Origin of the sequence: Flavobacterium sp. 102, assembly GCF_003634615.1 — a bacterium.
Classification (GTDB): Bacteria; Bacteroidota; Bacteroidia; order Flavobacteriales; family Flavobacteriaceae; genus Flavobacterium.
The window spans coordinates 980,416-1,211,101 of record NZ_RBKX01000001.1 but is presented as its reverse complement, the minus strand read 5'-3'; the positions used below and the strand labels follow the sequence as shown (position 1 = coordinate 1,211,101).

Below are 230,686 nucleotides of genomic sequence, written 5' to 3'. Positions count from 1 at the left end.
TTCAACAATAATTGTCGAAGATATTTTAAAAAACATTCAATAATGAATCTAGAGAGAAAGGAATTATTTAGAGCTATTGAAAAATGTCTACTAAATGCACAGGAGTTATATGATGAAGCAGTAATATTGGAAGAGCATAAAAGATATGCAAGGGCTTATACTTTATTTCAAATTTGTATTGAAGAAGTTGGTAAGACAAGTCTAATTCACAAGTTTTTATTTGATAATAATGTGGAAACATCTACTATAAATAAATTTCTAAAAGATTTTCGAGACCATAAAGTTAAAATTAAAAGCTCAATTTCATATGATAAAATTTTCTCAGTACTTATTGAAAAAATTGAAATAGATGAAAAAGATTTAAAAGCTAGTTTAGATAAAGAAATACTAAATCAATATGAGAATGTAAGCAGAAATAATGATTATAAAAATTTTAGTTTATATACTAGTTTTTATAAAGATGACTTTCGTATTCCTTCTGAACTTTTCTTTTCAGAACACGTTGATTCTATAAAATTTGTGAGCACTATGCGATTAAATATGGCTAAAAATTTTTATGAAGTTAATAAAGCCAAAATAGATGAATTTTAAAAAGTTTATATATGATAGACAAAAATTTTTTCACATATAAAATTTTAGAAAGGAAAAAAGAGAATATCCTGTTTGATTTTCCTGAATTGAATGCTTGTAAACATGATAACTTTTATTCTCTGAGTGAATATATTTATGACTCTCCAAGTAAATTTTATAATCGAGAAATATTTGAAATCACAGAAAATTTTCTAAATGACTTATTTCTTGATAAGAAGAGTGCCATATCTTTCTTCAAAATTTTAAATGATTTCTCTTTTGAATTTGACCATGCAATTAAAACGTTAACTTTAATTAATAGTAAAGATATTCATGAAGTTTTATTACCTGATAATGATGCAGAGTTAATGTATTTCATAAGTGAAAAAATTATTTATGAATATTTGAAACTTAATGATGTCATTTTGTTAGGACTATTGAAGCCAATCGCATATTATATTAGATTGAACAATAATAAAGGCACAGAAAAGCTTGATATATATAATTGTATTGAAACTTTAAAAAGCAATAAAGATTTTGAAATTCTTACTGAAAAATATAATAATACATTAAGAAATGCGATAGCCCATGGAGGTGTTACTTTTGAATCATCAAAGATTAAATTTAAGGATAAAAAAGATATTCAAGAATACCATTCCTCAAATTATATAAAGAAGTTTGATGAATTAGTTGATTGTGTCAATGCGATTGTCTTTGCTTATAAAAAAATACTATTTCAATACTTAGATGAATTAGAAAAGTATAAAATTTCGATTCCATCTTCTGTAATGGAAATTGAATTAAGATTTAAGGCTAATCATTACGCTTGGGAAATTTTGCATAGTTATGATAATATAATTTCTAATGGGAATCAATATAATATTTTAATTAAGACAAATTTAAATAGCAGAAAGTTCATGAACTTTTCAGCTGCTTATACAGCTATCACATTAGAAAAGTTACTGCCAAATAAATATAATAATGTGTTTTTTCAAATCAAAACCAAATATTCAATGCCGTGTTGGCAAAGTATTAGCTTGGAAAAATTAAGAGAACATTATAAGGGAAAAAATGTTACTATAACTGATGGAGCAATGTTTTTTGATGAAAAATTTTTTGGAGTTCGTAGGGATCATTTAAGAATAATAAAGAGCTTTTTTTTTCAAAACTTACCAGAGAAAGGTAGTAAATTCAAATTACGTTATATAAAACATCATTCTAAAAAGGACTATAATGTAATTGAGAATGCGAGTATTTTTATAGATGCTGAGCTTATTGAAGAAAATACTATTGAAGATTTTGTTAGAAAAAATACAGATAGAATAATTTCTCATGTCAAATCGCAAAAAAGAAAGAATTATTCATCAAATTTTAAGGAGCGTATACTGCCAAATAAATACTTAAGGATATTCATTTACAATAGGGATTTTAGGAAAAGAACTTTTTATTCAGGAATTAGAAATGAAGATTTTATTGGAATGTTATATGTAAATAATACAAGAACAATAAATGAAATAATTCCAATATTTGGAGTTCAAGAGCAAAAAAAATCTTGTTGGATAATTTGGAACAAAAAGACAGATGAAATCTACAATAAAATAAAGCTCTGAATTTTTGGCTACACTTTGAAGACTGTCTAGAGTTTGTCAACTTTGGCTTTTGCATCCACAAACTCCATTGGTCTTGATTTGAAATTTATAAAGCTGTTTTTAGAGTCAGTAATTAGAACGTTGATATAAAACATTTCGTTTTCACGTTTTTTCAATCCTCTCTTTATTTTATTTAAAATGCCTTGAACATCTTTAAATGTTGTTTCACTCTTACCAGATATCATATTTATATAATGTCTGATTAACTCTTTTGCGTAGTGATTTTTGAATATATCCTCCTTTGTGTTTTCTTGATATAATAAAGAGTAAAATTTTGCTATCATTTTAATACCTCTTTCATTGTCATAATTTATGTAATATTCTTGTTTTATTGAATCACCAAGATTATTTTTCACAAAATCATAAAAAATTTCCAAAGCTTCAGGTTGATTATATTTAAAAAGAATCCCCAACGCATTAAACATGAACGTTTCTTCCTTTGAAAGTAAATATTTATTTGCTGTTGAAAGTGCAAATTCCTGTGCAAGATTGTTTTTAATTATTATTCCTATAGATTCCCAACATAAAAACGAATTAATGTCCTCACAGCACTTAATTAAAAATTCAACGTCTTTAGTTATACTAAAGAATTTTTGTAAGCTTTCATTTTGAAAACATAAATTTGAGTCATTAATAAAATGATATTTTATTTTTTCAAAAGATTCTGTTAGGTTATTATCTATAGCATATAATATATGATTTCTGAGAGCAGTAGAATGTAGGTTGTAGTTATTGATGTTGTTGGTTATTAGCTCGTCAAAGGTGGCTTTGTTGCTGATTTTTCCCTTGTTAAAATCAAATTCACTATTTTGATTATTAAAAGATTCAAAATCACAATATCTTAATGTTTCGGTATAAAATGTTTGAGGTAGTTGAATATCCAATTTTTTTTGAAAGAAGAAAATATTCTTGCAAACATAATAATCTCTAAAAACTGAATATTCTCTATTGCTTTTGCTAATAATTAATCTATTATAATCAATTTTTTCAACAGAATTTAAGCACCATTCAGAGATGGTGTTTTTATTTTCAACAGCAATGTTGAAATCAAAATTCGATTTGAGATGTCTCTTCACTTCAGACATTATTATAAATTCATCTTTAATCAGATTGACTACATCTTCATAAGTTAACTTTCCATTATCCCTTACTAAATGAACTAGTAGAGTAGTGGCTGAATTAGGCTCAGCAGAATAGTCATTTTTTGAATACCAATCTGTTTGATATTTGCTTAATGTTTCCCAATCAATACTACCTAAGCTGATTTCATCGTAAATTTTCTTTAGCTCTGAACTTAGTAAACCTATATCAAAAAGGATGTCAAAATCGTGTTGCTTTTTTAGGTTTTTTGCCTTAGTATTTTTTTCGAGCTCCTCTTGCGTCAGATACTTTTCTTTAAAAATGTAACCTTCATTAGTCATTAATTTTTCGAACTGTATAGCAAGGTCTTTACTGTTTGTATTTCCAATAATATTTCGCATGATTTCCACGTCATTATCATCAGCTTTCTCATTTGTGAACTTATTGATAATGATACTGATATTCTCTTCAGATACTAATCTAGCAACTAAATATCTACTTTCATTAAACACTACATCATCAGTAATGAATTTTTCAATAGCTTTTGAATTTGAGTTGGTCAAGGATATCAAAGCAACTAATTCATGCTCTAGTGAATGCCAATCTTTTCTTTTTTTAATTGAATCAAGTATTTTATCAATAAATAGATGGTCAGACAAAGAAAATTGATTGCACTTTTCAAATAGTTGTGTTGCAAAGCTTTTATCAAGTGTTGAGCCGTAATTATTGTCATTTAAAAAGCACTTAACAATTTTTAGAAAATTATCAGAGGATTTTATTCTTAAAAGTATTTCTTCAATAACAAATGTGCTGTTTACCACATATTTCTCATTCTGTTCAGTTGTGTCAAATTTAAAAGCTCTTAAAAATTCTTTATAAATAAATTGAAAATAATTGTCAACATCACCATTCAGACTAGCTATAAGATATAATAAACTTTGATTAATTTGTTTATCCCTTTCATTTTTAAAGACCTCTAAAATTTCCTCCAAGAAATCAGAATGATTGTTATGTAAATTAAAACTTTGTATGCATGTTATTATGTTGGACTTAATTTTTAAGTCATTTTCTGGTTTACATGTAGAATCTAAATTATGGTCTTTTAATTTTGAGAGCAAAAGAGCTTTAATCTCATTTACTTTATGGTCAGGTAATGTCATGTTTGCTAATAAATCTAAAGCAGAAATAATTATCCTGAAATGATTTTTTTTGTTTTCAAACATTGAAAGTAAATACATGAAATTTTCTTCACAATCTCCAAATTTCCCTATTATATCTACACTGAAGCTACCACTGTGAGATATCCAAAATGTATTTTCAATGCAAGTTTTTTTAAAATAATTTTGAAGAACTCTTATTTTAACATCTGGAGACAGTCTATCTGAATCAGCAGTGAATAATAATTCTTCGTCATTTTCTTCTAACCATTTTACTAATTCCTCTCTTTTCTTATTGTCAAGAATATTAATTAGAAAAGTGATTGTGTTGAAGAGTGAAGGATGTGTCTTATTGATGAAAATATTATTTGAGTTAAATAGGTTTACTATAAACCTAGTGAAAAAGTTTCCTTTTTTAATATTGTCAGTGATGCTTATAAAATCAATAATGTTCTGGCATGATAACTCAGAAAGTTGCTTCGCAGCAAAATACTCTTGAATATTTCTATGTTCAAAATACCAAGTATTATTTGATATATCCTTTTCTATTAATGGATTTTTTAAATAAGCTTGAAGATTTTCACCTGTCAATTCTAATAATTCAGCCTCCTTTAATGAATTTATTTTCATTAATTCTGATATTAAAGAAGTTTTTTTTGAGAGCTTGAGTATTAATGGAGTATTTAAGTCCAATTTTACCAACTTTGTTTTGTTGTCAAACTCTAACCTTTTGGTTATATAATTTTCCCATAGTTCAGTCGAATTCTGAGGGAGATTGTTGTTTTTATTAATGAATTCAGCAAGTATGCCTATTAGAAATGGATTTTTTAAAAAATCATAATGTACTCTTTTAAAACTTAGACTTTCTAACCTGCTCGGGTTCTCTAATTGCTTAGATAATAAACCGAATGCTTCATCATGGGAAAGATTATTCAAATAGAATGCCTTAAATCCACTAATCGTTTTTATGATACTTTCATAAATGTTAGTTCTACAACTAAGAACGAATTTATATTTTTTTTGTTTTGAACTATTATTATCAATAAAAACTTCAAGCTTTGAAATGAAATCTTGAGGGTCTTTAATTTCATCAATGCCATCAAATATAATGTAACAACTTTGTAAATCAATGACTTCGGTAGGGAGGAAGTCTTCAATATTATGATTTTGTGTAAAATTCTTGAGATTTCTGAAAATAGGTGTAAATGAATTTTGCTCTCCAACTTTCCATTTTGATATTGCAAACTCTTTTAATTCTGTTGATTTGCCAAGACCTGGGTTGCCTAAAACTAAAACTTTGTCTTCAAATAATAAAACTTCGTCTAATGATTTTGGATTGATGCTTAGTCTTTTAAACAGACTATACTCCTCATTTTTACTCGTTAAATCAGCACTTATGTATCTATTTACATAGTTTTTATCTAATTCAATATCAGCAATAAAGTTTACTTTGTCATGTTCCGATAAAAATATTTTTTTAAAAGGCTTTCTAGAATAAATAATACTTTTAAATTTTTCAATTTCTTTAAGTTTATCAACTTCAAAATCTAATTCTAAGCCATATATTTCTTTGTAAAATTCTTCGTTAAGAGCGAACAATTCTTGAATCCCATTTGACTTATCAAGCTGATAGCTTTTAAAATTAAATTTCTCATTTAAAACTGGAGAAGATTTTTCAGAATTGTCTGCATTTTTAAAGTTTGTTTTTGGCAGTATAGATATAAATAAATCATTTTCACTTGGATGATAATTTTTCTCTAAATCCCATGCTTTTTTAAGAATATTTCCAATATCTAAATCAGTTGAATAATTTTTACATTCAATATAAATAGCTCTTTCAAAATTATTCATTACAACTATTAATTGTATGTCAAAACCATCTTGAGTTCCAGAGAACTGAATTCTATCTTTAGATACTATAAATCCAATTTCTTCAAATAACCAAACAAAATACTCTCTTGCAGCTTTTTCAAATTTAGCCCCTTTTTCTTGACTAGTCATAACTTAAATTTTAACAAATATACTAATACATTATATAAATAAACCCAACCCCTAGTTAAAGAGATTGGGTTCTTCTCAACACAAAACCAATGATAGCAAAAACGGCCTATTGAGCCGTTTTTCTTTCTATTAATACTTCCAAAGATATCCTCCAGAATGATTCCTCTCCCCTCTGCAACATTTTGCAATTCCAGATTTTGATATTGCAGTTTGCTCTGATGCTTTGGATACAGAGTTGAACTTTTCTAAAAAGTTTCCATCTAAATCAAATTGGTAGACTTCTTTTCTTCTATTGTCCGAACCAGGTATGAACGGTTCAACATAATCATAACTCCACAGGTAACCGTTTAAAGTATGGTTTACATTCCAACAAGCTTTACTAATTGCTTTTTTAGTAGCCTCAATGCTTTCTCCAGCACTTTTAAGGTCATCAAAAGTTGAATTCAATGAACCATCTAAATTATACTTATAAATAGTTTTCTTAAATCCTCCTCCTTTATCCGAGTTATAACCGTTTTCAAAGGAATCAAATTCCTCAATGTACTTTATTTCTTTTTGAGCCAATTCATCAGTTGAAGATGCTGTATCAATTTGTTCCCAAATAAATGCATCAGTACCATAAGTGTAAATTGCCTCTTGAAACTTACTCCCAGTTTGATTTTTAGCTTTTATGAGATGATCTTCAATACGCTCTTTTATTTCTCTTGTGGTAGAACCTACATAAATTTGATTGGTTTCTACATTTTTAGCTATATAAATAATTCCTCTTTCCATTCTATCTTTCTTTTAAATTTTATAAACTCGCTGTTGTATATACTTTGAATTTTAAAATAACTTCATCCATTATTTTTTTTACAGTATCAACATCACTTTGCTTGCAAAACAAAGCATCATATACATAACCAACATAAATTCCCTTTTTATTAATTTTATTTATACACTCTGTCACTATTTCAACTTCTTTTTTAAACATTCTTTTAGATGTAATTTTATAGGAGTCTTTACTTTTATACTTATCGTTTACAATATTGAACATCATGTCCGGCTCATTGGTCAAATAATAATTATATAATGCACTTTTCTTCATGTTCCTAACTCTTTTGTTGAAAAAAGACAAATGTTCTATTTTAACTCTTGAAACATCAATGCCACTTTCCAAAGCTATTTGTTGATGTGTAAGGAACTTTTTTGTTCCGCCATATAATGACATCGCTATATTGGGATGAAGCGCCTTAAAATCAACTTCTGCAATGTTTTCTCCATCAATTTTTATTAGTTTTCTAATCCAACTTGGCATAAGGTTGAAGCTATCAACTACTCTTCCTCCAGATCTGTCATTTCCAACTATAGGAATCATAAATCCCCTCTGAGTTAGATACTCATATTGTTTTAAATTGTCTTCAACAAAACTTCTTGCTTTATGGTTCGGATAATATTCTTTTTTTCGTTTGTTTAAAAAAGTAACTTGTTTGCCTTTCTTAGTTTTGTAATTGATTTTTATTAGTCTTTTTGCTTCTACAAACATTTCGTCCATACTAGGCAACTCTATTGATGGATAAAGATTAAGTAGGTTGTTTGCAATTGAATTCTCTTTTGCCTTTTTCAGTTTTGAATAAATATATTTTCTTCTTTTTTGAAGACAATTGTTATCAGTCAGATAGTAATTTATTGTGCCATATTCTGAAAAACTAGAATTAAGTTTAAAAACTTTAGAACTAACTCCTTGCTGATAAGTTTCCTTATCAAATACATTCTTTTTAACTTCAAAAACAGGATTGCTGTATTTCGAAGTATACGTTAGCACATTCAAAGCATGCTTGTACAGGAATGTATTATCTCGTCCTTTCTTTATTTGCTCATTTAATAAAGTAGAGGAAAGAGATTTCCATTTTTCATCAGAAAAAATTGTTGAAGTCAGATTTGAAGCTACGATTAAACATTTTTCAATAGCAACGTTTTTGTCCTTGTCTACTTTACGTAATAAACTTAGGGGTATTTCCCTTTCGAGATGTCTTTTGACTTTTTTTGGTACAACAATACAATTTACATCTGTTAAAAACTGCGGGTAAATGTCATAGAAGTACTTATCAAAATTTTCATCAGATGCGCTCGAATCCCTTACAAATACTGGTTTTTTTTCTCTATCACTATCCGTCTGCACTTCAGAAGTGTCAGTAACATAAGTAATAATAGATGGTTGATAGAGATAGATTGGATAATTAGAGTTGTTATCATCTTTTTCATTCTCTTCAGAATGACTAGCTTTTGGTATTAAATTACCATCATTTTCATTTTTAAAATTCATTTCATTTATAATTTAAAATTTGTTCAATTTCAAATCACAATAATGAGTATTACATTTTAACTAATTTAAAGAGCATAAAAAATACTCTTCAGTTAAATAACGTAAAGGAGAATAGCTTAAAATGGTTGTTTTTTGGTGTATTTGTTGTTGTTTTTTGCTTTTTTAGTAAAGCTAAAATCTACATTACTGCGATTTTATGCAAAGGTACGAACAAATTATTGACATTTCCTAATTTTTTTACAATTATTTTCATTAAAAATGATAAATAAATGATTATTCCGTAATATTTGAGGTTGAAAACCGCATTTTATCATTAAATATGTAAAATGCAGCTTTTAAAACTCCTTTTTTTAGCTAAAACGTTTTCAATTGTTTTTTGATGGAGGAGAAACAGTTTCAAAAGTTTGGATATACAAAAAAGCATAACTCATAAATAGCGATAATGCTATATAATAATGTCGAAGTGATAGTAATGATAGGCACTACCCTTGATTATAAAAATTGTTTTTAATTCCATTGTTACTTTTACTTCATCTACCCAAACAATCTCGCCCTTTCTCAGTTCACCGACTGGATTTAACACTCTTACTTTGAAAGGGCATAAGATTCTTTTTAATAAATTATTGAAAGTAACAACGTAAATAACCTTTGGCGAGCAGTATTTTAGTATCTCTGCCAGTTGATTTTTGTTCATTTTACTTGTTTAATTTCACATTCTTGTATTTATATTTTTAAATGGTATCATGCCGAAAATGCTATAATATTATAATGAGAGAAACCAGTTGGGTTGTTCATTTTGCAGCGAATAGACTAGGTAATTGATGAACTCGTATGCATTGACATTTCGCTCTAAATTGTTATCAATGTAGCTGCTTTTGTTAGCTTCAGTGAACAAATTGTATAAGTTCCAAAGTGAAATATTCTTGTCCTTATCTCTTGAAAAATTTGGGCAAGTGAAATAATCTTTAACTACCGAATTAATCTGTCCGTCATTCAGCAGGAATTGTTGCTTTGATTTTTGTTCTTCTCTATCCAAATGTTGGTACATTCTAATTTTACCGACCAAATGAGCAAATTGTTCTTCATTAAGTAAAAACTTTGACATCCGTTCCATCATTCCCAGATGCTTGATACGGTCATAATTGCTGAACAAGTTGGTCATGTCAGTTTGCAATTCATTTATAGATGAAATTCTGACTTCATTGGAAAAGCCATCTGTTGATATGCACAGATTAGTGCACACCTTATTCTGATAACCTATAAAGATTTTGAATTTTTCAACAGATTTCTTGCTGTACAAGTTCTCTTGACTATAACTGCGCACCCCTCCGACTGATAATGTCAATGTATTTCCATTTACAACTTCTTTGGCCTGATGCAATTCGATTAGGAATGCACATCGCTCATAATAGATTGTCTTTTCTCCTTCCAGAAGATCTTTAGCAGGTTTTCCAATAGCACTTGGTATTCTACCCTTGATTTCATGAGAAACTCTAATCTCGGGCTCCTTAGGGCTAAAATCCGGGAATAACTCTTTTACAACCTCGTATGCTTTGGATATAAATTGAAAATGCGAGATTGTGCTTTCGTTATCCTTTGAAAATACTGGTATAATACAATCATTTTTTAAATGATTCAGGTCAACCTTTATGGTATTAGCTTCAATAAAACTGCTCGAAGCTTTTTGAATCACATCTGTTTCATCAACAATTTGATTATTGATACTACTGCTTACTACTATTGTTTCCATCTTCTACTAAATGATTTGGTTCGATTACTTGTTCGTTTGAAATTAGCTGATTGTTTACTCCATCTAATTGTTCTTTTCTTTCCACTATCAGTGGATGAATTTTATTTTGCACACTTGGGTATTTGGCATAAAGTGTTTTGAGACTTTCAATAGTTTGACATTGTAGAATTTCTGCTTTAATGTTGTCAACTGAAACACCTTTGTTACACCATTCCATCAGTTTCTTACCAGTTGCTGAATTAATTACAAACTCTGGCTTATTCATAAAAAGCCCCGTACGGTCTTTGCTAGCTTTTACTAGATGGTTTTCATTGATCAACTCAAAATTGCTGGTGAGTTCATATTCAAAGCCTTCTCTAGTTATTTCTTTTGTTCCATGTTTGACAACTTTGGATTTGCCGTTCATATCAGCATCCATCGAGTAATCCACTTTTCGTCGTACTGTTGTGATGATGTGGGCACTTGAATGTAGAATTTTATCAATAAATGCCTGATGTCTTGGTGAAATTTTTGACCAATCCTGAAACTTGCCACCAAGCTGCTCATGTAGTTCTAAACAACCACCTTTACCATTCCACTCATGAGTGATGCTATCAATAATAATTACTTCCATTCCTGATTTTTCACAAGTCTCAATAGCTTGGATATATCTTTCCGGATTGTATGGCTCTTCCAACGTCAATGCATTATAATCTCCTAAATGTGAATACAAGCTTGCACTACCATTTTCTGTGTCTATAATGGCGATTTTAGTCCAATCATTGGTAATTCCATAGGCTAGTAATAAAGCTGAATAAGTTTTACCAAATCCGCTTGCTCCGGACAAACCTAACCTAAGTTTGACCTGATGTCTTTGAGCTATTTGTAGCTTCATAATTTTTATATTTAGTATTAGTTAAAAAATTAGAAAACATATGTTTTTTTGTAATAAAAAAAGAAACTCCATTTCTGAAGTTCCTTATCAATGTTTCCAAGTGTCGAATTAGCTTACCAATTCAAGTGGTATCACATTTTCTTGTATAATGTCGTCTTCTTCACTCACAAACTCATATCTATGAGTTAATACAACGACCTCACCAGTTTCTGCAATGGTGTACTCATACGGGGCTGTTGCAACTTTCTTTACAACTCCATTAACCTTTTCTCCAATTAATCCGGAACAAACCTGTTCATCAAATGTTGTTGGAACTGTTACTGTTCTTGCTGTGAAATAAGTTTTCCCAGTTTGCTGACTTTTTACAGCTTCTAAACCACCTTGCACAATTAGGCAGTAGAATTTTTCTCCATTCTCTTTTTCGAATGTTTTGTAACCTATGATTTTTGCCATAGTTTTTAAATTTTATAGATTAGACATAACGGAAAACCCGCAGAACTTGAAACAAGTGGGTTGAAACAACAACTTCTTACTTCATGTAGTGCGGGGTTATCCCAAGATCGTATTAAGGTCCGGGGGTGATGTTGGTTTAGTTCATGCTTACTTTTCGAAAAAAGTTTTCAAAAAAAATTAAAAAAAATTTTTAGAAGATATCAACTATCTAATTAGATAAAGAAAAGCCGTTAGAACCATAAATGAGAGAAAAACTGATAAACAGCCTGATTTTCCATTACTATTATTAGAAAGCCTTTTTTTAAGAAAGTCCATTGCGACTTTTTGATGATCTGGATTGCTATTATGTTCGATCATGGTTTCATAAATTAACTCATTCCACTGCTCTACTGATAAATCATTGCTTATTAATCTACTGTTAGTAGACGCGTGAGTTGTAAAACCTGTTAGAGTAGATAAAGTAACGGTAACATTACTATTACCTATTGCGTTTAGCTCTATTTGAACATCTCCTATTTTACTGTTATATGCTACTAGTGACATCAAATATTTTATTTTCAATTTATCACTTGAAATCATCCTTGTATCAGTACCTTGTTTCATGCTTTCCATAGCTTCAACAAAATTCGGGTATTTGCTTTGCAGTTTATCCATAATTACTCCCCAAATAAATTTAAAATCTCTACATCAGTTTCATAATATTTTTCATCTTCTTCTGATGGAACAGTAAAATATAAACTATTCTTAATATTTGATGCAGTAAAAGGTTGATATTCTCCCTGCATATAATTTCCACGATCCCTATAAATATTAAATCTTATTTTATTTATTCTCGAATTTTTCATTTTTTCAATTTCTGGCATTGTCAGGTTATAAAGTTTTGTACTTGTATTGTCGACATAGTCTTTTAATCCTTTATCAATGCATTTTATCATACTTCCGTCATCTAGAATAATAGTTAAGTTTCCTTTGATGTAATCATCTTTAAAAGGAACAACAATTGACAAGATTAAGTAACCTCCGTTATCGTGTTTAGCTATTGTAATTTCTGGGTTAGTTGTCCAATAAGAAGCATTTAAACTGAACCTCCAAGTACTTGTAGCTTCAAACTTTTGACTGCCTTTGTAAATGTAATTCTGAGCACTTGTATTAATGTAAAACAATATCCCAAGTATTGTAATTGTTAATTTTTTTTTCATTTTATTTTAAATTTTACAAAGTGATTAATTAATGAAATTGTCCAAAATATTGCTGTAATATAAAGAATCACAATAATCTCTGAATCTTCCAATAAAGCTAGTAAAGAGCAATTAAGCCTATCTTGACAATGACAGACTAAATCACCAAACACAGTTCGCCAACACGAATTATATTCTGATCGTGATATTTCTAAAAGATTTAAAATAAAAACAGTCAATACAGCTAAAATAAAACTGATGAATAAATTTAAAAATATCTTTTTGTTGATTATTAGCTCCAACTTTTTTCCCATAGTAGTATTATTTTAAAAGGTTAAAACATTTTAATTCGTTTATATAAATATTTTTGTTCTCTGTTACGGTGGCACCATACATTTTACTTTCCAAGTAAAAGAATATACTTTTTAGTTGGTGTTTTTTTAGTTCTTCAAAACTAGCCTTGTCAATTTCATACAATCCAATCGCAACTTTTCTGCCATTCATATCAACTTGTTCACTTTTGACCAGTTTAAGTTCTATACCTCTCTTGCCAGTTGTCTGAATGGTTAATTTGCCTATAATATTTTTAGGGGGTATTGTTTTAAATAGAACAGAAATGTTGACCATATACATTCCTGAGGTTTCATTCTTGTAGATTGCAGTTCCAACTTCATATTGGGTTTGCCTGATAACTGGTTTTGGATTAAAATAAGTTATTGTATTTCCATCAGGTCTTTTGACAGTTTTAGTCTCGCATTGAGCGGATATATTGATACTTACTAAAGCAGCGATAATGATAATTATATTTTTCATGTTTTTGATTATTTAGATTTAAAAAAATATTTGGTTTTAAGCAGATTCAAATATAAAAATTATAGGCAAATATGCCTATATATAAATATTATTATTCATCGAATTTTATTTCGTGAATAAAGAAGATAAAAAAGAACTACTGGTAAAATTTGGAGGTAACCTAAGAAAGCTAAGGCTAGAAAAAGGATTTACCCAAGAACAACTCGCTAATGAATTAGGAGTTGAAGTTTCTCAGATAAGTAGAATTGAAAGAGGTGTTATCAATACATCGGTCATAATGCTATATAGCATTTCACATATTTTAAATATTCCTGTAGCTACTTTTTTTGACCTCGATTGATAAAATATAAAAAAGGAGCGCACTATGCACTCCTTTTTATTAATCATTTTTGAATGTGATTTGATTTACAAATTGTTAAGTGATTGAAAATGGTTTATCACTAACTTTGGAACATTACATACGACTGATAAAAATTGCAAAAACTATAAAACTTATAGGAGTAAAAATCAGATATAAAAATCCAATAATTCGGATTAGTTTAATCCTATCTTTATATTCAGTATCATATTTTCCTATTATCCAAACATAATACTCTTTCTCAATAAAATGCCTTTTTAAAATAAAATACCATATAAAAAATATTGAACCAAAAAATATTTTAATATAATTATCATAAGGAAGAAAAAATCCTTTAGCAAAACTAAATCTTAATACAATTGCAAAAAACAAAATTGTATTTGTTGATAACATTACAGATAAAATATTACAGGCAATGATGTGATCAATATCCTCTTTTCTCTTAATCACTGTTGATAGTTTATAAAGAGCGTAATACAAAAAAGATAATATTCTCATTGTCCTATAATGTTTTGTTCTAATGTTTTACCATTATAAATATAAGATCCTAATTCAAGCGCTCCATAAATTAGAGCTGCTGTAGCTACAATAGGAGCCGCCGCAGTCCCTGCTGCTATGGAACCTGCTAAAACTAATGCTGTATTTATTCCAAAACCTGCCGTTTCAGCCGTAGTAACAGTTTGACCTGTTAAAAGTTTAGAACCTATTACTAAAGCTGACAAACCATACCCCGCCAAGCCCGCTCGATTACCCCAAGCTCCTAAAGTATTAGTAAATGCTTTAAGTCTAGGTGCTGCTACTTGTGTTCCTATTCCAAATGCTTCTCCTACACTTGATGCTAAATTAAACTGTCTTAAATGATTAACTCCTAATTGGCTTGCACCCCAAAAAACTGTTGTTGCATTTGTAAGTTGCCCTATACCATCAGCATAATCATAACCGTGAAAATAATTTATAACCACTGCCTCTCGCAAAGGTATAGCATCAGCAGTAAAAACGAACCCATCAAATCCAATAAAAATAGTAGACATCGGATTACCAGATCCGGGTGTCACTCCTTGAAGAACTTGATACTGCTCGAATGTGCTACCATTATTAACCCAATTTGTCTCCTGATTCGATTCGCTGTTTGCCCACATAGCATCAAGCCAAGGGATGCCACTATTCAAATGTTCAACATTCAACCCGCTTGGATCTGCCCAATAATTAGGATTATTATTCCCAAAATGATAAGGCGTCATTTCCATCGAATTCTCTGCCAATAAATCAATACTGCTAAACCTTCCGGTAGCATTATCATATTCACGAAAATCCATGGCAGTGGTTTTTAAACTAAACTCATCCTGCCTTTCTTGACCATTAAATTTATACTTATACGGAATAGCTACACCCTTGCTAATTGTTACCTCACCCGACTGCACTGCTTCATAATATTCTTTATCCCAGTTATAATTGGTGTGCTCAAGCCCAAATGGATAATAATTTGTTTCTTCTAATACCTTAACATTGGTTGCATTTCGTGTGTAAAGAAGCCTTACATTCCCTAAATGATCTTTATAGGTGTAAATATAATTATAATTGTTTACACCACCCGCTACCGTGTTGTTTACATATCCCTCGGATGTGGCAATAAACTGCAATCTTACAGCAGCCGTAGCATTAAGTTTATTGTATTGAAATCCCCCCAGATAATCAGTAACAGTTGTAGTTGTGCCATTTTTCATAACTTTCTGTACCCGATTGCCATCTGCTGTATAAAGAAAATTAATTTTTCTAATAGAACTTCCACTAAATACTATTTCTAGTGGCTGGTTTAAATGGTTATATTTTATGCTGACTATTCCCTTATTTTGGTCGCCTGTCAAATTACCATTTGCATCATAACTATAGTCATTTTCAGCATCATTGGTACCATTACTGTCATCGTCAAAACCTCTAATAAAATTAGTAGCATCGGTTACTTTCATTAAACGATTAGTGCCATTAGAAAGGTCGTAGCTATAGGTTAAATCATCAATTTGCATAGTTTGAGTTGGACTAGGGTCGTCATACTCACCATTACGTTGCAAGAACATGATATTTCCATTTTTGTCATATTTGACACTTTCGTTATAACTATTCGTAACTTCATTTGCACTACCAGGTTTCTGATAAATCGCATTTTTCAATCTATTCAAATGGTCATATTCATAGCCATACTTACGTTCAATTTCATCATTTGAAGTTCGCCAGTATGTCTCGCTAATATTACCATTATATTGGGGTGTACCTGTATAATTGAACGCATTTTCAACCTGATTGTAATTAATTTTGAACGCAAATACATCATTGCGTGGCGAATCTATTAAATCATTTACTTTGTTTATTTCGGTAAGCCATCCTCTAATGTTATAGCTATAATCTACCTTTTGCAGTGGATCACTCAAAGTGTGCCCCACTTTCTTTGAAATCAATCTTCCCAGTTCATTATAGCTATTTTGCGTCAATACTTCCGGTGTATCTGCAAGACCTATTTGATGGGTATGTGTCAGTAAACGATCTTGTGAGCTATAGGTAAACACTTCCTTAATATAAATTTCAGTCGGATCGTTATTTAGGCGTTTGTGTTTGGTTTCAGCAAAAAGTACTTTTCCGGCAAAATCAATCTTACTATCTAATTGAGTATAACCTCCCAAAAAATTCTCTACTCTTACTCTTACCGGACGTGCCTTTTTATCATATAACACATGCGACAACTCCCCTTTTACAGGTGTAGCGTTAACAGCTTCTAAATAGCGCTTCCAACTTCCTGTTAGAAGTCCAGTTGGCTTTAATGTAGTATTATTGTAATAAACTATTTGACTATTATCGTTTAGGATGGTAGAAAAGTTTGTTGGTGCGCCAGTAAAAGAATAATTATCATAGTAATCAACTGTTAAAACATGATAATCTGTTGGGAATGCATTATTACTATACCTAAAAGCAACATTATTAACGGTTGTATCTTGATTCGACTTATTTTCGCTTAAAGAAGTTGAAGTATTGGTGTAACTGTTTTGCAAGTTCCTTCTGCCAGAACTAGTTGTTGTACCAGTATGCCAAGCTGATATAATTTTGCGGTTTAATCCATCATATTTTGCAATAAACCATCCATAACTATTGGCAGGTGCATCGGTAAAGGGCGAAAGCGTTGGGCCTACTGCTACAACTCGGTTAATTTTGTCATAAACAATAAATTCCCATTGTTTTCCGGGAACTTTTTTCTCAACTAATCTGTTTCTTTGATCATAACGGTATTGATAACACAATTCATCGATAACTTGTGTAGAAGTTGATCCATCAGCTTTTGGAGGCAATACATAAGTTAAATTACCATACTGGTCATATACCATATAAGTGTCATGAAATGTATTAATTTCTACCCCATTAACCACGGAAACGGCATAAACACGCTTTAAAACCAATCTGCCTTGTTTGTCTTTATACTCTTCAATTGTATTATTTAAACCATCACTAGATTTCCAGTTTTCATTTTTTAGTACAATTTTAACCAATTGATTCGCTGGATAAAAACCTGCGTCAGTGATAGAAATACCATAATAGCCTAGAGAAGCATAACTATTTTCATCCGCAGTTGCAGTTATTTTTTTTACATTATCACTAAGGGTATTGGTAAAATATTCATATCGTATGGTATGCTTATCAGGATTGTTTATTTGCCAATCCACGCCCGGTGCTGCTTGTTCTAAAACCCTATTAAGTGGTGAAGCCTCATATCTCACTTCGCTGTAAGGAAATTGTCCTGCATACTCAGGATAATTTAACAACTCTGTTTTAGCGTTAGGGTTATATAGTAAACTCGCTGCGCTATTTGCATAGGGTAAATACTCTTTTGTTTTTTTTCCAAAATTGTCATATTCTATGTGCGATACTATATCTTTTCCCGTGTTAGAGAGTTGATGACCAATTTCTTGAACTGGTCGCCCAAGTCCATCAAAAAATACTTTACTGATAACTGCATCTGTAATACTTGGTGTTACAAGTGGATTAGAGGTTTCGGATTTATAATGTAAATTACTGAATGCATTTAAGTCATTATCATCTGTCTTATCATAATAAATATTTTGGGTGATAATTTTATTATCACCACTCTTTATGAAAGACACTCTATTTTCTGTATTATACTCATAAACTACTTTTTCGTTTTTGGCATCGGTTATTGTACTGACTCCAATTAAAGGTTTATAAGTATAAGTAGTAATCATCGAATTGACTAAGTTCGTATTAGTGCGCAAATCATTAATAGCCGACAAATTAGTCTCATTCACATCTGCAACATTACCTACACCAAGAGCAGTAGCAACTTGGCTATTGGTTGCATTTTCAATTTTGGCAATTATTTGCGTTTTGTTGTAACCCCACAAATAGGTTACAAATGCGCCATTTTCATTACGCATTTCGAGTGGGTTACTAAATTCATCATAAGCCGTTATTCTAGATACATTTTCAAGTGGTTGAGTACCTTTTGAGGTTTGAATAATATTGGGTAAAAAAGAAACATTACCGATCCATGAATTAGAAAAATTAATTTTCTTTGTAAACAATAAATCGGTTCCTCTAAAAGTTTCTATTTTTTCAATCTCACCTATTCTATTTTGGGAGTGTATAGAATTACCAATATGATAACTATATTGTGTTTTAAGTGTTTCACCAAGACTATTAGTTATAGTGCTACTAGTTAATTTTCGTATTTGATCATTATATTCGTAGTTTTCTGTTACAGTATTGGGTATGATACTGTTCGAGAAATAACTTCGAGAAATTTTTTGAGTCAATTTTGCCCAACCCACTCTTTCATTTAAAGCGGGATTACTATAATTGATAAGAGGGGTAATCGTTTCAACGAACCCATAATTAAAATCCGTGTCGGTCAATAGATAATTTTGCTCAGTAAATATTTTTCTATTTATTAACAAACCACGTTTATAATCATAATATATTCCATCAAGACCAATTGGTGAGCCAGAAGTGACAATAGGATCAAGGGGAGAAGTAAAAGTTAATTGTTGTTTACCATTACCTATTTCTGCTATAGTAACATTTTTATATCCAACTGCTTCTCTTATGATTCTTGAATTGGCGAAGTCGTCATTAATTTCGGGAAGGGTTATAAAGCCACTACTTCTTGTCGGATTTTCAAAAAAGTTATAAGAATAGTTTAACTCTTTGGAAGGGAAAATTCCAGAGGCATTAAAAGTACTTTTGTTTTCAAAATAATTGACAATATTTTTATCAAAATAGGCTATTTTTTTTATTCTAATTCCGCCACCATAATAAATCCCTTCTGGAATTTCTTTCAATTCTTTTTTGCTTATTATTATTGTACCTTTTTTATTGATATTATTTCCTCCAGGTGCATTTAAAGTTATTGTATAAGTTTGCCCTTGACGCAAAAAATAGCTTTCTCCTAAGCAAAGATTTAGGGAGCTTGTATTTCCAAGTGTGGTATTTGCGCTAAATCCGTAACCACTTATAGTAAATTTTGGATGAAGAGTTGCTAAATTACCTTGATCATCATAGAAACCAGGAATTGAAAAAGGAATTGTTTCGGCGCTAATAAAATATTCAGCATTTTGATTTGGTGTCCCAGGAACAGTAAAAGTCAAGGTGTTTGATCCATCTCCTATAAACTCTTTCTGTGCTAAAGTACTTATAACTTGATTTTCTGGCTTTTCTTCTGTGTAAAAATTATGTGGAACTTGTAAAACCCAATTTCCGTTAGCATCTCGAGTATAATAGGAATATGTGTTTGATTCGTATTCAAAATTAACAGAACCACCGCTTGGTATTCTCATTTGATTTAAAATACCAGCTGTATAATATACTGAGTTAAAATTTTCTTCGTTATTTTGAAAAGGATATACGAAAAAGCATGTTGGTTTATATACCCTGTAACCCCATTCATCTGGTTGATAACTTCCGCTGGTTGGGAAATTATTGCTCTTGTAATTGAACTCATAATAAAACACCCCAGTAGTTCTTAAATCAACCCTTAATAAATTTTGTCCATCATAAATAAGTGTAGATTTTTGTATCAGTTCATTATTGAAATCTCTTAATTCAATTCTTTCAATCCTTAAATTTTCATTATATATTTTTGGTCCTGTAAAATTATATACATATGATATTTTTCCATGTCCATCAGCTACAATTTCATTTATTTTTTTATAACTATCAGTATAATTTGAATTTACTGTGCGTGTGTAAGCATCATAATTGTAAAGCAATAAATCTTTACCGTTATTATCAATAACCTTTGATAAATGATAAGCACTTTTATAACTGTAACTTGCTACATTATTTTCATCATAATAGGTTTGAGTGTCAACATCAGTAAATTGATATTGATAACCCTTATCATCATAAATAGTAAAAGTATTTACTACATAGGTGGTTGGATCATAGGTGAATGTTATAACTAGTTTCGAGTTTTTATTTGATAAAAGCTTAATATTTAAAATTCCTTGATCATCTTTCTCAAGATAGAATCTTCCTGAATTACCCATAAAATTAAATTGATATACATCATTTGATTCATTCTGTCCCAATGAGATTGCCATCTCATCTGGTTTTTCAAAAGTTGTTCTTGATATAGCACCACCATCAAATAAACTCCATCCAAGACCGCAATCACCTGCTGTTTCACCATAAATAACTACAGACGAAGGATGATAACCAAGGCTCAAATCAACAGATATGTCTTTACTTCGAGTGGGTAAAGTACAAATCGGAACAGTAACATTGGGTATTCCTGTATAATGATTTGCAGGTATATCTTCAAAACGCATTAATGATGAAATTGAAGATTCTCTTTTCCCTATTCTTTGTGAAGTAGGGTTCAAACCAAAATCTTGTGCAATTCCGAACAAACTTTGCAATATGATCAATATTATTAAACTGATTTTTTTCATAAATAACTATTTTATAAAATTCTTTTTGTTAAACCTAAAACTTACAGCTAACTAGTTTCTTTTGACAATTTTTACACTATTTTTTTGAACATTTGTTGCAATCTCAACAATATAAATCCCCTCAGGGGAATTCCCAAGATCAATGGCTACCATGCGGTCTTTAATTACAAAATTTTGTAATTGTCTACCCATAATATCATATACAGTTGCTGTTCCGGTTTTAAATTCATGGTTTACAATCACGTTTGTGTATTGCATGGTAGGATTGGGGAAAGCTTCAATTAATTGTTTTACCTCTTTAGGTTTTTGCTTGTCTTTGAGTTTGACCACCCAGAAATCCTGACTACCAATTCCACTACTTTTATTTCCAGTTGCTTTAGCATCAGGAGGAGTTGCGCTAGTTCCTGCCATTAAATATGATCCATCACGAATCTCAATTACTTTACTCAAAATTTCCTGTCCATCACTACCAACCTCTCTACGCCACAATTCTTCACCATTTTCATTAAGTTTTATCGCCACATAGTCACCAGTTCCTCTTTTTATTGCTAGACTTGATTCAACATCTTTTCTTTTTTTTGTGTTTTTACGGGCAGTTGCTGATTTTTTTGCTCCTGTTTCTTTTTGTGATTCTCCTTGAGTATATCCTCCAATAAGCAAACTTCTATCATCATTTTCTAACAATGAAGTAAGAACATCTACCTTACTAACATTATAAGTTTCTTGCCACAAGATTGTTTGCATTTTATCTAGTTTGAGAATCCAAAAATCTGTACCGTCCTCATTACTTCCTTTTTTATCATCACCACTATTGGAGTTGGTGTAACCCGCTACTATAAAATTACCATCTTTAGTTTGTGTTACCACTTGCAATTGGTCGTCACCACTACCTCCAATCACTTTTTGCCACTTTTCATTACCATCCTTATCTATCATAATAATCCAATAATCTGCAAATCCATTACAGTGTTGAAGCTTATTTCCATAAGTTACACCATTTGTGTCAACGGGTGAATTTGAACTTCCACCCAACAAAAATCCACCATCATCGGTAATAGTAATGCTCCGCAATTCATCATTCAATCTTCCACCAAAGCTCTTTTGCCATACCAATTCTCCCATAATATCAAGCTTTATCACCCAATAGTCCTTACCGCCAAAATGTGGTGTATTTTTAAGTATACTTGTGTTTTTTTCTTGCTTAATATCTTGTTCAACTTCCGCAGATGGAATAATCGTTTGTGATAAAGCATCGGAACTACTCGAACCACCTATTATATAACCCCCATCTTTTGTCTTAGCAATACAGCTAATCTCATCTTGCCCAAGACCACCAAGTGTTTTTTGCCATTCTTCACCGCCTTTTGCATTTAATTTAATTATCCAGTAATCAATACTACCAATTTTTTGTGCTTTTTTATCATCCCCTTTATCTGAATCGCTTGAGCCCGCTAATAGATAACCGCCATCACTTGTTAGTAAAACACTTTTTAAACAATCTTGTCCAGAACCTCCAAAACTTTTTTGCCAATCTAATTCTCCGTTTTCATCCATTTTCCAAACCCAATAGTCTAAATCACCACGATTTTCTTCTGTTTTGTTTCCTGTCTTTTTAGAAACGGAACTTCCTGCTAACAGAAATCCATAATCAGGTGTTGGAATGACATCAAATAAATAGTCGGCATGCTTGCCACCATAACTCTTTTCCCATAGAATATCTTGGGCTTGGATTGATTGATAACTATACAATACAGTTGTATAGAGAATCAGTTTTTTGAATAATTGAATTGGTTCTTTCATAATCAAAAGATGAATTTACATTTGAGTTTGTACTAAAGTAAAGAAGCGATATTAAATTTAGGTACACTAAAAGTGTACATTTTGTTAAAATTTTAGAAACGAAGGTTTCTATTTTTTTTGACAAAGTCAATCCCCATTAATGGGGATTTTTATTGTCAATTTTAAGGTAATTAGACTACAAATAGGTGGTTTATTTCAAAAAAGTAATTTTACTTATTTATTTTAGATGCCAACCTTATCATTTCTTGGCTCACTTTTTTATTTACAACCTTGGCATAATATTCTTGAGTTGTACTCATTTTTGAATGCCCTAATAATTCTGAAACAATTTCCATTGGAACATCGTTAAAGAGCAAAACTGTTGATGCGAATGTTTTTCTTGCAATATGATGAGTTAGATTCTTTTCAATCCCAACGATGTTTGCAATTTCTTTAAGATATGCGTTAAACTTAGGGTTTGACATTCTAGGAAACACAAACTCATTTGAATCTGATTGATAAATATCTATGATACTTTTGGCTTTTTTAAGTAAAGGAACTCTGTAGCTTCTTTGAGTTTTATTTCTTTTGATATCAATCCATAACTCAGAGTCAAAGCCTTCAACTATATCACTTGTCTTTAAATTTCTCATTTCAGTAAATCCAAGTCCAGTGTAACAGCAAAAAATAAATAAGTCTTTTATTTGTTTTACTCTTTTAATTTCAAATAAATGGTTCTCAAGCTTTTCCAATTCGACATTGTCAAGATAAACAACTTCTTTTTTCAATCTTTTTGCTTTATAAAACATGAAAGGATCTTTGTCTAAATGATTTTGGCTAATAGCATAGAATAAAACCTTTCTAAACCTCTGTATAGCCTTATTTAAAGTGCTTATCTGAAGGTTTTTCTCAACTTTGAGGAAATATTCATATTCAGTTATAAAGCTTGATTTAAGAGCGCTTATTTTGATATCTGAGGCCTTGAACTTCCATCTTATGAAATCTTTTAAATGAGTTAAGGATTCCTCATACTTTTTGTATGTCACAAGTTTAATTTCTTTATCAATTAGTCTTTTTATTCTTTGAAGATATAGATTGTATACTTCAACTAATGCCATTTCTTTTTGAGTCGGAACCCCTTTGTATTGACTAAATAAATCATCTAAAGTAAAGTCTGCATTGTTAACTTGTAGAAATAAAAAAGCCTGATTAACTTTTTGTTTAATCAGGCTTAGTTGCGTGTTGATGTAAATATTATCATCATTAGGTGGTTTAGCAATCTGTGATTCACTATACCAGTATCTCGGATTAATAAATAATCCAGTGGAAAATATTTTCCTCTTTTTATTAAATGTCAACCTACATCTAATAGGTGCATTTCCTTGTTTATTGGTTTTAACTTTATCCAATAAAAACAAGATTTTTAAATTGTTGTTAATCATAGTGTTTATGGGATTTAATTGGCGTACCTAAAATAATTTAATGGCGTACCTATAGGCGTACCTAATTTTATTAATAAATAGAATAGAATTGTAGTTATATTTAAATGGAGAATGCTATAAAGCAAAAAAGCCATCCACAATAAAGTGGAAAGCTTTTCATTGGTCTAACTACTAAACCTGCTACGAGTTACAAAGTCGTAGCGAAACAACACAACTAATCTTAGATACTTTATTGGAACCTAAACAGATTTTTCAAAAACCTATTTTGGGCAAAAAAGGTTTTCATCTCTGAAAACCTTTCCCAATTTTAGCGGTCTGGACGGGACTCGAACCCGCGACCCCATGCGTGACAGGCATGTATTCTAACCAACTGAACTACCAAACCATCGCTTAATTGCGGTTGCAAATATACAACTGATTTTGATTCCTGCAACTTTTTTTATCAAAAAAAACAAACTCTATTTCTTAATTCTAACCAAACATTTGTTTTTCAACCAAGTATGTCGTTAAAATTTTTTCAAAACTTTCCTCTACAGCGACCGGAACATACTTAATTTTGTTTTGCGCACAAGTCATCGCTAAAGATTTGAAATAGTCATTAACCTTTTCTTCGTAGGCTTCTTTTACCGTATCGGCAAAAATATTAATGGCTTCACCGGTTTCTAAATCGATGAATTTCCTCGGCGCATTGTCGAAATTGAAGTTGATTTCCGTTTTTTTATCAATTACGTGAAAGACAACCACTTTATGTTTGTTGTGTTTCAAATGTTGTAACGCATTAAAAAGCGCTTCATTATTACCCGTTTGAAACATATCGGTAAACAAGATTATCATCGAACGACGGTGAATCTTTTCGGCTATTTGATGTAAAAAGGTAACGGTATCGGTGTTTTTAGATTCCTTTGGTTTCTCTAAAAGATTCTCCAAAGTATTTAAAATCATACGATGATGACGATCACTACCTTTTTCGGGCGCGTAATATTCATAGGCATCCGAATAGACACTTAGTCCAACGGCATCGCGTTGTTTCTTCAATAAATTCATTAAAACGGCTGAAGCCAATACTGAAAAACCAATTTTATTGTGGTAAAATGGTACGTCACTTTTCAACTTCGGATAATGCATTGAAGACGAATTGTCGATAATCAAATGACAACGAAGGTTGGTTTCTTCTTCAAATTTTTTGGTGTACAATCGGTCCGTTTTGGCAAATAATTTCCAATCGATATGCTTAGTACTTTCGCCTGCATTATAGACTTTATGCTCCGCAAATTCGGCCGAAAAACCATGAAATGGTGATTTGTGCATGCCAGAAATAAATCCTTCCACTACTTGATTGGCCAGTAATTCGAGATGTTTAAATCCGGAAACGAGTTCTTTTTGTTCTTCAATCTTCATAATTACTTCGTCAGTTCGCCATGCTTTCGCAAGGCTCGTGTCAAATATAGCGAAAATTGAAAGAACTGAAAAGTTTAAAAAAGTTATCCTGTAAATGGTAAAATGTGAACGCTAGCCCCGATGGAAGCTGGCTACCGTGTAGCGCGGACAGCGGGTCTATGTTTCCTAAAAAAAGCTATCGTTTGCTACTAATTATAAAAAAAGGCCTAACTCTCGTTAGACCTTGATTTCTTTTTCATTGTATATTACAACAATGCATCGATAGCATCAGTATAAGTCTTTTTAGGAGCAACGCCTACTTGACGTCCTACTACTTCTCCGTTTTGGAAAACCAATACTGTTGGAATGTTACGAACGCCATATTTGGCAGCGAACTCTTGGTTTGCATCAACGTCAACTTTTCCAACGACTGCTTTCCCTTCGTATTCTGAAGATATTTCGTCGATAACCGGACCAACCATGCGACATGGACCACACCAAGCTGCCCAAAAATCTACTACTACCGGTTTATCTGATTTTAATACTACTTCGTCAAAAGTAGCATCTGTAATTGCTAAAGCCATATTTTATATTTTTAAATTACTTTATTTATTTGAGCACAAAATTAGACATTTTATTTTGGTTTTCTACACTAAAAAAATCAGTTTTGGCTATCAAATCATTATCAGAACTGATACCTAATTCAAACTGAATTTTACGTTCATTTTTTCCAATTCCAGTAATAACTCATTGGATATTTTGATTTTCAATCTTCTGCTTGGCATTTCTAAAGTGGTTATTCTTCTTATTTCCTCAGTGATGACTGGTGCGGTTTGCACCATTTCTTCTTCAACAATTTCATTGCTATCTAGGTTTTCGATGTCAATTTCACTGTCAGTATCCGCCATTAAAATCGGTGCTGTCGACTTTACAATCTCGACTGGTTTGGCCACAATCTCCGTTTCTATCACTTCAAAATTTACTGATTTATCACCTTCATTGCTTCTGAAAATTTCATTCAATTTTTGAATCAAACTCTGTTGCAAATCGTTGATGTCCATCTGAATACTTAACTTTTTGGCGTACTGAGACAAAACATCCTGCAACTGTTTAACATCCAAAAACTGTAATCTTGGTTCCGATTTGTTTCCGGTTTCTCTGTTCACCCAACCGTCTTTTACACCGACTTTAAAATAGACAAATTGATTGTTGACCAAGAAATGTCGGAACTTCAAATACTCTTCATCGAAGATTCGGAAATCGTGGCTTTCATCGTAACCTTCAAGCGTAAACATCGCCCAATCTTTTCCGTTTTTGGCGGTTTTGTATTGCACATTGGTTACAATTCCGGCAAAAGTTAAATTCTTGCCGATGTAGTTATTGAGGTTTTTTAAATGCTCTAATTTACTATTGCAGAAATATTTCATTTCAAATTTAAAGTCGTCCAAAGGATGTCCGGAAATGTATATACCAACCACTTCTTTTTCTTTGGCCAACTTCTCCATCGTGCTCCATTCATCGCATGGTGGCACTATGGGTTCCGCGATTTGAACTTCGCTTGCTTCTCCAAACAAACTTACTTGCGAGGAATTTTCATTCTCCTGAAATTTGGAACCATATCGAACCGCTTTTTCCAAAAAAGTAATTCCTTCGCCTTCAATGTGGAAATATTGTGCACGATGGGTATTTTCAAAACAATCAAATCCACCGGCTAAAGCCAGACTTTCAAATGCTTTTTTATTCGCGGCACGCAAATCTATTTTTTTGGCCAAATCAAATATCGATTTGTACTTTTCTTCTTTTCTGTTTTGAACAATGGTATCTACAGCATTGGCACCAACACCTTTTACAGCACCCATTCCGAAACGAACAGCATAGCTTTCATTAACCGTAAATTTATAGAAACTCTCATTCACATCCGGACCAAGCACTTGCAATCCCATGCGTTTACATTCTTCCATAAAGAACGAAACCTGCTTGATATCATTCATATTATTAGAAAGTACCGCCGCCATATATTCCGCTGGATAATTGGCTTTTAAATAGGCTGTTTGGTAGGCAATCCAAGCATAACAGGTTGAGTGTGATTTATTGAAAGCGTACTCCGCAAAGGCTTCCCAGTCTTTCCAGATTTTTTCTAATTTTTCGGCCGGATGTCCATTGGCTTCGGCTTGCGCGATGAATTTTGGCTTCATTTTATCCAAAACATCTTTTTGTTTTTTTCCCATCGCCTTACGCAACACGTCGGCGTCACCTTTGGAAAAACCGGCTAGTTTTTGAGACAAAAGCATTACTTGCTCTTGGTAAACCGTAATTCCGTAAGTATCGCTAAGCAATTCTTCACAAGCCTCTAAATCGTACTCTATCGGTTCTTCCCCATTTTTTCGTTTGATAAAACTTGGAATGTAAGCAATTGGTCCCGGTCGATATAACGCATTCATCGCAATCAAATCTCCAAAAACCGTAGGCTTCAATTCCTTCATGTATTTTTGCATTCCGGCACTTTCATACTGGAAAATCCCGACTGTTTCTCCGCGCTGAAAAAGCTCATACGTTTTAGCATCATCAATAGGAAACTCATCCGGATTTAGCTCTTTTCCGGTTCTGTATTTTACTAATTTAACCGTATCTTTTATCAAGGTTAGGGTTTTCAACCCTAAGAAGTCCATCTTTAATAAACCCGCGCTTTCTACCACCGAGTTATCAAATTGGGTGACATATAAATCGGAATCTTTGGCCGTTGCCACCGGAACGAAATTGGTAATATCACTTGGCGTAATAATCACACCACAAGCATGAATTCCGGTATTTCTAAGGTTTCCTTCTAAAAATTTTGCCTGATTTATAGTCTCAGAACAAAGTGTATTTTCTTTAGAAAGGGAAATCAACTCTCTTACTTTATCAAACTCTTCCGGACGTAAAACTTTTTTAATGGCGGCTTCATCTTCAGATAAAAGTCGGGCCAAATTCCATTTGGATGGCATCATTCCCGGAATCAATTTGGCTACTTTATCGGCTTCAAAAAGCGGTAAATCCATAACCCTTGCGGTATCACGGATACTCGATTTTGTGGCCATCGTTCCATAAGTAATAATCTGTGCTACTTGTTTGGAACCGTATTTATTGATTACATAGTCCATAACACGACTTCTGCCTTCGTCATCAAAATCAATATCGATATCGGGAAGTGAAACCCTGTCCGGATTAAGGAAACGCTCAAAAAGCAAATTGTACAACAACGGATCAATATTGGTAATCCCGAGACAATACGCCACTACAGAACCGGCTGCTGAACCACGTCCGGGACCAACAGAAACGCCCATTTTTCGAGCTTCGGCAATGAAATCCTGCACTATTAAGAAATAGCCCGGATATCCGGAATTTTCAATCGTTAATAATTCGAAATCAATACGCTCCTGAATTTCAGGCGTAATTTCGGCGTAACGTCTTTTGGCGCCTTCGTAAGTTAAATGATGTAGATATTTATTTTCTCCACGTTTGCCTTTATCAGCTTCATCTTCTGCGACTAAAAATGCTGACGGAATATCAAATTTGGGCAACAAAACTTCACGAGACAAATCGTAAATTTCAATCTTATTGACTATTTCTGCTGTAGAAGCAATTGATTCAGGCAAATCGTGAAAGAGTTTTTTCATCTCATCACCTGATTTAAAATAGTATTCTTTGTTATTCAATCCGTAACGATAACCGCGACCGCGACCAATAGGTGTTGATTGTTTTTCGCCATCACGAACACACAATAAGATATCATGCGCATTAGCATCTTCTTTATTGATATAGAAAACGTTATTCGTAGCAACGGTTTTGACTTGATGTTTCTTGGCTAAAGCTATCAACGACACATTCACCCGATTTTCGTCTTCTTGATTGTGGCGCATTAACTCGATATAAAAGTCATCTCCAAATTCTTGTTTCCACCAAATTAGCGCTTCTTCGGCTTGGTTTTCACCAATATTTAAAACTTTACTCGGAATCTCTCCATAGAGGTTTCCTGAAAGCACAATAATATCTTCTTTGTATTGCTGGATGGTTTTTCGGTCAATCCTAGGTACGTAATAAAATCCTTCGGTGTAAGCGATAGAGGATAATTTGGCCAAATTGTGATAGCCTTTTTTAGTTTTGGCCAAAAAGACAATTTGATAACCATTATCTTTTCGAGACTTGTCTTTTAAGTCGTCACAAACATAAAACTCGCAACCAACAATAGGTTTTACGATAGTTTCTGTTGGTGTTTCACCGTTTTCTTCTGCTTGTTTGTTTTTGGCTTGCGCCGATTTATTATGGTATAAAATATCACGGACAAAGTGAAAAGCACCCATCAAATTCGCATGATCAGTCATGGCTACGGCGGGCATTTTATTTTGAACTGCCGCGGCCACTAAATCTTTAACACTAATGGTAGATTGTAACACCGAAAACTGAGTGTGATTATGCAAATGCACAAAATCAACATCAGCTAAAGCCTCGTGAATTTGCTTTTTATCATTGGTTGGAACAACAACTTCTTCTTGTTTCTGAAATTGCTTGCGAATTTCCTCCGAAGCTTGTTTCAGATTGATATGCCTTAATCCTATTAGTTGGATTTCCTTCGGATTGTTTTCGCCAAATTCTCTGAAATAATCAGTCGGAACATCAAGTTCTTCTTTGGTAAAAATTTCCCTTCTAATCAACTCTAAAAAACAACGCGTAGTGGCTTCAACGTCGGCAGTCGCATTGTGCGCTTCCGCAAACGGAACGTTGAAAAGATAGCTGTGTAATTCGGTTAGCGTTGGTAATTTGAACTTTCCACCGCGACCTCCTGGTAATTTTAAAAGCGATGCGGTAACTTCGGTACAAGTATCCAATACCGGCATAGAAGCCATAGGCGAATTCACCCCTAATCGGTAAAATTCACAACCCATGATGTTGACATCAAAGCCAACGTTTTGTCCGACTATGAATTTGGCTTTCGCCAAAGCGATATTGAATTTTTCTAATACTACTGCTAAAGGTATTCCTTGTTCTTGCGCTAATTCTGTTGAAATTCCGTGAATTCTTTCGGCATCATAGGGAATATTGAATCCTTCAGGTTTAACCAAATAATCTTGATGCTCGATCAAATTTCCCATCGCGTCGTGCAACTGCCAAGCAATTTGAATACATCTTGGCCAATTGTCGGTATCGGAGATTGGAGCACCCCAACGCTTTGGTAATCCGGTGGTTTCGGTATCGAAGATTAAATACATTTAATAAGGGATTAGGCAAAAGGCATTAGCCACTCGAGGCAAAACCGAACAGAGTGAAGCTAAAAGCAGCTTTATGATTAAAACAAAAATACGTTTTAGCCATTAAGAAATCAATTTTAGTTATCAACAAAAGAAGAGAAACTTATGACAGCAGAAGAAACCGAAAGAATATCCAATAGTGATTAAAAACGGGCATCGATTATGATTTAATCCATTAGATTATGCATTCTGCCAACATATAAAAAGAATCGACTTAATACTACTGCAAACTATTTGTATGCTTCGCGATATATAACTTTTTGCGGCGCCATAAATAAATTCTCCAAGCCAGCTCACAAGTTTATACAAAAAAAATATAAAATGTTTTTATATAACAACACAAGGATTTATATTTGTCAAAGAAAAAGCCCCAGCGGTAACTGAGGGCTCGTTGTTAAAATCGTTTAGTTGACATCTATTCCTTAAGAGATTTGATAATCAACAGGAGCACGATAAGCTCCAAAAGGTCATGCATAAGCATTCAGCTTTATGAATTGAACCAAAACCCATCAACTCATTGAGTAAACTCACAGACCCCGATGTAACAGTCGGGGTTTCTGTTTCATCTAAAGCAAAGATAAATACTACCTGTTGTGAAATCAATTTTAGTTATCAACAAAAAACAAAAAAGCCAACTCAAATTGAGTTGGCTTTTAAATATCTATAAAGTATATAACTTAGTATCTTCCTCTATTTCCACCGCCGCTGTTTCCACCACTGTAGCTTCCGCCACCACGTGAGTTTCCACCGCCGTTATAACCTCCACCACTACCGCCTGAACGGTTGTTGTTAAAAGTTCTTCTTTCGCCTTCCGGTTTTGGTTCAGATTTATTTACCACAATAGTACGACCTTCAACAGTAGCACCGTTTAATTCCTGAATTGCTTTTTCAGCTTCTGTGTCATTTTCCATTTCCACAAAACCGAAACCTTTACTTCTTCCAGTAAATTTATCAGTAATAATTTTAACGGAATTAACCGTACCATAAACCCCGAAGGATTCTTTTAAATCTGCTTCGTCAATACTAAACGGAAGACTTCCAACAAAAATGTTCATATTTTAATTTTAAAATTCAGCCACAAAGGTAACTTAAATAAAACGTAAACCGCTATAAATTTGGACTTTATTATAAATAAATAAAAAAGCCATCCGAAGATGGCCTATATATTTTAAAATTAATTGATTCTTAAAGAGATGGATAAATAGGGATTTTATAAAATTCTCCATATTGAAAATTCAAAATCGGCCCACCAAAAGGGTTGTTATTAGCATTAGCCGCATTGAATTTAAATTTCCCCGACACAGTCATATTTTCATTGTCAAATTCTGTGATCTTAACTTCACCATTACTGTTTTGAACATTTAAAACTCTGAATGTACAATTGACATTACCACCTGCAACCGTGATTAAATCACCCGCTGTGTAGGCATTCCCCCTAGAAGAAAGTGTCAATGCGGTAACAACTCCCGAAGCATTTGCAGTCACATTTACAGTCAAACCACTACCTGTTCCGCCTGTAGTTGCCACTGATGTTCCACTACTATATCCTGTTCCGGCATTAAACAATGCTATTTGAGAAACCGGTCCCGGAACTGCTATTGTTGCATACTCTAAGTCAACCTCATTAAAAGTGGAAGAATAAGTGGCAGAATTGTTAGTATTGGTTGTACCTAAAACGTATGTGCCAACATTGGCACTAGCGGTATTTAAAGTTATAAGTTCATATTCGGTGTAAGCTTCAACAGAAAGTTGACCAGTAGGCGAAATGTAGGCTCTTGTGTCATTGGCTATCCAAAGCACATCATCTTTCAATCCTTGAAAACCGGGATTATTAAATTTAACATCTTCCTGACAAGATGATAGCACTACTGCAACTAAGATAAGGGACAAAAATCTTTTCATTTTTTCAATGTATTTCTCCACAAAAATAACTTTTTAATATAAAAATGCTAATTAAATTTTAAAAAAATAACGTTAAAGTTGATGAAAACAAGAACTTAGCTTTAAAAATACAATCCTCAATTAGTTTGTTTACAAAAAATAACTATCTTTGCACCCTTAAATAATCGAGGTCGAGTACCTCAAATTAATCAAAAAGATTATGTCAGTAAAAATTAGATTACAAAGACACGGTAAAAAACAAAAACCTTTTTACTGGATCGTAGCAGCTGATGCTCGTTCAAAAAGAGATGGTAGATTCTTAGAAAAACTAGGAACTTACAATCCAAATACCAATCCTGCCACTATTGATTTAAACATTGACCAAGCGGTTCAATGGTTACACAATGGCGCTCAACCAACCGACACTGCAAGAGCTATCCTTTCTTACAAAGGTGCCTTAATGAAACACCACCTTGATGGCGGCGTTCGCAAAGGAGCTTTAACGCAAGAACAAGCTGATGCTAAACTGGCTCAATGGTTAGAAGACAAAGCAGGTAAAGTAACTGCTAAAAAAGAAGGTTTATCAAAAGCACAAGAAGCGGCAAGAGTTAAAGCCTTAAAAGCAGAAAAAGAAGCTAATGACAAACGTGCTGCTGCCGCTGTTGAAGCTACAAAAGTAGAAGAAGTGGCTGAAGAAGTTGCGGTTGAAGAAACTGAAGCTCCAGAAGTAGTTGCTGAAGTTGCAGTGGAAGAAACTGTTGCTGAAGTTGCTGCAGAAGAAGCTCCTGAGGTTGTTGCTGAAGAAGCACCGGCTGTAGAAGAAACTCCTGCTGCTGAAGAAACCAGCGAAGAAAAAGAAGCTTAATATTTCCGGCAATTATGCGTAAAGAAGATTGTTTCTATTTAGGTAAAATTGCAAAAAAATTTAGTTTCAAAGGGGAAGTTCTTATCTATTTAGATACCGACGAACCCGAATTATATGAAAACATGGAATCAGTATTTGTTGAGTTCAACAAAAATCTGGTTCCATTTTTTATTGAAAACAGTTCCTTGCATAAAAACGACTTTCTTCGCGTACAATTTGAAGATGTCGACTCCGAAGCAGAAGCCGACACCCTTCTCGGCTGCGAAATTTATCTTCCGCTTTCTATGTTGCCAAAACTCGATGGCAATAAATTCTATTTCCACGAAGTAATTGGCTTCGAAATCGAAGACAAACGTTTGGGTATTTTTGGTGTTATTCAATCCATCAACGATACAACAGCCCAACCGCTTTTTGAAGTATTGAATGGCGAAGTGGAAATGTTGATTCCGATGATTGACCATTTCTTAGTCGAAATTGACCGCAAGAACAAAAAAGTCGTGATGGATTTACCGGAAGGTCTAATCGAAATGTACCTTTAGATTTTTAGATGTGCTGCGCTTTTAGATCATTAGAAACGCTTCGCTTTAGAAAAATCTAAGAAGTCTAACAATCTAAGAAGTCTAAGTTGTCTAAATTCCAATTCAAACAATTTATCGTTAACCAAGACCATTGCGCTATGAAAGTAGGTACTGATGGCGTTTTACTTGGTGCTTGGACGCCAATTGACAATCAGCCTTTTTCGGTTTTAGATATTGGTGCCGGAACCGGAATTTTGGCTTTAATGTTAGCCCAAAGATGTTCCGCCGAGCACTCGAGCCTGAAAGGCGAACCGGCGCAGCAAATTGACGCCATAGAAATCGACGAAGAAGCCTTTGAACAATGTGTGGAAAACTTCGAAAACTCACCTTGGTCAGACCGGTTATATTGCTATCACGCGGGTTTGGACGAATTTATGGAAGAACCCGAAGATGAATATGATTTGATTATTTCCAACCCACCATTTTATAGTGAAGATTATAAAACTGAAAGCGAACAAAGAGATTTAGCGCGATTTCAAGACGCTTTGCCTTTTGAAGATTTGGTTGAGGCAGCTTCAATGTTACTTTCAGAAAGCGGAATTTTTGCCGTGATTGTTCCATATAAAGAAGAAGCAAAATTGATTGGCTTAGCCAAAGAATGCAACTTATTTCCTTTCAAAATTACTCGTGTAAAAGGAACACCAACCACAGAAATCAAAAGAAGTTTACTCGCTTTTTCATTTGCCGAAAAAACAAACTTCCCTATCGATGAACTCATCATCGAAACAGCAAGACATCAATATACCGAAGATTATATTGCTTTGACCAAGGATTTTTACCTGAAGATGTAAAATTAGTCCGAAAGTAGAAGTTCAATATTTAAAGAATATCCGAGACTTTGCTTCCATTCCTCTTGAAAATACCAACTATCCGTAAATTCTTTTGTTTTGTCAATAGAGATTAACGGTTCATAAAAAAAGCCATTGGGATGATTGCTATTTTTACTGTAACTTTTATTTTGTTCTAATAAAGGATGCTGAATGATGATAAAAATCCCATTGTCCGGAAATTCAATATTCAAAAAATTTAAATCAGCTTCCACTTCATTTGTGCCTTTTTTAAGTTTGTAAATAAGGTGATCTGTATTTAGTATCTCGTTTGGTTTACCATCGTTCCCGACCGAATAAATCGAAACGCTTATCAGACGGTTTTTCGCAGTGGTCGTAGTAAAGAATTTGGCTTTGCCAAGATACTTTCCTTGGTTACTGTTGTTGGGAAAATATTTTGCCGTCATGGCTATTTTAGTATCCCATTGCACACCATAGTGACTATCTCCTCTTTTGGCCTTACCTAGTTTTACTGTTTTTGCAAATTTACGTTTGACCAACTTTACTTCATCCAAGTCAATCTTATTCGGGCGAAGATATATATCGTCCGTAATTTTCGCTATCGTATCGTGATAACCAACGCAAGTGATTTTAAAATAGTTTGTCCTGTCTTTGGCATCAACAGTAAAAACACCGGAGGAATCTGCGGTTCGATAAAGTGATTGGGCTTTCCAAATATTGGCATAAGCGACTGGCATTTTTGACTCTTTATCTTTTAAATGCACTGTCGTTTGTGCCTGAAGCAAAACACACATAAAACAAAACAACACGATAATTTCTTTTTTCATGATACAAATAAAAAGGAGTTACAATATACTTTTTTAAGTTTAACTTTTTGTCATAAAATATTTAACAAAATCTTCGGAGTTTACCCAAGTCGCTTTATTTAATTTAGTTCTCTAGGTTTTAATCTTAAAGCATATGGCAAAAATTACTTGTGGTTTCTTTTTATTGTTTTCTCTTTTAAGTTTTGCACAAAGCGAAAAGTTGCTTCATGGAAAAATGTTGTCAGAAGGAAAAGCTATTGAAAATGTTGACATTGTCAATATGAATTCTAAAAAAAACAGCAAAACCGACGGTGAAGGAAACTTTACTATTTTAGCCAAAGTAGGCGACGAACTTTTTATCATCACCAAAGAACACACTGACCAAAAGATTGTATTAACACTAGAACATTTGAACCAGGACAACCTCATCATTCGTTTAGAAAAAAAACCAATTGAATTGGAAGATGTTGAAATTTTAAAAAAAACAAGTCTTAAAATCGAAATCAAACAAGCAGACATTGACGCCATAAAACTAGCCAAACAAGCCAACGCATTGAAAGTACAGAATGTTTATGACGGCACCATTGAAAACGGCATCGACTTTGTCAGAATGGGCAAAGGATTGCTCAATTTATTCAAAAACAAAGACAAAATAAAGCCCGAAAAACCATTGTCTCCAATTCCTTTTAAAGAATATATCACCTTAAATTTTGACCGTGATTTTTATATCGAAAAACTTAAATTGAAACCCGAAGAAATCGATTTGTTTATTGCGTTTTGCGAAGCAGATCCGAAAGCCAAAACTATTTCGGAACAACAGGATGTATTGGTCGCTTTAGATTTTTTGCTGGTTAAAAATGAAGCATTTAAAAAATTAGAGCGTTAGTCTTTAGTAGAAATAACCTTAGTCCGGATTCCTTCAGCGTCGCTTCGCTCGTGTGCAGTGAAAATCCTTTTTTGCAAAAAAAGATTGCAACGCATAGCCGGAAAAAGCTTCAAAAAATTATAACAATTGTTAATGTCGTTTTTGATTAAGATTATGTAGCTTTGCAAACGTTTTCGTAAACCAAATTTAAGACTATAAAATCGACATATGAAACCAGATTTATTTCAAGCTCCGGATTACTATAATTTAGATGATTTATTAACGGATGAACACAAATTAGTGCGTGATTCTGCTCGTGCTTGGGTGAAACGCGAAGTTTCTCCCATCATAGAAGATTATGCGCAACGTGCAGAATTTCCAAAACAAATCATCAAAGGTTTGGGTGAAATTGGCGGATTCGGACCTTATATTCCGGAAGAATACGGCGGTGCCGGTTTGGACCAAATTTCATACGGTTTAATCATGCAAGAAATTGAAAGAGGTGATTCCGGTGTGCGTTCAACGTCATCAGTACAATCGTCTTTGGTGATGTATCCAATATGGAAATTCGGAACCGAAGAACAACGTCAAAAATATTTACCAAAATTGGCTACGGGAGAATTCATGGGTTGTTTCGGACTGACCGAACCTGATCATGGTTCGAATCCTTCCGGCATGACCACCAACTACAAAGATATGGGCGACCATTATTTGTTGAATGGTGCCAAAATGTGGATTTCAAACGCACCATTTGCGGACATCGCTGTAGTTTGGGCCAAAAATGAAGAAGGCAGAATCCACGGCTTAATCGTAGAAAGAGGCATGGAAGGTTTTACCACACCGGAAACGCATAACAAATGGTCACTTCGCGCTTCGGCAACAGGCGAATTGATTTTTGACAACGTAAAAGTACCCAAAGAAAACTTAATGCCGGGCAAATCTGGTCTTGGGGCACCAATGCAGTGTTTGGATTCAGCGCGTTACGGAATCGCTTGGGGCGCTATTGGTGCTGCAATGGATTGTTACGACACGGCTTTGCGTTATGCCAAAGAAAGAATACAGTTTGACAAACCGATTGCCAGTTTCCAATTGCAACAAAAGAAATTAGCCGAAATGATTACCGAAATCACCAAAGCACAATTATTGACTTGGCGTTTAGGCGTTTTGAGAAACGAAGGAAAAGCGACAACCGCTCAAATCTCAATGGCGAAAAGAAATAACGTGGATATGGCGATTCACATCGCTCGCGAAGCCCGTCAAATGTTAGGCGGAATGGGAATTACCGGAGATTATTCAATTATGCGCCACAGCATGAACTTGGAATCCGTGATTACTTATGAAGGAACACACGACATTCACTTGTTGATTACCGGGGCGGATATTACAGGAATTCCGGCTTTTAAATAAAATTAAACAATCAATAAAATTTATACAAAATGCTTCTCTGTTTCGGGAAGCATTTTTACTTTTGTGTTGTACTGAAACCAAAACGGTTTTACAATACGTAAATACTAAAAAAAGCTATGACCATATCTATCATCAACGAGAAAATTCAATCACAGAAAGACATTTTACTCCAACATCCGTTATACGAAAAAGTAAAAACTATTGACGATTTACATCAATTTTTAGAAAGTCACGTGTATGCCGTTTGGGATTTTATGTCGCTGTTGAAAGCATTGCAGCGCCAATTGACCAGCACTACAACACCTTGGTTTGCTACAGCAAATCCGGAAACCAGGTATTTGATTAACGAAATTGTTTTGGCCGAAGAAAGCGATTTGACTTTAGACGGAAAACGTTTAAGTCATTTCGAAATGTATGTCGATGCCATGCAAAGTTGTGGCGCTTGTACCCAAGAATTAGACGCTTTTCTTCAAAACGTAATCGATACTAAAAATGTCTTCATCGCCATCAAACAAAGTGATTTACATACGGACGTAAAAGCATTTTTAGACTTTACTTTCCGCGTAATTGAAGAAGGTAAAGTGCATAAAATTGCGGCCGCATTTACTTTTGGCAGAGAAGATTTGATTCCGAATATGTTTACCGAAATCCTGAAAAACTTCCAGCAAAATTTCCCTGATGTTGATTTGTCTAAATTGATTTACTATTTCGAAAGACACATCGAATTAGATGCCGACGAACACGGACCAATGGCGATGCAAATGATTAACGAACTTTGTCAGGACGATGCTCAAAAATGGAAAGAAGTCGAAGAAGTTTCCATTTTAGCTTTAGAAAAAAGAATTGGGCTTTGGAATGCCATTGAAGAAAAAATAGAAGCCAGTTTGGCATTGGCTTAAACCCAAAGCAGTTGCTTTGCCGTAAATGCTTGTATTGAAATAATCCTTATGAAATACTTGGCTAAAATATTTTCATCGCTCTTTCTTAGCTTATTGCTTATAGGTTGCAGTTCGGATGAAAACGAAATTGTAATTGCTCCGGTAAACTATAAATATTTAGCCTTAGGCGACAGTTATACCTATGGTCAAAGTGTTTGTGCCGATTGCAGATTTCCCGAACAACTTAAAGACAGCCTTAGCCAATACTTAAATACAAGTGATACTTTTGACATCAAACTTATTGCCGAAACCGGTTGGACAACGACCAGTTTAAAAGCTGTTATTGCCGGCGAACCGATAACAAATGACTATGACTTGGTTACGCTTTTGATTGGCGTAAACAATCAATTTCAAGGGAGGCCTTTCTATATCTACGAACAAGAATTTCCCGAATTGATAAATACTGCCATTTCAAAGGCCAAAGGAGATAAAAACAAAGTCATTGTCGTTTCGATTCCAGACTATGCTTACACGCCCTACGGACAAGGTTCAATCGCCATTTCGGAAGGCGTTTATGCTTATAACGAATTTGCCAGAAATTATTGTTTGGCCAACGATATTACTTTTGTCAACATCACTGACATTACCAGAGCCGGTTTGCTCCAACCCGAATTAGTTGCCAGCGACGGCTTGCATCCATCGACTATTGCTTATTCTAAATTTGTGGAAAGGATTTTACCTGAAGCGAAAATAAAGTTAGGACTTTAATTATGCTTCCGGCGCCAATTCTATTTCGAGTCCGTTAAGGTCTTCTGTGATGTGAATTTGGCAACCCAAGCGGCTGTTATCCTTAACATTAAAGGCTTCCCAAAGCATAGCTTGCTCATCATCACTTTTCTCCGGTAACGGGAAATCATTTAAAACATAACACTGACAAGAAGCACACATCGCCATGCCGCCACAAATCCCGATGGTTCCTTCGGGTGCCAATTCGTAAGCACGAACGAGTTCCATGATGTTCATATTCATATCAGTTGGTGCTTGTACTTCGTGACTGATGCCTTCGCGATCAGTTATGGTTATGGTAACGTCGTTTGCCATGTCAATTTATTTTTTGCAATATTGGTTGGATTGTTCCACCGGGTATTTTTTGTCTAAATCAATATCGTTAAAACCTTTGCCGGTTCCCCATGAAAAAAGCTTTTCAAAAAAAGGAAGCAGTTTACTGTCTTTTATTTTGTCCAGAAAATAAATTTCGTGTTCTTTCTCTTTGATGCCCATTTCGTACAACGCTTGGTCGTATTTGGTAATCCCTAACGAATTAAAAAAATGCATCATTCGGAAATACTCGCAAACGTTACCGCTTTCCAATCTTCCGGCAAAATAGAATGGCATAAACCAACCGATAACATAACAACTGCCCGAAATCACTTTGCCAATCACATGAAATTTAAATTCATACCATTTGGAAATGGAAATGTCAAAATCGTTCATGATTTCCAGCACTTCTTTTCTATGATTCCACTCGTCAATTTCAATTTGGTGAATGGCGGCTTTTTGCACTTTATCTTTTACTGAACCGGCATGACCTTGATAGGCGAAAGCAGCTGCTTTTTCGGCAGAATAAGCTTTTTTTAACAGGTCTACTAATTCAGGATGGTTTAGCATTTAGTCTATCGATTTTACTACCGCTTTTTCGGCTTCTTTCCGTGTTCCGTCAAAACCATCAATCCCGGAAACTGTGGTGTATTTCAATACATATTTTTTGCCCGGATTTACTCTTTGGTAAACACTTTGGCACATCAAAGTCGCTTCGTGGAAACCACAAAGAATCAACTTCAATTTGCCCGGATAAATATTGACATCACCGATAGCGTAAATACCTTCGATATTGGTTTGATAGTCTAAAGCGTTGTTCACTTTAATCGCATTCTTCTCGATTTCTAATCCCCAATTGGCGATAGGCCCTAGTTTTGGCGTCAACCCAAAAAGCGGAATAAAATAATCGGTCACGACATTCATGCGAGCGCCGTTAACTTCAATATCTACAGATTCGATTCGTTCTGAACCTTTGAATCCGACAACCTCTCCGGGAGTAATTAACTTTATTTTTCCTGCCGATTTCAATTCTTGCACTTTTTCAACAGAGTCTAAAGCGCCGCGAAATTCATTTCTTCGGTGTACCAAAGTCACTGAAGACGCTACATCAGAAAGGAAAATACTCCAATCCAAGGCAGAATCGCCACCACCGGAAATCACGATGTTTTTTCCTCGGTATTTTTCAGGATCTTTGACGAAGTAATCCACGCCACGATCTTCTTTTTCGTAAAATTCTATGTCTTTCAGAATTGGTTTTCTTGGTTCAAATGTTCCCAAGCCACCGGCAATCGCAATCGCTTTAGCTTTATGCTTAGTACCTTCATTAGTGGTTACAATAAAACTTCCGTCTTCTAGTTTTTCAATGGTTTCGGCGGTTTGTCCTAAGGTAAATCCGGGTTGGAATTGTTTGATTTGCTCCATTAAATTGGTCACCAAATCACCCGCCAATACTTCCGGATAACCGGGAATATCGTAAATGGGTTTTTTGGGATACAATTCTGCTAATTGTCCTCCGGGTTGTGGCAAAGCGTCAATTATGTGGCATTTTAATTTTAATAATCCTGCTTCGAAAACAGTAAAAAGTCCTGTTGGACCGGCACCGATTATTAGTATATCTGTTTCAATCATTTTTTGAGGTTCTGAGGTTCTAAGGTTCAAAGGCGCTAAGGTCTTTAAACCGGAACTTTTATTTTATGATTTTTGTCATGTTCAGCACGAATGCGTTAGGGATAGAAGTGGAAATCCTTTTTAGGATTGCCCTGAAGCGTAGCGAGAGGGAAATCATGAAAAGATTGCAACGAATAGCCCGACCCCGATAGACAAAAACAAGTTTGTAGAACGTAGTTTTTACTAATCGTGGGTAACGCCCAACTAAGCTACGTTCTCCACTGTTTCTATTTGTGGTGCGTATTTTTTAATCGTTGTTTCCACACCGGCTTTCATCGTGCTGATGCTCAAACTGCAAGAAGTACAAGCGCCCTGAAGACGCACTTTCACATGTTTATCATCCTCGATGGAAACCAAACTAATATCGCCGCCATCGGAATTCAGAAACGGTCTGATTTCGGCGAGTGCTTTTTCGATGTTTAAAATCAATTCTTCGTTTGTCATAATTTAGACATTTTAGATTTTCAGATGGTTAGACATTTTAGAGGGTTAGATTTTTCCTAAGAAGTCTAACCCTCTAAAATATCTAAGCAGTCTATTTTTTATTTACTGCCGAACATCCGGCCATCGTTGTGATTTTGATTGCTTCGGTTGGTGGTAAATCATTATTTCGGTTTACCGTTTCCTGCACTACATTTCTGGTGATTTCTTCAAAAACTTTTTCAATTACAGAAGCCGTTTGCAACGCTGCCGGACGACCGTAATCTCCAGCTTCTCGAATGCTTTGTACCAATGGCACTTCGCCAAGAAATGGTACTTGCAAATCTTCCGCCAGGTTTTTAGCGCCTTCTTTTCCGAAAATATAATACTTGTTGTTTGGCAATTCTTCCGGTGTGAAGTATGCCATGTTTTCTATAATTCCCAATACCGGAACGTTGATGCTGTCTGATAGAAACATCGACACACCTTTTTTCGCATCTGCTAAAGCTACGGCTTGCGGTGTACTAACGACAACAGCGCCGGTAATTGGCAAAGATTGCATAATTGACAAGTGAATATCTCCTGTTCCCGGAGGTAAATCGATTAGCATGAAATCTAATTGACCCCAATCAGCATCAAAAATCATTTGGTTCAACGCTTTCGAAGCCATTGGTCCACGCCAAATTACGGCCTGACTTGGAGAAGTAAAGAATCCGATGGAAAGCAATTTGATTTCGTAGCTTTCGATTGGTTTCATTTTGGATTTCCCGTTCACTTCAATCGAGATTGGTTTTTCGTTTTCCACGTCGAACATAATCGGCATTGATGGTCCGTAAATATCGGCGTCAAGGATTCCAACTTTGAAACCCATTTTGGCTAAAGTCACGGCTAAATTTGCAGTAACGGTTGATTTTCCAACGCCGCCTTTTCCTGAAGCTACCGCAATAATATTGCTGATACCCGGAATGGCTTTGCCTTTGATCTCATTAGGATTTTGTGTTGGCGTTTCCACTTTGATATTAACTTTTACGTCAGCATCCGGAGAGAATTTTTCGTGGATTAATTTCTTAATATCGTCCTCGGCACGTTTTTTAATGTGCATCGCAGGCGTTGAGATTACTAAATCAACTACGACTTCGTTGCCAAAAGTGATTACGTTTTTTACCGCGCCGCTTTCGACCATATTTTTTCCTTCGCCTGCAATAGTAATGGTTTCTAAAGCCGCTAAGATTTCTTTTCTATCTAGTTTCATTCGAATTATAATTATGCTTTCAGTTGCGTTTATTTAAACTGAATTTAGATTGCAAAGATAATACGAAATGTTTGGAAACAATCGTTAAAGAATTGAAAATATTGATGGAAAGATAAGCAAATAACGTTTACAGTACATTTCCTTGAATGAGGCTTATTTTAAGCGCAATGTATTGTTGTTGGAGCTCATTTTTAAGCAAATCATACTCGGTGGAAAGCCATTGATTTTTCACTGCCGAAAAGACTACGGCATCGATAGTTCCCGAAGTAAATTTGGCCTGCGAAGTTCGGAAAGAAGCCTCGGCAAAGGTTTTCATTTGCTGTAGTTTGGCATACAATTGCGCGTAATTGTTTTTGTTTTGGTTCTCGATATCGATTTGGTTTTTGACTTTTAGCTTTTCTTGTTCAATGACAAATTTGGATTTTTCGGATTCGATTTTGGTTGCAGAAACTCTTTTATTATTCCGGAAACCGTTGAAAACAGGCACATTTAGTTGAATGCCGACTTGGTGATTTTTGTTATCACTGATTTGTTTGTTGAAATTATCCACAATAACATCCGGCTGATTTAGCGGTTTGTAGTAGAAAGTAGAAAAACCGTAATAAGTGGTCAAACTCGGCAAATTATTGGCTCTTTCGAGTTTGGTTTCTTTTTGACTGCTTTGGTAATTGAGTTCGGCAAACTTGATTTTCGGATTGGAAATTGCCGTTGTTTCAGCTAGATTATTGGTTCCGATAAAGTTATCTAAAACGACCTCAGCCACCGAAATGTTTTCCACATTCATCAACTGAAAAAGTTGTGTTTTTTGAAGTACCGATAACTGTTCGGTTTCCATTATTTTCATTTCCTCTTGGGCAAAACTGAGTTGCATGTCGTATAAATCGCTTTTGGGTTTACTCCCAATGCTGACTTCCTTTTGCACTCGATCTAAATTGAACTGCGAGTTTTTGAATTGCTCTTTTTGAATCTTTAATAATTCCTGAGTAAACAATGCTTGATAATAGCTTTCAAGGATTTGGAGTTGGTATTCGTTTTCAATGACGGCTAATTGGGCTTTTGATTTTTCGATATCAATTTTAGTTTTTTGCGCCGTAGCGAAAGCTTTGAAATCGATTAAATTCATTTGGGCATTCAAATAGAAATTATCGTTTTGGATATTGGAACTCACTCTTCCGTTGGTTGACGGATCGATGGTTGAACCAAAATTATAGCTCTGATTTCCGGTAAACGAAACCGATGGCAACATTTGGTTTACCAAAGAATTGTGTTCTTTCTGCGCCTTTTTGACACTGAGTTGCTGTAGCTTAATTTCAATGGAATTCTTCATCGCTTCGGCAATGCATTTCTGCAATGGCCAGGAATTATCCTGACCAAATACAGAAGGGCAAAACGTATAAAGTAAAACGATTAAAAAAGCTTTTTTATTCATATTTCAAGTATTTCAAAACGTCTAATCTTGTGGCTTGATAAGCTCGGGAAAGCACAACTATCAAGGTTAAAATCAATAAAACAATAAATCCAACAACAAACGGAATAAAACTGATTTCTATTCGGTAAGCGAAATTTTCCAACCATTTATTAAGCAAATAATACACCGGAAATAAAGCGATTGCAAAACCTATCAGACAGAAAATGATATATTGCTTGGACAGTTCTTTGAGCAAAACAGCTGTTTCGGCACCTAATGTTTTTCGGATAGCGATTTCTTTCATTCTTCGTTGGATTGAATAAGAGGCTAAGGCAAACAATCCAAAAAGAGCAATCAGAATGACGATAAAATTCAATAGCGAAAAAAGGTTTCTCTGCTTTACATAAGTTTCAAATGTTCGTGCGAAGGCTTTATCCACAAAATCATATTCAAAAGGATATTCATTATCTACATTTTTTAACCAAAATTTTTCAATATCGGCAATAGTTTGTTCCATGTTTTCACCGTTTACTTTGACATGAATTCTACTGGCATTTCCCAACATCCAATCGATAGTTTTAAAATGAAAGAAAACCATCGGTGGCACTTCAGATTGAGGACTGAAAAGATTGAAATCTTTGACTACTCCAACAATCTTTAACTTCTTCCCATTCCATTCAACTTCCTTCCCTATTGGATTTTTCTCCTTCATCATTTTTAAAGTTGTTTCATTGACCAACATTGCATTAATGGTGTCAGAAGCAAACTTGTCGGAGAGATATCTTCCTTCTTTTAGTTGTATTTTCATCATTTCGAGCATCCCGAAATCAATACCCATATTTTGCCCTTGAATGGTTACCTCATTGTATTCAAAACTAGACGAAGAACTTGAATCACCTCCGAAAGAAAACGAGCCAGTGGAAACCTGTTCAACACCTTTTATTTTTGACACTTCATTTTTGATGGTATAATATCGACTGAATAATTTTTTCATATAATCTTTTTCTCTCCAGTCATAGGTGTTTCTATATCTAACCGAAAGTACTTGTTCTCCTTTAAAACCTAAATCTTTGGTGTTCAAATGTTGAACTTGCTGGTAAACAATGTAAGATCCGATGATAAAAAAAGTAGCAATAGAAAACTGTAGAATCAACATACCATTGCGCAACCAAACGCCGCTTTTACTTCTGCCAAAATTACCTTTCAACACTTTTAATGTTTCAAAATTGGCGACATAAAACGCCGGAAAAACACCGGCTACTGCTATAGTAAAGAAAAATATCCCTATCAATTGAAGGTAAAACTGTTCGCCGTGAATGATTAATTTTTTATTTAAAAACTCGTTGTAATAAGGCAAAGACAACTCAACGATAACTAAAGCTAACAATATTGAAAACAGCGTTATTAAAGTAGTTTCGAATATAAACTGTTTGATAATGTTAACTTTTGAAGCACCTAAAATTTTTCGAACCCCAACTTCCTTGGCTCTTTTGATAGCATTGGCAGTAGCCAAATTGATATAATTTACGATAGATAAAATCAAAATTAAAATTGACAATCCAACCATAATTAATAGGAATTGATAATTGCCTCTTCCTTCGGCATAACCGTCAACAACGGAATGTAATCGAGCGTTCGCCAATGGTTCTAAAATTATCCCTGTACTTTCACTTCCATTTTTTTTGATCCATTCTTCTAAGGTAATCCCTTCATCTTTGGCCCATTTTACGGCTCTGTTTTCAAACAAAATCTTTTCCATACGGGAAATAACCTTGTCTTTGTCTGCTGGATTTTTAAATTTCAAAAGCAAGCCATGATTGAAATTGCCCCAATGATTTGCATTCTCTTTTAATTTCGGTTCGATAAGATTAGTAACTGCCATTGGTGCCATCGAGGATTTTCCCGGAATAGTGTAAACACCTCTGACAACTAGAGTTCTGCCGGAGTAACGAACTTCTTTTCCCATAGGATCATCGGAACCAAAAAGTCGTGCCGCGGCATCCTCAGAAATAGCAATAGCGTTATTGTCTTTAAGAGCCGTTTTTGCTGATCCTTTTGAGAAATTGAAAGGAAAAAACTCAAAAAAAGTATTCTGCGCATCTGTAATTCTTAAAATTTCCTTTTTGCTTTTGTACTGTACAATCTCCTCATAATACCAATTTTCAAGGTAACAATACGCTTCTAACTCAGGAAAAGATTTTTTAAAATAGGGTTCAAATGCCGCAACATTGCTAGCCCAAACCATATCTTTTGAAACCTGACTAATCGATTGAAAGACTGTATCTTTTTCCGGATTCCAGTCGTTATAACTTTGTTCGTCATTCCAATATAGTATCGCAAAAATTAATCCTGCGATTCCGATACTCAATCCCAAAACATTTAAAGCTGTGAAAAGCTTGTTGTTTTTGATTTGGAATAAAAATATATGCAACCAATTTTTAATCATGATTATGTTCGTTTTTTGATGATGATTTGATGATGATTATCTTTTATTCACAGAACCCGATGAACTTTTTTCTACATTTACCTGTGATGGATTGCCGTAATAATTGATATCGGCACTCGACGAAGCTTTTGCTTCCAGCGATTTTGAAGCATATACATTAATGTCAGCCGAACTACTGGCCGTTGCCAAAACTTCTTCTGCCAACAATTTATCAGTATTACAAGTTGAGGAACTGCTCGATTTAATGTTAAGCTGGATTGTTTTTCCGTTAAGGTCAACATCTGCCGAACTACTGGTTTCTACTGCTACAGTTTTAGCTTCGACTTCACCTTTAAAATCCCCGCTGGAAGAAGCATCAATCGATATACTATTGCAATTAAATTTGCCCGAAACACTTCCCGATGAACTTACTGCAATGTCAACTTGGTTGGCGGAATTTGTGTTTTCCATTTTAATATTGGCCGAAGAACTGGCCTTTATTGATTGCAAAGACGGACCGGAAACAAAAACTTTTAACGTCTTAAAATTTACATTGTTGTTGTAATTTTTTTTCTTTCTTTTATTGTTACTGTTATTCTCTGAATAAGTATCAATAAAAATTTTTAGTATTCCACCTTCAACTTCTGTTTTGATAAACTTCATTTTTTCGTTGTCATCGGTTTCAACTTTTATACTATTGGTGGTAGAAACGGTATAAAACACGGCTATGCCTTGAGAGGCTTTTAACTTTGAAAATTCGGCTACAGTTCGACTTTCCGATACTTGGGCAAAGGCCATTAAACTCAATAAAAATGCGGTTGTGGTTGCGATTACTTTTGACATGATTTTTTTATTTTAAGATTATTATTTTAAGATACGAGAACATCTACATTTCTATTATTGGTTTTTTCCGAAAGGATCATTCCGTCTTTCATAAAAATGGTTCTTTGGGAAAAAGAAGCATCATAATCAGAATGCGTTACCATCAAAATAGTCGAGCCGTTAGCGTGCAAATCAGTTAATAGTTCCATTACTTCATTGCCGTTTTTACTGTCCAAATTTCCGGTAGGTTCATCGGCCAAAATAATTTTCGGATCATTGATTAGCGCTCTGGCTACAGCTACTCTTTGTTGCTGTCCGCCCGAAAGTTGCTGCGGATAATGTTTCAATCGATGTGATATGCCTAGTCGTTCTGCTATTTCTTCAACTTTTTTCTTTCTTTCTGAGGCAGCAATATTATTGTAAATCAACGGCAATTCAATGTTGTCAAAAACCGAAAGTTCATCAATCAAGTTAAAATTTTGGAAGATGAAACCAATGTTTTGCTTTCTGATTTTAGATTTTTCCTGTTCTTTAACACCAATCATTTCCCGATTAAGGAGTTGATAATTACCCGATGTTGCGCTGTCTAAAAGCCCAACCAGATTTAAAAGCGTCGATTTCCCGCTTCCTGATGAACCCATAATGGTGACAAATTCGCCTTGATTGATTGTGATTGAAACTTCGCTGAGCGCTTTGGTCTCTACTTCTTCGGTTCTGTAAACTTTAGAAAGATTTTTGATTTGTATCATAGTATTCGTTTTTTGATTTTATTCAATATTTAATATTTCCGCTTCCAAATAATCTTTATAAGAGGAAGTGATGACTTTTTCCCCGGGTTTCAACCCTTTGCCGATTTTGTAATACAATGGATTTTCTCCTTCAATTTCTATATTTCTTCTTTCTGCTTTATTTCCATTGACTACAAATATCCATTTCCCTGAGGTTTCCTGATAAAAACTGCCTTTGGAAAGCACTATTGATTTTGCTTTTTCGGATAAAATCAATCGCACGGCAAAACTCAATCCTTGCTGTAAATCTAAATTTTCCGTGCTTGTAAAATTCAGCTCCACTTGAAATTTTCCGCCTTTGATTTCCGGAATGACTTTAGCAATTAAAACTTCTACTGCTTTTCCGTTAAAATCGACAGTTCCTTTTTGACCTTGGGTTACTTTTGGCAAATAAAATTCATCTACGTCAGCCAATAATTTATAGCCTTTCATCACATCGATTTTTCCCAACGTTTGTCCTTGTTGGTAGGTTTGTCCCAAAACCGGTTCAAACGATGACAATCTTCCCGAAAGTGGCGCAATCACTAAGAAATTTTTTTTGTTGGTTCTCAAAACACCCAAGCTTTTTTCCATAATGCCAATCGACTGATTGAGTTGCCCAATTTGAATTTGATTGGCTTGCTTTTCTTTGGTGACACTTTGTTTGATAATGTTCATGCGTTCTTTTTGAAAGCGAAAATTTTCTTGTGTTTTCTCCCATTCGTTTTTGGCTAAAATTTCTTGGTCGAATAACTTCTTGTTCAAATCATATAAGTTTTTCGCATCCTGATAATCGTGTTCAATAGCGATTAAATCTTTGGCCAAATTCAGTTCTTGATTGCGTAAATCCAGTTTGGCTTTGTTCAAATTATTGATTTGTTCGATGATGGCCGTTTCCTGTTGCATGTAATTCAGTTCCGTATTCGGATTGTATAATCTTGCCAACGGTTGTCCTTCAATGACCCTATCGCCATTGCTGACAAAAATTTCCTGAACCGAACCACCTTCGACTATATTCACCAACATCGAATTCATTGGTTCTACTCGCGCTTGAAACACCATAAAATCCTCAAAGAAATCCTCTTCCACGGTTTTGATGCTTATCTCGCTTTTCTTTACGTTAAAACTTCTTTTTTTGGTAATCATAGAAAAAGCACCGTAACCCAAAATCACAATTGCCAAAACTGCGATGGTCAGATACTTTTTTTTGTTATTTTTACGATTGATGACAGTGTCCATTTTAATTACTTTGGCAGGTGTAATAGCAATTTTGTGCCAAAGTTTTAAAAATAACAACTATCTGATTTTATGAATATTACAAACCAATCTAAATTTCAAGTGTTCACTATCGAACACCATTTGTACGAAACCGAACAGTGATGAAATCGCCTCGAAAGTAAACTAGAAATAAAAAATACGGAAAAACGATTACATATTCCAATAAAAAAGCAAGTATTAGCTCCACATGAAAAAAACGAACGCCAACATATTAGTTATCGACGATCAGGAAGACATTCTTTTTGCGGCAAAAATGCTTTTGAAAAAACATTTCGAAACCATTTTTACACTCAACAACCCTAAAAATGTACTTCGATTGTTAGCAGAAAACGAAATTGACGTCGTGCTTTTAGACATGAATTACCGCATTGGATTTGAAGATGGTCGCGAAGGTTTGTATTTTTTAAAAGAGATTAAAACGCTTTCGCCTAAAACCATTGTCATTCTAATGACGGCTTTCGGGAAAGTAGAAACTGCTGTCGAAGGTTTGAAAAATGGTGCTTTCGACTATGTTTTGAAACCTTGGGAAAACGAAAAGTTAGTTGAAACCGTAAAACAAGCCGTTGAAGAATCGAGGAAAACCAAAAAGAAAACCGACAAAGAACCAATTATGGATTCGTTTTTTATTGGCGATTCTATGAGTATAAAAAAAGCCTATGCTTTGGGTGAAAAAGTAGCCAAAACCGATGCGAATGTCTTGGTTTTAGGCGAAAACGGAACCGGAAAATTTGTGATGGCGCAATACATTCACCAACAATCTGAACGAAAAAACAATGCTTTTGTTCATGTAGATTTGGGTTCATTAAACGATAATATTTTTGAAAGCGAGCTTTTTGGTTATGCCAAAGGCGCTTTTACCGATGCTAAAAACGACACTGCCGGAAGATTCGAAAATGCACAAAACGGCACTATTTTCTTAGACGAAATCGGGAATGTTCCTTTGCATTTGCAATCGAAATTATTGCAAGTCATTCAAACCAAAACCGTCACGCGTTTGGGCGAATCAAAACCTCGTCCGTTAAATGTTAGAATTATCACGGCTACGAATCTAAATTTGAAGGATGAAGTAACTCAGAAGAATTTTCGTGAAGATTTGTATTATCGCATCAACACTATGGAAATCACGTTACCTTCGCTTAGAGATCGAAAGGAAGACAAAGTCGCATTGGCCCAATTTCTTTTGGGAAAAATCATTGCAAAATATGACCGAAACGAAATTATTTTCAGCGAAAAAGCATTGGAACAAATTGAAAAACACGCTTGGAACGGCAACATTCGCGAAATGGAAAACCGAATTGAGCGAGCCGTAATTCTATGTGAAAACAATACGATTTCGGCTTCCGATTTGGATTTGGAACAGGTTACTTTTTACGAAAATCGCGAGGACATTCCGCTTTCGGGTGTGGAGAAAAATACGATTGAAAAAGTGTTAGCGAAACACCAATACAACATCAGCAAATCGGCGGACGAACTCGGTTTGTCGCGTGCTGCTTTGTACCGTCGAATGGAAAAATACAACATCAGCAATTCCTAATGTTCAAAAACCAAAAGATATATCATTTGCTGTTTTTTAGGCTGATACTGATTTTAAGCAGTGTTGGTTTGAGTGTTTTTCTTTTTTCTCGTGCGTTGGTTTATACCGGTTTATTTTCTGCTTTTATTTCGTTTTTATTCTTGGTGGAAATGTTTCTTTTTTTACGCAATGCATTTTTGCTTTACGACCGAACGATTGCTTCGATTTTACAAAATGATTTCTCTTCAGATTTTTCCAAACACAAATCGTATCACAATTATTCCAGTCTTTTTCAGTTGTATGGAAAACTCAAAGAAAAACAGCACGAGCAGCTTTCGAGAGACATTATATATCGTTCCATTTTAAACAATATCGAAACAGGAATTATCATTCTGCAAAAGGAAAATAGCGATTGGAACATCTTTTTAATGAACGATTATTTTTCGAAACATTTTGCCGTTCCGAAAGTTTCTAAATGGCATTATTTGAAAAACCAATTGCCATCGCTTTGCGAAATAATTGAAGCACAAGGCTTTCAGGAAATGAAGCATTCGTTGCAAATCAGAGTCAACAAACAAGACACGCAAACCTTCATCATTCAGACTTCCGCAACGAAAACCTTTGATCAAGAATACTATATTATTTTACTCGACAGCATTCAAAAAGTTGTGGAGAAAAAAGAAAAAGAAGCTTGGGTCAATTTGATGAAAGTCATTTCGCATGAGTTATTAAATTCGTTGACGCCTATTCGTTCGCTTTCTCAAAATCTGAATGAATTGGTCCAACAGGATAACCTTTCGGCAGAAGATTTGGAAGACATCAAACAAAGTGTTGCGACGATGCACAACCGCAGCAATCACTTGCAGGAATTTGTAGAAAGTTATCGAAAACTGGCCATGTTGCCTTCGCCTAAAAAAGAAAAAACAGAATTATCGGAATTGGTTGAAAACTGTATAAAAATCATGCAGCCGTTGTTTAAAAAAGAAAACATTACAGTGACCAATGCGATTAATTTTAAACGATGGATAATGGTTGACAGTAACCAAATGGAGCAAGTTTTTATCAATTTACTGACCAACAGCATGTATGCTTTGGAAGAGAAAGCAATCAAAGAAATTACCATCAGTGCCGAAGTCAAGGAAAAACGTATTTACCTCATCATCACTGACACCGGAACCGGAATTGATGCCGAAATTGAAGATAAAGTTTTTCTTCCGTTCTTCACTACCAGAAAAGACGGCGCGGGAATTGGCTTGACTTTATCCAAAAATATTATTGAAGCGCATGGCGGTTATTTGGCCTTTGAAAATGGAGAAAACGGGACAAAGTTTACGGTTTGTTTGTTGGAGTAATAATTAAGGATCAACATGCCAGTTTATCATTTGGTTAGAATCATAATCTAAAAAATCCAAATTTTTGGAAATTTCAAAAGGCACCGGTATAAGGGAATTTGATAAATTTCTATTATAATATATTACATAAGGCTTATTATCAAATTGAGATTTATGAATATAACCTGTAAATTCGTTAGAATAATAGATGTTCTTTTTGTTCGCGAATTTGACTCTCAATTTGGTTTTAAAATCCCCGTGATATTTTATGATTGAACTTCCCATATATTTTTTGGAAAACAATAACGGACTTGGGCTTGGAATACAACTAGCAATACCTAATCTTTTTATAAATTCAATAGGTTTCCATTTTCCGTCACTGTCTTTCGCTTCCTGAATCATGAATGTCCCTGTCACCGCATTGTTTCTTGAATTATTGTAAATCAACACAGGGTAACATTCAACAAAATTATCTTCCAACTTTTTAATATTGGTACGATAGGAAGCCATAAGCTTTTCTTCTGATTCTTCAGAATAAAGAGTAGACTTATTCCATTTTGGATAATAATAGTTTTTGTAGTGAATGCTTTTCCTACTTATAGTGTAAGTTGTATCTACTATAACTTTTAAATCCATCCGCGGAATGACTGTATCTTTTGCAAATGGAAGCTTTATATAATTTTCATTCAACGCCCAACCACCATAAATGGGTCTTTTTTCTTTTTTTATATCGATTACCTTTTCATAAGGTTGATAAATGTGGGTTGTATCATCTGTGCCATTTGTAAAATTCCAACCAAACATATTAGGTCGAACGCCTAACATTTCTTTGGTATTCACTTGGATAACATCGTCTTGCTCAGAAACTAAAAATTGCGGATATGGGCTTTGCTCCTTTTTTGAACAAAAAGAAAACAATAGAACAAAGAATATGCACAAAAGTTTTTTCATAAACTGCCTACTGCTACTGATTACTGCTGACTAATTTCAGGTTGCCAAAAATGCTTCTCAAAATCTACAATTTGATTATCAACAACTATAATCCCTTCGTTTTCGAGTAGTTGTTGCATTAAATTGGTTCCTTCAAAATGGTGTTTTCCGGAAAGCACTCCGATTCTATTCACCACCCTATGTGCCGGAACATCATCTCTACCGTGACAAGCATTCATTGCCCAACCAACCATTCGAGCGGAACGTGCTGTGCCTAATGCTCTGGCAATCGCGCCATAAGAAGTGACTTTCCCTTCCGGAATTTGGCGTGCAATCGCGTAGACTCTTTCGAAAAAATTATCTTCCATGATTAATGATACAGCAATTTGATCAACGTAACTACAGCCATAAAAGTTGTGACAGAACCAATGACGATGTTAATGTTTTGCATCAAGAATTCGGTCTTTTTTTCAATCTTTTTGAAGGCAACGATATAGAGGTAAAAAACACTAAACGAGCCCAAAACTACTCCAATCACAAAAGAAGAAACCGGAATTTTATCAAAACTAAAATAACCTGCTGCGGCCAAACCCATACTGGCAAAAACGTAGAACGGAATGGGAAGCAAGTTTAACATGGACAACAACATCCCAAAAAAGAAACGATTGGATTTTCCTTTGACCGTTTTATGGGCTTTTATCTTTTTAGGCTTTTTGGCTATCCAAAAAAAATAAATACTCAAACCGGAGAAAATGAAGATGCCGATTTCTTGTAAAGTAGCGACAATTTCATCATGATTGCTGATGAATCGGGCAAACATCACAGCGATAAAAGTTTGGAAAAAAACTACAGTACCAGCACCGGCAGCAAAGCTAATGGCTTCTATTTTACTCTCTTGCAAACTGATTTTCGCCGCCGTCATATTGATTAAACCCGGAAGTATAACCGCTAAAAACGAAATGCAAAAACCCAACACAAGAGGCAAAATAAAGGTCATCTATTTGATTTTGAAACGAATATACGTAATTGCTTTGTTGATTTCCAAATATTGTTTTTCGTAAAACGTTTGGATACCGATAACTTCTTCCGGTGCGCCTTCGTTTTTGTAGACATTATGGTTGGCATACAAAACTTCATGTCCTTCGCCGTGTAGTAATCCAAGAGTATAACCGTGCATAAATTCGCTGTCGGTTTTAAGATTTACAACGCCATCCGGTTTTAAAATTCTTTGGTACAATTTCAAGAACTCACTGTTGGTCATTCGGTGCTTGGTGCGTTTGTATTTGATTTGCGGATCGGGGAAAGTAATCCAAATTTCGGACACTTCATGCGTGGCAAAAATATCTTCGATTAATTCGATTTGCGTACGAACAAAAGCCACATTGTGCAGGCCTTCATCCACCGCTGTTTTTGCGCCACGCCAAAATCTCGCGCCTTTGATATCGATGCCGACAAAGTTTTTGTCCGGATATTTTTCGGCTAAACCAACAGAATATTCGCCTTTACCACAACCTAATTCGATGATGATAGGATTGTCGTTTTTGAAAAAATCACTATTCCATTTCCCTTTTAACGGAAATTCTCCGCCTACTACTTCTTCTCTCGTTGGTTGGAAAACATTTTGAAAAGTTTCGTTTTCCTTAAATCGTTTTAATTTATTCTTACTGCCCACAAACTTTAAATTTTTTGGTAAAATTAAGGAAATAAAAATCAGTACAAATAAAGTTTTGATAATGTTTAAGTAACCTAATTGTTTCAGCAAAATCCTTTCTTTGAAAAACTTATTTATTTTGAAAAAAAGAAAAGTAGAAGTTGTTGTTATTTCGGATGTTCACTTAGGAACTTATGGCTGCCATGCCAAGGAATTATTGGCCTATTTATCTTCTGTCAAACCTAAAATATTGATTCTAAACGGAGACATTATTGACATTTGGCAATTTAGAAAATCTTACTTTCCGGCTTCACATTTAAAGGTGATTAAGAAAATTATTTCGTTGAGTTCCAAAGGCACCAAAATCTATTATTTAACCGGAAACCATGATGAATTCTTGAGAAAATTTACCGATTTGCATCTTGGTAACATGAGTTTACTCAACAAATTGGTTTTAGATTTAGATGGCAAAAAAGCTTGGTTTTTCCATGGAGATGTCTTTGATGCGTCAATCAATCATGCTAAATGGTTGGCAAAACTTGGCGGTTGGGGTTATGACATGCTGATTTTAATCAATCGTTTTTTAAATTGGATTTTGGCTAAATTCAATAAAGAACCTTATTCGTTATCCAAAAAAATAAAGGACAACGTTAAATCGGCAGTGAAGTTTATCACAAATTTTGAAAATGTTTGTACCGAATTGGCGATAGAAAATCATTATGATTATGTAATTTGCGGACACATACATGAACCTAAGATTTCATCGGTGGAAAACGAAAAAGGAAAAACAACCTATCTGAATTCGGGCGATTGGATTGAAAATTTGGCCGCTTTGGAATACAATAATAAAAAATGGAAATTGTATAAACACAACCCAAATGATTCGTTTTTAGAAGACGAACCTCATTTTGAATACGAAGACAAATTGGCTGAACAATTTATCAGCATTTTGAATAAATAATTAAAAATAATGTCAAAAAATATACTCGTTGCGCCATTAAATTGGGGTTTAGGTCACGCCACTCGTTGCATTCCGATTATTCGTGCATTAGAACAATATGGCTTTACGCCTATTATTGCTTCGGATGGTATTGCTTTGAAAATTTTACAAAAAGAATTTCCTCATTTAGAATCATTGGAACTGCCTTCCTACGAAATTGAATATGCTAAAGACGGTGCAGATTTTAAATGGAAACTGATTAAAAACAGTCCGAAAATGATTCAGGCTATTTTTGAAGAAAAGAAATTAGTCAAAGCATTAGTCAAGCAATACGATTTAAAAGGGATTATTTCCGACAATCGTTTGGGTGTTTACAGTAAAAAAGTGCCTAGTATTTTCATAACACACCAACTCAATGTTTTATCCGGAAAAACCACTTGGATTTCTAGTAAACTGCATCAATATTTCATTGGTAAATTTACTGAATGTTGGATTCCGGATATGAAAGAGCAACCTAATCTCACCGGGAAATTAGGACATTTGAAAAATAGTGACTTATCATTAAAATATCTTGGCCCGTTGAGTCGTTTGGAGAAAAAAGAAATGGAATCCAAATACGAGTTAATGGTCATTCTTTCCGGTCCGGAACCTCAGCGTACAATGTTGGAAGACAAATTAACTTTCGAACTTCAAAACTATTACGGCAAGATTATTTTTATCAAAGGAAAAGTCGAAAACGAACAGAAAGTTGATGTCATTAAAAATATCACCTATTATAATTTCATGACTTCCTCCGAAATTGAAACTGCTTTTAATGAAAGTGATATGGTACTTTGTCGTTCGGGCTATACGACTGTAATGGATTTGGCGAAATTAGAAAAGAAAGCGTTTTTTATTCCGACACCTGGACAATTTGAGCAGGAATATTTAGCCAAAAGATTCAAAAGAAACGGTATTGCTCCGTATGCCAAACAAGAAGATTTCAGAATAGAAAATTTACTGGAACTAGGGTTGTACAAAGGATTGCCTCAACTGAATGAAGCCGTAAATTGGAAGCAATTATTTATACTTTTCAAGAGTGAATGAAAATTCAGAACCTTTCCCGAATTCGCTTTCCACATAAATTTTTTCGCCGTGCGCTTCAATTATATGTTTGACAATTGACAATCCGAGTCCGGAACCGCCTTCGCTTCGCGCTCCGCTTTTATCCACTCTAAAAAAGCGTTCAAACAAACGCGGAATGTATTGTTTTTCGATGCCTTCGCCGTTGTCTCTAAAACGCACTATGATTTTATCGTTGACTAAATCTTCAATCGTCACTTCGGTTGTGCCGTTTTCTTTACCGTATTTGATGGAATTCATCACCAAATTGGTCAATACTTGTTGGATTTTTTCCTGATCAGCAAAAACTTTAATCGGTTTACTGTACTTTCGGTCGAACATCAAGATAATATTCTTTTTATCGGCTTTCATTTCCAATAAATCGAAAACACTTTGAATCAATTCGACAATGTTAAACTTAGACAATTCGAGATTCAAATCACCGGTTTCCAGTTTGGAAATCATGTCTAAATCTTCGACGATATAAATTAGTCTCTCTACGCCTTTTTCTGCACGTTCCAGATATTTTTTGCGAACGTTTTTATCATTTATGGCGCCATCCAACAAAGTAGAAAGATATCCTTGAACCGTAAACAAAGGTGTTTTTAATTCATGGGAAACATTGCCTAAGAACTCGCGACGGTATTCTTCACGCACTTTGAGGGTTTCGATTTCCATTTTCTTATCGGTGGCAAACTTTTTTACCTGTTTGGTTAAAGTGGCCATGTCGGTCGTAATAGGTTGGTTTCGAAAAGAAGTGGATTCTAAAAGGGAAACATCGTCGTAGATTTTTTTTACTCTGCGATAGATAAAATGCTCAACTCGGTATTGGATTACGAAGAATGAAAAAATAAAAATACAAAAGGCAAAAACTAAACTGATTTGCCAATCAAATTTATGGAAAAAAAACCACAATAATAATCCAAGAAAACCAGTAGCAAAAACTGTAATATAAGAGGATGAAACTACAGCAAAACGATAAGTTTTCTTGAAATTTACTTTCATTTACACTTCTAATTTATAGCCAACACCTTTGATGGTTTTGAATAATTCTTCGCCAATTTTTTCGCGAAGCTTTCTAATGTGAACATCGATAGTTCTTCCGCCAACGATGACTTCATTGCCCCAAACTTTATCGAGAATTTCTTCGCGTTTGAATACTTTTCCGGGTTTGGAAGCTAAAAGATAAAACAATTCAAACTCTTTTCTTGGAAGTACAATTTCTTTTCCTTCTTTGATTATTTTATATTCTTCGCGATTGATTTCAATGCCGCCAACGTTGAGTGTTTCTGAATTTTGTTCCTCATTTTTCAATCGGCGTAATAAAGCCTTTACTTTACTCACCAATAATTTTGGTTTGATCGGTTTGGTGATGTAATCATCGGCACCGGCATCAAAACCCGCTACTTGAGAATAATCTTCGCTTCGAGCGGTTAAGAAAGTGATAATTACATTGCTTAATTCCGGTAGTTTGCGAATGTTTTCACAAGCTTCCATACCATCCATTTCGGGCATCATTACATCCATAATGATCAGCTGTGGTAACTCTTTTTTAGCTTTTGTAATGGCTTCTTTTCCATTGGTAGCGGTTACAATTTGATATCCTTCTTGGGAAAGGTTGTAGCCCACAATTTCTAGGATATCCTGCTCATCATCTACTAATAAAATCTTGATGTCTTTTTTTTTCATACGGACACGATTGTTTTTTGTCGATGTAAATGTAAAGATAATACAAAATGATTACATACAATGAAACTTGAGTTAACCGTAATTTAATCTGTTAACAATTTGGTAATGTCTAGCCAACAAAATGGTAATAATGAAGTAACATGACCTTTACAATACGGTGGTTTCTTTGCACCAAAATTAAACAAGACAAAATGAGACTTAAATTTATTGTTACTTTTTTACTTATCAATGTTATCGGATTTGCCCAAAACAAAGGAACTATCACCGGTACATTAACAGATAAAGATTTAAACAACGAACCTTTACCTTTTGCTAACGTTATGATTAAAGGTACAGCAATTGGAGTGACTACGGATGAAACCGGAAAATACACAATCGCCATTGAAGCGGGAACCTATACCATTCAATTTACCTTTGTAGGATATGAAACTATAGAAGAGCAAATTGTAGTTAAAGCTGGCGAAACGCTTACCATCAATAAAGCATTAGGCTCTGGAAGTTATCAGTTACAAGATGTGGTAATTCAAAATACAGTTAGCCGTGAAAAAGAAACTGCCTTATTATTGGAACAGAAAAAAGCGGTGGAGATCAAACAAAGTATCGGCGCACAGGAAATGTCTAGAAAAGGAGTTTCAACAGTAGAAGAAGGATTAACTAAAATCTCCGGAATTACAAAAGTAGAATCGAAAGGTTTGTTTATCCGAGGATTGGAAGACCGTTACAATAATTTATTACTTAATGGATTGGCTGTTCCTTCAAATAGTCCATTTAAAAAAATAATTCCTCTAGACCAATTTCCAACAGATGTTGTGGGTTATATGGATGTTTATAAAACTTTTAATCCTGACATTTATGGTGATTTCGCCGGTGCAACTATTGATGTTATTACGAGTCAAACTCAGGAAAGTCAAACCAAAATAAGTTACAGTGTTGGTTATACTACTAACAACAACGGAAGTGATTTTTTAATTTCTACGGATGCTGACAATACTAAAAGTTTTTTTGGTTTTGGTGGAAAAGAACGTCAATTGCCTTCGGGATATGGCGCTATTCCTAACGGAAGAATTGACAACGACTATAAATCAAGTTGGGATGTTAACAAAACTACATCACCTTTAAACACTAGTTTTGGCGTAAGTCATTCAGGGAAATTTTATTTGGGTAAGAATAAGAACAAACTGAACTATGTATTCGCCACTAATTTTGACAACACCTATCAAGTTCGAAAAGGAGTTGACAGAACCTTTTCACAAGGTCAAGGTATTTACGACAATAATTTGGTGAAAGAAGAGTATAAATTTCAAACGCAATCTTCAGTATTAGTTGGTTTACAGTACAAAACAGACCGCATAAAGCTATTATACAATACCTTATATTTGAAATCAACCGAAAATATTGTACAAGACCAAGTAGGTTATACCAGAACAGCAGTAGACAATCCAAACGAATTTATTCGATTAAACCAATATGAGCAATCGGATTATTTTACCAATCAATTTTTTGGAAACTACAAAATTACAAGTGATGATAAGCATTCGGTAAGAGGTGGTTTGTCTTTTACCAGAACCAAATACAGTCAACCGGACCGAAAATTCATCACCGGAACTAAAATCAGCGAAACTGAAATCAACACTCAATACGGTAGTAACAACTTATTGCGTCAGTTTTTCAATATTGACAACAATTACCATATGTCAGGTAATTTAGAATACAACTATAAATTTGGCAAAAGCGAAGACAAAAAACACAAATTCTCTTTCGGATATAATGGTTTTGCGGAATACATGGTGTCAAAATTCAGATTTACTTTTGGTGTGCCAAACTCAGGTGCTACACCATACAACGTAGTAGTGAATGATATTGACCAAGCGATTCAAGATGATATTGCCAGCAACTTTCTTTCGTTTACGGAACAATCTTCTGCCGAATGGAAAACCAAAGTAATGCAAAGAGCCGATGCTTTGTACACTAAATTTCTATATAATTTTTCTGAAAAACTGGAATTTAACATAGGACTTCGGGCAGAGAATACAATCCGTGAGTACAAATTCAAATCGATTGTGGACCCAATTAGTAATCCTTACAGAAAGAAAACCAACGAAAATCTGTACATCTTACCTTCTATCAATGTTAAGTATGCTGTTAATGACAATAGCAATCTTCGTTTCGCAGCTTCCAAAACGTATACAAAACCGGTACTTTTTGAAAGTTTAGATATCAACTTAATCAACGCTGACGGAACAACCGAAAGAGGTAACTCAAATATTGAAAACAGTGAAAATTACAATATTGACGTAAAATTCGAATTGTTTCCAACCAAAAACGAATTATTTGCTGCCACTTTATTTACCAAATACATTGACAATCCAATAGAAAGAACGGTTCAAGCAAGTGCTACCGGAAGCGGACAAACCATAACTTATTTCAATAATAAAAGTGCCACACTTTTCGGTGCCGAGTTCGAATTCCTTGTTCAATTGAGTCGTTTAAATAAAAATCTTGAAGGTTTTTCCTTTGGAACCAACACTTCTTTCATGATTACGGAAGCGACAGTTGACAAAAACCGTGATGGCTATTTTGACACTTTTGAAAAGAGAAAATTACAAGGAGCTTCAAGTTGGTTAATCAATTCCGATTTAAAATATGAATTCCTTTTAAATCCAAAGTGGAAAAACACGACTTCATTGGTATATAATGTTTATGGCGAAAGAATCTATGCTGTTGGTGTTGCCGGTAATGACCATATCTATGAAAAACCTTTTCACAAACTGGATTTTGTATGGGGAAGTACTATCAATAAAAAATGGGATATCAAATTTTCGATAGACAATATTTTGAATCCTACTTATAAAAGAGAATTGGGAGACAAGAGCGAAATTAGTATCGACGAATCTTCACTTCTGTTAGAAAGTTACAAAAGAGGTATAGGATTCTCAACCAGTTTATCTTATACATTCTAAAAAGTAAAAGAACTCTTCGGAGTTCTTTTTTGTTTATGATAAGGAAACATTGGTTTTACAATTAAATAATTTAGCGATAACCTTTAAATAATGATAACCAAACATTTAAAAAACACACCTGAGTTAGTTTTGTCGAAACAATTTAAAACACAATTTAAAATGAAAAATTTATTTTTAAGTCTTACAATTTTATCAACATTATTTGTTGGCTGTTCATCTGATGATGATGAAGGAACAATTCAACCGGTAGAAGGAGAATTAACCGGATCAATCACTACAAACAAAACATATGCTTTTGGAAATTATACTTTGAATGGAATTGTAACTATAGAAAATGGTGTTACAGTAACTTTTGATGCAGGTTCAACAATCACTGCTAATGCTGCTAATGGTGTTGATGCTATCGTTGTAAAAAATGGCGGAAAATTAATTATGAACGGAACGGCTGCTCAACCGATTGTATTGACAGAGCCTTCTGCAACACCAGGCTCTTGGGGCGGTATCATCATGTATGGTGATGCTCCAATTAATGGTGCTGGTGGTGTAACTACAAAAACTTCTGAAGATGGATTAAATCTATCTTATGGCGGAACAAATGCTACTCATAATGGTGGAACTTTGCGTTATGTAAGAGTGGAATATGCCGGTAAAAAAATTACTGACGGAACAAGTGAAATGAACGGATTTTCATTCTATTCAGTTGGATCAGGGACAGTTTTAGACCATTTAGTTTCATACAAAGGAGCTGATGACGGTTATGAGTTTTACGGTGGAACTGTGAGCGCTACCAATATAATTTCTTATGGAAATTATGATGATTCATTTGACTGGCAAGATGGATGGAAAGGCCAAAACAATTCTAACTGGTATGCATACCAAGTGGGAACAGGTAATTTCGGAATGGAAATCGAAGCTTCAAATAACAACAACGCTTATTGGCCGGTAATTTCAAACATTACATTAGTAAGAGCAGCCGGAACAGTTACAGAAGGCGGTTCTTCAGCAGCGGAATATGATGCTATCCAATTCAAAAAACAAGGAAATGGTGATTTTACTAATGTTGTAATTTCAGGATATACTACTGCCAATTCGACAGCTGTTAGAATTCAAGATGCTGCAACCAATACAGACCAAGTTAACGCAAACAAAATAAAGTTGACTACTGTAAAAATCAATGATGGAACTTCTCAGTACTTAGGAGCCGGAGCCTTGAGTGTTACTTTCCCAACCGGACAATACACAACAAGTGCTAGTGCAACAGGAGCAAATATTTCAACAGGAGTATGGGCAACTGTAAACGGAACTAACTTAGCGCCATAAAAAAACCATACAAATAAATTTAATCCCTCAATTAATTGTGATTGAGGGATTTTTTTTGGTACAATATTTGAAATATATTTTATATCTTTGTAATAACCAAATTAGTGTCATGAAAAGAAACTACTTTTTAACTACTTGCTTTTTCTTATTGTTTACGTTAGTGTCAATGGCACAAGACGGAAAGCAACAAGGAGAAACGCTTGGTTTCTATCCTAACCCTGTTAGTAACGGAAAAATTTACATCACTTCAAAAACTTCTTTGGATAAAGAGATTCTTATCTTTGATGTTTTAGGTAAAAAGGTACTCCAAACTACCATTTCTTCTAAAGAATTGAACATTACTTCTATTCCTCCCGGCGTTTATATCATTAAAATTACAGAAGGAGAAACCACTACCACTAGAAAACTAATTGTCAGATAGTTATTCTTTGTAGTTTTAACTTTTATTTAATCATTTTTTTACATTCTTTTTTTCGGCTAACAAATATTGTCATTATATTTGTAGGCTAATTAAATTTAAAAAAATGAAAAAAATCTACTCTTTATTACTTTTGGTAATGACTTCTGTTTCTTTTGGACAGACGTTTTATTCTGAAAACATGGGAACTGCAACAGGAACACTTTCAATTGCTGCCAATGTATTTGAAAACTCTAGTCCTATTTTGTACTCTGGCACAGCTGACACAAGGTCTACTTTAGTTTCAGGCACTTACACCGGAGCTTCTGCAGGGAGAAATGTTTTTATAACTAATGTTGCCGATGTGTATTTCCAAATTGACGGATTAAATACTTCAGCATACCAATCAGCAGACCTTCAGTTATCGTTTGGTCTAAACACAACTTCCATCACAAATTTACTAACAGTTGAGTATAGTACTAACGGAACTACTTGGACACCTCTTACCTTTACAGCGAGTGCTACAGGATGGTCATTAGTAACTGTTGCTGGCGGACAAATTCCTTCATCAACTACTTTGTCTTTAAAATTCAGACAACCAAATCCTGCATTTGGACAATTCAGAATTGATGATGTAAAATTAAGTAGTGTATCTTCTTCATGTACCTTAGCTTTAGGCACTCCTACAACTTTGTGTAATGCCTCAACTTATGGGCTTGACACATATACCGTAACCATTCCATACACTGGTGGTGGCAATGCAACTTATGTTATAACACCTACCTCAGGAACTGTTGGTGGCGACAATCCAAGTACTGTTGCTGCTGGTAACATCACTATTTCTGGTGTAGCTGAAGGAACAAATTTTTCAGCAACAATAACAGGCGGAACGTGTAATTTGAATACTAGTGCAAACGCACCGGAGTGTAAACCAATCAATACATTGCCGTATGCTGAGCCATTTAACTATGCTGAAGCAAGTAATTTATCACAAAGCCAAAAATGGTCAAATATCACTGCTGGTGGTGACGAAATCATTGTTGCAGGTGGAACCATGGCCGCCTATCCGGGTTTAACATCTACTAATGGTTTTGTAATCTATGGCGGAGCAGGAAATGATGTTTCAACTCAATTCACACCACAAACAACCGGAACTGTTTATTATTCATTTATCTTAAACGTTGGTTCTATGGCATTGGTAACAGATGTTAATGGTGGTTACTTTGCAACTCTAGGTTCAAGCAGTACAAATTTTGGCGCTACCTTATGGACTAAAAAGGTTGATGATGGAACGTACAATCTTGGAATTGAAGTTAGAACTGCTAATGCTGCCAACACGACTTGGACATCCGCTAGTTATACTACAGGGCAAACTTATTTTGTTGTTGTTGGATATACATTCGGTGCAGATGCTAGTGATGACAGTGTAAACTTATGGATTAACCCAGTACTGAACGGCAGTACACCACCTGCAGCCACAATAACCGACACACATACTGGTACAGATTTAGCGACAGTTTCTAATTTTATCTTGAGACAGGACAGCACTACTGAAACACCAGACGTTCAGATTGACGAACTAAGAATCGCTACAGATTGGGCTTATGTTACAACTTCAGCGTTAGGCATCAGACAAAATGATATTGCTGGACTAAAAGTATATCCAAACCCGGTTTCTAACGGAACTTTGTTTATCGAAACTGCTACTAATGTTGAAAAAACAGTTACTGTTTATGACATCTTAGGAAAACAAGTTTTAAATACTACCACTTCAGATAATGCTATTAACGTAAGTAACCTTAGAGGTGGTGTTTATGTGGTTAAAATTACTGAAGAAGGTAAAACGGCTACAAGAAAATTAGTGGTAAACTAATTTAGTAATATCTATAAAAAAAAGCCCTGACGAAAGTTAGGGCTTTTTGATTTTAAATAATCTTAAACAAAATATTTTAAAAATATTCCTCAATACTTGTTATAACAACCAAACTTATCGTTCTTGTTTTTAATATTGTCATTATATTTGTAAGATAAATAAATTTAAAATGAGAAAAATCTACTCTTTATTGCTTTTAGCAATGACTTCTGTTTCTTTTGGACAGACGTTTTATTCTGAAAACATGGGAACAACAGCAAGCGGAAACCCTGTTATTACTGCCTATACAGGATTTCAAAACCCATCCCCAATTGTCTATTCAGGTACAGGCGACATGAGAACGTCTACCCCTTCAACCGGATATGTTGGCGCTTCGGGAAGTGTAAATGTTTTTTTATCAGATACAACAGATGCTAATGAGTATTTTCAAATTGACGGTTTAGATACTTCGACTTACATTGCTGCGAACTTACAATTGAAATTTGCTTATCAAGCCAACTATAATACAACTCCTGCAAATGCAGTCTTGATTGTTGAATATAGCACCAATGGAACTACTTGGACTTCATTGACTTATACCCCTAACGCCAATGCAAGCTGGAATTTAATCACTATCGGCGGTGGCGTTATTCCTTCTTCAAGCACTTTAAGTTTACGATTTACGCAACCCAACTTAGTCGGTGCCCAAATCAGAATTGATGACATAAGTCTATCAAGCTTTGACCCTTCCTGTACTTTAGTATTGGGAATTCCAACCACCGTGTGTGATGCTTCAACTTTAAGTTTAGACACTTACACAGCAACTATTCATTATACAGGTGGCGGTTCAGGAAGTTATACTATCACTCCATCTTCTGGTACTGTAAGCGGTGACAATCCCGGTAGTGTCGCAGAAGGCGATATTATTGTTTCAGGCGTTGCAGAAAACACAGCCCTAACTTTAAGTATTACAAATGGCACTTGTCCATACCAATCAATTATTACTTCTCCTGAATGCAAACCGGTTAATCCTTTACCTTATCTTGAATCATTCCCATACACTGTTGGTGGTTCGTTAAACGCTGAGCAAAAGTGGACATTGGTAAACACTGGTGATAATATTACTATCGCAGCAGGAAGTTTGGCTTATCCGGGAATTACGGCTTCTGGAAATTCAATCACTTTTGTAGGTACCGGTGGAGAATCAAGAACATTATTTACCAGTACAAACAGCGGTTTTGTATATGCTTCATTTATAATGACTGCAAGTGATTTAACCAATGTTACGAACGATCTAGCCAACACTTATTTTGCTTTGTTTACAGATAACGCTGGCGCTACAACTAATGCCAGACTTTGGATAAGAAAAAATGCAAATAAATACCAATATGGCTTAGGAACTGCTGGAAGTCCAACTGCTTGGGATCCGACTTTATATAATGCCGGCGACATTCAATATGTTGTGTTGAGTTATAATTTCACAGGAAACACTTTATCGTTATTCATCAATCCTACAGTTGGCGGAAGTGCGGCTCCAACAATTAGTGTTACGCCTGCAACTGCATTCGCTAATTTAGGTGGATTCATGTTCAGACAAGAAAATGCAAACAACACCCCAAACATCATTGCTGACGAATTAAGAATTGAGGTAACACCTAACTTTACTTTAGGAACACAACAAAACGAAATCACTGGCTTAAAAGTATATCCAAACCCGGTTTCTAACGGAACTTTGTTTATCGAAACTGCGGTTAATGGAGAAAAAACAGTTATTGTTTACGACATCTTAGGCAAACAAGTTTTAAACACAACCACTTCTGACAATGCCATCAACGTAAGCAACCTTAGAGACGGTGTTTATGTGGTTAAAATTACTGAAGAAGGTAAAACAACTGCGAGAAAATTAGTCATCAACTAATTTCTAAACTCTATACCAAAAAGCCCTCTACTTAAAAAGAGGGCTTTTTTATTTTTATTACTTTTGCCACTCGAGACCTTTAGGTCGAACTGTACGAAGTAAAAAATTTATCCCTTGATTGATTCACAAGACCTATTCACCATTTCTTCTCAAAAGCAATTTGAAAAAATAGCGCTAAAGGTTTTTCGTTACCAATACGAAAATAATTTAGTCTATCGTGAATTCTGTGATTTTTTAAATACCGATGTTAAAAAAGTAAAATCATTACAACAAATTCCGTTTCTCCCGATCCAGTTTTTTAAAAGTCATACTGTCGTTTCTAATACCGATGAAATTCAGGAAACCTTCACCAGCAGCGGAACCACCGGAATGATTACCAGCAAACACTTAGTTACTGATGTTTCACTTTACGAACAAAGTTACCGCTTGGCTTTCTCCGAATTTTATGGCAACATCGAAGACTACGCCGTTTTGGCCTTGCTTCCATCCTATTTGGAGCGCAGTGGTTCGTCTTTGATTTACATGGTGAAAGATTTAATCGAATTGTCTAACAATGAGCACAGCGGTTTTTACCTGAACAATTACGACGAATTGATTTCGAAATTGATTGAATTGGATAACTCAGGTCAGAATGTAATCTTGATTGGTGTCACTTATGCTTTATTGGATTTGATTGAGAAACAAAATTTTCAATTAAAAAACACCATCATCATGGAAACCGGTGGCATGAAAGGCAAACGCAAAGAAATCATCCGCGAAGAATTGCATGAAATCTTGTGCCTAGGTTTTGGGGTTTCGAGTATCCATTCTGAATATGGCATGACTGAATTGTTATCGCAAGCGTATTCTTTAGGCAATGGTATTTTCGAGTGTCCGGCTTGGACGCAAATCCTTGTTCGTGACACTGAAGACGCTTTGACTTACGTCGATTTCGGAAAAACCGGCGGTGTAAACGTAATTGACTTGGCGAATATCAATTCGTGTTCCTTTATCGCTACGCAAGATTTAGGAAAAAAATACACCAACAATTCTTTTGAAATACTGGGTCGCTTTGACAATTCAGATATTCGCGGTTGCAATTTGATGGTGCTATAATAAAATTCGTTTTTCTGCGTTTCTATAAAAAATACAACCTTGAGATATTTAGTCCTATTCCTTTTTTCGATTACTGTTTTTTCTCAATCAAAACCCATTGAGTTAAAAATCAATTCGATTAAAACTTCCAATACTGATGACGGCAGCAGAGAATTCACTTTGCAATATCAGATCACCAATCTCACCGACAAACCCATTTCTTTTGTTTTAGACACCACGAGTGTAATTCCAATTGGCGGCGGTTCGTTACGCCCAAATCCCTATTATAAAGTTTATGAAAACGAAGCGTCAGTAGAGGTCAACGGAATCTTTACCGGAAAAGGAAAAACCCGCCACTTCAAAGACGAAGCAGCTTACAATACGTACAGAGATTCTTTGATGAATTATATAAAAAGCCGAACACCCGAACAATTATCCCAAATAAGAAAAGAAAGCTTTTTAGAAAACATTCAAAAATTGGAACCAAAAGAAACGAAAAATTTTAAAGCGATTCTGGTTTGGGACAAAACCCGATACCATAAAAATGATGTTATCGAATACTATATAGAAGAAAAAGAAAAGCACTATCTCGAGCTCCACATCAACTTAATGGCTGAAGAACTGCTACAAAATTTCACTGAAGAAGAAAAAAAAGAAGTGCTACATGACAAAACCCTAACCAAAGGCTGGTTTACTTCCAATAAAATAGCAATCGACTTAGGCGAATAAAAAAAGGAACCTATTCGATTCCTTTTTATGTTATATCACTTTGATTAAATAGTAATTTTTCTTCCCTTTTTGCAGCATCAAAAACTGGTTGTTAATCAAATCCTTTTCAGTGATCAAATAATCCGTAGCTACTTTTTCTTTATTCAACGAAATCGAATTTTGTTGCAACTCTCGACGCGCATCGCTATTCGAAGCCAAGAAACCTGTTTTAGCTGAAAGCGCCGCAATCATATCTAATCCGTTTTCTAATGCTGCTTTTTCAACTTCCGCTTGCGGAACGCCTTCAAAAACTTCTAAGAAAGTCTTAGTGTCCAATTGTTTCAAATCATCCATGGTCGGACTAAAAAATGCGCCCGAAGCAAAAACCGCTTTCTCCAACTCAACTGCACTGTGAACTAAAGTCGTCACTTCTTCTGCCAAACGTTTCTGCAACACACGCAAATGTGGTGCCGTTTGGTGTTCAACAATCAAAGCATCAATAGTCGCTGCATCTAAAAACGTAAAAATCTTAATGTATTTCTCTGCATCAACATCGGTCGTATTTACCCAAAACTGGTAAAACTTGTAAACCGAAGTCTTATCCGCAGTCAACCAAACATTGCCGCCTTCGGATTTCCCGAATTTAGAACCATCGGCTTTCGTAATTAACGGACAAGTCATCGCATAAGCTTTTGCACCTTCTCCATTCATTCTTCGCACTAATTCCGTTCCCGTAGTAATATTTCCCCATTGGTCGCTTCCGCCCATTTGCAACAAACAATTATATGTTTTATACAAATGATGAAAATCGTACCCTTGAATCAATTGGTACGTAAACTCCGTGAAACTCATGCCTTCGCCTTCCGCGCTCAAACGTTTCTTTACCGAATCTTTCGCCATCATGTAGTTCACGGTAATTCTTTTACCAACATCACGCGCAAAATTGATAAATGAAAAATCTTTCATCCAATCATAATTGTTCACCAAAATCGGCGCATTCGCAGCAGTCGAATTGAAATCCAAAAAACGTGACAAAACCGCTTTGATTCCCGCCACATTTTTCTCCAAAGTTGCTTCGTCCAATAAGTTTCTCTCGTCAGATTTCCCCGAAGGATCACCAATCATACCGGTAGCGCCACCAACCAAAGCGATTGGTTTGTGCCCAAATTTCTCCAGGTGAACCAATAAAATAATCGGCACCAAACTCCCAATATGCAACGAATCACTTGTTGGGTCAAACCCAATATAAGTCGTGGTCATTTCCTTTAAAAGTTGCTCTTCTGTTCCGGGCATTATATCGTGAACCAAGCCACGCCATTGCAATTCTGCTACTAAATTATTCATCTCACTAAGTCAATATTTGTTATTGGTGTTCGATGCAGTCGCCTTGCAGGCTCGTGCCAACGTAATTATTCTAATGAGCGCAAAGATAAACAGAATTAGGAATTACAAATTACGAATTACGAATTTTTAGGAGCACGGCTTTTTCTTTTTGTAAGACACTTGCTCCCGCTTTACGCGCTACACGGTAGCTTGCTTCAATCGGGGCTATTATTCAGGTTATTCTATTTTAAGTCAAATTAAAAATACCTGACTGCCACTGGCAGTCCTCCTCTTAATATCAAATCTGCTTTCCATTATACTTCGTGCCATTACAATCAAGGCTAAAAGATTAACCAAAGGCTTACTTTTTCTCAAATCTAATCATCTAAAAATCTAACAATCTAATTATCTTTACCAAATGATTTTAGTCACAGGCGGAACTGGTTTAGTCGGAGCGCATTTACTACTACAATTGGTAGAAAATGGCGATAGAGTTCGCGCTACTTATCGCCAAGCGCACACCATCAAAAAAACAATGGATCTTTTTTCGCTTTATCTGAGCGACCATTTGTTTAGAAGAATTGAGTGGTTTCAAGCCGATGTTAACAATATTCCGGCGTTAGAAAAGGCTTTCGAAGATATCGAATATGTTTACCATTGCGCCGCCTTAATTTCGTATGATCCCAATGACGAAGACCAACTTCGAAAAGTAAATATCGAAGGTACAGCCAACATTGTCAATCTTTGTATTGACCACAAAGTAAAAAAACTTTGTCATGTGAGTTCTATTGCCGCTTTGGGCGACTTAAAACCTCACGAAAAACAAATCACCGAAGAAACCGAATGGAATCCCGAAGCCTTACACAGTGATTACGCCATCTCAAAATATGGTGCCGAAATGGAAATTTGGCGCGGTCAACAAGAAGGTTTAAATGTTGTAATTGTCAATCCCGGTGTGATTTTTGGCGCAGGTTTTTGGCATCAAGGAAGCGGTGTTTTCTTTTCGGCCATCAAAAAAGGCTTTCCGTTTTACACCAATGGTTCAACCGGTTATGTTGGCGTTACCGATGTAGTTAAAATCATGGTCCAATTGATGAAAAGCGACATTGTCGGAGAACGTTTTTCGGTTGTAGCCGAAAACCTGACTTTCAAAAAAGTAATTTTTGAAATCGCCGAAAGACTAATGGTCAAAAAACCTAAAATGGAAGCCAAACCTTGGATGCTCGCCATGGGTTGGCGAATGGATTGGTTTTGTTCTACTTTCTTCAGAACTAAAAGAAAACTATCAAAATACAGCGCCAACGCCCTACTGTCAAACGAATTTATATCGAATGACAAAATAAAAAATGCTCTGGATTTTGAGTTCCAAAGCATTGATTTCGTTATTCAAGAAGTGGTTGAATTACAATAACAACATTTATTGTACTTGAGGCGTTTCAGGATTTATAGGCGCACCGACTTCATTAGGATTTCCTCCAATCTTTTGGATTTGCTTTTCTAATCTGCTTTTGACTTCTTCAAACATTTTCTTGTATTCCTCAATATCTGACGCATAGTATTTGTTGCTTTGGGCAAACTGAATACTGTCGATTTTGTATTTTTTGTAGAGGTAAGTATTAGCATTATTGTTGCTTATTCCACCACTAATATTTTGAGATTTTATGGCTTCGAGTAATGATATATCATACAGTATATCAATCATCTTGTCTTTCTCAATCAGATTATCGGGCTTATCAATCGTATGGTTACAACCGATAAACGCTAAAAGCAAACCAATTAAAATAAATCTATTACTCATCTTTATTTTTTTAAATAGGAATTCTTAAATCTTCGATTTTATCTGTCGAATAACAATCGTTTCCCAACAGGCTTTTCAATTACTTTAAAGTTCTTATAAACCAATTCACCATTCACAAAAGTATGGGTAATTCTCGATTTAAAATTATAGCCTTCAAATGGCGACCAACCACATTTGGCCAAAATATTTTCCTTTTTTACATTCCATGGCAAACCGGTATTCACTAAAACCAAATCGGCATAGTAACCTTCTTTGATAAATCCTCGCTTTTCAATTTTAAAAATCTTCGCCGGATTGTGACACATTTTCTCTACAATTTTCTCAATCGAAATCTTTCCTTGATGGGCTGCTTCAAACATTGCTACTACAGCATGTTGTACTAATGGTCCGCCAGATGGAGCTTTCAGATATGTCTGCCTTTTCTCTTCTAAGGTATGTGGCGCATGATCAGTAGCGATTACGTCAATTCTGTCATCCAATAAAGCTTTCCACAAAGCCTCTCTGTCATCTGCAGTTTTCACCGCCGGATTCCATTTGATTAAATTGCCTTTGGTTTTATAATCGGCGTCAGAAAACCATAAATGGTGTATACAAACTTCAGCGGTGATTTGCTTTTCTTCTAACGGAATTTTGTTGGTAAACAAATCCATTTCCTTCGCTGTTGACAAATGAAAAACGTGTAATCTCGCACCGGTTTTCTTGGCTAATTCAATCGCTTTGGATGACGACAAATAACAAGCCTCTTCGCTTCGGATTAAATGGTGAAATTCTACCGGAATGTCTTCACCAAATTGGAGTTTGTATCGTTCTAAATTGGCTTTAATCGTTGCTTCATCTTCGCAATGAACAGCAATCAGCATTTTGGTAGACGAAAATATTTTTTCTAAAGTTTCTTGATTATCTACCAACATATTGCCGGTTGACGAGCCTAGAAACAATTTGATTCCGGCGACATTTTTGGGATTGGTTTTTAAAATTTCTTCCAAATTGTCATTGGTTCCGCCCATCATAAACGAATAATTCGCATAAGAAGTTTTGGCTGCTATTTGGTACTTATCTTCTAAAAGTTCTTGGGTAACCGCATTCGGAACGGTATTCGGTTGTTCAATGAATGATGTGATTCCGCCGGCAACCGCAGCTCTGCTTTCGGAAGCGATATCGCCTTTGTGCGTTAATCCGGGTTCCCGAAAATGCACTTGATCGTCAATCGCTCCGGGAATTAAATAACTTCCTTCGGCATCGATGATTTTGCAACTGGCTGATTTGGCACTAATGCTTTCGGCTATTTCGACAATAAATTCGTTTTCAATCAAAACATCGCCTTCAAAAACCTTTCCTTCATTTACTATTTTGGCATTCTTAATTAAAACGGTATTCATTTTTGGGTATTTTATAATCGGTTTAAAAACTTCCTAAATCTCAGCGAAATAACGCCGAAGATGGCTTCTTTGATAATGGCGCCACTCATTTTGGATTGTCCTTTGGTTCTATCGGTAAAGATAACCGGAACTTCCTGTATGTTGAAATTTTTGGCAAAAGCCCTATATTTCATTTCTATTTGGAACGCATAACCAATAAACTTGATGGCATCTAAATTTATTTTCTCTAACACTTCGCGGCGGTAGCAAATAAATCCGGCGGTAGCATCCATGATTTTCATTCCGGTAATCATTCGAACATACACCGAAGCAAAATAAGACAATAATACGCGACTCAAAGGCCAATTCACCACATTAACACCGGTTACATAACGTGACCCAATGGATAAATCAGCGCCATTTTCATGGCAAGCATCGTACAATTTTTCCAAATCATTCGGGTTATGTGAAAAATCGGCATCCATTTCGAAAATATAATTGTAATCATTTTGCAATGCCCATTTAAAACCGTGTACATAAGCTGTTCCTAATCCGGATTTCTTCTTTCTTAAAGCCAGAAACAATTGGTTTGGAAATTCCTTTTGTAACTCCATTACTCTATCCGCAGTTTTATCGGGTGAATTATCATCAACAATTAAAACATGAAAAGTTTTTGGCAAAGCAAAAACGGCTCGAATAATGCTTTCGATATTTTCAATTTCGTTATAGGTAGGAATAATTACAATGGCGTCGCTCATATAGATACAGTCATACTTTTGTGCAAAAATAAACTTTTTATCTTCGTCCAATCTTAATAATTATATAATAATTTAACAAATAAAAAATTAGTAATTTTGTCGAGATTATGATAGAAACTGTTTTAGTGCCGAGAGTTTTAGAAAGCCAAGATTGGGCAACCTCTCTTTTTGTTTTTTCGTTTGCTTTAATTGCAATCACCAGAACTGCTTTTGAAACCAGATTCAATGATTTTCTAAGGATTTTAGTATCGGACAAATACATTAAGGTTTATAAAGACACTTCCCATTTGATGAGTGGTTTTACCATATTGTTATTCATTGTTCAAATCATTTCCTTTTCGTTTTTCATTCAAATTGTTCTCAGTCACTTTGGTTATATTTCTAAAACCGATTGGGTGCTTTTTATTCGAATTTTTACTTTCTTCGGTGTCTTTGTACTTTCCAAATTCTTAATTGAAAAGATTATTGCAACCACATTCAACATTGAGGAATTCACAGAACAACTCAATTTGCAGAAAGTGAGTTACAGAACGTTTATCGGATTGCTCTTGTTGCCTATTAACATTTACTTGTTTTATAACAATACTTCATCAAATGTTTTGATTTTTTGCGTTATTGGTGTCATTTTAATAATAAACTTGTATTCTTATTTGGTTTCGTTGAAGATTTATCAAAACTTAATCATCGGGAAGTTGTTTTATTTTATTTTGTATCTTTGCGCACTTGAAATAGCTCCATACTATTTCATTTATTATATGATTACAAAAAATTTAGCGCATTAAAATGTCAAATTTGAAAGTGAAAACAATTCTGGTGTCACAACCGGAACCAAAAGTGGAGAATTCTCCTTATTTTGAATTACAGCAAAAACACAAAGTAAAAGTTGATTTCCGCTCATTTATACATGTAGAAGGAGTTAGTGCAAAAGACGTTAGGGCTCAAAAAATTGACCTTAACAACTATACAGCAATAATTTTGACTAGTAGAAATTCGGTAGATCACTTTTTTAGAGTGGCTGAAGAAATGCGTTATAAAGTTCCGGAAGATTTAAAATATTTTTGCCAATCAGAAGCGATTGCTTTTTACCTACAGAAATATGTAGTGTACAGAAAACGCAAAATATATGTGGGTCAAAAAGACTTTGTTGATTTATCACCATTGATAAAAAAATACAAAGAAGAAAAATTCTTATTACCGGCTTCAGACCAATTGAATTATGACGTGCCTCAAACACTAAACAATTTAAAAGTTGATTGGACACAAGCGACTTTCTACAAAACCGTAATGAGTGATTTGTCTGATTTGGCAGATGTATATTATGATGTTTTGGCTTTCTTTAGTCCAACCGGAATCAAATCATTATTCAAAAACTTCCCTGATTTCCAACAAAACAATACACGTATTGCAGTTTTTGGAAGCACAACACAAAAAGAAGCTCTAGAGCATGGATTGCGTATAGATATCTTAGCACCAACACCGGAAACACCATCGATGACTATGGCTTTGGAAAAGTATATTGCTGACGCCAATAAAGGAAAATAAAAATACTATTAGATAGAATCAAAAAAAGCCATTCAAATTGAATGGCTTTTTTCTTTGGTTAGGTTTGTTTGTTATACCTGTGGCCCTGCTTTTACTAAGCTTTGCCCTTGCTCATTATCGGTATATTGAGCGAAATTTTTAATAAATCTTGAAGCCAAATCGGATACTTTTGCATTCCATTCAGCGGCGTCTGCATAAGTATCTCTAGGGTCTAAAATTGCCGGATTAACATCATGTAAAGAAGTTGGCACTTCTAGATTGAAAACCGGAATAGTTTTAGTTGTAGCTTTTTCAATAGAACCATCTAAGATAGCATCTATAATTGCTCTGGTATCTTTGATTGAAATACGTTTTCCGGTTCCATTCCATCCGGTATTTACCATGTAAGCTTTCGCATTGTTTTCTTCCATTTTCTTGACCAATTCTGCGCCGTATTTTGTTGGATGCAAAGTCAAAAATGCTTTCCCAAAACACGCAGAGAATGTTGGTTCCGGTTGCGTAACACCTCTTTCTGTTCCGGCTAATTTAGCCGTAAATCCTGAAAGGAAATAATATTGTGTTTGCTCCGGAGTTAATTTAGAAACCGGCGGCATTACTCCAAAAGCATCAGCCGTTAAGAAGATTACTTTAGTAGCATGACCTGCTTTAGAAACCGGTTTTACAATATTGTGGATATGGTTAATCGGATAAGAAACGCGGGTGTTTTGTGTTACCGAACCATCTTTGAAATCAATTACGCCATCAGCATCAACCGTTACGTTTTCTAATAAGGCATCTCTTTTAATAGCACCATAAATATCCGGTTCGTTTTCTTTGCTTAAATCTATCGTTTTAGCATAACAACCTCCTTCAAAGTTGAAAACACCTTCGCTATCCCAACCATGCTCATCGTCACCGATTAATTCCCGTTTTGGATCAGTAGATAAAGTCGTTTTTCCAGTTCCTGATAATCCGAAGAAAACCGCAACATCGCCGTCTTTCCCTTTATTGGCCGAACAGTGCATTGAAGCAATTCCTTGTAATGGCAAGTAGTAGTTCATCATAGCGAACATTCCTTTTTTCATTTCGCCACCGTACCAAGTACCGCCAATCAACTGCATTTTTTCAGTTAAATTGAAAGCCACATAAACTTCTGAATTCAATCCGTGAGCCGCATAATCTTTGAAAGAAGTTTTAGAACCGTTCATCACGATAAAATCAGGCTCGCCAAAATTCGCCAACTCTTCTTCCGTCGGACGAATAAACATATTGGTTACAAAATGCGCTTGCCAAGCCACTTCCATGATGAAGCGTACTTTTAATCTAGTATTTTCATTGGCACCGCAAAAAGCATCTACCACATATAATTTTTTTCCTGAAAGTTGGTCAACTGTAGTTTCTTTTAAAGCTTCCCAAGTGTTTTGATTGATCGGTTTGTTGTCGTTAACCGCTTTATCTGAAGTCCACCAAATACTGTTTTCGGTGATATTGTCTTTGACTATGTATTTGTCTTTTGGCGATCTACCGGTAAAAACACCGGTCATAACATTTACGGCTCCAAGTTCTGTCAGTTGCCCTTTTTCGTAACCTTCTAAGTTTGGATTTAACTCGTCATTGTATAATTTTTCGAAAGATGGGTTGTGGATAATTTCGTTAACGTTTTTGATTCCGTATTGTTCTAACGAAATCGATTTCGTAATTTGAGCGTAGTTCTCCATAAATTTAGTTTGTGTTGTATTATGAATCAGACGACAAAGGTAAAAATTAAATTATAGAAACTATTTTTTTTATTAAAAATATTATCTTTTATCTTTAAGAATGTTCCACAACAAAACTATCCAGCCCAATATTAACAAGGTTCCACCGATAGGCGTTATGATTCCCAAAGGTTTAAAATCGATTCCGGTTATGGTTTTGGTCGCCAATAAATAAATTGACCCCGAGAAGAAAATCACGCCAAAAATCACTAATTGAAAAATCATTTTTTTGCTTTTTTCAGTTACCAAAGAAGTAAGGCCTAAAAACAGTAAAAATAAAGCATGATACATTTGATATTTGACACCGGTTTCAAAAGTCACCAACTCTTCAACGGTTAATTGTTTCTTCAAAGCGTGTGCGCCAAATGCACCTAAAATGATTGCGGTCATTCCCATTATAACTGCAACACTGCTAATTTTTCTTTCCATTGGTTTTGATTTGAATACTAATTCGCTAATTTATCCGTTATCTTCTTAGAAATAAAGAAATTTCACTTTTCTTTTTCCTGAAGTTTCGGGATTACTTTTTTAAAATTTTATATTTGCACCTTAATTTTTAATTATGAAGAGATTACTTTACATACTAAGTGCTGTTTTTGTTTTTAGCTCGTTTGCTCCTCAAAAAAGCCAACCTATCAAATCAGGTGAAAAATTGGTTTTTGCAGGTTCCTATAACATGAGTGGTTTATTGACGCAATTGGCACAAGTTACCATGAGTACCGAAACCGTTACCACTGCTAAAAATTCCTATTTGCATATGAGTTGTGAATTATCTACTTACAGTAAATGGGATTCATTTTTTAAAATTAGAGATATTTACGAATCTTATGTCAATCCGGTGAATCTAAAACCGAGTTTGTACAAAAGAAGCATAGATGAAGGCGGTTATACCAAAAAAGAAAAATACACTTTCAAAGGCAATACCGTAAACAGCATAGTCAAGAAAAGAAACAAGCCCGAAACCCATAAAACCTTTACTATTGGCGGTTCTACACAAGATGTTATTTCTCTTTTGTATAAAGTGAGAACGATGGATTTTAGCAAATTTAAAGTGGGACAAACCCAATCTTTAATGATTGTTTTCGACGAAAAACAAATTCCGGTCACCTTAAAATACATGGGGAAAGAAACCGTTAACGCTGGAAATTTAGGCAAAAAAGAATGTTACAAACTTTCGATTGGCGCTAAAACTGATGCCTTACGCGGTAAAGATAAAAACCTAATTTGGCTAACCGCTGATGCGAAAAAAGTACCGGCTTTGTTGAAATTCAGCATTCCTGTCGGTACCGGACAATTGGTTTTAACCTCAGCAACCGGAATTTAATGTAAAGAAATCATGAGAAAACTGTTTTTAATTTTAGCCTGTTTTTTTGGCGCGCTTGGCATCGCCTTTACCATTTTACCAATGGATACGTTGGCTTTCCTACCTATTGGTTTGGCTATTATTTTTGGTTTACTGACTTTAAAAAAATCGGAAGAAAGTGAAAAGAAGTTCCCGAAAATAATACTAATAATAGCAGCGCTCTGCTCTGTTGTGGTCCTTGGCAAAACTTTATTGATTGAAGACGAAGTTGCCATAGATACCCAATTCGAACAACAAAAAATAGAAACCAAACAAGAAGCTAAAAAAGAACTCGAAGAGTTAGAAGGTTTAGAATAAACAAAAGCCCATCCGAAACGATGGGCTTTTTTGTTGGAATCAAATTCATACATTTGCGACACAACAAACAAACGAATGAAATCGAAGATTTACGAACACAAAAAAAACAATTTTAACGGTGAGTAAAAATATTTTAATCATAGGCGCCGGACGTTCGGCATCATCACTGATACAATACCTTTTAAACAAATCGGCTCAAGAGAATTTGCACTTGACGATTGGCGATTTGTCTTTAGAGTTAGCCCAACGCAAAACCAACAACCATCCAAACGCGACAGCCATTGCTTTGGATATTAATAACGTAAACCAACGCCAAACCGAAATTCAAAAAGCCGATATCGTCATCTCGATGTTGCCGGCGCACATGCATATTGATGTGGCAAAAGACTGTGTAACTTTCAAGAAAAACATGGTGACGGCTTCTTATGTTTCAGATGCGATGCAAAGTTTGGATGCCGAAGTGAAAGCAAACGGCTTAGTCTTTATGAACGAAATCGGACTTGATCCGGGAATCGACCACATGAGCGCGATGAAAGTCATTGATGAAATCAAAAGCAAAGGTGGAAAAATGATTTTATTCGAGTCCTTTTGTGGTGGTTTAGTCGCTCCGGAAAGCGATACCAATTTATGGAATTACAAATTCACTTGGGCACCGAGAAACGTAGTCTTGGCGGGACAAGGTGGCGCAGCCAAGTTTATCCAAGAAGGCAAATACAAATACATTCCGTACCACAAATTATTCCGCAGAACAGAGTTTTTGGAAGTCGAAGGTTATGGCAAATTTGAAGGTTATGGCAACCGTGATTCTCTTAAATACCGAAGCGTATACGGCTTAGATGATATCCTAACTTTATACAGAGGAACAATTCGTCGTGTAGGTTATTCCAAAGCTTGGAACATGTTTGTCCAACTCGGGATGACCGATGACACTTATGTGATGGAAGATTCCGAAAACATGAGCTACCGCGATTTCATCAATTCGTTTTTGCCTTATTCACCAACGGATTCTGTGGAAATCAAAACCCGAATCCAATTGGGAATCGAGCAAGACGACATCATGTGGGACAAATTATTGGAACTGGATTTGTTCAACCCAAATAAAAAAGTAGGACTTAAAAATGCTTCTCCGGCGCAAATCTTAGAACACATTTTAAGTGAAAGTTGGTCACTCCAACCTGAAGACAAAGACATGATTGTCATGTACCACAAATTTGGCTACGAAATCAATGGCGAAAGAAAGCAAATCGACTCCAAAATGGTTTGCATAGGCGATGACCAAACCTATACCGCGATGGCCAAAACCGTAGGTTTACCGGTAGCGATGGCCACTTTACAAATCCTAAACGGTAACATCAAAACGCCCGGCGTGCAATTGCCGATTCGCAAAGAAGTTTACGAACCCATCTTAAAAGAATTGGAAGATTTCGGGGTGATTTTCAAAGAAACCGAAATGCCTTATATTGGCTATAATCCGGATAAGCTGTTGGGAAATTAAAAAAAAACCGCAGATTCGCAGATTAAAAAATAAAAATCTATAAATCTGCAGTGAACTTAAATATAGGTTTGTGGTTAAAAATTTAAAGTGAATTGTTATATTTACTTTAAATATAACAGCAATGAAGATCAATCAACTACAAATAGAAATTGATGGGATAGACAAAGAAATCCTTCGCGACTTAATGATAGATGCCCGAAAACCCATTTTACAAATTGCCAACAAGATTGGTATTTCGGGTGCGGCAATTCACCAACGGTTGCGTAAATTGGAAGATGCCGGTGTGATTTCGGGATCTAAATTTATTATTGACAACAAAGTTTTAGGTTATAAAACAATGGCGTTTATTGGGATTTATTTGGATAAAGCCTCAAGCAATTCGGATGCGGTTCGCGAACTGAAGAAGATTCCGGAAGTGTTGGAATGTCATTATACCACAGGAAACTGGTCGATTCTGATTAAAATGATTTGTCGCGATAACGAACATTTGATGCAACTACTCAACAAAAAAGTACAGCCTATTGACGGCGTTTCGAGAACGGAGACTTTTATTTCTTTAGAACAGCAGATTGAACGACAGATACAGTTGTAGTGGTCAGTTTGAATCTACAGAAATTCAAATGGTTTATCCTTTAGCCCCGATTGAAGAGGAAATCCTTTTTTATTGTTTTGTACTTCGACTCCCGAAGTCTCGGGACAGCATGACAAAACAATAAAAAAGATTGCAACGAAAAGCGGGAAATACCCCCGAAGCTTCGGGGCCAAAAATGCCCGAAACTATCGCTCCTAATAAAAAAACCCGCTACATTGATAACGGGTTTTATTTTTGAGTAATTAAATCTTGATGTGACTCCAATTTTCGCCGCGTTTGATTCGGCTGACCTGCATTTCACTAATTCCGAATTGCTTGGCCAACATTTTCATGCGTGTACTCTGATTTGGTTTGTTGAGTAACTTTTTTAAATGAATCACCTTAGTTATCGTCAATTTTCTACCGTCTGATTTTAGGTTGAATTCGAGTAGGTTTTGCTTCGCTTTGATAACGTGCGGACTTCTCTTTCTGTGCGCCATCATTTCCTCATAAGTTGCCCATTTTAAATTATTTAAGGTGTCATTGTCCCTTACATAATCTAAATGAATAACATACTGCTGATCTTCTGAAGATTTTGGTATAAAAAGCTCAGCTACCAATTTATAAATAAAAATAGTCTTGTAAATTCTTTTTCCGTTTAAGCGCTTTCCGTAACGAAGCGTCTTATAACCATCAGCATAGGAGCCTTTTAAAATATTCCCGTCTTTAAACTCATTAGTAAAACTAATCAATCTTCCTCGATTTGAAACCGCATATCTATACGTCAATGGGAATTCTAATTCGATTTCTCGAAACACTTCGTTTGGGTAAAATCTTAGCATTATAGTGGTATTTGGTTTTCAAACTTACTAAAAAATATTTTGCTTTAACCCAAATGAAGCAATAAACACCCAATTATTCATGGGATGAGAGAAAGATATTATAAAAAAATCCGCTACTCTCGTAACGGGTTTTGTTTTTAATTGTTATAAACTTGAGCAAATTCTTTAGCAAAATCCTCGAGTTTTATTTTTCCTTGAGGCTTCTCATTTCTTTTGAAATAATCTTCCTGAATTAAACCTTCGCGGATTGATTTTCCCATTTGCACATAACTTTTAGCAAAGACCTCAGGAAGACCGGATTGTAACATTCCCTGTAACGTATCTTCATCTGAAAAATTAATCCATGGCAATTCAGGTTTGTCTATAGCTTTTCCTAACGCAGTGGCAATCTCCGAAAACGAACGAATATCACTCGAAACATATTCAACCGTTTGTCCTTTAAAATTCAATGCTAGCAAATGTTTTGCAGCAGCATCAGCGATATCTTCTGGATGCGTCAGGACAAACGGTTGGTCTCCTTCCCCTAAATTGGAACCAAGGATTCCGGCGTGTTTCACCATATCAATCAAAGTATAGAAATTGGTGTAAAAATAAGAAGGACGCAATTTTATCACATTAATACCTTCAATGCCGTCCAATCTTTTTTCCAAATAGGCCAATCCGTCAATTGGTCCGGCTCCTTCACCCATGTGCGCTCCGATACTGCTCAGTTGGACAATGTTTTTCACACCGCTTTGTTGTATAGCCATTACAAAATTTTCTGCAATTTCTTTTTGGTAGCCTAACCAATCACTTACACTAAACGTCGGTGGAATCATTAAATAAACCGCATCAGCACCTGAAAAAGTATTGGCTAAAAATATTTTGTCTGACACACTTCCAATAGCCGCTTTGGCTCCGAGATTCTCGATTTCGGCTTTTCTAGATTCGTTGTTGCTGATGATGGTGACTTGATGTCCTTCTGCAATTAAGGTGTTTGCCAAAGGTTTGCTAATGTTCCCGATGGAACCGGTTAAAATGTATTTCATGATTTTTATTTTTAATATTATTGTACAAAGGTATTTTTATACTTACTTTTGTACAAGTACCTACCAAAAAGTATGCAATAAAAAATGATTAAAGAAGCTTCAACTAATAATGAAAACCGAAAAGCCATTAGTGCGGTTTGTCCGGTAAGTTTTGCCTTGGATAAAGTTGGTGGCCGATGGAAACCGCTAATTCTTTGGAATCTCAAGGAAGGGAAATTGCGTTATAGTGAACTCAAAAAAGCCATTCCGCCGATTACCGAAAAAATGTTGATTCAGCATTTAAAACAATTGGAATCAGATCAATTAGTATTGCGAACTGTGATTGAAATTATGCCTCCGCATGTAGAATACAGCCTTTCGGATTCTGGTGCCGAATTGCTTCCGGCATTAACGGCTTTAGCCGATTGGGGCGTTCGCAACAGCAGTAAACTATAAAAGAAAACCCGCTACTCTCGTAACGGGTTTTTTATTAATCTCTGGAACCAAAAACTTGCAACGCCCAATATAACAGCGAGGCTAAAGCACCAATCGCGGCGACTACATAAGTTCTTGCGGCCCATTTTAAGGCGTCTTCGGCACCCGAATATTCTTGTTGGCTCAACATGTTTTTATTTTTCAGCCATGCTAAAGCTCGGTTACTCGCATCGTATTCTACCGGTAAAGTAATAAAACTGAAAGCTGTTGCGATGGCCATCAATACCAAACCGATAACGGCTATATAAAACCCTAAGCCTAAACCTGCAGCGGCTCCTAAGATTAATCCACCAAAGATTAACCATTGGGATAAAGTCGATGAAACATTTACAATCGGCACCAATTGGGAACGCAATTGCAACATACTATACGCCGTTGCGTGTTGGACAGCATGACCACATTCGTGTGCGGCAACGGCTGCTGCTGCGGCATTTCTTTGGTTGTAAACGCCTTCACTCAAGTTTACGGTTTTGTCCGCCGGATTGTAATGGTCGGTTAATTGACCCGGTGTAGAAATGACTTTTACGTCATAAATGCCATGGTCTTGTAGCATTTGGGCTGCTATTTCGGCACCACTCATGCCATTGCGCAAGTGTACTTTTGAATATTCTACAAATTTGCTCTTTAGTTTCGAGCTTACGGCAAAACTGACTAAGGCAATCAAGCCGATTAAAATATAATATCCTATCATGATTTCTAATTTTTAGTTTCTATAAGTTTATCAAATTGTACGCCAAAGGATAACTTGTGACAGCTTGTCATTTATCTACAGATAGTTATGAAAGCGATTAATTCGGCGCCTTCGTAATAGGTAAACGAAACGCTGATGATTTCGTAACCGGCGTTTGCTTTTTCGTTTAGAAAGAGCTCCACTTTCTCGGTTAATTTTTCTTTCATGCTGCTAAAGCCTGCTTTTTCAACAATGGTGTGGATTTCGTGTTTCTTCATCGTGTGTGTTTTTGGTACTTATACGACGAACTTGGTTTTTGGTTACAAAAAAAGGATTCAAATGCATTAGAAGTGTTAGATATTGCTTCCGTTTCCTTCAAAAACGAGTGCAACACATTAAAATAGTACTGCGATGATACAATTTATTACTGCAACCCTGTAAAATCATTTTGCAACATACTAAAATAGCACTGCGACATAGTAAATTATCAGTGCGACACCTTAAAATACTACTGCGACACTTTAAAATAAAAATGCAACATGCTGAAAAATAATATTTTAGCTTGTCGCACCGTTTTTTCCGTTTTTCCATAAAAAACCCAAACTCTTTTGAAGTTTGGGTTTCCCTTATTTTGTTCGCCGCAATGACGTTTGATTTATCCCACCAAGTTAATCACTTTCCCCGGAACGATAATCACTTTATTCGGTGTTCTTCCTTCTAATTGCTTGATGGTTCTTTCGTCTGCCATTACGATTTCTTGTATTTGGGCTACGGTTAAATCCAAAGGCAATTTGATGGTGAAACGCATTTTTCCGTTGAAGGAAACCGGATATTCTTTTTCCGATTCTACCAAATACTTTTCGTTTACCAATGGAAAATCAACTGTTGAAATTGATCCTTCGTGTCCTAATTGACTCCATAATTCTTCAGCAATATGCGGTGCATAAGGCGAAATGACAATCGCCAATGGTTCCAAAATCGCTCTGTGGTTGCATTTCATTTGCGCCAATTCATTCACACAAATCATAAACTGCGACACCGAAGTATTGAACGAGAAGTTCTCGATATCTTCCGTCACTTTTTTGATGGTTTTGTGGAGTGATTTGTACATTTCCGGCGTTGGTTCGTCGTTAGTAACATTCAAACCGGTATTTTCATCAAAATACAAACGCCATAGTTTTTTCAAGAAACCTGAAACTCCGGTAATTCCGGCAGTATTCCATGGTTTGGCTTGTTCTAATGGCCCAAGGAACATTTCGTATAAACGCAAAGTATCAGCGCCGTAATCGTTGCAAATGTCATCCGGGTTTACGACGTTGTATTTGGATTTGGACATTTTTTCGACTTCGCGCGAAACCTTGAATGATCCATTTTTGTCACTAATAAATATAGCTTCTCTATAATCTTGATTTAAGGCATGATTTTTAAATTTCTCAACATCTAGTTCATCTGACGAATTTATCAAATTCACATCCGTATGTAACTTGGTCACATTTGCCGTATTAATTAAAATATTAATGACTTTTTTATCTTCTTCTTTAATATCTCTAATCATTTGCGATGGGATTCCATCTAAAATACTTCCCAAATAATTATTCTTCACATAATCATTTAGGTCAGACAAATTTGAATTGTCTACTAAACTACTTGAAATAAAAACTGGTGGCAAACTTTCATTTATTTGTTTGATGTATTCAAATGATTTAGTTTCTCCTCTTTCAAAAGTTCCAAAAACATGTGGGGAAAATTCTAATTTATAGACTCTATCAATATTAACTAACGCACTCATCCCCAAAATCATTCCCTGATTGATCAATTTCTTGAATGGTTCTTCTGTTGGTGCAAAACCTTTGTCTTTTAGGAATTTGTTCCAAAAACGAGAGTATAACAAATGGCCGGTTGCATGCTCGCTTCCGCCTATGTATAAATCTACGCTTTCCCAGTATTTTAAAGCATCGGCTGAGGCAAACTCGGCGTCATTGTGCGCATCCATATAACGCATCCAATACCAAGAACTGCCTGCCCAACCCGGCATGGTGTTGAGTTCTAAAGGAAAAATGGTTTTGTCGTCAATCAACTGAACACTAACCACTGAACACTGAACACTATCCCACGCCCAATCCGTAGCATTACCCAATGGCGGCTGACCGTCTTCGGTGGGTAAATACTTTTCTACTTCCGGCAAAACGATTGGCAAATATTTGGCGTCAATCATTTGCGGTAAGCCATTCACATAATACACTGGGAACGGTTCGCCCCAATATCTTTGACGGGAAAATACGGCATCACGCAAACGGTAATTGGTTTTGCCTTTTCCTTGTCCGATTTTCTCTAATTCTTCGATAATTTTTTTGGTTCCTTCTTTGTAACCCAAACCGTTTAGGAAATCGGAGTTGACTAATTCGAAACCTGATTTTTCACCATAAGCGGCTTCAGAAATATCTTGATTGAAAATGTTTTTGATTTCAGGCATGCCTTTTTGCCCTTTGAAGAAATTGGCAAAGGCATAATCTCTTTCGTCACCACAAGGAACAGCCATAACGGCACCGGTTCCGTAGCCTGCTAACACATAATCGCCAATCCAAACCGGAATTGGTTCTTTGGTAAATGGATGTTCGGCATAAGCGCCGGTAAATACGCCGGATATGGTTTTTACATCGGCCATTCTTTCTCTTTCAGAACGTTTGGCAGTGGCTTCAACATATGCTTCAACGGCTGCTTTTTGTTCGGCAGTTGTAATTTGGGAAACCAATTCGTGTTCGGGTGCTAACGTCATAAACGTCACTCCGAAAATGGTATCAGGTCTGGTTGTGAAGACTGAAATGTTGAATGTTGAATGTTGAATGTTGAATTGAACTTCAGCACCTATACTTTTTCCAATCCAGTTTCTTTGACTTTCCTTAATCGATTCGCTCCAATCGATAGTGTCTAAACCTTGTAATAATCTTTCGGCATAGGCTGAAATTCGCATCGACCATTGCGTCATTTTTTTACGTATCACCGGATGACCGCCGCGTTCGGAAACACCGTTTACGATTTCGTCATTCGCCAATACGGTTCCTAAAGCCGGACACCAGTTGACTTCGGTTTCAGCCAAGTAAGTTAATCTGTATTGTAGTAATATTTTTTGTTGCTCTTCAGAAGAAAAAGCGTTCCATTGTGCTGCGGTAAATGGTGCAATGTTGTCATCGCAAACGGCGTTTACGGTAGCGTTTCCTGCTGCCGAAAATATTGAAACTAAAGTCGAAATGTCTTCGGCTTTGTTAGTGTCGTTGTTGTACCAAGAGTTGAATAATTGGATGAAAATCCATTGCGTGTGCTTGTAATAATCGGCGTTGGAAGTGCGCACTTCTCTACTCCAATCGAAAGAGAAACCAATTTTGTCTAATTGCTCACGGTAACGGGCAATGTTTTCACGCGTGGTTTTCTCCGGATGTTGACCGGTTTGTATCGCGTATTGTTCCGCCGGAAGACCGAAAGAATCATACCCTTGCGGATGCAAAACATTAAAGCCTTTATGGCGTTTGAAACGCGCCACGATATCAGAAGCGATATAACCAAGAGGATGCCCAACGTGCAAACCTGCTCCGGATGGATAAGGAAACATGTCTAAGACATAATATTTGGGTTTTTCAGAATTGTTGGTGGCAGCGAAGGTTTGGTTTTGTGCCCAATACTGTTGCCATTTGGCTTCGATTTTTTCGTGGAAATATTTCATTACTATAAGGTTCTAAGGCACTGAGGCGCTAAGGTTCTAAGGTTTTTTGATTCGTTTACTTTTTAGCCCCGATTGAAGCAAGTATCCTTTTTTAAATAAGGCGTCTCGACTGCGCTCGACGTGACAAAAAAGATACTGCGGAAAGCGGGAAAATGGCTGGCTGAAACTGCCTGAACCATTCGCTTCTAAAGAATTTTAAGCGACAAATTTACATTTAATATAATTAAGTTAAAAGTTTGTACGTTAAACAATTTTCTTTACTATTTTTACGGCTTAAATCACTGTTTATGTCAGACTCATTTGAAAAGTTTCAAAAACGCAGGGTAATTACCTCCTATTTTTCGGTCGTGTTGAGTATCTTTTTGGTGTTGTTTTTATTGGGAACTTTGGGGCTTTTTGTCATCAATTCCAAGCGTTTATCAGACAATTTCAAGGAAGAAATTGCGATGACGGTTTTCTTTAAAAATGAAGCCAATGACTCGATCACGAAGGCTTTTACTGAAGAAATGAAGACGGCAAAATTTGCCAAATCTTTTGAATACGTTTCCAAAGAGCAAGCGGCAATGCAACACAAAGAAGTAATTGGCGAGGATTTTATGCAGTTTTTGGGTGTGAATCCGTTGCAGAATTCGGTTGATATTCACTTGAAAGCTGATTATGTAAACAATATAGAAATTGCCAAAATTGAAAACCGTTTGCGTAAAAACGAAATGGTGGCTGATATTGTATATGACAAGCAACTGGTGACTTTGGTGAACGACAACATCAAAAATATCAGTATGTGGATTTTGATTGTTACGGGTGTTTTTGCATTTGTTTCGGTATTGCTGATTAACAGTTCGCTGCGACTTTCGATTTACGCTAATAGATTTATCATTAAAACGATGCAAATGGTTGGCGCAACCAAATCCTTCATTCGGAAACCCTTTATCAAAACCAGCGTAATTCTTGGATTTATTGGGGCTGTTTTGGCTATTTTGGCTTTGATTGGTTTGCTGGTTTACATACAATTTAACTTCCCGAATTTGGGGATTATGGAAGACCAATTGTCAATTGGCGTAGTGTTGTTGGGTGTTTTGATTATGGGTATTGTGATTACTTGGATCAGCACTTACTTTGCAACGCAACGCTTTTTGAATTTAAGAACAGACGATTTATATTAGTGTTCAGTGCCCAGAAGGCAGTGTTCAGTTAAAAAACAAATAAAAACATTCAACATAAGATGAAAAATAACGAGCAACAACCGGATTTCCTTTTTGAGAAGGCGAACTACAAAATATTATTAATCGGTATGGCCGTGATTGCCGTTGGATTTATTCTAATGAGCGGTGGCGGAAGCGATGACCCGAAAGTTTGGAACGATGCCGTTTTTAATTTTCAAAGAATTCGTTTAGCACCAACGGTAGTTTTGATTGGTTTCGGGATAACTATTTATTCGATATTTAAGAAAAGTAAATAACTTCTCAGATTGTTGGATTATTAGATTTTTGGATAATTGGACCTTTACAATCAACCAAAGCAAAAATCTAACAATCTAATAATCTAATCATCTAACAATCTAACCAATGGATTACATTCAAGCGATACTTATCGCCATTGTTGAAGGTTTAACCGAATACTTACCGGTTTCTTCGACGGCTCATATGATTTTTACCAGTTCTTTTTTTGGCATTCAGGAAGATGATTTTGTGAAATTGTTTCAAGTTTCGATACAGTTTGGCGCCATCTTAGCCGTAGTGGCTTTGTACTGGAAAAAGTTCTTTGATTTCCGCAAGATTAACTTTTATATCAAATTGGCTTGCGCCGTTATTCCGGCCTTAGTTTTAGGAAAAATATTTGATGATAAAATTGACGCAGTCCTTGGAAATCCTATCCCAATTGCAATTGTGCTCATTATTGGCGGTATTGTTTTATTGTTTATTGATGGTCGTTTTCACAGTCCGACCGTCGCTCACGAAGAAGACATTACCATCAAAAAAGCGGTTACGATAGGCTTTTGGCAATGTTTAGCGATGATGCCCGGCACGAGTCGTTCGGCAGCTTCTATTATTGGCGGTATGCAACAAGGATTGACGAGAGAAACGGCTGCGGAATTCTCTTTCTTTTTAGCGGTTCCAACGATGTTGGCGGTGACGACTTATTCTTTGTTTTTGAAAACTTATGAAACCTCTCAACTCAAAGGATATGAATTGTTGACACAATCTCCTGATAACCTAAAAATGTTTTTGGTTGGTAACATTGTCGCTTTTATTGTAGCCATAATTGCCATCAAATTCTTTATTGGCATCATTAAAAAATATGGTTTCAAACCTTGGGGTTATTACCGAATTGTAGCCGGTGTTATCTTGTTAGCCTATTTCTCTTTAAATAAATAGATATTGAAAACTGCTGAAGATTTTTTAGAAGGTCAAGTCCTTTTAATTGACAAACCTTTGACTTGGTCTTCGTTTCAAGCGGTGAACAAATTGAAGTACATACTAAAACGACAATACAATCTTCCTAAGAAATTCAAAATTGGTCACGCCGGAACTTTAGATCCTTTGGCGACTGGTTTACTGATTGTTTGCACCGGAAAATTTACCAAAAAAATTACCGAAATTCAAGGTCAAGCCAAAGAATATACCGGAACCATTACGGTTGGCGCGACTACGCCATCGTATGATTTAGAAACCGAAGTAAACGCGACTTTTCCAACGGAACATATTACCGCTGAATTAATCCAGACAACAATTCAGCAATTTTTGGGTGAAATTGACCAAAAACCACCGGTGTTTTCGGCCATCAAAAAAGATGGAATCCGATTGTACGAACACGCTCGCGCCGGAGAAGAAGTGGAAATTCAAGCCCGAAAAACAACGATACATGAATTTGAAATCACGCGAATCGCTTTGCCGGAAATTGATTTTAGAGTAAGCTGTAGCAAAGGTACTTATATTCGTTCGCTGGCTTTTGATTTTGGAAAAGCTTTACATTCCGGCGGCTATTTATCGGTTTTACGCCGAACTAAGATTGGCGATTATTCAGTAGACAACGGTATTACGCCTCATGAATTTGAACAAAAAATCAATTCAGATGAAGTCTAAACTACTTCTTTTTCTTTTATTAGTTTTTCAATTTGGCTTTGCCCAAGACGAAGAAGTGAAACCGAGAAAATATATTGAAGATCCTAAACCATTTTACACAAAATTTGAAGTTTCAGCTCCGTTGAGAGTGAATCAATATGCCGGCGAAATCGATCCTTATACCGGTGAAAAAGAGCCTTTTTTTCTCTTAGATGGAATAAGTGCCAGAGCCGGAATTGGGACACATTTAGACAAGTGGATTGGCGTAGGTATGAACATCGGAATCGACTGGAAAGCCAACCGTTGTTTGGTTGTAGTGCCCGTTTTCGGAACATTTCGCCTAAGTCCAAGAATTACCGAAGAAATGCGGATTACCTCAGAAGTTGGCTATGGTAGAGCACTTTCTATTAGTGGCGACAAATTATCAGGCAATTTTAAAAAAATAAGTTTGGGTGTCGAAGACGAGGAAAGTGGCTTTGGATTGTATATTGAATTGTGCCAATATGGTTTTTCTAAAATCACGCCCGAAAGAATTGGCAGCTTTGTTATCGGACTAAACTATATCGTGTTTTAATTCAAACGCCGACATCAATGCCATAATTTCTTGTTGCGTTGATAATCCTTTATCGTGCAAATACCACAATTGTAAATTGGTTTTAGCGGTTTCATCTACCAAACCATGTTCTGCTTTATAATCTAAAATTAATTGTTTGGCACCTTGTGGTCTTGGCCCAAAATCGCCTAAAACTTCTAAAGTATTTTTGTCTAGAATAATCAGTTTTGGAATGCTTCTCGCGCCATTTGTTAGAAACAAATTCATCAAATCATCATTCTCATCTCGAAACACCATTTTAAGTTCGATTTTTGGCGAAAGTTCAGCCATCTTGTAAAAAATGGGGGTAAGTTGGGCCGCATCGCCACACCAACCTTCGGAAATCACTAACCAAAGGTATTCGCCTTGCAATTGGTGTAATTTTTCAGCAAACTCATCGGTGATTTTGATGGTTTTCTCCAAACGATTCATACGCGTTTCATTCAATTCGGAATAATGCGTCAAGGCTTCTGATTGCTCATTTCCGGTTGACTTTCCTTCTTTCAAAAGCGAAGAAACTATATTCCTATATTCGGTGTAAGAATGACTTTTAGCTAAACTGTCTTGGATAATGGCTACCATAAATTTGAATTTGATGCCACAAAGCTACAAAACCACCAAGGATAAAAAAGTAATAAATGTTACTTAACATTATTTTTAACGAATACGATACAAAAACAGAATATGTTTATATTTGCATCACATTTGAGATTAAGAGGAGACACGAGACCGAAGGTCGAACTGTATGAAATAAATGTCCAGTGGACATTCGGTTTTTATAACCGAAATGTGATTTATAAAAAACACACCTAAATATTATAAAGAGTAATGACTTGAGCGCAAGCGACAGCATGACTCAAAACCAAACAAAAATAAACGGGAATGAAATACAAAAGGATTCTTCTAAAACTAAGTGGTGAAGCGCTCATGGGCGACAGACAATACGGGATTGATCCAAAACGCTTAGCCGAATATGCCGAAGAGATTAAAGAAATACATTCTAAAGGCGTAGAAATTGCCATCGTTATTGGTGGTGGAAATATTTTTAGAGGAGTTGCCGGTGCCAGCAATGGTATGGACAGAGTGCAAGGCGATTATATGGGAATGTTGGCTACCGTTATTAACGGAATGGCTTTACAAGGCGCTTTGGAAGACAAAGGAATGCTAACCCGTTTGCAAACGGCTTTAAAAATCGAAGCCATCGCTGAACCCTATATCAAAAGAAGAGCAGTTCGTCACCTGGAAAAAGGCAGAATCGTAATCTTCGGAGCCGGAACAGGAAATCCCTACTTTACCACTGATACTGCGGCTGTTTTACGCGGCGTTGAAGTCCATGCCGATGTGATTTTGAAAGGAACTCGCGTTGACGGAATCTACGATTCTGATCCTGAAAAAAATGCCAATGCGGTGAAATTTGAAAGTATCAGTTTTGATGATGTCATCAAAAAAGGATTGAACGTAATGGATTCAACGGCTTTCACTTTAAGCCAAGAAAATGAGTTGCCAATCGTAGTATTCGATATGAATCAAAAAGGAAATTTATTGAAAATTTGCGAAGGCGAAAATATAGGAACTGTAGTTAAAATATAGACCAATTAGACTTATTAGATTATTAGAAAGGTCTAACTATCTAAGTCAGTCTAACTATCTAAAAATCTAAATCAGAAAATGGAAGAAATTGAATTTATTTTAGACAGCACAAAAGAATCAATGGAAGGTTCTATTGCGCATTTAGAAAAAGAATTTTTAAACATCCGCGCCGGAAAAGCTACGCCTCAAATGTTAGGCGGTGTTTTTGTAGATTATTATGGTTCACAAACGCCACTGTCTCAGGTAGCCAACATCAATGTGCCCGATGCAAGAACGATTACGGTTACGCCTTGGGAAAAAAATATGTTGCACCCAATTGAGAAAGCAATTATGATTGCTAATCTTGGGTTTAACCCAATGAACAATGGTGATAACATCATCATCAGTGTTCCCGCTTTGACCGAAGAAAGAAGACGCGACTTGGTAAAACAAGCCAAAGCAGAAGCAGAAGACGCCAAAATCGGAATCAGAAATGCGCGTAAAGATGCCAACACTGATATCAAAAAATTAGAGAAAGACGGAACTTCAGAAGACATTTGTAAAACCGCTGAAGACGATGTTCAAAAACTAACCGATGCATTCATCAGAAAAATTGATGAACATTTGGCTGTTAAAGAAGCCGAAATCATGAAAGTGTAACTTTTGTTAATTCAATATTAAAATCCGTCTCGTACGGATTTTTTTATTCCTATTTTTGTAAGCGATTGTGCCAATCCCTTTCAAATGAAGCAACTGCTAATTTTCTTTTCTTTCTTCACCCTATCGCTTCAGGCTCAATTTCAAGTCAATGGCGTGGTTAAAGATGCGGAAAATAAAAAACCCTTACCCTTTGCAAACATCACCACCGGAAATGGCACGGCAACGATAACTGATGTCGATGGAAAATTTCATTTGGATTTGACATCGCAACCGGAAGCACTTACCATTTCTTATGTTGGCTATGCTTCACAGACTATTTCGCTTTTTGAAAAAAAAACGTACTTCAACATTAGGCTTTCGCCAAAAACAGACGAACTGAAAGAAGTAGTTTTATCCCGTGAAAATCCGGCCAACAGCATTATCAAAAAGGTAATCAGACAAAAAGAGGCCAACAATCCCGAAAAAAAACTCAATACTTTTCAATATAAAACGTATAATAAATTATTGGTAACTGCCAATCCTGATTCTATTTCGGGCAAAATTGATACTGTTTTTGTCAATGCTGCAACCAAAGATAAAATCGCTAAAATTGATTCGGCTGCTTATAAATTCAAAAAAATAATCGATAAGCAGCACTTATTCTTAACCGAAAAAGTCTCTCTTTTTCAATTTAAAAAACCCATTCTCAAAGAAACCATTATAGCCACCAAAATGGCAGGTTTTAAAGAACCTATTTATGAACTTTTAGGTTTCGGTTTGCAGTCGGCTTCTATTTATGACGACAAATACGAACTTTTTGAAACCAAGTACAAAAGCCCGATTTCAAACAAGGCAGAAAAAGAATACCGCTATAAGATTTTGGACACTATAGCTATTAGCAATCGCATTGTGGTGGTGGTTTATTTCAAAAACAAAATCAGCCACAAAGGTTTAGAAGGCTTGCTTTATATTGACAAAGAAAACTTCGCTATTGCTAAAGCGGTAATGCGTATTCGCGGTGTTTTAGATATTACCGGCATTCATGAGTTTGATTATTTAGCGAAAGAAAATCTTTGGTTTCCCAACAAGAAAAACTTCAAAATCATCAAAGGGAAGAGCAAAGAACCAACCGCTATTTTGAATGGTCGAATAGAATTTGCCGCAGAGGATGACGAGTCCAATTCGAAAAAAAATGCTTCTGATTTCACTTACCTTTCTTCTGAAATGCAAATCTACGAGTTGCAAATCAACAACGATTTAAAAATCAGAAAATCAAATATTGCGATTGATGTTAAACCCAATGCCAATAACCGAGAGGAAACCTTTTGGAGTGAAAACCGAAAAGACAGTTTGGATATTCGCAGTGAACGAACGTATGTAGTTTTAGACAGTGTTGTGACCAAAGAAAAAATTGAAAAGAAGATCAAATTTGGTCGAAAAATCATCAACGGTTATGTTCCTTTTGGCCCTTTTGATTTTGACTTGCGTTATTTGCTGAGTTATAATAATTATGAAGGTTTTCGTTTGGGAATTGGCGGTGTAACCAATGAGCAATTTTCCAGAAGATTTCGTTTAGAAGGTTATAGTGCTTATGGTTTAAAAGATGAAGACACTAAATACCATTTGGGCGGAGCGATTCGCGTTGGTAACTTTTCTAACTCATGGATTGGCGGTACTTTTACCGATGATGTACGTGAGATTGCGAGTACTAATTTTGCCATTGACAAACGTGTTTTTAAGCTTTATGATCCGCGTCCGATTAACATTAGTACGTTTTACAACCACCAAACTTGGCGTGCTTTTATCGAAACCAAAATCATTCCCAAAACTGAAAGCATCTGGCAAATTACCCAAAGCGATATTACGCCTTTGTTTGACTACACTTTTATTTACGAAGACAAAATATACCGCAGATTTACCATGACTTCGGCTATGGTTTCGATACAATGGAATCCATTTAGCGATTATATGCAAACACCAAATGGTAAAATTGAGTTTGAAAAACGCTACCCGAAATTTACGTTTCAATTTACCAAATCACTGTCAAACTTCTTCAACAACGACTTTGAATTCAGCAAAATAGACGCCCGAATTGACTATGAAAAGAAATACCTTAATGGGCAAAAATCGGCTGTTTTAGTACAAGCTGGTTATGTTTTTGGTTCGATTCCATTGACACATTTGTACAATACTTCGCCGAATAATTTGACCAAAGACAATTTGCTGCAAAGAATAACCATTTCGGGGAAAAACAGTTTTGAAACGATGTATTTCAATGAATTTTTCTCAAGTGAATTTGTGATGTTGCAATTCAAGCACGGATTTAAACGCGTGGAATTGTTCAAAAAAGTAAAACCTTCTTTGGTTTTGGTAACACGAATGGCTTGGGGAAATATGAAAAATCCGGAAGATCACATTGGCATAGAATACAAAACTTTAAACGAAGGCTTTTTTGAATCGGGCATCGAATTAAACCAAATTTACAAAGGTTTTGGTTTGACCGGATTTTACCGTTATGGTCCAAATCAACTACAGCGATTTGAAGACAATATTGCTATTAAAGTGAGTTTTGTATTGGATTTAGGGTTTTAATTTTAATGAATATCAACAATAGTTCAAGCATGAAATACTATTTTTTAATTTTAATATTGGCATTGGCTTCCTGTAAAACAAACACCGTTATTGCTGACAAAAACACTTCCATTAAAGATAGTTTGTCTTTTGAATTGTCCCAAATTTATGGTTCAGACCAAGGAATAAGATTATCGAGTGGCTTTAAGGACAAAATGAAAATGATTCAAAGCATTGACACGTTTAATTTTAATAGAATTGTTGCTTTTACACGCCAAAATGGATTTCCTAATGAGAATTTATTGGGCAAAAGTAATTACAAGAGAGAAAGTGTTAAAATGGCCGCATTTTCTGTATTGCTACACAATCCGCACAGACTTGTTAACGAGCAAGAGTATTTTGACCTTTTTTTAGGCGAAGTCAAAAAAGGTCTTCTTAAAAAAGAAAACTTTGCCGACATCCTTGATAAGTATTATTGGACCAAAAGTAAAAACAAAGAAAACCGTCGTGTTTTTTATGGATCTCAATTTGGGAAACCATGCATACAAACTAAAGAAACAACCAATCTCGCTAGGATTGAAATAGGATTGAAACCATTAGCGGATTCAGAGTTTGTTGATTGTGCAGGTGAAGAATTGGATATGCCTAAAAAAAAGGAGCTAAAACAATTAAGGCTTAATAATCAACACCGAAGGAATATCTTGTAACCAAGAAACCTCATCTTCAACCAACTTCTTCCAAGTTTCTAAACTAAAAATCAACAAATCTTGTTCTGCTAAAAAAGGTTTGGTAACTTGTTTAGGTTGGAAAACATCAAATTTATCACCGTATTTTTGTTCCAAAGTTTCCAAAGAATTCTGGATAAGAAAATTGTTTTGGGTATGGTCGTTATTGTCTAAAATAGTGACTTGAGCGTTGTTGTTTTGCATCAGTCTTTGTACATAATCTACCAGAAAAACGTCACCAACACTATAAATTCCAACAAAAATTTTATTGACTTTTTGTAAATCTTTATCGATTAAAATGCCTAGTGGTGTTTTGGTTTTAGAAATAATCAAACGCGTTCTTTCGTCAAAAGGCGAGTTTTCAAACAGTCCTTCTTTTCCTGTAAATTTATCGAGTAATCGGTCCGGATTGATGATTCGAGAAGTAAACCCAAGCACTTTCCCTAGAATCGTTCCTTCAAAAATCGACTTTCCTAAACCAACCAAAACCAAATCATATTTTCCTTGCAAAGCTACATCGGCAATATCGGTTTCAATATCTCCGGTTGCTTTGAAAATGGTCGTAATTTCTTGGTTGAGCTTTTTAGACTCTTTGACTATAGGTTCGAAAGTTTCCTTTTCGTATTCTTCGATGTTAAACGCGTGCATTTCGTCACTCATGGTCAAGTGCATAGCCGTTACATTTGATGCTTCCGGTTGTCCTTTTACCAAACTATTGGCCAAACGTAAAAGCGACTTCCCTTTTTCGTTGTTACCAAAGGAAATCAGAATTTTAAACTTCGAATTCTTTTTCACTTCCGACGGAATAATAATGTCTTTTGTCTTGAAAATATAATTGATAATATCCAATGCCGGTCCAGTCATAAAGGTGGTCACCAAAGCCATGATCACCATCATCGTGAATATTTTCGGCGAAAGCACTCCTAATTCGTACCCAATATTCAACACTACTAACTCCATTAATCCACGCGTGTTCATCAGAGCACCGATGGTAAAACTATCGCGCCAACTTTGACCAACAAATCTTGCGGCCAAAGCGCTTCCAAAGAACTTACCTACTACGGCTACTGCAATAATGCAACCCGTTACTTTCCACAAATAAGGCTCATTAATCAAACCTATTTCTGTGCGCAAACCCGTAAAAACAAAGAACAATGGCAAAAGTAAAATCACGGCAAGATCTTCTACTTTTTCAATAAAAATATTTCTGAATTTGGATATATCCGGCATAATCGCACCCATCATAAAAGCACCAAACAACGCGTGAATACCAATCACTTCCGTTACATAAGCCGAAACAATCAAGGTAAGAAGAAAGATAGCAACTACTGATTTCTTAATGTTGTCTTTTTTGGCGTATAAATCACCAACGCGTTTTAAAAACGGTTTCACTACAAAAAGCATCCCCAAAACATATACAATGGCCAGACCAATTACGTATAAAGAACTCACAAAACTTCCGGCTTTTACGATGGCGATAACCACTGCCAAAATACACCATGCGGTGATATCATCAGCTGCCGCACAAGTAATGACAATAGTCCCCAATCGGGTTTTGTGAATGCCTCGTTCTTGTACAATTCGCGCTAAAACCGGAAATGCCGTAATACTCATCGCAATTCCCATAAACAAACTGAAAGCCAAAAATTCAACACCGGCCGGAGCAAATTGGTGGTAAATAAAATAAGACAACCCAATTCCTAAAGCAAACGGAATTACGATACTGGCATGACTAATTACAACGGCGTCGTTGGCTTTGTTTTTCAAAACCTTCAAATCCAATTCCATTCCGATGACAAACATGAATAAAATCAAACCTACTTGGCTCAACATTTGGAGATTGCCCAATGATTCCAACGGGAACAAGGCTTCTTTCATTTCAGGAAAATACAATCCGAATAAAGATGGTCCGAGCGCAATTCCGGCTATGATTTCACCAATAACGGAAGGTTGCCCAATCTTTCTGAAAATCCATCCAAAAATTCTGGCGACTAAAACAATGGTAATAATTTGGAAAAGTAACATCGCTAACGGATGCTGCAAATTGTGAAACAGAGAAGACAAAAACTGAATCCATTGGCTATCAGTCGATGATGGCGAGACAATTTTCCTGCCAACTTCCAACGATTTTCCTTGCTCAATGATCCAGTACATCAAGTAGCCAAAACCACCGGTTATGAATAAATAAAATAAAGTGTTTTTTAGATTCCTCATTCAGTTGTGCTGTAATTATGCTTACAAAGATGCTAAAAAGTCGGCTATTTTTTTTGATTTTTTTCAGCTGATAACAATTATTTAAATCTCATTTGTAAATCGTCATTAAATTAAGCAAATCTTTGTATTAATCAGCCTAAAAATTTTAAGGTTTTGATTACCTTTGCAACCCATTTTAGGTTTTATGAAAAAGTTGTTAGGTATTGGTTTTTGGGAATTAATCGCCCGAATAATCCTCAGAAATAGAATTGTTATTTTAGGTTGTATCATCTTAATTACAATACTGTTAGCTTTTCAATGGAAAAACATCCGATTTACCCAAACGGAAGCCAACTTAATTCCGGCCGATGACAAGGTAAATGTTGACTACAATAAATTCCTGAATCACTTTGGCGAAGAAGGCAATCTGATTGTTATTGCTACCAAAGACAAAAAACTATTCACGCCAAAAGTTTACCAAGCTTGGAGTGATTTGATGACCGAAATCAAGTCACACAAAGAAGTCACCTTAGTGGTTTCTGTAGATAATTTACAGAAACTGACGAAAAATGATTCCCTGGAAACTTTCGAATTGAAACCTTTGGTGGATGAAAGTAAAGTTCAGGACGAACAATATCTGAAGCAAATTCAAACCGAATTATTCACCAAATTGCCTTTCTACGAAGGTTTATTATTCAATAAAAAAACCGGCGCCATTCGCTCAGCGATTTATTTAGACAAGAAAATTGTCAATACCAAAGCTCGAAAAGATTACGTTTTAAACGACTTAATCCCGGCGATTGACAAGTTTAAAAAAGCGACCAACGTTGAGTTACATACTTCGGGCATGCCTTATATCCGAACGTTGAATGCGAAGACTATTATTGACGAAATCGGTTTGTTTATTGGTGCGGCTTTGTTGATTACGTCTCTCATTTTCTTTTATTTTTTCCGATCGTTTCGAGCGACATTGATTTCCTTAATCGTCGTGATTATCGGCGTAATGTGGTCTTTCGGAATTATGGGCGCTTTGGGTTATGAAATCACAGTACTGACAGCATTAGTTCCAACGTTAGTCATTGTAATCGGAATACCGAATTGTATTTTCTTTATCAACAAATACCATCAGGAATACCATAAACACGCCAACAAAGCCAAAGCGTTGCAACGCGTAATCACCAAAACCGGAACGGCAACTTTGATGACGAATATCACAACAGCCGTTGGTTTTGCAACGTTTATCGCGACGAATAACGTTTTGTTGAGAGAATTTGGCATCGTAACGACCATCAATATTTTGGCAATTTACACCTTGAGTTTGTTGTTGATTCCAATATTCTTCAGCTATATTCCTTCACCAATCCCTAGACATTTAGGTCATTTGGAAAGAGAATCGCTGACTTCTTTTTTGAAATGGATAGTGAACACCGTAAAATACAACCGCATTGGTGTTTATATCACGGCCATTTGTTTGTTGGTTTTCGGGATTATTGGGATTGGTAAAATCAAAGTTTCGGGCAGTATTATTGAAGACATGCCGAAAAATACCACTTTTTATGAAGACATTCGTTTCTTCGAAAAAGAATTTGACGGTGTCATGCCCTTGGAAATCATGATTGATACCAAAAAGAAAAACGGCGCGATGAAATTGACCAATCTGAGAAGAATGGAAGATTTGGAACAAACTATTACGGATATTCCGGAGCTTTCCAAACCGTTGTCGATTGTCAATATTGCCAAAAGTTTCAACCAAGCTTACTATAACGGCAATCCCGATTTTTACACTTTGCCTTCACCCAATGAGGAAATGTTTTTACTGCCATACATCAAAAATTCGCTGAAAAATTCTAAGGATAATCAACTGAAAAGCTATATTTCTTCGGATGGAAGCGTGGCAAGAATGACTACCTTTATCAAAGATGAAAATGGTGAAAGAATGGAAGCCATCGAAGCGCATATTCGAAATAAAGTGGACAAACTCTTCCCTTCGGAGCGATACGAAGTCATCATCACCGGAAAGCCTTCTGTATTCCAAAAAGGAACTAAATATTTGTTAGACAACTTACTTTCTTCCTTGCTATTTGCCTTCTTCCTAACCGGCGGATTGGTTGCAATTATGTTTCGTTCGTTCAAAATGGTTTTGGTTTCAATCATCCCGAATTTATTACCATTGTTGATGACGGCTGGTTTGATGGGCTTTTTGGGAATTCCTCTGAAACCGTCAACTTTACTGGTATTCGGAATTGCTTTCGGAATGTCTGTCGATGATACTTTGAGATTCTTAGCACAATATCGTTTGGAATTATCACGAAACGACTGGAGAATTAAAAAATCGGTGTTTGCCACATTCGACGATGCGGGGACGAGTATGTTCTATACGTCTATCATTTTATTTTTTGGATTCTCGGTGTTTATGTTATCAAGTTTTGGCGGAACGGTGGCACTTGGTGGTTTGGTGGCGTTGACTTTATTCTTCGGAATGTTATCGAATTTAGTTTTGTTACCATCATTGGTATTGACGTTGAACAAAACCTTGGCCAACCAACAAGAATTACCCGAACCCACTATCGATATCTTGGAACATACCGATGAAGCGATTGATGAGTTAGAAAAGAACAATAAATAATTTATATTTGCGTTTAGATTATAAAATCTAAATATTCAAAATTTAATATCTGAAATTGAAATGAAACATTCAAAAGTTAAAGACTTACTAAGCAGCGAGAAAACGAACTATGAAGTAACCGTAAAAGGTTGGGTAAGAACTTTTAGAAACAATCAATTTATCGCGTTGAACGATGGTTCAACTATTCATAACTTACAGTGTGTAGTCGATTTTGAAAATACACCGGAAGAGACTTTGAAAAGAATCAATACCGGAACTGCTGTCGCTTTGACCGGAAAATTAGTCGAAAGCCAAGGCGCCGGACAGAAATATGAAATTCAAGTTTCAACATTAGAAATCTTAGGCGATTGCGATGCGGAGAAATTCCCAATGCAACCTAAGAAACACTCTTTGGAATTCCTTAGAGAAAATGCCCATTTACGCGTTAGAACCAATGCGTTTGGGGCGATCATGCGTGTGCGTTCGGTATTGTCATTTGCGGTACATTCGTATTTCCAGGAAAAAGGATTTTTCTATGTAAACACGCCGGTAATTACCGGTGCCGATGCTGAAGGTGCCGGAGAAATGTTCCAAGTGACTTCTTTGCCTTTAGACAATTTGCCTAAAAACGAAGAAGGCAACATCGATTACAAAAAAGATTTCTTCGGAAAACATACTAATCTTACGGTTTCCGGACAATTAGAAGGCGAAACTTTTGCGATGGCTTTGGGTCAGATTTATACTTTCGGACCAACTTTCCGTGCAGAAAACTCTAACACTTCTCGTCACTTAGCCGAGTTTTGGATGATTGAGCCTGAAGTGGCTTTTAATGACTTGACGGACAACATGGATTTGGCGGAAGATTTTATCAAATATGTGATTAAATATACATTGGACAAATGTTCTGATGATTTGAAATTCTTAGAAGGCCGTTTGTTAGACGAAGAAAAACAAAAACCACAAGCGGAACGCAGCGAAATGGCTTTACTAGAGAAATTGAACTTCGTATTGAACAATGACTTTAAACGCGTATCTTACACCGAAGCGATTGATATTTTAAGAGAATCAACACCAAATAAAAAGAAGAAATTCCAATATTTAATCGAAGAATGGGGTGCCGATTTACAAAGTGAGCACGAACGTTTCTTAGTGGAAAAACACTTCAAATGTCCGGTAATTTTATTTGATTATCCGGCCAAAATCAAAGCGTTTTACATGCGTTTGAATGACAATACCGAACCAGGAAAAGAAACCGTTCGCGCCATGGATATTTTATTCCCGGGCATTGGTGAAATCGTCGGCGGTTCGCAAAGAGAAGAGCGTTACGATGTTTTGGTGGAGAAAATGAAAGCCATCGGCATCGATGAAGAAGAATTATGGTGGTATTTAGATACGCGTCGATTCGGTTCGGCTGTTCACTCCGGATTCGGATTAGGATTTGAAAGATTGGTGCTTTTCGTAACCGGAATGACCAACATCAGAGACGTAATTCCTTTTCCGAGAACACCGCAGAATGCAGAATTTTAATAACTGTTGTGTGTTCTCCGTTCTCTGTTAAAATCAGACAACTGACAACTGACAACTGACAACAAAATAAAAAATGTTAAAACAGTTCCTAAATCTAAAACTATCACAAAAATTATCTCCGCAGCAAATCCAGCTGATGAAGTTAATTCAATTGCCTACGCAAGCTTTTGAACAAAGACTGAAAGAGGAATTGGTCGAAAATCCTGCTTTGGAAAGTGGTAAAGACGAAGAAGAATTGTATGAGAAAGACGAGTTTGACAACAATGACGAATACGATGATTATGAAGGAAGTGAGAACATTGAAGCTGACGAAATCAATATTGACGAATATTTAAGCAACGACGAAACACCGGATTATAAATTACAATCCAACAATTACAGCGACGATGACGATGACCGAGAGATGCCTTTTGCGGCACCGGTGAGTTTTCATCAGGATTTGATCAACCAGTTGAATACTTTTATCTTATCGGATGAACAACGTGAAATTGCGGAGTTCTTGGTTGGGAGCATCGATGACGATGGCTATTTACGCCGAAGTGTTCCCGATATGGTTGATGATATGGCGTTTACCCAAGGGATTTATACCGATGAGAAAATCGTGGAAAAAATATTACACATCATCCACGAATTAGAACCGTCAGGTGTTGGCGCGCGTGATTTACAAGAATGTTTGTTGTTGCAATTAAAACACAAAACGCCTACAGAATATGTAGAATTGGCGATAGATATCATCGAAAATCAATTTGACGCTTTTACCAAAAAACATTACGAAAAGCTACTTCAGAAATACGAGATTACGCAAGAACGCTTGAAAAAAGCGATTGAAGAAATCGAAAAACTAAACCCAAAACCGGGTGGTTCTTTTGACAGCAGCAGTCGTGTAGTAGAACAAATCGTACCCGATTTTGCCATCAGAATTGTTGACGGGGAATTGGAACTGACTTTAAACGGCAGAAATGCTCCAACGTTGCACGTTTCCAAAGATTACCAGGAAATGTTACAAACGTATAAAGATTCACGTGACAAATCGCATTCGCAAAAAGATGCGGTGCAATTTATCAAGCAGAAATTGGATTCGGCCAAATGGTTTATCGATGCAATTCGCCAACGCCAAGAAACGCTTTTTGTGACGATGAATGCAATTATGCATTTCCAACAGGAATTCTTTTTAGACGGTGAAGAAACCAAACTGAAACCGATGATTCTAAAAGACATCGCCGACATGGTTGGTTTGGACATTTCTACGGTTTCTCGTGTGGCGAATAGTAAATATGTCGATACGCCTTATGGCACAAAACTCATCAAAGAATTCTTCTCGGAAGCGATGAAAAACGATCAAGGTGAAGATGTTTCTACGCTGGAAATCAAAAAAATTCTGAAAACCGTTATCGAAGAAGAAGACAAATCAAAACCACTTCCGGACGATCAATTGGCTGACATACTTAAAGAAAAAGGCTATCCGATTGCACGAAGAACCATTGCTAAATACCGAGAATTATTAGATATTCCTGTGGCTAGGATGAGGAAAAAGATTTAAAACAAAATCATTTTGAAAAAAATCCTTCCCTTTTTTTCGTATGCCTTCCATCCTATTTTCGTTCCGTTATTAGGGACTATCTTTTATGTATTGTTAGAAGGGCGTTACTTTACTTTGGCACAATATCTAATCTTGTTTTTGCAGATTTTTATCATCACTTTTTTGTTACCGATAGCTTTTTTTTACTTATTAAGAACATTTGGAAAAATTGACAACATCATGCTTTCTGATATTTCGCATCGCAAAATCCCATTACTGTTACACATCGTTTTGCTTTCCATATTGATTCAAAAAAGCATTACCGTAGACCGTTTTCCGGCTTTATACTTTTTCTTTTTAGGCGGAATCATCAGCGCTATTTTTGCTTTTTTGTTGTTGTATGCCAAAATCAAAGCGAGTATTCACATGATTGGCATCAGTGCTTTGACAGTTTTTATCATTGGCTTAAGCCTGAAAAACGAAATCAATACCATCAATCTCGTGGCCGTTTTTATCATATTAAATGGATTGGTGGCTTCCTCAAGACTTGTGATGAAAGCTCATTCCAACAAAGAATTGCTGATCGGATTTTTGTGCGGCATAGTACCCCAAATAGGATTGCTTTACGTTTGGCTATAAAATATAAAACATCAGACCAAAGTTGGCCGTATTCATGTCAATAGATTGGCCTTCAATTTTAGCGGAAGATTTGAATAATGGATTCAAACCGTAATAAGCATACAAATTCCATGTATTCCAACCGGTAGTCAAATAAATGCCGTAATGAAAATCGTTTAAGTCTTCAAGATTGGTTTGCCCAATATTACCCTGTGAAGATTCTAACTTATATTGGTCATGAAAAAGATAACTCAACTTAATTCCTAAATGTACTCTCCAAAACTTATGACTGTCCGGTGTTGCATTTCTCCATCTGAATTCAATCGGTAAATCGACACAGTGCAGAGACAATTTGTTTTTAGAAAAAGTAATATTATCAGCGTTCAAAATCTGGTAAGTGGTTACATTATTGACATCAATAATCCCTAAATTTTGATTAAAAACTGATAACGAATAACCCAAACCTGCTGCGAAGGAAACCGTTCGCTTTGTATTCACAGGCATATCGCGCAAAAAACCAAAAGCCAAACCGTAGGAAAGCTTGTTTTGTTTCAAACCATCCGGACGCTTTTGCAGTGTGTTGTAGGTTATGTTGAAATAAAATTGGTCTTCGCGGTAGAGCGAATCCGGAGCATCAAAATCTTTTTCAACATCTTGAGCAAAGCTGCTCAGCGTCATAAAAAAAATCGAAATGATGAGTTTGATTCGCATATTTATTGGGCTTAATCCTGTAAGCGAATGTACATTATTTCGGTTGAATATACAATTATTTGCTTCAAAACGGGGTTTTCAATTTTAAACACGGGATTACCTGAGGTGATCCCTTTTGGGAAATCCAGGTCGATAAAACTAAGCCTTTTTCAAAGGCTGTTTTCTTTTTTTTGAGAAAAAATCAGAAAGTGAACTTTCATAACTGGGATTACCTGAGGTGATCCCTTTTGGGAAATCTAGGTCGATAAAACTAAGCCTTTTTCAAAGGCTGTTTTCTTTTTTTTGAGAAAAAATCAGAAAGTGAACTTTCCATTTTTTCTCAAAAAAAAAGAAAACCGAAGCAATTGCTTCGGTTTTATCGCAGAGAGGATGGGATTCGAACCCACGATGCAGTTGCCCACATACAAACTTTCCAGGCTTGCTCCTTCAACCACTCGGACACCTCTCTTTTTGGAGTTGCAAAGAACAACAAATTTTTTCAGTAAAAAAAGTTAGTTTGGTAATTTATTACTGCATTTCACCACGCAAAGAAGTCTCAAAAATAGTTTTGAAAACCGTTGGCGCTACATTTTGTCCAAGTAAGTACATTAGTTTGGTAATTGCAGCTTCCGTAGTGATGTCTTTCCCTGAAACTACGCCTATTTTTTTGAGCTGTGTACTAGTTTCATATTGACCCATATTCACGCTTCCGCCGGAACATTGAGTAACATTCACCACATGCAAACCGTTCTTGATTGCTTTCTTCAAAATTTGGATAAACCAATCTTCTGTTGGCGCATTTCCGGAACCGTAAGTCTCCAAAATGATGCCTTTTAAATTGGGAATTGCCACGATAGCCGATAAAACAGATTCGTTTATTCCGGGGAACATTTTGACAATTACTACATCCTCATTGAGTTCTTTGTGTACCAATAATTTCTTAGCCGATTGTTTTTGTAAAATCGCATTCGGATTGATAGTCAAATGCACACCCGATTCTGCTAATGGCGGATAATTGGGCGACGTAAAAGCGTTAAAATGCTCTGCATTAATTTTCGTAGTGCGATTGCCACGGTATAGTTTGTATTCAAAATACAAACCCACTTCCTGAATCACAGGTTTCCCTTTATGCTGTAAAGAAGCTATTTGAATGGCTGTAATTAAATTCTCTTTGGCATCCGTTCGCAAATCTCCGATGGGTAATTGCGAACCGGTAAACACAACAGGCTTGTTCAGATTCTCCAACATAAAACTTAAGGCTGAAGCCGAATAAGACATCGTATCCGAACCGTGAAGTACTACAAAACCGTCAAAATTCTGGTAATTATCTTCTATGATTTGGGCAATCTTAACCCATTTTTCGCGATTCATGTTCGAAGAGTCAATTGGCTTTTCAAACGAAACCGTTTCTATATTACACTCTAATTGTTTGAGTTCAGGAATTTTCTGCAATAACTTTTTAAAGTTGAAAGCTTTTAACGCACCAGTTTCAAAATCTTTCATCATTCCGATGGTGCCACCAGTATAAACCAGCAATATATTGGGTTTAGATTGCATTCTGATATTTGGATTTATTCACTACCGGATTGGCATACATCGCCAAGAAACTTTCCACCATTTGCGGATTGTTCTCGTCTATTTTCATTTCTAATCTTCTTTCGAAAAGCGACTTTTCATTTTCGGTGTAAAAGGCAGCGTATTGATCTGTTTTATGCAACAAATCATAAGCGATATAATTTGTTGGCCACAACATATAACTCTGCAAAATAGAATCGTCTATAGCTTGTGCCAATGCTTGAATTTGCTTATTATTATTGTCAAATTCAGTTTTAATTGCATCCAACTCTTTGTCTAGAACATCGCCGACATGAATGTGAATGCGTTTCTTTTGACCAATGATTCCACTCAAAAGTGTTACAAAATCTTCGTTCTTCTCTTTAATGTAGATTTCATTTTTAGCTTCTGCAATTAACTGTGGCATTTTCAAAGCATCCGTGGGATCATATTCGTAAGAAATGGAAACCGGAACAATCTTTATCTTTTTGAAATAGTCCATCAAACTTTTTTCATCCGAACCCATTCCGAGCATTTTCAAAACGCCTGAATGAGTTGCATCATTACCGTCTTTGGTTCTTCCTTCGCGTTGGGCAATCCATACGGAACGGTTTTCGCGCAATAATAAATGACCAATATATTCCGATAATAATTTGGAACTTTCCAATAACTCTCTTGGCGACAAACCTCGTTGTACTAAAAAGTTTCTGTTGAGTTTCGACAATGTTTTCAGAAATGACTTTTGAACCAAATTATCACCAATCGCTGAAGCCGTCATTACTAATCCGTGGTCGAATAGCGCCACATTTAGCAACGAAGTATCCAAAATAATATCTCGGTGATTGGAAATAAAAAGATAAGAAGTATTCGATTGTAATTTTTCAAAACCAGAAGTCGTTAACCCTTCCGAACTTTTCTTCAGTACTTTTTGTACGGCCTGATATATAAAATTGCACTGGAAGTCACGGATGGAATGTGTTTTTTGAAGTTGGCTCTTCCATACTTCTTCCTCTACATCGGGAAATGTGAAACCCATTAAAGCTTTCATCATCGGATGATTAACAGCAGATTGAATGGCTTCATTCACTTCTGTATCATAAAACGGACGAATAGAATCGAATTTCTGCATTTAGTCTTTCAATTTTGATGAACAAAAGAACAAAAAAAAACTCAATTTATGATAATTTCTTCGTTAAATCCCAAAAATAGCTTTAGAATTTTCTGTAGTAATTCGGGCAATTTCTTCTAATGGAACTTGATAAATCTGGGCTAATTTTTCGGCTACTAATTTGGTATAGCTACTTTCATTTCGCTTGCCGCGAAAAGGCACCGGCGCCAAATAGGGCGAATCTGTTTCAAGGACAATGTGTTGTAAATCGATTTCGTTCAAAAACTGGTCAATCTTTCCGTTTTTGAAAGTAGCGACTCCGCCGATTCCAAGTTTCATATTCAAATCAATGGCTCTTTTGGCCTGACCAAAATCACCGGTAAAGCAATGAAAAATTCCGAATAAATCGGTTGCCTTTTCACCGTCTAAAACTTCGAAAACTTCATCAAACGCATCGCGACAGTGAATGTTGATGGCTAATCGGTGTTTTTTAGCCAATTGGATTTGGCGTTGAAAAGCTTCTTGCTGGATAGCCAAAGTCGTTTTGTCCCAATACAAATCAATGCCGATTTCACCAACGGTATAAAAATGCCGATTAGACAATTCCGTTTCCACATGAGCCAATTCTTCCTGATAGGTTTCCGGTTTTACATAACACGGATGCAAACCCATCATTAAAAAAACATTATCCGGAAATTGGGTTTCCAAATCGTACATTTTTTGGGTGTAAGTCGAATCAATTGAAGGCACAAAAAGGCGAGAAACACCGGCATCGATGGCCCGAAGAATCATTGCCGTTCGGTCGTTTTGAAATTCTTCGGAGTAAAGATGTGTATGTGTATCGGTTAAAATCATTGGGTTTAAAGGAACTAAGATTCTGAGGCGCTAAGGTACTAAGTTCTACTCTAGGTCTTTTAATAATTTTTGGGCTTTGGTGTAATCTTCAGCATCAGCCGGAATTTGAATTAGATAGGTCTTACATTCTTCCAATTTCTCTTGCTTTAAATTAGATAATGCCAAATACCAAGTGGCTTTGTCTTTATAAACAGAAGTTCCCGATTTTATTTCGTTTAAAAACGCTTCGGCTTTTACATAATCATTGGTTTCAATTAAGGCAATCGCGTAAAAATATTGCAATTCCGGACTAGCTAAATTCGGCACTTTTTGAAAGGAAGCCACTGCTCTTTTATAATCTTTTTGGTTGAAAGCATTTTGTGCTTCATTTAGATTTTCATCCCCAACGCTTCGCTCTGTAAAATAAGCATTCTCATGTTGGTTGAAATCACCATACTCCGGATTTCCCTGCATCATAAACCAAGTTCCAAGCGCAATTACAACTGATGCTGCAACGGCATAATACCATGGCGTGAAGGCAATAACTTTTGATTTGCTTTCGTTGGTTTTAGAAAAATTATCGTTTGAAATAGCCTTCAAATTTTCTTTAAAAGCGATGGTTTCTGAATCAAATTTTGCTGATAAAAACTGCGTTGTTTCTTTATATATTTCAAATTTCTGTTGCATGTCGGCATCATTTTGAAGTTGGTTTTCAAATTCCAATTTGGCTGACTCCGACATTTCATTATTGAAATAATTTTCGAATGCTATGTACAATTGCTCGTTCATGACCTACCTTTTTAATGATTTGTATCTGTTTGATTGTTGAATCATTTCCGTTAACTGGCCTGTGCAAAGTGATTTCTTTTTGCGGACATAGCCATACGTTACGTTCAATATTTCGGCTACCTCTTCCATTGTTTTGGTTACAAAACTTAGTTTGAGTACTTCTTGACATTTCTCCCCTAGCTTTTGAAACATTTCATCGAATAACGATTGCTTGTCCTCAAAAACTTCGGTTTGAAAAGTCATTTCTTGAACCGATTCCTCTATAGATACATTTTCATCCCTGAATGTTACCTCTTTATTGGATGATTTTTTTAATTCATTGAGCCAACGCCTTTTACAAAGCAGAAAAAAGTAAGCATCAAACGGACAAGTCAATAGCAATCCGTTAGTCTTTGCTTGGTTATAAATCGTTATGAGAACTTCCTGAACAACATCTTGTGCTTGATCGTCGTCTCCGCTGTTGGTGCAGATGTAGTATTTTACTTTGGGCACAAATTTTTTGTAAATCGATTGAATTACAGCAGTATTATTTTGACTTAATCCATCAATATACATTTGATCTGGATGGCCTTTTTTTTCAATCATAATTCCCTGGTTTATTGGCTAATTTAAAAAAAATAACCCGATTAGGGTAACAAAGTTTTAAGGTCATTGATATAAGGTTATAAAGTTCATCAATATACTGTTTTAAAAAGATTCTAAAAAAAAATTCGGAATCATGGGTAACAAATCAAAACACGAATTGATATAACAATAGAAAACAGAATCAAACAATTTTAAAAAACATTAAAAACTTAGAAATCATGAAAACAACATTTTTAACATTAGCAATCGTAGCATTATCATTTTCAAATAGCAATGCTGCAACAGTAACAACAAGTTCAAACACTATTGAAACAACAACTTTAACAAGAGATCAAATTACAGAAGTATATGATTGGACTGTAAAAACAAACCAAAGCAATTATTCAGGAACTGCGAAATCACTGTCAGAAGCCAAAAAAATGATTGAACTAGTGGCTATTGGAGAAGTAATTCTTGACAGAAAGATCGAAAGCTTTTTTCAAGTAAGAGAAGATATATCGGCTGATAAAGTGAGATTATACTTTTGAGAAGTAACTACAAATTCCGGAACGGCAAAAGGATTTTCAGATTCTGAAGGTCAGGCCAAAAAAATGATTGAACTAGTAAGTACCGGCGCCATTTTGAACTTTAAAATCATCCAAAGTGCCGAATTTAAAAAATAATTCAGCATAAAGGGTAACAAATTAAAACACCAGTTGATATAACTGTATAAAACAAAAATTAACAACAATAAAAAAATAGAAATTATGAATTCAAATGTAAAAACCATCGCAACCTTATTCCTATTTGGAATAATCCTAAGCAGTTGCTCCAACGGAACCAATCCGTTACCGAATCCTCCGTGCAGTGCTACCAATACCATTTTTAATCAATTGTATGGCAATGTAGTTGCACTTCCCGGCCATCAAAACACTAACACGTTTGATACTGAAATCCATGAATACACATTTACCTTTTCACAAACGAAAACCATTTGCAGTATTGGATATCAAAGTCAGCCTGCGATTGCCGCTACGCCATATTTAATGGAAATTGTTGATGTTAACACCAACACTGTAATTTATGCCGGAAGCCATGTTTTCACTTCTGCCAACACCAGCTACGTTTCAATAACGCCAACATTAATTATTGCCAATCAACCGTACACCATCAGAAGAACGATTTTGTTAGCCAATGCCGGAAACAATTTTGCGAACATCATCGGGCGAGTAGTCAATCAACCAGGCGCTTTGGTAAGTTTTCCGCAGAGTTTTGGCATCATGACGATTACCGGAGCCAACTTTTATCAAAACGGCGGACCGCTGGTAAATATGGGAATTCCTTACATCGATTTTGCCTACTATTAATAGATTGAAAAATAATTTAAAAATAATTCAGAACAAAGGGTACCAAATTAAAAACGCAGTTGATATAACATTATAAAAACAAATTTAAAATTAGAAATCATGAAAACAAATTTAAAAAACCTCGGATTAGTATTATTAGCTTCATTTGCAATGGTTAGTTGTTCAGACGACTCCGCCGAAGGCAATCACATTCCAAGCGCACCAGAATTCAACAACCTTAAACAAGCCGCTTTAGACAACATCACTCAAAATTTTACACTAGTTGCTGAAAACGGAAGTACTTCTTTTACTTCAGACAAAGGCGTTCAATTTACGATAAACGGCGCATGTCTTACTAAAAACGGAAACCCTGTAACCGGAAATGTAGCCATTGAATATGCCGAATTGTTTGACGGAGGCACTATGCTGGTAACCGACAAAACGACTATGGGCAGAATGCCAAATGGCGATATGACATTGCTCATTTCGGGTGGAGAATTTTACATCAATGCCACTCAAGACGGAGTTGATTTAGAAATCACTTGCCCTATCCAATTATTAATTCCATCCACTTTAACCGGCGGTGCTGATACCGGAATGACACTTTGGGACGGAACCATTGACGAAGACGGAAATTTAGATTGGGACAGACAAGATCAAAATCCGGCCGGACAAAACAATATTTTCGTTGAAGGAACCGGCGCTAACGCACCTTACTATGCTTTCTTTAATGCTTTTGGATGGACCAATGTCGATCGTTTTTACAGCGATCCAAGACCAAGAACTACTATATTGGCTGAAGCGCCAACTGGTTACCACTTTGAAAACAGTGCCATTTATTTACACTACGACGGAGAAGCAAATGCACTGGCAAAACTGGATACTTACAATGACACAACGGACCAATTTTCTGAACATTATGGCCAAATTCCAATAGGATTAGAATGTCATGTGATTTTTGTAACCGAAGAAAACGGACAATGGAGATATGCTATCAAAAGTGCCACAATTGCTGCCGGAGATGTTTACACCTTCACCTTGTCTGAAACTACTGTGGGAAGCGAAGCCCAATTAGTAGCTGCGATAAATAGTTTGCCTTAAATTTAACAATTACTAATTAGCTTGAAAAAGTGGTGACTGGTTCATCACTTTTTCTTACTTTTATATAAACCTAACCAAACCTTTAGATTATGAGAAAGTTACTTTTACTATTGTTTTTGGTCACCACTTTTTCTTATTCGCAAACTAAGGTCAAAGATACTGTCACCCGAAAAGCCACTATTGTTTACGATCAAAAAAACAATCAGGTTTTACTCCAATCAGAAACGCCACCGTTAATCCAAATTGCCGGTGCACCCAAAGCCAATTTTACTTACTTCTGGGAAATGGGCGATGGCCGGTACAGTAAAGAACCAACTCCGAAACACACTTACAAAAAGAAAGGCGAATACAAAATAAACTTATCTGTAACTAATAATTATGATAATGGAAAACCGCCAAAAACCCGTCCGAAATCAGTAGCCATTACTGAAATTACAGATACTAACTTTACTGAAATAGCGTCTTTAGCCGATACGACAGCCTATAAAATATTTGCCAACCGCGAACCCATTCCTGAAGAAGAAATGATTATCGTGATGAGTTATAAAAATCCTCTAGATTATGTAGCGAACGGAAAATTATATCTTTTTTATAACGACAAAGAATTCAAAAATGACAATTTCGAATTGGTAGAATTCCGCACTCATTTTGGCGAAAAAGAAGTTTTTGAAGATGGTTTTGCCTGTTCCGATGAATTAAATGATGAGAAAACATTTATCGCATCTGCAACAAATGACTTTATCAGTAACCACACCATTTCGGAAAACGAAGAAAATCTCGATCTAACTTTATTGGAAAGCAAATCATTATTCAGAAAAGTAATTATTTTTGAATTTGACAAAATGAATCCCAACGAGACCCGAAATGCCTTTTTTACTTTCAAAACCAAGCCCGAAATGATCAAAGACACAAGCGCAACCGTTAGAATGCGTGGCGTTTATGTACCTGACAGAAATTACAAAAACCACAAAAAGAAAACCCTTGAAATGGAAATTGTAACGTCACATGATCCCAATAAAATGTCTAGCAATGGTATGTTTATGAATTATCGCTTGGTGCGATTGAAAACCTTAAACTTCAAAACTCGATTCCAAAACGATGGCGAAGGTCCGGCCAGAACCATTCGGCTAGAGACTGATATTCCGGATATGTTTGACAAAAAAACGCTGAAAATTGTAGACAGTTATCCAAAATGCCCTATTTGTCCAAAAGATGAAGAAGTAAACTACAGTTGTCTGGACACGATTATTAAGCAAAAGCAAATCCATTTTACCTTCAAAAATATTTACATTCCGGGAAGCAATCAAAAAAATGTGACCGAAAAAGATTCCACCAAAGGTTTTGTAAAATACACCATGAAGTTTGCCAAGGATTTTCACAAACAAACTACGCGAAGCCGCACGGCCATTATATTTGATAAAAACGAACCTGTCATCACCAATTATGCCACAACCCGATTTCTTCCGGGAATATCCATTGGTGCCAAAACGGGATACAATTTGTTTAATGATCAAGAAAATGCCAAAAGTTATTTTGTAGGCGTTACTGTTTCACCTTACAAATCATATCGCTTTTATTGGCAAGCCGAATTGTATTACAACTATTTTGAAAGCAGTTTTTCGAGCCAATCCGGTTTTCAACAAGTGCAATTCAATCCGCCGGTTATAACGAGCATCGGAACGGTTTACGATACCGGTTTTGAACAAACAACATCGAGTACTAAAACCACCCGAAAGTTGGCGGATGTGGTTCCGATTTCCCTGAGGTACAATATCAACAATTATATTGGTATTGGTGTTGGTCCGCAATTTTCAGTTTCCCTGAACAACACTACAGAAATCAATCAAACCAAACGCTATTATGCGCCCGATTTCAATCAAAATCCACCACGAGCAGGTGAAGAAATCGAAAGTTTGAGAAATGATTCAACCCAAAAAACCACAACAAAAGCCTTCGAAAAAATGCAGACCAGTTTATTTGCCGATGTGACTTTTGGCTTTGCCAGGATAGGCCCGAGCGTTGGAATCCGGTATTATGCAAACTTTGAAAAGGATTTTAATTACTGGCAATTTTATGCCATTTGGAAGTTTTAATCCTATAAGATGCTATGCGTAAAATAGTCTTTATCTTGTTGCTGACACAATGGGCTTTTTCACAAAGTACAACTACAAGTTTAGAGGATAAAATCTATAATTCCGTAGATGCTTTTGTCGCCGATCCTAACAAAGCATCATTAAAAAAATTAGAGACATTAGCACTAAGCTTTCATCCAAAATCAAAACCCGAACTCTTGGCTTTTGTCATTTTAAACTGCAACAAAGCCTATTATCAAAATCAATTTGGACAAACGCAAAAAGCACTAAAAAGCTATGAAAAAGCTTGGCAAATATTTCAAAAAAACAAACTGACAAACTATGATATTACCGAATCCTGCTTAAAACCTTTAGGGAATTTATACACGATAATCGGCGATTATGACAATGCCGAAAACGTCATCAAACAATATTACTTTATAGCCAATATTGAAAACAATCAAGCCAATAAATTTGCTTCAATTCTAAATTTATCGAATGTTTACCTGTCGTCCGGAAAATATTTAGAAGCCATCCAATTAGTAGAAAAAACGCTTTCTTCCGAAAAAATGTCCAATACTCAAAAAGGCATGCTTTGGAACAATTTAGGCAATAATTATTTGGCTTCGAATAATCGTAAAAAAGCAGCGACTTGTTATGAAATCTCTATTGGTTTTTTAAAAAATTTAGACCAAAACGAATCATTATCCAACGCCTACAGAAACGCAGCGCTGCTTAACAATGATTTGAAGTTATTTGAAAAAGCTAAAGAAACATTTCTGATAAACGACCGAAATTCTCTACGCGCTATAGCAAAACTCAATTATGACGAAGCTTTTTTATACTATCAAAACAACCAAATATCTCAAGCACAAAACGCCATTTACAAAGTTTTTCAAACCTTAATTCCGAGTTATGATAAAAGAGTAATTCCCCAAAAGAATTCGCTTTATGCGGAAACCACATTGCTCGACGCTTTAGACTTACAAGCTGAAATTTTTTTAAGGCAAAAGCAACCCCAAAAAGCCTTGGAAAGTTATGCTTTGTCTTTTCACATTGAAGGTCTATTCCAAGCGCTTTTGGTATATGAAAATTCGAAAATCATCACCCAAATTCGAAATCGAAACCGTACCGAAAAGTGCATCGAAATCTACCATTCGCTTTATCAAAAAGAACAGAAAATCAGTTATATCGAAAGTGCATTTTTACTTTCCGAACGAACAAAAGCTGCTGTTTTAAAACAATCGTTGTCAGAAGCAAAAAACAATACAAGAACCGAAAAAATAATTTTAGAACAGCTTCAAAACTGGAATACTATTATTGTCAAAGAGCAACAAAAATTGGATTTGGCCAATATTTCTAAGATTAATGAAGCGATAAAAAAGCGAAATGAGTTGATGCTTTTGTTAAAATCGGAACGAAGTAAAGAAACCCAAACAACCGAATCCGTTATAAAAATCAATGACTTATTCTCCAAATTGGAAAAAGACAAAACCATTTTAGTCGAATATTTTATGGGTACAAAACACCTGTATGTCTTTACGTTAAACAATGGTAAAATCGGATTAGCATCAATCAGAAATGAAGATGCCGTTACTTCGAAACTCTTACAATTTATAGGCTTTTTCAATGATTCCAAATCAATTTCAGAAAACCCGTCGCAATTCAATCGTTCTTCAAATGATGCTTACAACTTCTTAAATCTTCCTATAAAATCTTCCTATAAAAATCTCATCATTATTCCCGATGGCATTTTGAATTTTTTACCTTTTGAAGCATTAGTTACCCAAAAAACGGCTACAGTAAATTTTACCAAAATGCAATATATGTTGTATGATTATAGCATTGGCTATAACAATTCGGCTGATTTTTATCTCAACGCGATTCCTCTTCAACACCAAACAGAAAGTATTTTGGGTGTGTTTCCCTTATTTGAAAAAACCAATCTGGAATTGACTTTTTCCAAAAAAGAACTCAACCATTTACAAGACAATTTTAAAGGGAAATATTTGGACAATCAAAAGGCAACTTTCGAAAATTTTAAAATAAGTGCCGCCAATTATTCGATACTTCATCTTTCAACGCATGCTTCATCGGGCGATATTATAGAACCCGCCAGCATCAAATTTTATGATCAGGAAGTTTTGTATTCCGAACTTTACAATCTGAACCTAAAGCCCAATTTAGTGGTTTTAAGTGCTTGCGAGACCGGTATCGGCAAACTCTATAAAGCAGAAGGCGCGATGAGTGTTGCCCGTGGATTTCAATTTGCCGGTGCTCAAAATTTGCTATTTTCACTTTGGAAAGTAAACGACTTTACGACCTCGGTTTTAATGGAAAAATTTTATGCCAATTTAAAAAAAGGACAGTCGTATTTTGACGCCAATCATCAGGCAAAAATTGATTTCTTAAAAGATGATGCCATACCCAATGCCAAAAAATCTCCTTATTATTGGGCTTCCTTTGTCTATTATGGAACATTAGAAAAACCATCAAACGCTAATTATTTTTTATGGTTTTCTTTATTGGGAGGATTAATTGGTTTATTATTGTTGTGGAAAATACTTTTCAGAAAAAAAAACAAACCCTTTCAGCCATTCGATTAAATTATTATGGAAGACTTTCAAAAAATTCTCAAAAAAAACAAGTATAAAAAAATCAATTTTAAAGTTTCAAAAACGCAACATTTATTGATTAAGGCAAGTATTAACGGCATTTCCGGAAATTTCATCCTCGATACCGGCGCTTCTAATAGTTGTGTAGGTTTTGAGAGTATTGAACGCTTTAATTTGAAAGCCAAAAAATCAAAAACAAAAGCTTCCGGTGCAGGCGCTACGGGTATGTTTACACAATTGGCTAAAAACAATGCTTTGAAAATAGGTCGCTGGAAAACCGAGGAATTTCACTTGGTTATTTTCGACATGACGCATGTAAATGAAGCTTTACAACAATACAAAGCCAAAGCCGTTGATGGAATTATCGGTGCCGATGTTTTATTAGAAGGCAAAGCAATTATTGATTATTCAAATCATTGTTTGTATTTGAAATAAATTTTTGTACTATTTTTTTTAAATCGAAGCAACCTTTTTCAATTTTTAGTCTCTATCTTACATAAAACCTAACAAACATGAAAAAAGCTATCTCAACTTCGCCTTTAAGACTATTAATTATTTTGGTTTTCGGATTGTTTTTTAACCTCTCGATGGCACAAAATCCGTTCGTTTCTTTTTACAGCTTAAACAGTAGTGCTACGGTTATAGAAGGAAGTACTTTTTCATTTAATGTTAAACTTAACAGTGTTAGTGCCACCAATACGGTTATCAATGTGACAACCTCTCCGGAATCTGCAGATATTTCAGATTATACTCCAATAACTGCTACTGTCACAATACCTGCCGGTCAATTATTTGGCACTACAACGCTCAATATTGCCACAACAAACGATTCGACAATAGAAAACAATGAAGAGTTATTTATTACAGGAACTGTTACTTCAGGCAATACTCTCAATGCAACTGCATCCTATGTGTTGCTGATATTTGATAATGACAGCGTTCCCGATTTTTATGTTGACACCGCTTGGTTTCACACAGAATCTAACAATATTAACTTTTATTATTATTTAAGCAACCCCTACAGTTCTGATGTTGTCATCAATTGGGCAACCACAACCGGAACTGCTGGAAGTAGTGATTTCACAGCTATTAATACCACAACAAGCATACAAGCAGGACAATCCTCAGGTTTATTAACTATTTATCTCACTGACGATGCTCTCCCTGAATCTGATGAGATTTTCACTTTGACCGGAACAGTAACCTCGGGAAACACAACTAACTTATCCGCAACAAGTATTGTAACCATCCGAGATAATGACACTACGCCGACATTGAGTATTAATACAAGCGGTTACGCACCTTACGAAGGAAATAATTATAGTTTCAATGCTTCTTTAGACAGACCTTTCAACAGCGATGTCGTGGTTCAAATTACTACTGCTGATGGAACTGCCGGAAGTAGTGATTATACTGCAATCAATACCACCAAAACAATTCCTGCAGGCAACACATCTGTTCTGGTATCCATCCCTATAACAGATGACACTTTAGACGAGCCTTTCGAATCATTTTCTGTTATTGGAACCGTAACTTCGGGAAATACAACTAATCCAAGCGTAACTTCAACCGTTAACATTACCGATAATGATGGTTTACCTGATGCTTATTTTCTTACGTCGTATGATGCTTCAAACGTTGATTTTAGCACTGTTGAAGAAGGACAAAATGCCAGATTCGGAATTGGGTTAACCCATGCTCGTAACACTGATACTGTAATTCAAATCACCTCATCAAACGGAACAGCCGGAAGTGCAGATTATACTTCATTTACTACCAGCATTACGATTCCGGAAGGACAAACTCATTTTTATTCTAATAACTTAGCTGTTCCAACAATTCTAGATCAATTGCAGGAAACTGACGAGACATTTTCACTTACGGCAACTTTAAGTCCGGGAATTACCTTTAACAACACTTATATTCATACGGTTACTATTTTAGACAATTATAATGTTAATGCGAAATTCGACAATGTGGATTCAGTGGCTGAAGTTGGTACTACTTTCTCTTTATTGGCCAATGACACTTTACATGGCTTACCTTTAAACGCATCTGACGTCAGCATTACTTTAGCTCCAAATACTCTTGGTATCACTGTGAATTCTCAAGGTGTGATTTCTATTCCAAGTAACCTTGAGATTGGTTATTATGAGTTAAGTTATACGATTTGCGAAGTTGCTAATCCTGCGAATTGTGATACTGCTTCCATCAGTTTACAAGTAAAACCACCTTTAGAAGTTACTTATAATCTTATTTATTCTGATTATAATGGTGATGGTTATACTAGTGTTGGTGACATCATTACTTATCAATTTCATGTTGCTAATATTGGTAATGCTCCTATCACTAATATAGTTTCGGATTATGCGTATAACCTAAATATTATAGGTGGTCCTATCGCCAATTTAAATGCTGGACAAACAGATACCACCACATTTACAGCGATTCATATTATAACCCAAGATGATATTAACTTTGGCTATTATCAAGGAGACAACAACCAAGATCAAGGACCATCTTTTGTAGGAAATTATTATGGTTATAGTGTTACAGATTGGTCTCAGATACAGAATCCTTTTACTTTGAATATCTCTGACGGCATCAAACTGAAAGCATTTGTTGATACTAATGCTAACGGAGTACAAGATGGTGTCGAAATCAATTTTCCTTTGGGTCATTTCAATTACGAAATCAACAACAACGGAACGATTCATAACTTGTATACAACACCGTTTTACTTATACGAATCCAACCCAACAACCACTTACGATTTGACTTATCAAGTTGATTCGGATTATGCTGCCAACAACATTTGTTCGGTTTCGTATCCTAACGTTACAGTTGCTCCTGGTTCCGGAATTACTACTTACAACTTCCCAATAATAACAACTCCATATCAGGATTTATCGGTGAACATGCACAATTATGGTGCTGATCCAAGACCCGGATTCCTTTACTATTCTTATATCACTTATACTAACAATTCTAACCTCCCTTTTCCTTCAGGCACTTTAACTTTTACAAACGATACTGCCGTTTCTATTGTGACTGTTTCTGACGGAAATGCTGTGGTTACAAGCACCGGATTTACTTTTAATTTTGTCAACTTACAACCTTATGAAACCCGAACTTTTTGGGTACAAATGACCATCCCTAATATTCCGACTGTAAACTTGGGACAAACGTTAACCAATACCGTTTCAATTACACTTCCTGCCGGAGATATATTACCCTTAAATAATACGTCAAACTTAACAGAAACCATTGTAGGCTCTTATGACCCGAATGAAAAAACAGAAAGCCATGGCGGTAGAATTGTTCAGTCTTCCTTCTCTGCGAATGATTATTTAACTTATACGATAAAATTCGAAAATACCGGAACCGCCAATGCTATCAATGTAAAAGTTACTGATGTTTTAGCTGCTGAACTTGACGAAACTTCCATTAAAATGGTTACTGCCAGTCATACTTATGCTTTGGAAAGGATTAACAATACGCTGACATGGAATTTCTTCGGAATCGATCTTCCGCCATCAGTTCCAAATACTAATATTGGTCATGGTTATATTGTATTTCAAATTAAACCAAAACCAGACTATGCTATTGGCGATATCATTAACAATACGGCCAATATCTACTTTGACTTTAATCCCGCGATTGTGACGGATCCTTGTTTAACCGAATTTGTTCAATCATTGGACAATGAAACTTTTGCCTTTACCAATTTTAGTTTCCACCCGAATCCTGTAAAAAATATACTTACTATTTCGAATGAAACCATTATTGATGAAATTGAAATCACATCGGTTTTAGGACAAAAAATAAAATCAATTAAAGCCAATAATTTACAGGCCGAAATTGACTTATCCGAATTGACAAGTGGCATATACTTGATAAAAGTATCTAGCGTCGGACAAGAAAAAACAATAAAAATTATAAAAGATTAGATTATTTAATTCCATCCTCAACGTTGTTGGGGATTCAATCCCGAATCTCGGTTTCTTACGGAATTCGGGATTTTTTCTTTAAAGAATAATAGGCAATAATTGTACTAATCAACATCAAAAAACTACCCAAAATAAAAGGCGCGCCTGGCAATTTGAAAGGCGCTTCGTCATGGGTAAAAAAGTAAAACGTATTGGTCATCATTAACGGACCAATAATCGCAGAAGCACTCATCAAACTCGCTAAAGTGCCCTGAATTTCTCCTTGTTCGTTCGCCGGAACTTTACCCGAAACTTCCGATTGCAAAGCCGGACCGGCAATTCCTCCGAGACAATACGGTACTAAAAAAGCAAACATCATCCAACTTTCGGTGGCGAAAGCGAACAATAACATGCCTATAGTATACAAAGACAAACCGATATAAATACTTTTTTGATTACCCAATCTCGGACTCGTCCAACGAATCAGTCCACCTTGTACAATTCCGACTAACAATCCAACAGCACCAAGGGAAATACCAACCATTTTTTCGTCCCAATTGAAACGATACATGGTAAAGAAACTCCAGTTACTGTGAACAGCATGCGAACCTACATACAACAGAAAAATGGCCATAACCAGTCCGATAATAGAAGGATACTTTTTTAAATTGATTAAAGCATTTATAGGATTGGCGCGTTTCCATTCAAATTCGCGACGGTTCTTTTTAGATAAAGATTCGGGTAAAATAAAATAGCCGTATAAGAAGTTCAACATACACAAAACAGCCGCAGCATAAAACGGAACTCTCGAACCAAATTGTCCCAATAATCCACCAATCACGGGTCCGATAATAAAGCCTAAACCAAAGGCAGCACCAATCATTCCGAAATTTTTAGCTCTGTTTTCGGGTGTGCTGACATCCGCAATATAAGCAGACGCTGTTGTAATACTGGCACCGGTTAATCCGGCAATAATTCTTCCGACAAAAAGCCAGGTTATCGTTGGGGCAAAAGCCAACAACAAATAATCCATCGAAAAGGCAAAGAGCGAAATTAAAATAATAGGTCTTCGCCCAAATTTATCACTTAAGTTTCCAATTAAAGGTGCGCAAACAAACTGCGTTATCGCATACGCAAAAGTAAGCCAACCGCCATATTTTGCTGCTTCACTGATATCGCCTTGAATCAATTCAGAAATTAATTTTGGGATTACCGGAATGATGATTCCCCAACCCGTAATATCGATTAGCATCGTGATAAAAATAAATCCTATCGCAGCTTCTTTTTTGTTTTGCTTCATAGACTAGTTTTTACTGCGTCAGTTCGCTACGCTAGTTTGGGCGTGTCCCTTCGGGCCGTGCTGTCCGCAGTACAAGGTACTTGCTTCCATCACTCACGCAGTATGCAAATAAACGAAAAATCCCGCTTAGAAAGCCAAGCGGGATTTAAATATATAGGTGCCTCATTCGAGGCAGGTAGAAACCCTAAAGCTCTAAAGCTTTCTTAGGGTTGTTATGCCTCAATTTTTACTTAAAACATTACTGCTTAAAAAAAAGAAACCCGACATTTTCAGCCGGGTCTCAAACCACAATTATTATGAATATTAAACAGGCATTATGATTCTTTCAACTGAAATAATCATTAGCAATATTAACAGTACTTGTTTCTTTAAAGCTTCAGACTACTTTTCCAGCTTCAACCAAAAGAAGTCATTCCATCCTTCAATTAGTCGTGTTGGATCGGTATTTTTAGTTCTGTCTTGTTCCGGAATCTGAACGATTCTTTTATCTTTTACATCAAACTTATAGATTCTCGGTTTGGCTTCACCTTCAATTGTAAGTTCAACTTTGTATGCGCCGTCCATAAGATCCGCAAATTTAATTTCGCCCGGTTTGTCCACTCTTTTGAATGCACATTGAACTTCATTCCATTTGGCTTGTTCTACTTGAGCTGTATTAGGTCCGTTGCCGTAATGTTGAGCAAACAATTTGTTGTCTTTGAACAGCTTCACACTCCATTTTACACTTTTGTTGGTCTTGGCGCTGTTCGCAGGATTTGGCTTAAACTCTTCGTGTGTGATGTAATATCCAAACACCAAATTACCTGTATCAGCATAATTCATATAGGCAAAATTATTCCACGGACCACGAACCACATACATTTCATTCATTGTGGCATAAGGATCATTGTTGGTTAGTTTTACCAACTCAAAATCGAATGAATAAAACATTTTATCACCGGCATAGAAATCCAATCTGTAATTTCCAGGACCCCAATCTGTAATGAATGATTCCGAATGTCCTACCCATTCACCATCACGTTGGTAACGGCTACTTGGCTCATTGAATTTTGTCTTCTTGCCGTCATCAAAAACTTGGTCTCCGGAATATTCAAAATAGTTCATGTATTGGTTGTCTTTAAAAACCTTAATTCTTAAATACTCCGACTGATCCGAAAAGGCATTAACAGTTTTTCCGTCAACCGTTTTATTCGGAATAAAAGTTGCCGTATAACTATTAATTAATCCCGGACTGGAACCTGTTCCATAAAGAAGCGAGTTAAAGGTTACAGCCGGTGTTTGTTTGAACATAGTCCAATCGAGTTTTAAACCTGCTGAGGCGGTTCCTTTTTTCTTTTTGCCGCCTTTGGCAACTTCACTTCCTTTTTCTAAAACTTCTGCGGCTTGAGAGGTTTGATCTTTTGCTTTTTTTAATTTGTTTAATAATTGAGCATTAGTAGTCCCAAAAGAGAGCAATACTAATCCCATAAGGATAACATTTTTTTTCATCTTATTTAATTACTGTTTTTTAATCATTTTTTTATCAAAAGTAAGTCCTTCAGGAGTGGTAATCTTTAAGAGATAAACTCCTGTTTTTAAACCCGAAACATTAACTTCATTGAGGACTGAAGTGTTAATATATCTTCCGCCCAAATCATAAATCTCAACCTTTTCAATATCTTTATTGAAACGTATCACATCGTTTGCTGGATTTGGGTAGAAATAGTAATTATCTGCTATTAGGGTGTCAACACTTAAAGTGGTTTCAATATAAATTACATTTTTGAAAACGGGTCCCCAAATTCCTTGGTTATCTTTAACACGAACATTAAAAATATGAAGACCAATAGGATTTACGATTGGAATAGCTGTTTGAACAAATTGTTCATAGGCATTATTCAAATTTCCATCAGTAGCCAATAATGGAGTGCCGTTGCCTTCACCTGGATCGGTATCCCAAAAGTATTCTACCTGTACTAAACTAAGCGGTGTTGGTGTAGTTGCTTGTTCTACTTTAATAATATTAGTATAAGTTGGTCCCCACACACCTTGATTGTCTTTAACGCGTATTGAGAATTTATGAAGACCTTCACTTGGAGCGTTTAAACCACTTACGGCTACTTTTTCAAAAGCGCTTTCAAAATTTCCATCAGTTGCCAGAAGTGGTGTAGCATTTCCTTCCCCTGGATCCATATCCCAAAAATACTCCGCTTGTGTAAGTGTCATAGGGGTTGGAGTAGTTGTTGACTCCACAATTATGATATTAGTAAAAACTGGTCCCCAAACTCCTAAATTATCTTTTACACGAACACTAAATTTATGCAAACCAACACTTGGAGCATTCAATCCGTTAATAGAAATTTTTTCAAAAGCGTTATTCAAATTTCCATCAGTAGCCATCAATGGAATTCCGTTTCCTTCACCAGGATCGGTATCCCAAAAATATTCTGCCTGGTTCAACGATACTAACTGTGCAGAACACAAACTTATCGTCATTAAAGCTATTATACTGCAAATATATTTCTTCATACTAGTTTATATATTGGTATCTTGACTATTTAGTATAACCTGAACCCGTTGCATTCATTTCCGTTGTACCATTATAGATTCTTCGTGGTGTTAATAAATAGTTTACCAACGGCTTGTTGCCAGGACTTGTAGGCCAATAGTTTTCCCAAGTATCAGAACCTCCACGATTTCCAATATCATTTCTAGTCAAATCAATATCAGTAAAATCATCATCCGCTGCACCAGCATTTACAAGCGCTGTTCCTGTAACGGTTCTCGTTACATCATTGAAACTAAGTGAAGCACTACTAATATTATTGGTTGCATTCGAATTTAATGCTGTAAATGCTGATGTTGAAGCATTATACATTACGTAAACGGTTGCGTTTAATATATTACTATTAACTACTTCATTATAAGTAGACGATGAAATTGAAGTTGAAATTGCATTATTCAATACTGAAAAAGTGGCTTGATTGCCAGTTGCCAAACTGATAACAATGGCTGAGTCCGATCCACTATCGATAGCATTGTTTCTAATCTCATTGTTGCTGCCTGTTTTTGCCGCCTCAATATACAAAGTACCATTTGAAAGATAATTATTTAAAATTCTCGTTCTATAGTTTTTTTGATCAAGATAAATTGCAGCTTCAGTTGTTAACAAAGCGTTCGCAATAATTTCAATGTCATCTGTAGCCAAGTTAGTATCTGCTAAACTTGTAGAAATGCTGACACTACCAGCAGTATTTCCTGTTATTCTACCATGCGTACATGATATAGTCCCCGTTATGGAGCAACCAGATATGTTTACCGAGGTATTTAATTTATTAGCATTAACACCGCTACTCAAAGAGGAATTATAAATATTTATGGTTGTCCTTCCGTTAGTAGAATCAGCAGAAGAAGAAAATGTGCTGGTTAAATTCATATTATGAACAGTAACTACTCTTCCTGCTAATGGAGTAACCGATACTGTGCCCTGTATAAAATAATTTGAAAAATTTATTTCTGAAACAAAAGTTAATGATTTGTCAATTACTAAATTCTCTATGAATGGAAGTCCGGCAGCTTTTGGACGTATAATGATTCTATCGCCGTTTGAAGCTTGAGCGATTGCTGCACTTATAGTAGAAAAAGAACCACCAGCACCAGAATCTCGAACATACAAATCAGCTGCAGTAACTATTGTACTGCAAAATCCAAAAATAGCTAAAACAACAATTTTAATAGTTTTCATAAGTTTAAGTTTGATATAATTTTCCACCAAAACTATGAGATAAGAACTATCAGAACAATTTGTTTATTGGACTATTTATAAATAATCAGTAGCTAAAAAAGATGTAAATATTTGACTTCTAAATGCTTATTTTGTATCTTTCAACTTTTCAATATAATAATTAGGAGAAAGCCCCGTTTGCTTTTTAAAAACACGAACAAAAGTACTCGCATCTTTATATCCTACTTCTTCCGCTATAGCTTGCATAGTATATTTACGAAAATAAGGTGCCTCAATCAGTTTTTTGAGTACATACTGCATTCGCAATTCTTGCGTGTATTCTGAGAAGGTCTTTTGCAGAACCTGATTGAAGTATTGTGACAAATAAGCCGTATTTGTATTTAATTTTTTGGCCACAAAAGCTAACTTGAAATTCGGATCTAAAAAAACTTCTTTTTGCTCTATTTTTTTTAAACCTAATGCCAATTTCTCTATAAGCTCATCATCAATTATTTGTTTTGACTGTACTTCAGTATTATAAATTTGCATTTTATTAATCCCTGAAGTTTTAGATTCTTTTAACTTTTGAATAATTTTTAAAAATCGATAATGTTTTTCTTTCTGATGTCTGTAATAATAATAAAAACTAAAAACAACTATAGCAAAAACTATCAAAATGCTAAAAAGAGAGATTTTAAAATAATTCTTAGAAGCAATAATTTTATTCGATTCATCTTTTATGATATTTAAATCATAATTGTGAAGAAAATTTAAAGATTTATTTTTTATTCCTTCTATTGATTTAATTAATACTAAACTTTTTTGGGCATAGAGATAAGCATTCTTATTGTCATTTTTTTTACTATAACTTTGTGTCATAATGTTATAGGCCATTAATAAATTTTCTTTTGAAACTTGAGTTGCTTGATAACTTTTTATATACTTCTTACAATAGAAAAATGATGAATCAACTTGCTTTAAATGATGAAAACAATCAGCCATCCCCAAATCAAATAACTGTACGGTTCTTATGTTATCCTCAATAACCGTATACTTTTTCCCCTTTCTGTATAAAGACAATGATTTAACGTAATCCCCAGCCAAAGCCGCACTTTTTGCTTCACGCATGTACAACAATGCTTTGGTGTACTCAGGGTAAAAATTATCATGTATCAACATAGTTGCTGCTGCATTAAAGTAATAATTTGCAGAATCTAAAAACACAGCTTTTTTTGACTGGATATAATACTGTTGATAAGCTTCTCCTATAATATTGTGTTTATCTGCAAATAATTTTTTATTCATTACTTTTTTTTCACCTACCCCTAATTTCAGGTGTGGTGAAGTCTTTAATTCTCTCTTTAACAAAGCAATCCCATTAACATAATCACCCATAGCCACTTTTATCAAACCATATTGTTCGTTAAAATGAGTATTGGGTAAATGCTTTTTGTATTTATCAAGATAAAACAATGCCAAGTCATACTCTCCTAAATTCTTATGAACATAGAAAAGTTTGTTGACACACATTCCTATCAAATCTTGGTATACTTTGCTTGATTTAGCATTATCACTTTTTTCAATATTTTCTATAAGTGCTATGAGAAGTTGCTTAGAATGAGTAAACTCTGATTTATTGTAAAAATAATTGGCTACATAATATTTGCCAAAAAAACTAAACAACTCGTTTTTAGAATTACTAATTTCCAAAGCTTCAGTGTAAGCTTTATCAGGATTAGAAATAAGTTGTTCTTGTATACTTCGGGTTCTTTTGATCTCAGACTCATTTAATTCCTGAGAAAATACCGAAGAGAAAGATAATAGTATTATAAAATAAGAGATAATTTTATACATGTTGAAAAACTGAAAAAACGCTGCTAAAAAATTTTAATGCGCTAAAATAGATAATAACCTATAGTTTTATATAAATTCTCTAAGAATAGTTTTTTATTATTTGAACTTATTTTTTCAATTTTAAACTAAACCTTTTACTTAAAAAAAATCCCGTCTTGTTTACAACAAGACGGGATTTACATATATAGGCGCCTCATCCGAGGCAGGTAGAAACCCTAAAGCTCTAAAGCTTTCTTAGGGTTGTTGTTCATTAAAATTTCAACCGGATTTTCTAATGCTTCTTTTACCGCTACCAAGAATCCAACCGACTCACGACCATCGATGATTCTGTGGTCATAAGACAAAGCTACAAACATTACCGGAGCGATAACGATTTGTCCGTTTCTTACGATAGCTCTTTCTACTACATTGTGCATTCCAAGAATACCTGATTGTGGTGGATTGATAATTGGTGTTGACAACATACTTCCGAAAACACCACCATTGGAAATAGTGAATGTTCCGCCGGTCATTTCGTCAACGGTGATTTGTCCGTCACGAGCGCGAATCGCTAATCTTTTGATTTCCGCTTCAACACCTCTGAAAGATAATGTTTCTGCGTTTCTCATTACCGGAACCATCAACCCTTTTGGTCCTGAAACCGCTACTGAAATATCACAGAAATCATAAGCAATTTTCTCTTGTCCGTCAATCATCGAATTGACATCCGGGTATAATTGTAAAGCGCGAGTTACTGCTTTGGTAAAGAATGACATAAAGCCTAATCCTAAGCCGTGTTTGGCTTTAAAAGCTTCTTTGTATTCTTCTCTTAAAGCGTAAATATTGGTCATGTCGACCTCGTTGAACGTAGTCAACATGGCCGTTTCGTTTTTCGCAGAAACCAAACGCTCTGCTACTTTACGACGCAACATGGATAATTTTGTTCTTTCCGAACCACGAGTGCCACCAGTTGGTGTTCCCATAGAAGGCACAGCGTTTACAGCGTCATCTTTAGTAATTCTGCCGTCTTTCCCTGTTCCAACGATGTCAGAAGGTTGGATGTTTTTTTCGTCTAATATTTTACGAGCCGCCGGAGATGGTGTTTGGGCTGCATAAGTGGCTACAGGAGCCGGAGCTGCTTTAGGCGCTTCAACCTTTTTCTCTTCTGCCTTTGGTGCTTCTGCCTTTGGTGCTTCTGCTTTCACTTCTGCAGCCGGAGTTGGAGTTGAACCACTAGGTTTTGCTGCATCCGTGTCGATTAAACAAACTACGGCACCTACGGCTACTGCATCACCTTCTTCCGCTTTTAGCGTGATGATTCCGCTGGCTTCTGCCGGTAACTCTAAAGTGGCTTTATCAGAATCCACCTCAGCAATGGCTTGGTCTTTTTCTACATAATCGCCGTCTTTTACTAGCCACGTTGCAATTTCTACTTCTTTAATCGATTCTCCCGGTGATGGGACTTTCATTTCTAAAATCATGTTTGTGTATTTTAGTTTATGTTATTGTGTTATTGTATGAAGGATTTTATACCTGACAGCCACCGACTGTCCTCCTTTTAATTTCAAATGTTCTTGTTCATCTTTTTTCTAGCCCCGATTGTAGTGGAAATCCTCGAAGAGATTGCAACGAAAAGCGGGAAATAGCTCCTAATCATTATCTGAATAAATTCTTGTCAAATACCATTCTGATAGCATCAGCATGTCTTCTTCTGTCTCTTGTGTGACTTCCAGCGGCCGGTGCGGCATACGCTTTTAACGAAGCCAATCTCCATGGCACCAAGTCGAAATTCATTAGCATATAACTGTAAGCGCCCATGTTTTTCGGTTCTTCTTGTGCCCAAACGAAATCGTCTGCATTTGGATAACTGGCAATCACGGCTTTCAATTGGTCTACCGGTAACGGGAACAACTGCTCGATGCGTACCAAAGCTACGTCATTTCTGTTTAAATTTTCTCTTTCGGCTACAATATCGTAATAGAATTTTCCGGTACAGAACACTACGGTTTTTACTTTTTTCTTGTCGATTGAATTGTCATCAATCACCTCTTGGAAACTACCTTTGTACAATTCCTCACGAGTAGAAACGCACAATGGGTGACGCAACAAACTTTTTGGCGAGAATACCACCAAGGGTTTGCGGAATTTAGTTTTCATTTGGCGACGCAACAAGTGGTAAAAATTCGCCGGAGTCGTACAATCCGCCACATACATATTGTGTTTAGCACACAGTTGTAAGTAACGTTCCATACGCGCCGAAGAGTGCTCTGCTCCTTGTCCTTCGTAACCGTGAGGCAACAATAATACGATTCCGTTTTGGTTGTTCCATTTGTCTTCACCACACGAGATGTATTGGTCAATCATGATTTGGGCACCGTTAGAGAAATCTCCAAACTGCGCTTCCCAAATCGTTAATGCGTTTGGATTGGCTAGAGCATAACCGTAATCAAACCCCAGAACGCCATATTCTGAAAGGAAGGAATTAAATACATTGAACTTCCCTTTTTTGTCCTTTAAAGTATTCAGTAATACTACTTCTTCTTCGCTGTCTTCTACTTTTACGACAGCATGACGGTGAGAGAATGTTCCTCTTTCCACGTCTTGTCCGGATAAACGAACATCATAACCTTCGGTTAATAACGATCCATAAGCTAACGTTTCCGCTGTTCCCCAATCGATAGTATCGTTGTTGTACATCGTTTTTCTATCGGTTACGATTTTAGAAATCTTGCTGATGAATTTTTTGTCTGACGGTAAAGTCGAAATCGTTTCTAAGATAGTATCCAACTTCTTTTTGTCGAAAGTAGTATCTACTTTTTTCAACATTTCGTCATCTGAAACCTGAACAAAACCTTCCCAAGCATCTTGTAAAAAAGGCTTGATAATGGTCAAATCTTTCTTGCGGGAAGCTTGAAGATTTTCATCCAATTTGGCCTTGTATTCGTTTTCTATTTTGGTAATATAAGCCGCGTCAACAATTCCGGCAGTAATTAATTGCTCTGAATAAATGTCTCTCGGGTTTTTATGACGGGCAATCAGTTTGTATAATAATGGTTGGGTAAAACGAGGTTCATCGCCTTCGTTGTGACCGTATTTTCTATAACCAAGTAAATCGATGAAAACATCTCTTCCGAATTCCATTCTGAAATCCAATGCAAATAACATGGCATGAACCACGGCTTCTGCATCGTCTGAATTCACGTGAAGAATTGGCGACAAAGTCACTTTGGCCACATCAGTACAATACGTTGATGAACGTGCGTCTAAATAATTGGTCGTAAAACCAACTTGGTTGTTGATGACAATATGAATCGTTCCTCCGGTTTTGTAGCCGTCTAATTGCGCCATTTGCACAATTTCGTATACGATTCCTTGTCCGGCCACAGCCGCATCACCGTGAACGGCGATTGGCAATACTTTCGAGAAATCTTCCGGAAAATATTTGTCTTGTTTGGCACGGGTAATTCCTTCAATCACGGCGCCAACGGTTTCCAAGTGAGATGGATTGGGTGCCAAATTGATATTGATTTTTTTACCCGATTGGGTTTTTCTTTCAGACGTTAAACCTAAATGGTACTTAACGTCACCATCGAAATACTCTTTATCGTAATCTTTTCCGTCAAATTCGGAGAAAATATCTTGAGTCGCTTTGCCAAAAATATTGGCTAACGTATTCAATCTTCCTCTGTGCGCCATTCCCATTACGAAATGCTCTACGCCTTTTTCCGCTGCTGCTTCAATTAAAGCGTCTAAAGCCGGAATAATGCTTTCGCCACCTTCTAATGAAAAACGCTTTTGGCCTACATATTTCGTATGCAAAAAGTTCTCAAACGAAACCGCTTCGTTTAGTTTGCCTAGAATGTGTTTCTTTTGCTCGGCATCGAAACTTGGTTGGTTGTCATTTTTGTTGATTCTTTCTTGAACCCAATTCACAAAAACAGGATTTTCCATGTGCATGTATTCGATACCAATGTGTTGGCAATACATGCTTTTCAAATGCGCTAAGATTTGGTTTAATGTTGAAGGTTGTTTTCCTAGAATTTTAGCCGCATCAAAAACAGTCTCCAAATCAGCCGAAGACAAACCGAAGTTTTGCAAGTCTAAATTCGGCTCATAAACTCTTCTGTCACGAACCGGATTGGTTCTGGTAAATAAGTGACCGCGAGTTCTATAGCCGTCAATTAATCGTAATACGTTAAATTCTTTTTGCAATTTATCCGAAACGATACTACAATCCTGATTACCGGTAAATGCACCAATCATTTGTTCGGTAGCATTTTCCTCGTTATAGGTCGTCATTCCAAAGTCGAAACCTTGTAAAAAGGCTCTCCAACTTGGTTCTACGCTATCAGGATTTTGAAGGTATTGTTCGTATAAATCGGCAAAAAATTCGGTGTGTGCTGCGTTTAAAAAGGAAAACCTATCCATGATTTTATGAGTAAATATTCTTAGTATTAGAAAATCAGTTGCAAAAGTATGACATTTGTAATAATCTTTCAATGTTTTTAGTACATTTATAACGCTATTTTAACGCTCTACTTTAGATGAAAAAGAATACGATTCAAAATTCGATGCGATTTTTACTTTTGCTTGTCTTTTCAGGAATTTCGCAAGCCGTTTTATCGCAAGAAAATCAGTTACCCAAAGCCAAAACAGATGGTTTTTGGGATCATGTACAATTTGGCGGCGGTTTTGGTTTGGCCATCGGAAACGGCTATACCGACATTACGATTGCGCCCAGTGCCATTTACAACTTCAACGAGTATTTTGCTTTGGGAACCGGATTACAATACAGCCGTTTGAAACAAAAGAATTTTTACTCTTCGAATGTGGTTGGCGGAAGCGTGATTGGTTTGTTCAACCCGCTTGAAGAAATTCAACTCTCTTTAGAAGTAGAACAAGTACATGTTAACACAACTTACACCGATTTATACGATAATGTCAAGAGAAGTTTTTGGAACACCGGCTTGTATGTTGGTGGCGGTTATCGTGCCGACAACGTAACGATTGGCGCGCGTTTCAATTTGCTTTTTGACAAAGACAAAGATTTGTATGGTGATGCGTTTATGCCTTTTATCAGAGTTTATTTTTAAGTGATGAAAAAGATATTTTGTTTATCGTTTTTGTTCTTTGGATTTATAGGATTTTCGCAGAATCCTGTTTCATTGATATTGGGCAAAACCAACAGTCAATTTTCTGCTAACAAACCCAGTTTTAGCCTAAAGGACATTTCTTTCAATTTAAATCTTTCGGACAAAAAAAGTTATGCAGATAAGTATTTCCTAACTGTTTACAATCCGACGACACAAATGAATGATCATTATGTCAATGTTAGTAACCAATATTACTTGAGCAATTACAAGTCGTTTCCAATTTATAATTTTGATGGTACTAAGATAGATTCCTTCAATCCGAATGGGGTTTCCGATTTGGGAAGTGGTATCGTCAGCGGGATTTTAAACTTATTTTTCGAGAAAATTTAATACTTATTCCTGAACCAAACCTTCATCCATTCTCTTTTTAAAATTAAGAAAGAAACTTGTTCCGAAAGTTCCGCCAAATCGGAACCATCGAGTTGTTTTACCGTTTCTTCAGGAACATCAATAATATAAAGCAGATTTAAATATTCGGCAAATTTGTACTGAATCAAGCGATAGATTTTCTCGTGTAATTGCACTTTTAGTTCGTAGGGCGAAGTACTTTGCGGAAAGTCAATCGGTTCATTGGCAAAATTAAAGTCCTTGTTGATTTGCTCAATGAGCTTTGAGTACAAGTTTTCCTTCTCGGCTTCCGAGAGTAGTTGGTCAGTATTTATAGGCGCAACAAACAAATTGAGGTAAGATTTAAGGTTAACGATTTCTAATTGTAGATTTCAAACTGAATACTGAACACTTTTCTAAACGTTTCTACTCATTAATTTATCTCCAAAAGCTCTCAAAACAGCCTTTTTGTCTTCGCTGATATTCATCTTTTCTAAAGTTGCAAAAGCTCTTAAAGTATAATCTTGTATAGCACTTTGCGTCGCATCACTTGCTCCGGTTTGGTTGAAAATCTGTTTTACTGAATCGATTTTATCAGAATTATCGTTTGGCTGAATGGAGAACAAATGCAACAATTGCTCTTTTTCTTCCGCTTTTGAATATTCCAAAGCTTTTAGGTATAAATAGGTTTTTTTATTCTCGATAATATCACCACCAACTTGTTTGCCAAAAGTTTCCGGATCACCAAACGCGTCTAAGTAATCATCTTGCAATTGGAATGCAATTCCTAAATTCAAACCGAAATCATAAATCGCTTTAGCATTTTCTGTGGAAGTTTCGGCTACTATTGCGCCCATTTTCATAGCTGCACCAACCAAAACTGCCGTTTTGTATTCAATCATTTTTAAATATTCGGGAATCGTCACATCGTCACGGGTTTCAAAATCGACATCGTATTGTTGTCCTTCACAAACTTCCAATGCGGTTTTGCTGAATAATTTGGCCAAATCTCTAAAAACATTCGGCTCATAAGTTTCAAAAAATTGGTAAGCTAAAATCAACATCGCATCACCGGAAAGTATTCCGGTATTGAGGTTCCATTTTTCATGCACAGTTTCGTTTCCTCTTCGCAAAGGCGCATCATCCATAATATCATCATGAATCAGGGAAAAATTATGAAAAACCTCAACAGCTGTAGCAGCTTGTATGGCCTTTTGACAATCAACATCAAACACTTCCGCTGCCATTAAAGTTAAAATAGGACGCAATCTTTTTCCACCCAATGAAAGGATATAACGAATCGGCTCGTATAAATTATTGGGCTCTTTTTCGAGAGTCAACGTATTAAAATGGGCAATTATTATGTCTTGGTATTCGGAGATGGCGCGCATGAAAAATATTTTTGGCTAATTTAGGTTATTCCCACCGCATTACAAAAGTGTGCTTTTTTCTCTAATGTTAAATTTACGTTAATACTATGGAAACTATTTTAGTGTTTAAAGTTTCCGTTTTACTTTTGCCTCATAATTTTAACATTATCATGAAAGATAAAATCATCAAAAAAGCTACAGATATGTTTTTGAAACTCGGTTTCAAAAGCGTCACCATGGATGATATTGCGTGTGAAATGTGCATTTCAAAAAAGACCATTTACAAATATTTCAGCAATAAAGAGAAACTAATTGAAGAAGGCACTGAAGTAGTACATCAAAAAATTCACACCCTAATGGATAATGTAGTTGCTCAGAACCACAATGCAATAGCCGAAAATTTTCAAATAAGGGAAATGTTCAAAGAGATGTTTCAATCGTTTGATCAATCTCCGGCTTATCAACTCAAAAAGCATTATCCGGAAATTTATGAAAAAATGATGTGTAACGAAATTGAAGATTGTAGCCAAATGTTTCGCCAAAACATCGAAAAAGGAATTAAAGAAGGTTTGTATCGTAAAGAAACTGATATTGAAGCAGCTGTTAAATTTTATTACACTCTTATTTTTTCCATCAACGAAAACACCATGTTGGAAAAAGAAGCCTATGAATTAGAAGCCAAAGCATTGGAATACCATACCCGAGCTATTGCTACTGCTGAAGGAATTACTGAACTTGAAAAACACTTAAAATCACTTATATAATCATCAATCTATGAAAAACAACTTATTACTAACTTTACTCTTGTTTGTAAGCAGCTTACAAGCCCAAGAACAAAACTACTCATTTAGTCTGCAACAAGCCATTGACCATGCCATTCAAAACAACTATTCGGCTATCAATGCCGGCAGAGACATTGACGCAGCTAAGCAAAAGAAATGGGAAACGACAGCGGCAGGTTTACCGCAAATCAATGCAGGTTTAGACTATCAAAACAATTTCGAATTGCAAAAGTCTGTCGTTCCTGCTGAATTTTTTGGTGGAAATCCGGGCGAATTTGCCACAGTGGCTTTTGGAACTAAACACAATATGACGGCTCGCGCCAATTTGAGCCAGTTAATTTTTGATGGTTCTTATATTGTAGCGCTTCAGGCATCCAAAACGTATTTGAAATACTATGAAAATGCCAAACAAAAAACCAATACTGAAATCAGAGAAATGGTTATAAATGCCTATGGCAACGTATTATTGGCAGAGGAAAGTATCGCGATACTTGAAAAAAACAAAGCGACTTTGTCTAAAACCTTAACGGATACTGAAGAAACGTTTAAAAACGGATTGATTGAAGAAGAAAATGTAGAGCAATTGCAAATTACTTTGTCTTCGATTAACAGCAACTTGAACAATACTCAAAGATTATTGGATGTGGCTTATAAAATGTTGAAATTCACCTTAGGAATAGATATTAATGCCGAATTGAAACTGACGGATAAATTGGACAATCTGACTACAACCAATTTAGATTTGGCTTTTGGACAAGGCGATTTTGCTGTAACCAACAATATTGATTACCAAATGGCCACTAATTTTCAAGAACAAAGAAGTTTAGAATTAAAATTACAAAGAAGCAAAGCATTGCCTACGTTGTCTGCCAATGTAAACTTTGGATACAATGCTTTTAATGACCAGTTTGCCTTTTTTCAAAAAGACCAAAAATGGCTGAACTACTCAAATCTTGGCGTAAGTTTAAATGTGCCTATCTTTAGTAGTTTGGGAAGAAGTGCCAAAACGCAGCAAGCCAAAATTGCTTTGGACCAAGCCAAAACCCAACTTTCTGCTACAGAGCAACGATTGAAATTGGAATACGAAAAAGCCAAAAGTGACTACGAATTCAGCATTGAAGAATACGCTACTTCCAAAAGCAATTTGAATTTGTCTGAACGCATCGAAAGAAAACAACAAATCAAATTTACCGAAGGTTTGTCTTCCAGTTTTGACTTCAGTGAAGCACAAAGACAATTGTACACAGCACAACAAAACTACCTGCAATCCATGGTAAACATCATCAATAAAAAAGCAACTCTTGAAAAAATTATCAACAAAAACTAATCTATATATAATGAAGAAGACAATTATACTTTCCCTTTTAGCCGTAGTACTTTACGCTTGCGGAAACAAAGAAAACGCTGAGTCGGTTGACCAACTGATTAAAACCAAAAACGTAACCGCATTGCAAGCCAAGAAAACTGCTTTGCAAGGAGAAATTGCTAAAATCGAAGAAGCATTGGCGACTTTAGATGTGAAAAAAGAAGAAGCTTTGGTTTCAGTATTGACTGTAAAGGACACTGTTTTTAATCATTATCTTGACATTCAAGGAAGTGTTGATACTAAAGAAAATATTTTAGTTCAACCGGAATTCAGTGGTACTTTAACATCTTTAACGGTTATCGCCGGACAAAAAGTTTCTAAAGGTCAAATCTTGGGTCGTGTTGACGATGGCGGAATCAGTCAACAATTGGCTAGTGCCGAAAACCAATACAATTTGGCCAAAACCACTTACGAAAGACAAAAAAATCTTTGGGACAAAAAAATCGGTTCCGAAATTCAATATTTACAAGCGCAAACACAAATGATTTCGGCTCAAAAAAGTGTAGCTCAAATCAAGGCACAATTGTCTAAAACCGTAATCCGTGCACCTTTTACCGGAACTATCGATGAAGTTTTTGTTGAAAAAGGACAAGTCGTGGCACCAAGCGCTCAAGGCTTAATGCGAATTGTTAACTTAAACAACATGTTTGTGTCGACAACCATTCCAGAAACGTATATCGGAAAATTAAAAGTAGGTACTTTGGTTGATGTTTATTTAACTTCTTTGAATAAAACTTACAAAGGAAAAGTACGTCAAATAGGTAATTTCATCAATCCAAGCAACAGAAGTTTTGGTATTGAAGTGAGTGTCCCAAATCCGGACAACTTATTACGTCCAAACCAAGTGGCCAAACTTAAAATCACGGATTACGTAAGCAAAGATGCGATCGTTGTTCCAACCAATGTAATTCAAGAAGATGGTGAAGGAAATAAATTCATTTACACTGTTGAAGGAAGCAATGGAAAAACAGGAACGGCTAAAAAAGTAATCGTAACCGTTGGAAAATCATCAAACAATGTTACCGAAATCCTAAGTGGTTTAGCTGCTAATGACATTATTGTAACCGAAGGCGTGAACAATATTTCTGAAGGAATGAAACTTAATTTCTAAAAACCGTTGTCTGTTATCGGTTGTCTGTTTAATCTTGACAACCGATAACGGAGAACCGACAACTAAAAACTAATATATGTCACATCAAAATAAAGAATTCGGCATTTCGAGTTGGGCAGTAGACAACAGAGTCACTGTTTACATCTTCACTCTTTTGATTGTTGTTACCGGTTTGATCGCCTACGTAACGATGCCGCGTGAAGATTTCCCTGAAATCATCGAAAATAAAATATACGTTTCTTCTGTCTTCCCGGGGAATTCTGCAGAAGACGTTGAAAAATTAATTGTCAAGCCACTGGAGAAAGAATTCAAAAACATCAGTGGAATTGAAAAAATAACCGCCAGTTCGTTCCAAGATTACGGAATGATTATCGTTGAATTTGGTGATAAAGTTGGTTTGGAAGAAGCCAAAACCAAGATTAAAGACAAAGTCGATGTCGTAAAAGCTGATACCGATTGGCCGAACTTGGACAACGGAAGTAAAGTAGAGCCAAGTGTTTTCGAATTGAACATTTCAGAAGAAGTGCCGATTTTGAACATCAACTTAAAAGGAAATTACACCACACAACAACTTAAAAAATACGGCGAAAAACTTCAAGATGATATTGAAGAAATTGCCGAAGTGAAGAAAGTTGATATTCTTGGGGTTGATGACAAAGAAGTTGAAATCGCTGTTGACATTTTCAAAATGACTGCTGCTCAGGTTTCGTTTGACGACATTCAAAACGCGGTAAAATACGAAAACATGACGCTTTCGGGTGGAAATTTAACTTCGCAAGGCTCTCGAAATAACATCAGAATCGTAGGAGAAATCAAAGACCCGAAAGAATTAGAAAATGTAATCGTGAAATCTTTTGGCGGAAGCGTTTATCTTAAAGACATCGCTAAGGTAAGTTTTAAAGAAAAAGAAAAAACAACTTACGCTCGTGAAAAAGGAAAAGAAGTAGTGATGTTGAACGTCAAAAAACGTTCGGGTCAAAACATGATTTCAGCCATTGAACAAGTAAAAGAAAGAATCGAATTGGCAAAAGAAAATTATTTGCCAAAAGATTTAAAAATCGATTTAACCAACGACCAATCTTCTCGTGTTGAACACCAAGTAGATGAATTATCGAACCACATTATCTTCGGAATTGTTTTGGTAATGATTGTGTTGATGTTTACTATGGGATTGCGTAACTCCTTATTCGTAGGCGCTGCGATTCCATTGTCAATGTTAATGGCGTTTACCATATTATCCGCTTTCGGAATGACCTTAAATACGATGGTATTGTTCGGATTGGTAATGGGATTAGGAATGTTGGTGGATGACGGAATTGTGGTAGTTGACAACGTGTTTGCCAATATGAAAAAAGGCATGCCGCGTGTGCAAGCCTCGAAAATCGGTATTGGTGAAATCGCTTGGCCGGTAATTTCTTCCACAGCAACAACCTTGATGGCGTTTTTACCTTTCGCTTTGTGGCCTGGAACAATGGGTAAATTTATGATTTATTTCCCATTAACGCTTTCGGTAACATTAGGTGCCTCGTTATTCGTAGCGATGATTGTCAATGCGGCGATGACCGGTGGTTCGATGGATATTGAAGACCGCAATGTAACCAACAAATCAGCTAAAACTTATTCGATTATTTTTGGAATTCTAGCCGTAATTTTTGTGATTCTTGGCAATGTATACGATTCTAAATTAGGAAGAGGAATTGGTCACTTAGCTTTGATTTCATTAGGATTAATGTGGTTATACAAATTGAAATTGTACCAATGGACACAAGATTTTCAGCATAACTTTTTCCCAAGAATGGAAGAAAAGTACAAACGCTTTTTGGCCAAAATCCTAACGGGAAGAAATGCTTGGATTGCGCTTGGAAGTATCATCGGAATGTTGTTTTTATCTTTCATCTTATTAGGTGTTTTCCCAAGAAAAGTACTCTTTTTCCCTGATAATATTCCGAATCAAGCGATTGTCTATATCGAATATCCGCAGGGAACCGATATTGAGAAAACCAATAAAGCAACCTTGTTTGTTGAAAAACAGGTTATCAATATTTTAAGTAAATATGTTGATGAAAAAAATCCAAACGAGAACTTCTTGGCAGAAAGTATCGTTTCACAAGTTGGTGTTGGTGCCGGAAATCCAAATGTAGATGCAGGTTCTGCTTCGGAAACGCCTTTTAAAGGAAAAGTTACCGTAAACTTCTCTGAGTTTAAATTCCGTCAAGGTATTAATACTTCCGACGTTTTAGAAGAAATTCGCGGCAAAGTAAAAGGCATAGCCGGAGCGATAGTTACTGTTGAAAAAGATGCCAATGGTCCGCCGGCCGGTTATCCAATCAGTGTGCAATTAACCGGTTCTGATTATGACGAAATGATTGCGCAAGCCGACAAAATGATTGCTTACATCAACAGCAAAAACATTCCGGGAATAGAAAAATTGAGCGTTGATGTCAACAAACAAAGTCCGGAACTAGAAGTAAGCGTAGATCGTGTAAACGCAGGAAGTGCCGGAGTTACTACAGGACAATTAGGATTTAATTTGCGTCGTTCTTTATATGGTCAGGAAATTTCAACTTATAAAGAAGGTGATGACGACTATAATATTGTAGTGAGATTGCAGGAAGACCAACGTAAGAATGAGAATATTTTGTTCAACCAATCGTTGACTTTCAGAAATCAAAACAATGGACAAATCGTTCAAGTGCCTATTTCGGCAGTATCTGAAACAGAGAAAACCTATACGTATAACCAAATCAAAAGAAAAGGTTACAAACGTATCATGACCATTTATTCTAACGTTTTGACCGGTTATAATGCTGATGAAATCACCAAGCAGATTGAAACTGAATTAAAAGGATACGAATTGCCAAAAGGAATCACTTATTCGTTCTCCGGAGTACAAGAAGAGCAAGGCAAAAACCAAAGTTTCTTGATGTACGCGTTGTTCTTAGCCATGGCGGGAATTACGATTATTATTGTGTTACAGTTTAACTCGGTTTCTAAAACCATTGTAATTTTATTCACCGTATTGCTTAGTTTCAGTGGTGTTTTCTATGGTTATGTTATTGCCAATATGGATTTCGTAATTCTGATGACGATGATGGGAATTATTTCCTTGGCGGGAATTGTGGTGAAGAACGGAATTGTATTAATGGACTTCTTCGTCTTATTGTTAGACAAAAAAGTAGCTGACAAAGCATTGGAAAGTCATGATGATTTATCGCTTGAGGAAATCAAAGAGATCATTATAGAAAGTGGGAAAAACCGTTTGCGTCCGGTATTATTAACGGCATTAACAGCCATTTTGGGATTAATTCCTTTGGCTATCGGATTGAACTTTGACTTTTTCGGATTGATTACCGATTTGAATCCGCACTTATATATGGGTGGAGATAATGTTATTTTCTGGGGACCATTGGCTTGGACGATTATCTTCGGATTGACTTATGCTACGGTATTGACTTTAATTATGGTTCCGGTAATGTTCTACTTAGTGAAACGAACTAAGTACTGGTTACGCGGAAGAAGAGAAAGAAGAAAAGCTATCGAAGCATAATTCAATAGAAAGCAAACAAAAAAAGGGAACTCAAATTGAGTTCCCTTTTTCATATAAATAATTAACTTTTATTTATTAACAATCGCTTCTTGTTTCCAAGATTTCACTGAAGCCACACGGCTGTCAGCATAATCTACTTCGCTTAATGATTTGTTGTTCCAAAAAAACCATTTTCCGGTTTTCTCTCCGTTGGTATATTCGCCAATTGATTTTTTGTTACCGTTTTCATCATAAGCAACCCATTGTCCGGTAATCTTTCCGTCTTTGAAATAACCTTGTTGTTGCACTTTACCATTCTCATAGAAATAAGTAGCTTTAACTAAATCTCCTTCTTGCTCTAAAAACGGCTTTGCAGTTTGAGCAAAAGTGAATCCTGAGATAAGCAATGCTCCTAAAATCAATATCTTTTTCATAATCGTAGGTTTAAGTTGTTCATAATTACATAACAAAGCTACAATTTAATTTACGATAAAAAAACTTTTACTTAACAATTTGGTAACATTGAATGAAAACTTAACATTGGGATTTATTTGTAAGCATAAAAAAACCACCCGATTTAGGTGGCTTATGTATTGATTTTATTGGTGTTTTAGTTCAATAATTTATTCAATTGCTCCTGTAGTCTTGGATCAGAAGGTCTTTTAGCATCAGCGTCAACAACAACACCTTTAGGATCAATCAATATGAATCTCGGAATCGAATTCACTTCAAAAGCTTTGATAAAATCAGAAAGTTCTGCTTTTCCGGCGTACAATTGAATTCCGCCTAACTCTTTTTCAGTTACAAAGGTTTTCCATTTCTCATGGTCTTTTTCAGCATCAACTGAAACACTCACAAACTCTATATTTTTTCCATGAAAATCTGTTTCCATTTTTTTCAATGACGGAATCTCCGCACGGCAAGGTCCACACCAAGTGGCCCATAAATCTACATATACATATTTCCCTTTCAAACTTTCCAAAGTGGTTTTTCCTCCTTTGTGGTTTTCATAATCAAAATTAGGCGCTGCCACATTATTCATTTTTTTCTTGGCTAGCGTCATGGTGTAATATTGTTGCAGTTGACCAACATTGGCTTCCGTGCCTTTCTTTAACATGTCAACTAAATTCGCGTCTATTTTGGATGCTTCTAAACTTGCGATTTGTGTCGCTTTGAGTTCTTCTGTGGCTTTCTTGAAACCTTCAGCATCTAACTCTAACATTGTTTGAAAATCAATGTCGTTCTCTTGTAAAGTTCGTTTGGCCAAAAAATTATTCTCCGCAGCACCATTTCCCGAGAACGCAATAGTCTCATCAAACTTTGTTGCGTCCATGGTCATTTTTAAATTATAACCGTTTTTCAAATACAAATTGGCATATTCAGCACCATCGAACAACTGATACAATCCTTCTTTGATAGGAAAAGTGGCTTTAAAATTTCCTTTTGCATCTGCCTCAATTTTTTGAATCGTTTCTCTTCCGCTATTGATAAAAAGTGTGTTCCCGTTTTTATTGGCTATTTCAGCTTGAAAAGTCATGTTTTCCTGCGCTATGGCCACACTAGAAACTAAGACAGTAAAAATAAAGCTAACTATTTTCTTCATAAGTATGTTTGTTTAATTTTTTAGATATCAAATATACTTGTTTTGTCAATTAGAAATTTAAAGATTAACTTAAATTTGATTTAACACTTCGACCGTTTAATTGGTATAAGTTTTTTACTTTTGCCACTCGAGACCGTTAGGTCGAATTGTTACGAAGTAAAAAAAATATTTTCATGTACAGAAGTCATAATTGTGGCGAACTAAACGCTACTCATATTAATAAAGAAGTTACACTTGCCGGTTGGGTTCAAAAATCACGTGATAAAGGGTTTATGATTTGGGTTGATTTGCGCGACCGTTATGGTATTACGCAATTAATCTTTGACGAACAAAGAACTGACAAAGCCGTTTTTGAAAAGGCCAAATCGCTTGGAAGAGAATTTGTAATTCAGGTAAAAGGAACCGTAATTGAGCGTGAATCCAAAAACCCGAACATGACCACAGGTGATATCGAGATTTTAGTTTCCGAATTGACTTTATTAAATGCTTCTATCCTTCCGCCATTTACCATTGAAGATGAAACTGATGGTGGTGAGGATATCAGAATGAAATACCGTTACTTGGATATCAGAAGAAATCCGGTAAAAAACTCGTTGCTTTTCCGTCACAAAGTGGCGATGGAAGTGCGTAAATATTTATCCAATTTGGATTTCTGTGAAGTAGAAACACCTTATTTAATCAAATCTACTCCGGAAGGCGCCAGAGATTTTGTGGTACCAAGCCGAATGAACGAAGGACAGTTTTACGCCTTACCACAATCACCGCAAACCTTCAAACAATTGTTGATGGTTGGCGGCATGGACAAGTATTTCCAAATCGTGAAATGTTTCCGTGATGAAGATTTGCGTGCCGACAGACAACCGGAATTCACTCAAATCGATTGCGAAATGGCATTTGTTGAACAAGAAGATATTCTAAATGTTTTCGAAGGCTTAACGCGTCATCTATTAAAAGAGATTAAAGGAATAGACATCGCAGAATTCCCAAGAATAACCTACGATTACGCCATAAAAACCTATGGTAACGACAAACCGGATATTCGTTTCGAAATGAAATTCGGAGAACTAAACGCCGTTGCCCAACACAAAGATTTCCCTGTCTTCAATTCGGCCGAATTGGTAGTCGGCATTGCAGCACCAGGTTGTGCATCTTATACTCGTAAAGAAATTGATGCTTTGATTGACTGGGTGAAACGCCCGCAAGTTGGTGCGTCCGGAATGGTTTACGTCAAATGTGAAGAAGACGGAACATTTAAATCTTCGGTAGATAAATTCTACGACCAAGATGATTTGAAAAAATGGGCGGAAGCGACCAATGCAAAAGCAGGTGACTTGATTTTAATACTTTCGGGTAACGCTAATAAAACAAGAACGCAACTTTCTGCTTTGCGTATGGAAGTAGCCACTCGTTTAGGTTTGAGAAAACCGGAAGAATTTGCGCCATTATGGGTTGTAGATTTTCCTTTATTAGAATGGGACGAAGAAAACGAGAGATATCACGCGATGCACCATCCTTTCACGTCACCAAAACCGGAAGACATGAAATTAATTGAAACTGAACCGGGAAAAGTTCGTGCCAATGCTTATGATATGGTATTAAACGGAAATGAAATCGGTGGTGGTTCCATTCGTATTCACGATAAAGATTTACAAAGCAGAATGTTTAGCCTTTTAGGTTTTACACCTGAGCAAGCCCAAGACCAATTTGGATTCTTGATGAATGCTTTCCAATTTGGTGCGCCACCGCATGGTGGTTTAGCTTTTGGATTGGACAGATTAGTAGCAATACTTGGCGGACAAGAAACGATTCGCGATTTTATTGCTTTCCCAAAAAACAATTCGGGACGTGATGTTATGATTGATGCACCATCTACAATTGATGATGCTCAATTAAAAGAATTATACATAAAATTAGACTTATCGCAATAAATATCATATTCGCATTTTCTGAGAAAGCAACTATTTAAAAATTTATAAATAGTTGCTTTTTTTGTTGCCGTTTTTAGAATAATTCAAATACTGTACTGAAAATCATTCAATTATAATTTGAAAGTTTTGAAAAAAATTTAACTTTTTATTTGATTTTTGTTGGCTATGTCGCAAATAAGTATATCTTTGGGCATTATTAATTATTTTTATATTACAAAATGCGCACAGGTAAAGTTAAATTCTTCAATGAATCAAAAGGTTACGGTTTTATTACTGACGACGAAACAGGAAAAGACATTTTCGTACATGCTACCGGAGTTAGAACAGAAGGTCTAGCTGAAGGTGACAAAGTATCATACGAAGAAGAAGAAGGTAGAAAAGGTAAAGTAGCAGCTCAAGTAGTGGCTATCGAAGACTAATATATATTATTTTTTGATTACCTAGAATGACACAACGTCCCGGAAATTCCGGGACGTTTTTTTATACTATAAAGCCATTATTTATAATCAGTTTAAATAAACGTGTTTGGGGAAATAAATAACAAACGTTTAGCCTTTCATTTTTGCGAATTAAATAATGCGATGTATATTTGTGGCTATTTTAATTACTTCTAATTTTGAGCATTATGCAGTCTAATCAATTAGATTATTTACCAATCCTGATGCAAGCAGGTTTAGCGGTAGGATTTGTGGTCTTAACCATTATCGGTTCTAGCTTTTTAGGCCCAAAAAGACATTCCAAAAACAAAGACAAAAACTTCGAATGTGGTATTGAATCTGTCGGAAACGCCAGAATACCTTTTTCAGTAAAATATTTCTTAGTAGCTATTCTTTTCGTCCTTTTTGACGTAGAGGTAATTTTCCTTTATCCTTGGGCAATTAATTTCAAAGAATTGGGAATGGAAGGAATGATTAAAATGGTTATTTTCATGTCACTGCTGTTAGTAGGTTTCTTCTATATTATCAAGAAGAAGGCTTTGGAGTGGGAATAAAAAAACAATTGCTATGAGTACTACAAAACCAAATATGGTAGCTCCGCCCGAAGGAGTAGTTGGTGAAGGTTTCTTCGCAACCAAACTAAATGACGTTGTCGGATTGGCAAGAGCTAATTCACTTTGGCCATTACCGTTCGCGACTTCTTGTTGCGGAATTGAGTTTATGGCGACAATGGCATCACATTACGATTTAGCCCGTTTCGGTTCGGAAAGAGTAAGTTTCTCTCCGCGTCAGGCAGATATGTTGATGGTTATGGGAACGATTTCTAAAAAAATGGCGCCAATTTTACGTCAAGTATACGAACAAATGTCAGAACCTCGTTGGGTTATCGCTGTTGGCGCATGCGCCTCTTCAGGTGGCGTATTTGACACTTATTCCGTTTTACAAGGCATCGATAAAGTAATTCCGGTTGACGTTTACGTTCCCGGTTGTCCGCCAAGACCGGAACAAATAGTTGACGGTGTGATGCAATTACAAGAATTGGTAAGAAACGAATCGGTACGCCGAAGAAGTTCACCGGAATACAAAGAATTATTAGCTTCTTATAACCTATAATATGGCTTTAGAAACAGCTTATATACAAGACAAATTAGTTCAGACTTTCGGCAACAATGTACTGAATTTTGAAATGAAACGCGATATTTTCACTTTTGAAGCTACGCCAAGCACAATTCACGAAGTGATTCGCTTTTTGAAAGAGCAGGAAGATTTAAATTTCCATTTCTTAACGGATTTAACCGGAATTCATTTTCCCGACAATGATGACGAACACCAATTTGCTGTTGTCTATCAAATGCACAATTGGATTGAAAACGTGAGAATTCGTGTGAAAACTTATTTACCTGATCCGGCCGAAATAGAAACCATAACCGATTTATTTCTATGCGCCAATTGGATGGAAAGAGAAGCTTGGGATTTCTTCGGAATCAATTTCAAAGGTCATCCGCAATTGAAACGCATTTTAAACATGAATGAAATGGTTTCGTTTCCGATGCGAAAAGAATTCCCAATGGAAGACAGCGGAAGAACTGATAAAGACGACCGTTTCTTCGGAAGAACACCAGTTAATAATTAAATAATTCAACATTATAAATGTCAGATTTATTATTACCACCAGAGCATCGATATGCTAAAATCATAGAACAGACTCGCAACGAAGACGGAAGCGAACTCACTATATTAAACTTGGGCCCAACCCATCCGGCAACTCACGGAATTTTCCAAAACATCTTATTGATGGATGGAGAAAGAATCCTCGATGCTGAACCAACCGTGGGTTACATTCATCGTGCGTTTGAAAAAATCGCCGAAAACCGTCCCTTTTACCAAATCAATGTATTGACCGACCGTATGAACTATTGTTCTTCGCCTATCAACAACATGGCTTGGTGGATGACAGTAGAGAAATTATTAAATATTGAAGTACCAAAACGTGCACAATATTTAAGAGTTATCGTAATGGAGTTGGCCAGAATTACAGACCATTTGATTTGTAATTCAATTCTAGGCGTTGATACCGGAGCTTATACCGGTTTCCTTTATGTATTTCAATTCAGAGAAAAAGTATACGAGATTTATGAAGAAATTTGTGGTGCTCGTTTAACCACCAATATGGGAAGAATAGGTGGTTTCGAAAGAGAATGGTCGGACGAAGCCTTCAAAAAATTAAACACTTTCTTAGAAGATTTTCCGGTAGCTTGGAAAGAATTCGAAAACCTATTTGAAAGAAACAGAATCTTTATAGACAGAACTGTGGATGTTGGTCCAATTACTGCCGAAATGGCAATGGCTTACGGATTCACAGGGCCAAACTTGCGTGCAGCCGGAATTGACTACGACGTTCGTAAAGCCGCACCCTATTCTTCTTACGAAGATTTCGAATTTGATATTCCTGTTGGAAAATCAGGTGACACTTACGACCGTTTTTGCGTTCGTAATGCGGAAGTTTGGGAAAGCTTAAGCATCATCAAACAAGCTTTAGCGAAATTACCGGAAGGACCTATTCACGCTGACGTTCCCGATTATTATTTGCCGCCAAAAGAAGACGTTTACACCAACATGGAAAGTTTAATTTATCACTTTAAAATTGTGATGGGTGAAGTTCCGGTTCCGGTAGACGAAATTTATCATGCGGTTGAAGGCGGAAACGGAGAATTAGGTTTCTATTTAATTACCGATGGAAGTCGAACGCCATACCGTTTAAAATTCAGAAGACCTTGTTATATCTATTACCAAGCTTATACTGAAATGATCAAAGGTGGAATGTTATCAGATGCTATCGTTATTTTATCAAGTTTAAATGTAATTGCCGGCGAATTAGACGCTTAAGAATTATGGAAAGATCACCTATCAAACAAGAGATAAACATTACTGAACCGTTGATGGCTCGCATCAATGAGTTAATCAGTCATTATCCAGCCGATAAAAAGAAATCAGCCTTATTGCCTGTTTTACACGAAGTTCAAGATGCTCACGACAATTGGTTGAGCATCGAATTGCAAAACAAGGTTGCTGAAATCTTAGAAATATTACCAATTGAAGTATACGAAGTCGTTACTTTTTATACAATGTTCAACCAAAGACCCATCGGTAAATACATGTTCGAGTTCTGTCAAACCGCTGCTTGTTGTCAAAACGGCGTGGAAGATTTGATGGATTATACTTGTTCCAAATTGGGCGTAGGGATTGGTGAACCAACCGCGGACGGGCTTTTCGAAGTACGCGGCGTAGAATGCTTAGGTGCTTGTGGTTATGCGCCAATGATGCAATTGGGTGATTTCTACCAAGAACATTTGACCAAAGAAAAAGTAGACCAGCTAATCGCCGATTGCAAAGACGGAAAAATCACTTTACACGATAAATAATATCATGGGAAGAAAAATATTATTAGACAAAATCAACGTTCCGGGTATTAAAACCTACGAAGTATATCGTCGTGAAGGCGGTTATGCTTCAGTAGAAAAAGCCTTGAAAAAAATGACTCCGGATGAAGTTGTGGAAGAAGTAAAAACTTCGGGACTTCGTGGTCGTGGTGGCGCAGGATTTCCAGCTGGAATGAAATGGAGTTTTATCGACAAAAAATCGGGCAATCCAAGACACTTGGTTTGCAACGCCGATGAGTCGGAACCGGGAACTTTCAAAGACCGTTACTTAATGGAATACATTCCGCATCTTTTGATTGAAGGAATGATTACGTCGAGTTATGCTTTGGGTGCCAACCTATCTTACATCTATATTCGTGGAGAATACATGTGGGTTTACAAAATTTTAGAAAGAGCCATCGCCGAAGCGAAAGCGGCCGGTTGGTTAGGCAAAAATATATTAGGCTCAGGCTATGATTTGGAATTATTCGTCCAAATCGGTGGCGGTGCTTACATCTGCGGAGAAGAAACTGCTCTAATTGAAAGTTTAGAAGGAAAACGTGGCAATCCTAGATTAAAACCACCATTTCCTGCTGTGAAAGGACTTTGGCAAAATCCAACTGTAGTCAATAACGTAGAAACGATTGCGGCCGTGCCATGGATTGTAAACAATTCGGGTGCTGATTATGCCGGAATCGGAATTGGTCGTTCTACGGGAACCAAATTAATTTCGGCTTCCGGAAACATTAAAAACCAAGGTGTTTACGAAATTGAATTAGGCGTTTCAGTATACGAATTCATGAATTCTGATGAATATTGTGGCGGAATGCAAGCCGACAGACCATTGAAAGCATTGGTTCCTGGAGGTTCTTCGGTGCCAATTTTACCGGCGAATTTAATCTACAAAACAGCTACAGGCGAAGACCGTTTGATGACTTACGAAAGTTTGGCAGATGGTGGATTCGCAACAGGTTCCATGTTAGGTTCAGGTGGATTTATCGTATACGATGACCGAGCGTGTATTGTTCGAAACACTTGGAATTTCTCGCGTTTCTATCACCACGAATCTTGTGGTCAATGTACGCCATGTCGTGAAGGAACGGGTTGGTTGGAAAAAGTATTATGGAGAATCGAAAACGGACAAGGACGCGAAGAAGACATCGAATTGTTATGGAGCATCCAATCCAAAATTGAAGGAAACACGATTTGTCCCTTAGGTGATGCGGCTTCATGGCCGGTTGCTGCGGCGATTCGACATTTCAGAGACGAATTTGAATACCATATCCGTTTCCCTGAAAAAATTAAAAATAGAGATCATTTTGTGAATGAGCCGTTTTCACAAGTCGTAATGTCGAATGTCTAAAAGTCATAAAGTAAAATGGGGAGGTTTAAATCTTTTGAAGAAATTAGTTCTTGGCAGAAAGCCAGACAGTTTAATAAAAGGATTTATGAAATAACCGAGAATCAAAATTTTAAAAGAGATTTTGATTTGGTCAGACAAATAAGAAGAGCATCGATTTCAATTTCTTCTAATATTGCAGAAGGATTTGAAAGGAATACAGATAAAGAATTTATACATTTTTTGTTTATAGCTAAAGCATCCGCAGGAGAAATTCGATCGCAATTGTATTTAGCATTAGATTTGAATTATATTGAAAAAATTGAATTTGAAGAACTATGTAATGATGTTTCTGATATTTCAAAATTAATAAGTGGATTTATAAAATATTTAAATGACAGTCAAAAGTCATAAAGTCATAAAGTTGATACATTCGACATTAAGACATTAAGACATTAAGACGTTAAGACTTAATAAATGAAAGTAACCATAGACGGTCAAGAAATTGAAGTAGCACCGGGAACAACCATCCTGCAAGCTGCTCGTATGATTGGTGGAGAATCTGTTCCGCCAGCCATGTGTTATTATTCGAAACTAGAAGGAACCGGCGGAAAATGTCGTTGTTGTTTGGTAGATGTTACTAAAGGTAGCGAAGCCGATCCAAGACCAATGCCTAAATTGGTAGCGTCATGCGTAACCGGTTGTCAAGACGGTATGGAAGTGGCCAGCAAAAAATCAGACCGAGTTTTTGAAGCTCGCAAAGCCGTAACCGAATTCCTTTTAATCAATCACCCGTTAGATTGTCCGGTTTGTGACCAAGCAGGAGAATGTGATTTGCAGAATTTAAGCTTCGAACACGGAAAATTGCAACAGCGTTTCATTGAAGAAAAGAGAACTTTCGAACCGGAAGATATCGGTGACAAAATTCAATTGCACATGAACCGTTGCATTGTTTGTCAACGTTGTGTAGAAGTAGCAGATCAACTTACGGACAAAAGAGTTCACGGCGTTTTAAATCGCGGTGACCATTCACAAATTTCAACTTGTGTTTCGGCAGCAATCGATAATGAATTCTCCGGAAATATGATTGACGTTTGTCCGGTTGGCGCGTTAACCGACAAAACTTTCCGATTCAAATCGAGAGTTTGGTTCAACAAACCTTTCAACGCCCACAGAGAATGTACAACTCCGGGTTGTTGCGGAAAAACTACTTTATGGATGTTTGGTAACGAAATCCAAAGGGTAACCGCTCGCAAAGACGAATTCCACGAAGTAGAAGATTTTATCTGTAACACTTGTCGTTTCGACAAAAAAGAAGTGTCGGATTGGATAATTGAAGGACCGAGAAAATTCGAAAAAGATTCAGTTATCAACCAAAACAATTACACTCGTAAAATGGATAAAGTTATAATTGATACCGAAAAAGGAATCCTTCAAGGTAGAGACATCGACCGTAAAAAAATCAGTATGGCCGAAATCGATTACAACGAAAAAATAGATGGTAACCCGGTAAACGAAAAGAAAAATGGATAGTGCCTTTATTATAGAAAAAAGTATCGTCATTGTTATTGTTTTTGCAGTAACCATGATTATGGCCATGTATTCCACTTGGGCTGAACGTAAAGTTGCCGCTTATTTGCAAGACCGTGTCGGACCAAACCGCGCCGGTTGGGGTGGATTGTTACAACCGCTTGCCGATGGTATGAAATTATTTGCTAAAGAAGAATTTGAACCGAATACCAAAAATAAATTTCTATTCTTTGTTGGCCCAGCGATTGCCATGAGTGCCGCTTTAATGACGAGTGCCGTAATTCCTTGGGGTGACAAATTAGAAGTTTTCGGACGAACAGTACAATTGCAAGCAACCGACACCGATAGTGCTTTATTGTACATTTTCGCTATCGTTTCAATCGGTGTTTACGGCATCATGATTGGTGGTTGGGCATCGAATAACAAATTCTCTTTAATGAGTGCGGTTCGTGCGGCTTCTCAAATGGTTTCTTATGAAATCGCCATGGGATTATCCATAATTGCTTTATTGATGATGACCGGAACATTGAGTTTAAAAGAAATCTCCGTGCAACAACACGGATTCCATTGGAATGTATTTTATCAACCGTTGTCGTTTTTAATCTTTTTGATTTGTGCTTTTGCGGAAACCAATAGAACGCCTTTCGATTTAGCCGAATGTGAATCGGAATTAATTGGTGGTTATCACACCGAATACTCTTCGATGAAAATGGGATTCTATTTATTTGCCGAATATGCTAACATGTTTATCTCCGCTACTATTATTGCCGTTTTATTCTTTGGTGGTTACAATTATCCGGGAATGGGTTGGGCAGTAGAAAATTGGGGTGTCAACATCGCTAACGTAATCGGAATTGCCGCTTTATTTGCCAAATTGTGCTTCTTCATCTTCTTCTTTATGTGGATCAGATGGACAATCCCACGTTTCAGATACGATCAATTGATGCACTTAGGCTGGAAGATTTTAATTCCGCTTTCGATCTTCAATATTATAATAACAGGAATTTGCATTTTAGCTTTTAAATAAGAAAAGAAATTATGTCAGCATCGATACAAAGTATATCATTATCAGGCCATAAAAAGCAAGTTTCCAATAAGGAAATGACCTTTTTAGAAAGACTATACCTGATTGCCATTTTTAAAGGCTTATGGATTACCATCCAACACTTTTTTAGAAAAAAAGCAACGATTCAATATCCTGAGCAAGTTAGAGAATTCAGCCCGGTTTATCGTGGCCAACACATGTTAAAACGCGACGAACTAGGTCGAGAAAACTGTACGGCTTGTGGCTTGTGCGCTTTGTCGTGTCCGGCGGAAGCCATCACGATGAAGGCCGAAGAAAGAAAAAAAGGAGAAGAACATTTGTACCGTGAAGAGAAATACGCCTCCATATACGAAATCAATATGTTGCGTTGTATTTTCTGCGGATTGTGTGAAGAAGCTTGTCCGAAAGACGCTATATACCTAACCATTTCTAAAGAATTGGTGCCTGCAAGTTACGACCGTGAAGATTTCATTTTCGGAAAAGATAAATTGGTTATGCCTTTGGAAATGGCCATGAAGAACGCTCAACTTAAAAACGCTAACTAATGTCGCCTATATTAATTACATTCTACTTTTTAGCAGCCATCACTTTGGCTACGGCGTTTTTGACGATTTATAGTAAAAACCCAATTCACAGCGCGATTTATTTAGTGCTTTGTTTTTTCTCCATTGCCGGTCATTACTTGCTTTTCAACGCACAGTTCTTGGCGATTGTGCATATTATAGTCTACTCAGGTGCGATTGTAGTCCTGTTCCTGTTTACCATCATGTTGATGAATTTAAATAAGGAAGATGAAGTCCACAAACCTCGTATTACCAGACTTGGCGCTATCGTTGTCTTTATACTCACGAGTATTGTTTTGGTGACTATTTTCATCAATTCGAAAACCATTATGGGTGAATATGATACTTCAGGCGAAGATTTTCAATCAATCAAAATGCTTGGAAAAATATTACTGAACGAATATATGGTACCATTCGAATTCGCTTCTATCTTATTATTGGTCGCGATGATTGGTGTGGTTTTATTGTCTAAAAAAGAAAAAACGGAGAAAAAATAATGAACAATATTTTAAATGAAATAGGGATAGAAAACTACATTTTCCTTTCGGTACTATTATTTTGTATCGGAGTTTTCGGAGTGTTGTACCGCAGAAATGCCATCATCGTTTTCATGTCAATTGAAATCATGTTGAATGCGGTAAACTTATTGTTTGTAGCTTTTTCAACGTATCACCAAGACGCCGAAGGACAAATATTTGTATTCTTTTCGATGGCGGTGGCCGCAGCGGAAGTAGCGGTTGGATTGGCAATACTAGTTTCGGTTTACAGAAACTTAGGCTCAATCGACATAGATAATTTAAAGAATTTAAAAGGATAATCTGAGATGGAAACAAATTTAGCTTTAGTATTACTCTTATCTCCATTTGTTGGATTTCTTTTCAATATTTTCTTTGGAAAAAAAGTAAGCAGAAATGTATCAGGTGCCATTGGAACGTTGACCGTAGTAGTTTCGTTCTTATTGAGTATTTGCTTTTTTGCCCAACTAAACCAAAACGGAAAAGCCTTTGAAATCTCTTTATTTGATTGGATTCAAGTAAGTAATTTCAAATTAGACTTCGGTATTTTATTAGACCAATTGTCTTTATTGTGGTTGTTATTCGTAACCGGAATTGGTTCATTAATTCACCTCTACTCTATCAGCTACATGCACGACGATGAGAATATGTATAAGTTCTTTGCCTATTTGAATTTGTTCGTTTTCTTCATGATTACCTTAGTAGTCGGAAGCAATTTATTGGTCATGTTTATCGGATGGGAAGGCGTTGGTTTGTGTTCGTATTTGTTAATCGGATTTTGGTATAAAAACCAACCATATAACGATGCGGCTAAAAAAGCATTCATCATGAACAGAATTGGAGATTTAGGTTTCTTACTTGGAATTTTCATATTAGGTCATTGGTTCTCCACTTTAGATTTTGTTGAATTAAGAGCAGCTGTTTCTCATTTGAAATTAGATACTGTTGATTATGTGTGGTTAAGCGTTGCCGCTTTGTGTTTATTCATCGGAGCTTGTGGAAAATCTGCCCAATTGCCTTTATACACTTGGTTACCCGATGCGATGGCTGGTCCAACACCGGTTTCTGCGTTAATCCACGCCGCAACGATGGTAACTGCCGGTATTTTCATGATTACGAGAATGAACTTCCTATTTGACATTACTCCGGAAGTACAAAATATTATTGCCATTGTTGGTGCATTAACGGCGCTAGTAGCCGCATCCATTGGGTTATTGCAAAATGACATTAAAAAGGTTTTGGCCTACTCTACCGTTTCCCAATTGGGATTAATGTTCTTAGCTTTAGGTTTAGGAGCTTACACGGTAGCGGTTTTCCACGTAATCACACATGCCTTCTTCAAAGCTTGTTTGTTCTTAGGTTCGGGTTCGGTAATTCACGGATTGCATGGCGAACAAGACATGAGAAAAATGGGTGGTTTACGCAAAGCAATGCCAATCACGTTCTGGACGATGATGATTTCCACCTTAGCGATTGCCGGTATTTTCCCGTTCGCAGGTTTCTGGTCGAAAGACGAAATCTTGATGGTTGCTTTTGAACACAATAAAGTATTATGGGTGGTCGCTTCGATTGCTTCGATTATGACCGCTTTCTATATGTTCCGATTGATGTACCTGACTTTCTTCAAAGAATTCCGCGGAACAGAAGAACAAAAACACCACTTACACGAAAGCCCAAGCTTAATCACCATTCCATTGGTAATCTTAGCGATTTTAGCCGTTATCGGTGGCGCAATCAATTTACCGGGAAGCATGTGGTTGAACCATTTCTTAGAACCTGTTTTGGCAGCCAAACACGAAGCGCATCATTTAGGAACCCAAGAATTTATCTTAATGGGAATTGCTTTAGCCGGAGCTATCGTCGGAATTATTTGGGCGAATGCCAAATACATCAAAAGTGGATTTGTACCAAAACAAGATTCTGAAATCACTGGTTTTTCAAAAACCGTGTACAACAAATATTATGTAGACGAATTCTATATGTTCTTAATTGTAAAACCAATCAACAGTTTGGCGAATTTCTTCCGTACCACTTTAGAACCGGCTTTAGGCAAAGTGGTTTACGGTTTCGGAACATTGGCTAACGGTTTAGGAACGCAAGGGAAAAAATTACACAACGGAAACATTGGTTTATACCTTTTTGCCTTTGTAATTGGAGTTTGTGCCATCATAACTTATTTATTTATTACAACTAAAACAGTTCAATAATTTTACATAATGGATGTAACTACTATATTATTATTACTTCTTGTTGGTGCAATCGCCACGTTTTTCGCAGGAGATAAATTGGCTTCGAAAGTCGCGCTGGTATTCAGTTTAGGCGCTTTAGGTTTGTCTTTGTATTTGTTAAACTTATTGAACCAAGGAACAAACATCAGTTTCAACGGAAATTGGATTGCCAACCCAAAAGTAGCCTTAGCTTTCAAAGCCGACGGTTTATCCATGGCGATGGTTTTATTGACCACGGCGCTGACTCCGTTGATTGTTTTCTCCTCTTTTGGAAACAGCTTTACCAACGCTAAAAACTTCTACGCTTTAGTTTTATTTATGTCGTTTGCAATGGTTGGAACTTTCTTAGCCGCCGACGGATTATTATACTATATCTTCTGGGAATTGGCTTTGATTCCGATTTACTTCATCGCTTTAATTTGGGGTAATGGTGATGCCGAAGAACGCAAAAAAGCCGTGGTGAAATTCTTTATCTACACGCTTGGAGGTTCCTTATTCATGCTCATCGCTTTTGCATATTTGTATTCAAAAGCCGGAAGTTTCCTTTTAGAAGATTTATACAAACTAGATTTAACAACAACGGAAGAATGTTGGATTTTCTTCGCTTTCTTCTTAGCTTATGCCATCAAAATTCCTATTATTCCTTTCCACACTTGGCAGGCAAAAGTATACCAAAAAGCACCAACCGTTGGAACCATGCTTTTGTCCGGTATCATGCTGAAAATGGGATTATACAGCGTTATCCGTTGGCAATTACCTATCGCGCCTAGTGCTGCCAAAACTTATATGCCGGTATTAATCGGGTTGAGTATTGCCGGTGTGATTTATGGTTCGATAGTGGCTTTACGCCAAAAGGATTTAAAGAAATTATTGGCTTATTCGTCTTTGGCGCACGTTGGCTTAATCGCCGCAGGTTGTTATACTTTAACCCTTGACGGATTAAGTGGTGCAGTTTCGCAAATGATTGCCCACGGTTTTGTAATCGTTGGATTGTTCTTTGCGGCTGAAGTGATTTTCAGAAGATATGAAACGAGAACGATAGCCGATTTAGGCGGCATCAGAAGTCAAACCCCTAAGTTCACTTCGATGTTTATGATTTTGGTATTAGCTTCTGTGGCTTTACCGGGAACATTCAACTTCGTGGGAGAATTTACCGTATTGTATAGCTTAAGCCAAGTGAATATTTGGTTCGCCGTTTTAGGCGGAACAACCATTATTTTAGGGGCTTATTATATGTTGAAAATGTTCCAAGACGTAATGTTAGGAGAAACCAACACTAAAGTATTTAAAGACGTAACCACTAACGAAGCGATTACGTTTATCGTAATCATTGCGTTTTTATTATTCTTTGGATTATATCCAAAACCGATTGTAGATATGGTGACGCCAAGTTTAAAAGAAATTCTAGAAGTAATAAATAAATAATAAAATGCAAGTATTAATAACAATAGTATCATTAGGCGTTTTTTGTCTGTTGGCAGAAATTTTCAATTTAAGAAAACTACTGGTTCCAGTTACTGTAATAGGTTTACTTGCCATTTTAGGTATATCCTTAAATCTTTGGGCAATTGACCCAAGTATTGATGAGAAATACGCTAGTATGATTGCTGTCGATTCTTTTTCGAACGCTTTCTCTTCTTTATTTATTTTACTTACTATCTTTTTAGTCGCCTTAAGCGGTGATTTCTACAAAGACCACCAAACCAAAATATCCGACTTTATCGCCATCAAAGTATTTCTTTTGGCCGGAGCGGTGGCGATGGTTTCTTTTGCCAACTTATCCATGTTTTTCTTAGGGATTGAAGTGTTGTCAATCGCTTTATATGTTTTGGCGGCAAGCCGAAGATTAGATGTAAAAAGTAACGAAGCCGGAATGAAATACTTCCTCATGGGATCATTTGCTTCCGGGATCATCTTATTCGGAATCTGTTTGATTTATGGAGCGACAGGTTATTTCAACTTAGCAGAAATCAAAGACTTATCTTCTGGTTTAGGATTGCCAATTTGGTTCCCAATAGGCATCACATTAATGATTATTGGAATGTTGTTTAAAATCGCAGCAGCGCCTTTCCATTTCTGGGCACCGGATGTTTACGAAGGTTCGCCATCAATGACCACCGCAACCATGAGTACTTTAGCCAAAGTAGTAGCTATGGCCGCTTTGTACAAAATATTAAGCAGCATGACCTCATCGTTAACGCCAACTTTTGAAATGGTAATCGTAGTGGTTTCAATATTGTCAATGACCATCGGAAATATCATGGCGTTGCGTCAGGACAATGTAAAACGCATGTTGGCTTTCTCCGGAATATCCCACGCCGGATTTATGTTAATGGCCGTTTTAAGTTTATCGACTGCGGCAAGTACTTTATTTTATTACACCGCCGCTTATGCTTTAGCGGGAATTGCTTCTTTTGCCGTAATCATTTATGTAACACGCAACAAGGACAACGAAGCCACAGCCAACTTCAACGGTTTAGGCAAAACCAATCCGTTAATGGCAGCGGTATTAACCGCTTCGCTTTTATCCATGGCGGGAATTCCAATTTTCTCCGGATTCTTTGCTAAGTTTATGTTGTTTAGCGACACCATTAAATCAGGGTATTTATTCTTGGTGATTGTTGGGGTGATCAACTCAATCATCAGTGTCGGTTATTATTTCAAATTGATTTTAGCCATGTACACTAAAGAAGCTACTGAAGACAAACAACCGGTTCCGTTTGTGTATTACTTCGTAGCGGTAGTTGCTATTGTATTAAACATTGCCATGGGAATCTATCCTTCATTTGTAACTAATTTATTGAACTAAAAAGTTCCTTACTTCATTATACCATAACCATCAAAAGCAATTTTGGTGGTTTTTTTGTTCCGCTACTAATCAATGTCCTTTACTATATTTCAATAATCGCTACAAGATTTCATTCTACTCCGAAACCTGGTGATTTGTTAATCTTTACTAAAATCCTTTTTTAAAGCTTCTGAATAGTGTAAATTAGACCATTCGTTTTAAAACCATAAGACAATGACTTCACAACAATTTTTTCACAAAGAAACGTGCCTATCTTGGCCGATGTTGTCATTGACTTATCTCCTTGACGATGCTTTTTTAAAGACTTCAAAAGCTTTTATTAAGTAAGCCCTGCCACAACCCGAGGCAGGGAACATCCATTTCCTTTAACGATAATTACAAATCTTCAATCCCTGTTTGATGACGCTTTATGCATTAAATAACAATCTTGCGTTGTTGTGCGAAATTTAATGTTTGGGTCTTTAGTAAAACTCATCAAAAGGATTGATTTTCAAATAAAATATAATGTCACAAAATATCATTTTAACAACAGGAATTTATGATTTAATAAAAGATCATATCAGAAGAAAAAAAGTAACTCCAACGGAAGAAGAAATCTTAAAGTTGGAATTAAAGAATGCGGTACAAGTACCCAGAAAAATGCTACCCGAAAATGTAGTTACTATAGATTCACGCGTTACCATTAAAGACCTTACAACTAATGAAGAAGAGGTCCATGTTTTTGTTGCTCCTGATAAAGCCAAACAAAGAAATAACACTAAATCTATACTCACAGAAATAGGACTAGCCTTAGTAGGCTATAAAGTAGGTGACTCCATAGCATGGCCTTTTAAGAATGGTACAAAACACTTAGAGATTCTAAAAGTGGAGCGATTTGCATAGCTGTCATTTGTAGCTAATTTACTGAACTAAAAAGTTCCTTACTTCATTATACCATAACCATCAAAAGCAATTTTGGTGGTTTTTTTGTTTTATCCTCTTTTAGATAAAGTCTTATATTTGGGGATTAAAAATCAAATCACAAATGGAAAACACAAGTGTATCGGCTATTCTCAAACGTATTCCTTATGATATTGTCGTCTTTTTTATTTTTTGCCTTGCCATTACAACTTTTAGCTTTTATTTGAGGTTAGACATCAATAAAGAATTAAGAACTTCTTTAATGCCTTACACCGGTTGGGGATTTGGCAGAGGCTACATGAGTGCCATGATATTTATACTGATTGGTTTGATGTCCTCCAGAAGTTCAGCGAGCAAAACACTTCAAATCTTGCGAATCATTGTTATCGTTTTAATGTCAGTCAACCTTTATGATGGGGTTCAAGATTGGCTTCTAATCACTCCCGAAGACTATACCAATCCCAATCCCTATTTACGGTACGATATTTTAACACCTATTTATACCATCTTCACACCACTGTTTTGGATATTACTGATGGCAGGAACTTTAGGTTGGCTTTTCTTCAAAAGCAAAAAGGAAAACAACCTTAATCCTGAGGTACAATCTTAAAACACAGCTAAGCCATCAAGAGTAATTTTGGTGGTTTTTTATTGCTTATCGGAAATCAATAACAGTCAAGATATTAGTTAAAGCAAGGTCTCGGCCTTAGAATCTGGCAGGCGAGAGTCAATGGGTTGAAAAGTCCGCAAAAAGAAAAACTGTCTGAACGAAGTGAGTTTTTTTCTTTTAGGACTTGAAACCCAAAATTGACCGCCGAAGATTATTTCATCCGTTCGTCCTTCGGACTCGGGTCAAGCCTTGAAACCGAAGGTTCACGAATTCCTCTAAAAAACAATATAAAAAGCATGAGTAATTTTTGCTTCTTTTGTTTCAAGACAAAAGAAGATAAACTTCCAATAATATTTCTTTATTTATCAACACATCTAAGAAATAAACCTCTAATGTGTAACTTTACAAGATGTATGCTTTAGTCGATTGCAATAATTTTTACGCTTCGTGCGAACGTGTTTTTCAGCCGCAATTGGTTGGGAAACCCATTGTTATTTTATCCAATAACGATGGTTGTATTATCTCGCGCAGTGATGAAGCCAAAGCACTCGGCATTCCGATGGGCGCGCCTGAGTTTAAAGTACGCCAAGAACTCCAAGCCAAAAACATCCAGGTCTTTTCGTCCAATTATGCACTGTACGGCGATTTGAGTAATCGCGTGATGAAAATACTCGAAGGCTTTACACCACATGTCGAACCTTACAGTATAGACGAAGCTTTTATGAATTTTGACGGCGTAAAAATACCCGACTTTCACGATTATGGTTTGCAGATGAAAAGCCGCATCATGAAATGGCTCAGCATTCCGGTATCCGTTGGCTTTGCCGAAACCAAAGCACTTTCAAAAGTCGCCAATAAAATAGCCCGTAAGTATCCCGAAAGAACGCAAGGCGTCTACGTAATCGATTCAGAAGAAAAGCGCTTAAAAGCCTTGAAATGGACTAAGATTGAAGATGTTTGGGGCATTGGCTTTCGCCTGACTAAAAAAATGAAGGCCAAGAACATCAACACCGCGTATGATTTCACTTTGCCACACAACGAACCCTTTATCAAAACCACTATGGGCGTAGTAGGTTTGCGATTAAAGTATGAGCTCGAAGGGAAATCGGTCTTAGAAATGGAATTGCCCAAAGACAAGAAAACCATCGCCATCACCCGAAGTTTTGCCGGTAACATCACTACTTTAGACGAAATGAAAGAACGCGTTTCTACCTTTGCTACCGTTTGTGCCGAAAAGCTCCGCAAGCAGCAATCCTGTTGCCATGGCGTGATCCTGTATTTAAGAAAAGACAAATACAAAACCGAAAGATCGCGTTATAATTTCTACAAAATGGAAACGCTGCCTTTTGCCAGTAATTCTTCCATCACGATCAGCAGCCTGGCCGTAAAAATGCTGAAAGACGTTTTTGAAGAAGGCGAAATCTATAAAAAAGCGGGCGTCATCGTCACCGAAATCATTCCCGAAAACCAAAAACAGTTCCATTTGTTTGAAGAAGAAAATCCGAAACATTTGAAAATCATGCAAGTGATGGATGACTATTATAAAAAGACCGGCGAACGCAAAATACGATTGGGCAGTCAAGATTTACAACGCACCTGGAAAATGAATCAAAATTTCCTGTCGAAAAAATACACCACCGATTTTAATGAAATAATGAAAGTACAATGTCGATAAAAAACAAACTTACTTTCTTCAAGCCCGATGTCGAAAATCCGAAAACACTCCCCTATTTTGAAGGCGGCATCAAAGCAGGTTTCCCCTCACCGGCGACCGATTTTGAAGGAAGCCAAATCAGTCTAGACAAAGTATTGGTCAAAAACTTCGAAGCCACTTTCTACGCCAAAGCCGATGGGACTTCCATGATAGGCGCCGGTATAGACGATGGCGACATCATGGTCATCGACCGAAGCATAGAACCCACAGATGGTAAAATTGCCGTTTGTCTCATTGACGGCGAATTTACCGTAAAACGCATCAAGGTCGAAAAAGACGCAGTCTATCTTATGCCCGAAAATGCGTCATTCCAACCAATTAAAGTGACCGAAGACAATAAGTTGGTTATTTGGGGGATCGTGACTTATGTGATTAAAAGTGTGTAAACAGAAAAACTGCAGCGAAGAACAACATGCTTAATACAGCCGTTCTGAGTTCTTGGTTGTGAATAAATAATTAGACAGCACTCTACATGTGTAAAACCTCGAGCAGTGATGTTTGGGGTTTTATATTAAAATGTATACTAAAAGTGTAACAAAAAAACTTCATCATTTCTTATTTTAGCAAAAATTGATGTGCTACAAAATCAAACAATCCCGTTAGGAATTAAATATCGGTAGAAAAATAAATACGCACAACAACAAAATCCCGTCAGGGATGATATATCGGTAGAAAAATAAATACGCACAACAACAAAATCCCGTCAGGGATGATATATCGGTAGAGATTCAATATCGGTAAAAAAAATACGCACAACAACAAAATCCCGTCAGGGATGATATATCGGTAGAGATTCAATATCGGTAAAATAAATACGCACAACAACAAAATCCCGCTAGGGATGATATATCGGTAAATGGCAAACACCTACACACAAATACATATTCAATTGGTTTTCGCTGTAAAACACCGGAATGCATTAATCAATTCTTCATTCAAAAACGAATTGTACCAATACATAGCCGGAATAATTAAAAACCACAATCATAAATTATTAGCTATTAACGGTATGTCCGACCATATTCACATCTTTATTGGCATGCGTCCAACACAATCCCTTTCTGATTTACTACAAGACATCAAAGGAAATTCATCAAAATGGATAAATGAAAAGAAGTTTCTTAAAGTCAATTTTGAATGGCAGGAAGGTTATGGTGCGTTTTCTTATTCAAAGTCACAAGTAAATAATGTTATTAATTATATTAACAATCAAGAGCAACATCACTCAGTAAAAACTTTTCGGGAAGAATATTTAGAATTCTTAAAATTATTTGAGGTTGATCATGATGAAAGATATATTTTTAAAGAACCCTTGTAATTTATATCATCCCTAAAGGGATTTTTATCAAATGATATCCCTCCTACTACCCTTATTCAATCCCTAAAGGGATTACTAAATCCATACAACCCTTAGGACCCCAATATCGATAAAACACACACAACAACAAAATCCCGTCAGGGATTCAATATCGGTAGAGATTCAATTTCGGCAAAAAAACACAAATCCACACAACCCCGTTAGGGGTCCAATATCGGTAGAGATTCATTATCGATAAAAACACACACAACAACACAACCCAGTTAGGGGTTAAATATGGGTAGCATGGGTTTCAACCCATGAATAAAAAACAACAACAAAATCCCGTCAGGGGTTTAATATCGGTAGAGATTCAATATCGATAAAAAAATAAACGCGACAACACAACCCCGTTAGGGGTTAAATATGGGTAGCATGGGTTTCAACCCATGAATAAAAAACAACAACAAAATCCCGTCAGGGATGATATCTGGATAATGATATAATAATTCACCTTATAATAAAGGAAAACCCCAGGCAGTAATGCTTGGGGTTTTTTAATTCACAACCGAACAAAACTCATAAAAAAGAAAGCTTCTGACAAAAATTTAATGATACTGTACTTTTCAATATTTTTTTGTATTTTGAGAGATTTTTATCGATACTTTTGTTATTAATTATTTTTTTCGCATGACCGAAAAATTAACATACATCGACCTCTTTGCGGGAGCTTCCGGAATGTCGGAAGGCTTTATCAATGCGGGGTTCGAGCCGATTGCACACATAGAAATGAATCCCGAAGCCTGTCAAACAATTAAGACAAGAGCTGCTTATCATTATTTGAAATCTAAAAAAAATCTCGATTTATATTACCAATACATCAAAGGAGAAATATATCAGGAGACTTTCTTTAAAGATATTCCTAAAAAAATCATCGATTCTGTTTTAAATATTGAAATTAATGATGAAACTATTTCCGGTATTTTCGAAACCATCAAAAAATCAAAAAAGAAAATAGATTTAATAATTGGTGGCCCACCTTGCCAAGCCTATTCCTTGTTGGGAAGACATCAAGAGAATATTGAAAATGACCCTCGTAACAAATTATACATTCAATACGGTAGATTTTTAAAAGAATTTGAACCTAGAGCATTTGTTTTTGAAAACGTTCCTGGCATGTTAAGTGCCAACAAAGGACAACATTTCAAAAACCTAAAAGCCTATTTCAGAAGAATTGGTTATGAAGTATATCATGACACGCTTAATGCAGCAGACTACGGGGTAGTTCAAGCTCGCAAACGTATAATCATAGTAGGTTGGAAAAAAGAAAAAGATTTTGGTTTTCCTGAATTTAAAAAGATAGTCAGACAATATACCGTTAATGATGCTTTTGCCGATTTACCGGTTTTAAAACCTGGCGAAGGATTTAAAAAAACACCTTATATCGAAAGCAAAAACGAATACCTACAACGTTTTGAACTACGTAATGGTGTCGATTTTGTAACGCAACACATTTCAAGACCACACAATCCCCGCGATTTAGCTATCTACAAAACAGCCATTCAAAAATGGGACAAAGGAAAAGAAAGGTTAAAATATCCTGATTTACCCGAAGAGCTAAAATCACACAAAAATCAGAGTTCGTTTATTGACAGATATAAAGTTATTGATGGCACCGGTGTAGCACATACAGTAGTAGCACATATTGCTAAAGATGGTCACCACTACATTCATCCGGATGTTAAACAATGTCGTTCTATTTCTGTCCGCGAAGCAGCAAGACTACAATCATTCCCCGATGACTTTTACTTTGAAGGGTCACGCTCAGCAGCATTTAAACAAATTGGTAATGCAGTACCGCCTTTAATGGCAAATGCGATTGCTAAAAAAATGAAAGAATTATTATGTCAGAAATAATAAATATACATGATGACAAACAATCTTTGGTTAGTTTCAAACCAAGAGCTAGACTACTAATCCAATTAGGTGATCAACTTATCAAAAATGAAAGTATTGCATTAGTTGAATTGGTTAAAAACTCTTATGATGCTGATGCAAATATTGTCAATATCTATATGGAAAATGTTGAAGACCCAGAAGAGGGTGTAATTATCATAGAAGATGATGGTTTTGGAATGAGTCCTGAGATAGTTGAAAATGTTTGGTTAGAGCCGGGCGCAGATTTTAAAAGTGAACAAATCAAAAACAATAAAACTTCTCCTAAATATCATCGGCTACCAATAGGCGAAAAAGGGATTGGTCGTTTTGGCGTTCATAAATTAGGCAACATAATTGAACTGACAACCAAAGCTGATGATTTCAATGAAGTTTATGTTAGAATAAACTGGGAAGACTTTAACAAATATAAATATTTAAATGAAGTCCCTATCAATATTATTGAAAGATCAGTGCCACAACTTTTTAAGAATGGTAAAACAGGAACTAATATCATCATTAGTAATCTTAGAAAAAAGTGGGAAAGAGGAATTGCGCGTGAAGTTAAACGCTCAATTACTGCACTAGCCTCTCCTTTCGAAAATAATGATTCTTTCTTACCAACGTTTGATATTCTAGATAAACCGGGATGGTTTGAAGGTCTATTAAATTGGGAGGATGTTAAAGATTATTCTCTCTTCAGGTTCAAAGTAACAATGAATAGCAATTCTATTACAGATTTTGAATATGCTTTCACTCCTTGGTCAACAATGACGAAGTTGTTTCCTAGAAACATTGATATTAAAGATGAGCTAGTTGAGACATTCAAAATTCTGAAATGTAAAAACGATAACGGAAAAGAAGAAGCTTTTTCTCTTTCAAATTTTGAAATTGGCAAAGTTATATTTGAAGGATATGTCTTCGACCAAGACCCATTTCTTTTAAAAATGGGAGTGTCGGATAAAGTTGGTTTTAAAAAATATCTAAAATCAAATGGTGGTATAAAAGTATTCCGTGATGGTCTAAGAGTCTATGATTATGGTGAGCCTGAAAATGATTGGTTGAATTTAGACTATAGAAGATTCCAACAACCTACAAAAGCGATTAGTAATAACTTAATTCTTGGAGCTGTATATCTTGATCGAAAAGACAGCTCTGATTTAACAGAGAAAACTAATAGAGAAGGATTTGTCGAAAATGATGCGTATAAAGCGTTTAGAAATTCCATTCTTCATGCATTAGACATAGTTGAAACACTTAGACTTACAGATAAAAAAAGATTAAAAGAAATTTATGGACCAACTCCAAAATCAGCTCCTTTGGCATCAACATTAAGTGAAGCAAAAAATTATGTAGAGGAAAAAATTAATGACAGTGAAGTAAAAACTCAGATAATAAAATACTTAAATAAAATTGAAGTTGATTATAAAAGAGTTAGTGAAAATTTACTCAAGGCGGCAGGAGCTGGATTGAGTATGTCGGTTGTTGTTCATGAAGTTGAAAAAATTTTATATGAAGTTGAAAAAGTATTAAAAAATGAAAAAGCTTCAGATAGGGTGTTAAAACTAGTTACACATCTATCTTCATTAATTGACGGATATGCTGAAATTATTAGAAAGTCGAGTCAAACAACTGAAAACATTTCACAAGTTATAGACCAAGCCCTATTCAATACTGAATACAGGCTTATGTCCCATAAAGTAGAAATTACTAAACAATACAAGTTTTTTAAAGGAAATAACAAACTTAAAATTGCTAGAAATCTTCTGATTGGAACAATTATGAATATCATTGACAATGCAATTTATTGGTTAGACCAAAAATCTTTTGTTTCTACAGAAAAAAAAGAACTGTTTACCAAAAAGCTTTTTATTGATATTACAGAAGATGAAAACTCAACATATTTAATTATTGCTGACAATGGTACTGGTTTTTTAATCCCAACTGATGACATTACTGAACCTTTTGTAACTGCAAAACCAGGAGGCATGGGTCTTGGCTTACACATCACTAGTGAAATAATGGAGGCACAAAATGGGAGAGTAATTTTTCCAAATGAAGGTGATTTTGAAATCCCAGAAGAATTCAAAAATGGGGCAACTGTAGTACTATCTTTTAAAAAATAAATTATGTTTTTACCTATAAATGGAAGAATTGCGATTATAGATAATGAAGAGAAGGAAGCATTACCTTTAATCAAAATATTATCAAAAAATAGAGTTCCTTATGTTTTTTACAAAGGTACTGACATAAATTATTTGCCAGAAGAAAAAGACGAAAGCAACGACATAAGATTAATTTTCCTCGACATAAATTTACTAAACAATGCAAGTCCTTCAGTTCAAGAAATAAAATCAACTCTTTACAGTGTACTTAAAAGAGTTATTTCTCCAAACAATTTTCCATATTCTATTATTTTCTGGAGTAAACAAGAGAATGAATATTCTGATGCGGTTATAGATTTATTTAATGAACAATTATCAGACAGAAAGCCAATTAATTTTCAAAAATTCATTAAATCAGATTTTTTTCCAAACTATGGAGATGAAGAAACTGAAAACGAAAAAGATTTGATTACAGAAATTAATACTATAATCTCAAATCAACCTGGTTATAGTTATCTTTTAAATTGGGAAAACCAAGTACATAAATCAACAGACAAGACTTTACAGAACGTTTTCAGTTCATATCATGAATATCCTAATTGGAATGATAATTCTAATTATATTATTAATAAACTTGGAGAAAGTTATTCTGGTAGAGTAAATTTTAGCAAGAATCTCTCAGAGGAGCAAAAAATCATGAATGCATTTCAAGCATTTAATAATGTCTTCTTTGATTCTTTAGAATTTTCTACTTCAAATTCTCCAATTACAAATGCGGAAAATCTTACTTACGATATTGGAAAAATTAACACCGCGAATCTAAATTCAATTAACACCAAATTATTAATATCATTTGATAATGAACCTATAGAATATCCGGGATCTATATCAAATGACACAAATCCAAAGAGTGATACATATTTCTCCGACTTATTAAACAATAGTTTAAATAGAAGTTTTTTAAAGGAAAAAGTAAAAAGCGAGAACACAGAAAAAACACCTAAACAAATTGAAGTGTTAACAGGTAAAATTGCAAAAGAAACTAGACAAAAAATTAGAGAATCTTGGTTAAAATCTTATGTAGTAGTAACACCATTATGTGATTACGTACAAAATAAAAATTTTAATCACCGTGTTGTAAAAGCAATTATGATAAAATCAGAATTTAAACAATTTATAGACGACAAATCAGAAGCTATTTTTATAACTCCAAAGTTCAAATTTTCTGAAACTGATTATATTCTAGTTTTAAATTTTAGATATTTTTTCACATCAAATAAACCAGATGGTTTAAAATATATAAGTCCTATGTTTAGAGTAAGACAGCAATTATTAGCTGAAATTCAATCAAAATTAGCGAGACACATAACAAGACAAGGTGTATTGTTCATTGAATAAAACCCCCCGCTCCCGCACGAAATCAAAGATTCGACGAAGTCAATCTTTTCGTGTGGTATTTATATCACCCCCGCCTCCCAAAGCGGGTTTTTTCATTCCCCACCAATCTCCAAAAAATCCCTCCTCAACCCACCATCTAACAAAGAATAAATCCCCCCGCTACCGCACGAATCCTTTCGTGTGGTATTTAATCAACCCACCACGCCTCCCAGCAGGTTTTTCATTCCCAACCACCAACCAAAAAAACACCCCAACCCCCATTCAACAAACAAACCATCATTTTTTTATAGGCACGCATACTATTTTTATCTTTTCTCCGTTATCTATTTAATAACAACAAGTTATAAAAGTTTAATCCTAACGGTACTAAATGAAATAACATTACTTGGCACTTATCCATAAGGCAAAACAACCTTCCAAAACGGATAGGTGTCAGCGAGTAATAAAAATGTTTCTAATTAAACTTTTACATTATGAGTACCAAAAGATCAACCTCAGAAGTAGGGCATGCTAAGAACGTAGCCAACTTCACAGCCCTAATCCAGTTATTAGAAGAAATGGGCCCTTTGTACCAACCCACAAATCCCGCAATCGTAATTAGCCCTCTCATCATTCTGAGAGACGAACTCACCACTAGCATTCAAAACCTAGCCGACAAAATACCACCTTTCAAAATCGCAGTAGCCAACCGAGAAAATGCTTTCAAAGCCTTAGGAAAAAAAGCCACCAGAGTCAAGAACAGTTTCAACTCCATTGGTCTTTCAACAGCCGAAAATGACAACGTTTCAGCCATAGTCAAGAAAATACGAGGTGACCAACCCATCCGAAGGACTGAAAACCTCGAAAACGCCGAAACAGAATCCATCTCCAATGCCCAACTCAGCTACACCAGCAGAGCCACACACCTACAGTCGTTAGTAAGTCTCTTAAGTTCTTACCCTACATATGCTCCTAATGAGGAAGAACTTACCGCTCTTAAACTGTCAAACTTCCACAATAACCTCAAAAACCTCAATGAAGAGACAGCCGATAAAACCTATGCACTCATTACCGCACGCAAAGAACGAAATGACCTTTTATACAACAACCCCGGCAACCTACTCAGTTTGGTAAACCCCATCAAAGATTATATAAAATCAGTCGAAGGTGCGGCTGCATATTATAAGGCTGCCGTAGCATTAAAATTTAAAACAGTTCAATAAGAACTAATCCCGTTAAAGAAACCGAGGTAAATCATTTTACTTCGGTTTTTTTATACCCATTTCCGAAAAGAGACCTGCAACCTTTGAAATCCAACCTGCCAACTCCGAAAAAGAACCTGCCAATTCCGAAAAGACACCTCCAATCTCTAAAATCGAACCTGCCAACTCCAAAAAGACACCTGCAACTTCCGAAAAGACACCTGCAACCTCTGAAATCCAACCTGCCACTTCCCAAAAGACACCTGCCACATTCAAAAAGCAATCTGCAACCTCTAAAACGATACCCGCCAAAACTATTCACCCCAATTAAGAAACAGACAATTAAAATTATACCAGTTAGCAACAAAAATTTATCCCCTAAAAACCATTATAAAAAATAAAACTAGTATTTTGTGCTACTCAATTTCAAATAGTATCTAAAAATTGAATGCAGCACAAAGACAAATACATTTTGTAGCCTCCCTAAAAACAAAAGTAGGGGTTGGTTTGATACTCTGCCTTTTTTTAAACTTCATTATCATTGTCCTTGAACCCTTTGGCACCGATCAGTTTGAAGCCGATTACCGATTATTACTGCTTTTTGGTTTTGGTGTCGTGATGTTTGGCGCCTATATTATTCATAGTAGTATTGAAAACATTTGGTATTTCAGGAAAGGAAAGGTTTGGCTGGTTTCTTATGAAATCATTTCAACCATACTATTCCTTCTATTTTCAGGAACCATGCTCTATCTCTACAATACTGTCATAGTAAATCAGCTAGCGTGCACCCTGGAAACCTATCGCCGTTACTTACTCGTTACGGTCTTATCTATGGCTCCGGTTTTTGTCCCGACCATGCTCTATTTAAGACAGAAGTTTGGCGAAAGGATTGTTCCCCTGCCAAAGAACTCCTACCTACTCACCGGTGAAAACAAAAACGAAATCCTAAGACTGGAAAAAGACGACCTATTATTTATCAAAGCGGTAGAAAACTATGTGGAAATCTGCTTTGTTGATAAAAGCAACAAGGTCATTTCCAAAACCTTCCGACAAACACTCTCCAATGTAGCCCAACAACTGCCTTTTTTAGAAAAATGCCACCGGTCTTATCTGGTCAACATATCCAATATTGTATCAATATCCGGTAATTCACAAAGCGCAACGATATCTTTTGTGGTAGGTGAAAAAGAAATTCCGCTATCAAAAACCTATTACAAACACCTAAAAAATAGCGTGCCTTAATTTCCGGTAGTATTTATTTTTTATTTCCCAATATAATGTCGGAATATTGGAATGCGCCTAATACAATTTTTAAAAACCAACGTAAAACCCTATACATGAAAAATGAACACTTAAATTCCGAAGAAGCCCAAAAGATGGTAACCGCTATTTCGGAAAAAATGAATCCGTTACTGGTAGCAGGACGCAGCTATCATGCTGAAATAACCCGCAACGAGCATGGCCATTCCGGCGGTGGCGTATCATTTTATGAAGACGGACTGCTTCACAATTATGCCGAATCAGGAAAGTATACTGAAGATGAGATCAGCGATCATACCGATGCTATCGGCAATACCGATTTTGATGATTTGATTCGATTCTTTCCCGTGCATTCCAAAGTAAAATTTACCTTCAAAAAAGACGAACCCATCCAAGCAACGCAATATACTGTTGCGATGTTTTTGGAAGAGATTAAAAACAATATTGAAGACAACCGTTTTCAACCGGAAAACAAAATCCTTAAAAAAGAACTCCTGGTTCACTTTAAGCCGGAAGCTGACGAGTTAGGCCTATTTATAGACAGTACGGAATATTTTGAAAATTCCATGCGCTCCTTTGATTTCATGCAGAATAGCGAGGATTTAAAATCTATTTACTACCTGCTCGAAGAAAAGCTACAAACACTCTATTTCAAATATGAAAATGGTGCAATAGAAGCACAATCCAATCCCGCTTTTGAAGCACACGGACTAAAACCACTTGCTGTAACCGCAATAGAAGTAGAACCGGAATACAAAAAACGCCAGGAAGCCTTTAACGAAGGCGTAAAAGTTCGACATGACTTTTTTAATTCGTTAGGAAAATTAGACGAGCGCATCCTCTATTTAAGAGTAGGCGGTTTCAGGGATAATTCTTGGCCGGAAAACAGCACATCGCACAATTCCTGCAAAATGCGAGTGATTCATACGCCCGAAACTACCATTCTCATTACCGATGGTTTGACTGATATTTACACCCGTGCACAGCAAGATAAAAACTTGGAATACAATGGCATCGGAGCCGAATTCTATATGGAGTTTTTTGGACAGATTCCTTACGAAGTGATACACAAACATTTTGCCATGGCACTGATCAATAGTGTTTCTCAAATAGCATTAAGACACGGCGACATTAAAAGTTTGATGCTTGCCAAAAAACAAATCTCGATTGAATTCACAGAAGAAAATATTGAAATTTGGATCAACCGGGAAAACCATGCCAATCACAATCTTCGGACTTTCCTCACTCCGGAAGGTTTTTTGAAAGATGACAGTTTTGGCGTGTTATTGGGTACTGAATCGAAATTGGTTCCTCAACAGGTAAAGTTCAATCTGGAAGAAGTCTTAATGATCAACATCAAACCCGTAGAAAGCGTGTGGCTCAAAAAAACAAAGTTGCGAAGTGAAGATGAGGAAACAGCAAAAGAGGCCCGTGAAACAATCCTCAAAGAATGGAAAGAAAGTGGCGCATGGAATTTAGTACCACTGACCTACCAAAAAGAATATGTTCAAGGAGATCCCGAATCAGGAGGAATGGTACTTACTCCATTATTCCCATTTCACTAATAGTACTCATTTTTAAACCCATTCCGAATTTGTTCCGAATGGGTTTTTTAAAAATTACGTACGCAACACAGGCTTATTTTCTGTTCCAAACAGTCTAAAAACAGCCGGTGATTACTTTTAAGCAAAAGAGACTTATCTACTCGTCAAAAAAACAATCGTTTCATCAAAATTAGTTGAATGGCAAAGGATTTCGCATTTACTTTGAACACTCACTTAAATCATACCACCTATGCACACCAACACAAAAATGAAACGCCTCGTTTTACATTCCGTACTGATTTTACTTTTTAATTTTGCTGTAGCCCAAAAGAATCCATCGCATTTTAAAAGCGAAATAGATTTTGGTAACGGCACTGCATTTTCCACTTTTTTGGATGTTACTATTGCTAAAGACCAATTTACCATAACTTCTCCCAAAAATGCGGACGTACGTATATTTGGCGGCAAAGCAAAACTGGGAAGAATGTTAGGGAAATCCCCAAAGAAAGGAATCATCATTACCATTAGCGGACAGCAAAAAAACGATAGTTTGTTTGGAGACAGCAATATCCCGATGGTAGGGAAATTAAAGTTTAAGGGAATTATAAAGGATGAAACGCTTAGCGCAGCACTCCTCAATGAAGACGGAATAGCTATAGGCACAATACGTGGTATCAGTTCTACAGAAAACAAAATTGATTACAGCTATCTCTATCCAATGTTATTAAAGACCGTTCAGGACAATATTTATTCCCCGGCAGCGTTACAAACTCAGGCATGGAAGAAGTTCGAAAACGATATCAAAAAATTATCTACTACTGCCCACGACGATATTGAAATGTATTTCGGCTTTAATATACTCGCGCAACAACTTCCGTTTAGCCATTTAAGTTTAACCATAGCACAAGAGGCAACTGATAATGAAGAAACAGCCATCACCCCGAAATCAGTTGTCTTTGAAGAAAAAAACAGCACTACGGCCTATCTACAGATTAAGAATTTCAGTAACTCTACCCCGGAATTGGCAGCAACGTTACCCCAAATAGTAGCCAATCCAAACTATAAAAACCTGATCATCGATTTGAGGAACAATCCCGGAGGCGGAATAGAAGCAGCCTTTGAATTTGCCAAGCACATTACCGACAGTGATATGGAAGTCGGTTATTTTCTGACTAATAAATTACAATACACCGGTTACCAACCCGAATTATTTAAAACACTCCCGGAATTGCAACCCAAAGGCACCAAAGATTTTACCGATGAGTTAAAAGCATCACCCGGCGTTAAGCTTATCTTTAAAAAACCCACCAATCCTGTATTTACAGGAAATATATACGTTTTAACCAATGGCAAAACAGGAAGCACCTGCGAACCTATTGTCTATGCACTCAAAAACAGTAAAAGAGCCACTATTGTAGGCGAAAAAACCGCTGGTGCTATGTTAGCAGCATCTCCTTTTGTGGTGTCCGGAAAATACATGCTGATATTGCCCATTGCCGATTTCTATACGTATGACGGCATTCGCTTGGATAGAGTTGGTGTGAATCCCGATATTGAAGTGAAATCAGAAGAAGCTTTGAATAAGGTGTTGGAGATTATCACTGGTGGTAAAAGTTGAATAAACGCATTTTAAATTAAAAGCCTGATAATAAAGGTATCAGGCTTTTAATTAATCTCCCCTACTGACTGAACCTAGAACCGTAATTGTTTGTTAAATAGTTAACATTAAAATGTAACCCTTGTTGTTCTCGAAACAATTAGATGATGAGGTAAACTTGAATTTCGAATTCCAAATAAAACCTTTGAGGATTATTGCATCAATAGCACTTATCAGTAGATGGGGTCAAAAATGATTTTAGAGTTGGTATTACTTGTTAGTAACTAAAATCTTCTCCGTCATAATTACATTTCCAGATGCCACTTTAAGAATGTATAGCGCCGCGCCCGCTAAGAACAATGCTGAAGTCTTCATTATTTATACTAAATTCCCGTACAAGCCTTCCTCTGAAATCATACATTTTTGCTGTAGCATTTTCTGTAGAAGCAACGCCAGGTAGTTTTATAAATAAACGGTCAGATGCGGGATTTGGGTAAATTAAAATCTTTTCTTTATTAAAATCACTTTGGGCCAGAAGTCCTCCAGAATACATTGCTTTGTTCATAGTGCTATTCGTGCATACCGCCACAAATTTATCATTACCGTAGGCTACAGAACTCCATTTTTTAGCGTCACTGGCTTGTCTCCCGGGCAAAGAACCATTGGTAGTTAACACGACTGGGAAGATATTGATACGATTACTCATTAGACAGATTTATCGGTAATTTACTTATGATAAAATACTAGTTTTTACTTTAGTAAGATTAGGAATTATAATAACTGATTGGTTGTGTTCAATATTTTTTGTTAAAAGACAAAAGTGTATTTATAATTAAAAGATTCAGTCTGTGCTTGTCGAAGCCCATTAAAAGGATAGACTTAGACAAACTAAGTGTGACATTTAACAATAATACTAATTGCTCGCAACAGGTTACAAAGAAGAAATAGAATCTTTTTGATTCTAGTACCGTTTTATAACTACCATATCGTTTACATTTTTACAAGAGTAAATTCGATATGTAAAGATTTTACTTACTTTTTTGCGTATTTGTGTCTTTTTATCGATAAAAAAGGTGTTTTGTCTATGTTTGTCTGTATTTTTCTATATTTGTCTTTTAGTCGATAAAAAAGGTATTTTGTCTATATTTTAAATACAGAACAATTGCTTAATCATTAACACAAATAAACATTATGAAACAAAAAATTACTTTATTTTTTGCCCTGATTTTTGTAAACTTCTTTGGGCAAGCACAAACTACTCTTACAGCTGGTGACATCGCAATTGTTTTAATTAATGCGACTGACAACACTGTAAACACATCAACAGCAAATGATAACATTTCGTTTGTATTACTTAAGGACATTGCCTCAGGAACTTTGCAAATACTTAACAATAATTATTCACTATGAAAACAAGACTACTTCTCATTTTTGTTTTAGTTCTCGGAATGAGTGCTAAAGCACAGGTAAATGCATACTCCTATTCGACATCAACCGGAAATGCCCTTGCAACCGGATCTTTTACAAATCTATTAGGTACTTTTCTAGATGATGATGTTTCAGCCATTGCTAATATTGGGTTTACATTTAAATTTAATGGAGTTAACTACACCAATTTTTCTGTTACATCTAACGGACTTATAGAGCTTGGTGCAAGTGCTGTAACAGATTACAATAACGTAATCGGTAATCTATCAGGTCCTTATTTAATCCCGTATTGGGATGATAATTACACTGATGCAAATGGAAGCGTCAATTATCAAACTTCCGGTTCCGCTGGGTCGAGAATATTGGTTATCGATTATCACTTGTCCTATCTTGGGAATACAGGGGCAGCAGATAAAAATTTTCAAATTTGGTTATATGAAACATCAAATATTGTAAAATTTATTTATGGGGCCGGGAATGATTTTAATGGAGGCTATTCTGTTGGAATTTTGACAAATGGGGTATCCGATTTCGTTAGTGTTACCACAGCTTCAAATACGAGCAGTATTGTTACCGCTAATGACAATAATACAACTTGGCCCGGAAGCGGCAGATCATACACTTTTACTCCGATTGCCTTTCCCGTATCTCAAAATCAAACAAATGTTTCTTGTTTCGGAGGATCGAATGGTTCTGCAACCGTAACTCCATCAGGAGGGACCTCTCCATACACTTACTCATGGGCTCCATCAGGCGGAACGGGATCAACCGCTTCCGGATTGATTGCTGGAACATACATTTGCACGATAACCGATGCTGTAAGTTCATCCGTTACAAGTACATTCACTATAACTCAACCTCCAGCTATTTCAGTAACTGCTGCATCTCAAACCAATATTGCTTGTAATGGTGGGTCAAATGGCGCAGCAGCTATCAATACTCCAACTGGTGGTGCTGGCGGATACACTTATGACTGGACTCCGGGAACACCAACAGGTGACGGAACAACTTCTGTAACTGGACTTACTGCCGGAACTTGGACCTGTACGGTGACCGATGCTAACGGTTGTTCGGCTTCTCAAAGTTTTACAGTAACGCAACCAACTGCCATTTCAGTAACGGCAGCTTCGCAAACTAACATTGCTTGTAATGGAGGTTCAAATGGTGCCGCTGCTGTGAATACTGCAACTGGTGGTGCTGGTGGATACACTTATGACTGGACTCCCGGAACAGCAACAGGTGACGGAACAACTTCGGTTTCCGGATTAACTGCCGGAACTTGGACGTGTACGGTGACCGATGCTAACGGTTGTACGGCTTCTCAAAGTTTTACAGTAACGCAACCAACTGCCATTTCAATGACAGCAGCTTCTCAAACTAACATTGCTTGTAATGGAGGTTCAAATGGTGCTGCTGCTGTGAATACTGCAACTGGTGGTGCTGGTGGATACACTTATGACTGGACTCCCGGAACACCAACAGGTGACGGAACAACTTCGGTTTCCGGATTAACTGCCGGAACTTGGACGTGTACGGTGACCGATGCTAACGGTTGTTCGGCTTCTCAAAGTTTTACAGTAACGCAACCAACTGCCATTTCAATGACAGCAGCTTCTCAAACTAACATTGCTTGTAATGGAGGTTCAAATGGTGCTGCTGCTGTGAATACTGCAACTGGTGGTGCTGGTGGATACACTTATGACTGGACTCCCGGAACACCAACAGGTGACGGAGCAACTTCGGTTTCCGGATTAACTGCCGGAACTTGGACGTGTACGGTGACCGATGCTAATGGTTGTTCAGCTTCTCAAAGTTTTACAGTAACGCAACCAACTACACTTGCTTTAACTCCTTCTTCACAAACCAATATTGCTTGTAATGGTGGGTCAAATGGCGCAGCAGCTATCAATACTCCAACTGGTGGTGCTGGCGGATACACTTATGACTGGACTCCGGGAACACCAACAGGTGACGGAACAGTTTCTGTAACTGGACTTACTGCCGGAACATGGACCTGTACGGTGACCGATGCTAACGGTTGTTCGGCTTCTCAAAGTTTTACAGTAACGCAACCAACTGCCATTTCAGTAACGGCAGCTTCGCAAACTAACATTGCTTGTAATGGAGGTTCAAATGGTGCCGCTGCTGTGAATACTGCAACTGGTGGTGCTGGTGGATACACTTATGACTGGACTCCCGGAACACCAACAGGTGACGGAACAACTTCTGTTTCCGGTTTAACGGCTGGAACTTGGACCTGTACGGTGACCGATGCTAACGGTTGTACGGCTTCTCAAAGCTTTACAGTAACACAACCAACTGCCATTTCAGTAACGCCTGCTTCTCAAACTAATATTGCTTGCTTTGGAGGTTCTAATGGAGCAGCAGCTATCAATACACCAACAGGAGGTGCTGGCGGATATACTTATGACTGGACTCCCGGAACACCAACAGGTGACGGAACAACTTCTGTAACTGGACTTACTGCCGGAACTTGGACCTGTACGGTGACCGATGCTAACGGTTGTTCGGCTTCTCAAAGTTTTACAGTAACGCAACCAACTGCCATTTCAGTAACGGCAGCTTCGCAAACTAACATTGCTTGTAATGGAGGTTCAAATGGTGCCGCTGCTGTGAATACTGCAACTGGTGGTGCTGGTGGATACACTTATGACTGGACTCCCGGAACACCAACAGGTGACGGAACAACTTCGGTTTCCGGATTAACTGCCGGAACTTGGACGTGTACGGTGACCGATGCTAACGGTTGTACGGCTTCTCAAAGTTTTACAGTAACGCAACCAACTGCCATTTCAATGACAGCAGCTTCTCAAACTAACATTGCTTGTAATGGAGGTTCAAATGGTGCTGCTGCTGTGAATACTGCAACTGGTGGTGCTGGTGGATACACTTATGACTGGACTCCCGGAACACCAACAGGTGACGGAACAACTTCGGTTTCCGGATTAACTGCCGGAACTTGGACGTGTACGGTGACCGATGCTAACGGTTGTTCGGCTTCTCAAAGTTTTACAGTAACGCAACCAACTACACTTGCTTTAACTCCTTCTTCACAAACCAATATTGCTTGTAATGGTGGGTCAAATGGCGCAGCAGCTATCAATACTCCAACTGGTGGTGCTGGCGGATACACTTATGACTGGACTCCGGGAACACCAACAGGTGACGGAACAGTTTCTGTAACTGGACTTACTGCCGGAACATGGACCTGTACGGTGACCGATGCTAACGGTTGTTCGGCTTCTCAAAGTTTTACAGTAACGCAACCAACTGCCATTTCAGTAACGGCAGCTTCGCAAACTAACATTGCTTGTAATGGGGGTTCAAATGGTGCCGCTGCTGTGAATACTGCAACTGGTGGTGCTGGTGGATACACTTATGACTGGACTCCCGGAACACCAACAGGTGACGGAACAACTTCGGTTTCCGGTTTAACGGCTGGAACTTGGACCTGTACGGTGACCGATGCTAACGGTTGTACGGCTTCTCAAAGCTTTACAGTAACACAACCAACTGCCATTTCAGTAACGCCTGCTTCTCAAACTAATATTGCTTGCTTTGGAGGTTCTAATGGAGCAGCAGCTATCAATACACCAACAGGAGGTGCTGGCGGATATACTTATGACTGGACTCCCGGAACACCAACAGGTGACGGAACAACTTCGGTTTCCGGATTAACTGCCGGAACTTGGACGTGTACGGTGACCGATGCTAACGGTTGTTCGGCTTCTCAAAGTTTTACAGTAACGCAACCAACTGCCATTTCAATGACAGCAGCTTCTCAAACTAACATTGCTTGTAATGGAGGTTCAAATGGTGCTGCTGCTGTGAATACTGCAACTGGTGGTGCTGGTGGATACACTTATGACTGGACTCCCGGAACACCAACAGGTGACGGAACAACTTCGGTTTCCGGATTAACTGCCGGAACTTGGACGTGTACGGTGACCGATGCTAATGGTTGTTCAGCTTCTCAAAGTTTTACAGTAACGCAACCAACTGCCATTTCAATGACAGCAGCTTCTCAAACTAATATTGCTTGCTTTGGAGGTTCTAATGGAGCAGCAGCTATCAATACTCCAACAGGAGGTGCTGGTGGATACACTTATGACTGGACTCCCGGAACACCAACAGGTGACGGAACAACTTCGGTTTCCGGATTAACTGCCGGAACTTGGACGTGTACGGTGACCGATGCTAATGGTTGTTCAGCTTCTCAAAGTTTTACAGTAACGCAACCAACTGCCATTTCAATGACAGCAGCTTCTCAAACTAATATTGCTTGCTTTGGAGGTTCTAATGGAGCAGCAGCTATCAATACTCCAACAGGAGGTGCTGGTGGATACACTTATGACTGGACTCCCGGAACACCAACAGGTGACGGAACAACTTCGGTTTCCGGATTAACTGCCGGAACTTGGACCTGTACGGTGACCGATGCTAATGGATGTTCAGCTTCTCAAAGTTTTACAGTAACGCAACCAACTACACTTGCTTTAACTCCTTCTTCACAAACCAATATTGCTTGTAATGGTGGGTCAAATGGCGCAGCAGCTATCAATACTCCAACTGGTGGTGCTGGCGGATACACTTATGACTGGACTCCGGGAACACCAACAGGTGACGGAACAGTTTCTGTAACTGGACTTACTGCCGGAACATGGACCTGTACGGTGACCGATGCTAACGGTTGTTCGGCTACCACTTCAGCAACTATTACTGAGCCAACAGCTATTGATAATACTATAGCTGAAGTAACTACTGGTATTTTAACTGCAAATGAAGTGGGTGCTACTTACCAATGGTATGAATGTCCAAACACTTTATTAACTGGTGAAACAAATCAGAATTTTACACCAACAAGTCTAGGTGATTATAAAGTTGAGATAACCTTTGGAGCCTGTACAGTTGAATCGGCTTGTTATACCGTTACTACTTTAGGCACACCTACTTTTGTCAAAACACAATTTACAATATATCCAAATCCAACAAGCGGATTGCTATATATTGATACTAATTTTGATGGTGAGTTTTTAATTGTTAATCAATTGGGGCAAACTATTAAAACATTTAAAGCATATGCTAACTTAGAAAATAATATCAATGTTGAAAATTTAGCTGATGGTATTTATTATATCAAAGGAACAAATGGAATAAAAATAAGTTCTCAAAAGCTAATAATAAAAAAGTAATATAGATAAAAGGGTTGTTATGCTAGCGCATAGCAACCCTTTTTTATAGATTAAATTACTATATCCATTACTAAAAAAAGAAGAGTATTCTCCCTATTAACGAGAGCTCGATAATTCTTTTGATTTCTAATTTAGTAAAAATCTAAACTAAAAACATCTAATAATTAAAGAAGAGGTCTCAATAAAATGAGACCTTTTTTATTTTTTAATAAACTCTGAGTAATAATAATTTGCCTTTTCAGTATTTCCTAATTCTTGGTAAGACATGGCTAGAAACTTTAATGAATTCTTTTGACTTGGATCTAATTTATAAGCTTTTTCAAATGCAGTTATTGCCTCTTTAAGATTCCCTGAGGCCGCTAAAGCATTTCCATAATTCATCCACAATTCCACAAAATCTGAGTTTTGCTTAATACCTTCTTTAAAAACAGTAACTGCAGTTGCATATTCCTTTTTATTAAATAAAGCTACTCCGTAATAATTATAAGTGTTCTCTTGAGTATAATTATTTTCAATTAATTCTTTATAAATTGCAATAGCTTCATCATAATTATTATTTCTAAAATAAGCATCTGCTAAATTAGATTGCAAAGCATAATCCGTTTTGGTTAATTCTAAAGCATGTTTAGTAAAAGATATAGACATTTTATAATCCTTCATTCTATAATAACATACGCCTAAGTTGGTCAAAGTCCCTTTATCATTGGGATCAATTAACAATACTTTTTTATAAGAATCAATAATAAAAGGTAATTGTTGTTTTTGAATTTCAACATCTGAAGACAATTGATTAAAAAACACGGTAGCATAATTAAAATTTACACGAGCACTATTAGGTGCATTCAATAAATCCTCAGTAAACAAAGTTGTATTTGATTTCCAGGCTTTATTTCTATTAAATGTTTTAAATGAAAATAATAAAACTACAAAAGATAAAAAATATATTAATGGGTGATAAAAACTTTTAATCTTCATGTTTTTTGAAAGATGAAATAGTAAAAAAACTAAGGCAATAATAATACCTAAAACAGGTGTATATAACAACCTATCTCCCATTGTTGTACCAATAAAAACAACAATATTACTGGCTAAAAAAATAGTAATGAAAAAAAATAGTATTCCTAAGCTAATAAAGTTATTTTTTTTTCGGAAGAAATACATTGAAAATAAAAATATTCCAACCAGCAATAGACTTAATAAAAATGAGAAAGAGCTTATTGTTACACATGGAATTTGATTAAAAGAGTAATCATAACTCAAATTATAAGGATAAATGGATTTAATAATATATCGGGCTAATAGGGTAACTCCCGTTGCTATTTTAGATGTTAAACCATCACACCCAAAAAGGGAATTGTCTAAATAAGTATATTGAATTCTTTTAAAGGGAGAAGTTAAAATAATATAGCGATGCAAAATAAGCCAAAATGCACTGATACTGATAATTGGAATAGCTTTTAGAAAAAAATCCTTCTTATATTTTAACCAATATAAGAAGAAAAGAATCGGTAAAAATAAAATTCCTGCTTCTTTAGATAACAAACAAAATAGATAGGATACTACGCCCAGAACTTGATATACCTTTTTTTCTTTGATCAAAAGAAAATAGACACCGGCAATAAAAAAGAGAAAACAAAAAATTTCGTCCCTACTTTTAATATTAGCCACTACCTCTGTATGAATTGGGTGAACGGTAAACAATAAGACGATAAAAAAAGGAATCCAAATGGAATATTCTTTCAAATAATAGTACAATACTTTAAATAACAGTATAACACTTAAACTATAATAAAAGACATTAAAAAAATGATAGATGAAAGGATTATTGGGAAACAATTGCCATTCTACAGCAAAAAATACTAATGACATTGGTCTATACAAACCAGCATTTAAATTCCAATATCCTTGCCAATAAAAAGTAGAAAATAGTTCCGAAATCCCAGCAAAACCTTTTTTAACAAAACTATTTTGTTCAATAACTGCGATGTCATCTAAAACAAATCCGTGGCTTAATGTATTTGCATAAAGTAAAAATGAAAAAAGGGCTAAAAACCAAACCATTTTATTCGAGATATTTTTTAGGTTCAAATCATCAATTTGAATACTATTTGAAACAGTTACATTATTTTTTGCCATAATTATTCTATAATTAATTTATATATTTTATTGCATTATCTAAAAATTTACTACTTAGAGTTATCTGTCTAACAATAGTTAAATCTACTTCTAGTATAATTATTTGTTGTAAAATGAATTGGTTTTTGATAACGTCAAGGTGTTGAATTTCAAAATTTTGATTAATATTTATTGACCTTTTTTAATTCAAATAATTACACCCAACTGGTTAAATAAGTATTTCATAGCATTTAAACATACTTACAAAACTATTCAGTAATCATTGCAAAACCCTAGTGTATTCATTACAAACACTTCAATACCTTTGTTACCTATTTAATACATATTTCAAACCAATTGCAATGTTATTCTATACACAGTTGCAAAGTGTTAAAATTAAAAACAAAATTCATTTATATAATACTATTCTTTATTAAATTTAGGCATTATAATTTCACATCAATATATAATAACGCCTTTATTTCAAAACTCTGTCGTAATCAAATATCTAAATAGCCAAAACAAAAATACTATTGTTGAAAATGGAATACCTATAAAAATCATTTCCTGAATCATGATATTCAAGAAAATTTTAGAAATAGCAAAGAAGATATTTATAGTGTTGAAAATAGCTAAAGAACAATTTACCGTAACTTCTCCCAAAAATGCGGACGTACGTATATTTGGCGGCAAAGCAAAACTGGGAAGAATGTTAGCGGCATCTCCTTTTGTGGTGTCCGGAAAATACATGCTGATATTGCCCATTGCCGATTTCTATACGTATGACGGCGTTCGTTTGGATAGAGTTGGTGTGAATCCGGATATTGAGTTGAAATCAGAAGAAGCTTTGAATAAGGTGTTGGAGATTATCAATGGTGGTGGGAATTGAGAGGAAAGATTAAGCGTCAAATACCTCATACTTTTTAAGTAATTTTTCCACCATCTCAGGATACTTCTTTAGGTTTTCAATATATACCTTACTTTTCATAGCCTTAATATGCTTTTCGATAGCAAGAGCCTGAGATTTGGATCCACAGTTAATGGTGAAGAACAAAGTCCAATCATCAGCATTATAAGTAAACTTTCTACTCTCGGCATGCTCATGAAATTCCATTCTAAGGTCAAGATTAGAAGTATAACCAATATAAAAACGATTAATTTTCACCGAATGAAGAATGTAAACAAAGTGCATATATGTTCAATTTGAAATAAAATTAAATAAAAAAAGCCAGTCATAAGACTGGCTCTCTAATAAGCTCCCCCGATTACTATCGGGGCTCTGATTAACAGTCAGATGTAAATATTATATTCATTTGCAATGTAATTAAACAAAAAAAGCCAGTCTTGCGACTGGCTTTCTAATAAGCTCCCCCCGATTACTATCGGGGCTTGGGCTCGAACCAATCCCGATAGCTATCGGGACTATGATTAACAGTCAGATGCTTTAGCATTATTTTATAAATGAAAAAAGCCCGATACTTTCGTATCAGGCTTTCTAATAAGCTCCCCCCGATTACTATCGGGGCTTGGGCTCGAACCAATCCCGATAGCTATCGGGACTATGATTAACAGTCAGATGCTTTAGTATTATTTTATAAATGAAAAAAGCCCGATACTTTCGTATCAGGCTTTCTAATAAGCTCCCCCCGATTACTATCGGGGCTTGGGCTCGAACCAATCCCGATAGCTATCGGGACTATGATTAACAGTCAGATGCTTTAGTATTATTTTATAAATGAAAAAAGCCCAATACTTTCGCATCAGGCTTTCTAATAAGCTCCCCCCGATTACTATCGGGGCTTGGGCTCGAACCAATCCCGATAGCTATCGGGACTATGATTAACAGTCAGATGCTTTAGTATTATTTTATAAATGAAAAAAGCCCAATACTTTCGCATCAGGCTTTCTAAAAAGCTCCCCCTCTTGGGCTCGAACCAAGGACCCTCTGATTAACAGTCAGATGCTCTAACCAACTGAGCTAAGGAGGAAACTGTATATTGTAAATTCTATTATTTCAAAAAACATTTCTCGAACCAATCCCGATAACTATCGGGACTCTGATTAACAGTCAGAAGCTCTTTTTCTTTAGCTATAGAGGATATTTATATCCTTTTAAGCGGTTGCAAAGATAGAACGAATTTTATTTTTTGCAAATAAAAACGAATAAAATTTCAAAAAATATTACTTGCCTATGATTGCCTTGTAAATATCGTTTCCGTTAGCAAACAATAACAGGGAAATAAGTAATACAAAACCAACCATTTGGGCTCTTTCTAAGAACTTGTCGCTTGGCTTTCTGCCTGAGATCATTTCATACAACAAGAACATCACATGACCTCCATCTAAGGCAGGAATTGGCAATAAATTCATTACCCCTAACATAATTGACAATAAAGCCGTGATACTCCAAAAAGCTTCCCAACTCCAATAATCAGGGAATATATTATAAATAGCCGCAAATCCGCCTACGCCTTTGTAAGCTCCTGTACTAGGATTAAAAATAAGTTTCAATTGTTTCCAGTAGTTGCCCAATTGCGCAAACCCTTTGTCAATTCCAACCGGAATGGATTCAAAAAGCCCAAACTGCTCCGTGCTGAATTTGTAATAGCCTAATTTCTCCAGACTGCTTTCAGTCACTTGTGCCGGTCCAACACCCATTTTGCCTTCTTGGTTTACAATAAGCTTCACAGGCGTTTCTTTACCATCACGCAAAACGATAGCAGTAACCTCTTTCCCTTTATAGGAAGAAAGAACCGAAGCGGCTTGATCATAGTATTTTAATGATTGACCATTAACTGAAACAAAAACATCTTTAACTTTTAGTTGTTCTTTATTCTTAGAGTCATCAGCAAATCCGCCAACCACAAAAGGCATTCTCAAAGCAATCAATTCTTTTTTGTCTTTGTCAATAAATTTTCCGATAAAGTTTTGTGGTATAGCAATAGTCTTCTCTTCTCCGTTACGGTTAACCAAAACCGTTTTAGCCATCAAAACATCCAAATTAACAGAAGGTTCAAATTTTACAATTTCCTTACCGTCAATCGCGACAATTTTATCTCCTGTTTTAATCCCAACCTTTTCAAGCTCCGTGTTTTGAACCCAAACACCATCTTTCACTTCACTGTTGTTGATGTACTTTTCACCATAGAAAAAAGTCATTCCAATGTAAATAATAAAAGCCAAAATGAAATTTACCGTTACACCGCCCAACATAATAATCAAACGTTGCCAAGCCGGTTTAGAACGGAACTCCCAAGGTTGTGGTTCTTGTGCCAATTGCTCCGTGTCCATGCTTTCATCTACCATTCCGGAGATTTTCACATAACCGCCCAAAGGCAACCAACCGATACCGTATTCAGTTTCACCGATTTTCTTTTTCAGCAAAGAATATTTGATGTCAAAAAACAAGTAGAACTTCTCTACCCTAGTTTTAAATAATTTGGCCGGAATAAAATGCCCTAATTCGTGAAGTATAATTAATATTGATAAACTCAGTAAAAATTGAGATAGTTTGATTGCAATTTCCATTTCTTATTTGTCAGTTTCTTTTAAACGCACAAAAGTAAGGTTTTCACCTTACTCGTGCATATAATATTTGTTTTAGATTATTTTTTTATGAATTTTTTATGATAAGTCCCTTCCATTGTCTGAATTTGCAGGTAATGAACACCCGAAGACAAGTTGCTCACAGAGAAATCCAAAGTATTACTTTCCGATACTTTTTGCCCAAGACTGTTGTAAATAACCGCTTTTTCCAAAACAAGTGAAGTTGGCATTTGAATGTGCAAAACCTCAGCACTCGGATTCGGATACAGCACTATAGCATTGGCTAGGTCAAAAACCTCATTCCCAAGTGAGGCAGTATTGTTTTTAGAAATAATATGTTTTTCAGGATCAAATTCAACACCGGTTATGGCAAAAGGAACATTAGCAATAATCTCTTCACCATCAAAAGTGTTGTTCAAAACCAAATCGGCTTGTTCTCCCAAAGCACCATACACTCTAACCGGAACCGGCATTTCAAAATAAGTCACCGAAGGATCTGATTGTGTTTGGTTGATTACAAATTTGGCTTGACCTTCGCCCCAATTTTGAGCCGTAATGGTATAAATTGGATATCCTTGATTGTAAATCCAATCCTCAAAGAACTCGGTTAAATCTTGTCCGTAAACTGTTTCCAAATGCGCTTTTAAATCTGTAGTTACTGCGTATTTATAAGCCAAATTAGGATCGGCTAAATAATTTCTTATCGCTTGAAAAAAAGCGGTATCCCCCATTTTAAAACGCAACATTTCTAAAACCATCGCGCCTTTGTTGTAACTCAATCGGCTACTAAAAATTCTGCTGACATTAGTTGCTTGCACATCAGTTAAATACACATTTCCGGCCGGACTCGAAGTAATAAAATCAATCATCCCCGATTTTTGTATGATAAAAGCATCCAATCCGTCTAAATTCTCAATGGTGAGCGCCGATAAATAAGTTGCAAATCCTTCATTCAACCAAATGTCTTTCCAAGTTCCACAAGTAATTTTATCGCCAAACCATTGGTGTGCCAATTCGTGAGCAATCAAACCCCGACTGAAATTTCCCATAAAGGAAACAGTCGTATGTTCCATTCCGCCCCCAAAACCACATTGGGCATGACCATACTTTTCGGCACTAAAAGGATAGGTTTCAAACAAATTCTCAAACAAATCCATAATCACAGGCGTTTGGGCTAAAGAAACAACCGCCGCCGCATAACTCTCAGGATAAATATAATTTACAATCGGAAAAGTATTAGGCTCTATTCCGGCGGTTTGTGTATAAACTTGGTAATTAGTGACCGCTATTGCTACTAAATAAGCCGGTATAGGATAGCTGTGGTGAAAATGAGTGGTTTTATTTGCACCATTGGTTACCGGCGCTTCCGGTTCAACACCATTAGCCACACTAACATATTGCGATGGTGCCGTGATATACACATCAATGCTGTCAATCTTATCATTCAAATCTTGTTTACAAGGCCACCAATCTCTCGCTCCAAATGGCTCCGACAATGTCCAAATAATCGAAGCGCCATTATGAGTACTTCTCGTAAAAGCTTGCTCACCACTAGCCGGAGCACCGGAATAATTGATTTCCACAGTGGCAAAATTCCCTGTAATTAAAGTGCTTGGCAAAGTAATCACCAACTCATCGTCGGTGTTTTGCTCAAAAGACAAATCGGTAGCGCCTTGTTTTACGGAACTAACCGTCAATTGATCTGTTAAATCAAAAGTAACCGTTGTCATATCGCTCAACGCCTTGAAAGTCGTGGTTACTTTTCCGGTTATAAAATAAACAGCAGGATTTACTGTAAATTCAAGCTTGCTGTAAGTAACATCGTAGTTTGTGGTATTGGGATTGACCTGAAAATTCATGAGCTGTGAAGCAGATTTCATTTCCGATTCGGCAATTCTGTTAGTCTCTAAAATACCTTCTTGGGCAAAAACAAAAGATATTGTAAGATAAAATACTAAAAAGTAGCACTTTTTCATAGTAGGCAATTGATTTTTTTGCGAATATAGCAATTATTAAGGTAGACAACTGTCAAAGAAATGATAAATTAAACCTATCACTTTGATTATAATTTGGTTACAAAAGGCAAGTTTTTCAGCATCAGAAAGGATTTATCAAACATTTCATTAAATTTGCGAGCGCAATAAAGAAAATGACATGTTACAAATTAGTTACATCAGAGAAAATAAAGAGAAAGTGATTACCGCTTTGGCCAAAAAGCACATGGATGCTAAAGCCATTGTAACAGAAGTAATCCAATTAGACGAAAACAGAAGAAGCACACAAGTGGCTCTTGACAATACTTTGGCAGAAGCCAATAAATTATCTTCTGCTATTGGTGAAATGATGAAAAACGGAGAAAAAGCCAAAGCCGAAATCCTAAAACAAAAAACGAGTCAACTCAAAGAAAGCAGTAAAGAATTGTCTGAGAAATTAGATGCCTTCGCTACCGAATTGACGCAAAAAATGTATTTATTACCGAATCTTCCTGCCGATATCGTTCCGGAAGGCAAAACACCGGAAGAAAACCTAAACGTTTTTCAAGAAGGCGATATTCCTGTTTTACATGAAGGTGCGCAACCTCACTGGGAATTGGTTAAAAAATATGACATCATCGATTTCGAATTAGGCGTAAAAATCACCGGTGCCGGATTTCCTGTCTACAAAGGAAAAGGTGCTAAATTGCAACGCGCTTTGATTTCCTATTTCCTTGATAAAAATACCGAAGCCGGTTACCAAGAGTTTCAAGTACCGCATTTGGTCAACGAAGCTTCAGGTTACGGAACCGGACAATTGCCGGACAAAGAAGGACAAATGTACCACGTTGGCATTGACGATTTGTACTTAATTCCAACTGCTGAAGTTCCGGTAACGAATTTGTTCCGCGATGTGATTTTGCAGGAAAGTGAATTGCCGGTTTTGTGCACAGGTTATACACCGTGTTTCCGTCGCGAAGCCGGTTCTTATGGCGCGCACGTTCGTGGTTTGAACCGTTTGCACCAATTTGACAAAGTAGAAATCGTTCGTGTTGAACATCCTGATAACTCTTACCAAGCCTTAGACGGTATGGTAGAACACGTAAAAGGAATTCTTCAGGAATTGAAATTACCCTATAGAATTCTTCGCCTTTGCGGGGGCGATATGAGTTTTGCTTCAGCATTGACTTATGACTTTGAAGTATTTTCAACAGCGCAAGACCGATGGCTAGAAATCTCTTCGGTATCTAATTTTGAAACTTTCCAAGCCAATCGTTTGAAATTGCGTTTCAAAGGAAAAGACGGAAAAACCCAATTGGCACACACCCTAAATGGAAGTTCATTGGCTTTGCCTAGAGTTTTAGCCGGAATCATAGAGAATTACCAAACACCGGAAGGTATTGTAATTCCGGAAGTTTTACGTCCTTACACTGGTTTTGATATCATTAACTAAATAGTTAATCTTTAGCAAACAATGTACTAACGGAGCACAAAAAGTGTTACTTTAGTACATTGTTCGTTTAATTTGAAACATGAAATGAGCATTCCGAAAATTTGATTCCAAATGAAACACCATTTATGCGAATTACATTTGACCTTTGAAAAACAATAGAATTTACAAATGAAAAAAATTCTCTCTATCTTATTCTTATTCCTTTCGCTTTGGGCTTCGGCTCAAAACGAGCAATTGGCCAATAATTATTTTGACCGAGGTGAATTTGAAAAAGCCTTAGTGAGCTATGAAGAACTGCTGAAAGCACAACAAGGCAACTCCAATTATTTCCAAAAAGTAATTGAGTGTTACCAACAACTGCAACAATTTGACAAAGCTGAAAAAGCCATACAAGAAAGGCTCGACAAATACAAACAGAGTAGTCTTTTAATCGAATTGGGTTTTAATTTTCAGTTGCAAAAAAACCAAGAGAAAGCCAACAAACAGTACAATCAGGCAATTGACAGAATCAAAAAAAATGCCAACGAAGCTTATGGATTGGCTTACACATTCGAAAGAAAAGCTTTGTTTGATTATGCGCTTTTGGCTTATAAAACCGCTTTGGAAATCGACCCTAGATTGAGTTTCAACTTCCAGATGGCGATGCTTTACGGACAAAAAGGCGAAACCGATTTGATGATTGAAACTTATTTAATGGAAGCCAATCTAAATCCGCAAAACTTGCCGATTATCCAAAACCAATTATCGCGTTTTATGACGGAAGATGGTGATGAAAATTTCAACAATTCTTTGAAAAAAGCCTTGCTCATCAGAACACAAAAAACACAAGATGTGTTTTGGAATGATTTCTTAAGTTGGTATTTTGTGCAACAGAAAGAATATGGAAAAGCCTTTATCCAGCAAAAAGCCATTTACAAAAGAAACCCCGAATCTTTTGGAAATATCGTCAATTTGGGCGAAATGGCCATTGAAGATAACGACCAAGATTCAGCCAAAGAAATTTTGACTTTTGTTTTAGAAAACACCAACGATTTAGAACTGTTGATTCAGGCACATTCTTATTTGATGGAGATGAAAATTGATCATGCCACCGATAAAGATTATGTCGCCATTACTGCCGAATTGGATCAATTGATCAAAGAATTTGGCGTAAGTCCGTATACTTTATCCTTATTGGAATTGGAAGCAGATTTCACGGCTTTTCACCTCAACAATCCCGAAAAAGCGAAAGCAATTTTGAAAAATGCCATGGAAATGCCATTGAACCGCTACCAAACCGCAGCCATCAAAATGCAATTGGCCGATATTCTTTTACTGGAAGAAAAATACAACCAGGCGTTGATTTATTATTCTCAGGTAGGCGAAGACATGGGCGGTGATATTACCGGGCAGGAAGCGCAATTAAAAACTGCCAAAACCAGTTATTTTAAAGGCGATTTTGAATGGGCAACACACCAATTAAAAGTGCTCAAATCGGCTGCTTCACAATTGATTGCCAATGATGCTTTAGATTTGTTCTTACTCATCAGCGACAATACCGTAGAAGATTCGACTCAAATAGCATTAAAGAAATTTGCCCGCGCTGATTTTTTGTTGTACCAAAATAAAAAAGCGGAATCTTTGGCGCAATTCCAACTGATTTTAAAAGAACACAAAGGCGAAGAAATCGAACCGGTGACTTTATTACGCATTGGTAAAACCTACGAAAAAATGGGCGATTTCACCAAAGCTTTGGAAAACTATAATGCCATTGTAACCCATCACAAAGAATGCATTTACATAGATGAAGCGCTTTACTATTCGGCGGAGATTTACAATACCAATTTGAGTGATGTCGAAAAAGCCAAACCACTTTATGAAGAAATCATCTTCAAACACGAAGACAGTATTTTCTTTGTCGACTCGCGGAATAAATACCGAAAACTTCGCGGAGACACTAATTTATAGTGGTCAGTGTTCAGTGTTCAGTCTCCATTTAATTCCAATTTATAAATTTTAAACAATCATGATTTTATATAACGTTACCATTAACATACACGAAAGCGTTCACGACCAATGGATGCGATGGATGCAGGAAAAACACATCAAAGATGTTTTGGCTACCGGAAAATTTTCTTCGGCACGAATGGTAAAAGTCTTAATTGAAGAAGAAATGGGCGGCACGACTTATTCCATACAATACACTACCGACAGCAAAGAAACCCTGCAAAAATATTATGATGAAGATGCACCAAGATTACGCGAAGAAGGACATAGGCTTTTTGGCGACAAAATGTTGGCTTTTAGAACGGAATTGGAATTGATAAGCGAGCATTAACAGACTAACTTAGACTTCTTAGACTAGCTTAGACTTCTTAAAAAAAAGTCTAACAATCTAACAATCTAATAATCTAATAATCTAAATGAACCAAGTAAAAGCCAAAAAACACCTCGGACAACATTTCTTAACCGACGAAAGCATAGCCAAAGACATAGCCGACACGCTGAATCTGGAAGGCTATGACAACGTATTGGAAATCGGGCCGGGTATGGGTGTTTTGACCAAATATCTTTTGGAAAGACCGACCACGACTTATGTGATTGAAATTGATACCGAATCGGTAGCCTATTTGAATGCGCATTATCCAAAATTGGAAGGGAAAATCATTTCCAAAGACTTTTTAAAATATAACATTAACGAAGTTTTTGAAGGCAAACCTTTTGCCATCACCGGAAACTTCCCTTATAACATTTCGTCCCAAATTGTTTTCAAATGTTTGGAATTGCGCGAACAAGTTCCCGAGTTTTCGGGTATGTTCCAAAAAGAAGTCGCCGAAAGAATTTGTTCCAAAAAAGGCAGCAAAGTCTACGGAATTCTGTCTGTACTGGTTCAAGCTTTTTATGAAGCCGAATATTTGTTTACCGTTCACGAACACGTTTTTAATCCGCCACCCAAAGTAAAATCAGGTGTTTTACGCTTGCGCCGAAAAACGGATTTCCATTTGCCTTGCAACGAAAAATTATTCTTTAGCGTTGTCAAAACCGGTTTTCAACAACGCCGAAAAACACTTCGAAACAGTCTAAAATCGTTTAACCTTTCGGATAATTTAAAAGAAGACACTATCTTTGACCTCCGTCCGGAACAATTGACTGTAGAACAGTTCATAGAACTCACTCAAAAAATAGAAGCCAATGCAGTTTAAAATCAGCAAAGAACTCTTAGCGCAAATCGAGCAACTCATTCACGACAAGAACGACCGAGAATTGGAAGTATTGTTGAATGACATGCACCATGCCGATATCGCAGAGATTTTTGAGGAACTGGAAACTGCCGAAGCCACTTATATTTTTAAAATCCTGGACAGTGAAATCACCGCTGAAATTCTTCCCGAATTGGAAGACGATTTGCGTGAAAAAATCCTTAAAGGCCTTTCTGCCAAAGAAATTGCAGAAGAACTTGACGAGTTAGACACGGATGATGCGGCAGATATTATTGCCGAACTTTCGCAAAGCAAAAAAGAAGAAGTAATCTCGGAATTAGAAGACGTTGAACACGCCAAAGACATTGTCGATTTGTTGCGTTACGACGAAGATAGTGCCGGTGGTTTGATGGGAAAAGAGTTGGTGAAAGTCAATGAAAATTGGAACGTACTGACCTGTGTCAAAGAAATGCGAATCCAAGCGGAAAATGTCACTCGCGTGCATTCGATTTATGTGGTTGATGACGAAAACCGATTGAAAGGACGCTTGTCTCTAAAAGATTTATTGACCACTTCGACCAAAACGCCTATCAGCGAAGTGTATATCAAAAAAGTAGATTATGTTCGAGTAGACATGCCCAACACCGATGTCGCTCGCATCATGCAAAAGTATGACTTGGAAGCCATTCCCGTAGTCGATGAAATGGGCAGGTTGGTCGGTAGAATTACCATTGATGATATCGTAGACGTAATTAAAGAAGAAGCCGATAAAGATTACCAATTAGCAGCCGGTATCTCGCAAGACGTAGAAGCGGATGACAGTATTCTCGACTTAACAAGAGCGCGTTTGCCTTGGTTGGTTTTGGCTTTGTTTGGTGGTTTTATCAGCGTTAGAGTCTTAGGTTTATTCGAAGGTGCGATGGCGAATCACGGGAATTTATTCTTTTTCACACCACTAATTGCAGCGATGGCCGGAAATGTTGGCGTACAATCCTCGGCTATTATTGTGCAAGGTTTGGCCAACCAATCCATCAGCGGTTCGCTTTGGAATCGTTTGATTAAAGAAGTGTCTTTGAGTTTACTCAACGGCGTTATCTTGGCCACCATCCTTTTTGTGGGAAGTCATTTCCTTTTGAATGTAGAATTGATTATCGGAGAGATTGTCACCATTGCGTTGGTTTCAGTAATTATCATTGCTTCGCTTATCGGAACTTTTGTGCCATTATTACTGCACCGATTTAATATTGATCCCGCTTTGGCGACCGGACCGTTCATTACCACCAGCAATGATATCTGTGGAATTTTGATTTACTTTTCGATTGCTAAATTGATTTTAGGGTTTTGATTTTTTAGGAGCAGCACTTCCAGCTTCTTTTCACTAATCCTCCCGCCATCCGCACTACGCGGTAGTTTGCTCCTGTCGGGGCTATTTAGACAATATTTCTTTCTTACACTAAATAAAAAAACCTCTCATTACTGAGAGGTTTTGTACCCGGAGTGGGAATCGAACCCACACTCCTAAGAACACGAGTTTGAGTCGTGCGCGTCTACCAATTCCGCCATCCGGGCATTAAGGTATTTGTGTTTTGTGGGTGCAAATGTAAAAAAAAATTCTTCATACAATCAAAAAAATACTTAAAAATATCCTTTCAGAGTCGGATTTAATTTCTAAATTTGCACCTCGGTAAAACGAACAACAACTAACTAACTACACCCGAGGCAATTAATACCTAAAGTTTAGACAGACGTCAAAGCAGAATTGTATGTAGCGCAGCGGAGTAACAACAACTAATTACAATGTCGCATTTAGAACCCGAAGCAAAAATATTTGCCTGTTCACAAAGCGTTCATCTGGCCGAACAAATAGCTACTAACTATGGGATTCCGCTGGGGAAAGTTACGTTCTCAAAATATAGTGATGGCGAGTTTCAACCTTCTTTTGAAGAATCAATAAGAGGATTACGCGTTTTTATTGTCTGTTCCACTTTTCCAAGTGCCGACAATTTAATGGAGCTTTTGTTAATGATTGATGCAGCGAAAAGAGCATCAGCACGACACATTACTCCGGTAATACCTTACTTTGGTTGGGCAAGACAAGATCGTAAAGACAAACCAAGAGTTCCGATTGGAGCCAAGTTAGTAGCCAAATTATTGGAAACTGCCGGTGCCACCAGAATCATGACTATGGATTTACATGCTGATCAGATTCAAGGTTTTTTTGAAAAACCGGTGGATCACTTGTTTGCTTCGACTATCTTTTTACCGTATGTAAAGAGTTTGCAATTGGAAAATTTAACGATTGCTTCTCCGGATATGGGCGGTTCCAAAAGAGCTTATGCTTATTCTAAGTTTTTAGAATCAGACGTGGTGATTTGTTATAAGCAAAGAAAAATCGCCAACGTCATTGACACAATGGAATTGATTGGAGAGGTAAAAGGCAGAAATGTGATTTTGGTTGACGATATGATCGACACCGGAGGAACCTTAGCCAAAGCGGCGGATTTGATGATGGAGAAAGGCGCAATTAGCGTAAGAGCTATTTGTACACACGCTATTCTTTCGGGAGAAGCGTATGAAAAAATAGAGAACTCTAAATTATTGGAGTTGATTGTTACCGATTCTATTCCGTTAAAGAAGGAATCAAACAAAATAAAAGTGGTGAGTTGTGCGCCGCTGTTTGCAGAAGTAATGCACATGGTGCAACACAACAATTCCATCAGCGGTAAATTCCTGATGTAATTCAATTAAGTATTTTTTATTAACTATATATTTTTACAATGAAATCGATTACGATTAAAGGACAAGAAAGAGAAAGCGTAGGCAAAAAAGCTACTAAAGCCTTACGTGATGCTGGAATGGTCCCTTGCGTTATTTACGGAGGAACTACACCACAGCATTTTGCAGCAGAAGAAAAAGCATTCAAAGGCTTGGTTTACACTCCAAACGCACACACTGTTGTAGTTGATTTGGCTGGAAAAACATCCAATGTTATTCTTCAAGACATTCAGTTTCACCCGGTATCTGACAAAATTTTACACATTGATTTCTTTCAATTAAACGATAGCAAAGAAATCACTATGGAAGTTCCCGTGAAAGTGGTTGGAACATCACCAGGTGTATTGTTAGGTGGTGATTTACGTTTAAACACCAGAAGATTAAAAGTGAAAGCTTTGCCAAAAAATCTTCCTGATTTTGTTGAAGCTAACATCTCTGAATTGCAAATGGGTAACAAATTGTACGTTACTAAATTAGAAGCTAAAAACTTCAAATTGATGCACCCGGATAACACTGTGGTTGCTCAAGTGAAGATTTCACGTGCTGCTATGAAAGCCGCTCAAGAAGCAGCAAAAGCAGCAAAAGCTCCGGCAAAAGGAAAGAAAAAATAATTTTCAATACCTTATATTCAAAAGCATCAGTTCACACTGGTGCTTTTTTTATGAAATCAAATTAGCTACTTTTACGCTATGAAATGGTTGACCAAATTATTTACCCCTAATACAACTTCTGAAAAAATACCAGAAATGAAGAAATACCTCATCGTCGGACTAGGAAACATCGGTGCCGAATATGTAAATACACGCCACAATATTGGCTTCAAAATTTTGGATTATGTGGCCCAAAAAGAAAGCTTGTCTTTTGAAACCGCCAAACTAGGAACGATTACTGAATACAATATTAAAGGCAGAAAGCTAATTCTGTTGAAACCCAATACCTATATGAATTTGAGCGGCAAAGCGGTTCAATATTGGATGGACAAAGAAAACATCGCCAAAGAAAACGTCTTGGTCATTACTGATGATTTAAATTTGCCTTTTGGCACCATCAGAATCAAAGCCAAAGGCAGCGATGGTGGTCACAATGGGTTAAAAAACATCCAACTGATTTTAAACTCCTCGGAATATCCGCGTTTTCGTTTTGGAATCAGCGATGAGTTTAAAAAAGGGCAACAAGTAGATTATGTGTTAGGCGAATGGAACGAAGAAGAAAAAGCCAAACTTCCGGAACGATTTGCCATCTCCAAAGAAATCATAGAATCCTTTGTTCTTGCAGGCTTAAACAACACCATGAATAGCTTTAACGGAAAATAAAAAAAGCTATCAGAAATGATAGCTTTTTTTATTGATATAGTACTAAATTACTCAATCACAATTTTCTTGGTTATTACTAAACCATTATCACTTTTGATATTGATAAAGTAAATGCCGCTACTGGTATTTTCTAAATTAATAGTCTGAACTAAAGCAGAAGTCAATTCAAAGTTGTTGTCATAAATAATTTGACCCGCGATATCATAAACCTCTACAGCATAACTATTGGTTAATTCTTTTAACTCTATAGTAAAACTTCCTTTACTTGGGTTTGGGTATACCTTGAAATTACTTGATAAAACTTCATTGTTTGATAAAGCAGTAGTTGAAAACTGACTGGCTATAGCATTATAATAAGCTCTCATTCTGTTTTCTTGTCCTAAAGTAAACATGTACATACAAGCATCATCCACATAATCCATGTAGTTCATTGTAAGCGCTAACTGTTCGAATGAACAACTTCCAACCTCACCAGCGGTTAGACAGCCATAAGACTCTTCAGCTACCTCAGGCGTATCACAAACTCTATCTCCTTGCGTATTACAATTGGTATTAGTACTACAAGTACCATTGTTGAACGTATGATTTAAATTAAAGAAATGCCCTAACTCATGCGTTAGTGTTCTACCTAAATTAAAAGGTGCTGCAGGAACATAACCGGTACAACCGGCACCAGAACCAAAACAAAATCTATTAATCACAACTGTTTGACCCGAACCAGGCGATCCACCAAGCGGAGAATATCCTAAAATTGAACTCCCTTCATTTCTCACCACTAAGTTCATATAACCTGCCCAAGTAGCATCTGAATCAGCACCGCTTAAGAAATCTGTACCAAAAGTTATGGCTAAATCTCCGTTATTCAATCCGGTTCCTGCCGGATGGTTTTCTGTAGCCAATTCAAACTGAACCCCAAGATTACCGATAGAAATACCCGGATAAAAATCGGTATCACCTTCAGTAAAATTGATAATGTCTGCATTAGCTGCATTGTAATCGGCATTTAAAATATTGATTTGGTTTTGTGCCAAAGCTCTTAAACAAGTTTTCACCGCTTCAGTAGCTGTTCCGGCAGAAGGATAATGAACCGCTACGGGAATTCTAATCGCTTGAACATTATTAACAGCGTTACTATTTCTGTTAAGTGAGGACTGTTTTTGAAGTTCAACTTCAAACTTGGCTTGTTGTTGAAGATACAACTGTTTAGCAGCAGGATCATTCATAATCTGTTGCATGTATTGCTGCATTCCACAGGTTCTTTGTTGGGCAAAGCCAATTTGAACTAAAGCCAACAACAGCAAGGAGAATTTTAATTTCATTTAGTGTTTTTTTATTATTTATACATTTTAAGCTCAAAAAGGAGAAAGTTTCACAACTCTCTCCTTTTGAAACTATTTTAAATTCATTTTTAACTTATTCAACAGCTATTCTTTTTACTACTTTTCTGTTACCATCAGTAACGTTCAATAAGTAAATACCTGATTGGGTATTATTCAACTGAATGCTTTCGTTAAACATACCTTGGTTCGTATAAGTATTTTCGAATATTTTTCTACCTCTCATATCATAAACATCAATCTTTGTTTCCTCTGAAGTTGGGTTGTCAAATTGAACGGTAAAGTTTCCGTTGTTTGGATTTGGATATACTGTTAAATCAGCAATATCAAATTGTTCATTACCCAATGTACATCCAAAATCAATTCCCCAAGAGGTAATGGAACCCGTATCACCATTATAAAAATCCTGAACGGTCAACGTCCAAACTCCGTTAGATGGCTTTCCGTTAAAAGCGGCTAAAGCTTGAGCTGGACTATATGTTCCTGTTGTTGGGCTGGCACAAACCGGCGCAGGAGAACCATCAACAAAAATAACACTCATTCCTGTTCTTTGTGGATTGTTACAGGTTCTGTTCCATAGGTTAATTTCTGTACCGTCAGGGTGTTTCAGTTTAACTACTAAATCCCCAATCCAAGTATGACCTGTACTGAAAGAAGCCTTCATATTGTCAATTGTAACACTATTTGGAAAATTGATAGTACGAACTGATGCGGCACCAGGGTTATTAGCTCCTAATCCGTCAGCTATTGCTGCACCCGGAGCTTCATTACCTACATTACAATCATATCCTAAAGAAATATTATTAGATACGGCATAAAATATATTACCAACAGATTCAATTAATAATTTACTGTTTAATGCCGGAACAGAAGGCATTGTTATAGCTTCTGAACCATCATTTGGAGTATTTGCTACTAAGGTTGTGAATGTAGCGCCATTGTCTGTTGTCAATAAGATATTAACGTTTGCAGTGTTCATACCGTTTGCAGTTGTACCGGCTACATTCCAAGTAATGGTTTGCGTTGATCCTAATGGCCATGAAGTTGGTGTACTTGGATTTGTGAATTCAAAGGCTCCACTAATGTCAACTACATTAACTGTGGTTTGTGCTGTATTTGTTTGTCCACCGCCAAGAACGTTATCTCTAACAGTTAAGGTAAATGCTAATGATCTTGGTACCGTTGAAACCGTTTCCCATGGATTGACTAAATTACCGTTTAACACATCAGAAAAAGCTGGCATATAACGAAACGAATCAACACTTGGCACAACAGATCTGAAATTAGGTCCGTCTGTTTTGGTAGGAGAAGGTAATGAAGGTACGGCACCTATTATTGTGGCATCATTGTTTTGCTCCCAAGTATAAGTTAGTATTTCCCCAACAGTTCCTGTTCCTGATCCAGTTAATTTAAAAGCAGTTCCCACCGGAATTGTATAACTGGTACCTGACACAGCTACTGTAGGTCTAGGGTTTGTTGCAACAATACTGGTACTTACCGGACAAGTCTTACCCGCTAAATTATTTTGTATTTGAAGAATACTTCTATAAGTAAAATAATCGTCTGAATTGGCTTGCATATCTGTTCCACTTCCTCCAATTCCGGCATAAGCCATCACAGTAGAACCACTACCCGGCTCAACATTTACCGCATTGTTTTCATTAAAGTTGATTCCGCCATGAGCGAAGGTATGGTTAGCTCCCATTTGGTGTCCCATTTCGTGAGCTACATAATCAATATCAAAAGTATCTCCCATTGGAACTCCATCAGCAGGTGAAGTATACCCGCTTCCTTTACTAGCATCAACACAAACACAACCTATACAACCGGCACTTCCACCGCCTCCTGTTGCGCCAAACAAATGACCAATATCATAATTAGCAGCACCTACATAAGTTACATTGTTTAATGTTGCTTGTAACTGAGCATTCCAGTTATTCATTCCTGAGGCAGCTGAGTATGGGTCAGTGGTAGCGTTAGTAAATACAACATTGGAGTTATTAGCAATAATAATTAATTTAACCGCTAAATCTCTTTCAAAAACACCGTTACAACGAGTCATTGTAGCATTCATAGCCGCTAAAGCTCCGGCAACAGTACCTCCGTGATAAGCCGCATATTCCCCTGTACAAGATAAAGCCAAACGCATGGTTTTATAAGACTGATTGTTTGCCATAACTACATTACCATTTCTTTGCAAGTTATTAGTCAACGCTACGTCATCTGTAGAACATACAAAAGGCAATTGACCAGGCGTTCTTGTTTTTGAGTCAAAAACAACATAAACTGATCTGTCTTTGGTGTAAGGCTCAATAAATTCAGAACCTAAACCTGCTCTGAATATCATTGTTTGAATGCCTGAAGGCGCAAAACTAAAATTTAAAGTAGCAGCAGGATCGGTAATTCCTTTTCCAACATAAGCTCTGATTTCAGGAAAATTAGCTTGTAATTCCGGCGCAAAGTTTGAGGATTCCCAAACCATAAACTTTTCTAGTTTTCCGCTGATATTTGGAATTGAAATTTCTACTCCAGGAAGTCCTGTAGCTATATCCTTAACGTTTGCTAATAATTGTTTGAATTCAACTGAATTGAATTGTAGTAATTTTTGGTTTTCAGAGTACTGGATTTCTCTTACCTTTTCAGAAGCAACTGTTTTGTCGCTGCTTAGTAGCTGCCAAGGCGAATTGCTTTGAGCATAAACCTGGCCTATTGAGAAAACCAAAATGACTAATAAATAATGTTTTTTCATGGTGTTTTTTGGATTTTTTAAAAAGTAGCCAAAGATAATTATCTTTCAATAGATTACAAATTACAAAGCCCTTTTTTTGAAAGATTTCAATTTAAATTTAACATAAAGTTGGTTATTTCCATTTTTTTAACAGTCTATTGCCTAATATTTTCATAGCGTTATCGTTAAAACAAAACACTTCCTCAAACCTTATTCTCCTTAATTACGAAAAAACAACCACTAAGGTTCAACTTAAATAGTACTATTTAAGCAAAACAATTTCAATTTGCCCGAATTGATTTAGCTCAATACTTCCGATTTTCCGCATTAAAGGCTTAAAAATTATTGTATTTAATTTGTAAAACATATTTTTGCAGTATTACATTTATTTACTTCTTGAAAATAGTTCATTCCATACAATCTTTTGTTGCCCATAAACCTACCATAGTTACTATCGGTACTTTTGACGGCGTTCATTTGGGGCACCAAAAAATATTGGACCAAATTATTTCCGGTGCCAAAGCTCAAGATTGCGAGAGTTTAGTCCTGACATTTTTCCCACATCCGCGAATGGTGCTTCAGGAAGGAACCGAAATGAAACAACTCAACACGCTCAACGAAAAGATAGCTTTGCTAGAAAGCTTAGGCATTGACCATCTCGTGGTTCATCCTTTTGACAAAGATTTTTCAAGATTGACCGCTGAAGATTTTGTCAAACACGTTTTGGTAGACACTTTTAAACTAAAAAAAATCATCATTGGCCACGACCATCGCTTTGGCAGAAACAGAACTGCTGACATCAATGATTTGACCGAATTTGGGAACACTTTTGGTTTTGAAGTGGAACAAATTTCAGCTCAGGAACTCAATGACGTTTCTATTAGTTCTACTAAAATCAGAACTGCTTTAAGCGAAGGCAATATCGAATTGGCCAACGACTATTTAGGCTATAACTATTCCCTAACCGGCAAAGTTTCCAAAGGCAAACAACTCGGAAGAACCATTGGTTATCCAACAGCCAACATCCATATTGAAGAAGATTACAAACTTATTCCGGAAAACGGCGTTTATATTGCTAAAAGTGTGATTGACCAAAAGACGGTTTATGGCATGATGAACATCGGCAATCGCCCAACAGTTGACGGCACTACACTGAGCATAGAAATCAATTACTTCGATTTTGACCAAGACCTTTATGACCAAACCATAACCGTTTCTCTTTTGAAACGCATGCGTGACGAACAAAAGTTCGAGTCTTTAGACGCGCTCAAAAACCAATTAGCCTTAGACCAATCGACCGCAGTAGACTATATCAAGCAACTGTAAAAAATTTAAAATTGTCTTTATTTTTTTAAAGCAAAACTTTCTTTTCTGTTAAATAATTACTATTTCTAAGATAATTTCTTAAATTTGATAGACACTTTTTGATTACTCACTTAAATCTATCACGATGAAACTGCCAAAAGAACTACTAAACGGGATTTTAATCTTCGTTGGAATTGCCATCTACTTTTTTATCATGGAATTTTTCGGGCTATCAAATATCTTATTCCTGAGAGCTTTTAATGCTGCTTTTGTATTTTTTGGTGTCGCCCGAACCATAAAATCAAACATCAAAGAAAGAAAAACAGGCTATGTCTCTAATCTTCTTTCTGCCGGAATAACCGCCATCATCGGGGTTTTGCTCAGCGTCGCCGGATTGCTCACTTATATTTACGTTAGAGGCGGCAATGCATACATTGACAATCTATCTGAAGAATTTTTATTTGGCGGAGAACCAACTGCTAACGAATATTGCATTGGGGTTTTATTTGAAGGAATTGCCTCAGCTGTTATCATGGTTTTTGTGGCGATGCAATTTTGGAGAAAAGATTTTGCTGCCAACAAATAATTATAGCGTAATCCAATAATCACTTATTGGTACTTAATTACAAATTGACTACTTTTGGTGCAATATAAAATAGCACCTATGAGTATTACAAAACACAACTGGACCAAAGACGAAATCATTGCTATATACAACAAACCGTTGATGGATTTGCTTTACGAAGCGGCTTCCATTCACCGTGAGCATCATGATCCAAATGTGGTTCAGGTTTCCACTTTACTTTCGATAAAAACTGGCGGTTGTCCCGAAGATTGTGGCTACTGTCCGCAAGCGGCACGCTATCATACGGATATAACCGGAAACGATTTAATGACCGTAAGCCAAGTAAAAGCACAAGCTTTGAGAGCCAAATCCAGCGGTTCTTCTAGAGTTTGTATGGGTGCTGCGTGGCGTAATGTAAAAGACGGCGAAGAGTTTGACCAAGTATTGGAAATGGTGAGAACCATCAACAAACTAGACATGGAAGTGTGTTGCACACTCGGTATGTTAACTGAAAACCAAGCCCAGCGATTAGCCGAAGCCGGTTTATATGCTTACAACCACAATTTAGACACTTCAGAAGATTATTATAAAGAAGTCATTTCAACCAGAGGTTTTGAAGACCGTTTGCAAACCATCGAAAACGTACGCAAAACAAACGTTACCGTTTGTAGCGGTGGTATTATTGGGATGGGCGAAAGTATTGAAGACAGAGCCGGAATGTTAGTCGCTTTATCTACTTTAAATCCGCAACCGGAATCTGTGCCGATTAATGCCTTAGTAGCCGTTGAAGGAACACCGATGGAAAACGAAAAACCGGTTGAAATTTGGGAAATGATTCGTATGGTAGCTACCACGCGTATCGTGATGCCGGAAACCCAAGTGCGTTTGTCTGCCGGAAGAACCGAAATGTCTCGCGAAGGTCAAGCCATGTGTTTCTTTGCCGGTGCCAATTCGATTTTTGCAGGCGATAAACTATTGACTACGCCAAACCCTGATGTGAATGAAGACATGAAAATGTTTGAAACCCTTGGTTTAGTCCCTCAAAAACCATTTATCAAAATCATGCAACCAACCACTGTTGAAGCAGAAGATTCACAATTCCAAGCCCTTGGCGAAAAGCCAAAATGGACACGTCCGGGACACCAAATTGAACGCAATTTAGAAGCATCAACTAAAGGAAAATAATTCCCAACCCACATAAAAAAAGTCCCAAACTAATTTAGCTTGGGACTTTTATTTTATAATTATATAGCTTTATAGGAGTACCTTTTTGGTTACTATTATTCCGCTTTCCAATTTAATCTTCACGATTACCGATTGTTGGCTCATGGAGATATTTGACGTCATTAAATCATTTGTCCCAATCCCTTTTTGGTTGAATAATTGTCTTCCCAATATATCATAAACCGTTACTTCTTCCAGCGTTTGCAAATACGATTTTATTGTCATTTGACCATTATTACTGGCAACCACAACACTATTGTTTAAAGTGTCAAAATCATGATTGCCTAAAGCCGAACCATCTGTATAGCGCAATATAAATCTGTTGTCAAATCTGCCTCTTTCTGTGGTAAAAGTATAAGGCGATAATTTTAAATCATGAATAATATTCAAAAACTTATCTTCTAAATAAATATTTTGATCACCCACAAACAATCCATCAACCGTTGAAATAGCGACCGAATAACTACCGGATGCTGTGACATTAATACCTAATCTTACTGTATCTGTATTGACAAATGGCAATGTTCTACCTTGAATACAAAATTCTTGCAACTCATAATCTTCTGTGAAGGAATAAAGCTTTAACCCTTTTGCACTGGTAACGGCATCGTATAATCTATCCTTATTATTGGTTGCTTCTGTCACATAACCCACCACTGTTCTGCTAACTTGTCCTTGATCTGAAACAATGTCTAACCAAATTCTACTTTTTTCAACAACATCAGTAGTTTGATTTACTTCATTGGTTGTTCTGTAAAACTGAGAATTGTCATAAACCGAATTATTTAACAAATCACTTCTCATGGCATTATTGAATTCAATGGACTGCGTGGCGGCAGGACCATCGGCCATTAAGACAAAAAATCCTTGACCCGAAGCAATATTTCCATTAAAACCGGTAGGCCCATTGATGGTAGCTGTCCCATTATAAGTGATATAATCATCAGTGTCATAATTATAAGCAAAGTCAGCATAAAAAGGGTCATTTATCAAGGTTGGCTCACTGTCGTGCGTCCAAAGGTTGATAAAACCTTCTAAATTAGTATTTTCATCTAAAAACGCTTCTGCATTTAACGGAGATGGATATGGATTCCCTACCAAATTCCAGTTGTCGTCCCATCTTGTTGTATTGATATTATTAGGATTGGAAGGTTCTGCATCATATGGCAATCCGGTAGTAATACCATCCCCAAAATAAGTTCCTCTGGAAACGTTCACACTCGTAATCGAACCATTGTTGGGCTGACCGTTAAAACTAAAAGGAAGCGTAATCGCTGTGTCTGAACCATTAAAGGTTCGGGCGATATATCCGGTTCCGGTTTGCATTTGAAGTGTTGGAGGAGCTACCCAGTTGCCTTGCGTTAAATTGAAATTATTAAAAAGCGGATTCCAAACATATCGGTAACCATTGGGTAAATTGGCAACATTAAACAACTTCGTCGGCGCACTCCAATACACATAATCAATGTCTTTGGCGGTGTAGTTTCTTCTTATCACAAAACTTGTCCCGGTATAGGTTCCTGTATTGGTATCGATATCATCAACCTGAATCAATTGACCACCACTTTCAATAGTCATAGTACCACTATGATCCAATGTTTTATAGGCTTTTATAAATCCGTTTGTATCTATAGAAACGTCTCTACCGGTTCTTACCGTTAAATTGCCTGTTGCGATTAAGTTATTAGAAACTGCGGTATCAAAATCATTGTCTAAAATAACATGGTGAAAAGTTTCTGTTCCTACTATGTCAGCACTACTAATTAATTGTGGTGTTGTACCAAGAAACTCAACGGTTCCGTTTCCTTCTAAGAAAGCGGCGGTACCAACACTATTGGTCCAATTACCGGTTAGTTTAATGATTCCATCAGCATTACTCGAATTGCCTTCATCCATATCTAATACGCCCGAAGCACTAATACTCAAATTACCATGCACTTCAAGAATATTGTTGGTGCTCGCTTCCACTTGAACTTTCAGGTCGGTAATACTTAAATTATTACAAGTAGCAATATCATTGTAATCATCTGAATAAACTGCTGTAGCATCCACTACTGCATCATTAACAGAGGAAGCACTCAATACTACATCGGTATCATTGTCGGGCACTTTAAGCCCTTCCCAATTCGCACAATTGAACCAGTTTGTGTCAACATTACCAACCCATGAACCTGCCGGATTACTTGGCCCGATAAGGAATGTCTTTGCCGCACGAGTGGTCAAAGAGGACGTAGGGTCTTTGGTATAACCGCCGTTACTTAAAGTCCAATTGGATGCCACATTGCTAACTGCAGTAATGATTTGTCTAATGGTAGCCAAACCGTGTTCTTTATCATTTTCATAAAACCCTGACTCCCCATTTACTAATACACTTTCAACATTAAAACACGTCAAAGCCGCCGGTAATCTTGATTCTCTGGTATTTCCTCCTGAGGAATCTCCATTACAAGCATTTGTTAATGGCACCCACGCCGCTCTATTGGTTAAACCATGCAACAATCTTCCCGAAAGGATATAGTTGGCTTGGTCAACATCAATAGAACCATCTGACACAAAATTCCCTTGAATTAAATACATCTGATCGGAAGCACCGGTTGAAATGTTAGGATTAAAAGTAGTCCCAAAAACCAAAGAACCACTAAAATCAGCTGTCCTTGTAGTAGTCGTAGTACCGGTGATTACCGCTACACTCCCAAACCAATTCGCAGAATTATCTGTGGTGATTACTAAAACAGATCCTGCCGGTATATCCGAAGTTCCATTGTAAGTAATCAAAGCCGTATAAGGTGCCTCTGAAGCATTATCGCCGCCGCCGCCCCATTTATCTGTTCTGTCGTTGGCCACTGCACCGGCTTCATAGCGAGAGTTCACTATAGAAAACTGAGTCCCCGGTTTAATATCAACCATAGTGGCTATTAAATATTCATCGTCGGAACCGGTAGCAACTTGTCCGTCATAACCAACGAAAAGCAACTCTCCGGTATTAAAAATTGTAACCTCAATAATATCAAAATTGGTACTGGTAGCCCCGGTAACAGTTGAAGTAGCAGATAACGTTAAATTAGTTCCAATAACCGTATGCACTATTCCCGAGAATGTTGCAATACCTCCTACTGCCGCAACCGGCGTAACAGCATTCATCGTTCCCGAACTGGTCAAAGAAACCGCATTAGTAAAACCGGTATCTAAGTTGTTACAAGCATCATATGCTCTGACCACTACCGTTGACATACCAAGATCTAATCCGGTTGTGGTAGGCTGGGTTGAAAACACCAATTTGGTAGCTTGTACATCAATAACATTAGTGCCATTGGTAGAAACGGCTGCCGTGAATGCCGACTTTCCGGAACCCGTAGCCGAGAATGTAGTATTCGCATTAGAAATAGAAAAAACAATATCTTCACCATCCAAAGCATCTGCGCCTAAAGGACATTTTAAAGACAGTCGCAACGATAGTGTTTTTGAGGTATTATCGGCCACAGAAACATTTAAACCACTAAACGTTATTTGCGTTCCGGTAACGGTGCCATTAGCAATAAAAGTAGCGCCGTCAAACAATCCTATAGAAAATATAGCATCAGACCAAGTCCCTACTTCGTTACCTGCCGCTTGCGCGATGGTAAATGCGTTTAATATCGTTGGACTAGAATCGGCATCTGCTGAAGCGCCGCCGTCTCTAACCGTGATTTGCCATACTTGAACCCCATTGGAAACATTGGCAATGGTAACCCCATTAACGGTACTGGAAATGGTACCCGCTTCTGAACTTCCAACCGCTATAATATCAGAAGCAGTACTAAGGGATACTGTAGTACAACTTGTTGTTCTAATACCTGCCGCCGTTCTGTAATTAGTAGTGTCCGTAATATTACTAAATACACTGAAAGGCACCAACATAAAATGATAGGTTGTTCCAGGATTTAAGCCGGTTACATTGTAGGTTGTTGCACCTCCTGTAAATCCGGGTGTGTAACCATGAACTGTTGAATTGCCAATGGTGGTTCCGGCAGAATAATAAACGCCGTCTGTCGGAAGACCGGTTGGTGCTGCGCCTGCTCGATATAAAATGAGATAACCATTACCACCAACTGTATTCGCCGCTGTAAAGCTTAAAGAAATGGAAGTTGAAGTAGGTGAAGAACAGCTAAACGTAGCCGGATGGGCTGTAGGTTCAGTCGCCAAAGTATAAAAAGTAGCCGTCAAAGGTATAGCCTGTCGGTAACAAATAGTACCTCCTCCACCGGTATTGTAGGCATAAATCATCACGGTATATTCAGTCCCCGGGGTCAAACCGGTAATGTTGGTCACTGAAGCGCCGGTTCCCCTATATACTACTCGGTTGTTGGTATCTATCTGCCCGGCGGTTGCCCAAGCTAAATCTGGAATGTAATCGGTATTGTCTGTTGGTGCGGTAGCCGCAGCAGCGGTAGGTCTGATGACTACTAAGGAACCAGTTGCCGAGGCTGACTCTGTCCAAGCAATATCAATACCGCCAACGGTTCTGTTGGTAAGCAATATCGAAGTGTCTTGTGCACTTGGATCGCTACAAGGTCCGGTGGCAACAGTAGTACCGTTTAAAACTACGTTATTAAAAGATGAAGAGCTGTCAAATCCACCTGTTCCTCCTGTTGCTGTAGCGCCATATCCATAAAGTCTGAAAGTGGTTGCTGTGGTAATATTGGTTAAGCCTGAAATTGTGATTGTTCTTGCCGTAGTTGTAGAGGCACCACCACTTGTCATTCCTGTAACTGTTCCTAAATCTGTAGCATAACCATCGGCAGAAGAACGAAGGGTTACATTAGAAGGGCCTGTCCCCGACCTGTCCCAATAAAAAACAAGGGAAGTCGGTGTAAAAGAAAAACCTACGTTAGGCGTAACTATAAATTGGATGTAATCATTCCCTGCAATAGCTTCTGCTAAAGTATTATTAGTTGAATTACCTGTATTCCACCAATCACCTCCACCAAAACGGTTACCATTAGCAAGAGCAGATATCGTTCCTTGCGTTAAACTAGCGGCTGCCACATTAGCATCATTGGCAACACTAGGCTCTGTTGTTTCAGTTCCGGCATTTCCAAAAGTATTCCATTGCAAAAGTTGCCCATACGAACTAACAGAGGTCAGTAACAAAACAAAAAAGGCAACGAGTAATAATTTAAATTTCATACAATTTTAATCAAATAGTTTCATAGTTATCTGTTTGGTTTTGACTTAGAAAAAAAAATCAAGCCTGAACAAGTAGAAAAAAGGGCATACAAAACTACTGCTAAAATATTAATTCACAAGCTATTTCCCCCAAGAAAAGATTAACAAATTGTAATTTTATCGGTTAATTAAATCTAAGTCCTACAAAGCCCTTAAAACCTGTAGAACTTTTACAAAAAAAGAACCGCAATAGTTTGACAAACAATAATTTAAATATAAGAATCAAAAAATAATGAACGGCATTATAAAGCTTCTTTTTATCGGTCATTGTACCCCAAAATCAGTTGGTTCACAAAAGAATCCTGAACGCCGGTGTAGCACCTTGAAGCAGTAATGCGAGAGTTAAAAAAGTACTGCTCTTATCCAGAATTGCACTTTCCTAATTAAGAATTGTACTTTCCTAACTAAAAACTGTGCTTTCCTTACTAAGAATCGTGCTTTCCTGCATAAAAACTGTGCTTTCCTAACTAAAAACAGTGCTTTCCTAACTAAAAACTGTGCTTTCCTGATTAAGAATCGTGCTTTCCTGCATAAAAACTGTGCTTTCCTTACTAAAAACAGTGCTTTCCTGATTAAGAATCGTGCTTTCCTGCATAAAAACTGTGCTTTCCTTACTAAGAATTGTGCTTTCCCGATCAAGAATTGTACTGCTCTGCACTAGAATTGTGCTACGGAGCATTGAAACGGTACCCTAAAAAAGTCTATTCCCTTATCCCTTATCCCTTATCCCTCTTCCCTTATCCCTCTTCCCTTATCCCTTTTCTCTTATCCCTTATCCCTTTCCCCTCTTCCCTTTTCTCCATTCCCTCAAAAACCCTTACTTTTGCCTTTCATTCACCGCCAAACATGACCGAAAAACCAACCCTAGCCGAAGCCCAACTCAAACTGGAATATTACTGTTCCTACCAAGAGCGTTGTCATCAGGAAGTGGTCGATAAATTGTACCAACTCGGCCTAAAAAGCGATGAGATTGATGTGATAGTCGTGCATTTGCTACAACACAATTTCCTCAACGAAGAACGCTTTGCCCGCAGTTTTGCCCGAGGCAAACACCGCATCAAATCTTGGGGCAAAATCAGAATCGTCAATGAGCTCAAGCAAAGGCATATTTCGGCACCCAATATCAAAGCCGCACTAACGGAAATCTCCGAGGCACAATATCAGGAAACTTTTCACCAATTAGCCGAACGCCATTGGAACAGCCTAACCGAAAGAAAAGGCGTAAAAAAGAACAAAAAATTCTGTGATTATTTATTGCGCAGGGGTTGGGAAAGCCAATTGGTTTATGAGAAGATGAAGGAACTCGAAAAATAGTTATGAATTATGAGTTATGAGTTAAAAAGATTGAAAAGTTAATATTTTCATTTCTAAGTTGTAGTTGAACCAACTCATAACTTATAATTTATCACTCATAACTCAACAACACACTCACCGCATTACCCCCAAAACCAACCGCGTTAATCAACACTTTACGAATGGTTTTGCGTGGATTAGGTTCAGCGACATACGGAATTCCGATAAACGTTTGGTGTTGCATCATCAACAATGCCAGTTCAATATTCAGCATACCGGAAGCCCCAAAAGTATGTCCGATTTTCCATTTGTTGGTGGTGAGCATCGGCAAGTTATTGCCAAAGATTTTTTGGATGGCTTTGTATTCAGAAGTATCTCCTTTTAACGTTCCCGGTGCGTGCATTACAATCGCATCGACTTCGGCTAATGGAGTATTTCCCAAAGCCATCGCCATCGATTTCTGAAAACACTTGGCCTCTTCTGAGATTGAAATGTTGTGTTCTAAATCGTCCGTCGCATAGCCAATACCGGTGATGTAGCCTAAGGCTTTTGGGCTTTCGCCTAATTCTAAACATGCTATTGAAGCCGCTTCTCCGAGAACCATGGAGTTTTTGGTTTTGGTAAAATCGAAAGCGCGACAAGGCCATTCGGCAAGCTCAGGCTGACAATCATTTGGATTCGCATAAATCTTCAAAGCTTGCATTTGTGCCAACGTAAAAGCGGTCAAAGGCGCTTCACTACCACCGACTAAAAACTTAGTCGCTAAACCCGATTGCAACCAAGCCACGGCATTTAACACCGCATGCAAAGCTGTTGAACACGTAATGGAATGCGATATTTCAGGTCCGGTACTTTTTAAATCGTGTGCTACCCAAGAAGAAATATTACCTAAAGTAGTCGTTGGAGAAGTGAGTGTGGCAGTTTTGCCCGTTTCTAAAAACTCTTGGTGGTACTTTTCAAACAACTGTGTCGCACCACGTGAAGAACCAATGTTGATTCCGAAGTCGTCTCCTTGTTGCCAACCTGCAGTTGCAATCGCTTGGCGCGAAGCCAATATCGCCAGTAAAACTGTTTCGTCTAAGGCTTTGTACTTGATATCTTCTTTGCGCAAGTTATCTATAGCTGTTCTAATTTCCGCCGGAATCATCGCTACAAATTGGCTTTTGCCATTAAAATCTTGGGTTGAAATTAAGGTTTTAGGCGAAAGATAATTGTTCCAAATCGCTTCAGGGTTTTTCCCCAAGGGCGAAACAGAAGCTAAAGAGGTAATGGCGATTTTGGTTTTCAACATGGTAGTATTCTGAAGTGCAAAGGTAGTTATTCTTTGGAAAAAGTGGGCAGTAGCTTTGCGCACTTTGCGTAAAACTTTGCGCACTTTGCGGTTAAATTCGTTACACAGAGACTCACGGAGAAAAAAGGAGATTCGCAGAGAACTTGAAACCTAAAACTTGAAACTCTTAAACCATCTCAACTGCGTCTTCCACTACTTTATATACTCTTTCCAGTTGTTCATTTGAAATAACATATGGCGGTAAAATATAAACGATATTCCCAACCGGTCTTAAAATCACGCCGTTTTCGATAAAGAAATTGTAGAGCTTGGTTCGCATGGTTCCGTAGTAACTTTCGGTGCTGTCGGTTTTGATTTCTAAAGCAAAAATCACTCCGAGTACGCGAGTCGTTTTGACTTTTGGATGGGCTTTCATTTTTTGGGCGAAAGCCAAATGTTGGGTGTTGATTTGGGTAATATTATTTTGCATTTCAGCCGTTTCCAATAATCCGATACTCGCCAAAGCGGCTGCACAACCCGTTGGATTTGCGGTAAAAGTATGACCGTGGAATAAGGCTTTATTGACATCATCGTTATAAAATCCGTCAAAGACTTCTTGGGCAAAAGTAGTAATCGCCATCGGAATCGTTCCGCCGGTTAAGGCTTTTGACAAACACATAATATCGGGTTTGTTGACCAAATAATCCGTAGCGAATGTTTTGCCGGTTTTCCCAAAACCTGTCATTACTTCATCGGCTATCGTAAAAACTTGGTGCTGTTGACAAAGGGCAATCATTTGGTCTAAAACAGCCGGTTCATACATTACCATTCCGGCTGCACCTTGTACTAAAGGCTCGAAGATAAATGCGGCGTATTCCTTAGCAGCAATCAAATCCTGCAAAGCTTTCAAACTGCGTTCCTCATTGCCCACCGTTGGCACCGGAATGCGAACCACTTCTAACAAAGAACCCTGAAACGCTTCAGTATAAAAAGAAATGCCGCTCGCTGCCATGGCGCCAAACGTATCACCGTGGAAAGCATCTTCAAAAGCGATGACTTTGGTGCGTTTTTCGCCTTTGTTGTAATAATATTGCAAAGTGCCTTTGAGCGCCACTTCTACCGCAGTCGAACCGTTATCGGAATAAAAGATTTTCTTTTGGTTGGAAGGCAAAATAGAAATCAGTTTCTCCGACAATTCGACCGCTTTGTTATGTGTAAAACCACCGAATAAAACGTGTTCTAAGGTTGTTAACTGTTCGTAAATCGCATCGGCTATCACTTTATTGGAATGCCCGAAAGGATTGACCCACCAAGACGCAATGGCGTCGATGAATTCCTTGCCGTTATCATCCCAAAGCAAAGCATCTTTGCCTTTGACAATGGCGGGCAACAAGCCCATGGTTTTGTGTTGGGTATAAGGATGCCAGTTGTAGAGCTGGTCTTTCTCAGAAAGTGTCATATGCTATAAACTTAAAAGGTTGTCCCGAAACTTGTCAGCGTAATAAGAAACCACATTCGCATCAAAATAGGGTTCGTTGTCAATTCTGCCGATACATTTGACACCGGTTTTGTTTAGGATAATGTCTTCAGTAGCTTTGTTTTCATCTCCTGAGAAAATGATTCCGGCTACTTTTATCTTTCTATTTTGCAGTGCTTCAAGCGTTAGTAACGTATGATTAATACTGCCTAAATAATGTCGGGAAACAACAATCACCTTATACTCTTTTTGGATTAAATCGATGACGCATTCTGTTTCATTTAATGGCACGAGAACTCCGCCTGCGCCTTCGATAACCAAATAGTTTTTCTCCCGATAGCTATCGGGATTGGTTTCGACAATTTTACTGATATCGATGCGCACGCCGTCTTTGGCTGCAGCCAAATGTGGACTCGCAGGCGTTTGGAGCGCATAGGCGTTCGGATGGAAAACAGATTTGTCATTAGACACCAACGCTCTTACTTTATGACTATCGGAATGGTCTAAATCTCCGGCTTGTATCGGTTTCCAATAATCGGCTTCTAAGGCTTGAGTTACTATTGCGGATGCGACAGTTTTGCCGACATCGGTGCCGATTCCTGTGATGAATATTTTCATGGTATTTATTTAACCGCTAAGTTCGTAAAGTTTGGAACACAGATGACACAGATTTGACAGATTATCACTGATTATTTTAAATTCTTGCGGTCATTAGTGTAAATAAACCTTTTGAACTCAGGAGTTTCACCAAAATTCAATAAGAGTCCAACCTCTATATCTGTTGCTTTCAAGTAATTGATAAGTTGTGCTTTATGAGCGTCCATTAAACATTCACAAGCTTTAAGTTCTAAGATTATAGTGTCATCAATCAGCAAATCTGCATAATATTCTCCAACCACCATTCCTTTATAATAGACCTTAATTTGTTTTTGTGGTTCAACATTATATCCTTGACTCTTCAACTCTAGATACATTGCGTTTTGATATACTTTTTCAAGAAAACCATATCCTAAATTATTATACACCTCATAATAACTTTTCAATATTGCGTCGCTTAGTTTTTTATGTAAAAAATTTGTCATACTCAATTGGTGAAAATCCGTCAAATCTGTGTCATCTGTGTTCCAAAAACAAAAGTACTCAACAATTCCAACACATTTGAAATTTCCGCCTCTGAATTGTAACTGTGCAAGCAAAAACGAAGGCGTTCTTGTCCTTCGGGAACGGTTGGAGATAAAATGGGTTTTACATCAAAACCTTTTTGTTGTAATTGCGTTGCGATTTTCTTCACGGTAGAATTTCCCGGAATGATGGCGCATTGTATTGCTGATTTGGAATAGACAAACATCGGTTTTAATCCTAATCGGAGTTTTTCTTGGTTGAAGAAAAGAATGTTGCTTCTTAACGCTTTCAATGTTTCTTTTTCCTGTGCCAAATGTTGGTAAGCTACTAAAATCGTAGCAACACTATGAGGTGATAAACCAGTGGTATAAATAAAACTTCTCGCGAAATTGACTAGATAACTTTTCAATTCGGCACTGCCTAAAATCGCCGCACCGTGACACCCTAATCCTTTTCCGAACGTCATGATTCGGGCAAAGACTTTGTCTTGTAGGCCTACACTCTGTATTAATCCTTCGCCTTGTTCTCCGAAAACACCGAGCGCATGGGCTTCGTCTATGACTAAGTAAGCGTTGTGTTTTTCAGTCAAGGCAACAAGTTGTTCTATATTAGGACAATCGCCATCCATAGAGAAGACTGATTCTGTGACTATGTAAAGAGTTATGAGTTTTGAGTTATAAGTTATGAGTTTTTGCTGCAAATCCTCCAAGTCGTTGTGTTGAAATTTATAGGCTTTAGCATGGCTCATTTGGATGCCGTCTCGGATGGATGCGTGACAAAGTTCGTCATACAGAATCACATCGTTTCGTTGTGGTACGGCGCTGAAAAAACCCACATTGGCATCATAACCGGAGTTGAAAATTAAAGCGGTTTCGGATTGGTGGAAGTTGGCGATGAAACTTTCTGCTATTTCATATAAGTTATGGTTTCCGGAAATCAAACGCGAACCGGTGGCGCCGTTGGTTTTGATATTCTGATCTAGAAGGTATTGATGGGTTTGATGAAAGATAGTTTCACTATGCGCAAACCCGATATAATCATTGGATGCAAAATCTACCAAGTTCTTGGCTGCCGGCAATTGGCGCAAAGCGTTATTGGCTTGGCGTTGCTCGAGTTTAGTTTGTAGTGATTTTGGGAGTTTCATATTGTCACTTTTTCAATCCATTTATTGTTTCCTTTTTCCGTGGCGTCTAATAAATCGATATTGAGCTTTTGGGCAACCATGACGCCAAATTTATGTGCATGTTCTTTTTCTATAAACGTATACATTTTGTAATGCTTATTTCCTTTGTACCAAAGATTTACCTCGTATTCTTCTTTTGAATTAAAAAATACCGAAACATATTCCAGTTCCGGTACAACGGTCAATACATCACGGGAAAAAGGACCTACGGCATATCTTGAAATCAATTTATTTTTATCAATATCAATTAGAACCGTTTTGGTTATTGATAAAGCGATGCCTGCAACTAAACCGGAAGATATTTTTTTTATGGCATCAGGAATAGTCCTTGCAGGAATACTATCAAGTGTCATGTTGTTACAATAGATAATCAAAAGATAAACGTTATAAATTACACCAGTAAATAGAATAGCAGCCAAAAATACTCGCCACCATGGGATTTCCCCTTGGGCTACCACTAACTCGAATTCCTTATCCTTTTTCATATTTCAAATATAGTAAATAGCCCGGATTGCAACGGCATCCTTTTTATTTCGTTTGCAAAACGAAATAAAAAGATAGAGTGGAAAGCCGGATTGGCTCCTAATAAAAAAGCCCGATATTACTATCGGGCTTCTTCGTTTATACTGAATTATATTAGTCGGCTAATACAATTACTTTGTTGTCTTTCATTTCAATAGTTCCTGAATTGATTTCCAAAGTGTAGTTTTGGTCGTTTACTTTGGTAAACTTCTCGGCTACTTCTTTGCCCAATTTAAAACTATCGGCAACGATTTTCACGGTACCTTGTTTTAAGATAGAAACTATAGGCGCGTGGTTGTTCAATACTTGAAAAGAACCATTCACACCCGGTAAAGAAACCGAAGTAACTTCGCCTTTGAATAAGGTAGCTTCCGGTGATACTATTTCTAAAATCATACTTATTTAGTTATGAGTTATAAGTTATGAGTTATAAGTGAGTCGAAACTCATAATTTATAACTCATAATTCATAATTATATTACGCTTCTGCTAACATTTTTTGTCCTGCTTCGATTGCCTCTTCGATAGTTCCTTTCAAGTTGAAAGCCGCTTCCGGAAGGTGATCTAGCTCACCATCAATAATCATGTTAAATCCTTTGATGGTTTCTTTAATGTCAACCAATACTCCAGGAATACCGGTAAACTGCTCCGCTACGTGGAAAGGTTGAGACAAGAAACGTTGTACACGACGTGCTCTTGATACCGAAAGTTTATCTTCTTCAGACAATTCTTCCATACCTAAGATGGCGATGATATCTTGTAATTGTTTGTATTTCTGTAAAATCTCTTTTACTCTTTGTGCACAGTTGTAGTGCTCGTCACCTAAGATTTGAGCAGTCAAGATTCTTGAAGTAGAATCTAATGGGTCAACCGCAGGATAGATACCTAACTCAGCAATTTTACGAGACAATACCGTTGTGGCATCTAAGTGAGCAAAGGTTGTTGCCGGTGCCGGATCCGTTAAGTCATCCGCAGGAACGTAAACCGCTTGTACAGAAGTAATCGAACCTTTGTTAGTAGAAGTAATACGCTCTTGCATCGCACCCATTTCAGTGGCCAATGTTGGTTGGTAACCTACCGCAGATGGCATACGTCCTAATAACGCGGATACCTCAGAACCTGCTTGTGTAAAACGGAAGATGTTATCCACGAAGAATAATACATCTTTTCCTTGATCAGAACCAGCACCATCACGGAAATACTCAGCGATAGATAATCCTGATAAAGCTACACGAGCACGAGCTCCAGGTGGCTCATTCATTTGTCCGAATACGAAAGTAGCTTTTGACTCTCTCATCCCCGGTTTGTCTACTTTAGATAAATCCCATCCTCCATTTTCCATAGAGTGCATGAAATCTTCCCCATATTTGATAATGCCTGACTCTAACATCTCACGAAGCAAGTCATTTCCTTCACGGGTTCTTTCTCCTACTCCTGCGAATACAGAAAGACCACCGTGACCTTTGGCGATATTGTTAATTAATTCTTGAATCAAAACCGTTTTACCTACTCCGGCACCACCGAATAATCCAATTTTACCCCCTTTTGCATAAGGCTCGATCAAATCGATTACTTTAATACCGGTGAATAAAACTTCTGTAGAGGTTGATAAATCTTCAAATTTCGGAGCTGGTCTGTGGATAGAAATTCCATCTTTTCCTGCTTTTGGCAAATCTCCTAATCCATCGATAGCATCACCAATAACGTTGAACAAACGTCCGTAAACATCTGGACCGATTGGCATTTGAATTGGCGCACCTGTAGCTTTTACTTCTGTTCCTCTGCTCAAACCGTCGGTTGAGTCCATGGAAATCGTACGAACTGTGTTTTCACCAATGTGTGATTGAACTTCCAGAACTAAAATTGAACCATTCTTGTTAATGATTTCTAATGAGTCGTAAATTTTTGGCAACTCAACATCTTTAGTATCAAATACTACGTCAACTACCGGACCGATGATTTGCGAAACTTTTCCTATTGCTTTAGACATTGTTTATGTATTTATTAAATAGCTATTTAGGTTTGAGAAAAACACCTCTTTTTTCAGAGCGCAAAGGTAAAATTTCTATTTCGAAAAATCAATATTTATGTAGAGTTTTTTTGTTTATTTTTTTGACGAATTAGCAATTAAACGCAAAGTAAGCCTTCATCAAAATAAAAAACCACTAGCAAAAGCCAGTGGTTTTGAATATTCTATAGTATTCTTGATTAGAAATTAGCCGGATCTTGTGGGTATAAAATTCGGTAAGTCCCTACATCTACGCCTTTAAAATTAGAACCATAAGTTGTGTTAATCGCTTTCAGGAAGATGTTAGCTATGTAAGCATAACCTCTAGGACTTGGGTGCACTCCATCAAGAGAAAAAGTTGCTCCTGTAACATACGCCGAGGTTAGTGTATAATTATTAGCAACAATTCCTGTAGTGCTTAATTGATCCATAACTACTTTTGCGTCAACGAATGCTAATCCGTTTGCTGTGGCTGCAGATTGTATTGTTTGGTTATAGGCATCTGTTGCTGTTTTAACTTCTAAAATTTCACTTTTAGACAGCACCCATTGGTCTGCTAACGGAACCGAAACCCCATTAATTTGAGCAGGATTCCCGCCTACAAGTGATCCAATAAAAGCTCTTGCCGGTAAAACGATTAAATCTTCATTGGTAGCTTGACGGTAAGATGGAATACCAAAACCGGTTAGATTGGTTAAATACTCATCAACAATAACAACTCTGTTAGTGCTTGAAGCAGAGAACGAAATGGTTCTTTGTGCCACTTCGGCGGCAGTCAATAATCCATTGGATTGCGCAAACAACAATCCGTTATTGTACGTAGCAAATCCAGCATTCAACTGAGCAGCTGAAGTGGCGTTTAACGGAACCGGATTATGTGGTACAGTTGTAAAATAAGGCAAAGTACTTACGTAAGGTAAATTGGCCACAACGCCTTTTCTTCCGCCGGCAACTAATTGACCAACAATTGAATTGTATACCGCATTAAATGTAGCCGGAGCAGTGATATCCGCAGGATTTACCCCTCCTGAAGTAGCATAACCAAGGACATCATTCCCTCCAATCCAAAGAGAAAAGAAGGTTGGATCTTGAGCTAAGGCATCCTCTAAAACTGTAGCGGTAGGTGACGACGCAAACCTAGCAAAATAAGGGTTCCCTGCAACGCTACCATAACCTGAAAAAGTCAAGTGGAAACTTTTGGCACCGGGAATTCCCATATTGTTAAAACTTCCCGACAAATGCGTAGAGATATCAGTAGATGAAACTCCGGAAACCGGCAGTGGACTACTAGTAACTGCATTGAACCACAATCTTGGTCCATATGCTGATATTTGCGCCCCTCCAGAACTAAATCCTCCAATGTTATCATTCATAAAAGGATTAGTAAACTCACCACCTCCTACTAAAGCAAATTGTGAAGCAATAATATTTGGATATGAATTTTTTTGTCCTTCCATAAATAAAGCATTATCTGAAAATCCTGCCGCAAAGGAATCCCCAAGTGCAACATATTTAGAGAAATCAGCTGTTCCTGCCGTAAGCGGTGTTCCGTCTGTTGAATTTGGATCAGCAACAAATTCATCATCACTATTACATGCCACAAAGGTTAAGGAAACCAAGAGTAGCCATTTAAAATTTTTTATCATAACTATTATAATTTAATAATTTGGTTTGAATTATGGATTGATTGTTAAAGACAAGAAATATTGTTGACCAATTAATCCAGGCCCGATAAGTTGTCTGTATTCTTTTCCACCTAAGTTCGTTGCTCCAGCTTTTATAACTGATTTTAAACTCGGAAGACCATAACTGATTTGTGCATCAATAACAGTTACTGCATCTATCATCCCATCAGCGAAAGTTGATTCCCAATAATACTCATCACTCCATCTTCCACTTACATTGAATCCAAAGTTTTTGAATAAATTATCGTTACTGAAGCTGGCTTTAACTCTGTGTTTAGGAGTATTAAATCCGGCTTCGAAACTTGGATCTTGCGCTTGATCAAAATCAAACTCTGCGTAGTTGTAGTTAGCAGAAACCTCGAAATTTTTTGGTAATTTTTTTGATATTCCAACTCCAAATCCCAAGGATTTGATTTCAATATCGGTATTAGTATACAATTGAAAAGCTCTGGTATTTCCTGTAGCTAAGGCATCTACTGATTGAGCTCCCGGATCTGTTGGCCCTAATAAAGGATTAGGAGCGTCTTGTGCAGTTCCGTATAATGGTGCCACTACGGTTAAGTTTCCGATAAAATCATTATAGATATTATAGTAACCATTGATATCATAAGTAAAACCTTTTACTTCGCCTCTGTATCCTAATTCAAATGCTTTTACGGTTTCAGGTTTTACTAAGTCTACATTAGTTCTTACCAATAATGCAGATGCCGCAATTGGATCAGTTGGTGCTAATGCAGCAAATGCTTGAGCAGATTGCGCTGTGTAAGAATTAAAATAAGCATCATTCCCATCAATTGTTGTTGTTCCTCCAACTAATGCTTGTCCTAAAGGAGAAGTTACCGGAAGTGTTTCAATATATCTTGTTAAGTTATCCGGTGCAGAACCTAGTAAAATAGCATTCCCTACGTTGAATCCAATATATTGGTCTTGGGTTGTTGGGTTACGGAAACCGGTTTGGAATGAACCTCTGAAAATATGATTTTTAGCTTCTCCCGCGCTGTATACTAAGGAAATTCTTGGCGAATAATTTCCGTCAAAATTTTCAGCTTTGTCATAACGAACAGAACCTGTAAATTTCAAACGGTCTTCCATTAATTTTTTCTGAACCTGAGTATAAACTCCATACTCATCATACTTAATTCCGCCAAATTGTGGTGTGTCCGTATAAATTCTTCCGAAAGAGTTTAACTCATATCTTCTGTAAGAACCACCAACTTGAATTTCGGCTACTTTGATTAAATCTTTGAAGTTATAATTAGCATCTGAATGGTAAATTTTTGAATTGTCCACCAATTTTGAACCGGATAACACGTCAGGATTAGATGTTACTTGATTGAATGCATTTTGGAATTCAGGAGTGCCCGGTAAAAATCTTCCGGTATCAGCAACGTTTCTTGCATTGGCGTGAGCTTGAGATGGTGTTGCTCCACCTAAAGTAGATTGCACATATGCACCAGCATATTGTCCAAACCAAGTAGCATCAGGCTTCCATGCCCTGTTGATATTAAGTCCGGTGAAAAGCATATCATAAGAACTTCCACCATCTTCTGTCGTGAAATAACCTCTTACGAAAAAGTTTTTCCCGGTAAGTTCTAATTTGTGTTGTTGCATGGAAAACCCATTCAAATAGTAACGATTCGCTCCTTGATAAACAGAATTTCCGAAACCGAATTTACTTTGCCAAATTACTTCAAGATTTTCGTTTCCGAAAGGTCTTAAGTGTAAAGAAAAATCAATTTTAGCATTTCTAACTTCGTTATCCGTTAAATCTACTTCGTTATAACCTGTTCTTGAAACGTTTTCATTTGGGAGTAAGTTTAAAGCTGAGGCAGGAAGTAAACCTAATCCAACCAATGTTTGTCCAACACTCTTGATATTGGTTGACGCTTCATCTCCATAAACATTGATACCATTATAATTGTGGTGACTTCTGTCTCTTCCGTCAACTGTTCTGTCATCGTAATCTGTTGCCCACCACTCGGTACCTTTCATGTAAGTGAAATTGGCTTTGGCCGCAAAATGCTTAGAAAAAGCATGTGCTACTCTTACCCCATAATCTCTATAATCGTTAGAACCGGCCGCTTTTTGACTGGTGGCTCCATATTTAACATAAGCAGAAATACCTTGGTATTTGAATGGACTTTTACTATTCATAAATAAAATTCCGTTAAAGGCATTAGCACCATATAAGGCAGAAGACGCACCCGGAAGCAATTCCACGCTGGCCACATCTATATCTGAAACCCCTATAAGGTTACCTAAAACGAAGTTCAACAATGGTGAAGAGTTATCCATACCATCAACCAATTGCATAAAACGCGTATTGGCTACCGTTGCAAATCCACGAGTATTGATTGATTTGAACGACATACTACTGGTATTCATTTGAACTTCTTTCAAATTTTCCAAGCCATCGTAGAATGTAGGCGATGCTGTTTTTTTGATATCTCTGATAGTCATTCTCTCGATAGTTACCGGAGATTCTCTTACCTTCTCAGGTGTTCTCGAGGCAGAAACTACAATTTCATCTAATTGTGTTTCTTGTTCTGACAATGAAACACTTACTTTTTGGTTGTTGGAAGTTACACTAACCGTTGAAGAACCATAACCAACACTCGACACTTCAATGTCAAACGGCGGTTTTTTGGTAGTGGTTAAGCTGAAATTTCCATCACTGTCAGTAACTGTTCCTGCACTTTCACCGGATACTTTAACATTGGCTCCAGGAATTGGTTGGTTTTTGCTGTCTTTTACCGAACCAGATATTGACGTTTGCGAATAAGTAATGCCGCAAAAAAACAATGAAAGGATAAATAAATAAATCTTCATTTGGTTTTAAATTTTGTTGGTTTATGTAGCCAAAGTACAAATATTTTTTTTACATCCTCAAAAAAATAGTCATCATTTTAGCAATAATCAATTATTTGGTTTGAATATTGATAATTCAACAACATCCGGCTTTTTTAAGGTTTTATTAACTTTTTGACACTATTGCTAAAAAAAATACTATGCATACATACAAAACGAAGATTCTTTTAAATTAATCACAAATAATTAGCAAAAAAAAGGCGAGAATAAATCTCGCCTTTTTGTGTTTTTTGTAGTAAAAAAATTATTCAACTGTTACTGATTTTGCCAAATTTCTTGGCTGGTCAACATTACAACCTCTCATTACCGCAATGTGATAAGACAATAATTGCAATGGAATAGTTGTAATTAAAGGCGATAAAGCATCCGAAGTTTCAGGAATTTCGATTACGTGATCCGCTAATTCTTTTACTTGTGTATCTCCTTTAGTCACCACGGCAATAATTTTACCGCTTCTTGATTTTATCTCTTGAATGTTACTAACTACTTTATCATAATGTCCTTGCTTTGGTGCAATCACTACAACCGGCATTTGCTCATCAATCAGCGCAATCGGACCATGCTTCATTTCTGCTGCTGGATAACCCTCGGCGTGAATATATGATATCTCTTTTAATTTCAACGCACCTTCCAAAGCTACCGGGAAATTATAGCCTCTTCCTAAGTAAAGACAATTGGGTGCATCTTTGAATATCGCTGCAATTTCTTTCGCTCTATCATTGGTTTCCAATGCTTCTTTTACTTTGTCCGGAATGACTTCTAATTCTTGTAAATAACGGTGGAAATCTGAATTAGAAAGCGTTCCTTTGGCTTTAGCCAAACGCAAAGCAATCATTGTCAGCACCGTAATTTGTGTGGTAAATGCTTTGGTAGAAGCCACCCCAATTTCCGGGCCTGCATGGGTATAAGCTCCGGCATGCGTTTCTCGTGAAATAGAAGAACCAACCACATTACAAACTCCGAAAACAAAGGCACCTTTTTCTTTGGCCAACTTAATCGCTGCTAAAGTATCGGCTGTTTCTCCGGATTGTGAAATTGCGATTACTACATCTGTAGGATTTATGATTGGATTTCTGTATCTAAATTCGGAAGCATATTCTACTTCAACAGGAATTCTAGTGAACTCTTCAAAAATATATTCCGCTACCAGTCCGGCATGCCATGAAGTCCCGCAGGCTACGATTAATATTCTTTGGGCGTGAAGGAATTTTTCAAGATTATCTTCTACACCCGCCATTTGGATGATCCCTTGATTGGCTAATAATCTTCCACGGTAAGTATCTTTGATTACATTAGGTTGTTCGTAGATTTCTTTTAGCATGAAATGATCGTAACCGCCTTTTTCAATTTGCTCCAAATTCATTTGAAGTTCTTGAATATAAGGATCTACTAATGTATCGTCTTTAATTTTTCTGATTTTTAAAGGCTTGTTCAATCTTACAATTGCCATTTCTTCATCTTCTAAATAAATGGCATTAGAAGTGTATTCAATAAATGGTGAAGCATCAGAAGCGATAAAAAATTCATCTTGTCCAACGCCAATAGCCAATGGACTTCCCAATCGGGCTACAACAATTTCATCCGGCTTTTCTTTATCAAAAACACAGATGGCATAAGCGCCAACTACTTGGTTTAAGGCTATCTGTACTGCTTTCCCCAATTTAATGTTTTCCTTTTTCTTAACCTCTTCAATTAAATTGATTAACACCTCTGTGTCAGTGTCAGAGGTAAAAGAGTAACCTCTTTTCAGCAATTCTTTTTTTAACGGCTCATAGTTTTCTATGATTCCATTGTGGATAATTACCAAATTGCCCGAATTGGAAACATGTGGGTGAGAGTTAACATCATTTGGAACACCATGGGTTGCCCAACGGGTGTGACCCATTCCGATTGTGGCTTTAGACGTTGCTAATCCTTTTGATTTTTCTTCAAGATCAGAAACTTTTCCTTTGGTTTTAGCTATGCTGACATCTTTACCGTCACAAAGCATAATCCCGGCACTGTCATAGCCACGATATTCTAATCTTTTCAAACCTTTTATTACTATTGGGTACGCTTCTCTGTAACCAATATAGCCAACAATTCCACACATAACTTTAAGTATTAATCAGGTTTTGTATAATAAATTTCAATTTTTAATCTCTTGTCGTAATTTGGATCCCCAACAGGAATGTTAGTACCATATAATATGGTTCCTGTCGGACTCAAAACAGACATACTTGGAGCGTATCCAGTAGTAACGTTAGCCGTTCTCAACTTAGAAAAACCAATATTATTAATGGTTTCCGTTACCGAAAGCCCTAACCTTACATTAGTCGAATCATTTGCAATCATATTTCTCAGATGATTAGTAATTCTGACTTTATATTTAATTCCTCTACCATTTTCAACATCTTCTCTTTCAATAAGTCCTCCATGAACTATCTTACTAAGTTTAGGATTAAAAGAACTGGAAGAAGAATCAAAGATATAATCAACCAATGTTTTTCTGTTGTTTAAATCATACAAAAAGATACGATCAGGCTCTACTGATCTGGCATCTAACATGGCTGTTCTATCAATGTAAAAAGTAAGATTGGCTTCATTAATCAACCAGCCATTCGCTTTAATAGCTTCTATTTCATCTGCAATTCCGTTGTTATCAGCATCAGCTCCAAATACATCAATAACAGCTACAGAACCTTGTCCTCCTTTTAAATAAAGTTTAGAAGCTTCTTGACTACTATTGGCCGCTGTTAAATAATCAACATTTTCATTAGAATTATTAAGCAAACTAACGGTATTCCCGGTCATACTCATAGTGAGTGTTTTGAATTGTCTTTCAAATGTAGTGACATTGTCAACTGTCTTTTTAAGGTCCTCATTATAGTAAACCGTGATTTTCCCACCTTGGAAGTTCATCATAGCCATTTGTCCCGGATTTCCATTCTCCACCTTGAAATACAATCCTCTAAAATAATTTTTAAACACGGCATTGTTAACCAACTGTCCGCTTGGGGCATTCAAAAGTAAATTAGTGAAAACGGTTTTGTTTAGGTGCAAACGCATAGAAGGCGCGAACCTCGTATCTACTGACACGGGCGGTTCTGCGTTATTCAAAGCTGAAGTTTTGTGCTCTCTTTTGTCAAAATAAAACTGAGTATTCTCATGCCCATTAGCATTATTGCCTGAAAGAGGTGCGTCATTCAATAAAATCGGAATCTTATTGTTGTCTATGTCACTATCCATATCCGTATAATAAAGCTGACGCTCACCAAGGGATTGACTAGGATCTAAATCTCTTAGAAAATAATTAGATTGATAAATACTTAATTTGAATTTAGAATTTTCCGGACCGTAAATTGAATCCAATTTATAGGTAGTATGTATTTCTGTTTCACCATCAACTTCAACTTCTTCTACTTCTTCCACCTTACTGTAATAAGGAATATTTAAAATGATACTGTCAATTACTGTCGGGTCAATATCATAATTTTCAGGATCAACATTGTTAAAGGTTGGGTTTTCGCTGTCTAATTCAACTTGGGTCACAAAATTGGCCTGGGTTGTCCCAAAAGCAGGATTATTATAAAACCCAAGTGGATTTATGGGTAAATTATTAGACGAAATCGGGCCCAATTTTTGATTGTAAGCTTTCACAGACGCATCGGTGTATCTTTCAAAAAGAAAATGATCATCACCAACAATATCTGTTCCTAATTCGTTAAAGTCTTTGTCACAGGAAGCAAAAAGCAAAACGGCTGCAAAGCCAAATAAAATCTGTTGTAAATAGGATTTTTTAAACATAAATCTTAATAATTATTTTTAAGGAAGCATCTCCTTATAGAAATTGGTATATGCTTCTGAAAATTTGTCTTTCGAGGCGAAAGGTAAAAAAGGTTTTCCTGAAGATTCTATAAATTTTGTTAAACTTGAAGACAGGTTTTCAGAGGCAATAATAACGGCGTCCGAGTGCATCACAGAAGACTTGATTAGGTTTTCATAGTTAGGCAATTCTAAATCTTGGATAGCGTCATGCGGAATGTTATCAAACTTAATTTTGTTAATCATTTCCGTATTTAAAGTGCCGTCAAAAGACTGACCATAAACCGAAGTCACAATTTTAGTATCCGAAAACAAAGCTTCATCTTTATAGTAGTGCTTCATGTAAACCGGCAACAAACCGGCCATCCAACCGTGAACGTGAATAATATCGGGAACCCAATTTAGTTTTTTAACGGTTTCCACTACGCCTTTGGCAAAGAAAATAGCTCTTTCGTCATTATCAGGATACATCACGCCATCTTCATCGCTGAACGTAGCTTTTCGCTTGAAGTATTCATCATTATCAATAAAATAAACCTGAATTCTCTCTTTTGGAATAGAAGCCACTTTGATAATCAAGGGCATATCCAAATCATTAACTACTAAATTCATTCCTGACAATCGGATAACCTCGTGTAATTGATGCCTTCTTTCATTGATATTTCCATATCTTGGCATAAATATTCTTATTTGCCCGCCTTGATCATTAACCATTTTAGGAACGTCATACGACATTAAAGAAACCTCATTCTCAGCCAGATAAGGCACCACTTCAGATGATACATACAATATCCTCTTATCTTCCATAATCTATTTTACTTTATTTATTGGCAATAAAAAACAGGCAAAAGTACAAAAATTTATGCAGTTATTTATGAAAATAGTAAGTTTGCAACTCATTTACCGAAAGCCAATGCTCATTTTTAACAATCAAAATGAATTAGTTGCTCACTTAGCTTCTGTTTCAAACACAGCAACCACCATTGGTTTTGTACCTACTATGGGCGCACTTCATCAAGGACATTTGTCTTTGCTGTCCGAAGCCGTGACCAACAATTCAATCACGGTGATCAGTATTTTTGTCAATCCGACGCAGTTCAACAATCCGGAAGATTTAGCCAAATATCCCAGAACTTTAGACGCTGACATCGAAAAAATAAAAACCGTTTCAGATAAAATAATCGTTTACGCACCAAGTGTAGATGACATTTACAAAGGCAATACCGTTTCCCAACCTTTTGATTTTGATGGTTTGGAAAACCAAATGGAAGGCCAATTTCGTCCAGGTCATTTTAATGGCGTTGGAACCATCGTAAAAAGACTTTTCGAAATTGTAAAACCAACAAATGCTTATTTTGGCGAAAAGGATTTTCAGCAGCTGCAGATTGTCAAAAAAATGGTTGAGAAAGCACAAATGCCAGTACAAGTTATTGGTTGTCCTATTTACAGAGAAGCGAACGGATTAGCCATGAGTTCAAGAAACGAAAGATTATCCGAAACCGAGAAAAAGGAAGCAGCAATCATCTTTAAAACCATTTCGCATGCCAAAAAACTATTCGCTACAAAATCAGCAACCGAAGTAACAATTTGGGTCAAAAAAACCTTTGAGAAAAACCAAAACTTTGCCTTAGAGTATTTCCAAATAGCGGATGAAGCCACTTTGTTACCATGTATTCGAAAAAACAAAACCAAAAAATACCGCGCTTTTATCGCAGTTTTTATCAACAATATTAGATTGATTGACACCATATCACTAAATTAATTTAACTTTGCCCCATGCAAATTGAAGTAGTAAAATCGAAAATTCATCGTGTAAAAGTTACCGGAGCCGACTTGAATTACGTCGGAAGCATCACCATTGA

At 36.4% G+C, this 230,686-nt stretch carries 190 protein-coding genes and 4 tRNA genes (2 of these 194 running past the window's edge); 102 read left to right on the top strand and 92 right to left on the bottom strand.

The window, feature by feature from the left end; genetic code table 11:
• The 3 genes in view from C8C84_RS05415 to C8C84_RS05405 are tightly spaced (at most 11 nt apart) and all read left to right on the top strand, a layout consistent with a single transcriptional unit that may run on beyond the window.
• On the top strand, positions 1 to 43 hold the 3' end of the coding sequence (locus C8C84_RS05415) for a DEAD/DEAH box helicase (RefSeq protein ID WP_121312568.1). It extends 2,462 nt beyond the left edge of the window; the window shows 43 of its 2,505 coding nt (coding positions 2,463-2,505); its start codon lies off the left edge, out of view; the stop codon is at positions 41 to 43.
• Positions 43 to 591 carry an AbiV family abortive infection protein gene (locus tag C8C84_RS05410; RefSeq protein ID WP_121312567.1) on the top strand — a complete coding sequence of 183 codons (549 nt, stop codon included), beginning with the start codon at positions 43 to 45 and terminating at the stop codon, positions 589 to 591. Before C8C84_RS05415 ends, C8C84_RS05410 begins: the two co-directional genes overlap by 1 nt.
• Positions 592 to 602: 11 nt before the next feature.
• Positions 603 to 2,180, top strand: a complete 1,578-nt coding sequence (locus C8C84_RS05405) for a hypothetical protein (protein ID WP_121312566.1) — start codon at positions 603 to 605, stop codon at positions 2,178 to 2,180.
• A 26-nt stretch (positions 2,181 to 2,206) separates the two neighbouring features.
• Here the strand turns inward: C8C84_RS05405 and C8C84_RS05400 are convergent, their stop codons facing one another.
• The 10 genes from C8C84_RS05400 to C8C84_RS05350 form a co-directional block, all read right to left on the bottom strand.
• A complete protein-coding gene (locus C8C84_RS05400; protein ID WP_121312565.1) occupies positions 2,207 to 6,457 on the bottom strand; it encodes an NACHT domain-containing NTPase in 4,251 nt (1,416 codons plus the stop codon).
• A 129-nt stretch (positions 6,458 to 6,586) separates the two neighbouring features.
• Positions 6,587 to 7,231 carry an NUMOD1 domain-containing DNA-binding protein gene (locus tag C8C84_RS05395; protein WP_121312564.1) on the bottom strand — a complete coding sequence of 215 codons (645 nt, stop codon included), beginning with the start codon at positions 7,229 to 7,231 and terminating at the stop codon, positions 6,587 to 6,589.
• 19 nt (positions 7,232 to 7,250) lie between these two features.
• Positions 7,251 to 8,762: a hypothetical protein gene (locus C8C84_RS05390; RefSeq protein ID WP_121312563.1), complete on the bottom strand. Its 1,512-nt coding sequence runs from the start codon at positions 8,760 to 8,762 to the stop codon at positions 7,251 to 7,253.
• A gap of 445 nt (positions 8,763 to 9,207) precedes the next feature.
• Complete coding sequence (locus C8C84_RS05385) at positions 9,208 to 9,456, bottom strand: hypothetical protein (protein ID WP_199717097.1); 249 nt, start codon at positions 9,454 to 9,456, stop codon at positions 9,208 to 9,210.
• A gap of 69 nt (positions 9,457 to 9,525) precedes the next feature.
• A complete protein-coding gene (locus C8C84_RS05380) occupies positions 9,526 to 10,512 on the bottom strand; it encodes a DUF3871 family protein (protein ID WP_121312562.1) in 987 nt (328 codons plus the stop codon).
• Positions 10,487 to 11,386, bottom strand: coding sequence for an AAA family ATPase (locus C8C84_RS05375; protein WP_121312561.1), 900 nt, complete (start codon positions 11,384 to 11,386; stop codon positions 10,487 to 10,489). Before C8C84_RS05375 ends, C8C84_RS05380 begins: the two co-directional genes overlap by 26 nt.
• Positions 11,387 to 11,494: 108 nt before the next feature.
• Positions 11,495 to 11,839 carry a hypothetical protein gene (locus tag C8C84_RS05370; protein ID WP_121312560.1) on the bottom strand — a complete coding sequence of 115 codons (345 nt, stop codon included), beginning with the start codon at positions 11,837 to 11,839 and terminating at the stop codon, positions 11,495 to 11,497.
• 204 nt (positions 11,840 to 12,043) lie between these two features.
• Positions 12,044 to 12,493, bottom strand: coding sequence for a hypothetical protein (locus C8C84_RS05365; protein ID WP_121312559.1), 450 nt, complete (start codon positions 12,491 to 12,493; stop codon positions 12,044 to 12,046).
• 2 nt (positions 12,494 to 12,495) lie between these two features.
• Entirely contained in the window at positions 12,496 to 13,038 is a 543-nt protein-coding gene (locus C8C84_RS05360; protein ID WP_121312558.1) for a hypothetical protein, read from the bottom strand.
• 300 nt (positions 13,039 to 13,338) lie between these two features.
• Positions 13,339 to 13,830 carry a hypothetical protein gene (locus C8C84_RS05350; RefSeq protein ID WP_121312556.1) on the bottom strand — a complete coding sequence of 164 codons (492 nt, stop codon included), beginning with the start codon at positions 13,828 to 13,830 and terminating at the stop codon, positions 13,339 to 13,341.
• A gap of 112 nt (positions 13,831 to 13,942) precedes the next feature.
• Here C8C84_RS05350 and C8C84_RS05345 point away from each other — a divergent pair, with 112 nt between their 5' ends.
• Entirely contained in the window at positions 13,943 to 14,170 is a 228-nt protein-coding gene (locus C8C84_RS05345; protein ID WP_158592547.1) for a helix-turn-helix domain-containing protein, read from the top strand.
• A gap of 114 nt (positions 14,171 to 14,284) precedes the next feature.
• On the opposite strand, the gene C8C84_RS05340 is transcribed toward C8C84_RS05345, so the two are convergent.
• The 10 genes from C8C84_RS05340 to C8C84_RS05295 all read right to left on the bottom strand — a co-directional run bounded on the left by C8C84_RS05340 (position 14,285) and on the right by C8C84_RS05295 (position 32,923).
• The gene (locus tag C8C84_RS05340; protein ID WP_121312554.1) at positions 14,285 to 14,686 is read right to left on the bottom strand and encodes a hypothetical protein; all 402 of its coding nucleotides are present in this window, start codon (positions 14,684 to 14,686) and stop codon (positions 14,285 to 14,287) included.
• Positions 14,683 to 21,138, bottom strand: coding sequence for a DUF6443 domain-containing protein (locus C8C84_RS05335; RefSeq protein ID WP_121312553.1), 6,456 nt, complete (start codon positions 21,136 to 21,138; stop codon positions 14,683 to 14,685). The genes C8C84_RS05340 and C8C84_RS05335 overlap by 4 nt, the downstream gene beginning before the upstream one ends.
• 51 nt (positions 21,139 to 21,189) lie before the next feature.
• Positions 21,190 to 22,938, bottom strand: a complete 1,749-nt coding sequence (locus tag C8C84_RS05330) for a T9SS type A sorting domain-containing protein (protein WP_121312552.1) — start codon at positions 22,936 to 22,938, stop codon at positions 21,190 to 21,192.
• A gap of 209 nt (positions 22,939 to 23,147) precedes the next feature.
• Positions 23,148 to 24,359, bottom strand: a complete 1,212-nt coding sequence (locus C8C84_RS05325) for a site-specific integrase (protein ID WP_121312551.1) — start codon at positions 24,357 to 24,359, stop codon at positions 23,148 to 23,150.
• Between the two features lie 311 nt (positions 24,360 to 24,670).
• Positions 24,671 to 24,744: transfer RNA gene (locus C8C84_RS05320), tRNA-Asp, on the bottom strand.
• A gap of 86 nt (positions 24,745 to 24,830) precedes the next feature.
• A complete protein-coding gene (locus tag C8C84_RS05315) occupies positions 24,831 to 25,757 on the bottom strand; it encodes a DUF58 domain-containing protein (RefSeq protein WP_121312550.1) in 927 nt (308 codons plus the stop codon).
• A gap of 245 nt (positions 25,758 to 26,002) precedes the next feature.
• The gene (trxA, locus tag C8C84_RS05310; protein WP_121312549.1) at positions 26,003 to 26,320 is read right to left on the bottom strand and encodes a thioredoxin; all 318 of its coding nucleotides are present in this window, start codon (positions 26,318 to 26,320) and stop codon (positions 26,003 to 26,005) included.
• Positions 26,321 to 26,434: 114 nt separating this feature from the next.
• Positions 26,435 to 30,982, bottom strand: coding sequence for a DNA polymerase III subunit alpha (dnaE, locus tag C8C84_RS05305; protein ID WP_121312548.1), 4,548 nt, complete (start codon positions 30,980 to 30,982; stop codon positions 26,435 to 26,437).
• A gap of 716 nt (positions 30,983 to 31,698) precedes the next feature.
• Complete coding sequence (locus C8C84_RS05300) at positions 31,699 to 32,076, bottom strand: RNA-binding protein (RefSeq protein WP_121312547.1); 378 nt, start codon at positions 32,074 to 32,076, stop codon at positions 31,699 to 31,701.
• Between the two features lie 130 nt (positions 32,077 to 32,206).
• Positions 32,207 to 32,923, bottom strand: a complete 717-nt coding sequence (locus C8C84_RS05295; protein WP_121312546.1) for a DUF6252 family protein — start codon at positions 32,921 to 32,923, stop codon at positions 32,207 to 32,209.
• Between the two features lie 199 nt (positions 32,924 to 33,122).
• Between C8C84_RS05295 and C8C84_RS05290 the strand changes: the two genes are divergently transcribed.
• From C8C84_RS05290 to C8C84_RS05280, 3 genes are all read left to right on the top strand, one after another.
• A complete protein-coding gene (locus C8C84_RS05290; protein ID WP_121312545.1) occupies positions 33,123 to 33,767 on the top strand; it encodes a 30S ribosomal protein S16 in 645 nt (214 codons plus the stop codon).
• Between the two features lie 14 nt (positions 33,768 to 33,781).
• A complete protein-coding gene (rimM, locus tag C8C84_RS05285; protein ID WP_121312544.1) occupies positions 33,782 to 34,306 on the top strand; it encodes a ribosome maturation factor RimM in 525 nt (174 codons plus the stop codon).
• A 137-nt stretch (positions 34,307 to 34,443) separates the two neighbouring features.
• The gene (locus C8C84_RS05280) at positions 34,444 to 35,136 is read left to right on the top strand and encodes a tRNA1(Val) (adenine(37)-N6)-methyltransferase (protein WP_121312543.1); all 693 of its coding nucleotides are present in this window, start codon (positions 34,444 to 34,446) and stop codon (positions 35,134 to 35,136) included.
• Between the two features lie 2 nt (positions 35,137 to 35,138).
• On the opposite strand, the gene C8C84_RS05275 is transcribed toward C8C84_RS05280, so the two are convergent.
• On the bottom strand, positions 35,139 to 35,960 hold the full coding sequence (locus tag C8C84_RS05275) for a hypothetical protein (protein WP_121312542.1): 822 nt from the start codon (positions 35,958 to 35,960) through the stop codon (positions 35,139 to 35,141).
• Positions 35,961 to 36,093: 133 nt separating this feature from the next.
• Between C8C84_RS05275 and C8C84_RS05270 the strand changes: the two genes are divergently transcribed.
• From C8C84_RS05270 to C8C84_RS05255, 4 genes are all read left to right on the top strand, one after another.
• Positions 36,094 to 36,825: a hypothetical protein gene (locus C8C84_RS05270; protein ID WP_121312541.1), complete on the top strand. Its 732-nt coding sequence runs from the start codon at positions 36,094 to 36,096 to the stop codon at positions 36,823 to 36,825.
• Between the two features lie 207 nt (positions 36,826 to 37,032).
• A complete protein-coding gene (locus C8C84_RS05265) occupies positions 37,033 to 38,211 on the top strand; it encodes an acyl-CoA dehydrogenase family protein (RefSeq protein ID WP_121312540.1) in 1,179 nt (392 codons plus the stop codon).
• Between the two features lie 116 nt (positions 38,212 to 38,327).
• Positions 38,328 to 39,110, top strand: coding sequence for a DUF3050 domain-containing protein (locus tag C8C84_RS05260; protein WP_121312539.1), 783 nt, complete (start codon positions 38,328 to 38,330; stop codon positions 39,108 to 39,110).
• 48 nt (positions 39,111 to 39,158) lie between these two features.
• Entirely contained in the window at positions 39,159 to 39,857 is a 699-nt protein-coding gene (locus C8C84_RS05255) for an SGNH/GDSL hydrolase family protein (protein ID WP_121312538.1), read from the top strand.
• Here the strand turns inward: C8C84_RS05255 and C8C84_RS05250 are convergent, their stop codons facing one another.
• From C8C84_RS05250 to C8C84_RS05205, 10 genes are all read right to left on the bottom strand, one after another.
• A complete protein-coding gene (locus C8C84_RS05250) occupies positions 39,858 to 40,190 on the bottom strand; it encodes a 2Fe-2S iron-sulfur cluster-binding protein (RefSeq protein ID WP_121312537.1) in 333 nt (110 codons plus the stop codon).
• A gap of 6 nt (positions 40,191 to 40,196) precedes the next feature.
• Positions 40,197 to 40,757, bottom strand: coding sequence for a ferritin-like domain-containing protein (locus tag C8C84_RS05245; protein WP_121312536.1), 561 nt, complete (start codon positions 40,755 to 40,757; stop codon positions 40,197 to 40,199).
• The gene (locus tag C8C84_RS05240; protein WP_121312535.1) at positions 40,758 to 41,816 is read right to left on the bottom strand and encodes an NAD(P)/FAD-dependent oxidoreductase; all 1,059 of its coding nucleotides are present in this window, start codon (positions 41,814 to 41,816) and stop codon (positions 40,758 to 40,760) included.
• 243 nt (positions 41,817 to 42,059) lie between these two features.
• A complete protein-coding gene (locus C8C84_RS05235; RefSeq protein WP_121312534.1) occupies positions 42,060 to 42,299 on the bottom strand; it encodes a NifU family protein in 240 nt (79 codons plus the stop codon).
• A 91-nt stretch (positions 42,300 to 42,390) separates the two neighbouring features.
• On the bottom strand, positions 42,391 to 43,527 hold the full coding sequence (locus tag C8C84_RS05230) for an Mrp/NBP35 family ATP-binding protein (RefSeq protein WP_121312533.1): 1,137 nt from the start codon (positions 43,525 to 43,527) through the stop codon (positions 42,391 to 42,393).
• A gap of 127 nt (positions 43,528 to 43,654) precedes the next feature.
• Positions 43,655 to 44,956: a TolC family protein gene (locus C8C84_RS05225; protein ID WP_121312532.1), complete on the bottom strand. Its 1,302-nt coding sequence runs from the start codon at positions 44,954 to 44,956 to the stop codon at positions 43,655 to 43,657.
• Positions 44,949 to 47,381 (bottom strand): ABC transporter permease, encoded by a 2,433-nt coding sequence (locus C8C84_RS05220; RefSeq protein ID WP_121312531.1) that lies wholly within the window; start codon positions 47,379 to 47,381, stop codon positions 44,949 to 44,951. The genes C8C84_RS05225 and C8C84_RS05220 overlap by 8 nt, the downstream gene beginning before the upstream one ends.
• 36 nt (positions 47,382 to 47,417) lie before the next feature.
• On the bottom strand, positions 47,418 to 48,203 hold the full coding sequence (locus C8C84_RS05215) for a head GIN domain-containing protein (protein WP_121312530.1): 786 nt from the start codon (positions 48,201 to 48,203) through the stop codon (positions 47,418 to 47,420).
• Between the two features lie 26 nt (positions 48,204 to 48,229).
• Complete coding sequence (locus C8C84_RS05210) at positions 48,230 to 48,931, bottom strand: ABC transporter ATP-binding protein (RefSeq protein WP_121312529.1); 702 nt, start codon at positions 48,929 to 48,931, stop codon at positions 48,230 to 48,232.
• 18 nt (positions 48,932 to 48,949) lie between these two features.
• Positions 48,950 to 50,245 (bottom strand): efflux RND transporter periplasmic adaptor subunit, encoded by a 1,296-nt coding sequence (locus C8C84_RS05205; protein WP_370453639.1) that lies wholly within the window; start codon positions 50,243 to 50,245, stop codon positions 48,950 to 48,952.
• A 169-nt stretch (positions 50,246 to 50,414) separates the two neighbouring features.
• On the opposite strand from C8C84_RS05205, the gene C8C84_RS05200 reads away from it, so the two are divergent.
• Both C8C84_RS05200 and C8C84_RS05195 read left to right on the top strand, forming a co-directional pair.
• Positions 50,415 to 51,761, top strand: coding sequence for a sigma-54 dependent transcriptional regulator (locus tag C8C84_RS05200; protein ID WP_121312528.1), 1,347 nt, complete (start codon positions 50,415 to 50,417; stop codon positions 51,759 to 51,761).
• Complete coding sequence (locus C8C84_RS05195) at positions 51,761 to 53,092, top strand: PAS domain-containing sensor histidine kinase (RefSeq protein WP_121312527.1); 1,332 nt, start codon at positions 51,761 to 51,763, stop codon at positions 53,090 to 53,092. The genes C8C84_RS05200 and C8C84_RS05195 overlap by 1 nt, the downstream gene beginning before the upstream one ends.
• Positions 53,093 to 53,095: 3 nt before the next feature.
• On the opposite strand, the gene C8C84_RS05190 is transcribed toward C8C84_RS05195, so the two are convergent.
• From C8C84_RS05190 to trmB, 4 genes are read right to left on the bottom strand one after another with little or no spacing between them, the layout of a single operon-like run.
• The gene (locus C8C84_RS05190; protein ID WP_147406814.1) at positions 53,096 to 54,022 is read right to left on the bottom strand and encodes a hypothetical protein; all 927 of its coding nucleotides are present in this window, start codon (positions 54,020 to 54,022) and stop codon (positions 53,096 to 53,098) included.
• Positions 54,023 to 54,042: 20 nt separating this feature from the next.
• Complete coding sequence (locus C8C84_RS05185; protein ID WP_199717194.1) at positions 54,043 to 54,372, bottom strand: MGMT family protein; 330 nt, start codon at positions 54,370 to 54,372, stop codon at positions 54,043 to 54,045.
• Positions 54,372 to 54,998, bottom strand: a complete 627-nt coding sequence (locus C8C84_RS05180; RefSeq protein WP_121312524.1) for a lysine transporter LysE — start codon at positions 54,996 to 54,998, stop codon at positions 54,372 to 54,374. Before C8C84_RS05180 ends, C8C84_RS05185 begins: the two co-directional genes overlap by 1 nt.
• Entirely contained in the window at positions 54,999 to 55,673 is a 675-nt protein-coding gene (trmB, locus tag C8C84_RS05175) for a tRNA (guanosine(46)-N7)-methyltransferase TrmB (RefSeq protein ID WP_121314974.1), read from the bottom strand.
• 118 nt (positions 55,674 to 55,791) lie between these two features.
• Between trmB and C8C84_RS05170 the strand changes: the two genes are divergently transcribed.
• Entirely contained in the window at positions 55,792 to 56,613 is an 822-nt protein-coding gene (locus tag C8C84_RS05170) for a UDP-2,3-diacylglucosamine diphosphatase (protein WP_121314973.1), read from the top strand.
• A gap of 9 nt (positions 56,614 to 56,622) precedes the next feature.
• On the top strand, positions 56,623 to 57,678 hold the full coding sequence (locus tag C8C84_RS05165; protein WP_121312523.1) for a glycosyltransferase: 1,056 nt from the start codon (positions 56,623 to 56,625) through the stop codon (positions 57,676 to 57,678).
• Here C8C84_RS05165 and C8C84_RS05160 read toward each other — a convergent pair.
• Entirely contained in the window at positions 57,652 to 58,698 is a 1,047-nt protein-coding gene (locus C8C84_RS05160; protein ID WP_121312522.1) for a cell wall metabolism sensor histidine kinase WalK, read from the bottom strand. The two genes, C8C84_RS05165 and C8C84_RS05160, sit on opposite strands and share 27 nt — an antisense overlap.
• Positions 58,699 to 59,382, bottom strand: coding sequence for a response regulator transcription factor (locus tag C8C84_RS05155; protein WP_121312521.1), 684 nt, complete (start codon positions 59,380 to 59,382; stop codon positions 58,699 to 58,701).
• 191 nt (positions 59,383 to 59,573) lie between these two features.
• Between C8C84_RS05155 and C8C84_RS05150 the strand changes: the two genes are divergently transcribed.
• The 7 genes from C8C84_RS05150 to C8C84_RS05120 all read left to right on the top strand — a co-directional run bounded on the left by C8C84_RS05150 (position 59,574) and on the right by C8C84_RS05120 (position 69,632).
• Positions 59,574 to 62,342 carry a TonB-dependent receptor gene (locus tag C8C84_RS05150; protein ID WP_121312520.1) on the top strand — a complete coding sequence of 923 codons (2,769 nt, stop codon included), beginning with the start codon at positions 59,574 to 59,576 and terminating at the stop codon, positions 62,340 to 62,342.
• A 159-nt stretch (positions 62,343 to 62,501) separates the two neighbouring features.
• On the top strand, positions 62,502 to 63,662 hold the full coding sequence (locus C8C84_RS05145) for a hypothetical protein (RefSeq protein ID WP_121314972.1): 1,161 nt from the start codon (positions 62,502 to 62,504) through the stop codon (positions 63,660 to 63,662).
• Positions 63,663 to 63,771: 109 nt separating this feature from the next.
• Positions 63,772 to 64,083, top strand: a complete 312-nt coding sequence (locus C8C84_RS05140; protein ID WP_121312519.1) for a T9SS type A sorting domain-containing protein — start codon at positions 63,772 to 63,774, stop codon at positions 64,081 to 64,083.
• A 103-nt stretch (positions 64,084 to 64,186) separates the two neighbouring features.
• On the top strand, positions 64,187 to 65,932 hold the full coding sequence (locus C8C84_RS05135; RefSeq protein ID WP_121312518.1) for a T9SS type A sorting domain-containing protein: 1,746 nt from the start codon (positions 64,187 to 64,189) through the stop codon (positions 65,930 to 65,932).
• Between the two features lie 169 nt (positions 65,933 to 66,101).
• A complete protein-coding gene (locus C8C84_RS05130; RefSeq protein ID WP_121312517.1) occupies positions 66,102 to 67,829 on the top strand; it encodes a T9SS type A sorting domain-containing protein in 1,728 nt (575 codons plus the stop codon).
• Between the two features lie 114 nt (positions 67,830 to 67,943).
• On the top strand, positions 67,944 to 68,924 hold the full coding sequence (locus C8C84_RS05125; protein ID WP_121312516.1) for an acyl transferase: 981 nt from the start codon (positions 67,944 to 67,946) through the stop codon (positions 68,922 to 68,924).
• Positions 68,925 to 68,963: 39 nt separating this feature from the next.
• Positions 68,964 to 69,632, top strand: a complete 669-nt coding sequence (locus C8C84_RS05120; protein WP_121312515.1) for a hypothetical protein — start codon at positions 68,964 to 68,966, stop codon at positions 69,630 to 69,632.
• Positions 69,633 to 69,662: 30 nt separating this feature from the next.
• Here C8C84_RS05120 and tyrS read toward each other — a convergent pair whose 3' ends face one another.
• Positions 69,663 to 70,955 carry a tyrosine--tRNA ligase gene (gene tyrS / locus C8C84_RS05115; RefSeq protein WP_121312514.1) on the bottom strand — a complete coding sequence of 431 codons (1,293 nt, stop codon included), beginning with the start codon at positions 70,953 to 70,955 and terminating at the stop codon, positions 69,663 to 69,665.
• A gap of 397 nt (positions 70,956 to 71,352) precedes the next feature.
• On the opposite strand from tyrS, the gene C8C84_RS05110 reads away from it, so the two are divergent.
• Complete coding sequence (locus C8C84_RS05110) at positions 71,353 to 72,345, top strand: NAD-dependent epimerase/dehydratase family protein (RefSeq protein WP_121312513.1); 993 nt, start codon at positions 71,353 to 71,355, stop codon at positions 72,343 to 72,345.
• A gap of 6 nt (positions 72,346 to 72,351) precedes the next feature.
• On the opposite strand, the gene C8C84_RS05105 is transcribed toward C8C84_RS05110, so the two are convergent.
• Genes C8C84_RS05105 through C8C84_RS05095 form a run of 3 tightly spaced genes read right to left on the bottom strand, consistent with a single transcriptional unit; the run spans position 72,352 to position 74,848 of the window.
• On the bottom strand, positions 72,352 to 72,732 hold the full coding sequence (locus C8C84_RS05105) for a DUF4296 domain-containing protein (RefSeq protein ID WP_121312512.1): 381 nt from the start codon (positions 72,730 to 72,732) through the stop codon (positions 72,352 to 72,354).
• Positions 72,733 to 72,770: 38 nt separating this feature from the next.
• The gene (locus C8C84_RS05100) at positions 72,771 to 74,111 is read right to left on the bottom strand and encodes a dihydroorotase (RefSeq protein WP_121312511.1); all 1,341 of its coding nucleotides are present in this window, start codon (positions 74,109 to 74,111) and stop codon (positions 72,771 to 72,773) included.
• An 11-nt stretch (positions 74,112 to 74,122) separates the two neighbouring features.
• Positions 74,123 to 74,848, bottom strand: coding sequence for a polyprenol monophosphomannose synthase (locus C8C84_RS05095; protein ID WP_121312510.1), 726 nt, complete (start codon positions 74,846 to 74,848; stop codon positions 74,123 to 74,125).
• Between the two features lie 107 nt (positions 74,849 to 74,955).
• On the opposite strand from C8C84_RS05095, the gene C8C84_RS05090 reads away from it, so the two are divergent.
• Together C8C84_RS05090 and C8C84_RS05085 are read left to right on the top strand one after the other, a co-directional pair.
• Entirely contained in the window at positions 74,956 to 75,630 is a 675-nt protein-coding gene (locus tag C8C84_RS05090) for a DUF4271 domain-containing protein (RefSeq protein ID WP_121312509.1), read from the top strand.
• 10 nt (positions 75,631 to 75,640) lie between these two features.
• On the top strand, positions 75,641 to 76,390 hold the full coding sequence (locus C8C84_RS05085) for a uroporphyrinogen-III synthase (protein WP_121314971.1): 750 nt from the start codon (positions 75,641 to 75,643) through the stop codon (positions 76,388 to 76,390).
• Positions 76,391 to 76,461: 71 nt separating this feature from the next.
• On the opposite strand, the gene pckA is transcribed toward C8C84_RS05085, so the two are convergent.
• Together pckA and C8C84_RS05075 are read right to left on the bottom strand one after the other, a co-directional pair.
• Positions 76,462 to 78,087, bottom strand: a complete 1,626-nt coding sequence (gene pckA / locus C8C84_RS05080; RefSeq protein WP_121312508.1) for a phosphoenolpyruvate carboxykinase (ATP) — start codon at positions 78,085 to 78,087, stop codon at positions 76,462 to 76,464.
• Between the two features lie 81 nt (positions 78,088 to 78,168).
• Positions 78,169 to 78,555 (bottom strand): DUF423 domain-containing protein, encoded by a 387-nt coding sequence (locus C8C84_RS05075; protein WP_121312507.1) that lies wholly within the window; start codon positions 78,553 to 78,555, stop codon positions 78,169 to 78,171.
• A 133-nt stretch (positions 78,556 to 78,688) separates the two neighbouring features.
• Between C8C84_RS05075 and C8C84_RS05070 the strand changes: the two genes are divergently transcribed.
• From C8C84_RS05070 to C8C84_RS05055, 4 genes are all read left to right on the top strand, one after another.
• A complete protein-coding gene (locus C8C84_RS05070) occupies positions 78,689 to 79,450 on the top strand; it encodes a DUF3108 domain-containing protein (protein WP_121312506.1) in 762 nt (253 codons plus the stop codon).
• A 12-nt stretch (positions 79,451 to 79,462) separates the two neighbouring features.
• A complete protein-coding gene (locus tag C8C84_RS05065) occupies positions 79,463 to 79,786 on the top strand; it encodes a hypothetical protein (protein WP_121312505.1) in 324 nt (107 codons plus the stop codon).
• Positions 79,787 to 79,904: 118 nt separating this feature from the next.
• A complete protein-coding gene (locus tag C8C84_RS05060) occupies positions 79,905 to 81,281 on the top strand; it encodes a saccharopine dehydrogenase family protein (RefSeq protein ID WP_121312504.1) in 1,377 nt (458 codons plus the stop codon).
• A 121-nt stretch (positions 81,282 to 81,402) separates the two neighbouring features.
• On the top strand, positions 81,403 to 81,873 hold the full coding sequence (locus tag C8C84_RS05055; protein ID WP_121312503.1) for an Lrp/AsnC family transcriptional regulator: 471 nt from the start codon (positions 81,403 to 81,405) through the stop codon (positions 81,871 to 81,873).
• 242 nt (positions 81,874 to 82,115) lie between these two features.
• On the opposite strand, the gene C8C84_RS05050 is transcribed toward C8C84_RS05055, so the two are convergent.
• A complete protein-coding gene (locus C8C84_RS05050; protein WP_121312502.1) occupies positions 82,116 to 82,694 on the bottom strand; it encodes an NUMOD4 domain-containing protein in 579 nt (192 codons plus the stop codon).
• Positions 82,695 to 82,831: 137 nt separating this feature from the next.
• The gene (locus C8C84_RS05045) at positions 82,832 to 83,722 is read right to left on the bottom strand and encodes an NAD(P)H-binding protein (protein ID WP_121312501.1); all 891 of its coding nucleotides are present in this window, start codon (positions 83,720 to 83,722) and stop codon (positions 82,832 to 82,834) included.
• A gap of 84 nt (positions 83,723 to 83,806) precedes the next feature.
• Here C8C84_RS05045 and C8C84_RS05040 point away from each other — a divergent pair, with 84 nt between their 5' ends.
• A complete protein-coding gene (locus tag C8C84_RS05040) occupies positions 83,807 to 84,157 on the top strand; it encodes a helix-turn-helix domain-containing protein (RefSeq protein WP_121312500.1) in 351 nt (116 codons plus the stop codon).
• Between the two features lie 34 nt (positions 84,158 to 84,191).
• Here the strand turns inward: C8C84_RS05040 and C8C84_RS05035 are convergent, their stop codons facing one another.
• The 3 genes from C8C84_RS05035 to C8C84_RS05025 form a co-directional block, all read right to left on the bottom strand.
• Positions 84,192 to 84,887, bottom strand: coding sequence for a zinc metallopeptidase (locus C8C84_RS05035; RefSeq protein ID WP_121312499.1), 696 nt, complete (start codon positions 84,885 to 84,887; stop codon positions 84,192 to 84,194).
• 71 nt (positions 84,888 to 84,958) lie between these two features.
• Positions 84,959 to 85,144 carry a hypothetical protein gene (locus C8C84_RS05030; RefSeq protein ID WP_121312498.1) on the bottom strand — a complete coding sequence of 62 codons (186 nt, stop codon included), beginning with the start codon at positions 85,142 to 85,144 and terminating at the stop codon, positions 84,959 to 84,961.
• Between the two features lie 377 nt (positions 85,145 to 85,521).
• A complete protein-coding gene (locus tag C8C84_RS05025; RefSeq protein ID WP_121312497.1) occupies positions 85,522 to 88,584 on the bottom strand; it encodes a leucine--tRNA ligase in 3,063 nt (1,020 codons plus the stop codon).
• A gap of 287 nt (positions 88,585 to 88,871) precedes the next feature.
• Between C8C84_RS05025 and C8C84_RS05020 the strand changes: the two genes are divergently transcribed.
• The 5 genes from C8C84_RS05020 (at position 88,872) to C8C84_RS05000 (ending at position 92,220) form a co-directional block, all read left to right on the top strand.
• Positions 88,872 to 89,747, top strand: coding sequence for an ABC transporter permease (locus C8C84_RS05020; protein WP_121312496.1), 876 nt, complete (start codon positions 88,872 to 88,874; stop codon positions 89,745 to 89,747).
• A gap of 59 nt (positions 89,748 to 89,806) precedes the next feature.
• Complete coding sequence (locus C8C84_RS05015) at positions 89,807 to 90,043, top strand: DUF3098 domain-containing protein (protein WP_121312495.1); 237 nt, start codon at positions 89,807 to 89,809, stop codon at positions 90,041 to 90,043.
• A gap of 106 nt (positions 90,044 to 90,149) precedes the next feature.
• Entirely contained in the window at positions 90,150 to 90,959 is an 810-nt protein-coding gene (locus C8C84_RS05010; protein WP_121312494.1) for an undecaprenyl-diphosphate phosphatase, read from the top strand.
• A 3-nt stretch (positions 90,960 to 90,962) separates the two neighbouring features.
• Positions 90,963 to 91,667, top strand: coding sequence for a tRNA pseudouridine(55) synthase TruB (truB, locus tag C8C84_RS05005; RefSeq protein WP_121312493.1), 705 nt, complete (start codon positions 90,963 to 90,965; stop codon positions 91,665 to 91,667).
• Complete coding sequence (locus C8C84_RS05000; RefSeq protein WP_121312492.1) at positions 91,657 to 92,220, top strand: hypothetical protein; 564 nt, start codon at positions 91,657 to 91,659, stop codon at positions 92,218 to 92,220. Before truB ends, C8C84_RS05000 begins: the two co-directional genes overlap by 11 nt.
• On the opposite strand, the gene C8C84_RS04995 is transcribed toward C8C84_RS05000, so the two are convergent.
• Positions 92,200 to 92,820: a thioredoxin family protein gene (locus tag C8C84_RS04995; protein WP_121312491.1), complete on the bottom strand. Its 621-nt coding sequence runs from the start codon at positions 92,818 to 92,820 to the stop codon at positions 92,200 to 92,202. The two genes, C8C84_RS05000 and C8C84_RS04995, sit on opposite strands and share 21 nt — an antisense overlap.
• 300 nt (positions 92,821 to 93,120) lie before the next feature.
• Here C8C84_RS04995 and pyrH point away from each other — a divergent pair, with 300 nt between their 5' ends.
• The 4 genes from pyrH to C8C84_RS04975 all read left to right on the top strand — a co-directional run bounded on the left by pyrH (position 93,121) and on the right by C8C84_RS04975 (position 97,724).
• Positions 93,121 to 93,828, top strand: a complete 708-nt coding sequence (gene pyrH / locus C8C84_RS04990; RefSeq protein WP_121312490.1) for a UMP kinase — start codon at positions 93,121 to 93,123, stop codon at positions 93,826 to 93,828.
• 78 nt (positions 93,829 to 93,906) lie between these two features.
• A complete protein-coding gene (gene frr / locus C8C84_RS04985; RefSeq protein ID WP_121312489.1) occupies positions 93,907 to 94,467 on the top strand; it encodes a ribosome recycling factor in 561 nt (186 codons plus the stop codon).
• Positions 94,468 to 94,551: 84 nt separating this feature from the next.
• On the top strand, positions 94,552 to 97,038 hold the full coding sequence (locus tag C8C84_RS04980; protein ID WP_121312488.1) for a DUF5686 and carboxypeptidase-like regulatory domain-containing protein: 2,487 nt from the start codon (positions 94,552 to 94,554) through the stop codon (positions 97,036 to 97,038).
• A 29-nt stretch (positions 97,039 to 97,067) separates the two neighbouring features.
• Positions 97,068 to 97,724: a hypothetical protein gene (locus tag C8C84_RS04975; RefSeq protein ID WP_147406813.1), complete on the top strand. Its 657-nt coding sequence runs from the start codon at positions 97,068 to 97,070 to the stop codon at positions 97,722 to 97,724.
• On the opposite strand, the gene C8C84_RS04970 is transcribed toward C8C84_RS04975, so the two are convergent.
• Positions 97,686 to 99,956 (bottom strand): cation:proton antiporter, encoded by a 2,271-nt coding sequence (locus C8C84_RS04970; RefSeq protein WP_121312486.1) that lies wholly within the window; start codon positions 99,954 to 99,956, stop codon positions 97,686 to 97,688. The two genes, C8C84_RS04975 and C8C84_RS04970, sit on opposite strands and share 39 nt — an antisense overlap.
• Positions 99,957 to 100,140: 184 nt before the next feature.
• On the opposite strand from C8C84_RS04970, the gene C8C84_RS04965 reads away from it, so the two are divergent.
• The 4 genes from C8C84_RS04965 to C8C84_RS04950 all read left to right on the top strand — a co-directional run bounded on the left by C8C84_RS04965 (position 100,141) and on the right by C8C84_RS04950 (position 106,225).
• Positions 100,141 to 102,561 carry an RND family transporter gene (locus C8C84_RS04965; protein ID WP_121312485.1) on the top strand — a complete coding sequence of 807 codons (2,421 nt, stop codon included), beginning with the start codon at positions 100,141 to 100,143 and terminating at the stop codon, positions 102,559 to 102,561.
• A gap of 60 nt (positions 102,562 to 102,621) precedes the next feature.
• Positions 102,622 to 104,067 carry an asparagine--tRNA ligase gene (gene asnS, locus C8C84_RS04960; protein ID WP_121312484.1) on the top strand — a complete coding sequence of 482 codons (1,446 nt, stop codon included), beginning with the start codon at positions 102,622 to 102,624 and terminating at the stop codon, positions 104,065 to 104,067.
• Positions 104,068 to 104,140: 73 nt separating this feature from the next.
• Positions 104,141 to 105,607, top strand: a complete 1,467-nt coding sequence (rpoN, locus tag C8C84_RS04955; RefSeq protein WP_121312483.1) for an RNA polymerase factor sigma-54 — start codon at positions 104,141 to 104,143, stop codon at positions 105,605 to 105,607.
• A gap of 12 nt (positions 105,608 to 105,619) precedes the next feature.
• Positions 105,620 to 106,225 carry a hypothetical protein gene (locus tag C8C84_RS04950; RefSeq protein ID WP_121312482.1) on the top strand — a complete coding sequence of 202 codons (606 nt, stop codon included), beginning with the start codon at positions 105,620 to 105,622 and terminating at the stop codon, positions 106,223 to 106,225.
• Here the strand turns inward: C8C84_RS04950 and C8C84_RS04945 are convergent.
• The 7 genes from C8C84_RS04945 to C8C84_RS04915 all read right to left on the bottom strand — a co-directional run bounded on the left by C8C84_RS04945 (position 106,220) and on the right by C8C84_RS04915 (position 111,764).
• The gene (locus C8C84_RS04945) at positions 106,220 to 106,915 is read right to left on the bottom strand and encodes a porin family protein (RefSeq protein WP_121312481.1); all 696 of its coding nucleotides are present in this window, start codon (positions 106,913 to 106,915) and stop codon (positions 106,220 to 106,222) included. The two genes, C8C84_RS04950 and C8C84_RS04945, sit on opposite strands and share 6 nt — an antisense overlap.
• A gap of 361 nt (positions 106,916 to 107,276) precedes the next feature.
• Positions 107,277 to 107,363 (bottom strand) — tRNA-Ser (locus C8C84_RS04940).
• Between the two features lie 59 nt (positions 107,364 to 107,422).
• Positions 107,423 to 108,451, bottom strand: coding sequence for an asparaginase (locus C8C84_RS04935; RefSeq protein WP_121312480.1), 1,029 nt, complete (start codon positions 108,449 to 108,451; stop codon positions 107,423 to 107,425).
• On the bottom strand, positions 108,441 to 109,577 hold the full coding sequence (locus C8C84_RS04930; protein ID WP_121312479.1) for a 1-acyl-sn-glycerol-3-phosphate acyltransferase: 1,137 nt from the start codon (positions 109,575 to 109,577) through the stop codon (positions 108,441 to 108,443). The genes C8C84_RS04935 and C8C84_RS04930 overlap by 11 nt, the downstream gene beginning before the upstream one ends.
• 63 nt (positions 109,578 to 109,640) lie before the next feature.
• Positions 109,641 to 110,411: a TatD family hydrolase gene (locus tag C8C84_RS04925; protein ID WP_121312478.1), complete on the bottom strand. Its 771-nt coding sequence runs from the start codon at positions 110,409 to 110,411 to the stop codon at positions 109,641 to 109,643.
• A gap of 45 nt (positions 110,412 to 110,456) precedes the next feature.
• Positions 110,457 to 111,179 (bottom strand): tol-pal system YbgF family protein, encoded by a 723-nt coding sequence (locus tag C8C84_RS04920; RefSeq protein ID WP_121312477.1) that lies wholly within the window; start codon positions 111,177 to 111,179, stop codon positions 110,457 to 110,459.
• 3 nt (positions 111,180 to 111,182) lie between these two features.
• Complete coding sequence (locus tag C8C84_RS04915) at positions 111,183 to 111,764, bottom strand: RNA polymerase sigma factor (RefSeq protein WP_121312476.1); 582 nt, start codon at positions 111,762 to 111,764, stop codon at positions 111,183 to 111,185.
• Positions 111,765 to 111,982: 218 nt separating this feature from the next.
• Here C8C84_RS04915 and C8C84_RS04910 point away from each other — a divergent pair, with 218 nt between their 5' ends.
• From C8C84_RS04910 to C8C84_RS04875, 7 genes are all read left to right on the top strand, one after another.
• Positions 111,983 to 112,291, top strand: a complete 309-nt coding sequence (locus tag C8C84_RS04910; protein ID WP_121312475.1) for a hypothetical protein — start codon at positions 111,983 to 111,985, stop codon at positions 112,289 to 112,291.
• Positions 112,292 to 112,510: 219 nt separating this feature from the next.
• Entirely contained in the window at positions 112,511 to 113,110 is a 600-nt protein-coding gene (locus tag C8C84_RS04900; RefSeq protein ID WP_121312473.1) for a hypothetical protein, read from the top strand.
• 99 nt (positions 113,111 to 113,209) lie between these two features.
• Positions 113,210 to 114,190, top strand: coding sequence for a hypothetical protein (locus tag C8C84_RS04895; protein ID WP_121312472.1), 981 nt, complete (start codon positions 113,210 to 113,212; stop codon positions 114,188 to 114,190).
• An 89-nt stretch (positions 114,191 to 114,279) separates the two neighbouring features.
• Complete coding sequence (locus C8C84_RS04890; protein WP_121312471.1) at positions 114,280 to 116,283, top strand: PKD domain-containing protein; 2,004 nt, start codon at positions 114,280 to 114,282, stop codon at positions 116,281 to 116,283.
• A 14-nt stretch (positions 116,284 to 116,297) separates the two neighbouring features.
• On the top strand, positions 116,298 to 118,868 hold the full coding sequence (locus C8C84_RS04885; protein WP_121312470.1) for a CHAT domain-containing protein: 2,571 nt from the start codon (positions 116,298 to 116,300) through the stop codon (positions 118,866 to 118,868).
• Between the two features lie 6 nt (positions 118,869 to 118,874).
• Positions 118,875 to 119,312 (top strand): retropepsin-like aspartic protease, encoded by a 438-nt coding sequence (locus C8C84_RS04880; protein ID WP_121312469.1) that lies wholly within the window; start codon positions 118,875 to 118,877, stop codon positions 119,310 to 119,312.
• Between the two features lie 77 nt (positions 119,313 to 119,389).
• Positions 119,390 to 122,827 (top strand): Calx-beta domain-containing protein, encoded by a 3,438-nt coding sequence (locus tag C8C84_RS04875; protein ID WP_121312468.1) that lies wholly within the window; start codon positions 119,390 to 119,392, stop codon positions 122,825 to 122,827.
• A 55-nt stretch (positions 122,828 to 122,882) separates the two neighbouring features.
• Here the strand turns inward: C8C84_RS04875 and C8C84_RS04870 are convergent, their stop codons facing one another.
• From C8C84_RS04870 to C8C84_RS04840, 7 genes are all read right to left on the bottom strand, one after another.
• Entirely contained in the window at positions 122,883 to 124,106 is a 1,224-nt protein-coding gene (locus C8C84_RS04870; RefSeq protein ID WP_121312467.1) for a TCR/Tet family MFS transporter, read from the bottom strand.
• A gap of 381 nt (positions 124,107 to 124,487) precedes the next feature.
• The gene (locus tag C8C84_RS04865; protein ID WP_121312466.1) at positions 124,488 to 125,594 is read right to left on the bottom strand and encodes a hypothetical protein; all 1,107 of its coding nucleotides are present in this window, start codon (positions 125,592 to 125,594) and stop codon (positions 124,488 to 124,490) included.
• Between the two features lie 9 nt (positions 125,595 to 125,603).
• Positions 125,604 to 126,614 (bottom strand): T9SS type A sorting domain-containing protein, encoded by a 1,011-nt coding sequence (locus C8C84_RS04860; protein WP_121312465.1) that lies wholly within the window; start codon positions 126,612 to 126,614, stop codon positions 125,604 to 125,606.
• A 25-nt stretch (positions 126,615 to 126,639) separates the two neighbouring features.
• Positions 126,640 to 127,830 carry a hypothetical protein gene (locus C8C84_RS04855; protein WP_121312464.1) on the bottom strand — a complete coding sequence of 397 codons (1,191 nt, stop codon included), beginning with the start codon at positions 127,828 to 127,830 and terminating at the stop codon, positions 126,640 to 126,642.
• Positions 127,831 to 127,956: 126 nt separating this feature from the next.
• Positions 127,957 to 129,663: an AraC family transcriptional regulator gene (locus C8C84_RS04850; protein ID WP_121312463.1), complete on the bottom strand. Its 1,707-nt coding sequence runs from the start codon at positions 129,661 to 129,663 to the stop codon at positions 127,957 to 127,959.
• A 215-nt stretch (positions 129,664 to 129,878) separates the two neighbouring features.
• The gene (odhB, locus tag C8C84_RS04845) at positions 129,879 to 131,123 is read right to left on the bottom strand and encodes a 2-oxoglutarate dehydrogenase complex dihydrolipoyllysine-residue succinyltransferase (RefSeq protein WP_121312462.1); all 1,245 of its coding nucleotides are present in this window, start codon (positions 131,121 to 131,123) and stop codon (positions 129,879 to 129,881) included.
• Positions 131,124 to 131,298: 175 nt separating this feature from the next.
• A complete protein-coding gene (locus C8C84_RS04840) occupies positions 131,299 to 134,070 on the bottom strand; it encodes a 2-oxoglutarate dehydrogenase E1 component (protein ID WP_121312461.1) in 2,772 nt (923 codons plus the stop codon).
• A 116-nt stretch (positions 134,071 to 134,186) separates the two neighbouring features.
• Between C8C84_RS04840 and C8C84_RS04835 the strand changes: the two genes are divergently transcribed.
• Both C8C84_RS04835 and C8C84_RS04830 read left to right on the top strand, forming a co-directional pair.
• Positions 134,187 to 134,735 (top strand): hypothetical protein, encoded by a 549-nt coding sequence (locus tag C8C84_RS04835; RefSeq protein ID WP_121312460.1) that lies wholly within the window; start codon positions 134,187 to 134,189, stop codon positions 134,733 to 134,735.
• A 3-nt stretch (positions 134,736 to 134,738) separates the two neighbouring features.
• A complete protein-coding gene (locus tag C8C84_RS04830) occupies positions 134,739 to 135,125 on the top strand; it encodes a hypothetical protein (RefSeq protein ID WP_121312459.1) in 387 nt (128 codons plus the stop codon).
• Here the strand turns inward: C8C84_RS04830 and C8C84_RS04825 are convergent.
• On the bottom strand, positions 135,122 to 135,472 hold the full coding sequence (locus tag C8C84_RS04825) for a hypothetical protein (RefSeq protein ID WP_199717095.1): 351 nt from the start codon (positions 135,470 to 135,472) through the stop codon (positions 135,122 to 135,124). The two genes, C8C84_RS04830 and C8C84_RS04825, sit on opposite strands and share 4 nt — an antisense overlap.
• A 66-nt stretch (positions 135,473 to 135,538) precedes the next feature.
• Positions 135,539 to 136,513, bottom strand: coding sequence for a polyprenyl synthetase family protein (locus tag C8C84_RS04820; RefSeq protein WP_121312457.1), 975 nt, complete (start codon positions 136,511 to 136,513; stop codon positions 135,539 to 135,541).
• Positions 136,514 to 136,662: 149 nt separating this feature from the next.
• On the opposite strand from C8C84_RS04820, the gene C8C84_RS04815 reads away from it, so the two are divergent.
• From C8C84_RS04815 to C8C84_RS04800, 4 genes are all read left to right on the top strand, one after another.
• The gene (locus C8C84_RS04815; RefSeq protein ID WP_121314970.1) at positions 136,663 to 137,256 is read left to right on the top strand and encodes a TetR/AcrR family transcriptional regulator; all 594 of its coding nucleotides are present in this window, start codon (positions 136,663 to 136,665) and stop codon (positions 137,254 to 137,256) included.
• Between the two features lie 10 nt (positions 137,257 to 137,266).
• The gene (locus C8C84_RS04810; RefSeq protein ID WP_121312456.1) at positions 137,267 to 138,601 is read left to right on the top strand and encodes a TolC family protein; all 1,335 of its coding nucleotides are present in this window, start codon (positions 137,267 to 137,269) and stop codon (positions 138,599 to 138,601) included.
• Between the two features lie 10 nt (positions 138,602 to 138,611).
• Positions 138,612 to 139,751, top strand: coding sequence for an efflux RND transporter periplasmic adaptor subunit (locus C8C84_RS04805; protein WP_121312455.1), 1,140 nt, complete (start codon positions 138,612 to 138,614; stop codon positions 139,749 to 139,751).
• A 76-nt stretch (positions 139,752 to 139,827) separates the two neighbouring features.
• Positions 139,828 to 143,298, top strand: a complete 3,471-nt coding sequence (locus C8C84_RS04800) for an efflux RND transporter permease subunit (protein WP_121312454.1) — start codon at positions 139,828 to 139,830, stop codon at positions 143,296 to 143,298.
• A 68-nt stretch (positions 143,299 to 143,366) separates the two neighbouring features.
• Here the strand turns inward: C8C84_RS04800 and C8C84_RS04795 are convergent, their stop codons facing one another.
• The gene (locus C8C84_RS04795) at positions 143,367 to 143,711 is read right to left on the bottom strand and encodes a toxin-antitoxin system YwqK family antitoxin (RefSeq protein ID WP_121312453.1); all 345 of its coding nucleotides are present in this window, start codon (positions 143,709 to 143,711) and stop codon (positions 143,367 to 143,369) included.
• A 176-nt stretch (positions 143,712 to 143,887) separates the two neighbouring features.
• Positions 143,888 to 144,880, bottom strand: a complete 993-nt coding sequence (locus C8C84_RS04790; protein ID WP_121312452.1) for a TlpA disulfide reductase family protein — start codon at positions 144,878 to 144,880, stop codon at positions 143,888 to 143,890.
• A gap of 173 nt (positions 144,881 to 145,053) precedes the next feature.
• Here C8C84_RS04790 and aspS point away from each other — a divergent pair, with 173 nt between their 5' ends.
• The 26 genes from aspS to C8C84_RS04660 all read left to right on the top strand — a co-directional run bounded on the left by aspS (position 145,054) and on the right by C8C84_RS04660 (position 171,854).
• Entirely contained in the window at positions 145,054 to 146,808 is a 1,755-nt protein-coding gene (gene aspS / locus C8C84_RS04785) for an aspartate--tRNA ligase (RefSeq protein WP_121314969.1), read from the top strand.
• Between the two features lie 218 nt (positions 146,809 to 147,026).
• Entirely contained in the window at positions 147,027 to 147,227 is a 201-nt protein-coding gene (locus C8C84_RS04780; protein WP_121312451.1) for a cold-shock protein, read from the top strand.
• A 206-nt stretch (positions 147,228 to 147,433) separates the two neighbouring features.
• Positions 147,434 to 147,799, top strand: coding sequence for an NADH-quinone oxidoreductase subunit A (locus tag C8C84_RS04775; protein ID WP_121312450.1), 366 nt, complete (start codon positions 147,434 to 147,436; stop codon positions 147,797 to 147,799).
• Positions 147,800 to 147,812: 13 nt separating this feature from the next.
• Positions 147,813 to 148,358 (top strand): NADH-quinone oxidoreductase subunit B, encoded by a 546-nt coding sequence (locus C8C84_RS04770; protein ID WP_121312449.1) that lies wholly within the window; start codon positions 147,813 to 147,815, stop codon positions 148,356 to 148,358.
• A gap of 1 nt (position 148,359) precedes the next feature.
• Positions 148,360 to 148,878 carry an NADH-quinone oxidoreductase subunit C gene (locus C8C84_RS04765; RefSeq protein WP_121312448.1) on the top strand — a complete coding sequence of 173 codons (519 nt, stop codon included), beginning with the start codon at positions 148,360 to 148,362 and terminating at the stop codon, positions 148,876 to 148,878.
• 17 nt (positions 148,879 to 148,895) lie between these two features.
• On the top strand, positions 148,896 to 150,131 hold the full coding sequence (locus C8C84_RS04760; RefSeq protein WP_121312447.1) for an NADH-quinone oxidoreductase subunit D: 1,236 nt from the start codon (positions 148,896 to 148,898) through the stop codon (positions 150,129 to 150,131).
• Positions 150,132 to 150,136: 5 nt separating this feature from the next.
• Entirely contained in the window at positions 150,137 to 150,667 is a 531-nt protein-coding gene (locus tag C8C84_RS04755) for an NAD(P)H-dependent oxidoreductase subunit E (protein ID WP_121312446.1), read from the top strand.
• Positions 150,668 to 150,671: 4 nt separating this feature from the next.
• Positions 150,672 to 152,027 (top strand): NADH-quinone oxidoreductase subunit NuoF, encoded by a 1,356-nt coding sequence (gene nuoF, locus C8C84_RS04750; RefSeq protein WP_121312445.1) that lies wholly within the window; start codon positions 150,672 to 150,674, stop codon positions 152,025 to 152,027.
• Between the two features lie 15 nt (positions 152,028 to 152,042).
• Entirely contained in the window at positions 152,043 to 152,417 is a 375-nt protein-coding gene (locus C8C84_RS04745; RefSeq protein ID WP_121312444.1) for a four helix bundle protein, read from the top strand.
• A 63-nt stretch (positions 152,418 to 152,480) separates the two neighbouring features.
• On the top strand, positions 152,481 to 153,536 hold the full coding sequence (locus tag C8C84_RS04740; RefSeq protein WP_121312443.1) for a 2Fe-2S iron-sulfur cluster-binding protein: 1,056 nt from the start codon (positions 152,481 to 152,483) through the stop codon (positions 153,534 to 153,536).
• Positions 153,529 to 154,560, top strand: a complete 1,032-nt coding sequence (nuoH, locus tag C8C84_RS04735) for an NADH-quinone oxidoreductase subunit NuoH (RefSeq protein ID WP_121312442.1) — start codon at positions 153,529 to 153,531, stop codon at positions 154,558 to 154,560. Before C8C84_RS04740 ends, nuoH begins: the two co-directional genes overlap by 8 nt.
• Positions 154,561 to 154,571: 11 nt before the next feature.
• Complete coding sequence (locus C8C84_RS04730) at positions 154,572 to 155,123, top strand: NADH-quinone oxidoreductase subunit I (RefSeq protein WP_121312441.1); 552 nt, start codon at positions 154,572 to 154,574, stop codon at positions 155,121 to 155,123.
• Positions 155,123 to 155,638 (top strand): NADH-quinone oxidoreductase subunit J, encoded by a 516-nt coding sequence (locus C8C84_RS04725; protein ID WP_121312440.1) that lies wholly within the window; start codon positions 155,123 to 155,125, stop codon positions 155,636 to 155,638. Before C8C84_RS04730 ends, C8C84_RS04725 begins: the two co-directional genes overlap by 1 nt.
• Positions 155,638 to 155,958 carry an NADH-quinone oxidoreductase subunit NuoK gene (gene nuoK, locus C8C84_RS04720; RefSeq protein WP_121312439.1) on the top strand — a complete coding sequence of 107 codons (321 nt, stop codon included), beginning with the start codon at positions 155,638 to 155,640 and terminating at the stop codon, positions 155,956 to 155,958. The genes C8C84_RS04725 and nuoK overlap by 1 nt, the downstream gene beginning before the upstream one ends.
• 6 nt (positions 155,959 to 155,964) lie before the next feature.
• Positions 155,965 to 157,863 carry an NADH-quinone oxidoreductase subunit L gene (nuoL, locus tag C8C84_RS04715; protein ID WP_121312438.1) on the top strand — a complete coding sequence of 633 codons (1,899 nt, stop codon included), beginning with the start codon at positions 155,965 to 155,967 and terminating at the stop codon, positions 157,861 to 157,863.
• A gap of 9 nt (positions 157,864 to 157,872) precedes the next feature.
• Positions 157,873 to 159,309 (top strand): NuoM family protein, encoded by a 1,437-nt coding sequence (locus tag C8C84_RS04710; protein ID WP_121312437.1) that lies wholly within the window; start codon positions 157,873 to 157,875, stop codon positions 159,307 to 159,309.
• Between the two features lie 4 nt (positions 159,310 to 159,313).
• On the top strand, positions 159,314 to 160,693 hold the full coding sequence (locus tag C8C84_RS04705; RefSeq protein ID WP_121312436.1) for an NADH-quinone oxidoreductase subunit N: 1,380 nt from the start codon (positions 159,314 to 159,316) through the stop codon (positions 160,691 to 160,693).
• A gap of 504 nt (positions 160,694 to 161,197) precedes the next feature.
• On the top strand, positions 161,198 to 161,575 hold the full coding sequence (locus C8C84_RS04700) for a GreA/GreB family elongation factor (protein ID WP_121312435.1): 378 nt from the start codon (positions 161,198 to 161,200) through the stop codon (positions 161,573 to 161,575).
• 142 nt (positions 161,576 to 161,717) lie between these two features.
• Positions 161,718 to 162,203 carry a hypothetical protein gene (locus C8C84_RS04695; RefSeq protein ID WP_121312434.1) on the top strand — a complete coding sequence of 162 codons (486 nt, stop codon included), beginning with the start codon at positions 161,718 to 161,720 and terminating at the stop codon, positions 162,201 to 162,203.
• Between the two features lie 409 nt (positions 162,204 to 162,612).
• Positions 162,613 to 163,878: a Y-family DNA polymerase gene (locus tag C8C84_RS04690; RefSeq protein WP_121312433.1), complete on the top strand. Its 1,266-nt coding sequence runs from the start codon at positions 162,613 to 162,615 to the stop codon at positions 163,876 to 163,878.
• The gene (locus tag C8C84_RS04685; RefSeq protein WP_121312432.1) at positions 163,869 to 164,303 is read left to right on the top strand and encodes a LexA family transcriptional regulator; all 435 of its coding nucleotides are present in this window, start codon (positions 163,869 to 163,871) and stop codon (positions 164,301 to 164,303) included. The genes C8C84_RS04690 and C8C84_RS04685 overlap by 10 nt, the downstream gene beginning before the upstream one ends.
• 470 nt (positions 164,304 to 164,773) lie before the next feature.
• Positions 164,774 to 165,235 (top strand): IS200/IS605 family transposase, encoded by a 462-nt coding sequence (gene tnpA, locus C8C84_RS04680; RefSeq protein WP_121312431.1) that lies wholly within the window; start codon positions 164,774 to 164,776, stop codon positions 165,233 to 165,235.
• A 669-nt stretch (positions 165,236 to 165,904) separates the two neighbouring features.
• Positions 165,905 to 167,131 (top strand): DNA cytosine methyltransferase, encoded by a 1,227-nt coding sequence (locus C8C84_RS04675; RefSeq protein ID WP_121312430.1) that lies wholly within the window; start codon positions 165,905 to 165,907, stop codon positions 167,129 to 167,131.
• Complete coding sequence (locus C8C84_RS04670; RefSeq protein ID WP_121312429.1) at positions 167,119 to 169,275, top strand: sensor histidine kinase; 2,157 nt, start codon at positions 167,119 to 167,121, stop codon at positions 169,273 to 169,275. The genes C8C84_RS04675 and C8C84_RS04670 overlap by 13 nt, the downstream gene beginning before the upstream one ends.
• A 3-nt stretch (positions 169,276 to 169,278) precedes the next feature.
• The gene (locus tag C8C84_RS04665; RefSeq protein ID WP_121312428.1) at positions 169,279 to 170,652 is read left to right on the top strand and encodes a hypothetical protein; all 1,374 of its coding nucleotides are present in this window, start codon (positions 169,279 to 169,281) and stop codon (positions 170,650 to 170,652) included.
• A 473-nt stretch (positions 170,653 to 171,125) separates the two neighbouring features.
• Positions 171,126 to 171,854 (top strand): hypothetical protein, encoded by a 729-nt coding sequence (locus C8C84_RS04660; protein ID WP_121312427.1) that lies wholly within the window; start codon positions 171,126 to 171,128, stop codon positions 171,852 to 171,854.
• Between the two features lie 36 nt (positions 171,855 to 171,890).
• Here the strand turns inward: C8C84_RS04660 and C8C84_RS04655 are convergent, their stop codons facing one another.
• Complete coding sequence (locus C8C84_RS04655; protein ID WP_121312426.1) at positions 171,891 to 172,145, bottom strand: hypothetical protein; 255 nt, start codon at positions 172,143 to 172,145, stop codon at positions 171,891 to 171,893.
• A 132-nt stretch (positions 172,146 to 172,277) separates the two neighbouring features.
• On the opposite strand from C8C84_RS04655, the gene C8C84_RS04650 reads away from it, so the two are divergent.
• From C8C84_RS04650 to C8C84_RS04640, 3 genes are all read left to right on the top strand, one after another.
• Positions 172,278 to 173,075, top strand: a complete 798-nt coding sequence (locus C8C84_RS04650; protein WP_121312425.1) for a LytTR family DNA-binding domain-containing protein — start codon at positions 172,278 to 172,280, stop codon at positions 173,073 to 173,075.
• Positions 173,076 to 173,170: 95 nt separating this feature from the next.
• The gene (locus tag C8C84_RS04645; RefSeq protein ID WP_147406812.1) at positions 173,171 to 174,658 is read left to right on the top strand and encodes a hypothetical protein; all 1,488 of its coding nucleotides are present in this window, start codon (positions 173,171 to 173,173) and stop codon (positions 174,656 to 174,658) included.
• Positions 174,659 to 174,887: 229 nt separating this feature from the next.
• Positions 174,888 to 176,255: a S41 family peptidase gene (locus C8C84_RS04640; protein WP_121312423.1), complete on the top strand. Its 1,368-nt coding sequence runs from the start codon at positions 174,888 to 174,890 to the stop codon at positions 176,253 to 176,255.
• A gap of 304 nt (positions 176,256 to 176,559) precedes the next feature.
• On the opposite strand, the gene C8C84_RS04635 is transcribed toward C8C84_RS04640, so the two are convergent.
• Positions 176,560 to 176,940, bottom strand: coding sequence for a T9SS type A sorting domain-containing protein (locus C8C84_RS04635; protein ID WP_121312422.1), 381 nt, complete (start codon positions 176,938 to 176,940; stop codon positions 176,560 to 176,562).
• Between the two features lie 485 nt (positions 176,941 to 177,425).
• Between C8C84_RS04635 and C8C84_RS04630 the strand changes: the two genes are divergently transcribed.
• The gene (locus tag C8C84_RS04630; protein WP_121312421.1) at positions 177,426 to 177,644 is read left to right on the top strand and encodes a hypothetical protein; all 219 of its coding nucleotides are present in this window, start codon (positions 177,426 to 177,428) and stop codon (positions 177,642 to 177,644) included.
• Positions 177,641 to 182,875 (top strand): T9SS type A sorting domain-containing protein, encoded by a 5,235-nt coding sequence (locus tag C8C84_RS04625; RefSeq protein WP_121312420.1) that lies wholly within the window; start codon positions 177,641 to 177,643, stop codon positions 182,873 to 182,875. The genes C8C84_RS04630 and C8C84_RS04625 overlap by 4 nt, the downstream gene beginning before the upstream one ends.
• A 198-nt stretch (positions 182,876 to 183,073) precedes the next feature.
• On the opposite strand, the gene C8C84_RS04620 is transcribed toward C8C84_RS04625, so the two are convergent.
• On the bottom strand, positions 183,074 to 185,011 hold the full coding sequence (locus C8C84_RS04620; RefSeq protein WP_121312419.1) for a tetratricopeptide repeat protein: 1,938 nt from the start codon (positions 185,009 to 185,011) through the stop codon (positions 183,074 to 183,076).
• Between the two features lie 553 nt (positions 185,012 to 185,564).
• On the opposite strand from C8C84_RS04620, the gene C8C84_RS04615 reads away from it, so the two are divergent.
• Positions 185,565 to 185,879 carry a hypothetical protein gene (locus tag C8C84_RS04615; protein WP_121312418.1) on the top strand — a complete coding sequence of 105 codons (315 nt, stop codon included), beginning with the start codon at positions 185,565 to 185,567 and terminating at the stop codon, positions 185,877 to 185,879.
• Positions 185,880 to 185,888: 9 nt separating this feature from the next.
• On the opposite strand, the gene C8C84_RS04610 is transcribed toward C8C84_RS04615, so the two are convergent.
• From C8C84_RS04610 to C8C84_RS04595, 4 genes are all read right to left on the bottom strand, one after another.
• On the bottom strand, positions 185,889 to 186,182 hold the full coding sequence (locus C8C84_RS04610; RefSeq protein WP_121312417.1) for a GIY-YIG nuclease family protein: 294 nt from the start codon (positions 186,180 to 186,182) through the stop codon (positions 185,889 to 185,891).
• 722 nt (positions 186,183 to 186,904) lie between these two features.
• Positions 186,905 to 186,978: transfer RNA gene (locus tag C8C84_RS04605), tRNA-Asn, on the bottom strand.
• A 193-nt stretch (positions 186,979 to 187,171) separates the two neighbouring features.
• Complete coding sequence (rseP, locus tag C8C84_RS04600) at positions 187,172 to 188,518, bottom strand: RIP metalloprotease RseP (protein ID WP_121312416.1); 1,347 nt, start codon at positions 188,516 to 188,518, stop codon at positions 187,172 to 187,174.
• 77 nt (positions 188,519 to 188,595) lie between these two features.
• Complete coding sequence (locus C8C84_RS04595; protein WP_121312415.1) at positions 188,596 to 190,512, bottom strand: M1 family aminopeptidase; 1,917 nt, start codon at positions 190,510 to 190,512, stop codon at positions 188,596 to 188,598.
• A 178-nt stretch (positions 190,513 to 190,690) separates the two neighbouring features.
• On the opposite strand from C8C84_RS04595, the gene serS reads away from it, so the two are divergent.
• The 5 genes from serS to mgtE all read left to right on the top strand — a co-directional run bounded on the left by serS (position 190,691) and on the right by mgtE (position 196,486).
• A complete protein-coding gene (gene serS / locus C8C84_RS04590) occupies positions 190,691 to 191,962 on the top strand; it encodes a serine--tRNA ligase (RefSeq protein ID WP_121312414.1) in 1,272 nt (423 codons plus the stop codon).
• Between the two features lie 168 nt (positions 191,963 to 192,130).
• Entirely contained in the window at positions 192,131 to 193,909 is a 1,779-nt protein-coding gene (locus tag C8C84_RS04585) for a tetratricopeptide repeat protein (protein ID WP_121312413.1), read from the top strand.
• A gap of 58 nt (positions 193,910 to 193,967) precedes the next feature.
• Positions 193,968 to 194,279: a DUF4286 family protein gene (locus tag C8C84_RS04580; RefSeq protein WP_121312412.1), complete on the top strand. Its 312-nt coding sequence runs from the start codon at positions 193,968 to 193,970 to the stop codon at positions 194,277 to 194,279.
• Between the two features lie 85 nt (positions 194,280 to 194,364).
• A complete protein-coding gene (gene rsmA, locus C8C84_RS04575) occupies positions 194,365 to 195,144 on the top strand; it encodes a 16S rRNA (adenine(1518)-N(6)/adenine(1519)-N(6))-dimethyltransferase RsmA (protein WP_121312411.1) in 780 nt (259 codons plus the stop codon).
• A complete protein-coding gene (mgtE, locus tag C8C84_RS04570) occupies positions 195,134 to 196,486 on the top strand; it encodes a magnesium transporter (protein ID WP_121312410.1) in 1,353 nt (450 codons plus the stop codon). The genes rsmA and mgtE overlap by 11 nt, the downstream gene beginning before the upstream one ends.
• Before the next feature lie 144 nt (positions 196,487 to 196,630).
• On the opposite strand, the gene C8C84_RS04565 is transcribed toward mgtE, so the two are convergent.
• Positions 196,631 to 196,710, bottom strand: a tRNA-Leu gene (locus tag C8C84_RS04565).
• Positions 196,711 to 196,938: 228 nt separating this feature from the next.
• On the opposite strand from C8C84_RS04565, the gene C8C84_RS04560 reads away from it, so the two are divergent.
• The 3 genes from C8C84_RS04560 (at position 196,939) to pth (ending at position 199,229) form a co-directional block, all read left to right on the top strand.
• Positions 196,939 to 197,880 (top strand): ribose-phosphate pyrophosphokinase, encoded by a 942-nt coding sequence (locus C8C84_RS04560; RefSeq protein ID WP_121312409.1) that lies wholly within the window; start codon positions 196,939 to 196,941, stop codon positions 197,878 to 197,880.
• A 38-nt stretch (positions 197,881 to 197,918) separates the two neighbouring features.
• Positions 197,919 to 198,527, top strand: coding sequence for a 50S ribosomal protein L25/general stress protein Ctc (locus tag C8C84_RS04555; protein ID WP_121312408.1), 609 nt, complete (start codon positions 197,919 to 197,921; stop codon positions 198,525 to 198,527).
• A 135-nt stretch (positions 198,528 to 198,662) separates the two neighbouring features.
• Positions 198,663 to 199,229 (top strand): aminoacyl-tRNA hydrolase, encoded by a 567-nt coding sequence (gene pth / locus C8C84_RS04550; RefSeq protein ID WP_199717093.1) that lies wholly within the window; start codon positions 198,663 to 198,665, stop codon positions 199,227 to 199,229.
• A gap of 47 nt (positions 199,230 to 199,276) precedes the next feature.
• On the opposite strand, the gene C8C84_RS04545 is transcribed toward pth, so the two are convergent.
• Complete coding sequence (locus tag C8C84_RS04545) at positions 199,277 to 200,548, bottom strand: zinc-dependent metalloprotease (RefSeq protein ID WP_121312406.1); 1,272 nt, start codon at positions 200,546 to 200,548, stop codon at positions 199,277 to 199,279.
• Positions 200,549 to 200,642: 94 nt separating this feature from the next.
• A complete protein-coding gene (locus C8C84_RS04540) occupies positions 200,643 to 203,315 on the bottom strand; it encodes a reprolysin-like metallopeptidase (RefSeq protein ID WP_121312405.1) in 2,673 nt (890 codons plus the stop codon).
• 375 nt (positions 203,316 to 203,690) lie between these two features.
• Between C8C84_RS04540 and C8C84_RS04535 the strand changes: the two genes are divergently transcribed.
• The 3 genes from C8C84_RS04535 to bioB all read left to right on the top strand — a co-directional run bounded on the left by C8C84_RS04535 (position 203,691) and on the right by bioB (position 206,349).
• Positions 203,691 to 204,620: a bifunctional riboflavin kinase/FAD synthetase gene (locus tag C8C84_RS04535; protein ID WP_121312404.1), complete on the top strand. Its 930-nt coding sequence runs from the start codon at positions 203,691 to 203,693 to the stop codon at positions 204,618 to 204,620.
• Between the two features lie 124 nt (positions 204,621 to 204,744).
• Positions 204,745 to 205,185, top strand: a complete 441-nt coding sequence (locus tag C8C84_RS04530; protein ID WP_121312403.1) for a hypothetical protein — start codon at positions 204,745 to 204,747, stop codon at positions 205,183 to 205,185.
• A 78-nt stretch (positions 205,186 to 205,263) separates the two neighbouring features.
• Complete coding sequence (gene bioB, locus C8C84_RS04525) at positions 205,264 to 206,349, top strand: biotin synthase BioB (protein ID WP_121312402.1); 1,086 nt, start codon at positions 205,264 to 205,266, stop codon at positions 206,347 to 206,349.
• A 69-nt stretch (positions 206,350 to 206,418) separates the two neighbouring features.
• On the opposite strand, the gene C8C84_RS04520 is transcribed toward bioB, so the two are convergent.
• Positions 206,419 to 211,554 carry a T9SS sorting signal type C domain-containing protein gene (locus C8C84_RS04520; RefSeq protein WP_121312401.1) on the bottom strand — a complete coding sequence of 1,712 codons (5,136 nt, stop codon included), beginning with the start codon at positions 211,552 to 211,554 and terminating at the stop codon, positions 206,419 to 206,421.
• Between the two features lie 885 nt (positions 211,555 to 212,439).
• Here C8C84_RS04520 and C8C84_RS04510 point away from each other — a divergent pair.
• The gene (locus tag C8C84_RS04510; protein WP_121314968.1) at positions 212,440 to 212,907 is read left to right on the top strand and encodes a regulatory protein RecX; all 468 of its coding nucleotides are present in this window, start codon (positions 212,440 to 212,442) and stop codon (positions 212,905 to 212,907) included.
• Between the two features lie 91 nt (positions 212,908 to 212,998).
• Here C8C84_RS04510 and C8C84_RS04505 read toward each other — a convergent pair whose 3' ends face one another.
• The 13 genes from C8C84_RS04505 to C8C84_RS04445 form a co-directional block, all read right to left on the bottom strand.
• Positions 212,999 to 214,174 (bottom strand): beta-ketoacyl synthase N-terminal-like domain-containing protein, encoded by a 1,176-nt coding sequence (locus tag C8C84_RS04505; RefSeq protein WP_121314967.1) that lies wholly within the window; start codon positions 214,172 to 214,174, stop codon positions 212,999 to 213,001.
• Between the two features lie 169 nt (positions 214,175 to 214,343).
• Positions 214,344 to 215,615 carry an adenosylmethionine--8-amino-7-oxononanoate transaminase gene (bioA, locus tag C8C84_RS04500; RefSeq protein ID WP_121312399.1) on the bottom strand — a complete coding sequence of 424 codons (1,272 nt, stop codon included), beginning with the start codon at positions 215,613 to 215,615 and terminating at the stop codon, positions 214,344 to 214,346.
• Positions 215,616 to 215,618: 3 nt separating this feature from the next.
• Entirely contained in the window at positions 215,619 to 216,251 is a 633-nt protein-coding gene (bioD, locus tag C8C84_RS04495; protein WP_121312398.1) for a dethiobiotin synthase, read from the bottom strand.
• A 71-nt stretch (positions 216,252 to 216,322) separates the two neighbouring features.
• Positions 216,323 to 216,715: a GxxExxY protein gene (locus C8C84_RS04490; protein ID WP_121312397.1), complete on the bottom strand. Its 393-nt coding sequence runs from the start codon at positions 216,713 to 216,715 to the stop codon at positions 216,323 to 216,325.
• A gap of 20 nt (positions 216,716 to 216,735) precedes the next feature.
• Positions 216,736 to 217,899 carry an 8-amino-7-oxononanoate synthase gene (locus tag C8C84_RS04485; RefSeq protein WP_121312396.1) on the bottom strand — a complete coding sequence of 388 codons (1,164 nt, stop codon included), beginning with the start codon at positions 217,897 to 217,899 and terminating at the stop codon, positions 216,736 to 216,738.
• Positions 217,896 to 218,423: a hypothetical protein gene (locus tag C8C84_RS04480; RefSeq protein ID WP_121312395.1), complete on the bottom strand. Its 528-nt coding sequence runs from the start codon at positions 218,421 to 218,423 to the stop codon at positions 217,896 to 217,898. The genes C8C84_RS04485 and C8C84_RS04480 overlap by 4 nt, the downstream gene beginning before the upstream one ends.
• Positions 218,424 to 218,574: 151 nt before the next feature.
• On the bottom strand, positions 218,575 to 218,856 hold the full coding sequence (locus C8C84_RS04475; protein ID WP_121312394.1) for a F0F1 ATP synthase subunit epsilon: 282 nt from the start codon (positions 218,854 to 218,856) through the stop codon (positions 218,575 to 218,577).
• Positions 218,857 to 218,937: 81 nt separating this feature from the next.
• Positions 218,938 to 220,449, bottom strand: coding sequence for a F0F1 ATP synthase subunit beta (gene atpD, locus C8C84_RS04470; RefSeq protein WP_121312393.1), 1,512 nt, complete (start codon positions 220,447 to 220,449; stop codon positions 218,938 to 218,940).
• Positions 220,450 to 220,667: 218 nt separating this feature from the next.
• On the bottom strand, positions 220,668 to 222,113 hold the full coding sequence (locus tag C8C84_RS04465) for an SGNH/GDSL hydrolase family protein (RefSeq protein ID WP_121312392.1): 1,446 nt from the start codon (positions 222,111 to 222,113) through the stop codon (positions 220,668 to 220,670).
• 30 nt (positions 222,114 to 222,143) lie between these two features.
• Positions 222,144 to 224,981: a TonB-dependent receptor domain-containing protein gene (locus tag C8C84_RS04460; RefSeq protein WP_121312391.1), complete on the bottom strand. Its 2,838-nt coding sequence runs from the start codon at positions 224,979 to 224,981 to the stop codon at positions 222,144 to 222,146.
• Positions 224,982 to 225,264: 283 nt separating this feature from the next.
• On the bottom strand, positions 225,265 to 227,112 hold the full coding sequence (glmS, locus tag C8C84_RS04455; RefSeq protein WP_121312390.1) for a glutamine--fructose-6-phosphate transaminase (isomerizing): 1,848 nt from the start codon (positions 227,110 to 227,112) through the stop codon (positions 225,265 to 225,267).
• Positions 227,113 to 227,123: 11 nt separating this feature from the next.
• Positions 227,124 to 228,806 carry a DUF4270 domain-containing protein gene (locus C8C84_RS04450; RefSeq protein WP_121312389.1) on the bottom strand — a complete coding sequence of 561 codons (1,683 nt, stop codon included), beginning with the start codon at positions 228,804 to 228,806 and terminating at the stop codon, positions 227,124 to 227,126.
• An 18-nt stretch (positions 228,807 to 228,824) separates the two neighbouring features.
• On the bottom strand, positions 228,825 to 229,631 hold the full coding sequence (locus tag C8C84_RS04445; RefSeq protein ID WP_121312388.1) for a glycogen/starch synthase: 807 nt from the start codon (positions 229,629 to 229,631) through the stop codon (positions 228,825 to 228,827).
• Between the two features lie 106 nt (positions 229,632 to 229,737).
• On the opposite strand from C8C84_RS04445, the gene panC reads away from it, so the two are divergent.
• Together panC and panD are read left to right on the top strand one after the other, a co-directional pair.
• Positions 229,738 to 230,586: a pantoate--beta-alanine ligase gene (gene panC / locus C8C84_RS04440; protein WP_121312387.1), complete on the top strand. Its 849-nt coding sequence runs from the start codon at positions 229,738 to 229,740 to the stop codon at positions 230,584 to 230,586.
• A gap of 14 nt (positions 230,587 to 230,600) precedes the next feature.
• Positions 230,601 to 230,686 carry the beginning of an aspartate 1-decarboxylase gene (panD, locus tag C8C84_RS04435; RefSeq protein ID WP_121312386.1) on the top strand. Its footprint extends 265 nt past the window's final position, so only the first 86 of its 351 coding nucleotides appear in the window; the start codon lies at positions 230,601 to 230,603; its stop codon lies off the right edge, out of view.

Coding starts and splice junctions, on each gene's coding strand:
- C8C84_RS05135 (WP_121312518.1), top strand. CDS start 64,187: ATGAAAAAAATCTACTCTTTATTACTTTTGGTAATGACTTCTGTTTCT.
- C8C84_RS04580 (WP_121312412.1), top strand. CDS start 193,968: ATGATTTTATATAACGTTACCATTAACATACACGAAAGCGTTCACGAC.
- C8C84_RS05260 (WP_121312539.1), top strand. CDS start 38,328: ATGACCATATCTATCATCAACGAGAAAATTCAATCACAGAAAGACATT.
- C8C84_RS05045 (WP_121312501.1), bottom strand. CDS start 83,722: ATGAAATACATTTTAACCGGTTCCATCGGGAACATTAGCAAACCTTTG.
- serS (WP_121312414.1), top strand. CDS start 190,691: ATGTTACAAATTAGTTACATCAGAGAAAATAAAGAGAAAGTGATTACC.
- C8C84_RS04745 (WP_121312444.1), top strand. CDS start 152,043: ATGGGGAGGTTTAAATCTTTTGAAGAAATTAGTTCTTGGCAGAAAGCC.
- asnS (WP_121312484.1), top strand. CDS start 102,622: ATGAAACATTCAAAAGTTAAAGACTTACTAAGCAGCGAGAAAACGAAC.
- C8C84_RS05400 (WP_121312565.1), bottom strand. CDS start 6,457: ATGACTAGTCAAGAAAAAGGGGCTAAATTTGAAAAAGCTGCAAGAGAG.
- C8C84_RS05145 (WP_121314972.1), top strand. CDS start 62,502: ATGAAAAATTTATTTTTAAGTCTTACAATTTTATCAACATTATTTGTT.
- C8C84_RS04915 (WP_121312476.1), bottom strand. CDS start 111,764: ATGATTGAAAAAAAAGGCCATCCAGATCAAATGTATATTGATGGATTA.
- C8C84_RS05190 (WP_147406814.1), bottom strand. CDS start 54,022: ATGAAAAAACTTTTGTGCATATTCTTTGTTCTATTGTTTTCTTTTTGT.
- C8C84_RS05405 (WP_121312566.1), top strand. CDS start 603: ATGATAGACAAAAATTTTTTCACATATAAAATTTTAGAAAGGAAAAAA.
- C8C84_RS04930 (WP_121312479.1), bottom strand. CDS start 109,577: ATGCAGAAATTCGATTCTATTCGTCCGTTTTATGATACAGAAGTGAAT.
- C8C84_RS04485 (WP_121312396.1), bottom strand. CDS start 217,899: ATGAAACTCCCAAAATCACTACAAACTAAACTCGAGCAACGCCAAGCC.
- C8C84_RS05050 (WP_121312502.1), bottom strand. CDS start 82,694: ATGCTAAGATTTTACCCAAACGAAGTGTTTCGAGAAATCGAATTAGAA.
- C8C84_RS04820 (WP_121312457.1), bottom strand. CDS start 136,513: ATGCGCGCCATCTCCGAATACCAAGACATAATAATTGCCCATTTTAAT.
- C8C84_RS04660 (WP_121312427.1), top strand. CDS start 171,126: ATGAGTACCAAAAGATCAACCTCAGAAGTAGGGCATGCTAAGAACGTA.
- C8C84_RS05395 (WP_121312564.1), bottom strand. CDS start 7,231: ATGGAAAGAGGAATTATTTATATAGCTAAAAATGTAGAAACCAATCAA.
- C8C84_RS04610 (WP_121312417.1), bottom strand. CDS start 186,182: ATGCACTTTGTTTACATTCTTCATTCGGTGAAAATTAATCGTTTTTAT.
- frr (WP_121312489.1), top strand. CDS start 93,907: ATGGAAGAAATTGAATTTATTTTAGACAGCACAAAAGAATCAATGGAA.
- C8C84_RS04480 (WP_121312395.1), bottom strand. CDS start 218,423: ATGAAAAAGGATAAGGAATTCGAGTTAGTGGTAGCCCAAGGGGAAATC.
- C8C84_RS05035 (WP_121312499.1), bottom strand. CDS start 84,887: ATGATAGGATATTATATTTTAATCGGCTTGATTGCCTTAGTCAGTTTT.
- rpoN (WP_121312483.1), top strand. CDS start 104,141: ATGTTAAAACAGTTCCTAAATCTAAAACTATCACAAAAATTATCTCCG.
- C8C84_RS05335 (WP_121312553.1), bottom strand. CDS start 21,138: ATGAAAAAAATCAGTTTAATAATATTGATCATATTGCAAAGTTTGTTC.
- C8C84_RS05270 (WP_121312541.1), top strand. CDS start 36,094: ATGGCAAAAATTACTTGTGGTTTCTTTTTATTGTTTTCTCTTTTAAGT.
- C8C84_RS04595 (WP_121312415.1), bottom strand. CDS start 190,512: ATGAAAAAGTGCTACTTTTTAGTATTTTATCTTACAATATCTTTTGTT.
- C8C84_RS04795 (WP_121312453.1), bottom strand. CDS start 143,711: ATGAAAAAGATATTGATTTTAGGAGCATTGCTTATCTCAGGATTCACT.
- C8C84_RS04710 (WP_121312437.1), top strand. CDS start 157,873: ATGGATGTAACTACTATATTATTATTACTTCTTGTTGGTGCAATCGCC.
- C8C84_RS05090 (WP_121312509.1), top strand. CDS start 74,956: ATGATAGAAACTGTTTTAGTGCCGAGAGTTTTAGAAAGCCAAGATTGG.
- aspS (WP_121314969.1), top strand. CDS start 145,054: ATGTACAGAAGTCATAATTGTGGCGAACTAAACGCTACTCATATTAAT.
- C8C84_RS05410 (WP_121312567.1), top strand. CDS start 43: ATGAATCTAGAGAGAAAGGAATTATTTAGAGCTATTGAAAAATGTCTA.
- C8C84_RS04620 (WP_121312419.1), bottom strand. CDS start 185,011: ATGGCAAAAAATAATGTAACTGTTTCAAATAGTATTCAAATTGATGAT.
- rsmA (WP_121312411.1), top strand. CDS start 194,365: ATGAACCAAGTAAAAGCCAAAAAACACCTCGGACAACATTTCTTAACC.
- C8C84_RS04790 (WP_121312452.1), bottom strand. CDS start 144,880: ATGAAGAAAATAGTTAGCTTTATTTTTACTGTCTTAGTTTCTAGTGTG.
- C8C84_RS05155 (WP_121312521.1), bottom strand. CDS start 59,382: ATGAAAAAAAAAGACATCAAGATTTTATTAGTAGATGATGAGCAGGAT.
- C8C84_RS04885 (WP_121312470.1), top strand. CDS start 116,298: ATGCGTAAAATAGTCTTTATCTTGTTGCTGACACAATGGGCTTTTTCA.
- C8C84_RS05265 (WP_121312540.1), top strand. CDS start 37,033: ATGAAACCAGATTTATTTCAAGCTCCGGATTACTATAATTTAGATGAT.
- C8C84_RS04830 (WP_121312459.1), top strand. CDS start 134,739: ATGAAAAAGATATTTTGTTTATCGTTTTTGTTCTTTGGATTTATAGGA.
- nuoH (WP_121312442.1), top strand. CDS start 153,529: ATGGATAGTGCCTTTATTATAGAAAAAAGTATCGTCATTGTTATTGTT.
- C8C84_RS04540 (WP_121312405.1), bottom strand. CDS start 203,315: ATGAAAAAACATTATTTATTAGTCATTTTGGTTTTCTCAATAGGCCAG.
- C8C84_RS05195 (WP_121312527.1), top strand. CDS start 51,761: ATGTTCAAAAACCAAAAGATATATCATTTGCTGTTTTTTAGGCTGATA.
- C8C84_RS04995 (WP_121312491.1), bottom strand. CDS start 92,820: ATGGTAGCCATTATCCAAGACAGTTTAGCTAAAAGTCATTCTTACACC.
- C8C84_RS04450 (WP_121312389.1), bottom strand. CDS start 228,806: ATGTTTAAAAAATCCTATTTACAACAGATTTTATTTGGCTTTGCAGCC.
- C8C84_RS04860 (WP_121312465.1), bottom strand. CDS start 126,614: ATGAAGAAATATATTTGCAGTATAATAGCTTTAATGACGATAAGTTTG.
- nuoF (WP_121312445.1), top strand. CDS start 150,672: ATGGGAAGAAAAATATTATTAGACAAAATCAACGTTCCGGGTATTAAA.
- C8C84_RS05350 (WP_121312556.1), bottom strand. CDS start 13,830: ATGAAAAATATAATTATCATTATCGCTGCTTTAGTAAGTATCAATATA.
- C8C84_RS04805 (WP_121312455.1), top strand. CDS start 138,612: ATGAAGAAGACAATTATACTTTCCCTTTTAGCCGTAGTACTTTACGCT.
- C8C84_RS05330 (WP_121312552.1), bottom strand. CDS start 22,938: ATGAAAGAACCAATTCAATTATTCAAAAAACTGATTCTCTATACAACT.
- C8C84_RS05235 (WP_121312534.1), bottom strand. CDS start 42,299: ATGACAAACGAAGAATTGATTTTAAACATCGAAAAAGCACTCGCCGAA.
- C8C84_RS05250 (WP_121312537.1), bottom strand. CDS start 40,190: ATGGCAAACGACGTTACCATAACCATAACTGATCGCGAAGGCATCAGT.
- C8C84_RS04835 (WP_121312460.1), top strand. CDS start 134,187: ATGAAAAAGAATACGATTCAAAATTCGATGCGATTTTTACTTTTGCTT.
- C8C84_RS05110 (WP_121312513.1), top strand. CDS start 71,353: ATGATTTTAGTCACAGGCGGAACTGGTTTAGTCGGAGCGCATTTACTA.
- C8C84_RS05140 (WP_121312519.1), top strand. CDS start 63,772: ATGAAAAGAAACTACTTTTTAACTACTTGCTTTTTCTTATTGTTTACG.
- C8C84_RS04725 (WP_121312440.1), top strand. CDS start 155,123: ATGTCGCCTATATTAATTACATTCTACTTTTTAGCAGCCATCACTTTG.
- C8C84_RS04780 (WP_121312451.1), top strand. CDS start 147,027: ATGCGCACAGGTAAAGTTAAATTCTTCAATGAATCAAAAGGTTACGGT.
- dnaE (WP_121312548.1), bottom strand. CDS start 30,982: ATGTATTTAATCTTCGATACCGAAACCACCGGATTACCAAAGCGTTGG.
- C8C84_RS05015 (WP_121312495.1), top strand. CDS start 89,807: ATGAAAAATAACGAGCAACAACCGGATTTCCTTTTTGAGAAGGCGAAC.
- C8C84_RS04695 (WP_121312434.1), top strand. CDS start 161,718: ATGGAAAACACAAGTGTATCGGCTATTCTCAAACGTATTCCTTATGAT.
- C8C84_RS04920 (WP_121312477.1), bottom strand. CDS start 111,179: ATGAACGAGCAATTGTACATAGCATTCGAAAATTATTTCAATAATGAA.
- C8C84_RS05165 (WP_121312523.1), top strand. CDS start 56,623: ATGTCAAAAAATATACTCGTTGCGCCATTAAATTGGGGTTTAGGTCAC.
- C8C84_RS04630 (WP_121312421.1), top strand. CDS start 177,426: ATGAAACAAAAAATTACTTTATTTTTTGCCCTGATTTTTGTAAACTTC.
- C8C84_RS05215 (WP_121312530.1), bottom strand. CDS start 48,203: ATGTCAAAAGTAATCGCAACCACAACCGCATTTTTATTGAGTTTAATG.
- C8C84_RS05300 (WP_121312547.1), bottom strand. CDS start 32,076: ATGAACATTTTTGTTGGAAGTCTTCCGTTTAGTATTGACGAAGCAGAT.
- C8C84_RS04975 (WP_147406813.1), top strand. CDS start 97,068: ATGAAATACTATTTTTTAATTTTAATATTGGCATTGGCTTCCTGTAAA.
- C8C84_RS04555 (WP_121312408.1), top strand. CDS start 197,919: ATGAAATCGATTACGATTAAAGGACAAGAAAGAGAAAGCGTAGGCAAA.
- C8C84_RS05010 (WP_121312494.1), top strand. CDS start 90,150: ATGGATTACATTCAAGCGATACTTATCGCCATTGTTGAAGGTTTAACC.
- C8C84_RS04755 (WP_121312446.1), top strand. CDS start 150,137: ATGGAAAGATCACCTATCAAACAAGAGATAAACATTACTGAACCGTTG.
- C8C84_RS05055 (WP_121312503.1), top strand. CDS start 81,403: ATGAAGATCAATCAACTACAAATAGAAATTGATGGGATAGACAAAGAA.
- C8C84_RS04705 (WP_121312436.1), top strand. CDS start 159,314: ATGCAAGTATTAATAACAATAGTATCATTAGGCGTTTTTTGTCTGTTG.
- C8C84_RS04870 (WP_121312467.1), bottom strand. CDS start 124,106: ATGAAGCAAAACAAAAAAGAAGCTGCGATAGGATTTATTTTTATCACG.
- C8C84_RS05180 (WP_121312524.1), bottom strand. CDS start 54,998: ATGACCTTTATTTTGCCTCTTGTGTTGGGTTTTTGCATTTCGTTTTTA.
- C8C84_RS05095 (WP_121312510.1), bottom strand. CDS start 74,848: ATGAGCGACGCCATTGTAATTATTCCTACCTATAACGAAATTGAAAAT.
- C8C84_RS04970 (WP_121312486.1), bottom strand. CDS start 99,956: ATGAGGAATCTAAAAAACACTTTATTTTATTTATTCATAACCGGTGGT.
- mgtE (WP_121312410.1), top strand. CDS start 195,134: ATGCAGTTTAAAATCAGCAAAGAACTCTTAGCGCAAATCGAGCAACTC.
- tnpA (WP_121312431.1), top strand. CDS start 164,774: ATGGCAAACACCTACACACAAATACATATTCAATTGGTTTTCGCTGTA.
- C8C84_RS05245 (WP_121312536.1), bottom strand. CDS start 40,757: ATGCTAAACCATCCTGAATTAGTAGACCTGTTAAAAAAAGCTTATTCT.
- C8C84_RS05380 (WP_121312562.1), bottom strand. CDS start 10,512: ATGGAAACAATAGTAGTAAGCAGTAGTATCAATAATCAAATTGTTGAT.
- panC (WP_121312387.1), top strand. CDS start 229,738: ATGCTCATTTTTAACAATCAAAATGAATTAGTTGCTCACTTAGCTTCT.
- C8C84_RS05000 (WP_121312492.1), top strand. CDS start 91,657: ATGAAGTCTAAACTACTTCTTTTTCTTTTATTAGTTTTTCAATTTGGC.
- C8C84_RS04520 (WP_121312401.1), bottom strand. CDS start 211,554: ATGAAATTTAAATTATTACTCGTTGCCTTTTTTGTTTTGTTACTGACC.
- C8C84_RS04910 (WP_121312475.1), top strand. CDS start 111,983: ATGAAAACAACATTTTTAACATTAGCAATCGTAGCATTATCATTTTCA.
- C8C84_RS04510 (WP_121314968.1), top strand. CDS start 212,440: ATGACCGAAAAACCAACCCTAGCCGAAGCCCAACTCAAACTGGAATAT.
- C8C84_RS04760 (WP_121312447.1), top strand. CDS start 148,896: ATGTCAGATTTATTATTACCACCAGAGCATCGATATGCTAAAATCATA.
- C8C84_RS04900 (WP_121312473.1), top strand. CDS start 112,511: ATGAATTCAAATGTAAAAACCATCGCAACCTTATTCCTATTTGGAATA.
- C8C84_RS05105 (WP_121312512.1), bottom strand. CDS start 72,732: ATGAGTAATAGATTTATTTTAATTGGTTTGCTTTTAGCGTTTATCGGT.
- C8C84_RS05025 (WP_121312497.1), bottom strand. CDS start 88,584: ATGAAATATTTCCACGAAAAAATCGAAGCCAAATGGCAACAGTATTGG.
- C8C84_RS04640 (WP_121312423.1), top strand. CDS start 174,888: ATGCACACCAACACAAAAATGAAACGCCTCGTTTTACATTCCGTACTG.
- C8C84_RS04685 (WP_121312432.1), top strand. CDS start 163,869: ATGTCGATAAAAAACAAACTTACTTTCTTCAAGCCCGATGTCGAAAAT.
- C8C84_RS05210 (WP_121312529.1), bottom strand. CDS start 48,931: ATGATACAAATCAAAAATCTTTCTAAAGTTTACAGAACCGAAGAAGTA.
- C8C84_RS05040 (WP_121312500.1), top strand. CDS start 83,807: ATGATTAAAGAAGCTTCAACTAATAATGAAAACCGAAAAGCCATTAGT.
- C8C84_RS04670 (WP_121312429.1), top strand. CDS start 167,119: ATGTCAGAAATAATAAATATACATGATGACAAACAATCTTTGGTTAGT.
- bioB (WP_121312402.1), top strand. CDS start 205,264: ATGAGTATTACAAAACACAACTGGACCAAAGACGAAATCATTGCTATA.
- C8C84_RS04700 (WP_121312435.1), top strand. CDS start 161,198: ATGTCACAAAATATCATTTTAACAACAGGAATTTATGATTTAATAAAA.
- C8C84_RS04545 (WP_121312406.1), bottom strand. CDS start 200,548: ATGAAATTAAAATTCTCCTTGCTGTTGTTGGCTTTAGTTCAAATTGGC.
- nuoK (WP_121312439.1), top strand. CDS start 155,638: ATGAACAATATTTTAAATGAAATAGGGATAGAAAACTACATTTTCCTT.
- C8C84_RS04690 (WP_121312433.1), top strand. CDS start 162,613: ATGTATGCTTTAGTCGATTGCAATAATTTTTACGCTTCGTGCGAACGT.
- C8C84_RS04855 (WP_121312464.1), bottom strand. CDS start 127,830: ATGAAAACTATTAAAATTGTTGTTTTAGCTATTTTTGGATTTTGCAGT.
- C8C84_RS04530 (WP_121312403.1), top strand. CDS start 204,745: ATGAAACTGCCAAAAGAACTACTAAACGGGATTTTAATCTTCGTTGGA.
- C8C84_RS05295 (WP_121312546.1), bottom strand. CDS start 32,923: ATGAAAAGATTTTTGTCCCTTATCTTAGTTGCAGTAGTGCTATCATCT.
- C8C84_RS05065 (WP_121312505.1), top strand. CDS start 79,463: ATGAGAAAACTGTTTTTAATTTTAGCCTGTTTTTTTGGCGCGCTTGGC.
- glmS (WP_121312390.1), bottom strand. CDS start 227,112: ATGTGTGGAATTGTTGGCTATATTGGTTACAGAGAAGCGTACCCAATA.
- C8C84_RS04665 (WP_121312428.1), top strand. CDS start 169,279: ATGTTTTTACCTATAAATGGAAGAATTGCGATTATAGATAATGAAGAG.
- C8C84_RS05280 (WP_121312543.1), top strand. CDS start 34,444: ATGAAAGTAGGTACTGATGGCGTTTTACTTGGTGCTTGGACGCCAATT.
- C8C84_RS05290 (WP_121312545.1), top strand. CDS start 33,123: ATGTCAGTAAAAATTAGATTACAAAGACACGGTAAAAAACAAAAACCT.
- C8C84_RS04815 (WP_121314970.1), top strand. CDS start 136,663: ATGAAAGATAAAATCATCAAAAAAGCTACAGATATGTTTTTGAAACTC.
- C8C84_RS05340 (WP_121312554.1), bottom strand. CDS start 14,686: ATGAGAATATTATCTTTTTTGTATTACGCTCTTTATAAACTATCAACA.
- C8C84_RS04625 (WP_121312420.1), top strand. CDS start 177,641: ATGAAAACAAGACTACTTCTCATTTTTGTTTTAGTTCTCGGAATGAGT.
- pckA (WP_121312508.1), bottom strand. CDS start 78,087: ATGGAGAACTACGCTCAAATTACGAAATCGATTTCGTTAGAACAATAC.
- C8C84_RS05255 (WP_121312538.1), top strand. CDS start 39,159: ATGAAATACTTGGCTAAAATATTTTCATCGCTCTTTCTTAGCTTATTG.
- C8C84_RS05150 (WP_121312520.1), top strand. CDS start 59,574: ATGAGACTTAAATTTATTGTTACTTTTTTACTTATCAATGTTATCGGA.
- pyrH (WP_121312490.1), top strand. CDS start 93,121: ATGAAATACAAAAGGATTCTTCTAAAACTAAGTGGTGAAGCGCTCATG.
- C8C84_RS04445 (WP_121312388.1), bottom strand. CDS start 229,631: ATGGAAGATAAGAGGATATTGTATGTATCATCTGAAGTGGTGCCTTAT.
- C8C84_RS04965 (WP_121312485.1), top strand. CDS start 100,141: ATGAAAAAGTTGTTAGGTATTGGTTTTTGGGAATTAATCGCCCGAATA.
- C8C84_RS04585 (WP_121312413.1), top strand. CDS start 192,131: ATGAAAAAAATTCTCTCTATCTTATTCTTATTCCTTTCGCTTTGGGCT.
- bioD (WP_121312398.1), bottom strand. CDS start 216,251: ATGAAAATATTCATCACAGGAATCGGCACCGATGTCGGCAAAACTGTC.
- C8C84_RS04615 (WP_121312418.1), top strand. CDS start 185,565: ATGATATTCAAGAAAATTTTAGAAATAGCAAAGAAGATATTTATAGTG.
- C8C84_RS04775 (WP_121312450.1), top strand. CDS start 147,434: ATGCAGTCTAATCAATTAGATTATTTACCAATCCTGATGCAAGCAGGT.
- C8C84_RS05030 (WP_121312498.1), bottom strand. CDS start 85,144: ATGAAGAAACACGAAATCCACACCATTGTTGAAAAAGCAGGCTTTAGC.
- C8C84_RS05385 (WP_199717097.1), bottom strand. CDS start 9,456: ATGAACAAAAATCAACTGGCAGAGATACTAAAATACTGCTCGCCAAAG.
- C8C84_RS05070 (WP_121312506.1), top strand. CDS start 78,689: ATGAAGAGATTACTTTACATACTAAGTGCTGTTTTTGTTTTTAGCTCG.
- C8C84_RS04740 (WP_121312443.1), top strand. CDS start 152,481: ATGAAAGTAACCATAGACGGTCAAGAAATTGAAGTAGCACCGGGAACA.
- C8C84_RS04645 (WP_147406812.1), top strand. CDS start 173,171: ATGAAAAATGAACACTTAAATTCCGAAGAAGCCCAAAAGATGGTAACC.
- C8C84_RS04925 (WP_121312478.1), bottom strand. CDS start 110,411: ATGATTTTAACCGATACACATACACATCTTTACTCCGAAGAATTTCAA.
- C8C84_RS05275 (WP_121312542.1), bottom strand. CDS start 35,960: ATGAAAAAAGAAATTATCGTGTTGTTTTGTTTTATGTGTGTTTTGCTT.
- tyrS (WP_121312514.1), bottom strand. CDS start 70,955: ATGAATAATTTAGTAGCAGAATTGCAATGGCGTGGCTTGGTTCACGAT.
- C8C84_RS04890 (WP_121312471.1), top strand. CDS start 114,280: ATGAGAAAGTTACTTTTACTATTGTTTTTGGTCACCACTTTTTCTTAT.
- C8C84_RS04475 (WP_121312394.1), bottom strand. CDS start 218,856: ATGATTTTAGAAATAGTATCACCGGAAGCTACCTTATTCAAAGGCGAA.
- C8C84_RS05160 (WP_121312522.1), bottom strand. CDS start 58,698: ATGAAAGTAAATTTCAAGAAAACTTATCGTTTTGCTGTAGTTTCATCC.
- C8C84_RS05075 (WP_121312507.1), bottom strand. CDS start 78,555: ATGGAAAGAAAAATTAGCAGTGTTGCAGTTATAATGGGAATGACCGCA.
- C8C84_RS05100 (WP_121312511.1), bottom strand. CDS start 74,111: ATGAATACCGTTTTAATTAAGAATGCCAAAATAGTAAATGAAGGAAAG.
- C8C84_RS05370 (WP_121312560.1), bottom strand. CDS start 11,839: ATGGCAAAAATCATAGGTTACAAAACATTCGAAAAAGAGAATGGAGAA.
- C8C84_RS04460 (WP_121312391.1), bottom strand. CDS start 224,981: ATGAAGATTTATTTATTTATCCTTTCATTGTTTTTTTGCGGCATTACT.
- C8C84_RS04810 (WP_121312456.1), top strand. CDS start 137,267: ATGAAAAACAACTTATTACTAACTTTACTCTTGTTTGTAAGCAGCTTA.
- C8C84_RS05240 (WP_121312535.1), bottom strand. CDS start 41,816: ATGATTGAAACAGATATACTAATAATCGGTGCCGGTCCAACAGGACTT.
- C8C84_RS04765 (WP_121312448.1), top strand. CDS start 148,360: ATGGCTTTAGAAACAGCTTATATACAAGACAAATTAGTTCAGACTTTC.
- pth (WP_199717093.1), top strand. CDS start 198,663: ATGAAGAAATACCTCATCGTCGGACTAGGAAACATCGGTGCCGAATAT.
- C8C84_RS04865 (WP_121312466.1), bottom strand. CDS start 125,594: ATGAAAAAAAATGTTATCCTTATGGGATTAGTATTGCTCTCTTTTGGG.
- C8C84_RS04875 (WP_121312468.1), top strand. CDS start 119,390: ATGAAAAAAGCTATCTCAACTTCGCCTTTAAGACTATTAATTATTTTG.
- C8C84_RS05200 (WP_121312528.1), top strand. CDS start 50,415: ATGAAAAAAACGAACGCCAACATATTAGTTATCGACGATCAGGAAGAC.
- C8C84_RS04490 (WP_121312397.1), bottom strand. CDS start 216,715: ATGACAAATTTTTTACATAAAAAACTAAGCGACGCAATATTGAAAAGT.
- C8C84_RS05020 (WP_121312496.1), top strand. CDS start 88,872: ATGTCAGACTCATTTGAAAAGTTTCAAAAACGCAGGGTAATTACCTCC.
- rseP (WP_121312416.1), bottom strand. CDS start 188,518: ATGGAAATTGCAATCAAACTATCTCAATTTTTACTGAGTTTATCAATA.
- C8C84_RS05130 (WP_121312517.1), top strand. CDS start 66,102: ATGAGAAAAATCTACTCTTTATTGCTTTTAGCAATGACTTCTGTTTCT.
- C8C84_RS04935 (WP_121312480.1), bottom strand. CDS start 108,451: ATGCAATCTAAACCCAATATATTGCTGGTTTATACTGGTGGCACCATC.
- C8C84_RS04850 (WP_121312463.1), bottom strand. CDS start 129,663: ATGTATAAAATTATCTCTTATTTTATAATACTATTATCTTTCTCTTCG.
- rimM (WP_121312544.1), top strand. CDS start 33,782: ATGCGTAAAGAAGATTGTTTCTATTTAGGTAAAATTGCAAAAAAATTT.
- C8C84_RS04800 (WP_121312454.1), top strand. CDS start 139,828: ATGTCACATCAAAATAAAGAATTCGGCATTTCGAGTTGGGCAGTAGAC.
- C8C84_RS05220 (WP_121312531.1), bottom strand. CDS start 47,381: ATGATTAAAAATTGGTTGCATATATTTTTATTCCAAATCAAAAACAAC.
- nuoL (WP_121312438.1), top strand. CDS start 155,965: ATGGAAACAAATTTAGCTTTAGTATTACTCTTATCTCCATTTGTTGGA.
- C8C84_RS04560 (WP_121312409.1), top strand. CDS start 196,939: ATGTCGCATTTAGAACCCGAAGCAAAAATATTTGCCTGTTCACAAAGC.
- C8C84_RS04880 (WP_121312469.1), top strand. CDS start 118,875: ATGGAAGACTTTCAAAAAATTCTCAAAAAAAACAAGTATAAAAAAATC.
- C8C84_RS04635 (WP_121312422.1), bottom strand. CDS start 176,940: ATGAGTAATCGTATCAATATCTTCCCAGTCGTGTTAACTACCAATGGT.
- C8C84_RS04895 (WP_121312472.1), top strand. CDS start 113,210: ATGAAAACAAATTTAAAAAACCTCGGATTAGTATTATTAGCTTCATTT.
- odhB (WP_121312462.1), bottom strand. CDS start 131,123: ATGATTTTAGAAATGAAAGTCCCATCACCGGGAGAATCGATTAAAGAA.
- C8C84_RS05230 (WP_121312533.1), bottom strand. CDS start 43,527: ATGAAACTAGATAGAAAAGAAATCTTAGCGGCTTTAGAAACCATTACT.
- C8C84_RS04465 (WP_121312392.1), bottom strand. CDS start 222,113: ATGATAAAAAATTTTAAATGGCTACTCTTGGTTTCCTTAACCTTTGTG.
- bioA (WP_121312399.1), bottom strand. CDS start 215,615: ATGACACTTTCTGAGAAAGACCAGCTCTACAACTGGCATCCTTATACC.
- C8C84_RS04945 (WP_121312481.1), bottom strand. CDS start 106,915: ATGCGAATCAAACTCATCATTTCGATTTTTTTTATGACGCTGAGCAGC.
- C8C84_RS04675 (WP_121312430.1), top strand. CDS start 165,905: ATGACCGAAAAATTAACATACATCGACCTCTTTGCGGGAGCTTCCGGA.
- C8C84_RS05225 (WP_121312532.1), bottom strand. CDS start 44,956: ATGAATAAAAAAGCTTTTTTAATCGTTTTACTTTATACGTTTTGCCCT.
- trxA (WP_121312549.1), bottom strand. CDS start 26,320: ATGGCTTTAGCAATTACAGATGCTACTTTTGACGAAGTAGTATTAAAA.
- atpD (WP_121312393.1), bottom strand. CDS start 220,449: ATGTCTAAAGCAATAGGAAAAGTTTCGCAAATCATCGGTCCGGTAGTT.
- C8C84_RS05390 (WP_121312563.1), bottom strand. CDS start 8,762: ATGAATTTTAAAAATGAAAATGATGGTAATTTAATACCAAAAGCTAGT.
- C8C84_RS05365 (WP_121312559.1), bottom strand. CDS start 12,493: ATGGATAAACTGCAAAGCAAATACCCGAATTTTGTTGAAGCTATGGAA.
- C8C84_RS04770 (WP_121312449.1), top strand. CDS start 147,813: ATGAGTACTACAAAACCAAATATGGTAGCTCCGCCCGAAGGAGTAGTT.
- C8C84_RS04840 (WP_121312461.1), bottom strand. CDS start 134,070: ATGGATAGGTTTTCCTTTTTAAACGCAGCACACACCGAATTTTTTGCC.
- C8C84_RS04980 (WP_121312488.1), top strand. CDS start 94,552: ATGAAGCAACTGCTAATTTTCTTTTCTTTCTTCACCCTATCGCTTCAG.
- C8C84_RS04730 (WP_121312441.1), top strand. CDS start 154,572: ATGTCAGCATCGATACAAAGTATATCATTATCAGGCCATAAAAAGCAA.
- C8C84_RS05375 (WP_121312561.1), bottom strand. CDS start 11,386: ATGAAGCTACAAATAGCTCAAAGACATCAGGTCAAACTTAGGTTAGGT.
- C8C84_RS05325 (WP_121312551.1), bottom strand. CDS start 24,359: ATGATTAACAACAATTTAAAAATCTTGTTTTTATTGGATAAAGTTAAA.
- C8C84_RS05360 (WP_121312558.1), bottom strand. CDS start 13,038: ATGAAAAAAAAATTAACAATTACAATACTTGGGATATTGTTTTACATT.
- C8C84_RS05315 (WP_121312550.1), bottom strand. CDS start 25,757: ATGAAGATTGAAGAACAAAAAGAACTCGTTTCCGGATTTAAACATCTC.